Origin of the sequence: Methylobacillus gramineus (assembly GCF_020532675.1) — a bacterium.
In the GTDB taxonomy this organism is placed as follows: Bacteria; Pseudomonadota; Gammaproteobacteria; order Burkholderiales; family Methylophilaceae; genus Methylobacillus; species Methylobacillus gramineus.
Genome location: NZ_JAJAVE010000003.1, coordinates 403,700 through 634,385, shown reverse-complemented (window position 1 = coordinate 634,385; position 230,686 = coordinate 403,700). Strand labels below are relative to the sequence as shown.

Below are 230,686 nucleotides of genomic sequence, written 5' to 3'. Positions count from 1 at the left end.
CCCATTGATGGCTCACGCAAACAGATCATAGCGCGCCTGCCAATCTTGTTTAGTGCATCTCCCAAGCCCACGGTAGTAGTAGTCTTGCCTTCCCCTGGCGGGCTGGGACTGATCGCGGTCACTAAAATCAACTTGCCGTCCGGCCTGGCCTGTAATTCGGGATTAGCAGCGAGATCTATCTTGGCCTTATATAGCCCATAATTCTCGACCGAGTCTTCCTTCAACCCTAGTTGAAGCGCAATCTCCGTAATCCTCCTCATCTGAGCCTGCTGGGCAATCTCTATATCACTGGGCATGCCGCATCCTTTAAGCAATCAAGTGGGGTGACGCTGCTAGAATTCATCTAAAGATCAATGCAGTCTACCTGCCAGACCCAGGCTTTAACAGCGAGTTTGTCACGCTGACACACGATTTTCATATCAATCAGGTTAAAATAGCCACTTACTCATTCACGCTCACCAGAGAGAGTCAATGCTCACCCAGACAACCGCCGCCCAGAAAGCCCAAACCCTTGCGGAAGCGCTCCCTTATATCAAGCGCTTTTTCGACAAGACCATTGTGATTAAATACGGCGGCAACGCCATGACAGACCCGCATCTCAAGGAATGTTTTGCCAGTGATGTGGTATTGCTCAAACTGGTAGGCATGAACCCGGTGGTGGTTCATGGCGGTGGGCCACAAATCAATGAATTGCTGGACAAGCTCGGTAAAAAGGGCGAATTCATTCAAGGCATGCGCGTCACTGACGAAGAAACCATGGATATCGTCGAAATGGTGCTGGGTGGTCAGGTAAACAAGGAAATTGTGAACCTCATCAACCGCAATGGCGGCAAGGCCGTCGGCCTCACCGGTCAGGACGGCAACTTTATCCATGCACGCAAACTACTGGTGCAAGACCTGCAAAACCCTGCCAACCTGATCGACATCGGCCAGGTGGGTGAAATCAGTGGCATCGACCCCAGCCTGATCCAGTTCCTCGACACTGGCGACTTTATTCCGGTGATTGCACCTATCGGTGTCGGCACAGAAGGCGAAACCTACAACATCAATGCCGATGTGGTCGCAGGCAAACTGGCTGAAATCCTCGGGGCTGAAAAACTTATCCTGCTCACCAACACCCCTGGTGTATTGGACAAATCCGGCAACCTGCTCACCGGTCTTACTCCCAAGCAGATTGATGACTTGGTCACAGACGGCACACTATCTGGCGGCATGCTGCCGAAGATCAGTTCCGCCCTCGACGCAGCGCGTAGTGGCGTCAAGTCAGTGCATATCATTGATGGTCGCGTGGAGCACGCCCTGCTGTTGGAAGTATTGACCGATGCAGGCGTAGGTACGCTGATTACAGCCAAGTAAGCACGCATTAACACAATGTGATGAGCGCTAACGTTTGGATTTTTGATCTGGACAATACCTTGCACAATGCAGATGCGGCCATATTCCCGCATCTGCATGTGGAGATGACCCGATACATCATGACCGAGCTCGCCCTAGAGGAACATGCTGCCTGCGCGTTGCGCGAGCATTACTGGCACACCTACGGAGCCACGCTCAAAGGCCTTATGCGCCACCACCGTATTTCACCCCGCCATTTCCTGCAGCAGACCCACCAGCTGGAACAGTTGCCTGCCATGGTTATAACCACAAAAAGACTGCGACACACGCTCCAGCAACTCTCTGGCCGTAAGGTAGTATTCACTAACGGGCCGATGAGTTATGCAAAAAGAGTGCTAAAATTACTCGCTATCGACGACTTGTTTGAGCAGGTATTCAGTGTGGAATCCTCAGGCTTTCATCCAAAACCTGCAATGCGCGGCTTCCAGCATTTATTGGGAGCGCTCAAGGTGAACACAGGCAACTGCATACTATTGGAAGACAGCCTGCCCGCCTTGATGACCGCCAAGCGACTGGGCATGAAAACCATCCATGTCTCCAAGCGTCTGCACAAGCCAAGTTATGTCGATGCACGCATTTCCACCATTCTGGATTTGCCAACAACACAGATTTACAAAACATATAACAACGCAAAATGCCCTAGCAGCATTTCGCCCAGAGAGTGAGGTAAACCCATGGCGCTTAAACCCGGAGAACGCAAGCAGCAAATACTGGAGACACTAGCAAAAATGCTGGAGTCGCCCAAGCGTGAGAAAATTACCACGGCATCCTTGGCCGCCAGACTTGAAGTCAGCGAAGCGGCGCTTTACCGCCACTTTCCCAGCAAAGCCAGAATGTTTGATGGCCTGATCGAATTCATCGAGCAAACGCTGTTTGGCCTGATCAACAAGATCACCACCGAAGAAACCGAAGGCCTGCGCCAAGCACGCCGTATTGTCACCATCCTGTTGCTCTTTGCGGAAAAAAACCATGGTATGACCCGCGTATTGATCGGCGATGCCTTAGTCAATGAAGATGAGAGCCTGCAAACCCGGATCAACCAACTATTCGACCGTATTGAGTCGACACTCAAGCAAAGCCTGCGCATTGCCGAGACTCAAACTGGCCGCAAGCTTGATCCTGAATCTCAAGCCAACCTGCTATTGTGCTTCGTGATTGGTCGCTGGCACCAGTTTGCCAAGAGCGGATATAAACGCAAGCCCATGGAGTTTGTGCAGCAGCAACTGACGTTGCTATATGGTCTAGAGGAATAGCACCCTGCCCCAGCCAAGCTGGCTAAAGCAATAAAAAGCCCCGCATTGCGGGGCTTTTCTTCGTCTACTTAAGGCGCGGTGTATAACGTAGCGTCAACATCAGGCTACTCGGCTCACCATAGTGGCCACCTTCAAACTGAAACTACCTATATCTGTGGTCCCCAGCGGCAAGCGAACTTGCTGGCAAATCATAGTGACGCATGTCATTTTTTCTATGGCGTCAGCCGCCATCGCGGAATGCACAGTAGCGCCAACCATTGAGCTTGCGAGCATGACGGCCAACAGGATGGGGAGCATCGGTGCTAATTGAGCACAATAGTGAGCATTAGAGTCTGGACGAACAGCAAACAAAGTGAATCCCCTTATCAATAATGGAAAAGCAAACGCTTTCCCCTGTTTGCCGAACGAGATAAGGAAAGTGATAGAGGGGAATGAAAAAAAATTCTTGTTTAGATTATTTGGCGCGAGTCTGGACAAAGCCTATTTCTTTGGGTGGGTCAAAACTCACCCAGAAACCGCCTAGTTTGGTCAGGCGGACTGGCAAAGCCGCCGCCAAGGCAGCAATCGCAAAATCAGTATCATCCACCGAGAATGTACCAGTAATCCGTAATTGAGCCACTTCAGGATCTACCTTGATACGTCCAAAACGATAGCGTGACAACTCGGCAGCCACATCTTCCAGGGCCGCATTTTCCACCACCAGCATGCCATCTTTCCAGGCATCCAGATAAGCAGGACTGTTCAGGATCGGGGATAACGCATCCCCATGCAGGATAATGGATTGCCCTTCTTCCACCAGTTGCTGAGGATCACACTCAGCAACCGTCTGTGGCTGGCAGCTGGCTGGCCTCGCAATCACGGCTGATTCGCTGACGCTCAGCAAGGCGCTGCCATCGTCCAGCGTACGTACACTAAACCGAGTGCCTAGCGCGCGCATACTACCCGCTGCGTTCAATATCACAAAAGGCCTGGACTCGGTCTCGTTATGGCCGGTTTCCACTTCAATTTCGCCTTCACGCAAGATAACAGCACGCTGAGTCTCATCATAAGCAATATCAATCGCGCTACGGGTATTGAGACGTATCACCGTATTATCAGGTAACACAATCAACTGGCGTTCACCAGTCGTCGTATGATAATCCGCCAGCAAGCCACCCAGCGGCTGATACTGGTTGAACAATGTCAGGCTGCACATCATTGCCAGCACAGTAGCCAATGTCGTGGCAACCCGCTTGATACGACGTGCTTTCAGCGGCTTGGTCAAGATAGAGCGCAAGGTGGAGGATCTTGCCGGAGCAAGCTCAGCATCCAGCGCGCCCAGTTGGCGCCAGGCACGCGCATGATCTGAATGTGCAGAAAGCCAGAACTCAAGCGCTATTGTGTCTCGCTCTGTACTTTCGCCGGAGCTCATGCGTAACTGCCAATCTATGGCCTGATCCAGCACGCGCTGGGACACAGGCAAATGTTCATTACTCATGGGATATAACAGGACTCACGGCTAGCACATCGTCCGTCATATGGTCGATTGAGCCAAAACGCAACAGATAAGCCTGACGTGCAGCCTTGGCAAGGTATTGCCTGACTCTTGGCACAGATACCCCCAGCGACTCGGCAATATCAGCATGCTTGAGGCCATCAAGACGACTATATAGCCAGGCAGCCCTGGCTTTTGGACTCAGCCCAGCTAACAGGCTATCCATTTGCTGCAACATTTGCAGCGTTTCCAGCCGTGCTTCAGGCGAGGGTTGTAAGGCTTCAGTGGTTTGTGCCAGCTCGTCGAGGTAAGCACGCTCAAGATCGGCACGACGGAAGAAATCCACCATCAAGCGTTTGGCGATAGTGGTCAGGTAAGCACGGGACTCCTGAATTTCATGGATGGGACGCGTATCTTGTTGGCCAAGAATCCGGGTAAAGGTATCCTGGGCAATATCCGCCGCATTGTCAGGGCAGCCAAGTTTTTTGCGCAACCACCCCTGCAGCCATTGATGCTGGCTGCTGTATATGGTGTGCAATACATTGTGCTGGGTTTTGCGCATGAATATCTGAAGTGCTGAGAGACATTTATTGAGAACAATTCTCATTTTATCAGTCCTCCATTCGCTTGAATAGTGTTAACCCCTTTGGTACCGCTACTTTGTGATCACTTCTTTATAGTTTTAGTGGTTCAAGCTGTTGTTTGATGGCTGCAACCCGTGCATCAAACACGGCATCCTTGATATTGGCCGGATTTTCCTGGGCAGCAGCAATTACCCCGGCATCGACCTGCATGACTATTTTCAGCACCTCCAGCAAATACTGAAAATGCGGCAACTCCTGTTGTTCAAAGCTGGTACGTCCTCTTGCATCGGCCTCACATGCAGAGAGAAAGTCACGAAAACGCTGCGGCTGACGTATCGCATCAGTTTCCAGCAGAAAGCGTAACACAGTATCAGGACGCATTTCATTCACCTGATGCACTTTGCCATGAAATTTGGCCACGACCTGCGCCAGCTCCTTGCAATCATTAGGCACACGCAAGCGCTGGACTACCTCCTTGAGCAAACTCACGCTGCGCTCTTCATGCCCGATATGCCGTGGCAGCATATCTGCGGGGGTAGTGCCCTTGCCCAGATCATGGGTCAAGGCGGCAAACCTGACAGGAAGAGAGAAACCCTGGCTAGCGGCGTAATCAATCACCAGCATGATATGAATGCCCGTATCCACTTCAGGATGATATTTTGCCGTTTGCGGCACACCAAACAGGCGATCAAGCTCAGGCAATATACGCTGCAGTGCGCCACAGGAACGCAAGACATCAAACATGCGGCTGGGACGCGACTCCATCAGTCCTTTGGCCAGCTCTTGCCAGACGCGCTCCGGGACCAGGGCATCAACCTCGCCGTCTGCCACCATCTGTCGCATCAGCTGCATGGTCTCATCTGCGACACTGAATTCAGTAAACCGGGCTGCGAAGCGGGCTGCCCGCAGGATGCGTACTGGATCTTCGCTAAAGGCAGCACTGACATGGCGCAACTGTTTTGCCTGGATGTCAGCCATGCCGTGATATGGGTCGATCAGCTTGCCAGCGGAATCCTTGGCAATGGCATTGATGGTGAGATCACGACGGGCAAGATCTTGCTCCAACGTGACGTCAGGTGAAGCATGTACCTGAAACCCTTTATACCCTTTGCCAGTCTTGCGCTCGGTACGAGCAAGCGCATATTCCTCATGAGTTTGCGGATGCAGGAACACGGGAAAGTCCTTGCCTACCGGACGATAGCCTAGCGCAACCATTGCTTCTGGCGTACTGCCCACCACGACATAATCACGATCCTTGACCGGCAGGCCCAACAGCTCATCCCGTACCGCACCGCCTACCGAGAATATGTCCATGGTGCTTACCGTTTGCTGAAACTACGCCCAGCCAGACTACGAAAGCGATCATAAGCGCTTCTGGGCGTATCGCCAGCAAGGTACTCCGCCGCGACTGCTTCCAGTGCGGTGGGTTGTATACCAAACAGATTGGACACATCGCCATCGCAGACGCTGTCCACTTCCATGGAGAACAAGTTATCCCGCGTCATCAATTTGACAGGCATCAACTCCAGCGCATAAGCCTGATAGTAGGAAAGCGTATCGTTAAGGGAAATGATGCGGCGTTTTTTACCCAGAATAAACGCCACAAACTCGATCAATTCCTTCAGGGTATAAATGTGCGGGCCACCTAGATCAAATGCACGGCCATAGGTACTGATGTTTTCAAGCGTGCTGACAAAAGCATGAGCAACATCCTCCACCCAGATAGGCTGGAACTTTGCTTGTGGCTTGGCCACTGCAATCACGGGCAATATCTTGACCAGACTGGCAAACAGGCTGAGAAAACTGTCTCCCCGACCAAAAATGACGGAAGGGCGGAACACCGTCACCTGGATTTCACCAGCACGAGCAAGCACCGCAGCCTCACCGGCAGCCTTGGATTTTAGATATTCACTCTTGGCAGAGCTACTGGCTTTCAAGGCCCCCATGTGCACTAGGCGGCTGACCCCCTGTTTGCAACAGATATCTGCAACGCGACGCGGCAAATCGACATGCAAGGCCTGGAATGTGGCATTGCCGGACTCGTGCAATATGCCCACTAGGTTTATGACGGCATCCTGGCCATGTAAATGACCAGACAAGGCAGTATTGTTAAAAAGATCACACTCCACCACCTGCACATTGGGCAACAAGATCAGATGCTTGCTGCTCTCCCGGCGGCGTGTCAGTACCTTCACGTCGTACCCTGCAGTGCTGAGGCGTTGCACGATGGCACTGCCAACAAAACCAGAGCCACCCAATACACATATTTGTCTGATACGTTGCATCAAATACAGTCCTTACTTGATTAGTCTGCTACCGAATTGCTCGGTCAATTCCTGTACCATTATATGGTAGCAGGGCCGCCGTAACCTCAGTCTTCTTCTGCGCTGACTGCAGCACCCACGCCAGGCACCACGCCCAGACGCTCTTTCAGGGTCAGTTTTTTGGTTCCGAGCTGTTGTGAGTAGTAGTAGGCGTTACCCAGTACCTTTTTCACATAGTCGCGTGTTTCGCTAAAAGGGATTGTTTCAGCATAGACTGCCCCTTCCAGTGGCCGGTTGGATGCCCAGCGCTTGGGCCGGCCTGGCCCCGCATTATAAGCAGCCGTTGCCATCAGTGACTGATCACTCATCTGATCCATGGTGTAGCGCAGATAATGTGTCCCAAACTTCAGGTTGGTATCCAGTTGATTAATCATGGAAGGCTCGAAACTGCCCATGCCCAGCCGCTTGGCTATCCACTTGGCGGTGGCTGGCATCACCTGCATCAGGCCTGAGGCGCCTACCGAAGATTTGGCCCAGCTGACAAAACGGCTTTCCTGCCGGATCAGGCCGTATACCCATGCTTCATCCAGTGCATTATCGGCGGCATATCCTTGCATCATGTCTCGATATGGTGTCGGGTAACGCAAGGCAAAATCATGCAGTAGCTTGGTACGGTCCGCCGTACTGATGGCAATGTCATACCAGCCTTCACGGAAAGCCACTTCGGCCGCGGCAATCAATTGCTTGTCGTCAAAATTGCTGGTTGCGTACACCCATTCCGCCCTCGACTCCCAGCGCATATCCAGGCGCCGGAGTGCCAGCGAGCGCTGCACACCGGGAGAAGCCAGCGCAATCCGTACTTCCTCTGGTGTTGTCTTGTAAAAAGCGGGAGGGGCAGCCACTACGTCTCCCATTTCCTCTTCGGCCAGCAAGCCATAATAATTGTTTTCCCTGGACAAGCCGACCAGTATGAGATTAGCCGCTACCAGCTGCTTTTGCTCTTTCAGCGCGCGCGCTTTCCAATAACGCCATACACCCTCTTCCTGCTGCGCCTCAGGCATCTCGGCAATCGCAGCTTGCAAGGCTTTCCATTCAGCATTGCGCAACGCAGAGCGCGCTTTCCACTCACGCTGATCCTTGTCCAGCGCAGTATTTCCGGCGCGGTTGTAATAGGTTAATGCCATTGGGTCATGCTTGCGGGCTGCATGCAGCGCAAACCGTCCCCAGAAATAATCACGATCGACTGGCTCAAAACTGGTATGGACTTTTTCCCATATATCCAGCGCCAGAGCTGGCTGACTTTTGCTCAAGCGCTCCAGTGCATACAGATTGAGCTCTTTACCCAAGCGACTTTTAAAGGAAATCTGCCCTTTTTCCAGGACTTGCTGTGGATTCTGGTAAACACGATCCAACAGCTTGAGGTTGGTCTTATCAACACCGGGAATACGCTGCAGCACAACCTTGACCACGGTCATTTTTGACCCCTGCAATAGCAACCGTGTACGCGCCCAGATATCGTCATCGCGCAATACACCGCCTTTCTGCAGGCGATCAAATACCGCCTCGCAATTGGCAGGCAGTTCACTACCCGTCATCCACAAGGTCTTGCCTTCCAATACAGAAGACTCAAGGCCCTGCTGGATACCGGCATCGATTGCATAGCAATTGACGCTGGCATCATCGCGCTTGAATTTGGGATATTCTTCAAAGAAGGTCTGCCAGTCCTGGCGCCGCGCCAATGCCTTGAGCCACTCGCCTCGCACACGGTCGGCAAATGGCAGGTCAGCATACCGCTCGAGGAAATGACGTACGGTTTGATTATCCGCCTGACTTAGATTGAGCAACATTAACCAGTAGTCGGCATAAGGGGCCAGCACATGGTTCTGCGCTTGCAGTTTCTGCGCAGCATCTGCCAGCACGGTGGTATTGCGGGAGTTATAGGCAGTGCGCGCACTGATGAAGAGGTCATCCGGACTGGCTGCCCATAGCATGGTGCTACAGAACAGCGACATTACCAGCGCCATCCGGCCCCATATACTCAAGAGTTGGCCGCCAGATTTGAGGCAGCTAGCGACTGCCTTCCTTGCAAACGGAGTGTTGCTATGCCCTGCTATATTGCTTGTATTAGCCTCTCTCAACTGCATTTTGTATTACCCAACTCCATGAAGCTCAATCAAGCATAGCATAGCCATTCAGATAAATGGCTAGCCCACGCCCAGACTAATAGAGAATGATGCGGCCCATGGCAATGACAAGCGCCACCACCAATAGCATGACCAGTGTGAACTTGGTCAGCTGCCAGGTGAATTTCAGGTAACGCTTGTCACCTGAAATAATGTAAATACCCAGTGATACTGCGACTGAAATCAGCCCCAATACTAGAAGAATGCGCAAGACCAGCATGCTAGCGACTTATGTGTAATGCAAGGCTGGCGGTACACCTATTGGCGTCTGGAATGCACCGGGGGCTTCTTCGAACTTGTCGAAAGTAGCGTATTCCCAGGCATCAGCATCGGCGAGCAAGGTTCGCAGCAATTGATTATTCATGTAATGCCCGGCCTTGAAAGCACTGAATGCCCCAATTAAGGGATGGCCCAATACATACAGGTCGCCAATCGCATCCAGCATTTTGTGTTTGACGAACTCATCGTCGTAACGCAAGCCATCACTGTTCAGCACACGGTACTCATCCAGCACAATCGCATTGTCCAGGCTACCACCACGGGCCAAGCCCATGGAGCGCAAGGCTTCAACCTCATGCATAAAGCCAAAGGTACGGGCCCGACTGATCTCCTTGATATAGGAGTTGTCAGCAAAATCAATAGACACCTTCTGCCCGGTATGTTCCACGGCAGGGTGGTCAAAATCAATCGTGAAATCCAGCTTGAAGCCAAAATAAGGGTCGAAACGCACCCATTTATCGCCTTCGCGATATTCAACCGTTTTCTTGATGCGGATGAATCTCTTCATCGCGGGTTGTTCGACAATGCCGGCCTGTTGCAGAAGAAAAACAAAAGGCCCGGCACTGCCGTCCATAATAGGCACTTCGCCCGCATTGAGATCGATATGGATATTGTCTATGCCAAGTCCGGCAAGTGCAGACATCAGATGTTCAATCGTGGCAACCCTGGCCCCTCCGCAATCTAGTGCGGAGCAGAGCTTGGTGTCAGTGACGAGATGAGGTTGCACCCTGAATTCCGCGGTATCGGGCAGATCGACCCGACGGAAGACAATCCCGGTATCAGGTGCAGCCGGTCGCAAGGTCAGGGTAACCTTGTCGCCCGAATGCAATCCTACACCGGTAGCACTAATAGTCGTTTTCAGTGTTCTTTGTTTAAGCACTGTCGCCCCCTCTCTCGAGAGCCCTCATTCGTTTAATTGCCTGATTATAACATGCTGGCCGCACCCGCCGTGGCAGGCGTCAGTATCCTCGAGCCCCATACGGGTAGCCTATCCAGCTTGCCACTTGTTACTTAGTCAGCCTGTTTACGCAGGAATGCAGGAATGTCATATTCCTCCACGCCTGACATCTTCATGGCTTCAACCTGTGCACGACGGCCATTGGAACTGAATACGGCAGGGCCTTCTTCATCCACACCGCCTACATATATAGGCTGATTGGTCGTACCATCACGCACCTGTGTCATCACACGCAACTCTGGTTTTTGCTGGCGACGGCTGACAACACCGTTAAGACCAGTAGCCACCATGGTCACACGCAGACCATCCCCAATCGACTCATCGAATACATTGCCGACAATCACAGTCGCATCATCAGCGGTGAATTCCTTGATGGTATTCATCACGTCATAGTACTCCTTCATCTTGAAGGAGCTGCTGGCAGTGATATTCACCAACACGCCACGTGCATTGGCCAGATTGACATCTTCCAGCAATGGGCTGGCAACGGCTTGCTCAGCGGCAATACGGGCACGTTCACTACCAGTGGCCGTCGCAGATCCCATCATTGCCATACCCATTTCAGACATCACGGTGCGTACGTCAGCAAAGTCGACGTTCACCATGCCTGGGCAATTGATGATTTCAGCAATTCCAGACACCGCATTGTGCAACACATCATTGGCCGCCTTGAATGCATCCAGGAAAGGTACATCCTCACCCAGCACCTGCATCAACTTTTCATTAGGGATAATGATAAGAGAGTCAACATGCTTGGAAAGTTCGTCCAGGCCTTCCTGTGCTACCTTGGTGCGCTTGCCTTCAAAAGAGAAAGGCTTGGTCACCACGGCCACTGTCAGAATACCCATTTCCTTGGCAACTTCAGCGATGATAGGCGCAGCGCCGGTACCTGTGCCACCACCCATACCCGCGGTGATGAACAGCATGTCTGCACCATCAATGATTTCGGCAATACGGTCGCGGTCTTCCAGTGCAGCCTCACGGCCAATCTCGGGACGCGCGCCAGCGCCAAGGCCCTTGGTGATGTCAGTACCAATCTGCAATACAGTCTTGGCCTGGCTCTTCTTCAGTGCCTGCATGTCAGTGTTAGCGCAAATGAACTCCACGCCACCGACATTCTTTTCGATCATGTGTGCTACGGCGTTACCACCGCAACCTCCCACACCTATAACCTTGATCACGGCCTCTTGTGAGTCCCTGTCCATAATCTCAAACATGTTAAAACCTCCTTAAGTTACGTCTGCCTAAACGCGAAAAATTCTGAAAACACACTACAACTCATGTGCACTACTAAAAATTCCCCTGGAACCAACTCTTCATCCGGCTAAACACCTGACTGAAGGAATTGGACTCCATCTGGCCCTGGAACTGCCGTTCCACCTGCTGCTTGCCCATCAGGACCAAACCCACTCCGGTGGCGTAACGCGGATTTCCCACCACCTCGGACAACCCTCCCACATAGCGCGGCATGCCTAGGCGTACCGGCATGTGGAATATTTCTTCACCCAATTCGACCATGCCCTTCATCATCGAGGAACCTCCCGTAATCACGATGCCGGAAGCAATCATCTCTTCCATACCGCTACGTCTAAGCTCTCCCAAGACAAACTCATACAGCTCGACAACCCGAGGCTCTATCACCTCAGCCAGGGTCTGCACGGACAACTGACGCGGGTCACGCCCATCAACACCTGGCACTTCCACCACTTCCCGCGGGTCTGCCAGTTGGCGCAATGCGCAACCATGCTTGATCTTGATTTCCTCTGCGGATTGCGTAGGCGTGCGGAAAGCCACAGCCACATCATTCGTAATCTGGTCACCGGCAATCGGCACCACCGCGGTATGGCGAATCGCACCTTGTTTGAACACCGCAATATCCGTCGTACCACCACCGATATCCACCAGGCATACACCCAGTTCCTTTTCATCTTCAGTCAAGACCGCCATGCTGGATGCCAGTGGCTGTAGAATGAGATCACTCACTTCCAGGCCACAACGCTTGATGCACTTGACGATATTCTGCGCAGCTGACACGGCCCCGGTGACGATATGCACCTTGACCTCCAGCTTCATTCCGCTCATGCCCAGCGGCTCGCGCACATCTTCCTGCCCATCGATGATGAATTCCTGGGTCAGGATATGCAGGATCTGCTGATCAGACGGTAGTGCAATCGCGCGCGCGGTTTCAATCACGCGATCTACATCCATCTGCGTTACTTCGGCATCCTTGATCTTGACCATGCCATGCGAGTTAAGGCTCTTGATATGGCTGCCCGCAATGCCGGTAAACACCGTGCTGATCTTGCAATCCGCCATCAGCTCAGCCTCCTCCAGCGCTCGCTGAATCGCCTGCACCGTGGAATCGATATTTACCACCACGCCCTTTTTCAGGCCGCGTGATGTTCCTTGCCCCAGGCCTATGACCTTGAGACTACCCTCGGGCTGTAACTCAGCAACGATAGCAACGATCTTTGATGTCCCAATATCCAGCCCGACAATGAGATTTTTATCTTCCCTGACCCTGCTCATTTATCTCTCCATTTTTCCATAGTACTCAGGCCGCGCCTGTCTTTCGTTTGGGTACTGCCACTTCAGGCTTACGCACCGCAAAACCATTCGGGTAGCGCAAATCGGCATAACTGATGCCTACTTTCACTCCACCCAATGTCTGGTTGTAGGCACCTGCAAATTTCTGCAAGCGTGCTTCCATCTGTTCCCGGCCCAGCTCTATCACCATGCCCTTGTCTGTCTTGATCTGCCAGGCCCGGCGCGGGGTCAGTGCCAACTGTGCAATACGCATCCCGCTCACCCCTGCCAGCGCCTGGCTATATTTCCCGTAGTGCTGCGCCACTTCCTGCACACCATCCCCAGGCCCATAGAACACCGGCAAGTCACTATCAGAAGCCGCATGAAACAACTCACCGTAGGTATTCACCAGGGCAATATTGCCCCAGCGCGCCAGCTCTCTATGCTCTTCCACCACCACTTCCAGCTTGTCAGGCCAGCGTTTGCGTACACTGACCTTGCGTGCCCATGGCAACTTCTGGAAGGCATCACGCGCCTTGACCACATCCACGGTAAAAAAATTACCTTGCAAATGCCGGTCCACAATCCACTTGATCTGCTCACGTGTCACATGATCAAGATGCCCTTCCACCCGCACTTCCTTCAGTGGAAATATGGGCAAGTGCACCACGACATACACCAGGCCATATACAAACATCACCGCCGCCAGTGCGTTGAGGAAATTCGCGATCCAGTTCAGGACGCGCGGCTTATCCCACATGCGCAGACTCCAGCACTTTCAATACCAATGTATCAAAACCAAGCCCTGCTGCCCGGGCACCCATAGGCACCAGGCTATGATCCGTCATGCCTGGCGAGGTATTCACCTCCAGGAAATAATGCTTGCCTGCTTCATCCATAAGGAAATCCACCCGGCCCCAACCGCGACCACCCACGGTGCGAAACGCCTGCAATGCCTGCTCACGAATCTGCAACTCCTGCTCGGTAGGCAATCCACACGGGCAGAGATATTGCGTATCGTCACGCAGATACTTGGCGTCATAATCGTAAAACTCATTGGCTGGCACGATACGGATAATGGGCAATGCCGTATCGCCAAGTATGCCCACCGTATACTCCCCCCCACCGACAAACTGCTCGGCAATCACCAAGGGATCAGACTTGGCGGCCAGCTTATAAGCAGCTTTCAATTCACCCGCCTGCTTCACCTTGCTGATCCCTATGCTCGAACCTTCATTGGCGGGTTTGACAAACAAGGGCAAACCCAACCGGTTTTCTATCGCAGCAAAATCACTGTCTGCCGTCACCAATTCAAAATCCGGTGTTGCCACACCGGCAGAACGCCATAACAACTTGGTGCGCCATTTGTCCATGCCCACGCTGGATGCCATGACACCGCTGCCGGTGTAAGGAATGCCCATCAGCTCCAGTGCACCCTGGATAGTCCCGTCTTCACCATAGCGGCCATGCAGGGCGATAAATACACGATCAAACGCCGCCAGTTCATGTAACGGTTTTTCCGCAGGATCAAATGCGTGTGCATCCACGCCGCTACGTTGCAAAGAAGCCAATACTGCGCCACCGCTCTTGAGCGATACCGCACGCTCACCGGACTTACCGCCCAGCAGCACAGCCACTTTGCCAAACTGACTACTCATGCCCACTCTCCAATAATTCTGACTTCTTGTTGCAAATCCACATGCTGCTGCTGCTTTACCGTTGTACGCACATGCGCAATCAGGTGTTCTATATCCGCCGCAGTAGCCTCGCCTGTGTTGACGATAAAGTTGGCATGCTTCTCTGACACCTGTGCACCCCCTATGCTGTGCCCCTTCAGTCCGCTGGCTTCAATCAGCCGGGCAGCATGATCACCTGGCGGGTTACGGAATACTGAGCCTGCATTGGGCAAATTCAATGGCTGGGTGGCCAGGCGCTTCGCCAACAACTGCTTGATCTTCAATTCGGCCTCAGTAGCTTCACCGCTTTCCAGCGCAAACCAGGCCGCGACAAACCACTCATTGTCCACCGGCATGTCCACATGCCGATACGCAGTAGCAAACTCCGCCTTGCTGCGTGTATGCAGCTGACCTTTACGGTCTATGGTCAGTACCTGCTGCACCACGTCCCAGGTTTCCGCACCATGACAGCCTGCGTTCATCGCCAATGCGCCGCCCACGGTACCGGGGATACCCGCCATGAACTCAGCACCATGCTTGTGCTGGCGCGCAGTAAATTTGGCAAGCTTGGCGCACGTCACGCCAGCCTCGGCAAACACCACATCATTTTCGAGCGCCAGCGCAGTCAATACGCCATGCATCAACACCACAGTGCCGCGCACTCCACCATCGCGCACCAGCAGGTTGGACCCAAGGCCGATAAACTGCACAGGCTCTTGCGCATCCAGCCCAGCCAGAAAACTGCCTAGGTCATCCAGCCCCGCTGGAATGTAAAAACTGTCTGCGGCACCGCCCGCACGCCAGCTGGTGTAACGTGCCAAAGACTCGTTACGCAGCAAGGTGCCTGAGCTAATGTCACGTTGCGCCATCACTGGGCAAGCTCCCTGGTTTTTGCAGCCACTTGTCCGATGGAACCAGCGCCCATGACAATGACCACATCATCAGCCTGCGCCATATCCAGAATCGCCTGCGGCAGCTCATTGGTGGTTTCCACAAAGATCGGCTCCACCTTGCCCGCCACACGTACAGCTCTCACCAACGCACGGCCATCGGCGGCCACGATCGGTGCCTCACCAGCGGAATACACTTCGGTCAACAGTGCCACATCGGCACTGGAAAGGACCTTGACGAAATCCTCGAAACAATCTCGCGTCCGTGTATAACGATGCGGCTGGAAAGCCAGCACCAGACGGCGATCAGGAAAAGCCCCACGCGCCGCCGCAATCACGGCTTGTATTTCGACCGGATGATGGCCGTAGTCGTCGACCAGAGTAAAGGTTCCACCGTCCCTGGCCTGTACTTCGCCATAGCGCTCAAAACGACGTCCCACACCCTTGAACTCGGCCAGAGCCTTGATGATGGCCGCATCCGGCACATTCAACTCACTGGCAACGGCAATCGCCGCCAGCGCATTCAACACATAGTGATTGCCAGGCAGGTTAAGCGTGACATCAAAGGTAGTGGTAATCCCATTGATACGGCTCACCGTGAAATGCATCTTGCCGTTTTCCGCCCGCACATTGCTGGCACGGATACGCGCCTCTTCAGAAAAACCATAAGGCATCACCGGCTTGGAAATCTGCGGCAGGATGGCACGCACATTAGGGTCATCAATGCAGACCACTGCCATGCCATAAAACGGCAAACGCTGCAGGAACTCGACAAACGCCCCCTTAAGCCGCTCGAAATCATGGCCGTAAGTGTCCATGTGATCGGCGTCTATATTCGTTACCACAGAGATAATCGGCGTCAGGTGCAGGAAGGAGGCATCAGATTCATCTGCCTCTGCCACGATAAACTCACCCGTACCCAGACGGGCATTGCTACCGGAGGCTTCCAGGCGACCACCAATCACAAAGGTCGGATCCATCCCCGCCTCAGCCAATATGCTGGCAATCAGGCTGGTGGTCGTGGTCTTGCCATGGGTACCCGCAACCGCAATCCCCTGGCGGAAGCGCATCAGCTCAGCCAGCATCAGTGCACGCGGCACGATAGGCACATTACTGTCACGTGCGGCAATCACCTCTGGATTATCATCCTTGACCGCGCTGGAAATCACCACCACATCGGCATTACCCAGGTATTCTGCTGCGTGCCCCTGCTGCACCTTGGCACCAAAGCTTGCGAGTCGGCGTGTCGTCGCGTTATCGGCGAGGTCAGATCCACTGACGTTAAAACCCAGATTGAGCAGCACTTCTGCAATTCCGCTCATGCCGGAACCGCCAATGCCGACAAAATGCACGTTTTTTACTTTATGTTTCATCGGTGATTTCCTCCCTGCTCTGGCAGGGCAATACTTTCCAATTCGTTTGCAATCGCCTCAGTGGCATTCGGCCTGCCCAGCTCGCGCGCTGCATGGGCAATTGCCAGCAAGCCGGAACGCGTCAATCCTTGCAGCAATCCAGCCAGCTTTTGTGCGGTCATTTCCTGTTGTGGCAAATGGATAGCCGCATTGTGCTCAGCCATCCAGCGTGCGTTATCACGCTGATGTGAGGTGGTAGACACCACCAGAGGGACCAGGATGCTGGCAACTCCAGCCACCGCCAGTTCGCTCACTGTGATAGCGCCAGCGCGACACACCAGTACATCAGCCTCGGCATAGGCACTCGCCATGTCATCAATAAACGGCACCACATTCGCCTCCACCCCAGCAGCCATATAAGCTTCTCGCAAGGATGCAATATGTTGCGCCCCTGACTGATGCGTCACTACCGGGCGCTGCTCGGCAGGCAGCAAAGCCAAGGCTTTAGGCAGGGTGTGATTCAATACCTGCGCGCCCAGGCTCCCGCCAACCACCAGCAAATGCAGCCTGCCGCTGCGATTGGCAAACCGTTGCTCTGGAGGTGCAATATCCACGATCTCGGCGCGCACCGGATTACCTGTCACACGTGCCTTGAAGGCCCCAGCACCCAAGGAGGTTTCTCCACCCTCAAAGCCAAACAGCACACGCTCGGCATGCTTGACCAGTGCCCGATTCGACATCAGCAATCCAGCATCCGCATTGACCAAGGCCAAGGGCACGCCAGTGGTCCGCGCCGCCCAGCCTCCAGGGACAGTGACATAGCCACCCATCCCCAGTACGGCTTGTGGCTTCAATTGTTTCATGAGCCGCCATGCAGCCAATGTCGAGCTCACCAGGCGACATATGCCAGTCACTGTATGCATCCAGCCCTTGCCACGCAGGCCAGAAAACTTGAGCTGCGTCATCGGCAAGCCATGTGGTGGCACCAGGCGGTTTTCCATGCCATGCACCGTGCCAAGCCAATGCACATTCCAGCCGCGTGCCTGCATGGCCTTGGCAATCGCCAGCCCTGGCATCACATGCCCACCAGTGCCCGCCGCCATGATCAGCAAGGTTTTACTCATGCAAGCCACCTCTGACGCATGGGAACATGTTGGCTATGGTCGCTACGTTTGAACCATTCAGGATAACCATCATGCTGGCAACCCTTTCTGTATCCGTCTGTTTTCCCAATCAATCCTCAGGAGAATGGCCAACGCAATGCAATTAGCCAGAATGCCGCTACCGCCAAATGAGAGCAGAGGCAGGGTCAAGCCCTTGGTAGGCAATACACCCATGTTCACACCGATATTGATGATGCTTTGCACGCCGATCCATACCCCTATCCCTTGTGCCAGCAAGGCAGAAAAATAACGCTCGTTATTTACCGCCTCCTTGCCAATGCGGAAAGCTCGGATGATGAGCCAGGCAAACAGACCAATCACCACCAGCACACCAATAAAACCCAACTCTTCTGCAATTACTGCCATCAGGAAATCGGTATGCGCTTCCGGCAGGTATAGCAGCTTTTCCACGCTGGCACCCAGCCCAACACCCAGCCACTCACCTCGCCCAAAAGCAATCAGCGCGTGAGAAAGTTGATAACCTTTGCCATACGGATCTGCCCACGGATCCATAAACCCGATCACGCGTTGCATGCGATACGGTGAACTCCAGATCAGACCAATCACTGCCACCGGCAGCAGGGCAATCAGCCCGCCAAAGATGCGGCCATTGATACCGCCAAGCCAGAGAATCGCCATGGAAATCGACACGATCACACTGAAAGCGCCAAAATCAGGCTCGCGCAGCAACAGCCAGCCCACTACCACCATCACGCCCACCATAGGCAAGAAGCCGCGCTTGATGCTGTCCATCACCTCGGCCTTGCGTATGGTGTAATCCGCGACATAAATCGCGGCAAACAGCTTCATGAACTCCGAAGGCTGCAGATTGATCACAAATAACGACAACCAGCGTTGACTGCCATTCACGTTACGGCCTACGCCAGGAATCAGCACCAGCACCAGCATGGCAAGCCCCATCAGAAAGAGGTAGGGCGCCATTTTCTGCCACATACGGGTAGGTATCTGGAAAGTCACAAAAGCGCCAGCCAGGCTGATCACGAGGAAAATACTGTGGCGTATGAGGAAATACGTTGGCTGATGCCCGGTCATCTTGTCGGCTTCTGCCAGCGCAATAGAAGCGGAATAGACCATCACCAGGCCGATGCCCAGCAAGATAAGCGTGACCCAGACCAAGGCCTGGTCATAGGGCGAGGAAGAGGTAATACGCTCGCGTCCGCTCAGCATATACATCATGGCCGCGACTCCCTGGCCACCAAGGCGTGTACTGCATCGACAAACACCTGTGCGCGATGAATGTAATGACGGAACATATCCAGACTAGCGCATGCCGGAGAAAGCAGCACGGCGTCGCCCGCCTGTGCCAGGGCATATGCCTGCTCTACTGCCTGCTCAAGACTGGCAGCATATTCAACTAAAACCCCGGTGCCAGCCAGCGCAGCAGCGATTGCCTCAGCATCACGCCCGATTAGAACAACGCCACGCGCATTGCTGCTGACAGGGCCAATCAGTGGTGAAAAGTCCTGTCCTTTACCATCGCCGCCCGCAATCAGGACTACCTTGCGTTGCAACCCTGCAATGGCAGCGCAAGTAGCCCCGACATTGGTACCCTTAGAGTCATCATAGAACGCAATGTCATGCACTTCGGCTATCCATTCCACGCGGTGTGGCAAGCCCTTGAATTCCCTTAACGCAGCCAGCAACGGCGCGTCAGGCAAATCAATAGCACGGCACAATGCCAATGCCGCCAGGGCGTTTGCTGCGTTGTGCAAACCGGTGATCTTTAATTCATTCATCTTCAGCAGCCGTGTTGCGCCTTGTGCCAGCCAGTACTCACTCTCATGCAAGACCAGACCAAAAGCCTCATCGCTCACTGGTGCATCGGTGCCAAAGCTGACCACACGCCTGCCAGGCAAGGCCATGGACTTGCTCCAGCTATCCTCACGGTTAAGCACCTGCACACCCAGGCTGCTGAATATTCTGGCCTTAGCTGCCGCGTAATCACGTAAGCCACGATACCGGTCCATGTGGTCTTCACTGATATTCAGAACCGTGGCAGCATCTGCAACTAAAGAGTGGGTAGTTTCCAGCTGGAAGCTGGAAAGCTCCAAGACATACACATCAGCGGCATCATCCAGCGCATCCAGTACCGGCAAGCCAATATTGCCTGCCACCACTGTGTTCAAGCCTGCTGCCCGGCACATATCGCCTACCAGGCTAGTCACCGTGCTTTTGCCATTTGCGCCAGTAATCGCAATCAGCTTGGCCGCAGGCGAGCGGAACTGTGCAAACAGCTCAACGTCACCCACGACTGGAATCCCTTGCTGCAAGGCAAGCTGGATTTGTGGTTCAGCCAGGGCAACCCCAGGGCTAGCGACAATCACGTCAGCCCCGGCAAAACTCTCCTGACTGAAGCCACCAAGATATATCGGTATTTCTGGCAGTTCGCGCTGCAGAATATCCAGCCCAGGAGGCACCAGCCGCGTATCTGCAACGGACAGCAACGCACCCTGGCGTTTTAGCCAGCGCAATGCCGACAGACCGGTGTCACCCAGCCCCAGCACTAATACGTTTTTGTCCTTGAGTTGCAGCATGTTTTTTTGTCTTATCTCAGCTTCAATGTAGAAAGGCCTACCAGCACCAGCATCATGCTGATAATCCAGAATCGCACCACCACCTGCGTTTCTTTCCAGCCTTTGAGTTCGTAGTGATGATGTAGGGGCGCCATACGGAATATACGTTTACCGGTGAGCTTGAATGAGCCGACCTGTAACATGACGGAGATAGTCTCCATCACAAACACGCCGCCCATGATGAACAAGACGATTTCCTGGCGAACAATGACGGCTACCGTTCCAAGTGCAGCACCCAGCGCCAGCGCACCCACATCCCCCATAAATACTTCGGCCGGATAGGCGTTGAACCAGAGAAAGCCCAGGCCAGCTCCGCCAATCGCAGCACAGAACACGGTCAACTCACCAGCCCCAGGCACATAGGGAACCCCCAGATACTTGGAAAAATAAAGGTGACCGGCAACATAGGCAAATACAGCCAGTGCACTGGCTACCATCACGGTAGGCATGATCGCCAGGCCATCTAGGCCATCGGTCAGGTTGACGGCGTTGCTGGTACCCACAATCACAAAATAGGTCAGGACGATAAAACTGACAGCACCCAGAGGCAACGCCAGGTTCTTGACAAATGGCAGGATCAGCTCGGTTTCTGCAGGCACACTGGCGGTGTAGAACAGATATATCGCCACGCTGATACCGATCAGCGACTGCCAGAAATACTTGGCCTTGGCTGACAAGCCCTTGGGATTGCGATATACCACTTTGCGCCAGTCATCAATCAAGCCAATCACGCCAAACCCGATGGTGGTGAACAGCACGACCCAGACAAAGCGGTTGGACAAATCGGCCCATAACAGCGTGGAAATCGCTATCGCCACTAGGATCAAAGCTCCACCCATAGTCGGTGTCCCTGCCTTGACCAAGTGGGTTTGAGGACCATCATCGCGCACAGATTGGCCGACCTTGTACTGGGTCAACTTGCGGATCAGCGAAGGACCCACTAGAAATGAAATGGCCAGTGCGGTCAAGGTAGCCAACACCGCGCGCAGTGTCAGGTAATTGAAGACATTAAAGCCGCGCACATCATGCGCAAGCCAGCGGGCAAGTTCGAGTAGCATTATGGTTTCTCCATTTCATCTTGCAGCAAGGCGACGACCCGCTCCATGCGCATAAAGCGCGATCCTTTAATCAACACCGTGGTCTGTGCATTCATGAGTGGCTTGATCGCAGCCACCAGCTCCTCCACCGTCACGTAATGACAGGCGTCATCACCAAACGCAAGCGCCGTATGGCGGCTGAGCTCACCCAGTGCAAACAGCTGGTGGATGCCAGCCTGGCTTGCATAGGCACCCAACTCCTGATGCAGCTTCTGTTCATCAGCCCCCAGCTCCCCCATGTCTCCGACTACCAACACGCGTTGCCCAGCCTGCTGGCTGAGCACATCGACTGCGGCATGCATGGAAGCAGGATTGGCGTTATAAGTGTCATCGATCAACAAGACCCCATTGAGTCCAGGCTTGCGTTGCAAGCGACCCTTCACCCCGGAAAAACTCTCTAACCCTGCACGGACAGACTGCAATGAAGCACCCATGTAAAGCGCTACTGCGGTAGCTGCCAGGGCGTTACGCACATTGTGCAGACCCGCTACTGGCAAAGTGAGATGGATAGTGCCTTGAGGTGTATGCATCTCAAGCACAGCCCTATCTGCATGCAGTTGATACTGCGCATGGACATCTGCAGTATCAGCCAGGCCAAATGTCACTATTTGATGCTTGGCCGCCAGGGTTTTCCAGAGAGGGGCGTAAGCATCATCAACGTTGATCACGGCAATGCCTTGATCAGACAAACCCTCGAAGATCTCTCCCTTGGCACGGGCAACACCCTCCACGGAGCCAAGACCGCCGAGATGCGCGGCAGTCGCGTTGTTGATCAATGCGACATCCGGCTTGCCTATATTGGTCAGATAACTGATCTCACCAGCATGGTTCATACCCATTTCAGCCACAGCGAAACGGTGATTTTCACGCAAGCGCAGCAGCGTCAGTGGCAAGCCAAAATCATTATTCAAATTACCCTGGGTAGCGAGCACCGTATCTTCACCGCCAGCCTCTACCTGCAATATGGCGGACAGCATTTCCTTCACTGAAGTCTTGCCATTGCTGCCGGTAATCGCAGCCACAGGGATATTGAATTTGTGACGCCAGTAAGCCGCAAGTTCACCCAATGCCAGTCGCGTATCATTCACCAACAGCGCAGGACGCGCAGCACCCGCATCATCGGACACCATCACCGCCGCTGCGCCATCTTCAAGCACTTGGCTCACATAGTCATGGCCGTCAAACCGCTCCCCACGCAAGGCAATAAAAAGCTGTTGCGGCTCAAGCTTACGGCTGTCTGTACCGACTGCGCCAAACAGCACATCTTCGCCCAACACGGTTCCCTTGGTTGCAAGCGCAGCTTCTGACAGACGCATCATGTCGCACCCCCTGGCTGCCATGTCTGGAGCGCTTGCTGGGCAGTGCTTACATCATTGAACGGATGCCGGATGCCGGCCACCTCCTGATATGTTTCATGTCCCTTACCTGCTACCAGCACCACATCGCCTAGACGGGCAACGTTGATTGCGGTAGCAATAGCCTCTGCACGGTCCGGCTCTATCTGATACTGCCCACTCAAGCCAGCCACCACCTCTGCAATAATCTGTGCAGGTGCTTCATTCCGGGGATTATCAGAAGTCACAATGACATGATCAGCCAGCCTGGAAGCTATTGCTGCCATCAGTGGGCGCTTACCCTTATCACGATCGCCACCGCAACCAAAGACACAAATCAAGCGTCCAGATGCTTGTTCGCGCAGCGAGAGCAAGACTTTTTCCAGGGCGTCTGGAGTGTGTGCGTAATCGATCACCACTAAAGGTTGTTGCTGACCACCGAGTTGTTGCATACGTCCAGGCGCAGCCACAATTTGCCCCAGCACCTCAACTGCCTGCTTTAGCTCTACCCCTGACACCAGCAGCGTAGCCAGCACCGCCAAGAGGTTATAGGCATTGAAACGGCCCACCACTGCAGCCTGCAGGCGAGCATTCCCATAAGGGGTATGTACCAGCATTTGCAGGCCAGATTCGTTGAAGGTTAGGTCGGTACCACGTACATCCCCGCCCTCCAGACCGTAGGTCAACACTTGCTTGTCGGTTTCAGCCAGTTCAAGAGCTAACTGGCGGCCAAAAGCATCGTCATGATTGAGAATGGCATGGCCCAACCCATCAAATGCAAATAATTTTTTCTTGGCATCGGCATAGGCCTGCATGCCTCCGTGATAATCAAGATGATCACGGGTCAAGTTGGTCAGCACGGCCACATCAAAATGCACACCGGCGACACGCCCTTGATCCAGGCCATGGGAAGACACTTCCATGGCGGCTGCCACAGCACCCTGCTCCACATAGTCAGCCAGCATACCCTGCAATAAAATGGGGCCAGGAGTTGTATTGACGGCATGAGACAAAGTCTCAGGAAAACCATTTCCCAAGGTGCCAATCACGGCAGTCTTGCGCCGCAATAGATTGAATGCCTGGGCCAGCCAGTGCGTGCAAGAGGTTTTGCCATTGGTTCCCGTCACCCCCACCATCCACAATTGCTGGGAAGGATGCCCATAAAACGCATCAGCAACATTGCCGGCATATTGGCGCAAGCCGCTAACTGCCTCATTCTGCACTGACCATTGTGGATTCCAGCGGAAGTCTTCTTGCTCCCACAGCACAGCCGCTGCCCCTTGCGAGATGGCTTGAGCGATAAACTGGCGTCCATCCGCTTTCTCACCCGGAAAGGCCAGAAACAGGCTACCGGACTTGACCTGGCGGCTATCGGCCGTGATTGCAGTGAACTTGCTGCGATCCAGTGTGATGTGGTGAAGAGCCAGCGGACTCATACCACCTCCTTGATTTCAGGAATATCATCTACCGGGATCACCACATTGTTGTTGGGCGCATCTTGCGGAATGGCCAGCATGCGTAGTGCACCTGCCATCACCTTGCTGAATACTGGTGCGGCGACCGTGCCACCGTAATACTTGCCAGCACTCGGATCATCAATCATGACCGCGATAATCAAGCGTGGATTGGAAGCTGGCGCCAGACCGACAAATGACGATACATAATGATTGGCCTGATAGCCGCCTACGCCTGGCTTGTGCGCCGTACCGGTTTTACCCGCCACGCGATAACCCAGCACTTGCGCACGTGGCGCCGTACCCCCAACCTGGATCACGGTTTCCATCATGTCTTTAAGATGATTAGCCGTAGCAGCGGTATAGACTTGATGGCCGACAGGCGGTTCTTTGAGCTTCAACAGCGAGACTGGCAGCAAGGCACCATCGTTGGTAAACACGGTATAAGCACGTGCAAGCTGCAACAAGGTCATATTGATCCCATGACCATAGGACATGGTCGCCTGCTCGATCGGACGCCAGGTTTTGTAGTTACGCAACTTGCCGGAGGCCTCACCGGGAAAACCAATACGGGTTGGACTGCCAAACCCCACCTGGTTAAAAATACTCCACAGATAATGTGGCTCAAGGCTCAAAGCCATTTTGGCCGAGCCCACATTGGAAGACTTCTGTATCACTTGCGCTACCGTCAGCAACCCTTGCGGATGGGCATCACGGATAGTCGCCGGGCCAATACGCATGGCTCCCGGTGAAGTTTCAATCAGGGTTTCAGGTTTATACCGACCACTATCTAGGGCAGCGGCCGCCGTAAATGGCTTCAATGTAGAGCCAGGCTCAAATACATCTACCACTGCACGGTTGCGAGAGCGCCCAGCCATATTGACCGGGTTATTCGGGTTGTAGCTAGGCAGGTTGGCCATTGCCAACACCTCGCCCGTTTTGGCATCCAGCACCACAACCGAACCGGCTTTGGCCTTGTGTTCATCCACAGCAGCAGCGAGCTCACGATAAGCCAGATACTGCAACTTGCGATCAATCGACAGCGTCAGATCACGCCCGTCTTGTGGCACCTTGACCGCCTCAAGGTCCTCCACAATACGCCCCTGCCTATCCTTGATCACGCGGCGACCACCAGCCTTGCCTGACAGCCAGGCCTGAGAATGCAGCTCAAACCCTTCCTGGCCATTGTCATCAATCCCGGTAAACCCTACCAAGTGGGCAGTCACTTCCCCTGCCGGGTAATACCGACGATATTCACGCTGAGTGAATACGCCGGGAATATGCAAACGCATGACCTGCGCTGCCAGCTCAGGCGGCAGGCGGCGCTTGATATAAACAAACTCACGTGGATTATTGACCAGCTTCTTCCTGATCACTTCAGGTTTCACTTTAAGCAGGGTGCCCAGCTTTGCCAACTGTTCAGGCGTAGACTTCACGTCAGGCGGACTGGCCCAGATAGATTCCACCGGCGTACTGATCGCCAGTGGCTCGCCAAACCGATCGGTGATCTTACCTCTATGGGCAGGCAAGGTAATCAAACGACTGTAGCGTGCATCTCCCTTTTGCTGCAAAAAGGCCTTATGCATGCTTTGCAGATAGACACTGCGCCCTAGCAACACGCCAAAACCTGCCAATACTGCAATCAACAGTACGCGGCGCCGCCAAGTCGGGATCTTGACCACAACACGGGACTTGGAAGTAGCACCTACGCTCGCAGACCGCATCACGGGGCCACCACCTGGATACGATTGGCCTCGGGCACCTGCATGTTCAAGCGCTTCTCTGCAATCTGCTCAATGCGCGAGTGCATCGCCCATGTGCTTTGCTCAAGCTGCAATTGCCCCCACTCAATCTCATGCTGCTTGGATGCATCCTGCTGTTGCTGCAACTCTATATAGAGCTTGCGCGCCTTGTGTTGAGCCGTGATCACGCCTAGCGCAGTCACTATCAACACGACGAACAGGATGAGATTGAGCTTGGTCATGGCTATAGCACGCTCGTTCTTTCCGCAACGCGCAGCACCGCGCTACGCGAACGGGGATTGCGCTTCACTTCGCCTGCACTTGGCTTGACAGCCTTGCCGACCGCCACCATCCGCGGCTGCGGCAAATCCTTGGCGCGTACAGGAAAATTGGCAGGCAGGTCATCCCTGTCCTGCTCACCACGGATGAAACGCTTGACGATGCGATCTTCCAGCGAATGAAAGCTGATGACAGCAAGGCGCCCTTGAGGTGCCAATGCTGCCAGGCATTGAGGCAGAATTAACGCCAACTCCTCAAGCTCCTGATTGATGAAAATCCGTAGAGCTTGAAAGGTGCGCGTCGCCGGATCTTGGCCAGGCTCGATTTTGGGGACCGCCCCTGCCACGATCTTGGCAAGTTGTCCGGTAGTGGTGATGCCCACCCCTCCTGCGCGCTGCGCAACAATCGTCCTTGCAATCTGTTTAGCAAACCGTTCTTCACCATATTCTTTTATCACCCCCGTAAGTTGCTGCTCTGTCGCATTTGCAATGAAGTCTGCGGCAGTCTGGCCGCGCGTTTGATCCATGCGCATATCCAGCGGACCGTCAAACCTGAAGCTGAATCCGCGCCCGCCTTCATCGATCTGCGGCGATGAAATGCCCAGATCCAGCAGAACACCATCCACCTGATTAATATTGAGGTTCGCCAGCACTTCACCTATCGCGGCAAAATGACTATGAACAATTGTGAAGCGTGCATCATCAATGTCCGATGCAGCGCCAATGGCAGCAAGATCCCGATCCATTGCAATCAGGCGCCCACCCTTGCCGAGTTGCTGGAGGATTTTGCGACTGTGCCCACCGCGACCAAAAGTACCATCTACATAAGTACCTTCAGGCTTGATTGCCAATGCCTCCACTGCCTCATCCAACAAAACCGTTACATGCTGAAAAATCTGGGGAACGGGCACAGAGGTCAACCCCGCACTCACAGCGAGAAACCTTCTAGCTCGGCGGGCAGGATCATGTCCTCAGCTGCCATCACCTGCTGCAACTGAGCACGCCAGGCATCCATATTCCATAACTCGAAATGGCTGCCCTGCCCTACCAACATCACCTGCTTTTCAAGCCCTGCAAACTCACGCAACACAGGAGACACCAACAGACGGCCTGCGCTATCCAGCTCGATATCCTCGGCAAAACCCACCAACAGGCGCTGCAAAGCACTGGACTGACGATCAAAACTGGAAAGGGCCATCATTTTCGACTGGATAGGCTCCCACGCAGGCTGCGGATAAAGCAGCAAGCAACGATGGGGGTGAGCGGTAAGGACGAGATTGCCTTCGCTTTGCGCGTGCAGGGCGTCACGGTGCTTGGCTGGCACAGCCAGCCTACCTTTGGCATCCATATTCAAAGATGTCGCACCGCGAAACATGAGGCCCCTTTACCTGGACTCTGGGACTGCTTCGCACGCAGCCCAGTAACAACGAAAAAGGGAGATAAGGGATCGCCAACCTTCGGAGATGAGCAATCAACTAAAGCTGGCGATTACCCACAAAACTCCACTTTTCTCCACTACCGCCCACTATAGATAAAAAAAATTGGCAGTGCAAGCGCTTTTTGGTGATTTTTCCTTTACAGGACAATGACTTAGATGGTTTTTGCTAGAAAATTTTTATCCTTAATAAATAAGGAGATAGCCAACTATATGAAAGTGGTTTATGAGAAAGAATTAAGAGGTGGTTGAATCTTGGTAGGGAAATGGAAATCAGGAGGTCAAAGTGGGAGAACACCCACTTGAGGAAGTCAAAAATAATATAAAAGAAGCTGGCCGATAAGCCGGGTTTTGTTCCTGCATTGCTGCAAGTGGCAGCCATTCATCTAGGCCCATAATTGCTCATGGGCTCAAGCAACCTACCCGGTAGCAGCGCGAGCCACGCTATCGCTACCCTATTTGGCCTTGCTCCGGATGGAGGTTACCGCGTTTCACATCCACCTTGCGGTTTACTCGTCTCTGTGGCCCTATTCCTCGCCTCACGGCGTACGGCCGTTAGCCGTCATCCTGCTCTCTGGAGCCCGGACTTTCCTCCCCTCAACAAGTGAGCGGCGGCTGCCTGGCCAGCTTCACGTCCATTTTAGCATAAGGCCACTCAAGCACAGACTGACAAATCATCCACCCAGCAAGACATTGACTCAACGCCCACAACTTCGGCAAACTTAATCCGCCAACTTCCAGGCTATCGATTGCCCAGCACGCAATGGCACCAGCACATCATCGACAAATGGCAAGCTATCGGGCACTTCCCAGGCTTGCTTTACCAAGGTGATTTTTTCAGCATTACGCGGTAAATGGTAAAAGTCCGGACCGTGAAAGCTGGCAAATCCTTCCAGCTTGTCCAGCGCATTGGCCTGATCAAAGGCTTCAGCATACAATTCTATGCCAGCATGCGCGGTATACATCCCCGCACAGCCACAACTGGCTTCCTTGGCTGATCGCGCATGCGGCGCACTATCAGTGCCTAGGAAAAACTTGCTACTACCGGAAATAGCCGCTTCAATCAGGGCCAGCCTGTGCTCCTCACGCTTGAGTACGGGCAAACAGTAATGATGGGGCCGGATACCACCATTAAACATGGCATTACGGTTCATCAACAGATGATGGGCAGTAATCGTCGCCGCTACACGATCGGTCGCGTCTGCCACAAACTGCGCTGCATCGCGTGTGGTAATGTGCTCAAACACCACGCGTAACCCCTGAAAGCGCGCAAGCAAAGGCGCCATATTGCGCTCTATAAACACCTTCTCCCGATCAAACACATCAACATGGGCATCCGTCACTTCTGCATGCACCAACAGTGGTAAGCCATGCTTTTCCATTGCTTCAAGCGCCTTCACGCAATGCCCGAGATTGGTCACACCAGAGTCTGAATTAGTGGTCGCCCCTGCCGGATAGAGCTTGACACCATGCACGAGACCACTCGCTTTGGCTTCAACAATATCTTCGGCCGTCGTATTGTCGGTCAGGTAAAGCGTCATCAGCGGGGTAAAGTTAGCCCCCGCAGGCAATGCCTGCACAATGCGCTCCCGATAAGATTGGGCCAGGCCCACACTGGTAATCGGTGGACGCAGGTTGGGCATGACGATGGCACGACCAAACCGCAGTGCTGTATCCGGCAACACCGCACGCAGCGCTTCACCATCGCGTAAATGTAAATGCCAATCATCGGGGCGGGTAATGGTAATTTTGTCAGTCATTTAATTCTCGGTTTTACTTGTTACATATATATGGCAAGGCAAGAGTTCAGAAAATGCTCACTCTTGCTTGAGTTGCAAGGCAAACTCATAGAGTGCATTTTTCTTGGTGCCGGTAATATCGGTCGCCAACTTCACCGCCTGCTTCAACGGAAGCTCAGCCAGCAGTAATTTTAAAATACGCTCCGCCTCATCGCTGACCGGTTTCTCGTCTTGTGGCGGAGCAGCCTCCACCAACAAGACAAACTCCCCTCGCTGCTGATTGCTGTCACTCTCCAGCCAGGCGCTGGCTGCACCTAGCTCGCAAGAATGGAACGTTTCGAAGGTCTTGGTCAGCTCCCGGGCAATCGTCAAGCGCCGCTCCGCACCCAGTACTTGGGCCATATCCGCGACACTGTCCAGCACCCGGTGTGGTGCCTCATAGAAGACCAAGGTTGACTGTAAACCACTCAATCCCTGCAGGGAATTGCGTCGCTGCGCGCCACTGGCGGGCAAAAAACCATAAAAAGTAAAGCCAGCTGCAATAATACCGGACGCAGATAGCGCAGCGATTACAGCACTCGGTCCTGGAATAGGCACCACCTTTAACCCAGCCTCCCGCACAACCTGAACCACGACCGCACCCGGATCACTAATCCCTGGCGTGCCTGCATCCGTCACCAAAGCGATGGACTCTCCGGCCTGCAGACGCTGCACCAGCAACTCTGCCGCCTTGCGCTCATTATGATCGTGTACCGCCACCAGTTTTTTCTGGATGGCAAAATGCGCCAACAAGCCGGAAGTATGCCGCGTGTCCTCTGCCGCAATCACATCAACAGCCTTCAACACCTCCAGCGCCCGCAAGGTAATATCCTGCAGGTTTCCAATTGGCGTGGCTACCACATATAATGTCCCACTATGATTCAACGCCTATTTGCCCTTCTTTGTCTGCAATGGATTCTGTGCTCAGGGACGGCCTTAGCCGCGCCTGCCGCCCAGAATGAACCCTCTGTCGAATCCCGTTTTCATGATGGCATCACCTGCCTGCAGAAAACCAATATTGAATGTGCCAAGATGGCACTCAATGCGATTCCCCGCCAATCCCTCTATGCCAAATTACTCGCTGGCAATATCGCGGCAGCGGAAAAAGATTTTGACACCACATTCCAGCTGCTTTTACCGCTCAAAGCCAACGCAACACTGAGTGATGACGCAGCCGCAAGTTTACACGCAAGCCTCGCCCTCGCCTATGACAACCAACCCGACACGCTGCGCGCGCTGGAACACAGAACCGCCGCAGAACGCTTCTTGAGCACGCCCCCCGCCATACAGCAAAACCACGAGCATATCTGGCACAGCCTGAGCCAGATCGCCAGCAGCGACCTGGTGGAAATGCGCGGCGAAAGCATGAATACGGATATACAGGGCTGGATAGACCTGGCCCTGGCAGCAAAAGAACAGGACCCTGCGGCGATCAATAACTGGAAGCAATTCTACCCTGGGCACCCAGCCTCATTCGGCTTTAGCGAACAATTACTGGCAGACCGCCCTGCGCCACAAGCCGCCACCGCCGCAGCACCATTAGTACCTAACAGCGCAGACAAGATTGGTCTGATACTACCGTTTGCCATTGAGATGTACTACCCGGCTGCAGATGCCATCGAACAAGGCTTTGCCGCCGCCCAACAGCAAGCGGGTGATCACAGAGAACTCAAACTATATGCCACTACAGGTGATAAAGACGCCATTGTCAGCATTTACCAGCAAGCTGTTAGCGATGGCGTCAAGATCGCATTGGGCCCATTGACACGCGATGAGGTCACGACCTTAAGCCAGCAAGCCGCATTACCCCTACCCACCCTGGCCCTGAACCTGCCTGCGGATAACAGCCCACACCCAGCCTCACTGCATATCTACGGCCTCCCACTTGAAGCCGAAGTCGCACAGATTGTCCGCATAGCGCAGCGCCTGGGCATGCAAACCGCCACTGTTGTCGCCGGCGGTAATGGCATCGCCACTCGAATGGCGCAGGCATTTACGGAAGAGTGGACGGCTGCGGGTGGGCAGATTACGTTACAACTTGCCGCAGCAGAGAGCAGCAGCCCAACGGAACTGCAAACACAGATCAATGCCAACCCGGCTGACATGATTTTTATCGCAGCCAATGCAGAAGAAGCTCGCATATTGCGGCCTTACCTGGACAATGCCACCCCCACTTTCGGCGTCTCGCACTTGTACGCGGGCATTCCTCAGGATAGCAGCGACGATGTGCTATCTGCTGTGCGCTTTATCGACATGCCCTGGTTACTCAAACCAGATGCAGCGGAATTTTCTGCCTACAAGGCCGCCGCGGCTGACTTGCCTCCTGGAGAAATGCAGCGCTGGTTTGCCCTGGGCGTGGATGCATACAAAATCCTGGACCGGCTGGCACAACACCCTGGGCAGCCATTTGGCTTCCAGGGCCTGACGGGCAAGATCAACATCAGCAACACCGGTGAAATCAGCCGCGAGCTGACCAGCGCGCGCTTCAGCAACCAGGGCGTAGTGGTGGAAAACACGCCTTGAAAGAACGCGGTGACAGTGCCGAGAAAATCGCGGCGGATTACCTGCAGGCAAAAGGCCTGCGCCTGATTACCAGCAACTATCATTGCCGTTTCGGTGAAATTGACCTGATCATGCGTGACCAGAAAACGCTGGTTTTTGTAGAAGTACGTTTGCGCAGCCACGCTCAATTTGGTGGTGCCGCTGCCAGCATTACGCACAGCAAGCAATCCAGGCTACTACGCACCGCCGAGCATTATCTACAGCAACATGGTGAAGCAGCTTGCAGGTTTGATGCGATCTTGATGGATACTTTGCACACCAGCAGCATCCAGTGGATACAAGATGCTTTTAGTGCGTGAGCAATACATGCACATCACCGAACTTCCCGCCCCTCGCTAACCCTATCTTCCATTAAGAAACATTCATCATGACAGACCTTAGCGCCCGTATTGCCAATCACTTTGAGGAGAGTGGCCGCCTCAAACTTGAATTGGCAGAACTGCTGGCAACTCCCATCGCCAATGCGGCAGAAATCATCGTGCAAGCCTTGCTGAATGAAAAAAAAGTCCTGGCTTGCGGCAATGGCGGCTCGGCTTCCAGCGCCCAGTACTTTGCCTCTCGCATGCTCAACCGCTATGAAATGGAAAGGCCTGGACTCGCCGCGATTGCATTGCCCGCGGACATTGCCACCCTGACATCCATCGCCAATGACAACCACTTTGAGCAGGTCTTCTCCCGCCAGATATCAGCCCTGGGCCATCACGGTGATGTATTGCTGGCACTGAGCACCAGCGGCAATTCAAAAAACATTTTGCATGCCATTACTGCCGCCAAGGAATCGGGGCTCTCGGTCATCGCCTTCAGTGGCGGGGATGGTGGCGGCCTGGTGGAACTTCTGGGCGAAGACGATATCCATATCGGTGTACCTCACGAAAACCCCGCCAGGATTCAAGAAGTGTATATTCTTACCCTGCATTGCATTTGCGATGCTATCGATTGTCTTTTGTTAGGAGTGAATTAAAAATGCGTTCAATTACCCCATTGGTTCTGGCCTTGATCATTTCAAGCCAGCTTGCTGCCTGTGTACCAGTTGTGATCGGTGGCGCTGCTGCAGGCGGTGCCATGGCTGCAGATCGCAGGACTTCTGGCATTTATATTGAGGACCAAAATATCGAGCTGAAAGCGTCCAAAGCCGTGGCCGATGAGTTAGGAACCAAAAACCATGTCACAGTGACCAGCTATAACCGCAATCTGTTACTCACTGGTGAAGTGGTAGATGCTGCCAGCAAGGCAGCAGCGGAAGCCGTGACAAAGAAGGTGGATAGTGTACGCAATGTGACCAACGAACTGGTCATAGATACCAAAAGCACACTCACAGAACGCAACAATGACACCTATATCACATCCAAGGTGAAAGCGCGCCTGATCAAAGAAAACCGGTTCCCGTCCAACTATGTAAAAGTGGTGACTGAAGCCACCACGGTATTCCTGCTTGGGCTCGTGACACATCAGGAAGCTGAAGACGCGGTCGATATTGCACGCAGCACCAGCGGTGTTGGCAAGGTAGTCAAAGTGTTTGAATATGTGGACTAGGCAAGCCCGATAGCAAGGCTGGGCCTGCCTTTAACAAGGCAGGCCCTCAGTACTCCATTGCAGTGCTACAATTTGCAGTTAAATCAAAGATGATGGTTCTTGGCATGAGCACGACAGACAAATCAGGTATCAACGAAATCATTATTCAGGGGTTGACCCGGGCCGGCAAACCATTCCGCCCCAGCGACTGGGTCGATAGAATGTGCAGCACCTACGCCACGTTTGGTGCAGATCGCAAACTACGCTATTCACCCTACCTCAAACCTAGAGTCGTGCAAGGCGTGCGCTGCCTGGCTGTGGATCTGCAGCTCAAGGTAAGCAATCCAGAGGGCTTTAATCAGTTGATGTATTTTGCGGAAGAAAATCAGCTCTCTATCCTGGATGCAGCTGGCAATCCGATTCCCACCCCCAGCTAATCCACGCAGCCAACACCTGAATTCAGTCAAAGCGGCATGCCTATTAGGTCTTGCCGCTTTGCACATCCAAGCGCGGACTCCGTGACAAATCTGCCAAGACTATTTACCATCGCTGTATATTAAAGGGGTAATAGTGAATGGTCTTAAATCTTAACGTACCGGCATTGGTCGAAAAACCGTTGATTATTGCAGAAACACGGCCACACAAAATCACCAAGCTCCTTAACTCCCTGCCTGTCACCAACACCTCGGAGACCGCACTCGCGTTGCAGGAAGAGCTGGAAATCCTCAACCGCCAGAAGATTGCTCCGGATGCGCGGAGCAAAGCACTGGAGACTTACCGTCCAGCCATTATTGAGCTTGTCGACAGCCTGACCACACATTTCTGCAATGCCACCTTGCCCCTGGCAGATCAGGAAAAATATGATGCTACGCTGGCCTGCGCGCTTTGGACCGAACTGGCTTATGGCTACAAGCTGGTGCTACTGGATCAGGAAGCCAAGCTATTCAAGTTTGGCCACAGCAAGCTACTAACCCTGAGCATTCAACGCACCATTGATGCTATTCGACGTTTGCATATTCTGCATTACCAAATCTATCACTCGCCGCCAGCAGGGCTATGGAGTGAACTGCACCAGCTCTACGCCTTTGCAGCCCAGCGCACATTGCAAGACCTGGATCTGGAAAGTAGCGATCTTCTGCCACTGCAGGCCCACAACAGCATCAGCAATGCATACAAACAAACATTACTGATGCACCTGGTAAACCCGCAGCATTTATCTTCAAAAGAGATCAAGCAGACCAGTGACTACATTTCACGCTTCGCTGACTTGGCCAAAATACAAGCACCGGGCAAGATTGAAAGCTCTGTCGGTATTTTCCTCATCACATTGAATCAAGATAAACCACCTGCAGCTCACGGGAAAAATTCAAGCAAGTCCGACCAGGAGAACGATCTCTTACTGGTCACCATGGACCTGGCGCGGCAAGTGCACAATCACATCAAGCTGTTACAAGCAGGGCAGAGCCTGCTGCATACAGGCTTGCCAGACAATGCCAACCATCCCCGATATCAGGATTTACTGGCATACCTGTTGCGCCACTGGGGCGCCTCGCCCAAACGCATATTCAATCGAACCAAGAAAAATGACGGCATAGAACTGGTCAGCGGGCTATCGGCACTCCATTCCATGCTGAACGGAAAAACCTATTCCGCAGCACAAAGTGACGCGACAACAGACAGATCTCAAGTCCCCCAAAACACTGCGTCCACCAAACCAGCCCGATGGCAAGTGCTTAACATCAGTGCGGGCGGCATGGCATTACGCAAGCTACCTATTACAGATGGCAACATCCGCATAGGAGATCTGGTTGGCATCAAAATCACGCCTACATCCCACTGGTCAGTAGGCACCTTACGCTGGGCGAGCAATCACGATCACTCGCAACTTGATATCGGCATTCAGCTGATTGCTCCCGAGGCAAAACCCGCTCTCGCCAGAATCGTGAACCAAGGCGAGCTCTCACCCGTATTGATCCTGCCTGAAATACCATCGCTAAAACAAGCAACATCGCTAGTGGCAGTGCCTGGCACCTACAGCCCGGCCCGCCTTCTGGAGCTAGAGGAAAATGGACACATCTCACGCATCATGATTACGCGCTTGATCGAACGTACCAATAGCTTCGACAGATTTCATTTCAGCCTGCTCTAGCACCAAAATGAAACACGCCCCAACATTACGCACTATTTTGGTACAAACATCTCTTCGTGCCAGTGGATATCAAAACACAGCACAGCGATTTGCCCGTTGAGGACAATCGCCATCGACAGGGTAACGCATAGCTGCCCCGTGGCAATCGACAGGTAGGGGCGTGTCATTTGTAATGACCCCGGATTCTGTAAAGCCCTGCGTAAATAGGGCCTGCGTAGCCAGATGGCACCATCGCCTTCCGCCAGCGGCTGGTAGCGCCGGGTAGACTTCGCTGCTGCAGCATGATTCTTCAACAGACTGGAACCAAGCTGGACCCCCTGCTGATCCAGAATATAACAACGATCCGCCCTATCCAGCTCCAACAGGGCCTGGCATGCCCCTTCAGGCGTAATCCCGGATTGCATTTTCCTCACGGCCTGCATAAATGCCTGACCATAAAAATCAAGACACTTTTGACTGACATCCCACGATGATGACTGTTGATATCGATGAAACAAGTCGGCAATCCGCTTAGCCTGCTCATCCAGGCAGAGCTGAAAGTCAGGCATGCCGAAATAATTACCCTGCACCAGATCCACGTCAGTTTCAATCGCAATCATAGCCTCTTCCGCGGTCTCTATGCCTTCAATCAACACCAGACTGCCCGCTTCATGAATCAGGGAAACAATGCCGGGCAATAACCGCCTGACCATGGGCTTCTGCATCGCCTGCACAATCATGGACCTATCCAGCTTGACGATATCAGGCGCTAAACGCCAGATTCTTTCAAAGTTAGACTGACCAGCACCAAAATCATCAATCGCCACCAGACAACCCAGGTCTTTATAAAACCCAACAGATTCAGAAAGCTGGATCTCATCATCAATCGCACCCTCGATAATCTCCACCACCACTTGCTCTGGCGGCACTTGATATTGCTCCAGCAATTCCTGGAAGAAAGATCCATAATATTTACCCTGAACAATCACACGAGGATCCACATTCAGGAACAACCAGTTAGCTTCACCGTGCTGCATCTTGCAGTAATTATGCATGTGCAAAGCACGAGAAAGCCGATCCAGATGCACAATGCTCGCCTCTTCACGGGCCTGTGAAAATATCTGATAGGGTGAAAGATTCGTCAGCCCTTTAGATGCACGCAACAACCCTTCGTAGCCGACTATCCGACAATGCGACAGACTATAAATCGGCTGGAAAGCACTCCGGAGCTCCATCCCCTGATAAAGAGAAAATACCTTGCCACTGGCATCCGGCTCCTCTGTAAAGAAAAATGTTTCAGATATCGTTGAGGTCATTGTGTCGGCCTACCCCTTTATAAATGTCCACACTGGCTTGCATACTCATGATTTGGCAAAATGGAAGCACCTCAGCAATATCCATGCCCAAATTGAATACTTCACTTGCGGGATTTTTTTCGCTAGGATAACGGGATTGCTTGAATTAATCGTTGCGGCCTCACGACGACGACACATAATCCCAGCGAAACCATTCACAACTAGAGGTTCAAATGAGCGAACATATTACCCATATCAGCGACGACACTTTCGATCAGGAAGTTTTGCAATCCCAAGTACCCGTTCTGGTCGATTACTGGGCTGAGTGGTGCGGTCCATGCAAAATGATCGCCCCTATCCTGGACGAAATCTCCAAGGAATACGCAGATCGCCTCAAAATCGCCAAGCTCAACATTGATGAGAATCAGAATACGCCTCCTAAATATGGCATTCGTGGCATTCCCACTCTGATGCTTTTCAAGAACGGTAACGTAGAAGCCACTAAGGTGGGCGCGTTGTCAAAATCTCAGTTAACTGCCTTTATTGACAGCAATATTTAATAGCGCTACTCTAGCGTCAAGTTCCACGTTTTAATCGCTTAATGCAACGCCTTTAGGAACTTGGCGCTTATCTCCACACAATCCCCTTTACGCTTTTCACAGCTGTTCCGATTCTCAACGAGCCCTCCCATATGCATTTATCCGATCTGAAACACCTCCCTGTCACCGAACTAGTCGAAATGGCTATTGCCAATGAAATCGACGGTGCCAGCCGCATACGCAAGCAAGATTTAATTTTTGCCATTCTCAAGAACAAGGCCAAAAAAGGCGACAGCATATTCGGTGACGGCACATTGGAAGTGCTGCAGGATGGATTTGGCTTTTTGCGCTCACCGGATACATCCTATCTGGCAGGGCCGGATGACATTTATGTGTCTCCATCGCAAATTCGCCGCTTCAATCTGCATACTGGCGATACCATACAGGGCGAAATTCGCACCCCTAAAGATGGTGAGCGTTATTTTGCGCTGGTAAAAGTAGACAGCGTCAATGGCGAAGCGCCGGAAAACAGCAAGCACAAAATCCTGTTTGAGAACTTAACACCGCTATTCCCAACCAAGCCATTGATTCTGGAGCGGGACATTCGTAGCGAAGAGAACATTACCGGGCGCGTGATTGACATGATCGCCCCGATAGGCAAGGGCCAACGTGGCCTGCTGGTCGCACCACCAAAATCTGGCAAGACCGTGATGATGCAGCATATTGCTCACGCGATCACTGCCAATCATCCTGACGTGATATTGATTGTCCTGATGATTGATGAGCGTCCTGAAGAAGTGACGGAAATGACACGCTCCGTCAAGGGCGAGGTGGTTGCCTCCACTTTTGACGAACCTGCCACTCGCCATGTACAAGTGGCAGAAATGGTACTGGAAAAAGCCAAGCGCCTGGTTGAACACAAAAAAGATGTCGTCATTCTGCTGGACTCCATTACCCGTTTGGCACGTGCTTATAACACCGTGGTTCCAGCATCTGGCAAAGTATTAACCGGCGGTGTGGATGCCAATGCCCTGCAACGCCCAAAACGCTTTTTCGGTGCAGCGCGTAATATCGAAGAAGGTGGCTCACTGACCATCATTGGTACTGCACTGGTTGATACCGGCTCTCGTATGGATGATGTTATCTATGAAGAATTCAAGGGCACCGGCAATTCGGAACTGCATCTGGATCGTCGGATGGCAGAAAAACGTATCTACCCTGCCATCAACGTCAACAAGTCCGGCACGCGTCGCGAAGAACTATTGATTGAAAAAGACGTATTGCAGAAAATCTGGGTGTTGCGCAAACTGCTCTACCCCATGGACGATCTGGAAGCGATGGAATTCTTGCTGGACAAGCTCAAGGGCACCAAAAACAATGGTGACTTCTTCGACTCCATGCGCAGAGGCTAGAAAAACCACAAGCTTTTCTTGCAAAATTCTGGCGGGATTACTATAATTCCGCTTTTTCCGCTTTGGTGGAAACCCTATTTATCCGCCGCACAAACCGGCAACACAGAGGTAAACATTATGAAGCCTGGCATTCACCCAGAATATCGCGAAGTTGTATTTCAGGACATCGGTGCTGATTTCACATTTCTGACTCGCTCGACCATTAGTGCCAGAGACACCATCAAGTGGACTGACGGTAAAGAATACCCATTGATCAAGATTGAAGTTTCATCACAATCTCACCCGTTCTACACAGGTAAGCAGAAGATTCTTGACACTGCTGGCCGTGTTGAGAAATTCCGCCAAAAATACGGCATGTAATTCAAGCATTACATGTTTTGGTAAAAAGGGGCAGCTTTGGCTGCCTTTTTTGTTTTCCTCAACCGGAACGGCGATTAAAATACGCAAAACTGGGCAATACCCACCTGATAAGAAAAAGGATTTTCATGGCATTCGAGCTTGAGCACGACTGGCAGGCACACTTGGCAACACCGCGCGTGCGCGTCGGTGAGCGTGCTAAGACACACCTGCTTATCCTGCTCTGTCTCGCTTGGATATTTCTTGGCTTGATTGGGCACGAGCCCTGGAAGCCAGACGAAGCGCAAGCCATCAGCATCGTCAAAGCGATGAGTCAGGGAGAACACCTGCTGCTGCCAAAGGCAGCAGGGCAAGCCTCCATTGAATACCCTCCTTTGTATTACTGGAGTGCAGCCGCGTCTGCCAAGCTCCTTTCCGGTTGGCTACCCATGCATGATGCGGCACGCCTCATCAATAGCCTGTGGATGTCTATTACCTTACTGATGATAGGCATGCTGGGCAGGGAAATATGGGGCACTGGCATAGGCCGACAGATCACCTTTATTTTTATTGCCTCTCTTGGCCTGGTCTCCGCCGCCCATTTACTCATGCCACAAGTTGCCGCCCTCACCGGACTATCCATGGGACTATATGCGCTGGCACTGGCAAAACGGCGACCTTTCCGTGCCGCTGCCCTGCTAGGCTCAGGCATAGGCATCAGCTTTTTGGCTACCGGTCCAGCCAGTGCTTTGATTCTCATCGGGTCGATGTTGTTATTACCCACCTTCTTCAGCCAATGGCGCAGTAGAAGCTTTGCTATAGTCAGCGCATTGAGCCTGCTGATTGCCAGTCCTTGGCTAGCCGTGTGGCCATTGCTGCTTCAGGCATCTGCTCCCGAGCAACTGGGACAATGGTGGCATGAAGCAGTGACAGGCTCCGCCACGATCAATCATTTATATTTTAGCCGCACGTTTGCCTGGTTCTCTTGGCCAGCCTTACCAATCGCAGCCTGGGGAGCATGGCGCTATCGTGCCACATTCCTGAACAAACCCAAGTTACAGTTGCTGTTGGTATTCTTTGCCACCACCCTGCTGGTGATCGGCTTTGCTTTCGATCGTCGCGAAATTCACGCCCTACCTTTACTCCTACCTTTAGCAGCCTTGGCTGGCGGCAGTGTAGAAACATTGAAACGCGGCGCATCCGGCGCACTGGACTGGTTTGGCATGCTGCTGTTCGGCATTTTGGGATCACTGACATGGCTGGGCTGGTTTGCCATGACCACTGGCCATCCTGCCAGAATCGCCGAACGCATGCATTATCTTGCAGCGACGCAGGAAGCCTACCTCAATCTGCCTGCGCTGACTGCCGCAGTCACCGTGACGATCATCTGGCTGTTCGTCATCGCCAATAGCAAACGCTCAAGTCGTGGCGCGGTCACCCACTGGGCTGTAGGCATGACCATGGCCTGGGGCTTGCTCATGACCTTATGGCTGCCATGGATTGATAATGCGCGCGGCTATAAACACGTGATGCAACAACTGAACGCCGCGATGCCTGCACAGCATGCATGTATCAACAGCTATGGGGTAGGCGCAGCACAAACGGCTTTACTTGATTATTACACCGGCCTGCAACTGAAACCCAAGAGCACGCTGCATCAGAGTAACCCAGAATGTGATGTTTACCTGGTACAGGATGAGGGCAGCCGCTCAACATTAGCGCCCGTCGGCAATTGGGAGTTGCTCTGGGAGGGCAACCGGGTCATGGACAGGCGAGAGAAATTCAGGCTGTTCCAGCGATTGTCAGAGAGTATGGAAAACTAGACAGGTAGCAGCAAGGCTGCCAACTCGCCGGCATCTTCAGCAATACTTTTGTTGGCCTTGGCTTCCATTTCACGATAACGCGACAAAACTTCTTTACCAAAATCGGTTACTTGAGCACCACCACCATGGCTCCCCCCGGTTGCGGTTGCCACCAAGGGCTGACGAAAACTTTTATTCATGGCGTCGACCAGATCCCAGGCACGCTTATATGACATACTCATATCGCGAGCCCCTGCGGAGATTGAACCAGTGCGATCTATAGCCTCCAACAAATCAGCCTTGCCAGGACCGATGGCCACCAGATTCTGGTGAGGAATACGAATTTTGATACTAATCGCGCTCATGAGGAATTTCCGTTCACTATCGATGTCTTATTTTCAGCATTGTTTATACACGCTGAAGCACTTACAATCCAGCATCTTACTGCATACCGCATAAGGCTAGAACATCTACCCCATGTCTGCTACTCATCATCCTCAACTCATAGACCAGTTCGGCAGAGTGGTGGATTACATCCGCCTCTCTATCACTGACCGCTGCGACTTCCGCTGCGTCTACTGTATGAGCGAGGATATGACCTTCCTGCCTCGAGACGAAGTCTTGTCGCTGGAAGAATGTGCACGCCTGGTCAAAGCCTTTGTTTCCCTAGGCGTCAGCAAAGTCAGAATTACGGGTGGTGAGCCTTTAGTGCGTAAAAATGCATTGTCACTGCTGGAAGATATCGGGCAACTCCCCGGCCTGAAAGAGCTGGTGATGACAACCAATGGATCACAGCTCGAACATTTCGCTGCGCCATTAAAACAAGCAGGGGTGCGTCGCCTCAATATCAGTCTTGACAGCCTGGATGCTGAGCGCTTCCGGAGCATTACCCGTGTCGGTGACTTGAGCAAAGTGCTGCGTGGCATTACCGCTGCCAAACAGGCTGGTTTCGAGCGTATAAAACTCAACACCGTATTGATGCGCGGCATCAATGATGATGAAGCATTACCTATGCTGCAATTTGCCCTTGAGCAGGGCATTGATATTGCCTACATTGAAGAAATGCCACTAGGCGAAGTGGATCACAGCAGAGAGTCAACCTATGTCAGCAATGATGCGACACTGAAGTTGCTGAAAGCGCATTACCAGCTCATCAGCAGCACAGAATCTACTGGTGGCCCGGCGCGTTATTGGCGCGTCCCACACACCCAAACGCGAGTTGGGTTTATATCACCTCATAGTCATAATTTTTGTGAATCATGCAACCGTGTACGTATCACCTGCAAAGGCGAGCTGTTCTTATGCCTGGGCCAGGAAGACAAAGTCGATCTAATGCCTTTGTTACGCGACCATCCCAATGATGACCAGCCCTTGATCAATGCCATTCTGGGCGCTATGCAGATCAAACCCAAAGGCCATGATTTCGATTTACGCCGCAATGCCCCCGCGGTGATCAGATTTATGTCACAAACCGGTGGATAAGACTGTGGCAACTATTCCAACCAACTTAACACTGATGATGCTGACCAGAAGAGTAACGGTTATTCATCCCGGCAGTGTCACTGTTAAAGTAAATCACGCATGAACATGACCGGTGTGATATTAGCTGGAGGCAAGGGACGCCGCATGGGGGGGGCCGACAAAGGCCTGGTCGACTTCCTGGGCAAACCGATGATAGAACATGTGATTCAGCGTATACGCCCCCAGGTGGATGAAATCCTGATCAATGCCAATCGTGAGGTCGAGCGCTATGCCACATTTGGCCATCGCGTGATTCAGGATGAAATTGCCGACTTTGCAGGCCCGCTGGCTGGACTGCATAAAGGCCTGGTGGAAGCCAAACACCCCTATATCTTAACTGTTCCGTGTGACTCCCCATTGTTACCCGCCAATCTTGCAAAACGCCTGATGAACGGATTGATTGAAAGAGATGCCGATATTGCAGTCGCCAAAACTGGCATGCAGGCCCATCCCGTATTCTGTTTATGCCGTCGCTCCTTACTGCCCAGCCTCAAGGCCTATCTGGATAGCGGCGAGCGCAAAATGGCAAATTGGATCAACACCCTGGATAGCATAGAAATTTCCTTCACGGACAACTTCCAAGCCTTTACCAATATCAATACACTTGAAGAGCTACGGTGGCTGGAACAAGCAGCTTAATTACCCTGCCCTTCCCCAAGCCGCTACTGGGCTTTTGTGCCTATGGAAGCGGCGCCGGAAAAACGACCTTACTCACGAGGCTTATGCCAGTGTTGGTTGAACGAGGCATTCGACTTTCAGTCATCAAGCATGCGCATCATCAATTTGATGTCGATAAACCCGGCAAAGATAGTTACCGCTTACGCGAGGCTGGCGCAGTACAAACCCTGGTGGCCTCCAACCTGCGCTGGGCCTTGATGACAGAGCGCAATCGTATTGCTGATAGAGCCAATAGCGAAATAAAACTCGAAGAGCTACTACCTGAAATTGATACCGACATGGTTGATCTTGTGCTGATTGAGGGATTTAAGGAGGCAAGGATTGCCAAGATTGAGATCTATCGCCCCAGCCTGGACTACCCATTACTGGCGGAGCATGACGAGAGCATCATCGCGATTGCCACCGATGTGCCATTGATACACTCTCTTCCTACCCTGGATTTGAATAACCCGGAAACGATTGCCGATTTCATCGCGCAATGGATCAACATATCAAAATCATGACTACAAAAAACTTGTCTGACATCAGCTGTCAGGATGACTACGACCCAAATTCCATGCCGGTCACACAAGCCCGGCATTTTATCCGTGACTATCTGACCCGGCTGACAGCAACAGAGACCCTGCCGCTCAAGCAAGCATTGGGACGCATCCTCGAAGGCGACATTTTATCTCCCTCCAATGTGCCGAATCACAACAACTCCGCCATGGATGGTTATGCGTTTCATAGCCATGATACAGCCGCCACCGCATTGAGAATCGTCGGTACCGCTTTTGCTGGCAAGCCGTTTGACGGGGTTGTTCAAGCGGGAGAATGTATACGCATCATGACCGGGGCAGTCATCCCTGCAGGCACAGACACTGTGGTGATGCAGGAACATACACAGACTCTAAACGATCAAATGGTCATGACGGAGGTACCCAAAGCGGGTGCCAACGTTCGCCATGCCGGGGAAGACCTGCAACAGGGACAAATCGTCTTGCCCCAAGGCCGCTCACTCAGGCCGTCTGACATTGGCCTGATTGCCTCGTTGGGCATAGGGGAAGTCACGGTGTATCGCAAACTACGCGTGGCGTTCTTTTCTACCGGGGATGAACTGGTCAGCATTGGCCAACCTTTGGAAGAAGGAGAGATATACGACAGCAATCGCTACACCCTGCACAGTATGCTGAGCAGACTGAATATCGAGATTCTGGATATGGGAGTAGTAGCAGATGATCCACAGCTTTTGGAGCAGACACTACTTGATGCTTCACAGCAGGCTGACGTGGTCATCACCAGTGGCGGTGTTTCGGTGGGCGAAGCCGACTTCATGAAGCTATTGCTGGAAAAGCTAGGCCAGGTAGTGTTCTGGAAAATTGCCATGAAACCCGGCCGACCACTGGCGTATGGCAAAGTGGGCAATGCCCATTACTTCGGCCTGCCTGGCAATCCTGTATCTGTCATGGTGACGTTTTATCAGTTCGTAAGAGATGCCCTGCTATACATGATGGGACAGACCCATCTACAAGTACAGCCCCTGCTTCAGATGGTGTGCACAGAAGATATCCGCAAACTTCCCGGGCGTACAGAGTTTCAACGTGGCATCCTGTATCCCGATAGGAATGGCATTTGGCGAGTCCGGCCTACCAGCAACCAGGGTTCTGGGATATTGCGCTCGATGTCTGAGGCCAATTGTTTTATCGTACTCGATGAGGCGGTGGGTAATGTGCAGGCAGGCAGCACTGTCAACGTCCAAGTGCTTGAAGGCATTATTTAAGACACCCCATGGCTAATCATTCATCAGTGGAACTCATGTAGATTAACCCAGGTTTCTAGCCAACCCTGCTATTGCCGGATTAGTGATACTTAATGCCGCCGCATCTTTCAGCCGATTTTTTACCTGGCCAACTTTCGATAACTCAATCCATGCGCCCCGCACTTGAGTCCAGTGGATATCTCCATGCTGAAACCTGCTGAAACGGCCACCTTCCGGGCGCTGTTGCTCATCAGCAATGGGATATCCCAGTACGCTACGCTCCCATCCTAAAGACGCCCATTTATCGCGAATGGGGCCATGCACTGCCCAGGCTCCCGTTTTTGTTGTCCAGTAAATCGATCCACTTTCAAAATGATGGCATCTACCAACCTGACCAGATGTTCCGGTTTCATCGGTCAAGGGACGCCCAAGAAACCCGTGCTCCCCACCCAATGCTGCATATTTGCTAGCAATCTCCCCATACACCAAGAATTCACGCCGCATGCATCCAATAATATGATTGAAATTCATTTGGATCACTGAGGGAAAAACTGCACGACCACCATGTGTGGCCAGTCCAGCGACAACCCCAGACACCGTGTTCAGGACTTTTATAGCGACGGCAGCAGTCGCGGCGTACTCGCGCCCAAACATGCCAGTACCAGCAGCCTCTAGAACCCATCCAGAATCGAACTTGGAAGCTCCCTGAATACTAAGCTCGACTTTCCAACTCACCAAGATGCCACTCGCATCAAAATGCATATGGAGCTGGCAATGATCTGTTTTCTCGATGCTAATGATGTGATCAATGCTTGCCATCAACTGCAAACCGCCTCCAATCGGGCTTGATATCATCGGTGCATAAGTAAGGTAATGGCTCCCTGCACTTTTATATTCGGCTGCGGTGCCATCTTTAACACGCCAGCCACCAAGCCTGCTGCCCAACTCATTAACATCAAGCTCAATCTTTGCCATGATCCACCTTCTGAATAATTGATATCAACACACCAATAATCATATACCTTTATTTTATAAATATACCTAAAATACATCCAACATAATATCTACCCCGTTCTGGTTTGGGCCTATTTTTCATCATGGGTTGTCGCTCCTAGCCCAGAACGTTAAGATGCCGATGGATTTCAATGCATTACCACCGAATGACAAAGGTCTGATTTTTTGAAAAAACTAGAAGAAAACACGGCGTGTATCACCAGTCTGGTTACATTGCACAAAGATGCGCCGGAACCTCTCTACGCCCAGCTATTCCAGCAACTGGAAACGCTCATTCTCAATAACGAGTTAAAGCCAGGGACGCTTTTACCGACCGAAACAGCATTTTCGGAGGCATTGAACGTCAGCAAAATCACGATCAAACGCAGCTATATGGAGCTGCGTAACCGCAAGCTGATCACCAGTAACCGCAAGGGTGGCACCACAGTATTAACACCAGGCCGGCTGGATACACACATGTTCAAGCTCCGAGGTTTCACTCAGGAAATGCACGAGCTGGGTATGACGCCTTCGTCAAAAATCCTGGAACAATCCGTGATTCAGGATAGAGGCATGGCCTCCATGTTTGGGCTGAACTCGAACGCTTCATTGCTCAAAATTGAACGCATCCGCTATGGCAATGAGAAACCGCTATCGCACGAAATCGCCTGGTACAACCTGCATCATTTGCCCGAGCTACAAACCATCGATTTAAGCGAGTCGATTTACCAAGCCATCCAACAGCACTGCAAACACTCCCTGGATTGGTGCGAGCAAACCGTAGAAGCGGTCTTATCTAACCCAATCGAAAATCAGGCATTTGGTTTTACCGCCTCGCAACCTTGCTTGCTAATCAAGCGACGCAGTTATTCGCAGGAAGGTATTTTATTGGAGTACGTTGAAGGCACATTCCGTGGCGATGCGTATGCCTATCGGGTCAAAATGAAAGGCTAAGGCCTGCACTGAAAGCAGATACGCATGCTGGCACACTTTACTCAACAGCGCTCTCAATATTCGCACCAGATACCCTCAGTGTTTGTACTGGGCAGCCTGATGATTGCCCACATTTTCTTCGTCAGGCGCTTTCCATTCCCAGGTGAGTCTCTGGCCGCAGACAGCTTCCATTGCGAGACTGGTGGCAAAGGCCTCAATGTATTAATCGGGCTGCACAAACTAGGTATTAGTGTAGATGGCATCATTCCTGTAGGTAACACGTCAGCCGCTCGTTCGCAGTATCAGCAGACACTGGATGACTGGGCGCTGACATCACCGGAATTGCTTGAATTGGGAGAATATAACGGCAACGGTGTAGCCCTGATAGACAACAGCGGGCAGAACAACATTACCCTCTACGCTGGCGCCAACGCGCTACTGGATACCAGCCATATCAGAGCCCGGGCATCCCGTATAGCACAGGCAGGCATTACCTATGCCTCATTTGAAATCCCTGAATCTACAATTGCCACCGCATTCAGCATCGCCAAACACGCAGGCCGCCTGACCATTCTTAACCCTTCACCATTCCATGCGATTACACCCGAATTACTGGCATCGACTGACGTGCTCATCATGAATCAAACGGAGGCCGCGGCATTCTTTCAGACAGAGCCCAGCATCTTTAATACTGCAGATAGCGCAAAAGCATTTCTTGCAAAGGTATCTAACAAGGATGCATATCCCGGCAAAAGCATGGTGATCACCCTGGGATGCCAGGGAGTCATCGCCTGGCTGGAAAACGGCCAGACTATAATCCACCCAGCATTTCAAACGCAGGTGATCGATAGCATAGGCGCCGGGGATGCATTTGCCAGTGCGTTTATATATAAGCTTTTATCCGGACAATCAATTGCACAAGCACTACAGGCAGGCTGTGCCAGTGCCAGCATCGTGATAAGCAGCAAGGGATTATTGCCTCACCTACCGACCAAGGATTTTTTGGACGCAATGATACAAAACCCGCGGTATATTTCCCCTGATACGCAATAAAATCGGGCTTCCCGCCCCAAATTAATGATTATCTTGATGGTCAAGCGCAAGACTTTCCCATAAGCTCGCCGCATTAAAATTTAATAGCAGCATTCAGGGGAAAACACCATGCAAAGAAAATCGTATTCACTCAAACTCATTCCGCTCGCTGTATTAAGTGTCTGGGGGACTTCAAACCCTGTCTTGGCGGAAGAGGCCGATAGCAAAGAATCCTTGCAGGTGGTATCCCCAGTGGTCGTGACAGCGACACGGGCAGCGCAAAGAAGCTTTGACCTGCCAGTCGCGATTGATGTTGTTACCAAAGATCAAATCCAGGATGGACAGGCCCAGATGACACTGTCAGAAAGCCTCATCCGCGTGCCAGGCATCACCGCACAAAACCGCACACAAATGTCTCAGGATCCCCAAATTTCCACACGTGGGTTTGGTGCGCGCTCTGCATTTGGCGTTCGCGGCGTTCGCGTTTATGTGGATGGCATTCCACTAACCTATCCAGATGGCAGTGGTCAACCTGGCAGCGTTGACCTTGGTGTTATGCAAGGTATAGAAGTCATGCGTGGCCCATTCTCCACCCTGTACGGCAACTCATCTGGTGGCGTGGTTCAGTTACTGACAGAGAATGCACCGCAAGGTCATGAGTTATCGGGTGGTGTTTTATTCGGCAGCTATAACACTCGTCGTGAAAATGTACGGGCAGCAGGTACTGCAGACGGTCTTGAATACCTAATAAACTATTCAAATTATTCCTCAGATGGCTACCGCGATCACAGTAGTAATAAAAAAGAACAAGGCACAGCCAAATTCCGCTTCAATCTAAATGAGGACACCAAACTCACCACATTGATTAACTGGTTTGATCAAGAAGCGGATGATCCCCTAGGTCTTAACAGGAGTGAGGTACGAGCTGACCGCAAACAAGCAGCCCCTAGCGCATTACGCGCTGACACACGCGTATCTCGTAGTCAAACACAAGTGGGCTTCAATCTTGAACATAAGATTAATGACAATAACTCGATCAATCTGATTTCATATGTAGGTACTCGTAAAAACGAACAATATCTCTCGATTAACCAATTTAATGCTCTTGGACGCGCGAGCTCTATTGATCGTGAATTCTGGGGTACAGATCTTCGCTGGAACAATAAAGGCGAGCTTTTCAGCAAACCATACAATATCAGCATAGGACTCACATACGGCAAGATGAGGGATGATCGTTTAGATATCAACGCTACCGGCGGTATCAAAACTGGCATATTAAATCGAGATGAAGAAAACATCGCGACCAACTCCGACAAATACATTCAGGCTCAATGGTCTGTACTAGATAACCTCGACCTCCACTTGGGTGCCCGCCGCACCAAAGTTAAACTAGAGGTTGATGACAATCTATTATCTGGGGGTATCGATAAAAGTGGTAACGTCACTTACGAAAAAACCACACCCGTTATTGGTGCTGTTTGGAAAATTACACCAAGCTGGAACGTATACACCAACTACGGGAAAGGCTTCGAAACACCAACTTTTGCAGAAGCTGCATATGCAACAGTGAATCCAGTTTCAGGCCCCAACCTTGGTCTGAAACCTAGTGAGAGCCGCAATTTTGAAATTGGCACAAAAGCATTCATAGGTAACAACACCGTTGCAAATCTAACCTGGTTTAATATACATACTGACGATGAAATCGTAGTACAAGGAAACAATGCTGGAAATGTCAGCTACACAAATGCAAACAAGACTAAACGCAATGGTGCTGAGCTTTCCATTGAATCCAAATTTGCTAATAATCTTTCCCTATTCGGCTCATACACCTTATTAAATGCAAAATTCGACTCTACTTATACAAATGCATTAAATAACACCATTGAATCCGGCAATCGTTTACCTGGCACCTATAAAAGCCAGATATATGGTGAGATTGCATGGAAACATCAAACAACTGGATTCAGCACGGCTTTTGAAGCTCGCCATAACAGCAAGGTATACGTCAATGACGTGAATACTGATACTGCAGACTCTTACACCATCTTTAACATTCGTGCCGGCTTCCAGCAAAAGCTGCAAAACTGGCGTCTCAGCGAATATGTTCGGGTAGAAAATATATTCGACAAGGAATATATAGGCTCAATCCGAGTGAATGATGGGAATAATCGCTTCTATGAACCAAGTGCAGGTCGGAACTGGCTGATGGGCCTGAACGCAACCTATATATTCTAATCTTCATATTCTCTCTTCCAGGGGTTTATTACCAGCGATCATCGCTGTGTAGTAAACCCCTGGTTTGTTGTATGCTTAATCAAAATAATAAAAAATCGAGTCATATATGGAGAAGAGCATATGAACACAGGCTTACATAGCAACATCATTATTTCCCTCGCAGCCATTATCTTTACCATTACAGGCGGTAGCGCCTGGGCTGAGGCTTCACCTGACATCTGGCCTGTGATCAAAGAGGGCTTCTTCCCCAAACGCAATATAGAAGAAGCTGATTTCATTACCCTGTCAGGGCCTAAGCGGGCAGAAAGTGGCGCACAAGTGCCTATCACGCTGACGATAGACAGACCGCAGAGTGCTGCTGACGCAATCAAGTCTGTTTATATCATCGTGGACGCCAATCCAATCCAGCTTGCAGCCACTTACCACCTGTCAGAACTGCTGGGGAAATTGACCCTGTCCACACGCATCCGGCTTGAAACGGACTCGTTCATTCACGCAGTTGGTGAAACAGCAGATGGAAAACTCTTTACGACAGCAATCCCAATCCGGGCTTCCGGAGGCTGTGGCGGCGCAGTCGATGGCGACGATCAGGCGGTATTGGCAGCTGCAGGTAAAATCAAGCTGAATGTCGAAACACCCGTGACCTTCAACCAAGCCACCACGACCACATTCATCATCAAACACCCGATGTTTACCGGCCTACAGCGAGACCTGGTGTCACAAGGTTTCCGCCCCGCCTTTTATATACAAAAAGCGACTTTCACCTATGATGGTAAACCCGTACTGGATGTCGACTTCGGGGTAGGCACCAGCGAAGACCCTTATTTGCGCTTTGACTTTGTACCACCAGCCCCAGGCAAGCTTGAAGTGAAAGCACACGATAATGAAGAAGGAAAGTTTGCGCATACACTCGCCGTCGAATAACTGGCGGGAATAAAAAAAGGACGCATCAGCGTCCTTTTTTTATTCAACCTCGGGCATGAGTCATTTAAAAAACGACATGCGCTTCATGGTGTCGTCCCTGTCAAGAAACTGATGCTTGAGGGCAGCGGCAATATGCAGGCTAATGAGCAGGAACAGCACCGTAGCAGTGAGTTCATGCGCTGCCACAAAGAAGTCACGCAAGCCCGGTTCATCCAGCCCGGGTAAGACAGGAATGGAAAACCAGGTCAAACCGTACTTGCTATAAAGCGTGGTCAACATACCGGTCACTGGCATCAATACCATCAGCAGATAAAGCAAGTGATGCGTCCCGTGGGCCACTATCCTCTCCCAGCGCTGCAAAGAGGCTTGCAATGCTGGAGGTTGATGCGTCAATCTCCAGTAAACGCGTAATCCAATCAGGAAGAAAACCGTCAGACCAATAGATTTATGCAGGTTGAAATAGAAGGTACGTGGCGATACCGCTTCTGTGAGGTGCCAGGTAAACAGACCAAGATCAAACATATCAAAACTCATGACCTTGGGGCCGCCTTTGGGCAACTCATTCATGTACCAGCCCAGACCAAACAAGATAATAATGCCCAAACCAACCAGCCAGTGCAGGGTAATGGCAACCTTGCCATATCTTGAAACAGCGTTATTCATCTCTTATCCAGCCAATCGAACATGCCGACAGACAGCGCAGCTATCCTGCACATCATATCCACGCAATGCCGGCATGTAGGTCTACTCTAGTGTACGAACACACCCCATGGTGTATCACCGACAGTCACTTCCTTAATCGCCTTGTCAGTCTCGGTATCAATCACGGATACTGAGTTAGACTTGCCGTTGGCAACATAGAGTTTCTTGCCATCAGGAGTGACATCCATATTCCAGGGACGCTTACCCACCGGAATAGTGGCAGTGACCTTATTGGTGGCAGTATCAATCACGGACAATGTGCCGTCGCCACCATTAGAAATATAGACCTTCTTGCCATTAGGCAGCACTTTAACTCCATTGGAGCGTGTGCCAACGCTAATGGTCGCAATCACTTCATGCTTGCTGGTATCAAACACGGAAACGGTACCAGCAGCTTCATTGGCCACATAGGCTCTGGAACTATCAGGCAGGAAACCAATGCCGCGTGGACGCTCCCCCACCTCAACCAGCTTGATAGAAGCGCGTTTGGACAGATCCACCACATCCACATATTTGGCTTCTTCAGCACTCACGTACATCCACTTACCATCAGGACTGAATTCGGCATGCTCTGGGTTTTTGCCCTGCATTTTGACCTTGTAGCTGACTTTGTGCGTTGTAGTATCAATCACTGAAACTGTGTTGTCTTCCTCATTGGCAGCAGAAATCCACTTGCCATCATGAGAAATGCCCACGCCTTCAGGAGACTCATCCAGCTTGATTGTATCGGAGATGGACTTCTTGGCCAGATCAATCACCAGCAGGGCATTCTGCTTCTGGTCACTGACAAACAGGTATTTTCCATCATTGGTAATTGCCGCGCCACGTGGTTTCTGGCCTGCCTTGAAACTGCCAACCACCTGGTCTGTTTGGGTATCGATAATGGATACCGTCCCCGATTTCTCATTGGTCGAATAGGCAAAAGGGGCTGCCAGCAGTGAACCTGAAAACAATAAAGCAGCAGAAGCCGCCAAGAGCTTTAACTCAAATTTGCATTGCATAACGTTCTCCATGTTCTTACAAACTCATTCTAATCGTTTTTATAACGCATTGTTTCAGACGCTCGATGACTGCTCAAGTTCCATCTGATATTTACAGATTGGTATACAGGCATTTAACATGTGTCTTTACCATAGATCAAGCCAACGCTCCCATGATACCTGCTTCAGCTGTTGATTGTTCCCGCAGTGTACTGACCACAGCTTGCAGAAGCACAGCAGGCTGGGTCATCATCAGCTTGAGCTTGATGTTAGCGCCCCTGGCATTTGCAGAAAACCTGTCCATAAAAGAAGTGGCTTCAGGGGTGTATGTGCACCAAGGTGTGCATGAGGACCTTGATGATGGCTACCACGGTGATATCAGCAATATCGGCTTTATCATCGGCAGCAAGGGGGTGGCTGTCATTGATACGGGTGGCAGCTACCAGCTTGGCAGTGAGTTGCGCCAAGCCATCGCTGCCGTGACAAAATTGCCAGTCCTCTATGTGATCAATACACACATTCATCCCGATCATATTTTTGGCAATGCCGCATTCCTCAATGACAAAGCCGCATTTATTGGCCATAGCAAGCTGGGCAATGCCATGACGCTCAGGCAGGAAGCCTATATGCGCCAGGGGAACAATTTGCTGAAACAAGCCTTTGCAGGCAGTGAGATAGTGAAACCAAGCATCACGGTAGACACTTCCCAGGTGATTGATCTCGGCAACAGAACATTGGTACTCACCGCCTATCCTAGCGCTCACACCAATACCGATCTTACCGTTTTCGATGAACAAACCGGCACCCTCTGGACTGGCGACCTGCTATTTATTGACCGGACACCCTCTATTGATGGTGATATCAAGGGCTGGCTGGCGACCATCAACAAGCTGAAGCAATTACCTGGTGTGAATATCGCCATTCCTGGTCACGGCCCCGCCACTACAAGCTTTATTACTGCACTAGACAATGAATATCGTTACCTTGACCTGCTCCTGAATGACGTCAGGGCATCCATCAAAAAAGGCGGCACCATGGAGCAGGCAATGCAATCTGCTGCCGGGCAGGAGCGAGATAAATGGCTGCTGTTCAATTCAGTTAACCGTCGCAATGTGAACCTGATCTATCCTGTACTGGAATGGGAATAGGCAACGATGCAGAAAATGTTTACCGCTACATAGCCCAATAATTCAGCGATCCCGCATAATAAGCAGCATAAAAACTTAATGAACCCCCATGTTGGCTTCTACTTCACTCCCATTGCCTAGTAAAGATCAAACGCTGGTTTGGGCTATTATTGGCTCCTTGGCATTGCATGCGATTCTTGTCTTGCAACTACCCGCTTTCGATTTTACGGACGATGAACCACCACCCGTGTTAACGGTAGAGCTGGCTCCTGCGCCACCATCCACTGCCGCCCCGACACCAGTGGCAGAACCAGAACCAACAAAGACAGCCGAACCTGAGCCCATCAAACCACCTGAGCCAGTAAAACCACCACCGAAACCTACCGCCGTCCCTCAGGTCACAAAACCCATCCAAAAAATGGTGGAAGAAGTAACACCAAGCAAGCCAACGGAATCCACAGACAGCGCACCACCGGCTACCCCTGCCCCTGAGGTCATGTCGGTAGCCCCCAAAGAACATGTCGCACCAGTGCAAACTACGCCAACGCCAACACCACCTCCGCCAGCTCCCCCTGTGCAAGTGCAAGGACCTAGCCAGCAGGACATGGATGCGGCGCGTAATCTTTATGGCAGCATGCTGGCGAAGGCCATTTCCAAGTACAAGCAATATCCCAAAATCGCGCAGATGCGTGGCTGGCAGGGAGAAGTCATCGTTGAGGTACAAAGTGACGGCAATGGCAATGTGATTTCCAGCAGAATCCAGAAGTCCAGTGGGCATAAAGTGCTGGATGAGCAAGCGCTCACCATGGTCAAGAAGGCCTCCCCACTGCCAGCCCCTCCAGAGGCATTGCGAGGAAAGATACTCAACATCTTGGTGCCCATCCCCTTCAGCCTGGAAGAGTCATGAGCCAACCACCACGTTCCAAATCCTTAAAAGACGTATTGCTGATCCATGAACTGACATTTATTTTGCTCGTCGTGCTGGCCGGGACTGCAGGTGTGATTGGCATGCGATTATGGGATCAATCCTCGCAGGAGTCGCAACGCATCAATTTGATGGTGCAGGAAATTCAGCAAACGCGCGGCGATCTGTATCGCCAGATGAAAGAGCTTTTTGATATGTACTTCCTCAAGGACCCACATGCGCAGGAGGAATACAACGTCTATACCCAGTCCATCGGTGTGCATTTCAAAAAACTACTTGAGTTGACGGTAGATCAGGAGGAAAAGTCTGCCATTCTGGATCTACAGAACAGCTATCAGGCATTTGTCATAGAAACACAGCGCTTCTTTAACCGGCCACAAGAATATAGCGATGAGGCGCTTGAAAAAACACTGAACACCCATCTTGAATCAGGCATTTTCCATCGTTACGAAATTATTTCAGCGCGAGCAGAACGCTTGTTATTACTTAAACAGCGCGAGCTATCCTCCCGGCTGGAGGAAGCTAAAAGCACATCAATTACCTTGCTGATGGTGCCCATTGGACTGGCATTACTGTTGTTGGTGTTCTCCCGCATTTTCCTCAACCGCGCCATCGTACGTCCAATCCGTGGCGTGCTGCACGCAACCAGTGAAATCAGCGCAGGCAACCTGAACTACAAAGCGCCAGAAGAAGGCGTGGCCGAACTGGCAACGCTGTCACAATCCATCAATCGTATGGCTGAAGAGCTGACGCACAGCCAGGAAGCGCTGGTTCGTTCAGAGAAACAAGCTGCATTGGGCCTGTTAGTGCCTATGCTTGCGCATAATATCCGCAACCCACTTGCCAGCATTCGTGCTACAGCCCAGGTAGCAGACAGCAACGAGCTGGATCAGGAAACACGGGATTCGCTCAAAGCCATTATCAGCACGGTAGACCGACTTGATCGCTGGACGCGTGCCCTATTAGCGTATCTACACCCCCTCAAACCACAACCCAGCCACACAAGCTTAAGGCAAATACTACAAGGGGCGCTCGTTCCATTACAGGAAAAAATTCAAGAACGATCATTGCACTTCATTCTGCCTGATTGGGAGGATGAAGATGACCGCATGTTTACTGATGAAAACCTCCTGGAGCAAGCCTTATACAACTTATTGCTCAACGCGGTAGAGGCATCACCTTTCCATACCACCATCGAACTGCACATCCACTTATCAGAAGAGACAATCCAGCTTGTGATATATGATCAGGGCCCTGGGATGCCATTCACCCCAGACCCGCATGCCATCAGCCCAGGCCCCACTACCAAAAGATTTGGTACCGGACTTGGCATTCCCTTCGCCTTCAAAGTCTTTGAAGCATTATCAGGCAGTATTCATTTCAACTCCCGCATCCCAACCGGCACCTCAACCGAGCTGTTACTACCGCGCAATCACCAGAAAAGCTGAGTTTTAATGCATATACCCCACATAACCCGCTTGCTTTAACGGTTTTTTTTATCAACAATGTGGGTGTCTACTGTTTAATGTCCATTATGCTTAATCAAGTTATTCCAGATTTTGAACTCCCTTCCACCAGCGGGAAAATTTTTAGGCTTTCCGAGTATATTGGCAAAAAACTGGTGATTTATTTCTATCCAAAAGATAACACGCCAGGCTGCACCAATCAGGGTAAAGACTTACGTGATCTTTATCCTGCCCTCCAGACCAACAACGCAGAAGTCGTCGGCATTTCACGCGACAGCCTCAAATCCCATGAAAACTTCAAGGCCAAATTCACATTCCCTTTCGAGTTGCTAGCAGATACAGAGGAAAAAGCCTGTACGCTGTTTGACGTAATCAAAATGAAGAAAATGTATGGTAAAGAAGTACGTGGCATAGAACGCAGCACCTTTGTCATTAACGAGAAAGGCGTTCTGGTTCATGAGTGGCGTAAAGTAAAAGTGGACGGCCACGCCCAGGAAGTGCTCGAGTTTATTCAATCTATTTGACCAGGGACCTGCCAGATGATCAAAAAGCTTACTACTGCAAGCACCAAACTGTTTGTACTCGACACGAATGTTCTGATGCATGACCCCTCAAGCTTGTTCAGATTTGAGGAGCATGACATTTATCTCCCGATGGTGACATTGGAAGAACTGGACAACAACAAGAAAGGCATGACCGAAGTAGCGCGTAATGCACGTCAGGCAAGCCGTAACCTGGAAGAAATTGTCGGCACCAATCTTTCCAGTCTTGAAGAAGGCTGTCCGCTTTCGATTAACAGCAATAAACATGTGAGTGGCAAACTGTTCCTGCAAACCGCTGCGGTTACCGCAGAGTTACCCATGCTGGCAGGCAGCAAGGCCGACAATCAGATACTCAGCGTCGTGCTGGAACTGCATACCTCGCAACCTCACCGGGAAGTGGTACTGGTCAGCAAGGACATCAATATCCGCATCAAGGCCAGGGCTATCGGCGTTGCGGCTGAAGACTACTTCAACGACCAGGTGCTGGAAGATACTGACCTGCTCTATAGCGGCATGAAGGAACTGCCTGCAGATTTCTGGGACAAACACAGCAAGGCCCTGGAGTCCTGGCAGGATGCAGGCCGTATGTTTTACCGTATTAACGGGCCGCTCTGTAAAAGCTTCCTGATCAACGAGTTTGTCTATTATGAGTTCGAGAAACCCTTTCATGCGATTGTGAGATCGACTGAGGGTAACAGTGCCGTGCTCGAAGTAGTCAAGGATTACACCCAGGCCAAGCATAATATATGGGGGATTACGGCGCGCAACCGTGAGCAGAACTTTGCGCTCAACCTCTTGATGGACCCGGAAGTCGATTTCGTCACCCTGCTTGGCCAGGCTGGTACTGGCAAGACACTACTGACGCTGGCATCCGCGTTGACTCAAACGCTGGATAAGAAAATCTATAGTGAAATCATCATGACCCGGGTGACTGTGCCAGTTGGAGAGGACATTGGCTTCCTGCCAGGCACTGAGGAAGAAAAAATGGCCCCATGGATGGGCGCATTGGAGGATAATCTCGACGTTCTGAATAAGTCTGATGAAGAAGCGGGTGAGTGGGGAAGAGCCGCCACTCAGGATCTGATTCGGACACGGATCAAGATAAAATCATTGAACTTCATGCGTGGCCGGACTTTCCTACATAAATTCCTCATCATTGATGAAGCTCAGAATTTGACGCCAAAACAAATGAAGACATTGATTACGCGTGCAGGCCCTGGGACTAAAGTAGTTTGTTTAGGTAATATTGCGCAAATTGATACGCCTTACCTGACAGAAGGCAGTTCAGGTCTGACCTATGTGGTGGATCGATTTAAAGGCTGGACGCATAACGGCCATGTCACACTGGTACGCGGTGAGCGCTCCAGACTGGCTGATTTTGCAGCAGATATTCTGTAACAATTGAAGATTAGAATGACAAGCACTGGCGTTGCCAGCTACAAAAACAGGATGAAAAAACACCATGTACTTCCTGGTGTGACAAGGCAGCGATGAATCCGGGTTTCTATATCATACTGCTAGCGCAGTTTTTGTCAGCGCTAGCCGACAATGCATTGCTGTTCACTGCAATCGCCTTGCTCAGGGACATGGAGGCACCAAGCTGGCATGATCCCCTGCTGCAATGGTTCTTTGTCATCTCCTATATCATCCTAGCCCCTTTTGTCGGGTCCTTTGCCGATGCCTTCCCCAAAGGCAGAGTGATGTTCGTATCCAATGCCATCAAATTTGTCGGTAGCACTGCCATGGTGTTTGGCATGCCGCCACTATTTGCCTACGGTATTGTCGGCATAGGCGCGGCAGCTTACTCACCCGCCAAGTACGGCATTCTGACAGAGTACCTGCCTCAGGAAATGCTGGTGAAAGCCAATGGCTGGATGGAAGGATCAACCGTCATGGCGATTGTGCTTGGCACTGTCATTGGCGCCATACTGCCTGGCATCAACATACAAGTGGCGATGATCGTCATTACTGCGTTCTATATGTTGGCAGCTATCTTCAACATCTATATTCCCAAGGTACCGATTGATCACAAACTGACCAAGAAGAATCCTATTTACCTGATTTCAGACTTCTGGCACTCATTCAAGGCCTTATGGAAAGATGCTCAAGGGCGGGTTTCACTAGCGGTCACGACCTTATTCTGGGGCGTCGCTGCCACCCTGCGCTTTGTCGTACTGGCATGGGCGGGCTTTGCGCTAAATTTTAATCAAGAACAATCCACCTATATGATGGTGGTCGTCGCCATCGGCATTGCCTTCGGCTCGATTGCCGCTGCAAGGATGATCAAGCTGGAAGAGTCAGTCAAGGTATTACCTGTCGGCATTGTCGTGGGTGTACTCGTGATCAGCATGATCTTTATCACTAACTGGATTCTGGCATGCGTACTGCTGCTGTTGATTGGGGCCTTGAGCGGTTACTTAGTGGTACCTCTAAATGCATTACTGCAACATCGTGGACACCAACTCATCGGGGCGGGCCACTCAATTGCCGTACAGAACTTCAACGAGAATCTGGGCATTGCTGCACTGATCAGCATTTACACCGTGATGGTCAAGGCAGATATCGAGATAAACTACATCATTGTCGCATTTGGCTTATTTGTCAGCATCAGCATGAGCGGTATATACAAGCTCTACCAAGCACAGAAATCCAGCGCCAAGATAATATAGAAACTCTGCTCATGTAGCGTTTTCCCAATAAAAAGCCCGGAAATCCGGGCTTTTTATTGGGCTGAAAGTAAGAAACAATTAATGCAATTTAACTCTCGCCTCTGTCCTGCGGGTAATGATGCGTGCCAATATCTGCAGCACCACGGCAAAGAAGCCATGCAAGGCCATCAAATGCATCTGGTATAAAGACTGGTACATCAGGCGTGCAAATATACCTTCAATATACATGGTGCCACCTGCTACTGACCCCATAAGATTACCGACTGTGGAATAGCGTCCCAGATTCACCAGTGAGCCATAATCACGATACGTGTATTCAGGCAGACTATCTTTGCCCGCGACACGGTTCTTGACTGTCTTCACCAGCATGGAAGCTTGCTGGTGTGCAGATTGCGCTCTTGGTGGCACGTTTTCATCATGACCAGGCCATGGGCATGCGGCGCAATCACCAAATGCAAACACGTTCTGATCCAATGTTGTTTGCAGGGTACGCTTCACAATCAGTTGATTGATTCGATTCACTTCCAGACCATCCAGCTCGCGCAGGAAATCTGGGGCCTTGATACCCGCTGCCCATACCACCAGTGCAGAGGGAATAAAACGGCCACTATGGGTATAGACGCCCTTGCTGGTTACCTCGGTTACCCGCTCACCAGCATAGACATGAACACGTAATTTCCTGAGCTCAACATCTACCGCCATGGAGAGCTTAGGCGGCAGGGCAGGTAACACACGGTCACTGGCTTCGATCAAGGAAATTTTGATGTCTTTATCTGGATCAATCTTGTCCAGGCCATAAGCGGCCACCTCACGTGTGGTGTTGTGCAACTCTGCTGCCAGCTCCACGCCTGTTGCTCCAGCGCCCACAATCACTACCTCAAGCTGTCCTGCCTGGATAGGTTCAGCCTGTGTCTGGGCCCGTATCAGTGCGTTATGCAGGCGCTTGTGAAAGCGCTCTGCCTGACCTTGAGTATCCAAAGCAATGGAGTGCTCGCGTGCGCCTGAAATACCGAAATCGTTAGTGGTGCTGCCAATGGCAATAATCAGGGTGTCATATTTAAAGGTACGACGTGGAATGACCTCGACTCCATCCTCGTCATGGAACGGAGCAACATAAACTTCTTGCTTGGTACGATCCAGGCCATCCATATTGCCGAGACGGAAATGGAAGTGATGCCAGTGTGCCTGGGCAATATACTCGAGCTCATGCTTATCAGGATTCATGCTGCCTGCCGCAATTTCATGCAGTAATGGCTTCCACACATGCGTGCGGGTACGATCAATCAGGGTGATATGCGCCTTCTTCTTACGTCCCAGGCTATCGCCAAGGCGAGTGGCTAATTCCAGGCCACCAGCACCACCACCAACGATCACGACATGATGCAAATCTGAACTTGCTTGCGTTTCCAATTGCATAACTTCACTTTCCAGGTCTAAACAATGTTAACCAGATTGGGCAAGTACAACACTTATACCCAAACCTCACATAATGATGAGTATTGGCTTTAGTGGCTGATCTTGCGCCTACATTCCATTCTGCTGATTTTACCCCTAAAGCTTGGAACACGCATAAAAAAACGGCCACTGTTGTTCACAATGGCCGCTCTTTTTATCAGGCAGTAAAAGCAGAATAACTTTTCAATTAATCTTGGCTCACTTGCACCTTCACTTGATCCTTACTGAGGCTTTTCAGTCAGCCATGGCTTGTCACCACCGCCCTTGTACTGGCTACGCAAGAAGCCAATAATCTTCAGGATTTCATCAGTGGAAACCAGATCTGGATTACCAGCAACTTGTCTATGCCAAGTTGCCATACCACCATTGGAGCCACCAGCGATAGTTTCAAACATACCCTTGTCGGTAATATGCTTGTTGTACTGCCAACGGTCGTCAGTGATTGACACAGCTACCTGACCATCGCCGTTAGGGCCATGGCATGTAGTGCATGAATACAATCCAAACTTGCTCTTGCCTTGCTTTGCCTTAGTAGGATCATCAGCAAAAATCTTGGTATAAGGATTCACACAAGTTTCCAGAAACTGTTTCGCTTCAGGGGTATCGTCAGCCTCAACCTTGATATTCAAAGGACTGTTGTCTTTCGTTGAGACCAAATTACATGCAGCACTTGCCTGCATCGGAATTGCCAGTCCTACAAGCGCCAGAATAGACGCTGCTAATGTTGCTTTTACCACTCCATGATTCAACATACTTTCTCCTTGCTTTTATAAACTCTTAAACTTCGACTGATTGGTTTGCATATGCACCAGCCTGCACTTCAATTAACGAGTCAGACAGTGAAACAGTTGACTCAGTTCATGAAAAATTCTTACTCAAATTTGGGAATAACATCACCCTTTTCTCTGCCTTTTTTCTCTACGCTATCACCTTCAACCACTGGGACATGAGGAATTCCATATTCATCCAGGATTTTGATAATGTCGGCATGGCGTCGATCCAGCACTTCCTGCAAGATCGCCAAGCGCTCTTTGTCGCGTTTACGCACCGCCAGGGAAATATTCCAGTATTCCTTGCCGTGTATATTTTCTTTTTCATACTCTGGTGCCGGAACGACCACCAAAGGCACACTGGATTTCTTGGCATAGTAGCCAGCAATTGGCCCCCACAGCACAGCCACATCGATATCACCCTTCACCAGATCATCAATGATGAAACTAGGGGGCAGATTGAGGTCACGCATGATGCGGTAAGGACGGGAATTACCCAGCAAGCCCTTGTCGTTTAAAGGGCGGGAAGGAGGGGTTTGACCCACTACGCCAATAATACCTTTACGTAGATCTGGAGAATCCCAGTCCTGAATGTTGTATCCGCTATCCTGGCGGTAAACAAACACATAGCCTGAGCGATAATAGGGCTTGGAGGTCAACAACATGTCATTGCCATCTACGGTGCCTATGATCACATCACAGCGATGCGCATTAATCGTGTTTCTAATGAAACCCATACGGTCATACCAGAACTGGTATGACAAAGTCTTGCCAAGATCTTTAGCGATCAATTGAGCAATCTTGTTTTCAAAACCTTCTTGCTTGCCATTGGAGTAAGGCAAGTTATCAAAATCCGCACATACTTTTAACTCATTCGGGTTATCTTCCCGAACCGGCAAACCACCACGGCCTACTTCACTATCCACATCCAAGGTATTCGTAGCTGGCCCATCTGCCAAAGCTACCTGAGTAAAACCAGTTAATAGCAATAAAAGGGAAACTTTTTTCAGCGTATTTAGCATTACTGACTTCCTTCTTCAGTGATAAACAATCGTATTTGCATTTGCCTATCAAAGATAAAAAGCACCCCGCCATAGGCGGGGTGCTTGCGAGCAACTAACTGATGTTAGCGTTGCAATTTCTGCATTAACAGAGATTACAGGCTGAACACGTTCAGTGCACCGCCGCCAGGAGCAGCGTTGTACTTGGTCAGTTCTTTGTAACCACCGGCTGCGCCAAGCGCATCGGTAGAGTTTTCCAAACCAAGGTTCATCGCTACACCAGCCCAACCGCCGATACCGGACAGTACGCCAACGTATTGCTTACCCTTGTGGCTGTATGTGAATGCATTACCAATCACACCAGAACCTACTTGGAACTTCCACAATTCTTTACCAGATTGTGCGTCAACAGCCTTGAACCAACGATCCAGAGTACCGTAGAACACCAGGTCAGAAGCTGTAGTCAGAACACCACCCCAAGCAGAGAACTTCTCCTTGTTGTACCACTTGCTCTTGTTGGTCAATGGATCATAAGCAGCAAAGCCACCCATTACGCCATCAGGACCAGCAAACATGGTCAAAGTAGCACCAACCCATGGTTGACCGGCGATGTACTTGGACTCAACTGGCTCGTATGTCATACAAACGTGGTTAAGTGGTGAGTAAACCAGGCCAGTACGTGGGGAGTAAGCTGCAGGCTGTTGGTCTTTTGTACCCAGCGCTGCAGGGCAAATACCCTTAGCGTTGTAATCTTGGTGAGTGGAGTACTTACCATCTTTCTGAGGAGTACCAGTCTTCAGATCAACACCGGTTGCCCAGTTAACGAATGGATGCACTTTTTCAGCAGCGATGATGGAACCGTTCGATGCATCAAATGTGTAAGCAAAACCGTTACGGTCATGGTGCCAAGCGTATGTCTTGCCGCCCTTGTCGAACAGGATGACTTCGTTAATACCGTCATAATCCCACTCATCGTGAGGCGTCATTTGATAACCCCACTTAGCGATACCAGTGTCCAGATCGCGAGCGAAGATTGTCATGGACCACTTGTTGTCACCTGGACGTACGTCTGGGTTCCAAACAGATGGGTTACCAGTGCCGTAGTAAACCAGGTTTGTCTTCTGGTCATATGGCCACCAACCCCATGTAGAGCCACCGCCGTGTTGCCAGCCGTCTTTAACAGCTTGTGGCTTCAGCCATGTCTTAACACCAAGGTCTTTTTCTGGGAACTTCAGCTTTTCTTTAGGCAGAGCCTTGAAAGAACCGCCTTCTTTGTTACCACCGTTTACGTCTTCATAAACAGACAGTGAACTGTAGTGTGGGTTTTCTTTGTTGAAGTCAGCACCAATCAGCACTTCAGAATCAGGACCTGTGCTGTATGCCTTCCATGCCAAAGAGCCATCCTTCAGGTTAAACGCAGCCAAGAAGCAGCGAACACCGAATTCAGCACCTGAACAACCAGTCAGAACCTTGTCCTTGATCACGTGAGGAGCGTTAGTGTTAGTAGCGCCCAACTTAGGATCATTAACCTTTACATCCCAAACCTTCTTACCGGTCTTGGCATCAAGTGCAACCAATACGCCGTCATTCTGTTGCAAGAAGATCTTGCCATCGCCAAAGCCCAGACCACGACTTACGTTATCGCAGCAGAGAACAGCTTGTACAGATGGATCTTGTTTAGGGAAATATGACCAAACGATCTTTTGATTATCGTTCAGGTCAAGTGCGTATACGTTGTTAGGGAATGCTGTATGTACATACAACATGTTACCAACAACAACAGGTGAACCTTCATGACCACGGTTTACACCAGTAGCAAACTGCCAAGCAGCCTTAACGTTTTTAACGTTGCTTTTGGTGATTTGATTCAGGGCGCTATAGCCCTGATTATTGTGCTGACCACGTGGATGCACCCAGTTATTGGAATCCTTCAGAGCGGCTTCTTGATCTGCAGCTGCGGATGCAACCATTGGCAATGCCATGGTCATACCGAAAGCTACTCCCAGAGCCAGCTTGACTTTGCTCATCTCCATTTTTATAAATCTCCATAGTGATACTACTAAGGGTTTAACAAGACCGAAGTCCACATTGCGCGCGACCCATTTATAATTACAGGTTTACGACACAGTGCAGACATTGCCTTTTACTCACTCTGAAGCGAGTAGATTGCATATTAGTTCACTACAAAACGTTTTGCAATACTCTATTTACAATTTACTTACAATTAAATAATTCCTTAATTGAATGAGATAAATTCCCATATAAAAATATATATACTCCTGAAACCATAGGACATACCTCACAACCATGACCAGCACACTTTTCCCGGAAATTCAGCCCTATCAGCACGACTGGCTTCATGTATCGCCTACCCATCAAATGTATTTTGAACAGTCCGGCAATCCAGCAGGGCAGCCTGTTGTGTTTCTGCATGGCGGTCCTGGCAGTGGCTGTAATCCCGCACAAAGGCGTTACTTTGATCCCCAGCACTATCGCATCATCCTGCTTGATCAGCGCGGCTGTGGGCGAAGCAAGCCCCAAGGCTGCATAGAGGAAAACACCACGCAGCACTTGGTAGACGATATTGATGCGCTACGCCAACATTTAAATATCGATCAATGGCTGGTGTTTGGTGGATCGTGGGGCAGTACGCTGGCACTGAACTATGCACTGGCACACCCTCATCGCGTCAGCGGGCTTGTATTACGTGGCATATTCCTTAGCCGGACCAGCGAGCTTGAATGGTTCTTGCAAGATATTGAGCATTTCTTCCCGGCAAACTGGACACAGTTACTTTCATATCTGCCAGCCGCAGAAAGAGACAACCCGCTGTCTGCATTTGCCAGCCGTGTATTTTCTGCAGATCCCACGATTAGTGAGCCCGCAGCCATTCACTGGAATGCCTATGAATCCAGCATCATGACGCTGCTGCCTCCAGCCAATACATCCAATAGCAGCCCAGCGAATGGGCCTCTGGAACTATCCCGCGCCAGAGTGCAGATTCATTACATACAGAACCAATGCTTTGTCGGCGATCGCAACCTATTGAAAGAAGTCAGCAGTTTGACCCACATCCCGACCGTGATAGTGCAAGGCCGTTACGACATGGTGTGTCCCCCACTGACGGCACATCTGCTGCATCAAGCCATGCCGCACGCAGAGTTTCATATGATTCCCGATGCAGGACATTCAGGAATGGAGCCAGGCACTTGCGCCGCTTTGATTGCCGCTACGGAGAAATTTAAGAGACAATCAACGGTCGTCGGCTAATTTTCAAGGATTGCTGCTTGTGGCTTTCAAATTCAACCGAGTGAAAAATCTCGGCACTCATCCAGCCCTGGCGATGCCGCGCCGCGCTTACGCACGCCACCGATACAGCACACCGTTTTTTGTACTGCGTGAAACACTGAACAGTTTTCAGGTGCACAATGGCTTCAGCATATCAGCGTCGCTATCCTTCTATGCGATGTTTGCGCTGATCCCGTTGATCCTGCTCATGTTCTTCATGTTGAGCCATCTGGTGATTTCATCTAATTACGCCATCGTCAAGCTGGCTATATTGGTGAGTAATTTGGTACCCAAGCTCAGCAACCGCATCATGGTAGAGGTTTACAACGCCTCCCAGCATAAAGCCGCATGGGGCGTCTTTGGGATGGTCGCCATGTTCTGGATTGTCACGCCACTCGCAGGGGCATTACGTTCTGCCTTTTACACCATTGCCAGCGTTATAGAAGCACCCTCCTTCATTCGGCGTCAGATGAAGGATATCCTCGCCGTTCTGGGCATATTGCTCATGTTTTTCCTGTTTACCATCCTGGGGCTGGGGATAGAAAAAGTCATCAGCATTCTAGAGCCGCACGCCTCGCACTCCAAATACATCAACTCAGCTACCTCCTTATTATTGACCACCTTATTAATCGGGATCTTTTATCGCGTATTTTTCCCGGTGCGAGTCAATCTCAAACATATCTTAATCGGCTCGTTGATCACGGCACTACTCTGGCTGGCCATGCGCCCGGCGTTTGGATTGTTTTTATCCATCAACCCATCATATGGCGCTGTTTTTGGCGGCATGAAAAACCTGTTTATTTCGATAGGCTGGCTTTACTACACGTTTGTCGTATTCATGTTTGGCACAGAGCTCATCTCCACCCTGCGTAAAAAAGATGTGCTTCTGCTGCGTGGACTATTTGACCGCATGCCGGAGGACAAAGAGACCTACCTGCTGGAGCTGATGGAACGATATGGCAAGCAATATCAAAAGAATGACTATATTTTCAGCAAAGGCGATGCCAGCCACGATCTCTACTATCTGGTCTCAGGCAAAATCACACTGACCCTTAACGGCCATGTATTGCGAGACCTCAATCCTGGTGACTATTTCGGGGAAATGGCGTTTCTCACAGAAACGCCACGTGTCGCGGATGCCAAGGTAATTTCGGATCAAGCCGAAGTCGTGGTGGTCACCTCTGCCAATATCGAAACCTTACTGCTAGGTGAGCCCCGTATTGCCATGAATTTTCTTAAGCAGATGGCTAGCCGCCTGCAAGACAATCATGTGCAAGGCTCCGTGTAAAACCACTTTAGCTATCTGCCCACATGCGCAGGAGATTGTGATAAACCCCGGTCAGGCTGATCACTTCCGCATCTTTTCCACCTTTATCTGCCGTGAGTTTCTGAATCGCGTTATCCAGCTGGAACAGCAAGGTACGTTGCGCATCATCGCGCACCATACTCTGCATCCAGAAAAATGAAGATACCCTGACACCACGTGTTACAGGCGTCACATGATGCAGGCTGCTGGAGGGATAAAGCACCATATGTCCTGCTGGCAACTTGACCTCCTGCGAGCCAAATGTGTCCTCTATGGTCAGCACCCCCCCATCATAATCTTCAGGCTCAGACAAAAATAATGTCGCGGATAAATCACTTCGAATACGAAAATTGGTTCCGCGCAACTGGCGGATGGCGTTGTCCACATGTGTACCAAAAGCTTGTCCGCCCTCATAGCGATTGAACAACGGAGGAAAAACCTTGAGCGGCAAAGCCGCCGAAATAAACAGGGGACTCATGCCCAAAGCATCCTGAATAAGATCACCCACTTGGCGCGCAACAGGCGCCCCTTCAGGCAACTGCATATTATGCTTGGCAAGTGCAGACTGGCTCCCCGATGTCACATTACCATCCACCCACTCCGCCGCATCCATCACGGCGCGACATTGACGTACTTGCTCCTTGGTCAATACTGCTGGAATTTCAATCAACATTTCTTTTACTCCTGCTACAAGCAAAAAACCCTACAGAGGTTACACCTCCATAGGGTTGTTAACGCGAGATATATTGAATTTATATTAAAGCACTAAAACTTGAAATTCAATGAAACAAATGCCAGTCGTCCTGGGGCAACAGTTGCAAAATGACGTGTATATGTCTGATTGAAATACCGCTTATCCGTCAGGTTCTGCAGATTCAGCTGCAGACTGATACGATCATCAAACTTGTATGAAGCCATTGCATCCCAGCGGACATAAGAAGGAACATATAAGGAATTACCTGGATCAGCATAAACCTTGTCAACATAGAACGCGCCACCGCCAACAGTTAATGCCGGCAACACACTGTATGTAGTCCATAGGCTTGCGCTATTTTTAGCGATACCTGGTAAATTATTTCCTTTATTCGCAGCACTTCCAAGATCAGTCATACCGCCAGCAATTAGACCTGTTTTAGATTGCTCCGTATCCAGATAAGTATAGCCAGCGAAGACATTCCATTTGTCTGAAATTTTCCCTGCCGCTCCAAGTTCAATGCCCTTAACTTTCACCTCACCAGCATTTGCATACACATCGTTCGCAACAAGAACACGAGCATCGTATTTCTCTGTATAGAAAGCAGCTGCAGTTAAGGACAATCCATCTAGAACATCCCATTTAGTACCTACCTCAAAACTCTTAGTACGTTCTGGTCTTAAATTAGCAGTGCTTCCCGACAGAAGATAACCATTCTCTTGATTACCATCCCCATTATTCAGACCTACTGGCGTACTTGAGGTGCCATATGACGCATATACATTGCCTCTATCATTAATTTTATAGACAGCACCAAGTTGATAATTCCAGAAGGTGTGATCCGCCGTAGCATTATCTGCAGCCGTTGTTGAGTCTCTGTTAATTTTGAATTTATCGTAACGTAGGCCAGCATTAACTATCCACTTTTCACTCAGCTCGATGCTATCAAATGCATACAACGAATGGTTTCTACTAGTAGTTGTATTGGAGGGAGTTCCACTAAAGCTCACATCAAGATTTGAAGGTCTGCTTGGATCTGGGTCATACATATTTACGGGTGATGATAAAGTCCCAGTCGTAAGTGCAGCAAATTGGTCAGTTTCCACCTTGGACCATTCAAAGCCTACATTCATAGTATGTTTGATTGTGCCAGTCGCAAAAATGAAAGAAACATCTGTCAAATTACTCAGCGTTTCCGTTTTAGTATAGCGTGCTTGATTATTAAGATTAAGCAAACCAGAGGCACCACCAGCTGCTTGAACCAAAGCACGGGTGGTTACATACTTGTTTTTGCTAATACCGTAGCGAGAGGTATTCCGCAGTACAACATCATCAGTAAATGCATGCTTGAGCTCCAGCGTACCAATATCACTATCGGTTTTCTGATAATCTTTATCTTTGAAGCCATAGAAGTTATCCTTGCTAACGCTCAAAGGTCGATGATGAAGCACTCCACTATTATCCGCATAAGGCAAACCTCGATCTGACATATCATCCGTTTCGAAGTGGTACCAGTTAGCCGTTGCCGAGGTTGGGCCATTTAAGCCTAGTGTGATAGATGGCATAAATCCCCAACGCTTCACATCCACCGAATCGCGTCCCGGAGTGTCCGCATCGTGCACCATACCAACTAGGCGAATGGCAGCATCATCGCCAATCATATAATTACCGTCAAAAGTGGCTCGACGATAACTGTCGGTACCTAGGCCGATAGAACCAGAAGTGAAATTATCAGCCTTAGCGCGCTTGGTCACGATATTGATGCTACCACCCGCAGAACCACGGCCATCAAAAGCACCACTAGGCCCTTTCAATACCTCCATTTGCTCAATAGCAAATACTTCACGAGTTTGTGCGCCAAGATCACGAAGACCATCTACAAAAATTGAACTTTGTGAATCAAAACCTCGAATGAATGGCCTATCAGTCATGGCCGAGCCACCACCTTCTCCAGACCCAAAGGTAATTCCTGGCACTGTGCGCAGGGCATCCTGAAAAGTATTTGACCCTGTGTCTCTAATCACGTCCTGGGTCACTACTGTCACAGACTTCGGCGTATCTTTCAGCGTAGCAGTAAACTTTTGGTTAGCTGACTTCTCGACTTTATATGGATTTTCTTTCTTACCTTGTACTTCTAGCTCTGGTAGCGCCCCTCCTTCTTCAGCCGCAAATGCAGATCCTACAAAAATAAGTGCAACCGCTGCACTTACAGGCTTGAAATTAAACCCTGCTTTTTGACCTAATACCTTCAGCACAATTTTCCCTTTACATCAGTTTACATATTTTAAGAAACGTGAATATAAATAAGAAAGATTATCGATACAAGATATATTTCCTACTTGTTGCTAAATAACAACAATTAACCACATGAAAAATATGGAAATTTAAATTAGAATATTGCGCTTGGTCGTTTCTAGCATGTTGCAATCCAGGGCATGCAACCCTTTAATGATGTGTTCATCTGGTAAAAGCGATGCCTATTTCCTTTTATCCCAATCGCGAGAGTTAACCGTGTCAAATATTGTCGTTGCCGCTTTATATAAATTTGCCAGCCTGCCGGATTACCAGGAAGTTCAACCTGGGCTACTTGCATTTTGTAATGCACAAAACATCAAAGGCACACTGTTACTGGCAGAAGAAGGTATTAACGGCACCGTTGCAGGAAATCGAGCCGGGATTGATGCTTTGCTGACCTATCTGCGCCAAGATGCAAGGCTTGCTGATATTGAGCATAAAGAATCATTCACTGACGAATTACCCTTCTACCGCATGAAGGTCAGGCTCAAGAAAGAAATTGTGACGCTTGGCGTTCCGGGCATCGATCCCAATAAAAAAGTGGGCAACTATGTCAAACCTGAGGACTGGAATGCATTGATTTCTGATCCTGACGTCATCGTGATTGATACACGTAATGACTACGAATATGGCATAGGCACATTCAAAGGTGCTTTAGATCCTCAAACCACGACCTTCCGGGAATTTCCTGAATACGTGAGCAAAAACCTGGACCCATCAAAACATAAGAAAGTCGCCATGTTTTGCACAGGGGGCATTCGCTGTGAAAAAGCCAGCTCATATATGATGGAACAAGGGTTTGAAGAGGTATATCACCTGCAAGGTGGAATTCTGAAGTATCTGGAAAATGTCCCACCTGAAGAAAGTATGTGGGAAGGTGAGTGTTTTGTTTTTGACCAGCGCGTTGCCGTCAAGCATGGGCTGGAGGTTGGGGATTATGACCAATGCTTTGCCTGCCGCCACCCGATCTCTGCTACAGATATGGCGTCAGAGCAGTATGTGAAGGGCATTTCATGCCCGTGCTGCTATGACGCACTGTCGCCTGAAAAACGCGCCAGCATCGAAGAACGTCAGAAACAGATAGAGCTTGCTCGCAAGCGTGGTGAGGTGCACATCGGTGACAATGCCAGAAAGTATAAAAAATAACCCCTGACAGTTGATGTTCAGGGGTTGAGGTCAAACTGACAACTGCAATTGTCAGTTTGAAATTTAGTTAACGCCTACATACCTTTTCACCTTGAAGTGGTGCTTAGGATGTGTCACGTAAACAAACTTCTTGCCTGCATTGCGGTCTGCGCTAACACCACTTGTGTCAATTTTATTGAGATTGAAGTGATGCTTGAAATGTGGCCTGAGGTTTCTGGACTTCACAACATCTTCATGAGAGGCAACAGCCTGAACTTCAGAAACATGTGGGTCTACAGAGATTGTATTAGGGTTAATGCTGGCAGCGGCCACCATTTGGTTGTTGAACAAAGCCTCTGTGTTATCAGCCTGAGCCAATGGAGCCCAAGCGGCGACTAAAGCAATTACTGCAACTGACATTGTCTTTTTCATGATTATCTCCAAGTTATGGTCTTTGTAAATTTCCCTTACAATGGTTGCAATAGTACTAGACTCAAACCCCAAGAAAAACATACTATCCATTGAGTAACACTTCGAAAAAACCGAAGTATCTTCCATTGAGCGATGGAGAGCGGCCATGAATTACAAGCAATTGAGCTATTTCTGGGCGGTGGCAAAAGCCGGGAGCTTGGTAAAAGCCAGTGAACAATTAGGCGTCACGCCTCAAACGTTAAGCGGGCAGATTTCATTATTGGAAGCAGACCTCAATGTCACTCTGTTCAAGCGAGTAGGTCGTGGACTGGAAATGACAGATGCGGGCAGAATGGCATTGCCTTACGCCGAAAGCATTTTTGAAACTGGCAGCATGCTAGAGGAAACCCTGCGCCACCAACCCAAGAAACGGCCGCGCCTATTCAATGTAGGGATCGCAGAATTCGTTCCCAAATCAATCGCCTACCACCTCCTATCCGCAGCAATGTCGCTAGAAGATCCTATCCGCATCGTCTGCCGTGAAGATAACTTTGAAACCCTGCTGGCCCAGCTGGCCATTCACAAACTTGACCTGGTGCTAGCAGATCGTCCCATGCCCAATGAAGTCAATATCAATGGCATCAGCCATAAACTGGGGGAAAGCGGCACCAGCTTCTTTGCCAAAGCAGAGCTTGCACTCAAATACCCTGGAGTATTTCCTGAGCGCCTGCATAGAGCGCCCATGCTGGTAATGGGGGAAGACAGTCTGATTCAGGGACAGCTCATGCGCTGGCTCAATGACCAGCACATCACGCCAAATATAGTGGGGGAGTTTGACGACAGCGCATTGATGAAGGCTTTCGGAATGGCGGGCATAGGCTTTTTCACTGCCTCATCCGTCATTGCCCATGAGATTGAGCAAGAGTACGGCGTAATGAAGATTGCAGAAACCAATGAATTCACCCAACACTTCTACGCCATCTCCGTGCCCAAACGTGCCCACCACCCTGCCGTTGCAGCAGTCAATGAATCCGCTGACCAACTATTTTTATTCAACAAATCAGTGCCATCAACAAGCTAAGTCAATTCAACGAAACAAATATATCACTAACAACTGGCACCAAAGCTTGGAAACGATACGTCACCGCACCCATACAAATATGGATTGACTCCCTCACCACTTCAAAGAAGTGCATAGAGAGCTTGACCGCATATACCACTCTACATTTAGTAATTAATTCCTACATACAATCTTAATATATCTTTGATATATTGGTATCGTAGTAACCCCCTTTAAAAGATTTGAATTAAGAACAACAAGCTTTAATGAAATATGCAAGGGGTCTTAACATGCATCACATTGCAAAAAAATTAGCTCTCGTTTTATCCTCACCCCTCGTTATCAAAAGCTATTTGATAACTTTCACTGTGTCCCCACTGTCTTCAGCTCTAAAATTTTTCCTGTCAATTCACACCGTCCCACCTGCGCGCCCCTTTTCCATTTAATCAAAGTAACTCGGCTAGTCGGACTTAATTAATAAAGTCTGGCTCTAGTAGCATCTTTTATACATTTGGATGACTACCCACCTTTTCGCCTTACAAATCATTAGATTTGGAGAGCTTATTATGGACAAACAACACAATCAGATGGCCATTAGTCCTGCCGCTAACTTTCAGGCATCCATGACAGACTACCTGAGATTGCTTGCTATGCGGACAATCTCAATTACACGATTCACCAACCCGGCTACCACTCCCCGACGATGCTACGCGTAGCGCATCTCATTAAAACCTAGTGCTATTTGAAGAGTTTCCTAAATGCGTTGCGCGTTTCCTTCACCCAATAAAGCTGTGTCTTACTAAAAAGAATAAATAATTGCGGAGGCTCAAATGTATACCTTGGACAATGAAGATCGCGAAGAAAGCCCTAATGAAATTTATGGAAAGAATATCGCCTTAACCACTATGTTGGACTTGCTTTTATTAGACGAAATTAATACTAAAAATTATGAATTCATCCGCCTGCAAACCTTAATCAAATCCAAGCACGCCAAGTTACCCTCGGACGTTATAGTGGCAATTGACCAAACGTTCTCAGCTTATAAGCTCGCTATCCAAAAATGGCGTCCTTAGCGACTTAAACGCCATGGCGATGAAAGAGGATCAATCTATTAACTTAAACTTTACTTTTTCTGGACAATGAAACGAAAAAAGGAGTTACGTTTTCACGTAACTCCTTGATTCTTTGGTGGGCCTCCCCGGAGTCGAACCGGGCACCAACGGATTATGAGTTTTGCCTCACAAATGCCATTAGGCATAAATACTCATCATTTCAATCCGTTAGATATTCAGTGTCCTCTTAAGCCATCATTCCTTTGCTTTACGGTCGACACTTTTTTGACTGTCCGAAAAAGCAACACTTCAACAACATCACTGTTTCTCCCCTTGCACCAAATCAGAGCATAAAAATCATGCAGACACACTAACCTCATTTATTACAACAACTTAATTTCTTATATTGGCTCAATAAAACTAGGTACGGTATTTGCCATAAATAGTGTTCATTCGTGTAAGGAGTATAGGTATGCCGAAGATTGCAAAATCTGCTTTATTAGTTTCTTTACTGGCTTTGAGCACTACATTTGCACAAGCTGCACCTATTCTATACGGCGCACCAATTTCAAATGAAGATGCCAAGAAAGTCGGTAGTGCAGCAGCGGCGGCGGCTAAGAAGAGAAACATCCCTGTTGTAGTTGCTGTCGTTGATAGCACAGGCACGCTAGCCTATTTTGAAAAGCTTGATGGTACGCAGATATCAAGTGCTGATACCGGCATTGGAAAGGCGCGTACAGCCAATAACTGGAAGCGTCCTAGCAAGGATTTGGAGGATGTGGTCGTCAAGAATCACAGAACAGCCCTCCTAAACCTTCCAAACATTGTGCCAGTTCAGGGTGGCTTACCAATTGTCCGCGATGGAAAAATCATTGGGGCAATCGGTGCAAGTGGTGGCACCGGGCAGGAAGATGAAGAAATCTCACAAGCTGGAATAGATGCATTGAATAAATAAAATAGAAGTGGAGAGGGTTGATCTGTCTGCATCAAACAAATCACCCTCTAAGCAATCCACTCACCAACAGCACCTCATAGCTTTTTACTTCGCTTATACCCAACCCAATGCATTGGGTCTCGTTTACTACGACTGCACTTCTGTTCTGTTAATAAGCATTACTTCTAACAGAAATTTAATTTTCAATAACATGAAAATCTTCTTTCGATAGCTGACCCACTAAGCCAAACCAATGCGGCAGGGAATAGCCATATAACAACTGCAATAGCATAAATTGAAATCGTTACCCCCTCCATTTTCCCCACTTGAAAAAGTAAGGCTCCTAAAAAGAATTCACATATTACGATTGCAAATGCATTTCCATGCTCACGTAAATGTCTGTATGACTCGATCATATTAGACTTACTGTCACGTGCTTTTGATAAAGCCTTATAAAAATTGTATACCTCTGAATTTCTGGAAATTGTTTTATAAACCAATAGTATCTGGTATTCGATCAATATAGATACTACAAAAAAGCATGTAATAAATTCCAAATAAGATGATTGATATTTACACTTTAAAATTAACTCCCCAGCAGCTATAGAAACCATTATTGGAAATATAAGAAACTTAATAATATTTAACCATTTATCACAATTTTTGTATTCGTTTAAAACATCGTTTAATCGAAAATCATTCATATTAAAAAACATTCTAGCTGAATGCATAACAAGTATTGGAGTGCTAGCTATATAGCAAAATACCAAACCATACATTGCAAGAAATATTAGTTTTATCGTATCAAGATTGGCTAACTCTTTTAGATTACCATCCGGAGAGTCCGTTATTGAGTCCAACAAAAGAAGCCGACCAACTACCTCCGGATATTCCAAACATAAAAAATAAAATAAAAAAGCACCAATAATCGTTCCCATTGAGTACCGTAAAATATATAACTCCCACCATCTGTTGTCGCCCATTCTTTCCTCCCCATGCTTCCTATAAAGCAAAAAATAATTAATTTATTTACATACTTCACTTTTTATTTCTTTCAAATTTACTTTTACTGACTCTTTTACTGACTTTTTACCTTCCTCATTATTATTATTATTATATAAAAGATAGTCGACATTCATTGCTCCCACAAGGCTTGATATAGATGCATATAGAAGTAAAAGTGAAAATATAAAAACCACTAACCAGTTCTTAAGAAAACAATGACCTGTAGTATTCGCAATACCCGTCGGATAAAACTCTTTCGTTTTCAGAAGAATTTGACTAAAGATATAACGCATCCTCAGCATTACAAATATCAATCCAAAATTTGTAGCGGCAGCTAAAATCAATACTCCCATTACTACCGTTTTATTCGGATTTAATTGGGCGATCCCAAACCACAACCCTCCCGTGAGGGTCATTGCGATCAAAGGCACCTGCCACATCAAACCATTAAGAGAGCGTAGATGCTCAGAGTTTTGCTCAAAACACACCCTCTTTTTCTCGAATTTACGCAGTTTTTTAGCTTCCGCCTTTGCAAACTCCTGCTCCTCAGTAAGAATCATAACGCCCCTCTAATAACACCTTGTTTTATCTATAAAAAAATAAAAATATCTTGTCTTTATTTATTTTTCGCTTCCAGTTATAATAATTTTAGCTTCCAACTCGACTCTATATCATGGCTGAAAGTGGCTACTCTCATACGTTTCCTGCCATCCGCGGAGTACAAGCGGGACAGGTTTTCTACGTCGCAATGTGTCCTCTTAAAATTGTTCCGAAGATTTTTATCTTTAATGAACATGAAGTTCCTCCCGAGCTTAGGGCGCAAAGGTCGTTAAACAAGGCAAGAATTCCAGAGATTGCCTCATATCTGCTGGAAAATCCAGACAACTACATACTTTCAGCATTGACCTCGTCTATTGATGCTACCGATGTAGACTTTCAGCCTTACGAAAAAACAGGGCACCAGGGAAACATGGGGGTTTTAAGCATCCCCATGGATGCAAGAATCCTCATTAACGATGGGCAACATCGTAGAGCAGCAATAGAACAAGCATTAAAAGAAAACCCAGTGATTGGTCACGATAATGTTCCTGTCTTGTTTTTTATTGATGCAGGCTTAATTCGTAGCCAGCAAATGTTTGCGGACTTAAACAAATATGCGGTGCGGCCTGGCCAATCATTAGGGACTCTATACGATCATCGAGACCCAACCTCAGAGCTAGCCAGACATATCGCTATGCATTGCACAGCCTTTCAAGGCCTAGTTGAAATGGAGAAATCCAACATTTCAAATAGATCGGTAAAGCTGTTTACCCTCAGTGGCATTAAACATGCGTCACGAGCATTATTAAAAAAAACCAATAGTGCAAAAGTATCTGAAGAGGAAAGAGAACTAGCTCTCGAGTTTTGGGAAACTGTTGCCGCACAGCTCCCAGATTGGAAGCGAGCAAAAGAGAGAACCGTTGCCGCTAGTGAATTACGAGAAAATTACATCCATGCTTATGGCATTGCATTGCATGCTTTGGCTATTGCTGGCGCGGAACTGATAAAGGCTCACCCTGAGGACTGGAAATCTAGAATCCAAAAGATATCGCAAATTGACTGGTCTCGTTCAAACTCTCAATTATGGGAAGGTCGAGCTATGAACCACGGAAGAATAAGTAAAGCCAGGGTGAATGTGCTTCTCACCTCAAATTTAATCAAGCAACACCTTGAACTACCTCTCAAACCTGAAGAATGGGAACTTGAGAGCGAAAGAAAAAATGAACGTAGTAACTGATATTTCATTAGTTGATTTTCCCTTACACGCAGAAATTGCAGGGAGATCAATCCAAAGCTATATAGAGGAAATCCATACACTCTACAAAGCAGACAACCGTCCTTGGGTGATTGGATATAGCGGTGGTAAAGACTCGACCGCGATTCTGCAATTGGTCTATTTATCCCTGATCGCCTTACCTCCAGCCGAAAGGCAAAAGCCGGTATTTGTTGTCTCTTCAGATACATTGGTTGAAACGCCAGTAGTTGTAGGCCTAATTACAGGCACTCTCGAACGCATCCAACAAGGTGCAGATCGGCATGGCCTAAACCTTCACACCCAACAAGTTGTGCCAAAAACTCAAGAAACTTTCTGGGTAAACCTTATCGGTAAAGGGTATCCAGCACCTACTCGTAATTTTCGATGGTGCACTGAGCGGATGAAAATTAATCCTGTAAGTGAATTTATTCTCAGTAGAGTGGCGGAATATGGCGAAGTCATTGTAGTTTTGGGTTCACGCCTTGCAGAGAGTAGCTCTCGTGCCCAAGTCATGAAAAAACACAAAATTGAAGGCAAGCGCTTATCAAAACATGTGTCTTTGCCTAGTGCCTATGTATACACCCCCATTGAAGACTGGACCGCAGATGACGTCTGGGAATTTCTATTCACCGGGTCCGCACCGTGGGGTGGAAACCACCAGACGCTATTCGATCTATACAAAGATTCAAATGCTGGCGAATGCCCTTTAGTTATTGATACAAGCACTCCTTCTTGTGGAAACTCGCGCTTCGGCTGCTGGGTATGCACCGTAGTAACAAAAGATAAAGCAATGGATGGGCTGATTGAAAGTGGTCATACCTGGATGGTTCCACTTCAAGAGTTTCGTAATCAACTACACCATACAACCCTTCCTGAAAACAAAAGTGAATATCGCAACGTCAAACGCCGTACAGGAAAAGTAACAAGCACCGGGATGGATGATGATTTTAAAGTGATTCCAGGTCCCTACTGGATGAGCTATAGAAAAGAACTTCTGACCAACCTCCTTAAAGCTCAAAAGGAAGTAGTAAAACAAGACCCGACATTACAGCTCATTACACACGAAGAGCTTGAGGCTATCCGTATAGCATGGCTACATGACCCCAATGAGCCAGACTGGGAGGATAGTTTGCCAAGGATCTATCAAGAAGTAATGGGAACAGATAAAAACTGGGTTGAAAGTGATGCGGGCGCGTTTACAAAACTAGACGCCGACCTACTAATGGAATTAGAAGCAACACACAATGTGCCTGCCGCATTAGTGATGAAGTTAATTGAACTGGAACTGTCTCTAGATGGATTAAGTAAAAGATCAGCAATATTTGATCGTATAGGTCAAATACTTAACCAGGACTGGGGTAACTTAGAAAACATTTTGGCTGATCAACGAATTACCAACAAGAAGCATGACTCTCTTGATAATGAAGAGCAAGTGTTAAAAAGGCAGCATGAAGAATATGAAAGACTAAAAACAGATGTTGCTTAAGTCACTTACTCTCACCAACTTTGGTTTGTTCCGTGGGGAGCAAACCATCTCGCTTCATTCAGAAGGTGATACTCATCGTCATGCTCCCATCATCTTGTTTGGTGGTTTGAATGGCGCGGGTAAGACAACTTTACTCACAGCCATTCGATTGGCGATTTATGGAAAGCAAGCAGCCGGCAATAATATAGGTGTAAAAGCCTATGAAGATTTTCTCACCTCAAAAATTTATAGAGATGTGAAATCAGCGATAAATCCTACTCATGCCGCTATATCGCTCGAGTTCGCCTATTTCAAATTAGGTAAACAAATTAACTATAAAATCACCAGATCCTGGCAAACCATTAAGAATAAATGCCAAGAATCACTGGTTCTGCTTCAAGATAGCCAACCAATACCAGAGTTCACCCAAGAGCAATGTCAGGCATTCTTAAATGAACTGATTCCACTAGGGGTTTCAGAGCTTTTCTTTTTTGATGGCGAAAAAATTGCGAGCCTCGCAGATGAAGGTGGTGATGTTGCATTGCGAGAAGCGATTCAGAAACTACTGGGATTAGACATTGTTGAAAGACTTCAAAATGACCTTTCGATATATAACAAACGCCAAAAATATACAACGCTCCCCAGTGAAACTATAAAACTGCTTGGAACTTATCAAAATGAGTATCAAAAGTTAAAAGCCCTGATTGCAGAGGAAGACTCTTCCGCTCAGCAAATTGCACCTGAGATCGCCACACAAAGAGCCCTATTAGCCCGGCGTGAAAATAACCTTGCCTCAAAAGGAGGCGCTTGGGCTGTATCCAGGCAATCACTTAATAAACTAATGGAAAAATTGAACCAGGAGCGGAATCAAGTTGAAGCGGAGATACGTGAGCACTTAAGCACTGTATATCCGTTAAGCTTAGCTCCAAAATTACTGTGTGAAATAAAAGCACAACTTTCACAAGAGCGTGAATTAAAAGAATGGGAAAGTGTTTCATCTGTTTTGAATCAGCGCATAGAGAAACTATACTCTGCCCTTGCGCCTCATATCCCAGAGGAAAAGAAGAAAGTAGCACTTCATGATATTAGTAACATCTTCACAGATATCGTGTCACGCCCCTCTTCCCTTTCTAATACAAGAATCGTTCATGACCTTTCCAATAAAGATTATGCTCAACTTGAGCAGTGGATCGGAGAAGCACTATCAAGTAGCAAGACGTATGGAGAAAAACTCTACTCACAGATTGATAAGATTGAGACCGAAATTCACAACATTGGCCTACAACTTCACAGAGCTCCCGATCAGGACTCAGTAAAGGAAGAATTTCAGGCAATTAAACAAACCATGCATTTTCTTGCGCAATTGATTGCACGCCGTAACGTACATTTAGAAAAAGCGCGTAACTACACTTGGCAAGCAATTGAACAGGTTCGCAAGATCAAAAAAGCTGAAGAATCTCTTTTGGCAACTACCGATCAGGACAAACGACTAAACCTTGCAGAAAAAACAAGAAATCTACTTGCTGATTTTTCAATAGAAATGACAAAACGGAAGATTGCCAAGCTGGAGCAAGTGTTCTCACAGACCTTTTCACGCCTAATGAGAAAACAACACACCCTAATCAAAACAACCATTGACCCACATACTTTTGAGGTCACTTTACTGGGTGAGGCTGGCAAGAACATCCCGAAGAAAGATCTTTCCGCTGGCGAAAAACAAATCTACGCAATCGCCATGCTAGAAGCCCTTGCTATTACCTCTGGTCGGAAGCTGCCAATTATTATTGATACACCCTTAGGCCGATTGGATAGCCAACATCGTGAAAAGATAGTGCATCACTATTTCCCATCAGCTAGCCACCAAGTAATTATCTTGTCTACAGACACCGAGATTGATAATGGCTTCTATGATGATCTGTCGGAACATATTGGAAGATCTTATCGCATTCATTATGATGAGGATAAGGCAGCATCAACGATCCAGCCAGATTACTTCTGGGAGAAAATCAACAAGGAAGCGATCCGTCATGCTTCCTAACCGTATACACATCTCCGCCAGAGCTACCGACTTACTCAAGCAAGTAAAAACTAGAACTGGCGTCACTCCCAATATCCTATGCAGAATTGCATTGATGCTTTCGTTAGAAGAAAAGCACCAAGCTGATACCAACATCACAGATCTGAATGGTCAAGAATTCAACCTGACCACCTTATTTGGCGAAACTGCTGAGCTGTATCAAAGTGCCCTACGTCAAGCACACGGCAATGCTTCGGCTAAAGAGGCTCAACTTCTATTTGCAGCTCACATTGACCATGGTGTCGATAAACTAAGACACGTTAGAAGCCTATCCGACTTACTGAAATTGCAGCCTAAATAAATGAATTGCCCATTTTGTACTCCCGAGAAAATCTTATTTTCTAACCAGCATGCATATGCCCGATACGATGGTTTTCCAGTCTCTGAAGGACACATACTGATCATTCCCTTTCGTCATGTGGAGAATTACTTTGACCTTACTCAAGAGGAACAGCAGGACATCCTCAGCCTATTAAACCAAGCCAAAGCGCACTTGGACAGAACGTTCGAACCTGATGGATATAACGTAGGTATCAATGTAGGCCAACCTGCTGGTCAAACCATCATGCATGTACATTGCCATCTGATCCCTCGCTATATTGGAGACATTCCAGATCCAAGAGGTGGTATACGTGCAGTGATTCCAGATAAGAAATCATACTAACGAGCATGTTTACTGTTATTACAGAAAATGACATCTCCCAATGGGAAGACGAAACTGGAAAAATCTATCATTTTCCCAAAAGATACCTAAAGCTTCTGCAACCAGGTACAAAAGTCATTTACTACAAAGGGCGCATACAAAGCAAAGCCTTCTCAGCCAGTCGCCTATCAGCAGAACCCCATTACTTTGGCATTGCTACTATTGGCGACCATTACCCTGATGAACAAAGCACAAAAGGCGACTTATTTGCCTTTATCAACGATTATCAGCTTTTTGAAACACCGGTTTTAATCAAAGACAACAGCAATCAATATTTTGAAGAGATACCAAAAGAAAAGCAGAGTAATTATTGGAGAAATGGCACTAGAAGCATTTCTGAAGAGACTTACAAACGCATACTAAGTAAGGCAACTGTACTACCGACCACCAATCTATCAGAAACAATAGACCAACAATTCTTCCAAACCTATATTGAAGGTGAAAAGAAAAAAATCTTCACCACCATATACGAAAGAGATCCCAATCTACGCAAACAAGCCATCCTCATCCATGGCAGCTCATGTCTTGCGTGCGGCTTCAACTTTGAAAAAACTTATGGTGAATATGGAAAAGGCTTCATCCATATCCACCATATCAACCCGATCTCAACAACCGGCGGCCCTACAAAGGTCAATCCAGCAACAGACCTAATCCCTCTCTGCGCCAACTGCCATGCGATCGCTCACAGAAAAAAACACTACTGCCTGAGTCTTGATGATTTAAAACAACTAATCAAGAATTAACTTGGCACATTTTCCTGAATACTTTGCAACAATTCATTAAGCGTCACTCGATGTTTATTATCCCTAGCATCCTCACCTACTAACCTTAATAGATATGTTTCTGTTATAGACTCTTTAGCGGTTAGCATTTTACTTTCAATAGGATTCCAAACTATATAATGCCAATCCTCGCTAGCTAGATTCATATTCACTGTTGCTAAAAGAGTAACCGCTTCATCAAGAGTTCTACCCCTGCTGATTAAAACCTCAACTGCCTTAGCAAAACCACGCTGCCCCATTGGGCGAAATAATAGATGATTTTTATTACCCTCTCTATAATCTGATGCCGTTTCACTTTCATCGACAAATACAGATTTAAATGGAGGAACATTTTCTAATAAAAGATCAAAAAATCTACTACAAAAATTCAAATGATTTTGAATTTCCTCATCAGAGGGGCGTTCATTATCAAATTTTGATTGCTCTTTCTTCGGGTATAAATCCTGCACAATTTTATATAGACCTACAACACTGCTAATGGACTTCTTATCTCGAGCTGGTATTGCGCCACCGCTAGAATAAGAAATATATTTTTTTCTATCATCAAATAACCAGTGGTTATCAATCAAATTGCGAACAACAATAGCAAATCCACTATCTTCATCCAATGCGATTCTGGCAGCAAGGTCTACTCTTTTAGCTTTTTTATTCACAGTTGTAAATAGCCGTCGCGTTCTTTGCTTTCCCTCCTCTGATAATGGATCATGAGAAACAAAAATGGCACTTACATGATCGTAATCAAAATTATCTAAAAGATCAGTTTCTTCAATCGCTTTTTTAATACCAGCTACTCGATGTTGCCCATCTATGGGAAAAAGACTCTCACTTCCCGTTAAATTAAGGAGTCCCAACTTTCCCTCAATGCTTACTTTCTGTTCCTCGGGAACATTATCATGAGCTTCCGTGAATTTAACATTTAACGGAGCCCAATCAGGGCTTCCCCCATAGACTCCAATGATTAGTGAACCTAAAAATCGTTGATTACTTTCTTTAATATACTCAGAGATTTCTGCCGAATGTTTCTCAATAGCCACTCGCTGAATCCAAGTAGAAAGCCCTTTTCTTTCATGAATTTCATCTGGATCTTTGATTAACTTCGCAACTTCCGAGAAGCTTAATGTAGTGACATAAAAAATCCAATCACCTACCGCTGATCGAATAGCTGGTAATAAAGTCGACGTACTCATTAAAATGCCCTCATAAATGGACTAACTTCTGCGTCATATTGTGTATTAAAGTAAGGACGAAATGCGTTAATCATTTCATTCTCTAATATCTCGGCTTCAGTTACACTATCTGTAATTGTGTAATAGTATTTCAAGTGACCATTCCACTGATTTATCATTCTCCAGACTAACGGTCTAGCTGTAGTTATTAATGTTTTGGACAACTCATCTATATATGCTTTTATTCTATCGAATAAACTTGTTGCTTTACCGACATAAAACAAACCAGAAGCTTTCTCAAATCCAAATAAACCAGGCTCCACCACAAATACATAAACTCCTGGAGCCTTAGGAATTACCTGCCGATCCACTGGAGGAAAAATCTCCTCTAACCATGCTCTATTAGTATTATTAGCACTTCCCCATGCAGATGGAAAAAACATCATTTCCACACAATGGGCTTTCATTGCAGCTAAATCCACTAAGAAATTGTTGCTTATTGGAGGTTGCTGATTATTTGTATTAGGCATTCATCGTCGCTCATGTAGTTATATTTTTAATTTATAAACTATCAAATAATTCATCTATCCCTGCCACTTTTTCCCGAACTACTGAGTATAAGTTATGCAATATTGCCGAATACTCTAATGGTGATTCCCACACCACATTGTCATCATCATCTACAACACATAGTCCTATTTTTTCAGTCCACGTGTAGTCTTGATCATCAATATAATGTTTCCTTCTAGCCTCATATATCCCTATTTTCTTTTTCTTAAATACTGTTTGTAGAAACAAGGGAACAACTTGATCCGTTGCTTGAACAAGTCCATTTGGAGGTTTTCTCAAATTCCAATTTAAATTATTTTCTAATGTTTCACGAAGTAAGGTTGTTACTAATTGTGTGGTTTTAGCCTCAATACTCATTTATCAATCCCAGTGAGAGTCTTTCATTAACAAATTTAAGCTAACAATCAATTCACTCATTTCCTCGTATATTTTCCAATAATATTCTTTATCAAAACCTGATAAGTCTAGTTTTGAAATAAAGTATTTTTTTGGATTTAATAATTTCAAAATATTTTGAGCAGTCTTTTTTTCGCCAGAAGGTAGTTTTTTCTCTAAGTTCCGCAATATTGCTTTCACCTCCAGAAGATTTAACTTAATTTTGCTATTATCTATATTTTCTTCTCTAAGAAGGGATAACAACTTTTGATACCTCACATTGAGATCATTATTAATTTCAGGAAGTCTTGCCTTCCTAATAAATGACTTTTTAACATATGAAATTTCACGCGTAAGATAGAGTGTTATTAAAACCCCAAGAGTACTTACAAAATTTCCGTAATTTAACCAGTCCATATATTTTTAATAATTTCTAGGTAAAAACATTAAATCAAGTCACATTAAACCAAGATTTAGACTCAAATTTAAAAAGCCAATAAATAATAAAAACATCTACACCTGCAATTAAATATCCAACAATCGTTGACCATTTTGGCTGCTCCATGTCCTCTGGACCGCCGATCCAGGCCAAAATGCTAAATACAAACAATATTAAGAATACGAACCTAGCCGCGTTACTGCCATTTGAGACTTTGTAGGGAATGATGCATGTAAGTGCATATATGATGAGATAGAACAGAAACATACCGTCAGTCAATTGACCTGTAAGCCTGTCTATTAAAGCTGCAACTGCTGATAGTGCAATAGTGACCCAAAGCGCTATAACTGCTTTTCTAACTGAATCTGGCATATCCCCTCCCTTAAGTAGATGCCGATTGCTTCTTATTCTTAAACCATCTTATCTTTACTTCTCGAGCGATTAACTCGCCTTTTTCTGATCTTCCAATTCCCGGGCCAAAGCTTCTAGCTCCGGGTTTCTCTGCTTAGCACTCGTATCATCTGTTAAGAGGTATGCAGCATATTCTGGCCATTGCTGTGCGATGGACATCAGTATCCCTGCCTTAGGCTCTCTCCTATTCAATTCAGCGCCAATGAGTGTGTCCTTTGGTATGCCTGTCACCTGACTGAATTCAGCCCTGCCCATTCCAAGGGACTCTCGTACTTTTCTTATTTTCTCGCCTACCGGTGTTGACATATTTGTACAGTTGAACTATTGTTCAATTGACTGTTGTTCAAAAGTACAACAGTGATTCCTAATGAAATGTAAAGGGGCCTAACGCGATTATGGACAGTCCAGTAGACACAAGTCAAATGCCATCAGTACCTGTGATGTCTCGCAGAAAATTTGCCGAGCTGGTTGGAGTGACAGAAGACACTGTTACGGGGTGGATTAATCGCGGGTATTTACCTGTAGTAGAGATTGGTAAATACCGTTTGGTGAACCTGGCCCTCTTAAGCAAGCACGCTTTAGATCAAGAGTTTTCACTCTAATGGCTTCCATCAAAAAACGTCCGATCTTGCATGCTGATGCTCATGTATTGGCACGTGCTCGTTTAACACCTGACGACCTGAACAAGATCAATGCTGGTCTTAAAGACAGCATCAACGCTATGGATGCGGCAGTGGCGGCGGCGTTCCCGGCGCCAGCCGGTGGCGCTGCCGCCCTTGGCACCCCCATAGGTAATACGGGGGGAAAGTCCATAAATCTGGTACTTGAGGGCGGAAAGATTAAGGAAGTACTACCCCGTAAGCATTATTCATCCAAGGTCTGTTTTATTGATTGGCTGAATTTCACGGTACATGAAGACACATTCCAGGTACTTGAAGGTGCTGTTACCGATCAGGAAGTGATTATGTCTGTATCCATGGCCTGTGAATCCCTGTTCGGGTTCGGTATCACTTCCAAGCGGGATAAGGGGGCGAACTTCTATACCACCTCTTACATCCTGGGTGAGAACTACGGTTTGGTCTGCTATGGCGGTCAACGTAACACCGTGATGATCTCCCTCTCCGGTGAAGGCTGTGCTGCTGCCAGGGGTGGGTGGGAAAGGCGGTGCTTTGATTTTCTGGACTCAGCGCAATCCCCAAAGATTACCCGGATTGACCTCACCCATGACGATATTGAAGGCAGGCTCTTTACGCCTGAATCCTTAGAGGAAGCTTACGAAAATGGAGGGTTTAACTGTGGGGGGCGTAATCCTGATATCGAGCTGCGCGGTAACTGGAAAAGTCCTAATGGTAAGGGGCGAACAATCAACATTGGCAATCGCTCAAATGGGAAGTTTTTCCGAGGCTATGAAAAAGGCAAACAGCTTGGTGACAAGAATTCGCCTTGGATGCGGCTTGAAGTCGAATTCAAGTCAGTTGACCGAGTTATACCGTTTGAAATACTTAAATTCCCACACGAGTATTTTGCAGCGGCTTATCCCCTACTCGGCAGTTTCTCTCAAACTGTCGAACGAATAGCGACGATAAAAAAAACCGTCGAAGTCTCTTATGACCGTACCAAAAAATGGCTCAAACGCCAGTGTGGTGCGGCTATCAACCTCATGCTTAACGTCGAGGGTAGTGCAGAAAAAGTCCTCGAGTTAATCAAACGTGAGGGCAAGCTGCCTAAAGGCGTGCTCCCTCCATCGTTCCGTCATGTCGATTCCAGCATGCACCACTCCCCGCTAGATCACATGCCAGTCGTTTTATCTTTTATCCATGAAGGGGTTTAACCATGCAATTCAAAACTAAAGCTACAGTCCTGGGCGCTCGTCATTTCAACGATGTGGTGGATGGTACTAAACACGACTTCACCAAGATTCATATCGTGATGCCGGTATCAACCAATTCTGGTGCTGAGGTGGGTTTCAATGCCCAGACCGTCAATTTTGGCACTGCTGCCGAGTTTGAAAAAATCAAAGCACTGCCATTCCCGGTTGAAGCTGAGCTAGATCTTGAAATGACCACCAAGGGCATTGTCTGCCATGGCTTCAAGAACATTGGCAAAGCTGAACTCAAAGTAGCGGCATAAACATCATGTCTGAATTCCGCCGCTTCTACATTATTCAGTGCCGTAGCACTGGCAGCTTTTTAACCGAGGAACTGGGTTATACAAACCTTGCGGAAAAGGCTGGGCGACTTTATTGCCCTCATGAAGCGGTGGATACGGCTCAGCTCAATCTTGATGACGACTATGCAGTGTTCTCTGCCTGGGAGGAAATTCTAGAGCCGGTTGAAATGGAGTCGCACTAACCATGGCTGCGGGCTGGTCTGTACTCGGTAATTGCTACACCACCTCACAGCAGGTGATTAATGCATTTACTGGTTCAAATTATCTTTTTTTTACTGGGGCGAATTCTTATTTTGTTCAGCCTTACCAAGTCAGCTTTACACCCAGTACAGCAATGCTTACCTATCGTATTAGGTTTGATAACAACACCTTAGATACAGGTGTTAGGTCCCTAATACTACAAACCTGCGACACCGACTACACCCCAACCCCTGCCAATGTAGTCATTGGTGAAGGCGGTATTCCTGTCGTCACACAGCCCCCACTGACTAGTGTCACCCGCGACACCAAATTGTCAGCCCTATCCCCAGAGGATGTGCTCATTCTCTGCACCGTATTTCTCGCTGCCCTCCTGGGCCTCGCCTTTGGTATTAGCAGCGGTAAAGGAGTTGCGAATTGACGATCGCAATATTAATGAAGTGGTTCTTCGTCAGCTTTGGCGCGAGCTACATCCTGGGCTACATGCTAGGGAGCGCTATTCAATCTTTTCACAACTTAACGAGGTAAACATCATGAAAGCAAAAATCGCCTTTATCACCGCATCCATCCTCGCGATGGCTGTTCCTGAAATCGCATCAGCAGCGAGCCAATTGCCTGCCGATGCCTTAGATGGCGTTGGTACTGACGCTATCGATACAGTGAAAGACATCGCGGTGCAATTCATTGCCGTTCTAGTCGGCATGCGTGTGGGCTGGTTCATCCTGTCCGCTACAGGCAAGGGCCTTAGCAAGGCTGGCGTGAAGTAATCACGGAGAGCCGGGGAAACCCGGCTTTTTAACGATGACCAAACTCAAAAAAATCCTAATCGCATCAACAGTCATACTTACTTTGACTGTCCCTATTGCCGCAAAAGCATTTCTGCCACTGGCTGGCATAGCCCTACTGGTTGAAGCTGCGGGCGGTACAGTACCTTTCGCTATATCCGCTGCCACCCATGCCGCCATTATTGGCCTGATCACATTTGCAGCATCTGATAGCACGTCACCTAATCAAGACCTAGCAGCCAAGCCAATCACTGTACAGATTGATCCTAATACCCCACTTGTCACGCCTCCAGGCTGGACAAACCCAACAACGCCACCTCAATCAATTGATGCGCAATTAAGATGCCCTGATTCACAAACAAGCCAGCAAGCTTGTTCAAATGCTGCTGCTGGTTGTACCTTTACAGAAACTAGGACTTTTACCGATGCTGGCAATGGAAAATGTGCGCGTTATGTCACTATTTCCAATGTAACTTTTGTTCCTAACCCATACGGCATTCAACCAAGTGGCCCTACTTTAGCTGGTGATGACTTTGACAAAATTTCAACTTGTCCAACAGGTTATTCATCATCATCTTCCAACTGCAATCTAACTACACCTCAGCTTGTAAAAAAACCAACAAAGGGCAAAGACGAAGTAAAACGTGTTGGCAACGAGTTCCAGCGTGACCCTCAGCAAGACGCTACAGACAACAACCCTAAACTTGTCCAGGAAGCCCCTAACCGCATCAGCTATACCGACAATGCCACAGGTGAGAAAGTCACCATTGAGCTTAACTCGAGTACAGGCGCTGCTACTGTCACGCATACCGTTCCCAATTACGGCAACAGCACCACGGGGCAACAAACAACTAATATCAGCAGCCCATCAGCCGGAACAACTATTACAGGTCAGTCCACAGCCACTTATCCAGGTATAGGCGATCAGACTGGTTCTACCCCTATCTCAGGCGGCACAGGTTCAGGTACTGGCGATTGCGCCCACTGCGCTACTGAAGTCACCCTATCCAATCTCCGTGATATTGCGAAGGACATCAAAAAATCTCTTGATGGAGAAGATGCTGACCCTGAGTTGGCGGGGCAGGGATTAGCCGAGAACCTGGACGCATTACAGAGTAATGCCTTTACAGCCATGGGCCAGAACATGCGCGACATGGTCACCAACTCAGGACTAGCTCAGCTTTACACCGACAGAGTTCTGCCCATGTCACCCTGGCATCTAGCCACTGCTGGCCAGGTAGAAAGCTGCAATTTTGCATTTCCATTCCGTGACAAGGTCTACAACTTATCTATTTGCGATGCCCAGCCCTTCATCCATACCGCCCTGGCATTTGTGTTCTTTATCCTGACGGCCATAGGAGTAATGCATATCGTCGCAGAACGTCCAGAAGGGGGTAACTGATGCATTGGTTATTTATCGGGCTGGCGACCATTGTTGAACGCTTGGTAACCTGGTTAATTACTAAGGGCATTAAACAAGGCGCTTATTTCCTCGGCTATGTTTCATTTGTGGTGGGATTGTTTACCGCATTCCTAGCTGCAACTTATATTGGCCTCATGGCATTGAAGCCGATCACGCCTAACGGGGTCGGCTTTGCCTTGGCATTCCTTCCCCCTTCCACAGCATGGTATATGTCGTTCTACCTGACAGTGCTCATTTCCAAACGTGTCTACGATTGGCACAAGCACTTAAGCCGCGACTTTACACAAGCAACCATGCGATTTTAATCATGGCGAATTGGACGCTAACAGGGGATCTGGGGGCGGGTAAATCCGTGATTGCCACAGGCAAGATCATGGATCATATGCTCGCCGGTCTTCCTGTCGCTACCAATATGGATATCTATCCAGAGAATTTTTTACCACCGACCAGTAAGGCAACCCATGTCAGGCTTCCGGATTTTCCTAGTAGTGATGATCTTTGGAATTTGGGGATGGCTTCAACTAGCCGAAATGAAGCAACGTTCGGACTCGTTGCGCTCGACGAACTCGCCGTTTTTCTTAATGCCAGAGAGTGGCAAGGAAAGAGTCGTGACCAGGTAATTAAATACCTGCGTCATGTGCGCAAGAATCATTGGCACACGCTGTTTATTACCCAGGATATTGAATCGATTGATGCCCAGGCTAGACGGGCTTTGATTGAGCATAAGGTCACCTGTAAACGTACTGATCGCCTATCTGTCCCTTTCCTTGGTCCAGTCCTTCGGCTATTCGGCTTTGCTGGCAAACTACCCCAGGTGCATATGGGGATCGTGCGCTATGGAAAGCAAGACTGGTCGCCCAAGGTCACCACCTGGTGGTACCGGGGCGACAAACTGCATAGTGTCTACAACACTGACCAGGTGTTCACGGAAGAACCTGAACGTGACCTTGTACTCACTGGTTATGTGCTGGATGAACAAGGTAAACGCCATCCCAAGGAATACCAAGCCCAGGCCGTTGGGGTGTTTACGGTCTTATCACCCTGGCATATCAAAGGCCGTTACTTCTCGTTCTACCAGCGATACAAACAAGCGATTAACTCATTTGCTGTCGTCGCTCTAGCTGCTTCTTTGATTGCTTCTTACCTCATGCACGAGAGCGAGCTACAAGGGCCAAAACTGCAGGAAATCACCACGCCAGCACCACAGCAAACAGAAGAACTCAAAGGCCTCCTGGACGCAGGCGACCATTTCATTATCACGACCAAAGCCGGATTAGTGCTGGAATCCTGGGAATCTAGGATGGACAACACCGGCACTTATTACAAGGTAGGCTCCACATGGTACAAAAAACCCTCATCGCCCTATTGATCCTGTTGCCATCCTTGGCAAGAGCCGAGGTCAACCTGGAGTTTGCCGCCGTCACTATTCCAGAGTTTGCGCAAACTGTGCTCAAGGGCATCATCAAGAAAAACTACATCCTCTCTCCTGATGTGCTGTCTGATGGCCGTACTATTACCGTATCCATCAAGGCTGCAAAAGAGGACAAACTGCAATCCATCGTGGCTGATGTCCTGGAACAAAACGGCATCACTTTGCAGGAAAGATCGGAATATCTATACCTGACTCGAAATCAGGCACACCTTGCAGCGCCTCCAAATATTCCAAGTGATATACAGTCCCAGTCTCAAGAGATAGCACCATCTATCCATGAGGCATTACCACCTAAACTGCCTAGTGAATTCCCGGTGTACTCCTATCGCCCTCAGTACCGGGATCAAAAAGAGATCGGCGAACTGCTCAAATTTGCCGGGGCTGAGGTCCAGGCCATCACAGATGATGTCGTCTTCTACCGTGCCGATGAAAACAAACGAGACATGCTTCTGGATCTGCTGATCGAACTGGACAAGCCAGCTAACGAGGTCATCGTTAAAGCTTATATCTATGAAGTCACTAATACCGTCCGCGATGTAAATGCAATTTCGGCCGCTGTCAGCCTGCTAAATTCCAGGCTAGGCATTACCGTCCAGAACGGCACTGCACAATCCAACCAACTGAAACTATCCTTACCCAATATCGAAGTGCTCGTTTCTGCCTTTGATTCTGACAATCGCTTTAAACAGGTCAGTGCTCCATCCTTACGTGTTAAGAATGGCAAGAACTCCCGCTTTAGCGTTGGTACTGAAACACCTACCGTTTCCTCCACGACACAAACCAATACAGGTAATCCCGTCCAATCCATCATTTATAGGCCATCTGGGGTGATTCTCGACATCACACCCAAGATTTTTGCTGAAACAATCGAACTAGACATCACGCAACAAATCTCCAGCTTCCAACCCACAACTACAGGCGTGAATCAGTCGCCCACATTGCTCAAGCGCGAGATTAAAACAGTAGTGAACACCAAAGACGGGGAATTGATTCTTCTCGGTGGCCTAAATGAATCCAGGCTCAGTAAACAGCGTCAAGGATTAAGCTTCCTCCCTCGCATATTCAACACCAATACCGACTCGGATGAGAAAAGCGACATCCTACTTGTCATGCAAGTCCAGCGCCTATGAAGACTGCAACACGTCAATATCAACGCCGGGGCGATGTGAGGCCCGAGAGGGCTGTAGCAAAGCGTAACCCCGGCTTTACTTCGGTTGCATGCCGTCCCCTGCCCGTTAGGGTCGTGCCGTCATCCGGCACGAGGACATGCAATCCGCGGGCTGACCTATGAGCATCAAGAAAACGCCTTCCGGCTGGCTAGCCGATATCCAACCTGGTGGGCGTGGCGCTAAACGCTTTCGCAAGACCTTTACCACCAAAGCTGAAGCTTTGGCCTGGGAAGCCTGGTTAAAGACACAGATAAATCAAACACCAGAATGGTTGCCGCAAAAGAAAGATACTCGCCGCCTTAAAGAACTTATCGACCTCTGGTACAAACACCATGGTAGCCAACTAAGATCAGGCAAAGATACCTATCAGCGTTTATTGGCAATGGCCACGGCCATGAGCAATCCTACCGCTGATACATTCACTGCTGCCATGTTTGCCAGTTACCGTACCAAGCGTATAGAAACCGGTGTGACAGCAAATAACATGAACCGTGAACACGCTTACCTACGCGCGGTATTCAACGAATTACGGCGCGTGGGTGAATGGGCAAAAGAGAACCCGTTGCGGGATCTCCGACAATTTAGGCTCGAGGAGCGTGAATTGTCATACCTTAACCATGAACAAATCAAAATCCTCCTGGGCGCTCTCCAGCCCAGACAGACCAATACCTACTTAGTTGCTAAGATCTGCCTCAGCACTGGCGCACGTTGGAGCGAAGCCGAACAACTGCGCGCTAGCCAGATCAAAAACAACCAGATCCACTTCACAAAAACAAAATCCGGTAAAAACCGGACTATTCCCATTACGCAAGATCTTGTCGATGAAATCGCAAACAGACCTTTAAAGGGCTTCGGCATGCGCTTATTCAAAGACTGTTATGAAGACTTCAGGCGCTGCATAGCAATCCTGGATATCGACCTACCGCAAGGCCAGCTAACCCACGTCCTACGCCACACATTCGCCAGTCACTTCATGATGAACGGTGGCAACATCCTCACCTTGCAACGCATCCTCGGCCATAGCTCAATCACCATGACTATGAAATATGCTCACCTGGCGCCTGAGCACCTTCAAGACGCAAAGCGCTACAACCCACTACTTAACTTATAATTTTGCTACATATGGCACTTTATTACGCTTTATATATGAATTTAGCCCATCTCCGCCTTTGGCCAACTTCTTCATATTTTCAATATGCTCTCTACCTGCACTGGCAAATGTATAAACATAAATAGCACCGCTAATTAACCGTATTGATACTCTATCTTCACCTATTTCATAGGCAGAAATTCCGGAATCGCCGTCCACGTCCTTATAAATTTCCATTTCATTCCTTCCTGTTGCACAAATATATAAAAACAGATATTCGGTTTTGATACAGTCAAACAACTTTATATGAAATGGAAAAGCTTGAATATTCTCTGTTGACAGAATGTTGACTCAGAAATAAAAAAAGGAGTTACGTTTTCACGTAACTCCTTGATTCTTTGGTGGGCCTCCCCGGAGTCGAACCGGGCACCAACGGATTATGAGTCCGCTGCTCTAACCATGCATGAGCTAGAGGCCCTAAACTTTTACCACTTAGTCGTTGCCAGTTTCCAGGAAACTACGCAGACGTTCTGAGCGGGTTGGGTGGCGTAGCTTGCGCAGCGCTTTGGCCTCAATTTGACGAATACGCTCACGCGTTACATCGAATTGCTTACCAACTTCCTCAAGTGTATGGTCGGTGTTCATTTCAATACCGAAGCGCATACGCAGGACTTTGGCTTCCCTTGCGGTTAGCGATTCTAACACTTCTTTGGTCGCCTCGCGCAAACTGGCATACACCGCAGCATCAACTGGAGCCAATGTTGTCATGTCTTCAATGAAGTCACCAAGATGTGAGTCATCGTCGTCACCAATCGGCGTTTCCATTGAGATAGGCTCTTTGGAAATCTTGAGGATTTTACGGATTTTGTCCTCAGGCATCTCCATTTTTTCTGCCAATGTCGCAGGATCAGGCTCAAGACCAGTTTCCTGCAGTATCTGGCGACTGATACGATTCATCTTGTTGATGGTTTCGATCATGTGCACCGGGATACGGATGGTACGTGCCTGGTCCGCGATTGAGCGGGTAATGGCCTGACGAATCCACCAGGTGGCGTAAGTAGAAAACTTATAGCCACGACGGTATTCAAACTTGTCCACAGCCTTCATCAAACCAATATTGCCTTCCTGAATCAGATCCAGGAATTGCAAGCCACGGTTGGTGTATTTCTTCGCAATCGAGATCACCAACCGTAGGTTAGCTTCAATCATTTCACGTTTGGCGCGGCGTGCACGGGCCTCGCCTGTCGACATCTGCTTGTTGATTTCCTTCAGCTCCTTGATAGGAATCCCTACCCGGTCCTGAATCCCCAGCAGTTGCTGTTGCTGATCATCAATAGAGTGCTTGAAACGCTCCATGCGCTCTACATATGGCTTGTTCACAGCAAGCTCGGCAGCCAACCATTCTGGCTTGCCCTCATTGCCAGGGAAAGTTTTGATGAAGTGCGGCCTAGGCATGCCAGACTTCTCAACACAGAAGTCCATGATCTTGCGTTCATGCCCACGGATTTCTTCTACCATGCCACGCACTTGGTCACACAGCGCTTCTACTTGTTTGGCAGAAAATCGGAAAGCCATTAACTCATCAATGATGACGAGTTGCAGTTTTTGATAATCTTTATCTTGCGAACCCTTGCTGGCAAGGATGACTGACATTTTCTCATGGGAGTCACGAATCACGGCAAAGCGTGTCAGCACTTCTTCCTTGAGCTTGGCCAGTGCTTCAGCAGAGATGGCAGCAGCTTTAGCGCCGTCGTCATCCTCTTCCTCTTCATCACTCTCGCCATCGGCATCCTCATCGTTCTCGCCAGCCTCTTCTGCGGCCATTTCCGCACCAAGACCATCGTCAGAATCGATCAGGCCATCTACTAGATCATCAACGCTTAATTCACTTTTCTCAACTTTATCCACCATCGCCAATAGCTCAGCAATAGTGCTTGGACAGGCAGCAATAGCCTGCACCATGTGTTTGAGGCCATCTTCAATTCGCTTGGCGATTTCAATTTCGCCTTCACGCGTCAACAGGTCTACTGTGCCCATTTCGCGCATATACATACGCACGGGGTCAGTGGTCCGGCCAAATTCGGAATCTACTGTAGAAAGGGCCTGCTCTGCTTCTTCCACCGCATCTTCATCGGTGACCGGGGCGGGGGCATCTGACATAAGCAGTGCTTCTGCATCAGGTGCTTCTTCATACACCTGAATACCCATGTCATTAATCATGCCGATAATGCCATCGATCTGCTCGGAATCCTGGACATCATCCGGCAGGTGGTCGTTGATTTCGGCGTAGGTAAGGTAGCCACGCTCCTTACCAAGAACAATGAGCGATTTCAACCGGGTACGACGTATATCTGCGTCGTTTACCTGGGCTTCAGCCTTCTCGTTTATATTGTCGTTCTGTTGCTCTTTAGCCATGCTTGACCTCAATCTGTCGAACCGCAAGGTTGATTTACGGAAAACCCTAGATTATACCTTAAAAGGCCCATAATTTTTATGCAGAATTATGGGCCACTCTGTCCCACTTAGCGGGTGCTGATAGACCTCAACAGCTCCCGCTCTTCTGCAGTCAGCTGGCTCAGGCTTTTTTCCTTCAGCCTGTCCAGCATCGAAGTTTGCTGACGCTGCATATACATATCCTTAATTTGCTTGCGCACCCCGTCAAATTCAAGGGCAAGATTCAGATTTTCATCCAGAATATGTAACTCGCGCTGTATTTCGCGCAACACACGACCATCAATCACCTGCTCCAGCCCATGCAATATCACCACAGGTTTAGAGTTAGGGCTGGCAATCGCGAGACGCATTACCTGCCGAACCATCTCATCTTCGTCGGCAACGCCACTCACCCATTGCAGATCGGCCTCTTGCACCAATTGCGGCTGCATGATCGCCATCAAGGCAAATCGGCGCTGCAAGGACATGGTGGTGCGCTCCTGCCTGGGAGCAGACCGCGGTCGACTGCGATTAGTTTCAGGCAACTTGATCATGGCGCGCATTTCATCACTGGAGATATTTGCCAGCTCGGCAATACGCTTGCGTAACAAGAGTGCCAACCTTGGTGCCTGGATTTGCTTGAGAATAGGCTCTGCTTCATTAAGAAACTGCACCCTATCCTCCTGCGACTGCAGACTGTTATTGACACTCAATTCCTGCACTAGATACTGCGAGAGTGGCAAAGCCTGCAACATAAACGCTTCAAAGCCATCTTTGCCAAATTCGCGCACATAGCTGTCAGGGTCATGCTCTGCTGGTAAAAACAGGAAATTAATACGCAGGCTATCAGTCAACGCTGGCAAGGCATTCATGGCGGCACGCCAGGCAGCATTTCGCCCGGCACTATCGCCATCAAAGCAAAATACAATCTCGTCAGTCTGACGCATCAGCTTGGTGATATGCACTGGCGTCGTGGCAGTGCCCAATGCGGCCACCGCATACTCAATGCCATACTGCGCCAATGCCACCACATCCATATAGCCTTCAACCACCAAAACCCGTCCAGCATCCCGAATTGCACGCCGGGCAAGGAAAAGACCATACAGCTCATTCCCTTTCTGAAATAAGGGCGTTTCGGGAGAATTCAAGTACTTGGCACCCGCATCATCTTTTTCCAGCACACGACCACCAAAGCCTATCACCTGCCCCTTCTGGTCATGAATGGGAAACATGATGCGATCGCGAAAGCGGTCGTATCGCCGCCCTTGTTCATTCTCAATCACCAAGCCTGCGGTCTGAATAACCTCATGCTTATAATCATCAAACACCGCTTCCAGATTTTGCCAGCCAGCCGGGGCATAGCCCATCTGAAAACGCGCAGCTACCTGCCCACTAAGCCCGCGCCCTTTTAGATAGTCTATCGCCTTTGCCGACTTCTTAAGTTCAGCCTTATAGTAATGCGCGGCTTGCTGCATCACGTCCTGCAGGCCAGGAATAATCTTGGCCCTGGCAACATCCACATCCCGCGTCTCCTGCGGCACGATCATCCCTACCGACTTTGCCAGCTCATGAATGGCTTCAACAAAGCTGATGCCCTGATATTCCATGACAAATCCCAGCGCCGAACCATGAGCACCACAACCAAAACAGTGGTAAAACTGCTTGACCGGACTCACAGTAAAAGAAGGGGATTTCTCGTTATGAAATGGGCAACAGGCAGAATAGTTAGCACCCGCTTTCTTCAGCGGGACACTTCGATCGATCACATCGACGATATCGACTCGATTGAGCAACTCTTGTATGAAGGAATCGGGAATCATTATTTGAAAATAATAGCCGAAAAAAACAAAAAAGGAGCTTCAAGCTCCTTTTTCAATTCATGCTTTCGGCAATTAAGTATCAGGCGCTTAATCTCGCCTTGATCAGACCTGATATCTTGCCCATGTCTGCACGACCAACAACTTTCGGTTTGATTGCAGCCATGACCTTGCTCATCTCCTTGATACTCGCAGCGCCAGTTTCAGTGACTACTTCCTCAAGAATGGCAGCAATTTCATCTTCGGTCAGCGCCACAGGCAAATATTCCTGCAACACAGTAACTTCAAACTTTTCCACATCAGCCAGATCCTGACGCTTGGCAGCTTCATACTGGGAAATAGAATCCCTGCGCTGCTTCAGCATCTTCTCGATGGCCTCAATGACTTGAGTATCATCGAGATCAATCCGCTCATCCACCTCTCGCTGCTTGATTGCCGCTTGTAACAGCCGTATAGCACCGAGCCGCGCACTATCTTTAGCGCGCATCGCGGTTTTCATATCTTCAGTAAGACGAGCCTTGATAGTCACAACTAGACTATACCCAGCTTAGTAAAGCTTGGCAGGCAGAGTCTGGCTACGAATGCGACGATAGTGACGCTTCACAGCTGCAGCGGCTTTACGCTTGCGTTCCCAAGTTGGCTTCTCGTAGAACTCGCGCGCGCGCAAGTCTGTCAGAAGACCGGTCTTTTCAATCATGCGCTTAAAACGGCGCAGAGCCACGTCAAATGGCTCGTTTTCTTTAACACGTACGCTAGACATTTAAATCACTTTCCTTTGAGAAAGGGCGAAAAAGTTTGCTATTCTATCGGCTCATTCCTGTTTTATCAATCATTATCCTCATTTTCTTATGTTAATCCTTGGTATTGAATCCTCCTGCGATGAAACTGGCCTCGCACTTTATGACACTGAGCAAGGCCTGCTCTCACATGCGCTACATTCACAGATAGACATGCACGCTGAATATGGCGGGGTTGTACCAGAGCTGGCCTCACGAGATCATATCCGCAGGGCACTGCCACTGACGCGCCATGTGCTGGCTCAAGCCGGCAAAACCCTGCAAGACCTTGACGGCATTGCCTACACACAAGGACCCGGGCTTTCTGGCGCATTGCTCGTGGGTACCAGCATCGCTGAAGCCCTAGCTTTCAGTTTAAATCTGCCTACGATAGGCGTGCATCACCTTGAAGGTCATTTACTCGCGCCTTTGCTGGAAGCTAATCCACCCGATTTTCCCTTTGTCGCGCTACTGGTATCAGGCGGACATACCCAACTGATGCGGGTATCCGCAATCGGGGATTATGAACTCCTGGGAGACACTCTGGACGACGCTGCAGGGGAAGCATTCGACAAAACTGCCAAACTACTCGGGCTAAGCTACCCAGGAGGCCCGGCAATTTCCAGAATCGCCAGCACAGGCACTGCCGGTGCATACCAATTACCTCGCCCCATGCTTAATAGTGGCGATCTTAATTTCAGCTTCAGCGGATTAAAAACCGCAGTGCTCACCCTGGTCAATCAGCAGGGCGATCAACTGAATGAACAGATCAAAGCAGATATCGCCTATGAGTTTCAGGAAGCAGTGACCGAAGTGCTCACCAAAAAGTGCATGGCCGCCTTGCGCAACACCGGACTTGATCAACTGATTGTGTCCGGCGGCGTAGGTGCCAATGCCAGGCTACGCGAACGGCTGAATTCCGCCACAAAACGCAGGCATTGCCATGTGCATTATCCAAGACTGGAGTTCTGCACAGACAATGGCGCCATGATTGCTTTTGCTGGCGCGATGCGCATGCAACATGCCAGCACATCAGATCACAGCTTTACCGTACGCCCACGCTGGGACCTGGCTGAACTGCAAGCGCCTTAAGGCTTCTTACCGAAACCTGATTCAGTGCCATCGAGTAATTTACGGATATTGCTCCGATGGCGCCAGATCAGCAGTACTGAAAGAATGAACACCACAATGATATAACCCACATGGGCCAGCAATATCCAGGCAAAACCGGGTGCCAGCGCTGCAGCAGTGAGTGCGGCCAATGAAGAAAAGCGTGTCAACGCAAAAATGGTAATCCAGCTCAGCATGGCCAAGCCTGCCAGCAAGGGAGCAAAGGCAAACAGAACACCTAATGCCGTTGCAACCCCCTTGCCACCTTTGAAGCGATAAAATACCGGGTACAAATGCCCCAGAAAGACCGCTACCGCAATCCAGCAAACCACCTCTACCTGCAAGCCGTAATATTGCGCCAGCCACACGGGCAACCAACCCTTAGCCGCATCGCCTAGCAATGTCAGCAACGCGGCCAGCTTCTTTCCACTACGCAACACATTGGTAGCACCAGGATTGCCTGAGCCAACAGTACGTGGATCTGGCAGGCCAAATGCCTTGCTGACCAGAATGCCAAATGAAATTGAACCTAGAAGATAAGCGAGGATGACGAAAACTGCGTTATTCATGTGGATTAGATTAAAATGGAATTGCCGTATTCTATCAGCCCTCAAGCTCTAACGCAGGATCCCAGCCCTTATGGATATTATTTTTCTCAGCGAAGTCAAAGTTGAAACCCACCTTGGCGTACCGGAATGGGAGCGCCTGACGGCCCAAACCATTATCCTGGATATTGAGATTGCCATGCCCCACAGCAGCTCGTGCCAGACCGATGAGATTGATGACACCATCGACTATGGTGTCGTGGTGTCGCGCATTCGGCAAACATTGTCAGAACGATCCTTCAAGTTAGTGGAAGCCTTGGCAGAACACGTATGCCAGCTCATCATGCAGGAATTTGGCGCACCATGGGTAAAAATCAAAGTGGCCAAGCCCGGCATACTGCCAGGACTAAAGGCACTGGGTGTGGTGATAGAGCGAAGAAAAAGTACTAATCCCACCTAGGTGCGATTAGTAGCATCAACCAATGTTGCCAGATTCGTTACGTCTTTAAAAATCACGCCCCCGAGCCAATTCAAAATACTTGCGTCCACACTCAATCTTTACATTCTAACCTTGTTGCCTATCCGCCTCTATCGTGCTCGATTTGGTTTCAGCCACAAAAACACAGGACATCATGCTCGAACACCACGAATCATCAACTTAAGAATTATTCAGATCTGGTGGAGTGTATTGCACTGAATTGATTATCCCCTCGGGTGATGTTTCACATGTAATTGCTTCAATCGCTCACGCGCCACATGAGTGTAAATTTGCGTGGTAGAAATATCAGCATGCCCCAATAACATCTGCACCACGCGTAAGTCAGCGCCATGATTCAGCAGGTGTGTAGCAAAAGCATGGCGCAGCACATGGGGGGAAAGCGGAGTATGAATACCTGCCAGCAAGGCATAGCGCTTGATTAAATACCAGAAAGCCTGCCGCGTCATGCCTGAGCCACGCTGCGTGACAAACAGGTGATCACTCAGGCGTTGTTGCAATATCTGTGGCCGCCCTTCTTTCAGATAGCGCCCAATCCAGTCCAGCGACTCCTCACCCAAAGGTACAAGGCGCGTCTTGCTGCCTTTACCCGTCACCCGTACCACGCCATCCGTCAGACTGGCTTCCGTGACCTCAAGGCCAACCAGTTCAGACACACGCAAGCCGGTCGCATACAGCATCTCCAGCATGGCACGATCTCGCAAGCCTATTACATCTGCGACATCTGGCGCCTGTATCAGTCGCTCCACATCCGCTTCACTCAGGCTTTTGGGCAGTGATCGTGGTAATTTGGGTGATTCGATGCGCAGGCTGGGATCGGCACTGATATAATTTTCACGTAGCGCAAAACGATATATGCGGCGCACACTAGCAACCAACCTGCTGATGCTACGTGGCTTGCTTTGCGGGAAGCGCATTGCAATATAGGCTTGGATATCTTCCTGCCCGGCTTCAAGCAATGGTTTGCTTTTCACCCGGCTCAACCATTCAGCAAAAGCAGCAAGGTCAAGACGGTAACTCTCTAGGGTATTTTTCGCCAGCCCATCTTCGAGCCACAGATGGTCAATAAAACTGTCCAGCAGTGCCTGATTATCCAGCGTCATACCTGCTTTTCGTGTTGCAACAGCCAGCGCTTGATATCCAGCCCGTTGGCCGTCCCCTGCATAAATCCCCCAATGCCATTCTTGGCAACGATACGGTGGCAGGGAATCAGCAACGGTAGATGATTGGCACCACAAACGTTTGCTACTGCGCGCGGGCCGGAGGCAACTTGCTCCGCCAGCTCACTATAGCTCCAGACCTGCCCCAGCGGTATTTCATTCATTTTGCGCCAGACACGTTTCTGGAAAGGTGTACCCTGCAAAACATGGGGAATATCCAGCGAAGTCGAGGCATCTTGCAGATAGCGCTTTAACTGCAGTGCAACATACTGCACAAAAGGCTGGGAAGCACAGCAGGCTGACAGGTGTTCGGGAATCAACTTGATTCCGCTGACATACTCATCATCTACATATACACCGATGGCCCCAAAAGGGGCCTCAATGACTGCAGAAAAATTCTGGGGAATATTATTTGCCATCAGGTCATTTTAGCCCAAACATCCAGCGACCAAGAATGTGACTGCAGAAAATAAAAAAGCCCCGGACACCGGGGCTTTTTTCTGAAACAAACTGCGCTTTATTCTGCGCTGGTCGCTGTTTCCTTGGTGCGCAATTGCAGCTTTTCCTTGATACGTGCGGACTTGCCTGAACGCTCACGGAGGTAGTACAGCTTGCTGCGACGTACATCACCGCGACGCTTCACTTCAACGCTGGCAATTAGTGGTGAGTAAGTCTGGAATGTACGCTCAACGCCTTCACCGGAAGAAATCTTACGCACGATGAAAGATGAATTCAGACCACGGTTACGGATAGCGATTACAACGCCTTCGTAAGCCTGCACACGCTTACGTGTACCTTCAACCACGTTAACACCCACTACTACGGTGTCACCTGGGGCAAAACTAGGAATATTCTTGCCAAGACGGGCAATTTCTTCCTCTTCCAGCAACTTGATAATATCAGCCATTTTGAGCTTCCTTTTAGTTATGGGAATCTTGTTCCTGCTCTATTTCCTTGAGCAGCCGAGATTCCTCTTTCGTCAACGACCTTGCGGCCAATAAATCCGGGCGCCTGGCCCGGGTTCGCGCCAGCGATTGTTTTAATCGCCATTGCTTAATCTTTGCATGATTGCCAGAAAGCAATACTTCCGGCACCTTCCGCCCTGCATATTCCTCAGGGCGTGTGTAATGCGGACAATCCAGCAAACCATCAACAAAGGAATCCTCCTCTGCCGATCCGGCATCACCGAGACTACCCGGCAATTGCCTGACGATTGCGTCTATCAGCACCATGGCGGGAATCTCACCACCAGACAGCACATAGTCGCCTATCGAATATTCTTCATCAACCACACTATTGAGCAATCGCTCATCCACACCTTCATAGCGACTGGCCAGCAATATCAGACCAGGCTCTCCGCTCAGTTGCATGACATGCTCATGTTTGAGCGGTATGCCCTGCGGCGAAAGGTGAATCACCTTAGTCTTTGTCACCCCGGCCTGCTGTTGCCTCGCCTTGGCAGCCTGAATTGCACTTGCCAACGGCTCTGCCAACATCAACATGCCAGGACCACCACCATATGGCCTATCATCTATCGTACGATAGTTGTCGCTAGTGAAATCCCGTGGGTTCCACAATTGCAGATCATAGATCTGGCGCTCCAGGGCACGCGAGCTAATACCAAAATTACTCAAGGCTTCAAACATTTGTGGAAACAAAGTCACCACATCAAACTGCATGGTACGCTTGATCGCTGACTGATCAGCCTCGCTCAAAACTCCGCATCCCAATCCACCAGCATGGTTTTAGCCGCCACATCCACCTCAAGTATGACCTGGTCGATAAATGGAATCAGCCGTTCACGCTCACTTTTGACGACTATCACGTCATTGGCACCGGTGGCAAAGACATCCGTAATCTTGCCCAACTCGACCGCCTGCTGGTTTTTCACCTCAAGCCCGATCAGGTCAGACCAGTAATACTCATTTGCATCTGCAGGGGGTAACAAATCACGAGGCACTGCCACTTGCATGCCTTTACAGGCAAAAGCAGCATCCCTATCATCGACACCCACTAGCTTGACTACAAGCAGCGCGTTATGCACCTTGACTGTTTCGACCTCAAGCTCGCGCCAGAGGCTGGAGTCTTGCGGATTAGCGCGCCCCAACCACCAGCTGTCGTAATCAAACAGGCTATCCAGATCTTCGGTGTCTGGCTGGATTTTCAGCCAGCCATAAACGCCATAAGGGGCGACAACGCGCCCCATGATGACTAATTCACTCACAATATATTAAGCTACCAGCCGTTTTACAACGGCTATGGTATTAGGCAGCTTTAGCTGCTTGCTTAACCAGACGAGCAACGCTGTCTGACAATTGCGCACCATTGCTACGCCAGTGAGCGATACGCTCGCTGTTCAGACGCAGGCCTTCTTGACCTTCTTTAGCCAAAGGATTGTAGAAACCTACACGCTCAATAAAACGGCCATCACGGCGATTGCGGGAATCGGCCACAACTACGCTGTAAAAAGGAGCTTTCTTCGCGCCACCACGGGCGAGACGAATAATCACCATAATCTTGTTCTCTTTAGACTAGACGGAAAGGCGCGGATTTTACGTTATTTTCTATGGCCTTGGCAAGACAATTATGCATTTACCACAGAATCAACATAGCGCGTTGGATCTGCCAGACCAGCAGCCATAAAGCCCTGCTTGCGCAAGCGACATGAATCACACATCCCACAGGCTAGGCCATGGCTATCAGCCTGATAGCAAGACACCGTCATCGCATAATCAACGCCCAGGGCCGTCCCCTGCGTGACAATTTCAGCCTTGGTCATATCAATCAATGGCGCATGAATGGTAATGGTCTTGCCTTCAACCGCGCTCTTGGTTGCCAAATTCGCCATATTCTGGAAAGCCTCGACATACTCACCCCTACAATCGGGATACCCTGAGTAATCCAGCGCATTGACCCCAATGAAGATATCGCGCGATTCCAGCACCTCTGCCCAGGCAAGCGCCAGAGACAGCATAATGGTATTGCGTGCAGGCACATAGGTGACCGGGATGCCCTCTGTAGGCTCCTGTGGCACGTCTATCGCATGATCAGTAAGGGCTGAACCACCAAACATGGAAAGATCGAGCTGCGCGGTACGATGTGCAGCAGCACCCAGCACCTTGGCCACATTGTCGGCAGCATGCAACTCGGCATGATGCCGCTGGTGATAATCCAGGCTCAGACAATAGGATTCATAACCCTGACTGCGCGCAATGGCCAGCACGGTCGCTGAATCCAGCCCTCCGGATAGAAGTACTACTGCTTTCTTACTCATGACCTTACTTCCATGCAATGACTCAAATGCCAGAACGGCGCGAGCCCTATCAAAACCATGTTTACTAGATATTAAAGAATTTCAGACCAGGCTGACCAAGGCCAACCATCAACTGGCTTATAGCCACTTATTTGCCCGGGGTCTCGCCCCATAGAATTTTGTGCAACTGCACCTGCATGCGTACTGGCAGCCTGTCCTTCAGCACCCAATCAGCTAAATCTGCGGGAGCCACCTGACTGAATACAGGAGAAAAGATCACCTGGCATTTTTCATTGAGCGCATGCTCCACCATTAACTGCTTGGCCCAGTCGTAATCTTCCCGGCTACAAAGCACGAATTTGATTTCATCATTGGCCTTGAGTCGCTGCAGGTTTTCCCAGTGATTCTTTTCCAGCTCACCTGAGCCAGGGGTCTTGATATCCAGGATCACCGCCACCCGTTCATCAATCCCATCCGTGGCGATAGCTCCACCAGTTTCCAGGGACACTTCGTAGCCATGATCACAAAGACGTGCCAGCAGGTTCAGGCACTCTTTTTTCTGTGCCAGGGGCTCACCTCCTGTCACACAGACGTACTTGGCACCATAACTCTCGACTTGCAGCAATATGTCATCCAGCGACATATTGCTGCCTCCCTTGAAAGCATATGCCGTATCGCAATAGACACAGCGCATGGGGCAACCAGTCAGTCGTACAAATACCGTAGGCATGCCTACACGTGACGACTCCCCTTGCAGGGAGTGAAATATTTCGTGGATACGTAACACGGGGAACGCTATTTGGACTTAATCGAGTCCAGCACGTTCAGGCGCCTTTTGGCACTAGAGGCCAGCTCATGCTGAGGGAACTTTTCAAGCAGACTGCGCAAGGTTTTCTTGGCATTATCCACCTCGGAAAGTTGAATCTGGCTATTCGCAATGCTGAACAAAGCATCTGGCACCTTATCGCTATTGCCATGCTGGGCAATCAGCTTTTGCTGGGTGCTGATGGAGGCTTTGTAGTTCTTCAGTGAAAACTGGGCACTGCCCAACCCTAGCAAAGCTTCTGGCGCCTTGCTGCTACCAGGATGCACCTGCAGGAACTTGCTATACGCATCAAATGCTTCTTTAAACTTACCTGCAGCAGAAAATGCCTTGGCCGCTTCCAGATCTTTAACTTCCGCACTCTCTACATTCTCTGCCTGTGGTTGTGTCTGTCCTTCTTGACCAACGACAGCATTCGCAGGGGGCACACCACCCTGCTCAAGCTTACGCAGGCGGCCATCAGTATCAGCATAAAGATCCCGCTGGCGTTGCTGTATATTTTCAATATTGTGATTGGCGACCTCAAGATCGCCTTTCAGGCGACTGATTTCCTGATTGAGCCTGTCTATCTGACCCAATAAATCCAGCATGCCCTGGCTTTTTGTTTCCAGGGCCTGCTGGTTTTTCTTCAACTCAGTCAATGCTGATTGCGTTTCCTGATTCTGACTTTGTACCTGCTGTTGCAAATCGGCGATTTTCTTTCTTGCTTCATCGTCACCAAAAAGCGCAGCCTGTACCAAGTGTGGCAGCGAGAGAAAACCTGCTATAAACAGAACCAGAGAACGCCGCATCATGAATTACTCGCCTTGATAGAGAATATCAACGCGACGATCTTGCTTGAAGCAAGAATCATCAGCACACGTGGAGTTAGCCTTTTCCTTACCGAAACTAACGGTCTCGATTTGGGCATCTTGCACGCCAAGTACGTTCAATACCTTCTTCACAGATACGGCACGACGCTGGCCCAGTGACAGATTGTACTCACGAGTACCACGATCATCGGTATTGCCTTGCAGGAACACCTTTGCATCGCTGTGTGATGCCAGATATTTGGCATGTGCTTCGATCAGCGGACGATACTCAGACTTCACAGCATCGCTATCGTAGTCAAAGTACACATTACGCTTGGACAGAATGTTGTTAGGATCCTTCAATGGGTTGCTCGCCAAAGATGAATCACTGACACCACTGGTAGAAGAATCATTGCTGCTAGTAGTTTGACTAGTAGCAGGACTCTTATCTTCCACTGAGGCCTGAGGAGTTTCCTTCACAGCCTTGCTTGAACACGCTGCCAACATGGCTGCCAACAATACGCTCATCAATAAACGTTTATTCACTTTATTCTCTCCTTTAAATAAGACACACACTAAATCAATTGGTTACTACACTAAAAACTGACCGACGCTTACTGGCTCACTACAGGGCCCCAAGCAGGCTCACGCACATCACCACCGGTTTCACTCAAGCGCTGCTTCACCTTGCCATCCGCTGATACGGCTGCCAGCGCGCCTTTACCATTGATACGGGTGGCATAGATGATCATGCGACCATTCGGCGCAAAACTAGGCGACTCATCTCGGGCGCTATCACTGAGAATTTGCACTTGTCCACTGGCAACATCCTGCAAGGCAACGCGGAACTTCCCATCGTCACGGCGAATATAAGCAAGAGACTTGCCATCGGGCGAAATACGAGGACTAACGACATAACTGCCTTCAAATGTCACGCGCGATGCATCATTACCGCTGGTAGACATGCGATAAATCTGCGGGTTACCACCACGATCTGAGGTGAAGTAAATATAGCGACCATCCGGCGACCAGACTGGTTCAGTGTCAATCGCACTGGTATGTGTCAGTTGCTGCAAACCGGTGCCATCAGCGTTGATGCTGTAAATCTGCGAGTTGGCGGCATACGTCAGCACAATCGCTAGGCGCTTGCCATCAGGCGACCATGATGGTGCACTGTTATTGCCCTTGAAATTAGCCAGCACAGTACGTTGACCGGACACCAGTGACTGGACATAGACAATCGGCTTTTTCTTTTCAAAAGACACATACGCGAGGCGGGTACCATCCGGTGACCAGACCGGGGAAATGATCGGCTCTACCGAGGACACAACCGTTTGCGGGTTGTACCCATCAGCATCTGCCACTTGCAGTGAATAACGCCCGTTTACCTTGGTGACGTAGGAAATGCGGGTAGCAAATACGCCCTGCTCGCCTGTCAGCTTCTGGTAGATCACATCCGCGATACGATGTGCAGTCATGCGCAACTGGGCGGGGGTAATATTGTATTCCATGCCAGCCAGCTGATTTTGCTTGTACACATCCAGCAAGCGGAAAGAAACCTTGAGACGATTGCCCGGCAGGGTTTCGATATTGCCGATGGTCAGAGCCTGAGTCTGGATAGCAGACCAATCCGCATAATTTACCTCACTCAGCTCATGCGGCTGATTAGCCACGCCGCGGGTTTCAAGCACACGAAACAGACCGCTGCGTCGCAAGTCTGCACCGATGATGTTAGCTATCGTGTCCTGCTGTCCGGCAATCTGCCCTTGTTGGGCAAACGGCACAATCGCGATGGGAATCTGCTGGGCAGCACCGCCGACAATTTCAATCGTCAGGGCGGCTTTACCAGTAAGTGGCAGGAAGAAAACTAAGAGACTGAGAAATAAGCGTATTTTATTCATGTGTGTTTAGGGCAATAAAGTGATGCAAAGTTCCCCGACAGGTAATCGTACATTCTATCAAACTAGTTATCGTTATTAGGACGGAATTTAAGTTTTAAATCGCGAAACTGCGAAAAAAGCTCCGGTTGTGGTGGCAAAGGCAAAGGTTGCGACTGCAAAATTGCCCGCTCAACGGCCTCGTCACACGCAGGCAAACCACTGCTCTTGAGCAAACGCGGCGCTCCAATCACTTCGCCAGTAGGCATGAGGCTGATGCCGACCTCAAGCTCAGGCTTGCCGTTACCGCACAACTGGCGGTTCACGTTGCGCTTGATCTTGGCATTGATCAAGCCGATGTATTTATCAATTTCACTCTGGTTGGCAACATTGGCACCTTCCTGAGCAGGCCCCTGTTTTTTGGCAGGCGCTGGCTGCGAATCTTCATCCAGTAGTTGCTGCTGCAACTTCTTCAGCTCATCGAGTTTCTTTTTGTCGTCTTTCTTTGGCTCTGGCTTGGGCTTCTCCGGCTCAGGTTTTGGTTTCTCTGGCCTGGGCTTTTCCACCTTGGGCTTAGGCTTTTCTGGCTCTTTCTTCTTTACCTGAATCTCAGCCTCGGGCTGAGGCTCTGGAGCAGGGTCAGGCTTGGGGTCTGGTTTTGGCTCCGGCTTGGGTGGCGGTGTGGGCTCCGGAGCTGGTTCAGGCTTGGGCTGAGGAGGCTTTGCCACCGGCTTTTCTGATGGCAGGTTTTCCCACAGTTCCACCTGTGCAACCACCATGGGGTGCTCGGTGTTCCAGCTAACGGAGAACAGCAGCACGCCCAGCAGCAGGATATGCACGAATAGAGAAAGCGCACCGGCCCGAACAAGATAAGGATTGGCTTGACGTTTTTTCATCAGCGTCTAGTTCGATGCAGGCTTGAGCAGAAGACCAACCTTGTATTGTTTCAGGCTATCCATCAACGTCACCACCTTGTCATACTGCACGTTCTTATCGGCCGCGATCACAATGGCACGCTCAGGGGTTTTCTCCAGCAGGTTTTTAACCTCGAACAATAGCTGATCACGCTCCATCACCTTGCTCTCGATTTCAGCCTTGCCGTCAGCCTTAACCGTAATCACAATCGGGGCTGCAGTCTGCTTGAGCGCCTGCCCCACTTGCGGCAGTTCAACCACACCAGGATTGGTCATGGGCGCAGTCACCATGAAGATCACCAGCAACACCAGCGTCACGTCGATATAAGGCACGACATTGATCTGGTTCATCAGGCGGCGGGATTTACGACGACTCATCAGTCCTCCTTATGCCTTACGTTGCAGGATATTGGTGAATTCTTCCATGAAGCTTTCATAACGCACTGCCAATCTATCGACAGAGGCTGCGAAGCGGTTATAGGCAATCACCGCAGGGATGGCCGCAAACAGACCAATCGCCGTTGCCACCAACGCTTCAGCAATGCCAGGCGCCACATGAGCCAGCGTCGCCTGCGCCATATTGGCCAGGCCCCGGAATGCATTCATGATGCCCCACACCGTACCAAACAAACCAATGTAAGGACTGACAGAACCGACAGATGCCAGGAATGGCAAATGAGAATCCAGTTCATCCATTTCCCGGTTATAGGCAGCACGCATGGCACGGCGAGAACCTTCCGTAATATCGCTGACTTCGAGGCCGCTCTGGCGTTTCAGACGCGCATACTCCTTGAACCCCGCTTCAAATATACTGGCCAAGCCCTGCACATTGCGCCTGCCGGAAGTCACGCTTTCATAGAGCTGGTTAAGATCGCCGCCTTTCCAGAACACCCGCTCAAAATCCTCGGCTTCCCGGTCGGCACTCCTGATGGTGAACACCTTGATAAAGATGTACCACCAGGACACAAGCGATGTCAGCAATAGCAAGGCCATGACAATCTGCACCGGCACACTGGCACCGGTAATCAGCGTTAAAAACGACATGTCTTCAGTAGGATTCATTCAAACTCCGTAGGATTGATCATATTGCGCATGACGGCCGGTATGATGACCGGCCTGAATTGTTCAGCGTCTATACAGACGATTTCTATAGTGGCGTTGACCAGCAGCTCATCATCACGATAAATGGCCTGCTCAAACTTGATCAGGCTGCGTCCCGCCTCAATCAGCCGGGTAATCACTTGCAGCGCATCATCGAAGCGCGCTGGCCGACGATATTTTAAGGTCAGGCCACGCACCACAAACAAGACCCCGAGATCTTGCCTTAGTTCCGCCTGACCAAAGCCATGGCTACGCAGGAACTCGGTGCGAGCACGCTCCATGAAGTTGAGATAATTGGAATGGTAGACCACGCCACCGCTGTCCGTATCTTCGTAATACACGCGTATTGGCCAGTGAAATTCCATGCCTATACTCATTGCTGCCAGAGCTCCCCATGCTGGCGGTTTCCTGGCAGCGCCAGGCCAAAATGCTGATAAGCCTGCTGGGTAGCGATACGCCCTCTCGGGGTACGCATCAGATAGCCTTGCTGGATGAGATAAGGCTCCAGCACATCCTCAATGGTGTCCCGCTCTTCGCCGATGGCCGCCGCCAAGTTATCCAGGCCAACGGGGCCCCCATCAAACTTCTCCAGCACGGCCAGCAATAGCTTGCGGTCCATCACATCAAAACCCAGCTTGTCCACATCCAGCATTTTCAACGCTGCATCCGCAATGTCCGGAGTCACCACGCCATCCGCTTTCACCTGCGCATAATCCCGGACTCGACGCAGCAAACGGTTGGCAATACGTGGCGTACCACGTGAGCGGCGTGCAATTTCCAGCGCCCCTTCCTGCTGTATGCTCACTTCCAGCAGACCCGCCGAGCGAGACACAATCCGGGATAACTCTTCAGAGGTATAAAACTCCAGACGCGACACGATGCCAAACCGATCCCGCAGTGGATTGGTCAACATACCAGCACGGGTAGTGGCCCCCACCAGCGTAAATGGTGGCAGATCCAGGCGCACCGAGCGTGCCGCAGGCCCCTCGCCTATCATGATATCAAGGCGATAGTCCTCCATTGCAGGGTAGAGAATTTCTTCCACCACCGGTGACAGCCGATGAATCTCGTCAATAAACAGCACATCATTGGGCTCAAGATTAGTCAGCAATGCTGCCAAATCCCCTGCGCGCTCGAGCACAGGCCCGGAAGTTTGGCGCATGTTGACGCCCATCTCCTTGGCAATAATGTGGGCTAGCGTGGTTTTCCCAAGCCCAGGAGGGCCAAACAACAGCACGTGATCCAGCGCTTCTGCACGGCCTCGCGCAGCATTGATGAAAATCTCCAGCTGGGAGCGTGCCTTTTCCTGGCCTACATACTCATCCAGCCCCTTCGGGCGCAAGGCGCGTTCCAGCGCTTCTTCTTGCGGGCTTTGGGGAGCGGGGGCGATTAAACGATCGGTTTCTATCATCAAGTGGAATTCTGGCTATGCATAAACCTGCAGAACAAATGCGCTACAGGGCATGCCTGCATGATACAGAAAAGCGCAGGATAGTTCTGCACCTCAAATAGCAAATAGCGTAAAAACTCGCTAGCGCAATGCTATTTCCAGTCACTGGATGAACCAGCCCACAAATCGATCCCACCTTCTTGAGCCAGCACATCAATCGCATCCAGCTCCTGCTGCTCAAACGCCAGGTTCTGCAATGCAGCCACATTCTCCCGAATCTGCCCGCTACTGCTAGCACCTATCAGCGTTGAGGTCACTCGCGTATCACGCAGCACCCACGCCAGCGCCATCTGTGCCAGAGTCTGTCCGCGCTGCAATGCAATCTGGTTGAGCCCGCGTATCCGGGTAAGATTTTCCTCGCTCAAATGACTGGCCTGGATCGAACTCCCCCCCGGGCGATTGATGCGCGCATCCTGAGGTATGCCATTCAGGTATTTATCAGAGAGCAGTCCTTGCGCCAACGCGGTGAAGGTAATGCAGCCCATACCTTCCTGCTGCAAGGTATCCAGCAGGCTTTTTTCTATCCACCGATTCAGCAGGTTATAAGAGGGCTGGTGAATGAGGCAGGGGATTTTCCACTCCCGCAGTAATCGCGAAGCTTCCAGAGTTTTGGCCGGAGAGTATGAGGAGACCCCCACATACAGGGCCTTGCCCTGTTGCACCGCACTGGCCAGTGCACCCATGGTTTCTTCGAGCGGCGTTTCCGCATCAAAGCGATGGGAATAGAAAATATCCACATAGTCCAGACCCAGCCGTTGCAAACTCTGATCTAGACTGGCCAGCAGATACTTACGCGAACCGCCCCCCTGCCCGTAAGGCCCGAGCCACATATCCCAGCCCGCCTTGGTGGAGATAATCAGCTCATCCCGATACGCACGAAAATCCTGTTGGAATATCTGCCCAAAATGGCTTTCTGCACTGCCGTATGGCGGGCCGTAATTATTAGCCAGATCGAAGTGTGTGATGCCAAGGTCGAACGCGGTATGCAACATCTCGCGTTGCACCGCGATACTGGTGTTGTCGCCAAAGTTATGCCACAAGCCGAGTGACAGTAAGGGCAATTTGAGTCCGCTATTACCGCAACGACGATACTGCATCTGCTCATAACGGCTGACGTTTGCCTGATAAGTCATGACTACTCCTTCAAATCATCAAAATTCAAGCGCTTTCGCGCACAATCAATTCACACTCAAGCAAATTGAGATGTTGCACCGGCTCATCAGTGGGAATCTCGCCCAGGGCCTGTAAAATCCTCATCGCTGCCACCTCGCCAATCTCCTTGGCGGGAGGGCGTATGGTGGTCAGGCTGGGTAACAGCATCTCCGAGAAGGCATAGTTACCAAAACCAAATATTGCACAATCCCTGGGAAACTGCATGCCAGCACGCTGCCCAGCCAGCATGCCGCCTGCCGCCAGGTTATCATTGGCAAAGATAATGGCTTCTGCTGGCTCCTTACGTAATAACAAAGAATTGACTGCCTGCTTGCCCGCCTCAAATGGGTCTGCCTGGGTAGGGACAAATACCCATGGATTGAGGCCGTAGCTTGCCATGGCGGCGATATACCCATCCCGCCTGTCCAGTGCACTCAAGTCGCCAACCATGCTGTTCTGCACAAAAGCGATGCGTTGATAACCTTTACCATGCAAATACTCTACCGCCTGCCGTCCGACCTCTCCATGCGAGAAACCCACCTGCAAGGGCTTGCGCGCGGGCTCATAATCCCAGGTTTCCACTATCGGCATGGTCGCTTTTGCCACCAGCCGCTCAGTTTCCTCAGAGTGATACTGACTAGTCAGCACTAGCGCAGCAGGCGACCAGCCCAGAAATGCGCGTACCGCCCTTTCCTCCTGCTCTATGGAGAAATAACTGGAAGCAAGCAATAACTGATAGCCATATCGACTTAATTCATCACTAAAACTTTGAATGGTATTGGCAAAGATAGGGCCAGAGATATTGGGAATCACCATGGCCACAATCCGGCCACGCGTCGAAGCCAGGCCACCAGCCGCATGATTGGGCAAATAGTCCAGCACTCGCACAGCCTCTGAAATACGCTCCCGCAGTACTGGAGACACAATATCAGGCTGCTTGAAATAGCGTGACACTGTAATTGATGACACACCAGCCAGCTTGGCAACATCGTGAACTGTTGCCCGCCCAAGACCTTTACGTTTGCCTGACATCTCTGCTTATCTCATTTTCCATATACTAAATTTGCATATATATCTTAAATCTAATTCTTTGACAGCATACAAAAGCATGCCCAAACTTGCCAAATGTTACCGGTAACATTTTCGAGATTATCAGTGTTTTTACAAAAATCAAAACATTTATTTTTCACTCATGACAGCCCTGCCCTGAGCGGAAAAATCATGCATCCTCTCCATTCAGTCAGCCATGGCCAAGCTTAGTTTACAAGGCCTGGGCAAGCAGTTTGCCCAGTCATCCATCCTCAACGATATCAATCTGGAGATTGCCTCCGGTGAATTCATCGTCCTCGTAGGGCCATCAGGATGCGGCAAATCGACTTTGCTGCGTATCCTGGCCGGACTGGAAGAGGCTGATCAGGGCCAGGTGATCCTGGATGGTCGCAGCATTAACCGCTTGCCGCCACGTGAGCGCAATATGGCCCTGGTGTTTCAGGACTATGCACTGTATCCGCACAAAACCGTTTATGACAATCTGGCCTTTGGCCTCAGCATACGCGGCACGCCAGAGCCTGAAATCAAGCTCAAGGTGCATGCTGCAGCCGACATGCTGCAAATAAAAGAGCTTTTACAGCGCAAACCTGCGGCACTTTCCGGAGGCCAGCGCCAGCGTGTGGCAATAGGCCGGGCGCTCGTCCGCGAAGCGCAACTGTTCCTGTTTGATGAGCCACTCTCCAACCTGGATGCCAAGCTCCGCACTGAAATGCGCATGGAGATCAAGCGCCTGCACCAGCGACTGGCCAAAACCATGATCTATGTGACGCATGATCAAGTGGAGGCGATGACCCTGGCTGACCGCATCGCCGTCATCAATCACGGCAGGATAGAACAGCTCGGTACCCCGGCAGACATTTACCAGTCCCCGGCGACTACCTTTGTCGCAGGCTTCATGGGTGCGCCTCCCATGAACCTGCTCCAATTGCCGTTGCAATGGTCATCCAACCGGGCCACGGCTTTTATTGCAGGACAATCAGTCCCGGCTCATCACCTGAAAAGTGATGTCGATCAGGAAATCACCCTGGGTATCAGACCGGAACATTTGAACCTCAACAACCCAGACCCAGCAAGCCGATTAAGCCTGAAGGCGAGTGTAGAGCTGGTAGAACCTTTGGGCGCCGAAACAATTGTCACGTTGAGTCTAGGTGAACATGCAGCCAACCTGAAACCGCATACCGTGCAAGCACGCCTGCCCGGCAACCCGCCTTTGCTGCCGGGGCAAAAACTGGAAATAAGTGTTGCCTATGACCACCTTCACTGGTTTGACAGTGCTAGTGGCATACGCATCCCCACAGTGCCTGGAAATTCAGCAGCATGATTGTCTCTCGCACTCTGCGCATACTCGCCTGGCTGCTGCTGTTGCTTGCGTTACCGGTACAAGCCGACACCGTACTGCGCGTATTCATCGGCGGCGCCGCGCAACGTCCGGACCTGTTTCGTACACTGGCTGACCGCTACGAAGCCAGCCATCCCGGCATCCGCATCGAAATCGGTAGCGGTGCTGCCACATCCGAATTGCAGCGCAAATATCTCTCCGTCCTGCTCAATGCACACGACCCCAGCTTTGATGCACTGATGCTGGATATCGTTCATCCATACCAGTTTGCCACTGCAGGCTGGATTGCCCCGCTGGATCCGTATTTTGGTAAGGAAAAAGACACACTGCTTGCCGACGGCCTGCCCATTTACCGTCAGACCAACTTGATCAAGGGAAAACTCTATACCCTGCCTGCAGTGACGGATGCCATGTTCCTCTACTACCGCAAGGATCTGCTGGAACAGTACGGCATTGCACCGCCACAAACCTGGCAGCAACTGGAATTAGCAGCCAAGACAATCCTTCAACACAAGCAAAAACCAGCCTTACAAGGGCTTTCCATGCAAGGCGCACCGATTGAAGGCACAGTATGCAGCTTCTTGCTGCCTTACTGGAGTCAGGGTAAAGACATTCTGGATGCCAACGGCAAGCTCACACTGGACAAGCCCGCTGCGCTTAGCAGCCTGAAACTATGGAAAGACCTGATTAGCAAAAACGTGATCCGCCGCCACGTCGCCGAAGTAAAGACCGGCGACACCGTCAACACCTTCAAGGCAGGCCATGCCATCTTTGCCATTAACTGGGGTTTTGCTTGGGGCGTGTTCCAGAATGATGCGGATTCTCTTGTTAAAGGCAAGGTAGGCATCATTCGCATGCCAGCCATGACTGGTGGAACGCATGCAACATGCCTAGGCGGCTGGCAGTGGGCGCTCTCCAACTATTCGCGCCACAAGGCACAGACTGCGGATTTCCTGCGTTTCCTGGCATCACCTGAAAGTGTGCGTTTTATCACCCTGCAAGGTGCATTGCTGCCGCCTTATCTATCGCTTTACGACGATGCCGATATCCAGGCTGCCATTCCCTGGCTCAATAATGCCAAGCCTGCCCTGCTGGGGGCCAAGTCACGCCCCCTGACTGCACGTTATGCCCAGGTATCAGATGTACTGCGCATCTCGACCTCTGCCGTGCTGGCGGGCTCACTGACAGCGGAAGAAGGCGTGGAAGACATCAGTCGTCGGCTGGAAAGGATATTGCGTTGAGCCTGCGCACTCTCCTGAACCGGTATCAGCCTGACGGCCAGCGTAGCAAGCTGGGTGATGTCAGTGACACATCACTGGCATTCTGGCTGCTACTACCCGCCACGCTTCTCCTGGGCCTAATCGTCGTATATCCAGTAGCCAAGGTCATACATGACAGTTTCTACTCCATGAGTATATTCAGCGAGCACGGGCCCGCCTTTATCGGTTTTGCCAATTATGCTGACGCCCTGCGTGACCCCGACGTCTGGCGTGCTGTGCGTTTTACCTTGGCCCTGTGCATTGTCACTGTTCCAGGTGCCTTGCTGGTTGGCCTGGGGCTGGCATTACTCGCCAACCGCCCATGGACATGGCGCTGGCCGGTGCGCCTGGCATTGCTGCTGCCCTGGGCATTGCCGCTCGCCTTCTCCGGCATGATCTTTGCATGGTTTTTCAACACGGAATACGGTGTAGTCAATGACCTGTTGCGCCGCGCTGGCGTTGCACCAATTTCCTTCCTGTTGATACCACAATGGGGATTCCTTGCCATCTGCATTGCCACCATCTGGAAAACATCCTCCTTTGTCGCGCTGATTCTGCTTGCAGGTTTGCAAACCATTCCGCGCAGCCTGTATGAAGCCGCAGAACTGGAAGGTGCCAGCCACTGGCAGTCTTTCCGCCACGTCACCCTGCCATTGCTGATGCCAGCCATGATGGTTGCGCTGATCTTCCGCACCATCAGTGCATTGCAATCGTTCGACATTCCTTACGCCATGACACAAGGTGGCCCGGCACGCTACACAGAAACCCTGTCCATCCTGATTAATACAACGGCGATTGAATACATGGATGTTGGCTATGGTTCCGCCCTTGCAGTACTGCTGTTCCTGCTTTCAATGGCAGTCAGCTCGCTCTACCTACGCAAACTGTATAAAGGGACTGTGTGATGCTGACACTCCCCTTGCGCTGGATTGCCGCGGCAGTGTTATTGGTCAATGGCTTCTTTCCGGCATTGTGGATACTGCTGACCTCATTCAAAAGCGATGCAGAGCTTGCGCACACCCCGATCACCTGGCTGCCACAACATCCCAGCCTGAGTAACTATCTCCATGCATTCAGTGACCAGCCCTTGTTGTTATTCCTTGGTAACAGCTTTGCTGTAGCAATGCTTTCCACCTTACTCACACTATTCGCAGCCACTGGTGCCGCTTATGCACTCACGCGGTTACAGCTACGCCATCGCGGCCTGATTCTCACCGCGCTGGTGGCTGTTGCAATGTTCCCACCGGCAACATTGTTGGTACCACTGTTCGAAATCATGCGAGGGCTGGGCCTGATCAACACTTACGGGGCACTGATCCTGCCTTATGCCGTACAAAGCCTGCCAGTCTGCACCTTGGTGCTGGCGAGCTTTTTCCAGCAAGTCCCCAGGGACCTTGAAAATGCCGCCATGCTGGATGGTTGCACACGGTTGCAAGCGCTATATCGCATCGTGCTGCCATTGTCCGCACCCGGTGTGTTTACCGCTGGCATCCTGGCGTTCGTCAATGCCTGGGATGAGTTCCTGCTGGCACTAACACTCAATGCCGCACCCGGCACCCGAACCTTGCCCGTCGGCATCCTGCTGTATCAGGGAGAGTTCAGCTTTCCCTGGCCAGTGATCTCTGCAGCACTGGTGGTCGCGATTGTGCCAGTCGCCATTCTCATCATCCTGTTCCAGGAACGCGTCATCAGTGGACTAACCACAGGAGGCATTAAGGGATGAGCTGTTTTTACATTTATCTGGTTTCCCGACAGCGGGCATCAGACGTACTACATCAATATTTATGATTAAATTAGGGGAATCTACATGAAACACCATACACATCTGCAACAGTTCAGGCGGCGAGGTATCAGCATTGCACTGGCTTCCGTACTTCTTTCAGGCGGCATCTCAGCAGCAATGGCTGCCGATGAATCTACCGAGGTCAATCAGAACGAAAAGCAGGCAACCACTACTGATCAGGAAGCACAACCCTCACTGGGCACTGTCACCGTCACTGCAACCCGCCGCGAGGCCAGCCTGCAATCCATTCCCGTCGCGGTTTCCGTGCTCAATGGCCAGAAACTGGAGCAATCCAACCTCAACAGCATCCAGACCATTGCCAATGAAGTGCCCAGCCTGACCTTCCGCCAGCAAGGTGGCAACAAGGACTCTGCCATCCTGATTCGTGGCGTTGGAACGATTACCACTTCCCCAGGTATCGAACCTACCGTGTCCACCGTGATTGATGGCGTGGTATATGCTCGTCCAGGGCAAGCGACATTGGACCTCATGGATGTGGAACGTATTGAAGTCCTTCGTGGCCCACAAGGCACATTGTTTGGCAAGAACGCTTCTGCTGGTGTGATTAACGTTGTGACTAAGCAACCCAGTGCCGATCCACACGCCTATGTAGACACCTCCTACTATGAAGGTGGAGAAAAACGCATACGCTTCGGTCTTTCAGGCACCTTGGTCCCTGACCTGCTGTACGCCTCTATCAACGGTCTGTGGGCCGACTATGACGGCAATGTGAAAAATGTGCTTGGTGGCAGACTCAACGGCTATGAGCGTGAAGGTGCACGTGCCAAATTCCTGCTGACACCAACCGAAGACCTCGACATAACCCTGATTGCCGACTACACCCACGGCACTAACGGGGTCTCTAGCGTGCCTTATACATCAAAAGCCGCCAGCTTCAGTCAAGCCATTAGTCCTGTGGCAGCAAGCAAAGGCAATCGCAAGGTATCCAGCGATGGCAAGAACGAAGTCACGGATACCAACCAGGGAGTCTCCGCACAGATTGATTGGCGTATCAATGACTACACCCTGACGTCGATCACTGCATTCCGCACTTGGGATAACACGCAAAACACGTCTACATCGCAGATAGGGAACAACTATGACCCATTGAGAATCACGGCTACTTTTCCAGCAAGTTGGGATAGAGGCACTCTTGAATCCAAGCAATTTTCTCAGGAAGTCCGCATTGCATCTCCTAAAGACAAATTTCTGGAATATGTCGCTGGTATTTACTACTTAAAGAGCAAAACGGATGAGACGTATCAACGTACCACTAACCTATCAAATGGCAGCACTTTGCATGGCAAAGCGGATTACGGAGTAGAGAGTGATAGCGTCGCATTATTTGGTGAAAGCACACTGAACTTTACTTCAGATTTTCGTGGTATCGCAGGCCTGCGCTGGACCCATGATGAGCTGTCTTTCGATCATATTCGGAATACCGACTCAGCTGGGGATGCTGTTCGTGCCAGCCAATCCTTGCGAAAAGGTAGTACCAGTGCCAATGAATGGTCTGGCCGATTAGGTGCGCAATATGACTTGAGCAAGGATGTCATGACCTATGCCACCTATTCTCACGGATACAAAGGCCCTGCCTACAATGTCTTTTTCAACATGTCCGATGCCAACAACGATACGGAAGCATTAGCGCCAGAAACCTCCAACTCTTTCGAGATCGGCCTAAAATCGGCATTGTTGAACAATCGCATTATTTTCAACGTAGCCACTTTTTATACTCAATATAAGAATTACCAGGCCAATGTGCGTGATACCGTAGGTACCAGCACCGTCACTCGATTGATCAACGCAGGGGATGTTTCCACGCGTGGTGTGGAATTCGACGTTAATGCAAAAGCCACGTCCCGCCTGACATTGTCTGGATCGCTGGCTTATGTGGATGCTCGTGTAGATCAGATCACTTGCCCAATCAACGCGGCCGCAATTTGCAACATCAATGGCAAGCCGCTACCGTTTGCGCCTAAGTGGAAATCTGTTGCCCGTGCTAATTACGCCATTCCTCTCAGCAATGGTTATGTGATTGACCTAGGCACAGACTACACCTGGCAAAGCAAGCAGCAGTTTAGTCTGATGCCACAAACTGACGAGACGGTACAGGAAGCGTACGGTATCTGGAACGCCAGCGTAGCGCTTTCAACGCAAAATGGATGGCGCCTCGCCCTAGTTGGTCGCAATCTGTTAGATCGGTCATATGCCACCACACTCATCAGCAACGGTACCAATATCCAGCGTTTTGTACCCCGTGACGATGCACGCTATTTCGGTATCAACGTGAGGAAGGACTTCTAACCATGAGCCAACCACGTCAACTCAGCCTGGGCGCGTTCCTCATCCGCAATGGCCATCATGTGGCTGGATGGCGCTACCCAGACAATGTGCTGGATGACGACCCGTTTTCCACTTATAAGGAGGCCGTGCAATTGGCAGAAGCCGCTCATTTTGATGCGGTGTTCTTTGCTGATGCACTGACTGCTGCTGCCGGCCCTGCTGGGCTGGAGCCACTGACACTACTCAGCGCACTGGCAGCAGTTACAAAGCACATTGGACTGATTGGCACGGCGACCACGACTTATAACGAGCCTTACCATATCGCCCGAAAATTTGCGTCTTTGGATCAGATTTCGCGCGGGCGTAGTGGCTGGAACCTGGTGACGTCGGACAATGCCTCTGAGTCTGCCAACTTTGGCTTGCCACAGCATGTCTCTCATACCGAGCGCTATGCCAGGGCACGCGAGTTTTATGATGTGGTGACAGGTTTGTGGGATAGCTGGGAACCAGACGCCTTTCTCAATGATAAGGAAAGAGGCATCTGGTTTGACCGCAGTAAACTGCATGCACTGAATCATCACGGCGAACATTTCAATGTCGCCGGGCCACTGAATGTGGCACGCAGTCCGCAAGGACGGCCGGTGATCGTGCAGGCAGGCGGTTCCGAGGCAGGACGTGAGCTGGCGGCAGAGACTGCGGAGGTAGTGTTTACCGCACACCCGACGCTATCATCAGCCCAAAACTTCTATCAGGATTTGAAGGGCAGGCTGGCAAAGTATGGCCGGCAGCCTGAGAGCCTGAAGATCATGCCGGGAATATTCAGCATTGTGGGGCGTACCCAGGAAGAAGCCGAGGCCAAGTTCAACAAGCTGCAGAATCTGGTGGATCCTGAATCTGGCCTGGCTTTGCTAGGGCGCATGATAGGCAATTTCGACCTTTCTGCTTATCCAGTGGATGGCCCTTTGCCTGAACTGCCATTGACCGACAACGGTCAACAAAGCCGGCAGAAACTGCTCACAGAACTGGCGCAAGGTGAGAACCTGACCATACGCCAGCTGTATCTGCGTATTGCTGGTGGGCGTGGCCACCTGACTGTCGTCGGCACACCAGAAACCGTGGCTGACAAGATTCAGGAATGGTTCGAACAAGGCGGTGCAGATGGTTTTAACGTCATGGCGCCCTGGCTACCGGGAGGTCTACGCGATTTCACCGAGCTGGTGGTGCCAGAGCTGCAGCGCCGCGGCATTTTCCGCACGCAATATCAAGGCAGCACCTTGCGCGAACATCTGGGATTGCAGAAACCGGTCAACCGATATAGCAAGATTGCGTAAACATCAGTAAATAGCTAGCCATTCAATGCCTGGTGAATCCTCACCAGGCATTTTTATATGACATAGGCTATTTAACATGTCGGGATAGTAACGAAAGTAGGTTAAGTCAATGAAACAATCAGTCCTCAAGATTTCTGTGCTTGCACTCATCATATTATTGAATGAGCAGGTAATGGCAGAAAATGCCAGCACCTGGTATCAGCATGGTCAGGAAGCACTGTTAGCGGCAAAGCAACTTGCCCCCAACACCCACAAGGCCAAGAACGTGATTCTGTTTGTGGGAGATGGCATGGGTGTTTCAACTGTGACAGCGGCACGTATCCTGCAAGGGCAGTTAGAAGGCCGTGATGGAGAAGGCAACCAGCTTGCCTTCGAAAAGCTGCCTTACCTCGCCTTGTCCAAAACATATTCCGCCAACCAACAAACCGCAGATTCCGCTGCCACAATCACAGCGATTATCACCGGCGTAAAAACTAACGGCGGCGTGATTTCCGTGGATCAGCGCGTGTCATATGAAGAAAAATCTGCCAGCAAGATTCATTCTGCCAGACTCAAAACCATACTGGAGCATGCCGAGCAGGATGGCCGCGCCACGGGTGTAATTTCCACCGCCCGTATCACCCATGCCACCCCAGCAGCCACCTATGCTCATACCTCGGGACGTGACTGGGAGTCCGACAACAACATCCCTGCTGGTTCCGACGTCAAGGACATTGCCTCGCAACTCATCGACAACTTCGGGCCTGATGGCATAGGCGATGGGATAGAAGTAGTACTGGGTGGGGGACGCAGCCGCTTCCTGCCGAATACAGTGAATGACCTTGAAAATGCAGGGCAAAAGGGTGAACGCCGTGATGGCCGTCATTTGGTACGGGAATACGTGGACAAATTTGATGCCACTTTCGTCTGGAACAAAGCCCAGTTTGATGCCATCGATCCGACCAAGACCAACCGCTTACTGGGACTGTTCGAACGCTCACATATGCAATATGAACATGATCGCCCCAATGATACGGGTAAGGAGCCGTCACTGGCGGATATGGCGGCAAAAGCCATCGATATCTTGCAGAAAAATCCCAAAGGGTATTTTCTATTAGTAGAGGCGGGCCGTATTGACCATGGACACCATGCGAATAACGCCTACCGTGCATTAACCGAAACCATCGCGCTATCAGACGCGGTGAAGAAAACACTGGAAAAGATTAACCTCAATGACACGCTGGTGATCGTGACAGCTGACCACAGCCACACCATGACGATTGGTGGTTACCCGCAGCGCGGCAACCCCATTCTTGGCAAGGTCACGGTAGATGGCAAGCTGAGTAAGGCAGCCGATGGCAACCCATATACCACTCTGTCCTATGCAAATGGTAAGGGTTACTCGACATCAGTAGAAAATACTGCTGGCAGCTCTTCTCGTGGAGGAAGAGTGGAGGATATGAGTAATGTCGACACCACGAATCCTGATTTTCACCAGGAAGTCACTGTGCCCCTGGGCGGCGAAACCCACGGTGCAGAAGAAGTGGAAATTTTTGCAGGTGGTCCTAACGCCCATCTTTTTCATGGCATTCAGGAACAGAACTACATCTTCCATGTCATGAAAGATGCATTTGGCTACTAGGTTTTTGCTAAAGACTTGAGGGAAAGTTTGATACCTTCGGTAACCGCAATATCCGCTGGCAGCTGCTTGACTGCTGACAGGGCTTCACGCTCATTGTAACCAAGTGCAAGCAAGGCATTCAGCACGTCGCCGCTGGCGGATTTAGCCTGGTTACCGCTTCCAGACAAAGTATTGCCGTCTATCGAGAATTTGTCCTTGAGTTCAAGCAAAAGACGTTCAGCCGTTTTCTTGCCTATGCCTGGCACTCTGGTCAATAGCCCAGCCTCTTGCAGGGCAACGGCCTGCACCAGCTCATCAATAGACAAGCCACTCAGAATGGACAGCGCGGATTTTGCGCCTATACCATTCACCTTGAGCAGCTGCCGGAATGTGGCACGCTCCTGGTCGCTGCCAAAACCATAGAGCAGCTGGGCATCTTCCCGCACGATAAACTGGGTGAGCAAGACCACTTTTTCACCGGTAGCGGGCAAGTTATAAAAGGTGCTCATCGGCACCTCGCATTCGTAGCCGACGCCATTGCAATCAATCACCACCTGCGGCGGCGTTTTTTCTACCAAGATACCGCTCAATCTTGCAATCATATCAACCTGCCGCCCTTTACCCTGAATCCTGCTGTTGCCAATTTACCTAACCCCTGTCCACCATGCGCATGACAAATGGCACACGCCAAGGCATCCGCTGAATCTGGCCGGGGCGCTGCAGGCAGATTCAGTAAGCGCTTCACCATCTCCTGCACCTGATCCTTGGCGGCATGCCCATTGCCAACCACGGCCTGCTTGACCTGCAGGGCGGTATACTCAGCCACTGACAGGTTACTCAGCACCAAAGCACTGATCGCGGCTCCACGCGCCTGGCCCAACAACAGGGTAGATTGAGGATTGACGTTAACGAATACTTTCTCAATGGCCGACTGATGTGGCTGATAAGTCATGATGACCTCGGCCAATCCGTCCAGGATAATCTTGAGCCGTGTGGGTAAATCCTCGATCTCACTACCCTTGCCCGTCGTGGTTTTGATGGTGCCGCTCGCAACATACGCGATTTTCTCACCGGTTTTCTCGATCACGCCAAACCCAGTGAGTCTGAGGCCAGGATCTATACCGAGTATGCGTAGCGTCATTACTCCTCGATCACAGCGGTAGTGTAAACATCCTGTACATCATCAAGATCTTCCAGCGCATCAAGCAACTTTTGCATCTTGGCAGCATCATCACCCGTAAACACGGTTTCGTTATCCGCCTTCATGGTCACTTCGGCCAATACAGCCTTCAGCCCTGCGGCTTCCAGCGCTTCCTTGACCACAGTGAAATCAGCAGGGGCAGTGATCACTTCAATGCTGCCGTCTTCATCCGTCACCACATCTTCGGCACCTGCCTCGAGTGCAGCTTCCATCACCTGATCTTCACTGGTACCTGGCTCGAACAGCAATACACCGCAGTGCTTGAACATGAAGGAGACCGAACCATCAGTCCCAAGATTGCCACCATTTTTGCTCAATGCATGGCGCACATCAGCCACAGCTCGCTGCTTGTTGTCGGTCAGACAGTCGATAATAATCGCGGCGCCGCCGATACCATAGCCTTCATAACGAATCTCTTCGTAATTGACGCCTTCAAGCTCGCCGGTACCACGCTTGATCGCGCGCGTGATATTGTCCGCTGGCATGTTCTGCTCTTTGGCTTCAGCCACAGCAGCACGCAGACGCGGATTAAAATTGATATCCCCACCACTAATCCGTGCGGAGACGGTGATTTCCTTGATCAGTTTGGTAAAAATCTTGCCACGTTTAGCATCCTGACGACCTTTACGATGCTGAATATTGGCCCATTTTGAGTGCCCTGCCATTTGTAAAATCCTTTAATTGCGAATTGTGCAAAAAACCTCGCAGATTTTACCATAGAGCCTGCCTGGTCTGCCTCACCCTCCTTGTTGACAAGGTAAAGTCCGGCAGCTAGCTCCTACATTATTTCAATAAGTCCTCAAGAATCTTTTTCCCCTTCCGCCGCGCCTCATCCGCGGCTTTCACCTTAGATTCCTTGCCGACCTGGTCCGGGAAGAAACCAGTGAGAATATCTTCATGGTCATAACCCTTCAACCATTCACGCGGAAATGTAGCCAGTTGCTCACCCGTGCCTTCGTAGCGATACACCATGCCTGGAGACACACGCTGGTTATAGGGAATCACATTCTTGCCCTGATTGGTGCGTAGCCCGTCATAAAGCTGTTTACGCAAAGCCACTTTGGTCTGAATGATAGCATCCTCCTTGGAGTCGATCAGATTGTGCTTTTCCTGTGGGTCGCGCTGCATGTCGTATAGCTCTTCCTTATCCCAGATGCCGTAATACTGAATGTATTTATATTGCGCAGTACGAATGGCAAACGTGGTGGGGGTTTGCGGAAAGCTGTACTCCCAGAAATACTCGTAGACAAAGCTATCTGGCCGCTTGGCAGCTCTGTCACTATCCAGTTTCAAGAAACTTTGGCCGTCATAATGCTGTGGTATCTCGATGCCTGCAGCCTCCAGGATGGTAGGTGCGACATCAATATTCCTGACGATGCCCTCGTCCACCTTGTTTTTGGCGAACCCTGGCCCGGCGGCAATCAAGGGCACGCGTATCGATTCCTCATAAGCATTGCGCTTGTCAATCAGGCCATGCTCGCCGAACATGAAACCATTGTCGCCCATCACCATAATGATGGTATTTTTATCCAGGCCATTCTGCTTCAGCCATTCCCGCACGCGCCCAACGCTGTCATCCACAGCCCGCAGGGTTTCATAATAATCCCGTTGATACTGCTCGATCTCCAGATTGGAATTGTAGGGATAATCCACACCATGCCAGCTATTGCGCTGATTTTTTACCCACATCGGCTTGCCTGCGTAATTTTCCTCGGTATCGGCATACGTATCGGGGCGTGGGAACTGGATATCCTTCATGCTGCCGCGGTGGCGCTTGGCGGGATGGAATTCAGAATGCACGCCTTTATGTGACAGATACATCATGAAGGGTTTGCTCTTATCGAGATGATTCAGCCAGTCCACAGCATAATCTGTCAGCTCATCCGTGATATAGCCCTTCTGCGGCACCAGTTTGCCATCAACATTCAGCTTCTCCGGCTCACCAAAATTGCCAACAGGGTAATAGTTGCCCTGTCCTAACAAACCAACCCAGCGGTCAAACCCGGCAAAGCCCTTGGTCGCCGTTTGATCGGCGCCTCCAAAATGCCATTTGCCAAAGAAACCGGTCTGATAGCCTTGGTCGCGTAATAGCTCAGGGAAGTAGCTCAGGTGAGAAAGATCCATTGGGTTGTTATCCGATACACCATGGTGATGCGCATACATCCCGGTCAGGATACTGGCTCGACTGGGCGAGCACAGAGAAGTGGTCACGAACGCATTCTTGAAGTAGGTGCCTTCCCTGGCAATGCTATCCATATGCGGTGTACGCAAAGATGGATTCAGGAAGCCAAAGGCGTCATAGCGTTGATCATCAACGAGAATGTATACCACATTAGGTTTTGTGCTCTCGCCTGGCAGCGCTGGTAACGCTGCCATCAAGACCTGGGGCATCGCCGTCTGCATTGCCAGAGCCAGCGCAACTAAGACTTTTTTTCTTTTCATGCTGCTTTATCTTTCTTCAATACAACCACCCAGCTTCGGGGAATTCAAGGTAAGAATTTAGGTGACCCCGCAGGTCAAGCTCAATAGAAGGCTTCCTTGATCCGTTTCTTTACCTTTTTCAAAGGTTCCCTGCGTATCATCTGGCTCAACAATAATTGCATGCGCGGCATGGCATGAGTGAGGTGCGTTTTGTATCCATCACAAAAATAATTTCTGTTGCGTCTACCATCGCTGGAAAACTCAAAACGATGTTTGGGACAGCCGCCATTGCACACTGGCCTGACTTCACAGCCCAGGCAATCCTTGCTGATATTGTCGAGCTTATCTTGACCAAACTTAATGTTCTGGGGCGAGTTCACCATGGAAACCAATGCGTCCTGGTTGATATTGCCCAGCTTGTGCTCTGGATACACGAAATGATCACAGGAATAGATATCGCCATTCGACTCGACGATGAGGTTGCCACCACAAGTTTCATTGATCACGCAGGCGCTCGGCTGCCCTGTCATCTTGGTCAGTGTCTGTTCAAAATTCATCACAAACACATTGCCGATATCATGCTGTATCCAAGAATCGAAAATGGCATTGAGAAAACGTCCATAAGCCTTGGCGGGAACAGACCATTCCGTGACACTACAATCACGGGAGAAAGTAGGCTGGATGAATACCAGTCCATTTTCATCCGGCTGCGTAGCACGACGTTCCACCAGAGGGATGAACTGCATGTGACGGCTGCCGATCCCTTTGAGGAATCGGTAAACATCCAGCGGGCGCTTCACGTTTTCGGCATTGACGACGGTCAGGGTATTGAACTCGACCTTGTGGCGCCTGAGTGCCGCAACGCCCTGCATCACTGCATCAAAGGTACTTTTTCCTGTACGGGTAAGGCGGTGTGCATCGTTACTCACCCGGTCACCATCGATCGATAGTCCGACTAGAAACTGATTTTCCTTGAGAAAACGCGCCCAATCATTGTCGATGTTGAAACCATTGGTCTGGAATAGGTTGTTGATCTGCTTATGACCGCGATACTGCTGTTGCAGACGAATTGCTTCACGAAAGAAATCAATGCCCAGCAGGGTCGGCTCTCCACCCTGCCAGAGAAAATCCACTACATGTGCCTGCTGCCCCTGAATATTCTTGCGCACATAGTTTTCCAACGTATCGCCATTCATTTTCCAGCGACTTTTGCGCTCTGGATATAAGTGTTCTTTTTCCAGGTAAAAACAATACGAACAATTTATATTGCAGACTGATCCCGAAGGCTTAGCCATCAATTGAAAATTTTGGATTGGCTGCACTATGGATATTTCTATCAAGATTACAATTAATTATTATATAAAATATCCACAAGAACCATAGATCGTTATATTGTAAACTTAAAACTGTACGTTATTTAATCCAAACCAATTTTCATTATATTTCCACCAAATTATTTGGCGCTTGAACCCTTATCAGTCCTGCCCCATTGCAGGGTCGACTGGCACCTTCCTGCGCATACTGTGCAAGGAAATGATCAGCAGCGAGACTCCGATCAAGATCATACCGATCACCTCACCGGTACTCGGGTTTTCACCCAGTTGCAGCCAGGCTGCCAGCACACCGATCACCGGAGCCAGCAAGGAAGTCATGCTGGCAATGCCAGCAGGCAGATGCTGCAAGGCATACAGCCAAAGCAGCCAGGCTAGCGCATTACACAGCACGGCATTGAACAGCACCGCACCAATAAAATTGCCGGTCCATTGAATCGGCGGCGCAGGCACCAGAAAGGCCACGACCACCAGCGGCAAGGAGCCAAACAACATCTGCCAGGCCGTCAGTGACATCAAGTCCATATCGGGTACGCGCTGGTGCAGCCTCTTGGCCACAATTACCGAAATGGCCCAGAACACACCCGCCAGGATTGCCAGCATCATGCTGAACTGGTCAGCGCCAAGGTGCAGGGGATCCAGGATAAACAACAGCCCGGTGACGGAAAACACCACCGCCAGCCACTGAATGCCGCGAATCTTTTCGCCCAACAATGGCCAGGCCAGCAACATCACCCAGAACGGCATGGTATAGGTCAGCACAGCCGTTTTGCCGGCGCCACCTTCGACCAGGGCCCAGATGATCAAACCAGTGAAACCACAGGTCTGTAGTATGCCCAGGGTGACCAAAGTGGGAATCTCGCGGGGTCGCAGCGGCTTGCGCAATAACAATAACAGGGCAAACAGGCAGATGGCGCCATAAAAGGTACGCATGGCACCGAACTGGAATGCCCCGGCATAATCCAGCGCGTGTTTCATGACCACCCAGTTATACCCCCACAAGACTGCCAGCAGCACTAAGGCCGCAAATGCACGGATTGTGGTTGAGGTTCCAGCTTGCATCCCTATCATCCCGGTGTAACGGTAATTTAGTTCCAGATATGCGTCAGCAGTTTCCAGCTGCCATCAGCCTGCTGGCGGTAGAGCAAGTGCACATTGCCATTGAAACTTTGACGCTGTCCTTCGGCATCCACCACCGCTGCGCTCCACAAGCCACGCTGGAATGCAAGATTGCCATCCACTCCGGCTTCAATCAGCTCCAGCTTGTGATCGATAATGCCCTGGGCAATAGAGGTTTTCCAGAAGTTCACCAACGCTGACTTGCCGGTAATCTGTGCGGCACCGGCAGGCAAGACGGTAGCGGCATCATCATAGTAAGACGCGACCAGCTCATGATCCTTGGCATTGAAAGCAGCATCCCAGGCTTGATTCAGGCTTAGGGCGGTGGTGTTGAAATCAGCGATTGTCATCAATTTTCCTTGATTTAAAAGTAGATCGAAAAATATAGGATGTTAATTCCAGGTATGAGTCAGTATCTTCCAGCTGCCATCCGGCTGTTTCTTGTACAGCAGGTGCAAGTTGCCACTGAACTCCTTGCGCTCAGCGTCAGCTTCCGTGCTCTTCAACACAGCACTCCACTTCGCACGTTGGTAAATCGTGTTACCAACCAGGCCAGCCTCGACAATGTCAATCTTGTGTTCGGTAAAGCCCTTGGCAAACAGACCGGACCAGAAATCGGCAATAGCCTTGGTGCCTGTTACCTGTTCAGCACCCGCTGGCAGCAGGCTGCCTTGCTCGTCGTAATACGAGCTGATAGTGCCAGCAGAGGCTTGGGCAAAGGCTTCATCCCAAGCTGCATTGAGCTGTGAAACGGTGGCATTGACCTCTTCTGCAGTAGGCTTGGCAGTGCATTTGTAAACTGCAGCCCCGACCAGGCCCAGCAATACCAGCACAATGACAACGATGAGTGTTTTATTAATTCTCATGATGAATCCCTTCTCTTGGTTAACAGCTAAAACTGCTAGGCTTCAGCTTGATGTACGGCAGGAATGCCGGTGGTTTTATTGTTGGGAATGCTGAAAGCCGATACTCCGGCGTTCAGTTTGACCAATATAGTATTCAGAATATCCCGCTCTGCTTCAGTGACACTGTCCATGCACAATCTCAAGCGAGTGTAGTAATCCGGCATCACTTCATCCAGCTTGGCCTGGCCTGCAGCTGTAAGCTGAATCGATACACGGCGACGGTCTTCCTTATCAAACAGGCGAGCAATCAAGCCATCCCGCTCCAGGCCATCAATCAGCCCGGTCATGGTGGCACGACTCACACCGGCCTTCTCTGCAAGTACGGAGGGAGTGGAAATCGACTGATCTTCACGCATCAGTAGAATCAGCACCCACCAGCGACCTTGCAACAAGCCATGCCGACTCAGACAACTATCCAATGCTGCGGACAAGTCTGTTGCCACCCGCAGCAAGTGCAGAAATGCAGTGACAGCACTTACATCGGCCTCAGGATATCGACCAGAAAATTTATCAAGCACTGCTTTATTGGGAAGATCACGTAGTTGCAGCATAATTAGCCCGATTATAATTAGCCAGCTAATTATGTCAACATAAAATTAACCCGGCTTACCCTTAAACTCCAGGTTCATCCTTAACACCACAGTTTCCCCATCATCACAAGGTATTGCACATCAGGGCAGGGCCCATAGCCCTAATAGCCCGACCTGGAAAGACCACATTCCCATCCCCAGTCAACCATTTAACCCTCCACCATTAAGGTGTAATATTGACCTTAAGCCAATAAAAACGACGGAGGAGAGAGCCATGAAAACCGTACAACAGGTGCTGGAAACCAAGGGCAGCACGATCTATTCAGTCGCCCCTGAAAGCCTGGTTTACGATGCGCTGCTAGTCATGGCGGAACATCATATCGGTGCACTGGTGGTCTTGAAGCGTGATGAGATCGTCGGCATTTTCTCGGAGCGTGATTACGCGCGTGAAGTGGTCATCAAGGGTAAAACCTCAAAAACCACCACAGTACAAGACATCATGTCCACCCAGCTAACGACTGTCACGCCAGAGGATACCGTCGATTACTGTATGAACCTCATGTCTGGCAAGCGCATCCGGCACTTGCCGGTGCTGGACAATAAAAAGCTGGTTGGACTGCTTTCAATTGGTGATCTGGTCAAAGAAACTATTGCCTATCAAGAGTTCCTGATCAAGCAACTGGAAAGCTATATCCAGAGTTAAAACGCCAACAGCATCAGGACGGCTTGGTATCACCCTCCCAGGCCGTATTGTGATGGCCTGACACTGGGCTATTCATCTCCTGCTCAAGCGTGTGCGCCAGATCCTGACGGGTGCGTACACTATGAGACACCACTTTCTGCATATCTGCATGAATAGGATGGATGTCACGCATCATCTTTTCATCATGCTGCCGGAATTTCCATGCCGTCCTATAAGCCTGAAATGGACTATATCCCATTTCCTGCAAGGCTTTCTCGCCCAGGTGAACCGCTCCCAGGAAAGTCTCGCGCACAGCGTCAATTTCCAAATCCATATAGTCAAAGGCATAGGTGCGGTTACGTGCTCGTGCCAGGATTTTGACCTCAGGATAATGCTTGCGCACATAACGCGCCGTCTCCAATGCCTCCTGCGCATCATCAATTGCCAGTATCAACAGCTTGGCACGTGCAATGCCCGCCGCGCGCAATACATCAGGACGAGTGATATCCCCATAGTAGGGGTGATAACCAAAACTCCGCATAAACTCAATCTGGTTCGGGTCATGTTCAATCACTGTGGGTACAACTCCTACTCCGGTCAGCAAGCGGGTAATAATCTGCCCCACCCGACCAAAGCCAGCGACGATCACCGGGCGCTCCTCGTCAAACTCATCATGTGTGGCATGCTTGCGCCTGCTGTTAAGGCGCTTGCGATATGCCACATTGAATGCCAGCAACAATAAAGGTGTGGTCACCATGGACAACGCCACCACTGAGTTAAGCAACGCGCTATGTTCGTAACTGATCACTTCGGCATCCACCGCAGCGCTGAAGATGACAAAAGCAAATTCGCCTACCTGGGAAAGCGTGAGGGCAAACATCATGCTGTCGCCATTCTGTAACTTGAATCCCTTGGCCAACCCGAACAGCAATAGCAACTTGAACGCCACAAAAGCGCCAGCCAGGCCAAGAATCAGCCACGGCTGCTGCATCACCATATCCAGGTTGACGGACATCCCCACCGAGATAAAGAACAGCCCTAATAGCAAGCCCTTGAATGGCTCTATATCCAGCTCCAGCTCCTGGCGGTATTCAGAATCTGCGAGCATCACCCCGGCAATGAAGGCGCCAAGGGCCATGGACAAGCCCACAAGGGTCATGAGGATGGAAACACCGATGATGAGGAACAGGGCAAATGCGATAAAAATCTCGCGCAGCCCTGTGTTGGCGACATAGCGCAGCACTGGCCTGAGCAAGTACTTACCTCCCAGCACCAGCAGAACGATGAGTGATACTGCCTTGAGTATGGCAAGCCAGTCCATATGGACGCCGTTCGAGGTATGCGCCCCAGGCGCAATCACCAACAGCAAGACCATTAGTGGAATCACCGCCAGATCCTGGAACAGGAGCACTGAAAATGCCGAGCGACCGGCAGGACGGTTCAAGGCTCCCTGCTCGGACAATATCTGCATGGCAATCGCGGTGGAAGACATTGCCACGCCCATGCCAGCCACTAATGCGAGGCGCCAATCCAGATTGAAAGCCACACCCAGACCAAACACGATGCCACCAGTCGCAATCACCTGCAGGCCGCCCATGCCAAAAATAGGCAGGCGTAACTCCAGGAGCTTATCGGGTTCAATTTCCAGGCCAATCAGGAACAGCATCATGACCACGCCGAACTCGGAAAAATGCATCACCGTTTCCGTGTCTGCCACCAAGCCCAGCACCCAGGGGCCAATGATCACTCCAGCAAACAGGTAGCCCAACACCGAGCCCAGGCCTATCCGCCTGAATATAGGCACGGCAAGCACAGCCGCACCCAGATAAATAGCGCTTTCGAGTAACAGTGACGGAGTATGCAGCTCGGCCATCAGGCAATTCCCTTTTCAATCTGGGGTGCCAGATATTCGGCCTGCTCGGATTGCAGGCTATCCACTTCTGGCGGCAATTCGTCATTCACCAGCTTCTGCAACCAGGCCGCATATTCCTGCGCCTGCTCTTGCAGGCGCTCATCACTCAGGGTATCAACAGACTGCGTCAGGAAGGGTTGCAGATATTGCATGGCGCATAGCCTGGCGGACTGCTCGAAGGGGCGCAGGAGTTCAGCCAGGGAAAACTGGTTATATCCTCGCCGCTGATAGACGCTGTCCGAGCCGCCAGTAGAGATTGCATGTACCCAGGACTTGCCTTGCAGCTTGCCCACGTTGTCGCCATAGGCCCAGCCATAACTCAACACACTGTCCAGCCAGTTTTTCAACAAGGCCGGGCAGGAGTACCAGAACATGGGATGCTGAAATACCACGATATCGTGCTGATCCACCAAGGCCTGCTCATGCTTGATCTCTATCATCTGCTCTGGGTAATGTGCATAGAGGTCATGCACGTGCACCCCTTCGCAAGCAGTCGCGGCTTTCAACAGTGCCCGATTGATCCGGGAACTCTCGAAAGCCGGATGTGCAAACACCAGCAAGACCTTGTTCGCCATGGTTAGTCGCCTATCACTTTGACCAATACCCGCTTATTGCGACGACCATCAAATTCACCATAAAAAATTTGTTCCCATGGGCCAAAGTCCAGTTGCCCATCCGTAATCGCCACCACGACTTCCCGCCCCATCACCTGGCGCTTCATGTGCGCATCCGCATTGTCTTCACCCGTGTCGTTATGACGATAGCTACGAATTGGCTCATGGGGCGCCAGGCGCTCCAGCCATTCCTTGTAATCGTGATGCAGCCCGGATTCGTCATCATTGATAAACACGCTGGCCGTAATATGCATCGCATTGATGAGCACCAAGCCCTCCCGCACTCCGCTTTCCCGCAGACATGCTTCCACTTCATGCGTGATATTGATAAAAGCCATGCGTGCAGGTGCGTTAAACCAGAGTTCCTTGCGGTAACTTTTCATGAGATGGGCCTTATGACATTGGAAAGTGCGGAAATTATATCTCGCACCGCTTGTCAGTAACGTGGCACAGGCGGTAATTTTGCATTTACACCCAATTTAAGTTAAAAGATAGGTTGCTTGGCATGCAGTCTGGCCTCCCATTTCCATTTCCCAATCTTTCTCAAGGAGACATCCACTAATGAGTGACAAAATTTTCATGCGCGTAGGCGAAGCCCTGGTAGCAGGCGGCCCACCGGGCACAGCAGCAGAGCCTGAAGTCATTATCGGAGAGATGGACGGGCCTATGGGCACGGCATTCGGCACCCTGCTTGGTGACCAGGTCAAGGGCCACTCGCGCGTACTGGCCATCCTCAATACCGATATCATGGTCAGACCAGCGACCATTATGGTGAGCAAGGTGACGGTCAAGAATGAACGCTACACCAACATCCTCATGGGCACCGTACAGGCCGCGATTGCCAATGGCGTGCTCGATGCAGTGCGGAATGGCGACATCCCCAAGGAAAAGGCCAACGACCTCGGCATTATCGTCTCGGTTTGGCTCAATCCCATCGTGGTCGAGCAAGACAACCTGGACCATAAAATCCTGTTTGATATCCACAGAGAAGCCACGGCCAAAGCCATCCATAAGGCCATGAGCAATGAACCAGACATAGACTGGCTGCTGGAAAACCAGGAAAAGATCGTGCACAAATATTTCCAGATGGGTCTGGACGGCAAGATTTAAGCTCTGCTATAAAGCTTGAAGGCAGCAGAATAATTCCAACGGCCCGGTTTGAATTATTCTGCCAGGCACAACTCCAACCAGCCCGTGCAACACCCCAGACTATTCAGGTAGTAGCACTGATCCCATATAAGGATACCAATGGCCGCAGCAAGTTTTCAGGTTGACCAGGATGCCCAAGGCAGGCGGCACATAGTGCTGCAGGGACAATGGTCGCTGCGCGCACTGGAAAACGACTTTGCCAAGCTGAAGAAATCACTGCAGCCTATTTTTTCCGACCCATTGGCACAATGGGACCTGACCCAGGTTGAACAGCTTGATACTGCTGGTGCAGCCGTGCTCTGGGCTGGCTGGCAAGGCAAGATAGACGGCAGGATTGCGCTGACGGAAACGCAGACCGCCATCTTTGATACCCTGGCACAGATAGATAGTCAGACACCGAAAAAAGCACGCCAATCCTACCTGCTCAACCTGATTGCAAAATGGGGCACCTTGTCCATGTTCGTCAGCAGTCACGTCTGGGATTTTGTCCGCCTGCTTGGACTGTTGGTCATGGAACTGGGTTACCTGTTAAGGCGCCCCCAGGATTTCCCCTGGCGTGAATTCAGCGCCAATATCTACAAAAGTGGCATCACGGCACTGCCGGTCACTGCCCTGCTCGGCTTCATGATAGGCGTGGCCATGAGTTACCTGATGGCCACGCAGCTACGCGCCTTTGGTGCGGACATTTTTATCGTGAACATACTCGGCCTTGCCATCATCCGTGAACTTGGCCCCATTCTGATGGCAGTGTTGGTCGCAGGCAGGTCAGGCTCGGCCATGACTGCGCAAATCGGCGTCATGCGGGTCACGGAAGAAATTGATGCCCTGGCCACCATGGGCATTTCCCGTATTTTGCGTGTTGTCCTGCCCAAAGTGTTAGGGCTCACTTTCATTGCGCCAATGCTGGTGATATGGACTTCGCTCTGGGCCTTGTTCGGTGGCGCTTTATCCGCCAACACGGAACTGGGGCTTGGCTTCCGCTTCTTTTTCGACTACCTCGCGGCCGTGGTGCAACCAGTCAATCTCACACTGAGCCTGATCAAGGGTCTCATGTTTGGCTTTATTGTCGCGCTGGTGGCCTGCCATTTTGGCTTGCGCATCAAACCCAACACCGAAAGCCTGAGCCTGAGCACTACCAGCTCGGTCGTGACCGCCATCACCTGTGTCATCCTGATTGATGCAGGCTTCGCCATTCTTACCAGCGGCATAGGGGTATAGCATGGCGACGCAACCGATTTGTGAAATCCGCAAGGTATGGACAGTATTCGGCAGCAATGTCGTGCACGAGGATCTGGACCTTACCATCAACGCAGGCGAAATCGTCTCGCTGGTAGGGGGATCTGGTAGTGGGAAAACTACATTGCTCCGGCATATTGTCGGCCTGACGCGGCCGAGCAAGGGCGAGGTACTGCTATTTGGCAAGAACCTGCATGAAATGGACCGCATACCCCAGCAACGCCTGATGAACCGCTTGGGCATGCTCTTTCAGCAAGGCGCTTTGTTTTCTGCACTCAGCGTGTTTGATAACATTGCCTTTCCTTTACGCGAGCTCAAGCAGTTCGACGAAGCCACGATACGGCAGTTGGTGCTGCATAAGCTGTCGCTGGTGGAAATGGAGGCAGACACCAGCACCCGCCTGCCTTCCCAGCTATCAGGCGGCATGATCAAGCGGGTGGCTTTGGCCCGTGCGCTGGCACTTGAGCCTGAACTTCTATTGCTGGATGAACCCACAGCAGGTCTGGATCCAGACCGCAGCGAGAAGTTTGTTGAACTGATCAAGCACATCAAGCATGCTTTGGGGCTGACCGTGATTTTTGTCACGCATGACCTCGACACACTGGTCTCGCTGACTGACAAAGTGGCCGTGCTCGCCGATAAACGCATTGTGGCCAACTGCAGCCTGCGAGAACTTGGCAATATAGACCATCCCTTTGTGCAAAACTTTTTTCAGGGCGTTCGTGTCCGATTGGAAAGAACGGAATAATTTATGGAAAATCGCGCTCACGCAATTATTGTCGGCATCGTCACCCTGGTGCTGCTTGCCATCCTTGCTTTTGCTTTCTGGTGGCTGAGTGGTACACGACAATCATTGATTGAATACAAAATCATCTCACGACAACCGGTCACCGGACTAAGCGAAGAAGCATCGGTCAAATTCCGTGGCGTCAATGTGGGTAAGGTCACCAGGATTGCCCTGGACCCCGACTCGCAATCCTCGATCGAGATCACTATCCGCGTCGATGGCAAACTGCACCTGACCAAGGAGACCTATGCTGAGCTACGCTCGCAAGGCGTCACAGGTCTGGCCTATATCGACCTCAATGACAATGACGGCAGCGGCGAACAATTACCCCCAGGCTCACTGATCACCATGCGCCCATCCCTGATAGATCGCATTTCGGAGCGCATCCCGCAACTGGCAGACAAGGTCGAAGCCTTTATCAACAATGGTGCTTCCACCATCGCGCATGCCAACGAAGTCATGCACAAGATTGATGTAGATAAACTCAACAACACATTGGTCAATCTGGAGCAGGCTTCTGCCAAACTTTCCCCCACACTCAACGCGGCCAATGATGCGTTCAGCAAGGCGAGCAAATTCATGTCCGAGCACAACCAGCAGCAACTGACCAAGACGCTGGAAAACTTGCAAACCGCAACCAATGCTGCCGCTCCCCTGCTGTCTGAGCTTACCGCCACAGTTCAGGATGTGCGCAGCATGGCTGGTGATATCCGCAACAGCACCGGCCTGATTGGCGATACCCTGAATAATGAAACCCTGCCGCGTATCAACGAATTAACAATCACCGCCAACGATGATGCTCGCCGCTTCAGCCGCCTGCTGGATATGCTGGAAGAAAACCCGCAAAGCCTGATTTTCGGCAAACCGGAAACACGCCCCGGCCCTGGCGAATCTGGCTTTAAATCTGCTCCTTGAGGTATCCCATGCAAAGACTGTCTTTTGTACTGACGACGATTCTCGCAACCAGCCTGTTGGGTGGCTGCGTCAGCTCCATCAAACCGGAAACCAAACAGCTGGAGTTTTATGATTTCGGCCTGGCATCGGCACAAACCCGGATTGAGCCCAAGCTGCCTGTAGACAGCATCAGCTCAAGCGATGCGATCCAGAATAACAAGATACGCTATCGCCTGAACTACAAGAACCCTGCGCAGATTTTTGCCTATGCAGAAAGCCGCTGGTCAACTCTGCCACTGGACCTGGTGCGGCAGAAACTGGGCAATAGTGCCTTACCCCAGCAGCAATGCAGCGTTAAATTAAACGTGGTGGCCTTTGACCAGGTATTCGATAGCCCTGGCAGCAACAAAGGTGTGGTACAGATACAGAGCACATTGATAGATCGCAAGAGCCGCCATCTGCTGGCATCCAGCCTGATCGAGGCCAGCAGTAATGCACCTACCGCAGATGTGAAAGGTGGCGTGACAGCCCTTGATACAGCCAGCACTAGCGCCCTGCAGCAAGCGCTGGCCTGGGCGGAGCAGACTGCAGCCAATACGGCCAATTGTCAGCCTGCTTCGATCAATTAACGATCCTCTCATGCGCATGCCATGTCTACGCTAGAACACCATCCCGTATTTTCCGACCTGCATGGTCGCAGTCCGGACCCTGACCTGTCAGATCAACCGGTGGTAGGCCGCGTAGGCTTTTATTCAAAAGGCTGGGTGGTGGAAACCCACTCCCACCATCGCGGCCAGCTGATGTTTGTCACAAAAGGCAGCATGCGTGTTGAAACCGTGGATGGTTCATGGATCACCCCACCAGGACGTGCCTGCTGGATCCCTGGCGCTGCCAAGCATAGTGTCACTTATATTCAGGCAGCGGAAATGAAAACGGTATTGATCAGCCCCGCGCTATTGCAGCCCTTGCCAAAGCAATGCTGTGTCATCAAGCTCAGTCCCTTATTACGCGAGCTGGTGATTCAAGCCGTGGAAATCGGTTGGGAATATCCGCTGGATGGTTATGAACATCGATTGATGCAAGTGCTGATAGACCAGATCGGCATGGCCAAGGAAGCCCCGCTATTCTTGCCTGAAGGCAGGGATCAGCGCTTGCGCAAAGTCACTTCGACCTTGCACTCTAATCCCGGGGATGACAAAAACATAGAGGATTGGGCGCATATTGCCGGCGCCAGTCCTCGCACCCTGGCCAGGCTGTTCCAGAAGGAGACCGGCATGACGTTCTCTGCCTGGCGACAGCAATTATGTCTGATCCGGGCAGTGGAACTGCTGATTGAAGGGCATAGTATTACCAATATCTCGATTGCCCTGGGTTATGGCAGCACAGCAGGATTTACCAGTATGTTCTCCCGCGTGATGGGGGAGTCTCCGAGCAATTACCTTACCCGCTGGGGACTTGATCAGCCTATGCGAGACAAGCAACATCTCAGCTGACCAACTTTTCCCCTTAGCCTTACGACTCCCTACCTAGCTCTTTGCCTTGACTCAAGGCACCCTGCTCTTGTTGCCAGCCACCGCCCAAAGCACGCACCAGATCAATGCTGGCACGTAACTGGCTGACATTGAGATCAAGCAATGACCGTTGTGTTTGCAAAGCCTGTGCTTGTGCAGTGGTCACTTCCAGATAATTGGCCGCGCCTTCGCGGTAACGGTTCATGGCAAATTCCAACGACTTCTGCGCAGCATCTGCGGCAGATTTCTCGGCTTCAGCGGCTGCCTGATAATGATTCAGGCGTGCCAGGTTGTCTTCTACCTGCTGGAAAGCCCCCAGCACTACGCCGCGGTAACGTGCGCCAGCCTCATCCAGCACAGCCTGGGCCTGGGCAACCTGGGCTTTACGACGTCCGGCATCAAATAACTGGAACACCATGGATGGCCCGATAGACCAGAAGTTGCTGGGCGCATTCAGCCAATTACTAGTAGACACGCTTTGATAACCAAAAGCAGCACTCAAGCTAAGTGCCGGAAAGAAGGCTGTTTTAGCCACGCCAACACTGGCATTGGCAGCCACGACCCGACGTTGCGCCGACGCAATATCCGGCCTGCGCTGCAGCAAGGTAGACGGTAATCCCACCGGAATCTGCGGCAAGGCAATGACATTGTGCTCAGCAGCAATGCTAAATTGGGAAGGCGACTCGCCCACCAATGCCGCAATCGCGTGTTCAACCACGGCACGCTGCGCCTTGACCTGCTCAAGCTGTGAGCGGGTGGTATCAAGCTGGGTTTGTGCTCGGCTCACATCCAGCCCCGGTACGATGCCTGCATCATGCCGGGTGCTGGTCAGGGACAAGGCCTTGGCATTCGCATCAACCGTCTCCTGCAGAATCTGCAACTGCTGATCCAATCCGCGCAAGACAATGAAACTGTCCGCAAGCTGTGCCTGCAGACTCAAGCGCGCAGATTCAAGATCTGTTTCGGCTGCGGCAGCTTCTGCCTCACCAGCCTTCACCGTATTGCGCACGCGCCCCCATAGATCTAGCTCATAGCTCGCTTGCAAGCCCAGGCTGTAAGCAGAATAAGTGGGCGCGATGTTAGCATTAGGCGGCACTAATGGCCGATTTTCCGACACGCGGTTGCGCCCGGCAGAGCCGTTGGCAGAAAGAGAGGGAAACAGCGCAGAGCGTGTTTGATCACTGTACGCCTGTGCCTGTTGGTAGTGTGCCAGCGCCGCTGCCAGGTTGGGGTTATTGGCAATCAGCTTGTCCTGTAATGCGTTAAGCTGGCTATCGCCATACAGCACCCACCACGGACCGCGCGGCAACTGGTCTGCTGGTTGAGCATGAACCCAGGGCTGAACCTCCTTGTAAGCCTCCGCCACTGGCACTTCAGGTATTTTCAGCTCTGGTGCAAACGAGCATGCACTGAGCATAGCCAGTAGGCCCAGGCTGGCTATCTGCTTGCCTGCAATCATGGCTTCTTGGCCTCTGGCTTGGTTTCGGCTATCCGCACAACCAGGCCATCGCTAATATCATCAGCCGGGCTATCGACCAGCTTGTCATCTGCACTGATCCCGGAGCTTAACTCTATGGTCTTGCCCAGGTCTCGCGCGATTGTGACCTCCTTGAGGGCCACCTGATTGTTGGCATCAAGGGTGGCCACATGCAGGCCATCCTGACGCACAATCAGCGCGCTCGCCGGAATGCTCAGGCTGGCAGTATTTGCTGGCAGTTCCAGGCTGACACGGGCAAAACCACCAGGTAACAGCTCACCATCAGGATTAGGCACCAGGAACTGGAACAGGGTAGTCCCAGAAGAGGCATCCACAGATTGAGAAGATGCCACTAGCGTAGCGCTGTAAGTCTTACCGGGCTGGCCCGGAATGGAGACCTTGGCTACAGCGCCTTTGCCTATGCTGGATGCATAGTTCTGCGGCACACTGACATACAGGCGTAATTTGCGAGTATCGGAAACGACAAACAAGGGTAAGCCGGCAGCACTGCCGACATTGATCAGGGCACCGATATCCGTGGAACGCGCAGTCACAACTCCCTCAAACGGGGCTACCAGTTTGGTAAAGACCTTGTTGGCCTGGACACGGTCAAGATTGGCCTGTGCCGCCTGCAATATCGCCTGCTTGGCCGCATAATCTCCAACGCGCTCATCCACTTCCTGGCGCGACACGGAGTCGCTATTGAGCATGGACTGCCACCGCTTGGCCGTGGTACCCGCCAATTCAGCATTCACTTTGGCACTCGCCACATCGGCCTTGGCCTGCAGCAATTGTTGATCAAGATCAGGGGTTTCAATTTCCCCCAACTCCTGTCCGGCTTTTACCTGGGTGCCAATATCAGCTTTCCAGCTTTTAAGGTAACCGCTGGCCCGGGCATAAATCGGGGCCCGGGCAAACGCTTCCAGGCGAGCAGGCAGTTCGAGGCTTGCACTACTGCTATCGGTGGTAGGTGATATCAGCGTTACCGTAGGTACTGCTTGCTCATCCGTCCACTGCTTGAGTTCCCGGCTTTCCTTGGCACGCGTGGTCAGGCCATAGGCCACAATCACCGCGGCGATAATCACTAATACCAGACCGCCTCTACGCGTGGTACGGCGCGGCGCTGAACGATCAGATGACATTGACTTCTCCAGTTGTATTATTCGTTACATTACTTTTACGTTGCTTGTTGTGCACCATGCTGAACACTACTGGCACAAAGACCAAGGTGGTAATGGTTGCAAACAACAATCCTCCTATCACGGCACGTCCAAGTGGCGCATTCTGCTCACCGCCCTCACCCAGGCCAAGTGCCATCGGGGCCATCCCTATCATCATGGCCAATGCAGTCATCAAGACGGGGCGGAACCGTACAAACCCGGCTTCGATCGCGGCCTGGGTAGCATCGCCTAACTCCTGCAATCTTTCACGGGCAAAACTGATCACCAGCACGCTATTGGCTGTCGCCACCCCCATACACATGATGGCCCCGGTCAGGGCTGGCACAGACAATGGCGTGAAGCTGGCAAACAGCATCCATACAATCCCGGCAATGGCAGCAGGCAAGGCGCTGACAATCACGAAAGCATCGCTCCAGGACTGGAAGTTGACCACAATCAGCAGGTAGATCAGGGCAATGGCGCCCACCAGGCCAAACAAAAGCCCCGAGAATGCACTCTCCATGGTCTGCACCTGGCCCAGCAATGCAACGGTTGACCCTTTGGGCACATCCGCTGCAGCTTCATCAATAATGCGACGAATATCCTTGGCGACGGCTCCCAGGTCACGTCCCTGTGTGGTGGCATTGATCTGCACCATGGGCTGGATATCATACTGACTGACCAGGGCATTGGCGTTGCTGCGAGAGAAGGTTGCCAGTCCACCCAGTATCTGCGGTGATAGCCCTGCACCATTAATTGGTAAATTCTCCAGTGCTGCCATGCTATCCATACGATATTGCGGTGTTTGCATCACAATAGGATATGAAACCCCATTCGCCGGATTCAGCCAGAAAGTCGGTGCCACCTGGCTGCTACCCGCAAGCGTCACCACCATGTTATTGGTCACATCGCGTGTATTCAAGCCGACTTCCTGCGCGCGCGAACGATCAACTTCCACATTAATCACCGGATTACGACGTGACTGTTGTATGCGAACATCAGCAATCCCAGGCACCTTGCGAATCTGGGCAACCAAGCGGTTAGCATAATCAAAATTGGCTTGCAGGTTAGTGCCGCGAATCTGCAAATCAATCGGCGCTGGCGAACCAAAATTCAATATCTGACTCACGATATCCGCCGGCGGAAACGAAAAAGTGGCATCAGGGAACAGGCGCGGCAATTGTTCCCTCAACTGCTTGACGTAATCTGCCGTCGGCTCATGCCCTTCAACCAGGGCAATCTGGATATCTCCATCCTGCACCCCCATGATGCCGGTGTTGTTGTAGGTCAGATTGATGGAGCTGATAGGCAGGCCAATATTATCCACCAGCGTTTCAACTTCATGTTCAGGAATGATGTTACGGATGGCCGACTGGATATTGGCAAACTTCGCTGCGGTATCTTCCAGACGAGTACCAACTGGCACCCGTACGTGCATCAATATCTGCCCTCCATCCACGGCCGGGAAGAAATTGCGCCCAAGAAACGGGACCAAGGCAAAACTCAGCATCACAAACAGCATGAACCCGATAACGAATTTCTTGCGATTTTCCAGGGCCAACTCAAGTACACCACGATACCCTTCACGGAAATGTTCAAACCTTGCCTCAAACCCTCGCTGGAAACGCACCAGGGGATTGCGTGATGGTGGCAAGCTAGTAGCATTGCCATGCAGATCGGTATGAGGTGCATGTGCCTTGAGCAAATATTTGGCCATCGTCGGCACTAGCGTACGGGACAATATAAATGAGCTCACCATCGCAAACATGACGGATTCTGCCATCGGCACAAACAGGAAGCGTGATACCCCCTCCAGGAAGAACATCGGCACGAATACGATACAGATACACAACAAAGACACAAATGCCGGCGTCACAATCTGCCTGGCACCATCAAGAATTGCGGGCTCTACCTCCTTGCCCTGCTCCAGATGCCAATTGATATTTTCTATGGTCACCGTGGCATCATCAACCAAGATACCCACGGCCAAGGCCAGACCACCCAGCGTCATGATATTGAGCGTCTCCCCTATCATGGCCAGTCCGGCGATCGCACCCAGAATAGATAATGGAATGGAAATGGCGATGATCACGGTAGAACGCCAGCTCCCGAGGAACAACAGGATCATCACACTGGTAAGTGCCGCAGCGATACACCCTTCCAGCACCACTCCTTCAATCGCGGCACTGACAAATACTGATTGATCGTTAATCGGCCGTACTTCCAGCGCATCAGGCAAGGTAGGCTTGATCTCTTCGAGCTTGTCCTTGATGCCTGCCACAATCGCCAATGTCGATGTCGCCCCGTTCTTGAGGACAGACATCAACACAGAACGCGCGCCATCCACGTGCACAAGATTGGTCTGCGGCGGGTTGCCATCCCGCACCTGCGCCACATCCCGAATATATACCGTTGCCCCATTGACCACCTTGATCGGCAAATTACCCAAGTCTTCTAATGCTGACGGCGCATTATTCAATTGAACCGTATATTCAAAATTACCTATCTTCTGTGTCCCTACCGGCAGAATCAGATTCTGAACCGCCAGCGCATTAGCGACATCCTGGCCGGACAGGCCGCGAGCCTGCATGGCATCGGGATCCAGATCAATCTGCACCTGGCGAGTTTTGCCGCCGAAAGGGTAAGGGATAGCCGCTCCAGGTACAGAAACTAGCCGCGTACGCACTTGGTACATCCCCAGATCTGCCAGATTCTGTTCAGTCAACCCCTGGCCAGCCAGGGCTAATTGCAGAATCGGTACCGTAGAAGCGCTGTAATTAAGTATCAGCGGTGGAGAAGTACCGGTGGGCAATTGGCGCAACATCGTCTGTGAAATGGCAGTGACCTGAGCGTTAGCCGTTGCAATGTTGACCCCGGGGTGAAAAAAGACTTTGACGATACCGAAACCAGCATAGGAGTTAGACTCAATATGCTCAATATCATTAACTGTAGTAGTGAGCGAACGCTGAAATGTTGTCAGAATACGCCCTGTCATTTGATCAGGCGACATACCCGCGTATTGCCAGGCTACGGCAATCACAGGGATACGTATTTCAGGGAAAATATCCGTAGGCATACGTAAAGCGGACAATATGCCGGCGATCATGATCAGAATCGCCATTACAATAAATGTATAAGGACGTTTCAGCGCTACTTGTACTATTCCAAACATTATGACTTTCTGTACTGAGGAATTTGCTCAACGATTATTTCAGACATGGCTTGAAAGGTGAGTCATCAAAACTGCCATATTATTGTTTATTGATGCCATCATAACCGCATCTTTAAAGTGGGATTTGCGCCCAAACTGCACTAAAGTTGGTCCAACAACAGTGAATTTTCTCAAAATCAACATGTGTGTTTATATAACAACATCAGTGCATTAATTATGTCTATATTCCATGCACTATACATTAATAAGAAATTAATGGCCTGCATGCACAAAAGATGAAATCTTTATTAAGACAATGAAAAGTCTATCAAACGAAAAAAGCCGCTTGATCAGCGGCTTTTTTCACCCTCAAACATAATTACTTCTTGATCACGACTGGCGGTAGTTTGCAATTGGCAAATTCGTGTTTATAGCCATCATCCAGTTTGGCTGTGTCGCCCTCTATCGCCAGCGTGGTAATGCCATTGCTAAAGTGCCCGGCACCTTCGGTCTTGTTCAGCCCCACCTCACGGTCAGGTAAAATCAGCCAGGCAACGTTGCCGCCATCCTGCATCCGCACATAGAACTTGCGCCCCTTGTCACATTGGTATTCGGTAGAACCGGCAGGTCCTTTGGAGGTGGTCACTTCATCATCCCCGCCAAATGGCCAGAGGCTAAAACCACCACAACCTGACAACATCAACATGCTGAACAGCATGACGCCCAGCGTACGTAAAAAAGCAATATTTCCAATCGGCATTGTTAAACCTTACATTCATTGTTCTAAAAGCGCATTAACTTGCACCAGCAACTGGCAGTATAAACAATATGTCCCGAGTACTGCTAGTTTGCTCGTCTCGCGAATTTCTCTGTTAAATGCTCTGCCGACATGGGTTTCCCCAAACCATAGCCTTGAAGTTCATCACATCCCAAGTCCTGCAAGAATGTCTTTTGGGCTTCTGTCTCCACACCCTCTGCCACAATCTTGAAATTCAAGGTATGTCCCAGCGCAATAATCGCTGACACAATCGCACCATCGTCAAAACCACCTGAGCCCAGTCCACTAATAAATCCCCGATCTATCTTGAGCTCATGCGCTGGCAAACGCTTGAGATACAACAAGCTGGAATAACCAGTACCAAAATCATCAATCGAAATCCTGACCCCCAGCTTGGAGATTTGATCCAGAATCTCCAGTGTTGCCTTGACGTTATGCATTGCGGTCGACTCCGTGATTTCAAGCGTCAAGCAGTGGGCCGGCAAATGCCATTTGATCAGGGTAGATTTCACCAATTCCAGTAAACGTTCATGACCAAACTGTAAGGCCGACAAGTTGACCGAGATACTCCAATTAGTATGCCCTGAGTCATACCAGATGCGCATCTGGTGGCAGGCTTGATCCAGCACCCAATCCCCAATGGGAATAATCAAGCCTGATTTCTCAGCCAGAGAAATAAACTGATCGGGTGCCACCATGCCTAGCTTGGGATGATGCCAGCGTAATAAGGCTTCTGCGCCAACAATATGTTCTTTATCTGCATCGAACTTGGGTTGGTAATACAGTACAAATTGCTGCTGCTCCAATGCCACGCGCAAATCCAGCATCATATCCAATCGATTCTGGGTATTGATATGCATGGAGGCTTCAAAGAAATGGTAGCCATTTCTACCAGAACGCTTGGTGTGATACATGGCGCTATCTGCATTGATGGCCAGTTCCCGATAGGTCTGGCCATTATCAGGATACATCGCAATCCCTATACTGGCAGATACTCTCAACTCACGCCCGCTACTGGTAAAAGGCTGGGTAAAAGCAAATACTACTTTCTCTGCGACCGTGGCAGCATCTTCAGGCCTCACCGAGTCCAGCAACACCACAAACTCGTCCCCGCCAACGCGAGCCACTGTGTCCTGGGCACGCAGGATTTTACGCAAGCGGGCGGCAGCCTCCACCAACAAGGTATCGCCGACATGATGCCCTAGCGAGTCATTGATGGTCTTGAAACCATCAATATCAATAAACATCAGCGAAAAGCTGCCTTTATCACGTCTGGCTTTATGCAGGGACTGACTGACGCGATCTTCAAGCAATGTTCGATTTGGCAATCTTGTCAGTGTGTCATGCAAAGTCTGTTGCAAAAGCTCTGCGTTAACCTTTTCCAGGGACAATGCCAAAGCCGCAGTCCTGCTTTCCAGCCTGGAATCAAAAACCGAGATGAGTAAGGCAATTACCAAAATGCCGCTGCCTCCCATCACGACCATGATGGCCAATTCATCCAGGTTTCCACCATTACTCGCAGCCCGACAAATACTGCCAATAGGAAATTCAGCTGCGGCCATCCCAGTGTAATGCATGCCGCAAATAGCAACCCCCATGACCACGGCTGCAGCCATTCGTGCCAATATAATATGCGGTACATGATGACGTAATTGGAAAGCGATCCATAAAGCCGCCCCAGAAGCGCCAATGGCAATGGTTATTGATAAGGCAAATAATACCGGATCATAGGTAGGTGCTGGGCTCATGCGCATCGCAGCCATACCGATATAGTGCATGGCCGCCACGCCAAGTCCCATCAGCACAGCACTTGCTAGCAAACGTGTCATTGGCAATGTAGCTTGAGACACCTGCCAAAGTGCAAACCCAGAGACCGCCACGACCACCACTAAAGAAACTATCGTGATTCCCAGGTCATACCCCAAAGGAGTCATCGGCAACTGAAAAGCCAGCATGCCAATAAAGTGCATGGACCATATCCCCACCCCCATGGCGAATGCCCCGCCAATCAGCCACCATTGGGCAGACCGACCTTGCGCTGTACTGATACGCTCTGCCATATTGAGCGCGGTGTAAGACGCAAAAATGGCGACTAACAAAGAGATAATGACCAAATTAATATCGTAAAACTCTTTTAACATCGTGCAATTCACTTACAGGGATTAAGTTGTTACGGTCTATTCGCTGGTATCTTGAGCTTGGAGTCGGGAATAAATCCTATTCAGCCACTCAAGATAACTTTATTTTGCAAGATTACAAATAGATCAACGGCGTTCAAATAACGCAGCATTTACCAGCCGATTTATTGACCATCAGCAAGACAATAGCTTGAACATTACTCAAGCATACTTGGGAAATCTATTACACACTCAGTTCTTCTATGGTGCCTGTCGAGAGCGCAATTTCACGAAGGAAGCATAGCAAACCCAACACCAGAGAGGCCATGGCACAGATAAATAGCAAGGAGACAATACGAGAGGGATTCCAGCCAATTTCAACTGCCGCAAACAGCACAGCAATTACCACACAAACCAGCAAGGCAGAAATCGTCGAAAGCGTAATGGCCCAATGGATCCAGCGTGAACGGCGCAACAGCATGTTCATTTCCAGGGATTTCTTTTCGTGATCCCATCCGCCTGACTGATGCAGGTCACGAAACCGATCCACTACCCGAGCCAAACGTCCTGCCATCACACCCAGCATCGCGCCACTTCCGGTCAGGATAAAGGCAGGAGCGACTGCGAGCTGAATGACATTGGCAACATTGGTAATATTCAGCAACTCATGCATGTTCGCCTCCTCAATGTTTTTCTCGGTGGCCTATCAGCCCCATCATCAACCTCACCGCCATGTATACACCCAGGGAAAACAGGCGCTTGAATACATGTCGCCGCGACCAGTCCTCAGGACGAACCCGTACCGACTTTTCTGCAATGGCCAGCTCCAGATCGGCTTTGAGCTCCTGATTGAATGCTTTGTCTTGCACCATGATATTGGCCTCACGGGCAAGTAATAGGCTGAATGGATCAATATTGGATGAACCAACGGTCGCCCACCGGCCATCAATCACCGCCACTTTGCTATGCATAAAGCTGGCGCGATACTCATAAATCTCAATACCATGGCGCAAGAACACACTGTAGACCTCGTGGGTAGCAAACATCAGCCAATACTCCATGCGCCCCTGCAGCAATAGTCGTACACGCACACCTCGCTTTGCAGCCTCGATCAAGCCCTGCCTGAACTTCTTCCCCGGCACGAAATAGGCGCTCGCAATAATAATTTCCGTCCGCGCCTTGCCTATGGCCTTGAGATAGGCACGCTCAATATCGCGCCGGTGAAGCACATTGTCGCGCACCACAAAAGCGGCACGTATACCGTTGCTGATCACAATGGGTGCAGGTAATGAAATATGGGCGGGCACCTGCTTGAGATGCAGCCAAGCCAATCGCCGCCACAGGTTGCGCACACTGGCATGCAGGGCAAACACCAGCGGCCCTTCCACCCGGACTGCATAATCAACCCGAGGCGCATCGAGCTTGCCTGGCACATTCATGTCGTCAATGATATTAATGCCACCCACATAGCCATGCTGACCATCAAATACCGACACTTTTCGGTGCAACCTACGCAACCGACTACGCTTGAATGACCAGGCAGAAATCTTGGGGCGATAGAACATCAGGTTGATCCCGCACGCTTCCAGCTCCAGCACATAGTCCGGGGACAATTTACGACTGCCAAACCCATCCAGCAGCAGATTGACCACAACCCCACGCGCGGCCGCGCGTTTTAATGCCTGCCCGATGCGAATACCCGTGGCATCCATTTCATAGATATAGGTCTGGATGTAAATCTCATGTTCAGCCGCCTCAATCGAGGCTTCCAGCGCAGGAAAGAATTCCGTCCCGTTCCGTAGCAGCGTAATGCGATTGCCAGCTTCCCAGCGCATCATGTCCTCAACAGCACTGCCGTCAGTGCAGCATGATCAGATACTTTGACGAATTGTGGGCCGGAATGCACTTCCACATGTCGCACGCTGAACCCACGCACATAGATACGATCCAGCCTGAATACAGGCAAGAACGAAGGGAAGCTGCGGGCGGGCTTGCCACCCCCATGGTGCTCGAACACCTCATGCAGGTGTAAACCATGCACCAGCTCCCGCCCCGATGACATGCTCCAGTCATTGAAATCCCCTGCAATGATCAGCGGGGCCTTATCTGGCACAACTTCCAGAATACGGTCTCTCAAGGTCATGATCTGCTTGCGGCGCCAGCCGGCAAACAAACCCAGGTGTACACAGATGCAATGTAGTGGCTGCTCCCAGCCTGGCACCGCAATTTCACAATGCAGCATGCCGCGTTGCTCACTGCTATGGGCTGAGATATCGGTATTCTCGTATTTGAGGATGGGATATTTGGACAACAGGGCATTGCCGTGATGGCCTGCCGGATAAACCGAGTTTTTGCCGTAGGCAAAATCTTTCCACACCGCGTCGGCAAGAAATTCAACCTGGCCAGCCAATGGCCAGGCGCTGAAGCGGCGACTATGCTTGATGTGCTGATCTCGCACTTCTTGCAGGAACACAATGTCCGCCTGCAACTTGCGAATCAGCTCCCGCTGTTCATGCAGCGCAAAGCGAGCGTTGAAACTGGTCACCCCTTTATGGATATTAAAGGTGGCAATGCGCAGGACATTCTGCAAGCTATCCCCTCATCAGGAAGCGTCCAGCATGCGTTGCAAAGTCAAGCGTGCCAGGTCAGCTTCATGTTGCGGCACCTTGATCCGGTTCACCACATTTCCTTCCACCAGATTCTCCAGCGTCCAGGCCAAATGCTGCGGGTCTATACGCGCCATGGTCGAACACTCACACACCACGTGCGACATAAACTGGACAACTTTCCCTTGCGGCTTCATTTGTTCAGCAAGACGATTCACCAGATTAAGCTCAGTCCCCACCAGCCAGTGTGTGCCGGCTGGCGCGTCGCTGACAGTCTTCAGAATATACTCGGTAGAACCCACATAATCGGAATTCAAGCAGACCTCAAACGGAGCCTCAGGATGAGAAATTACAATCCCGTCAGGATGCTCGGCACGGAAGCGCGTAATGTTCTGCTCGCGGAACATCTGGTGCACGGCACAATGGCCTTTCCACAAGAGAATCCTGGCATTCTTGATCTGTTCTTCGGTCAACCCGCCCATCGGCAAGTCAGGATCCCATACCGGCATTTGTTCCAGCGGAATACCCATCTTGTAACCAGACCAACGGCCCAGATTCTGGTCTGGGAAGAACAATACTTTTTCGCGCTGTTTGAAACCCCACTCAATGATTTTAGTTGCATTGGTCGACGTGCAGACAATCCCGCCATGTTCCCCGCAGAAGGCCTTGAGATCCGCAGCCGAATTAATGTAAGTGATAGGCGTAATCGTTGCATCGAAATCCAGCACCTTGGATAACTCACGCCTTGAACGCTCCACCTTTGCCAGGTTGGCCATATCGGCCATTGAGCAACCTGCAGAGAGATCGGGAAGTATGGAAATCTGCTCAGGCCGGGACAGGATATCTGCCACTTCAGCCATGAAATGTACGCCGAGAAAGATGATGTACTGGGCATCGGTCTCGCCTGCAAATCGTGACAGTTTCAGAGAGTCACCCGTATAGTCAGCATGGCGATAGACGCTCTCCTGCTGATAATGGTGGCCCAGAATCACCAACTTGTTACCGAGCTTCTGCTTGGCGGCAATGATGCGCGCCTGTAGCTCGGCCTCCTGAGTGGCCTGAAAACGCTCAAACCGGATCGGCTCAGCGGTAACTGTGGTGGATTTTTCTAGAGTTGCTTGCATGACTGATATTTCACAATGTTAAGTTATTCCGTTCACCCAATTGACGCAGGGCCTCGACATTTGTCCATGAGAATACACGCTTTGCTGCCTCGCGCCAGTCTACCCATTCATAAGCCACATGTTCATTGGCAGCGAGTTGGACAACGGTTGGCGCTGGTAATTCCAGTCCAAATATATGCTCGGTATTTTCTGTCACGCCAGGCGCATAACGAAAGCGCCAGTGAGGGTATATTTCGTACACATGTGACAGTTGCCAATCCGTCAGGGTGTAATCCGCGGCATTGAGGCCGGTTTCTTCCTTGACCTCACGAATGGCCGCTTCCATAGGATGCTCAAGCTCACTGTTTTCCAGCACCTCCAGGCTGCCGGTAACAGACTGCCAGTAACCTGGCTTGTCAGCACGCTCCATGATGAGCACCTGCAAATCTGTGGTGTAAATCAGTACCAGTGCGGAAACCGGCGTCTTGTAAACCGGCGGATGACGTTCCACTAATCGCCCTCAAACTCGCACAGCGTGAAGGTCTTGTATCCCAACTCACGTAAGCGCTGCTCGCCGCCAAGATCCGGCAAACCGATAATGAAAGCGCACTCCAGCACATGGCCTCCGAGCTTTTCTATCAGCACCGTCGCGGCTTCAGCAGTCCCACCAGTAGCAATCAAGTCATCCAGCAACAGAATATGTTCATTGGGGTTGATCGCATCACTATGAATCTCCACCCGGTCAGTGCCGTACTCCAAGGCATAGTCATGTCCCAGCACCTCTCCAGGCAATTTACCCTTCTTGCGTACTGGCACAAACCCAACATTCAATTTGTAGGCGACAGCCGCACCGACAATAAACCCCCGCGACTCGATGCCAACAACTTTATCGACTTTCAGGCCGACATAGCGGTCATACAAAGCATCAACCACCTGGCGCAAACCCTCTGCATCCTTGAGCAAAGTGGTGATGTCACGGAACTGGACACCTGGCTTGGGATAGTCAGGGATCGTGCGAATCAGAGACTTAATCACATCCATATCCCATTCAACATCCAACTCGCCTCGCGCTGGCAAGGCGCGCGTTTCCAGACAGTACAGTAAGTACATCCAGAAGGCGCAACAACACCAGCACGTGCGCGTTCATTTTATCCTGCCGGATTTTGCTGGCGAACGCGAATATGCAATTCACGCAGCTGCTTTTCATCCACTTCATTAGGCGCATTGGTCATCAAGCACTGCGCGCGCTGTGTCTTGGGGAAGGCAATTACGTCACGGATGGATTCGGCACCTGCCATCAGGGTTACCAGCCTGTCCAAACCAAAGGCCAGGCCGCCGTGTGGTGGTGCGCCGTATTGCAGGGCGTCAAGCAGGAAGCCGAATTTCTCCTGCGCTTCCTCCCGGCTGATCTTGAGTGCGTCGAATACCTTGGACTGCACTTCCTGCTTATGGATACGGACTGAACCACCGCCAACTTCCCAGCCATTCAGCACCATATCGTAAGCCTTGGACAAGGCTGCACCAGGGTTGCTGCTCAACAGGTCTTCATGACCATCCTTGGGCGATGTGAAGGGGTGATGCAATGCCACCCAGCGATCATTTTCCTCATCATGCTCGAACATGGGGAAATCAACCACCCATAGCGGCGCCCAGGCGCGACCGTCAACATGGCCCTTATCATGACCAACCTTGAGGCGCAATGCGCCCAGAGCTTCGTTCACGACTTTCAGTTTATCGGCACCGAAGAACACGATGTCGCCGTTTTGCGCGCCAGTGCGTTCAATAATGGCTTTCAGTGCGGTTTCATGAATATTCTTGACGATAGGGCTTTGCAGGCCCTCTTCATTCAACTTGGTAATGTCATTGATCTTGATATAAGCCAGACCCTTGGCACCGTAAATCTTGACGAATTCGGTGTAAGCGTCAATCTCGGAACGGCTGATAGCCGCACCATTAGGCACGCGCAGCGCTGCTACACGACCACCGGCTGAATTGGCAGCGCCGGAGAACACCTTGAAATCGACATCTTTCATTACATCGGAAAGCTCAGTGATTTCAAGTGTCACGCGCATATCCGGCTTGTCTGAGCCGTAACGGGTCATGGCCTCAGAGAAAGGCATACGCGGAAACGGATTGGGCAGGTCAATATCCTGCACGCTCTTGAACATCTTGCGGATCATGTCTTCGACGATGTTCATGATCTCTTCTTCTCCGAGGAAAGAAGTCTCGATATCCACCTGGGTGAATTCAGGCTGGCGATCAGCACGCAAGTCTTCATCCCGGAAGCACTTGGTAATCTGGAAATAGCGGTCAAAACCCGACACCATCAGCAATTGCTTGAACAGCTGTGGTGACTGTGGCAAAGCAAAGAACTGACCGTGGTGCACACGCGATGGCACCAGGTAATCACGCGCACCTTCAGGGGTGGAACGTGTAAGCATCGGCGTTTCAACTTCGATAAAGCCGTTGCTGTCGAGATGGTCACGCAGGGTTTTGGCTACACGATAGCGCAGCATCATGTTCTTTTGCATCGCAGGGCGGCGCAAATCAATATAGCGATGTTCCAGGCGCACCATTTCCGACAAGTTGTCATCATCCAGCATGAAAGGAGGCGTGAGCGATGGATTGAGAATCTCGATCTCAGTCGCCAGCATTTCCACTTCACCGGTTGGGATATTGGTATTGACGGTACCTTCAGGACGCGCCCGCACCTTGCAGACTACCTTGAGCACAAACTCACTACGTACCGTTTCAGCAAGTGCAAATGCGGCAGGAGTATCAGGATCAATCACGATCTGCGCCATGCCTTCACGATCACGCAGGTCAATAAAAATCACGCCACCATGGTCGCGACGGCGATGTGCCCAGCCGCAAAGGGTAACTGTCTGGCCGATATGTTCACGGTTCAGGTGACCGCAGTAATGAGTACGCATAGGAATCAATATCTTATATTGTAGAGTTAGTAATAATGGGAGTTTTGACAGGAGGTGCCACTACTCCCATAGAAATAATGTATTTCAGGGCTTCATCCACGCTCATATCGAGCTCGATCACATCTGCCGTTGGCATCATCAGGAAGAATCCCGAGGTCGGGTTGGGAGTTGTAGGTACATACACACTGACATATTCGCCTTGCAGGTGATTGGCCACATCGCCACCAGGCTGACCTGTCAGGAATGCAATGGTCCAGCTGCCTTGTCGTGGGTATTGCACCAACAATGCCTTGCGAAACGCATTTCCTGAGTCGGAAAACAGGGTATCTGAGACCTGTTTCACACTGTTATAAATGCTTTTGACCACCGGCACACGGCCCAGCAGGTTTTCCCAGAGCAAGATCACCTGTTTGCCAAAGAAATTGGTGGCAATCAGGCCAGTACCAAAAATAATCAGCAAAGTCAGGATCGCACCCAGGCCAGGCACTTCACGGCCAAACTGCTCAATTGGACGCCACTGGTGAGGCAATAACAACAAGCTTTGGTCCATCAAGCCAATCAGGGTACTCAAGACCCAGACCGTAATCGTCAACGGCACCAACACCAGTAAACCGGTAATAAAGTAACTTTTCATGTTCACCCTAATAATGAAGCGGTAAGCAGCACGCGCTTAATGGCAGGCACAGCCAGTAGCGCAGGCGGCAGCAGGCGCTGATTCTTCCGTTTTTTTCGCCGCAGCAGAACCGCCGCCTTTGAAGTCTGTGGCATACCAGCCTGTTCCATTCAGCTGGAAATTGGGCGCGGACACCTGCTTCTGGAAAGTGTCTTTATGGCACTCGGGGCAGACGGTAGTACTCGCCTCGCTGACCTTGCGCATCACCTCTGTCTTGTAACCACAGCTTGAACACTGATAATCGTAGATAGGCATAGCAACAACTCACATAAAAACGAAATTATACCCGAATGCGAGTTGGCTAAGATATGGGGACGGCGATATCGGCGTGAATGCCTGATCGACGCTAAAGGGATGAATATGCAGTGATATGCACAAGCAGCACCAAGTCCATGAATGAGAGCGGCTATTGCAGCCGCCCTATCAGAAAGAAACTAAGCCTGATTACGGTTGCGACGACGCACGACTGCACCCACCAATGCAATGCCCAGACCCAACATGGCATAGCTAGTCGGCTCAGGCACTGGCGCCGTCACAAACTTCACTTCACTCAGGCCCACCCATGGCCATTGCTGGTCGTGGTTGGTACGGATATCAAACTGCACATAACGGGCAGCTGCACTGAAATCTACCACTTGAGCAGGAATGTTCCCACCTTTGGATGCTGTCAATGAATGCAGATCACCGATGGTCTCAAAATTCACCCCATCATTTGACACCTTGATGTAGAAATCTTTGACGCCACGGTTGTAATCGATATCGGAATTATATTGCCAGATCAGGGCGCTGCTCAGCTTGTAGGACTGTCCCAGATCAAAGGTCAGCAAAGCCGTTGTGTCAACAGGAAAGGTCCCGTCCTTGAGCCACATATCAGACCAGTTGCCGCTATGCAGTTCTCCATTCAGGCCTGAATTATCGATTAAATTGTCCACGCTGACCGTAAACAATGTACTGGATGCCACAGCACTCACTGGCGTCAGTACATTGTCTGGCAAGGCGGCATTCGCCTCCAGCGCAGTGAAAGCCATAGTGGCAAGTACAGCTTGATGGATGATGTTCATGTATTACTCCCCGTTCAGATTTAATTTAGCACCCGGTCATCTTCCATGCCGGACAAGACACTGAGCACTCGCTGTACTCAGCTGCGACTAAATTACCCTCATGATGTGTAAGCTTGACTCAGGGCTATAGTCTATTTTGATTAGACTCCTTCCGTGAAAAGGCTATTCTTCATAGCGCCTTGATAGTCACCAACGCCCCACCAGCAAGAGTCTCAAGGTATTTCCAACACTTATACTGATTTATATTTTCGCAACACTGTTGCGCAATTGTGTTGCAATTAATTATACTCAGCGTCTTTAATTTTTATCTTTCCCTACTGCTCGCTCAGCAAAAAGACCTTAACCCTCATCAGACAGCCCTCATGACAATCCATACATACGCGAGAACCCTGCTACCGGCCCTGCTCATGCTATCAAGCACCAGCAATGCCCAGGAGCCAGAAAAAAGTACCCAACTGGAAGAAATCACCGTCAACACAAAGAGTGAGCAAAGCAAGTCAAATGCGTATTACCAGCGTGATTCTGGCGCATCAACGCGTACGGATACGCCAGCGCAGGAGACCTCACAGGCAGTCAAAATCATTTCCCGGCAAGTGCTGGATGATGTGCGCGCCACCCGCGTCGCCGACACCTATGACCTGGTGAGCGGTGTCAGCCGTCAGAACAACTTTGGTGGCCTGTGGGATAACTTTGCCATTCGTGGTTTTGCCGGGCATGAAAATACCGGGCCTGCAATTTTACGTAATGGCTTCTCTGGCAATCGTGGCTACAATCCGCCACGAGACACTGCCAATACTGAACGGGTAGAATTTCTCAAAGGACCAGCTGCCGCGCTTTACGGCAATAGTGAGCCAGGTGGCACGCTCAATGTGGTGACCAAGAAACCCCAATTCAAATCCAGCAATGTGGCTGAAATCTATGTCGGCAGTTATGACAGCTACCGCAGTTCGATAGACTCCACAGGCGCACTCACTAACAATCTTGCTTATCGTATGATTGTCGCCGCCGAAGACAATGGCGGTTTCAGGGACTATGTGGACAGCGAACGCCTGCTGATCGCGCCTTCTTTTACTTTATTGCTCGGTCCATCCACCACCTTGAACTACGAGCTGGAGTATTTAAAACACCGCCTGCCGATGGATAGGGGTATCGCTATCCGTGACAGCAATGGCAATCGCTTACATAACATCAAGCGCAGTCGCTTTCTCGGCGAACCCAATGCAGGCGACTTCACCATGGAGGCCTATACTCACCAGCTGACGCTAGACCATGAGTTTTCCAACCAGTGGCGAGGTAAGGTCGGATTGGTGTACAAGGACAACTCTACCAAAGGAGGGGCACTGGAAACCAGGCCCGCGCTCAGTTTCATTAGCCCAAGCGGTAATGTAGGCCGCCAGTGGCGTCTGCGTGACTATCAATCTGATGATTTGTCGATCCAGGCAGATCTCAACGGCAAGTTCAAGACCGGCAACATCGGACATGATTTCATGATCGGCATGGAAGCCTATCGTTTCAATAATGATCAGTTCATGCTGTCACGCCGGGAAGGTGCAATTTGGAACACCAACGTCTACGCACCTGTGTATGGCTTGAACCAGCCCGCCTCCAGTCTATTTGGCGTAGGTACCAACTTCTATGAAAAACAGACTGATGTTGCGCTGTTTGTGCAAGACCAGCTGAGCTTGACTGATAAATGGAAACTGATGGGTGGCCTGCGTTTTGAATCCTACAGGCAAGACCTGGACAATAAAATCAACAACAGCACTTCCAAGCAGGATCACTTCGTCACCTCACCTCGCGCTGGCCTCACCTATATCGTCAATCCGGAAATCTCACTATATACATCCTGGAGCCGCTCATTCCGCCCTAACTCCGGTGTGGCAGGTGGCTCCAGCTTTGGTGTAGATAGTGCAGGCAATGGTTTTGACCCAGAACGTGGCCGTGCCTTTGAGATCGGCATGAAGTATCAATCTATTGACCAGCGTCTGGGTGGCGGCATCTCGGTTTACGACATCACAAAACAAAATGTTCTCACCACCAATCCCTTGAGCCCTGACTTCAGTATCGCAGCGGGAGAAGTACGTAGTCGTGGCCTTGAACTGGACTTGAGTGGCCAAATCACTGATCACCTGCGCGCCATTGCCAGCTATGCCTATATTGACGCTTACCTGGGTAAAGATGTCCCTACCAGCGCCAACAGCTTTATCGCTTCCGGCTCACGCCTTTCCAATATCCCTAAGCATTCTGCCAACGCCCTGCTCATGCATGAGCAAACCCTGGCCAACGGCGGCAAGCTAGGCCTGGGTGGCGGCTTCACCTACGTTGGCAAGCGTGCGGATAGTACAGAAGATGTGTTTGAATTGCCTTCTTACGTCACGGCAAGGCTAACAACATATTGGCAAATTGACCCCAAACTCAGATTATCCTTTGACGTGACCAATGTGTTTGACCGTGAATACTACGACAGCTCCTACAACAGCACCTGGGTATTACCCGGCGCACCACGCATGCTGACTCTTGGGCTGCAAGCCAAATTCTAGACTTGGTTTAGACATAACTGTTTTACGCAGTCTGTGCTGCCCATGATGGAGTACACAGAACAGACCGTGGATTTGCTACTGGACACTGCCAGCGAGAACCAATGCGCCATATCAATTTGGCTACATAGCAACCCGCATAAGCTCCTTATCCTGATTCAGGAACCATAGTAGGGCTGCAGGATAGCGGGTAAACAATTTGTGATCGTAGCCCCTATGGGCGGCGAGAATTTCATAGAGCTTGACCCCCGTAGCCTTGGGCGAATGCTCCATGAAGATCATGGCCACCCGGTAGTCATCGCCGACTCCCAGCTCCTGATTGATGTCAGGTAAGGTGGCCGTGTCAGTCAAACTCAAGCTCAGGGTGACATGGCGCAAATCGACAATCAGTTTCCGGGTATGTCTGGCTTCCATCTCGGCCATGATAGACAGGATCATGCCCCGGTATTCACGCAACACCATGATGCCAGACATCGTCAAGCGGCTGACATGGTGTTCCTTCAAGTAGTCAATCTCGAATCGCATTTTAGATTCCCGCAGACTTACATCGTCCCGATCACGTTAACGAAGAAGCCACGACTGCGATACGACAGGTTGGTCAGGTCATCCGAGTAATTGGTGAAGTTATAACCCACACCTGCTTTGACGCCTTCTGCCATGTGCCTGTACACCGCCAGCAATGCACCTGCACGGGAATCTTTGGCCTCGGTCGCACGCAGGTTACGCAGTTCGACCACGGCATCCCATTCCTTCACGAAGTGCCAATCAGCCCGCAGGATCATCAGGTCAGCCCGACTGGAAAACCACTGCCCATCGACCTTGCTGTCTTTCAACTCACCAATGCGGAAAGCATATTTGGCACCCAGGGACAACCATGGCTTGACGTCATAGATGGTGTCAATCGACAACACCTGGCTGCGCTGCGCGTAATCTGCAGTGAAGCCCGAAGGTGACACTTGTCCAGGGGACGGCAAGTTATAGAAGTTGGTGTACTTGAACAAGGTATTCCAGCGGTCATTGTCAATCGGTCGGTAAGCAGCACCTGTCACGATTTCATGGTAATCACCATCGTAAAACGCGCCACGGCTGTTGTTGGAAACTGACCAGTTCAACTTGCCCAGCAAACGCCATTCTGGCGTGGCCTGGTGGCCGAAGGTATTGCGGATGAGCCAGGTATCGCGGTCACCCGTGATATTGCTGGTTTCATCCCGGAATTCCAGGTTGCCGCTGTACTTGGTGTTGTCGCGCTTGTAGGCCAGCGAGAAGCTCACGGCCTTGCGCTTGATGTCGCCCGACAATGGATGCGATACCTTGCCTGCCTCACCCTTGACACCAAAGTTCCAAAAATCATTGGCGGCATAATCCAGACCAAAGGCATTGACCAGGCTTTGCACGCCAGAACCATCCATGGTACGGGTTTCGCCAAACACACGCATTTCATCGGTCACGCGGTACGACGTCCCCGTCACCCAACTGCCCTGGCGACCACGCCAGGCATTGTCTGGCCGCTCATTCTCCACCAGATAGTTACTGTAAGCGTTGCTGCGGTCAGACAGGCGGTAATCCGCGCCTAGCTTCACGCCTGGGCCAAGATTGCCCTGTGAACCTTCAGCTACCAGCTTGAGGCGATCATTGATTCTCCAGCTCATGCCCAGCCCGGCGCGATTGTTATCCTCGCGCTCACCATCGCGGGCCACCGTGCCCTGCAGATAGCCATAGGTACTCCAGTCTTTCTTCGGCAAAGGCTCGCCGTCCTGCACTTCGGCATCGCGATCCACCGGGGTGTAATCCATCCGTACCTGCACATCGGTACGGTTGCCGTTGCGCGAGAGCAGGCTGCTGGCATTGGTTACATGCACATTGCGATCGTCCTGGCGCACCGCCACACCGGCCTGCCATTCTGGGTTTAGCTGCTGGCGGACACCAAGCTCAATGGCCTGGCTGTCTATCGTATCCGCTTTTCGCACATCGCCCTTGGCATCAACAAAGGTGTTGTCTGCCACCTGCACGTTAGCCTTGATGCCATGCTGGTCAACCGCTTCACCCGTAGTGGTGATCTGGCCAGGTCCGGAGAAGCCTCGTTCGCGGTTCTGTACGTATGCTGTCACTTTCCCCTTAGCCTTGTCGGTCACATCGGCCAGATCGACCGATCCCTCTACACGGTAAGCTTTGGCTGGCTCGCCACTGGTGGTAAGGCCATTGAAGGCGAAACCACCATCTAGCGAGGTCTGTGCACCAGCCCCCGCGCCTTCTGAATGGGCGGCTTCCAGCTTGATGAAGGTACCCGGTGTATAGCGTACCGTTGCATCCAGGCCATTAAGCTTCTGTTCAAGCATGCCCTGACCCTGCTTGAAGCCGGTAATACCGATTTGCAGATAATCATTCACCCAGTGCGAGACACGCCCACCGGTGGAGAAATTGTCCACGCGGGTAAGGCCTGGCACATATTCATAGTTCGCCACCAGGTAAAGCTCATTGCCGTTGATGGAGGCAGTGCTGATCATGCTGGGCGCAGCGCCGGTGGAGTTCAACGCCTCGCGCAGGGTGAGTCGGCCTTGCAGGTAATTGATTTCATAATCCTGCGCCGGAGTCAGCAGCTTGCGCTCGACCACCAGGCCAGAATCGCGGTCGCGTATTTCCACCCAGATACGCTCGGAACCCATGGTCAAGGCCTGGTTGCGCAAGTAATAGAGCGAACCGCCGGTGCCACGGAACTCGTCACGCGCGCCCAGCGTACCAGGGTCGGCGGCAAAGGCATCGGCCACCGTGGCTTTCTCGCCGTACTTGGTGGTATTGTCGGAACGATACTTGGCATTGGCACCATAGAGGCCGCGCGAGTATTGCAATAGCTCGGTACCGCTCCATGAGGTCTTGAAATTACCCCACATCACGTGCGAATCACCGCGTGCCAGCTTCACGTAGAACTTGCCCTGGGTTGGCGCATCGTCCACAGTAGTACTGTCATCACCATAGACCGGGTAATACAGGTCGGGATTGATGTTGCGCAACAGGTAGCGCGGGTCCTTGGACGAGAAGTTGGAGAACAGGTGTTCCAGTGGCTGCTCGCGCGTATCCGCTGCTGCGGTCAGCAAGTACTCACCCTTGACCTTACCCTTGACGTAAAAGGCACCACGTCCATCAATATGGCTGGAGCCATCGTAATGCTGGGTATCGCCTGTAACCAATTGTGCCGGGCCACGTACGTTGTTCTTGCCCGCAGTGATGTCGCCAACGGCGATATAGAACCAGTCGTCATCGGCGATATTGAGGTTGCGGCGGAAGCTGGTAAATTCGCCATCAGCTTCCACCAGCTTGACCTCAACACTATTCGGCCCTGGCGGCATGATCTGCTTGATGGCAAAGCGGCCATTGGCATCCACAGGCACATTGAGGCCAAGCGTTTCGATACGCTGGCCCGGCTGGATGAAGCGGCCATTGACCGTCACCGTGCCGCCCTTGACCGGAATATTGCGCAGGCTCAGGCTGTTTTCCCCATAGCCAATCAGCTCCTCTTTGCCAGGTTGCAGATCGTTCTCGATGCGCGGTGTGGCATGGGAGAGAATTTCCAGCGGCTTGAGCACGGTTTCATCATATCGATCCTGCGCATCATAGACGCGCAGCAGGTACATCACCTGCTCAGTCGCCTCCACCTTGGCCTGCCACTTGGTCACGCCATTCCAGTCCACCGGCAATACTGCCAGCGGATTTTCCTGTGTTTGCTGACCCGGCATGAACACGCGGATCTCTGCGTGCTTGATCCAGGGCAGGTAGTTGGCCCAGGTACGGAATTGCGCTTCCTCGCCTCGCACCACGCCACGCGTGGTATTCCAGACATTCATCTGTGGCAGGGTAGACAGGTTGTCATACCTTACCTGGATATCGGCTTTTTCCAGCGCCACGTCGGTACAGCGTTGGCGGTCCGCTTCCAGCGCACCTTCTTCCAGGCTCACCGGTTCGCCATCAATGCTGATACGGAAAGGTGCATCAGACTTGGCAATCGTCGTCGCCTCGCAGGCACTGCGTACAGGTGGCACGACAGCCACTGGCGCTGCCGGGATGACCTCCTGCTCGTCAAACCAGATACGAATGATCACGCGGCGGTTTTGCGCCATGCCTGTTGGGTTGTCATTGCTCGCCAGCGGCTGGCCCTCGCCATAACCGCTGATGCTGAACTGCTTGTCCTCCAGTCCCAGTTTCTGCTTGAGGAATGCCGCCACCGAAAGTGAGCGTGCCTCGGACAAGCCCTGGTTATCGACAAAAATCTTCTTGGCATTCGGCGACAAGCGCTGGCTATCCGTATGCCCGGCGATATCAATGCGCACATTGCGCTTGCCCTGCAATTGCGCAGCCAGTTGCTCCAGCTCGGCAATGGAGCTGCTGGTGAGATCGGCCTTGCCGGACTCAAACTGCGCAGCGCCATTGTTCTCCACCAGCCGCGTGAACACTTGTGGCTCAACCTGCGGCACATGCATCGCCGCGGCCCGCATGCGCTCCAGTGCACTGCTGCTAATGCCGGAAGGCAATGGATAACTGGTCGGCCCCTGCCGTTCGGCAGGGGCTGGCATACCATGCAAATCCACGCGGCCATGGTCGATGCGTTTGCCGGTTTCCTGCACGAAATCAGACGCTGACCTGTCACGTGTCGGCAGCATGTCTGCTGCATAACTGCGATCACTGATCAGCAAGGATTCCGCATACGCCCCACCGCTCATCATCACGCTGATAGCGATAGCAATTGCTCGCTTCTTCATCATGGCTTGTCCTCCACTGCTGTCTCGATGATCAGCGGGAAGGCTGCTTCATCCTTATTATTGTGATGCGTATCTTTCCAGAGTTTGCGCGCAGCCTTGGCTACACTATCCAGCCGCTTCTTGGCAAGGTGCTCTCCGCCACCGCCCGGATCGTAGGCAATGCGTAATACCGATGGACGGCCATCCAGTTGCTTCACCATGTCGGCGAATGCCTGCTGCCACTGCGGCTTCAACTCATTGGCTTCCGGCTCAAATGCGCTATCGTTGACATCCAAGCGGACAACGCGATGCACGGTGGCGCCAAAGTTGAGCTTGACCATTTTTCCTCGGGTGACACGGACGTCACGCGGATTCTCCGTAGTGACGCGATACCCTGATGGCAACGTGCGCTCATCCAGCTTCATGACAAAGTTGGCCCCCCTATCCATATTGGGGATGTCGGCACACGTCACATGGAAGCGCCCTTCGGCATCGGTGGTGACCAGCAAGCCGCGTGCAGTGACTACCCGCACATTGGCAATGCCGGGCTCACCTTGGTCCTGATAGCCATTGGCATTCTTGTCATCGAAGACCTTGCCGATGATGTCGGAACAATCGAAGGTCGGATCTGGCGTGACCTTTACCGTTGCGGAGCCGATGTTGGAGAGAATCCCGCCACTGTTTTGAGCCCAGGCCTGATTGATGTATTGGCCCTCGCCCACACCAGTACCCACTACCAGGATCAGCTTGTATGTCTTGGTTTCACCAGACGTAAAGCTTTGATTCTTCCAGGTGATATCGCGTCCATTCACTTCTGGCTCGATGCGCACGCCATTGGCGGATGCGGAGCCACTGCGATACTTGAAGCCAGGAGGCAAGCGATCCATGACATCAGTGCTGGCAATATCAATCGTACTGGTGGCAGTAATGGTGTAAGGCACCAGGTCACCACGCACGACATTCACCAATGGCGTGATTTTCACAATGCGGATCAGGCCACTGCTGCCAGGATCCAGCGGAATATGGTTATTGATCAGGTTGGCAGAGCCACCATTCAGGTTGAAGCTGAAGTAATGCCTGGTCGCGGCAGCCGCCAAGCTACCACTGCCATTGGCAAACGAGCCATCCGCCGTCGTGACAGCACAAGCTGTCGGGTCATGGGGCTGGATCGTCACGCCTGGTGCGACATCATTTTGCTGCACCAGCGCAGGGTCTGGCGTACCAGCGACCTGCAAGGTTGCGTTACATGCCGGGATAATCGTGGATGGCTGGTTCAGGTATCCATTTGGATAGCTGGTGATGGACAAGGTATACACACCCGCTGGCGAGCCAGGGTTCAGCAGGAACTGGTAAGCGCCATCATCCCCTGTCGTCTGCGATGCATTGCCGCTCACCACATGGGTAGCCGGGTTGAAACCCGCAGGGCCACTGATGGTGACGACTGCACCACGCACCGGCAGGCGCGTCACTGCATCATAAACGACACCGGCAGGGTCAAGCGGCAAGCTATGCTCGGTGACATTGTCACCTGCCAGCAGGGTGATCCCACCCAGACCACCTTCGGTCCTGATCGCGCCCTTGGGGTTGGCTGTTGCATTAATGGTTTCATCGCTAAATGGCAAGCCACGCTCGTTGGGGCGCGCCTGCCCCCACAACAAGTTACCTACCGGGTCGCGGAAGAGAATCTGGTAACCAGACCCAGGCTGCAAGCCGGTAAAGCTATAGGCACCAGCACTATTGGTGGTGGTTTCTGCAACCTTGTCACCATTCCGTAACAACTCGACCGTCCAGCCAGCTTTAGGCTGATCAGCCGCATTGGGACTACCACTATTAAACTTGCGGTCATGATCACCATCGAGCCAGACATGGCCGCTGATGCTGGCCGTACCGCTTGCCGTGGCAATTTCACCGAAGTTGTAGCCAGTACCACTGGCAATCAACACTACATTGAAACTATCGGTACCGGCATTCAGGATAGTGCCTGCTACATGTCCAACCGCACCCTGGCTACCCACCTGATCCTTGCCATCGTTATAGCCAGCTGGCTGGGTTTGGGTAATGGTATAGCCAACTCCATTGGAATGCGGCAAGCTGGTAAAGATGTAACGACCATCTGCATCTGTCGTCACCACGCAGCTTGGCAATGCGCTGCCGCCATTCTGCGTGCGGATATTCTGCAACACGGTACAAATATCTTCTCCAGCAGCTGTCGTGCCTGACAGCGTGATGGTCACACCACCAATGCCAGCCTCGATATTGCCCGCGCTGCGGTTGAATATCCCATTATCATTGCTATCCACGAATACATTGCCTGACAAGGACAGGTTATTCGGCGCAGAGGTATTCAGCGTCGTGGCTTCGCTCTCGCTGTTATTGCTATTGTTGTTGTCGTTCTCGTTCGCCATCACCGTTGCGATGCTGTTGTACACATCTCCGGAAGATGGAGGAGCACTTAACATCCGCACAGTCAGATACCGGTTACGACTTGCCGCATTGGCAAATTCAGCCTCTGCACCAGTGTAGGTACATGTCACAGTCAGCGTGCTGGGGCCGGTGACCGTACTGCCAATATTGTTACAAATGCTATTGCCCAGATTTCCGCCCATGATGGCACTATCGCCAAGGAAACGAATGGTCTTGCCCGCTGGCGGCGTAATGGCATAGGTGAACTTGACGCCTGTTGCCACAGACGGCCCATTGTTTACCGCATTGATGGTGTAAATCACATCATTTTGTGGATTGTCGCCATTGTTGGCAGAGTCATAGCCCAGGGGATCCACGTTGTCGATATTGTTCACCAACAAATCCACTGCCGCAGCCTGAATGGTCAGGGTTGCACTTTGGCTATTGTTGCCGCCATCAGTACCATTGACGTTTTCAGGAGTAGTAGTCGTGATGCGGGCAGTGTTGTTGACGACCCAGTTTTGTCCTTCTTGTTGCCCGGTCTTCCAGTTCGGGCGCACCAGCACCTCTATCGTGCGCTGCTCGCCGTTGTTCAGGTTGCCGCCCTGGCAAGACAAGACTGGATTGGAACCAGGGCCATAATTCTGGCCGACCACCAGCCCGCTACACACCGGCGCACCTGAAGTCCAGCCAATCGGCGTAATACGCAATACGGTAAAACCAGGATCGCTGGATCCAATGGAGAAGGTATCGCTTACCAGTACATTGGCTGCTGTGGAAGGTCCGTTATTACGGAAGGTCAATACATAACTGACATCAGTGCCTGCACGCGCATTATTCGGCGTCACAATCTTGGAGGACATTTGCACATCAGCAATAGGGTCGATGATGACATCGACACCAGCCGTATTGTTGCTGGTATTGGTATCCCCTTGCGTCGTAGAAGACGCTGTGGCTGTATTACGATGGTTACCCGCATTGAATGGGCGGCTGACCGGAATGACAAACCTCGCCACATCGCCCTGCTTCAGCACGCCTGCACTCTGGGTACACTGCAGCACGGAAGTATCCACAATGACGCAGGTAAAAGTGGCATCCGAGCCATTCGTGTTGCTGACTGTGGCAATGGTATTGAGGTTAGCCACAGAAGTGTCTGCACGCCATCCAGGAATGGGATCCCTGACCACAATATCTACCGCATCCACAGCACTGTTGTTACGCACTTCGAGGGTATATGTCAGAGTGGATTCATTGAACTCCAGCCTGGTGGCCTCACCACCGACTGTTGTGGCTGTTTTTGTGATGGCGAGGTCAACGGAATTAGCGGGAGCTGTCACATTCACGGAAGCCACCAATGGAGCTACAGGAAAGCAGGTGCTGACACCTGAAGCACAAGACACCGCCGCCTGATTGCTCGTCGTGCCGCTGGCCTTTGCACGCGTCACGATCACCAGATCACGGCTCACGCCCCCAACAGCAAGTGCTGGAGCATAGGTACAAGATACGCTAGAGACTGTACTGTCCAGGGCTGGGCTGGCTCCTGGCACAGTATTGCCGCACTCCCATGCGCCACTGTTGGTCTCATAGCGGACGAACTCTTCATTGGCAGGCGTCTGGAGCGTATCTGTCGCGATGATCGTATTGGCCGCGGTTGCCACTGGGCCATCATTCGTCACGCGGATGACGTTCCTGATCAATGCTCCTTGTGCGACGACAGAACCTGGATCCCGCTGCTTGCTGATACGCAGTACAGATCCGTTGGGGCCAACCTTCACATTGACAGTCGATTGATTATTCGAGGTATCGGGATCTGGTATCGTGGCACCAGTTGCAGCAATCGTTGCTGTTGCTGGAATATCCGCTGTGATCGCTGTATTTTCTATCGGTGCCTTGGCAATGATGCTCAAGGTACTGGATGCACCCACCGCATAACTGCCTGAGTAAAGGCATGTCACCAGTCCTGACGCCTCACTGCAACTCCAATTTGCAGGCTGTGTGGATGATACAAAAGTAAATCCTGCTGGCAGCGCATGCGTGACCGTTACACCACCGCTAGCTGGGCTCGGACCTCCATTGCGGGTCTGCAAGGTAAATGTGACATTCTGCTCAGATATCGCAAGCACGGTATTGGCGGTCTGGGTAATCTGTAAATCCGCGCCAGCACTGATGGTGATAGGCGGATTGGCGGCCAACTGATTGTTGTTGAGATCAGGATCGGCGGTGGAAGAAGATATGCGTGGCGTGATCATGACGTTACCTGAAGAGACGTCAACCACCTTGGTCACCAGGTTCAACCCACTGAACGTCGCACCCGATGTCATGCCAGCAGTGTTACGACAAGTCACTACCTGGCCGCTGGCCGTACAATTATTGAAGCCACCACCACTCCCGGAGACAAATTGCAGCGAAGACGGCAAGGTCACCGTCACCATGGGATTCACAGCATCATTCGGGCCGACATTGCCGCCGTCTATACTCCAGGTCAGGTTGCCACCGCCCACCACAGGGTTAGGTGATCCCGTGACAGAAGTGATCTGGACATCCGCACCGTTATTGATGGTCGTATTCTGGGTAGACGTGTTATTGCTGGTACTACTGCCTGAGCTCTCATTGGTCGCCGAGATATTGGCAGTCAATACAATAGTGTTGGGTGTGGATACACCTGTTGCCACCTGCAGGACGATATCCGCAGAGCCAGAGGCAGGGAAATTGCCTGTGTAGCTACACTCCATGTCACTACCGTTGAGTACACAGTTACCACCTGCCATGATGGCGCTCGGCATCGTCACCCCATGCGCAGGGGGAAAACTCATCTTGACGACCACCCCAGTGGCAGGGTCACTGCCATTGTTATTGACCTGGATGTTGTACCGGACAACCGCACCGCGTGGCGATGGGTCATAAGCTGAATCATCAATGCTGGACACCAGCACATCCACGTCAGCCAATGCTGGCAATGCCATCATTGCCAAGACAACGAATAGGCCTTTCTGTAGAAGTATCCCTGTTCGCGTCACGCCAGGCTGTGCCATCAAAGAACCAGGCTTCTTCAGCCAATGCTGTAGGTCATGCCATATGGTCGCGACAAAAGACATGCGCGCAACACGTCCCCATTTTTTATTGATATGCACAAACATCTCCCAAACTTCACTGGCTGAAATTGTTGCCTCGGCATCCTGGCTGGACGCTCTATAGGCTGGGGAGGAATTTATCGATAAGCACCACGGGATTCATTAACAGTTACTCACACATACTCACAAAAAATGCGTGTCAAACTGTGAGAGCTCTGCAAGAACAAGAGACAAGATGAGCGTAAACCCTGACTGGAACAGGGATTGGAGAGGCAGCACTGATACTCAGGGCGGATAGGGTGACTCACACTCTATCAATAGGATTAGTACTATATGACTAATGCAGGCTCGCGAGACCCAAGCCTGAAAGGAGAAAATCAGGAAAAAATACAGTGATCAGTGAAAGAAAAACCAAATCCTGGCAAAGCCTTGATTGGCAGCAACTCACCGGTAATTGCCTTGCCTTTACGCCGTAAACGGGAAATGATCACTTCCACACGGTGAAAATCAAAATCATCAATATCTCCGCCAAATGCATGAATAATATGAGATTTTGGTACTGGCTCTCCGCACTTCTCCACCAACCGACTGAGAAAGGTATATTCCTTGGGAGTGAGCGGAATGGAAAGGCCATCGGGAGAAATCAAGGTCCAATGCACCTTGCTGAGTTTCCAGCTCAGCTTTGTTGATTGCGGTGCGGGCAAGGACAGCACTTCATTGGTTTCACGCGTTGCCAATCGACGCGACAATGACAGCAAGACTGAAGCCAGCTCCTTCAGGTCCACAGGCTTGACCATATAGGCATCGGCACCATCATTCAGGCCCTGCAGGCGATCATCCAGATTGCCGCGCGCCGTTAGCATGACAATCCCCATATTGCCTGATGCCCTCAAGTGCCTGAGGATGGAAAGCCCATCTTCACCAGGCAATCCGATATCCAGGACTGCGATATCGTATTTCTTGTTGACCAGCTCGCGGTACAAGCCCGCAGCATCAGGCACACCGGTGGTATCAATACCCAAGGCACGTAATCCCAGCTCGGTTTCTTCCCTGAGGTCGAAATCATCCTCGACCAGAATGATGCGTAAATCCGTAGAAATATTCAATTTAAGTATAGAATCCACCAAAACCTATATGCCCAATTATTAACACGACACGCACGCCTTTGCTAATCTCATTTTTCCGCATTGTTTTATTTATCTGCCTATTGTGCACCCAGCATGCCTATGCGCTGCAGGTGCCAAACAAAATGCAGGACGGTATTGCGCTTGATAAAATGCATGCAGTCTCCTACCTGCGAGATCCCAGCGCAACATTATCACTGCAAGACATCATAGCGCAGGATAAAGCGGGGCAATTTACTGCCATGCCCTACAACTGGAATGCAGGATATACCAAAGATGCCATCTGGATGAAATTTACCTTGGCGTTCTCACGCCCGGCAAGCACTGAGTATTGGCTGGAAATCTCTCCGGCAATTCTTGATGATATCCAGCTATTTATACCGCAAGCCGATGGCAGTTTTGCCAACATGCACTTAGGTGATCATCAACCAGTAGCAGTTCGACCAATTTTACATCGCAATTTTATTTTCCCCTTATACCCCACTACTGACATAGCACAAACCTATTATGTGCGGCTGAAATCCACCAATGTCATTAACTTTCACGCCACTGTGTGGGAGCCACGAAATTTCATTAGTAGCCATGACCGCTCAGATACATTGATTGGTGCTTATTATGGAGTGCGTTTATTCTTGGCATTCTTTGCCCTCATCCTCTGGGTATGGTTGCGCCACAAGATTTTCATTCTGTATTCACTCTATCAATCCATCACCAGCATGATGCAGGCATACCTGGCAGGTACCGCCCAGATATCTTTTGAGTTGGCACCTTTGCTGGCAGATGCCGTCCAGAAGTCTTTGAATTTCTTGTTCATGGCCATAGTCCTGCTTTTTTACAGCGGATTATTTCAGTTGGAGCAACACCATCCCAGGCTGATGAAAATTATTTATCTCCTGATTGGCTTTGAGCTGGTGATGTTTGTCGGCGTCATCACAGGTCTATGCCCATTTTCTGGATTGGCCATCAATGGTTCGGCGTTACTAGGGCTAGCCCTATTATTTTTTGCCAGCATCAAATTGTTACTGGCCAAGCACTATGACAAGCTTTTATTCATACTCGCCATCTGGTTCGGCTTCCTGCCATTAATGCCCGCCATGTTTCACAACATTGGTGTGCCACTCGGCCCACAAAACACCGTGATGGACAATATGATCTTATGGCCATTGTTGTCGTTGATATTAACTACACTAGGACTAGTTTATGTGGCCAAGCATGAGGCAGAAAAAAAGCTTCATGCAAAAGATATGGCCTTGGAATTGTCCAAAGAAAATCAAAGGCTATTAGACCTGCGCGTTGAAGAACGTACCAAAGAATTGGCGCATGCAAATGAGGAACTCAACAAAGAAATCAGTGAAAGGCAAGCATTACAAAGTGTGCTTGAAGTGACGCTCGCAAGAAAAAAAGAATTGATGGCCGCACAAAGGGAGTTCTTTGCCATGGCATCCCATGAATTCCGCACGCCGCTGGCAATTATCGACACCACCTCTCAGCGCTTGTCATTACTAAAGCCCGATACCCCTACTACAGAAACCATGGCCATCCTTGATGCGGCCATGAAAAAGATCCGCCGCGCGACCCAACGCATGAGTCGCATGATTGACAATTTCCTCACCATCGACAAACTGGATTCGCTGGGATCAGACCAGGTTAATCAGCAGGAAATATGTGATCTCGGGCAACTGGTACAAATCACTGTGGATCACTATCAGGAACTCAGTTACCGTCGTATAGAAACCGAACTATCAGACACCACAGCCCATGTACGCTGCGATCAATACCTGATCAATCTGGTGATCTCCAACCTCATCGATAATGCACTTAAATACTCCCCAGCCGACAGCCCCGTGATTGCGCGAGTATTCCATGGTCACCACTTCTGTCATCTGGAGATTGAGGATTTTGGCGCAGGTATTGCAGCCGATCAGCAAGAAAGAATTTTCGATAAATATACCCGCCTCGACTCAACTGCGACTGTGAGCGGCACCGGACTTGGCCTGCATGTGGCTCGCATGATCGCGGAAAAACATGGCGGTTTACTAAGTGTGCGCAGTGAAGCTGGATTTGGCACTTGCTTCAGGCTGACTCTGCCACGCATTACGCCTGCAAGCTGAACATCTCAAGATGCCATAGCGGCATGATGTTCCATAACATCCATCACGCGTGCATCACACCATATCCATTCCAGACCCACTTCGTTACTGCGGATAGTCTTGCCGTGCTTGGAAACACAATAATCACCGACCACTATCTGCTCATCAAACTCCACAGCCTCCCTGACGCGTGTATGTTCAAACAGGATGCTACGCGTTAACTTCACATCTTCATGTATATAACACCCATGCCCGATCCATGTAGGCCCGACAATCTGGCATCCCGCCTCTATACAAGTCCCCGAACCAATATAAACGGGGCCTTCGATCTGCGTTCCGCGCCAATCAATATGCGTGTTCAGGCCCACCCATACTCCAGGGCGGATTTCACGTCCTGGCATATGAATTCCCTCCACTTCACCAAGCATGACGCGCTGCATCGCATGCCAATAATCCGCGACCTTGCCGATATCTATCCAGTTAAATGCCTGCGTTATTGCATGAAACGTGACGCCACTTTCTACCAGCAATGGAAACAAATCTGCGCCAATATCAAAAATCTGCCCCTCCGGTATGAGATTTAACGCTTCCGGTTCAAATATATAAATACCCGTATTGATTAAATTGGAACGCGCTTCCGCCAGTGATGGTTTTTCTTGAAACGAGATAATCCGGCCATCTTCATCCGCAACGATGACACCATAACTGGAAACCTCTTCCCACGGCATTTCCTTTGCCACCAAGCTGACCATTGCGCCACGGCGTTTGTGCTCCTGTACCGCTGCTGTGATATCAAGATCAATCATAGCGTCACCACACAACACCACCGTGGTTTCATCAAAAAATCCGCCAAAATCCTGGATTTTTCGCATGCCTCCAGCCGAACCCAGGGCAAACGGCACCATTTCATCCTTCTGGATATACCCCTCAAATGAATAGCCAATTTCAACGCCAAAGCGCCGACCATCACCAAAATAATGTTCTATGCGTTGAGGTAAATGACTGAGATTGACCATGATTTGCTTAACACCATGTTTTGCCAGCAACTCAACTAGATATTCCATCACCGGTTTTCCCATAATAGGGATCATGGGTTTGGGGAGCTCATACGTCAGTGGGCGTATACGAGTGCCTTTACCTGCAGCGAGAATCATTGCCTTCATCAATACACCTGATTTTTCTGATTGGATAGATGGCAGACTAATGGAAGCAGATGACACGCACGTGACGATGCAGACCACCTTTGAGCAAGGCGGTACACAATTTCCAGACATAAAAAAACGGCGCCAGAGGCGCCGTTCATATTACGTACTACTTAATCAATTGCTTGATTACAGCTTGTTTCTGCGACGACGAGCAACAGCGCCCAGTGCAGCAAAACCAATCATCAGCATTGCAACGCTGCTTGGCTCAGGTACAGCAGCCACATTGATAGAGCCGCTGTAGATACCACCAGCTACACCACTAGACTTGCCTGCAACGTCAATGTAGTAGTTACCTGCTGCAAGTGCAGCAAAGGAAAACTCACCATTAGATGTTGCGAATGCCAATTGGCTGTTATCACTGCTGCTGAACAAAGAGTAAGTCAGGCTAGTGAAGTTGTACACACTGGTAGAACCGTTGTTCAGAACCAGCTTGTCCAGCGAGAAATTCACGCTGCTTACATCAGCAAGACTGAAATTGAAAGTGTGATTGAATTCTGTATTAGCAGCTACGGTAGTACCGTATGTGTTAATACCAGCATTCAGCTCACCCAGATCTACTACATCAGCTGCATTTGCACCGGAAGCCGCGACTAAGAGCGCCACAGAAACCAGCAGATTTTTGAGAATATTCATACGAACTCCTTTTTATGATTACTATGATGAAAATTCCCCCCGACTGAATTATACCTGCATTACCCAATATCCAAAGAATTAATAATTATTCTTATATAAGTAATCAATCATGATGATTTATAAAACAAAAACGGCACCCTGAGGTGCCGTTTTTGTCATCACATCGAAACAAATCGATGCTAGGGTATTTATTACAATTACAGAGTCTTGCGACGGCGAGCAACAGCGCCCAGAGCAGCAAAACCAACCAGCAGCATTGCTACGCTGCTTGGCTCTGGTACTGGAGTTACATTGATAGCAAAACCGTAAGTACCACCAGCAATACCGGTCGTTGTACCTACAACATTGAATGTATATTGACCAGCAGCCAAACCACTTACATTGAAGGAAGTACCAGCAGCAGCACTTCCAAGCACATCATTTGAAGAGTTAAGAATGCTATAGGTAGCGCCAGCAATATTGAACACATCAAACCCTGGGAACTGTACAACAATGTTGTTCAAAGTTGCACTAACATCAGCTAGTTCAGGCAATGTAAAAATGAAAGAATGGTTAAACTCACCTACAGGCTTAACAGTCGCTGTGTAAGCGTTCAACCCGAGATCAATCTCAGCGATGTCCAGTACAGCAATTTTACCTAAATCTGTATATGTACCAGTTGCAGCATTTGCACTGGAAGCTGCAACTAAGAGCGCCACAGAAACCAGAATAGACTTCAAGAAGTTCATGGTAAATCCCCTAAAATTAATGGTTTAAAAAACATTAAAAGTTATATCAAACACGAGATTCCATTATATTCATTCAGCAAGATTTGTCTTGGGGCCGAATGGACTAATGGTATGGTCTGATTGGACTAACAATGCTCCAAAATAAACACCCCCCATGCAAAAACGGCACCCGAAGGTGCCGTTTTTTTCATTACATCGAAAAATCGATGCTAGGTATTTATTACAATTACAGAGTCTTGCGACGGCGAGCAACAGCACCCAGAGCAGCAAAACCAACCAGCAACATTGCTACGCTGCTTGGCTCTGGAACAGCGGCAATAGTCACGCCTACGCCATACTTACCAGCTTCAGCAAGTGTACCTTTTGCGAAACCAGTAATTTTCAGAGTGTAAGTACCAGCAGTCAGTGTATCAACTGTGAAATTCAGGCCAGAACCAAGTTGATTATCTTCAACATCAAACAAAGATACAGCCAGGTTTTCAATAAACTGGAATTGCTTTTTACCAACCACTACATTCAGAACACCAGCACCGAAGTCCGCAACAGACTCTTGGCCAATAGTGAAGGTAATAGTGTCAAGAAAATCACCTGCAGAAACAGTATATTCCTCATAGGAATCACCATCACTCAGTACACCCCAATTGTAATTTGCAGCATTTGCGCTAGAAGCTGCCGCTATGAACGCAACAGAAACCAACAGGCTTTTCAGAAACTTCATGGTAAATCCCCTAAAAATGGAAGAAAACTTTTGTTATTAAATCTGAGTCCATTATAACGGCAGATCCAAGCTCACGCACCGCCTAACTGGTGTTTTCCCTTAGTCCATTAGGACTAATCGGGTTACATTACAGCTTGAATTTATCCTGGCGGCGGCGATAACCGACAAATCCCATCAAGACCAGGCCAGCAGCCAATAATGCATAGCTAGATGGCTCAGGCACCGCTGTAATAAAAGCACTACGCCCTGGACTGCCTATATCCCCGGCATTCGAGACGTAAGTCCCATGCTGGTCCCCAGGCACAGAAAATACCCATGCCGAAGCATGATTAGCTCCCACGTCACTGAACACTGATGGAACCCCGCTGATGCCAGTAGTTCTTGGGCCGTTACTGGAGCGATCATCATAGGTCAGGCGATCAACCAGGTTAGTACCATTAAACAAGTTGATTTCATCCGCACGGCCAAGGTTGGTGGTGAGCTTGCCTATCACTTTCACATCCGCTGCCAGGTTCCACAAACTACGAAAAACGCTAGCATCCAATTCAGTCAGGATCACAGACTCTCCGGCATTCACGATGCCAAATGCGGCCAGGCTGACTGTGCCTGGGTTGCGGCTGTCATCATCGTAGCTCCAGCTTGAGAAATCCACGGCACCACCACCAAAATTGGTGAATTCAATAAACTCACCACTGCCAGTATTGTCCGTGTTGTACATCCACTCACTGATACGTACGTCAGCCTGGGCTAAAGTACTGATGGAAAATAAGGACAACATCAATAGACCTGTTACTTTTTTCATATTTTTGATTCCTTTTACGTGGGCTTCAATCAGAAATAATTAGAACTGTTACAGTTTGTCCAATCAGGATTAACGGGGGTTGCGGCGGCGATACCCCATCCAACCCATCATGCCTAAACCTCCGAGCAACATGCCCCAGGTGGAAGGTTCTGGCACAGCAGCGGCTAATCTGTACAAACTTGTCGTGCTGGTGCCTTCATTGGCAATGGAAAGGTAGTAATGACCATCATGGAAATATCCCTTTATTCCTTCGGGAGCCAGATCGCCGTCTGTCACTATCATGTCGAGGTAACTGACATTGGTCGGATCGGTAATGTCGTACACCGCGATGGCAGACTTCAATGTGCGCTCAAGCCCAATAAACGCTATCGTGCGGCCATTGATCTCTAACAACTCAACGCCTTCAGGCTCCACGCCTTTATCATCACTTCGTCCGTCATCATAGATACCAAGTGCTATCGCCTTGGCATCCAGCTGGTTACCACTATCGAATACCAAATTGCCATCCTGGTCACGAATAGAGAACGAACGGGCACCGAATGTCACGACATCACCAGGCTTGGTATCAGGACTAGCAATATTGAGGCGACTGGCGTCCCCCGCACCACCGAGGCGCTTCTTGTCTGCTTCATCTTCACGCGTATCACCTTCATTGGCTAATACCAGATAGGTCAAGCCTTTGGACTCATAGGCAGCAATCCCATCAGGTTGATACAGGCCACGAGCAGCGACAGGGCGCAGCTCTATCTTGCCGTCACGGTCAGAAGGGTCAATATAGTTTCCTGGCTGGCTGAAATCCTTGCTACCAAGACCAATGACTTGCTCAGCCTGATGCGTATTGAGGTTGATCACTCCCAGTCCATTGGCTTCCTGCAAGGAGACAAAAGCCTTGCTACCATCTTTGCTCACCGCAATGTACTCAGGCTCATAGTCCATACCAGCCACAGATTTTGGGCGCAGATCAGTGCCGGACACGGCTGCATGATTGAAATTCACGGTTGCCGCCACAGCGCGGTTGCTCATATCAATAATGCTGACACTGCCCACTGGGTCATAACCGGAATAATTAGTGGGTGTTCCTTCATTCGCCACCAGCAATTTGCTGCCATCATGGGTAAATGTCAGCATATCGGGCAGAGCGCCAACATTGATGGAGTTCACACCAGCGCTCAGGCTGCGGGTGCTGGTATCAAACAGTTTAACCACACCGGGCTGGGTACGGTCAGTAGTGTTTTCTATCGCAAAAGCAGCCACGCCATTGTGGATTGCCACACTATTAATGCTGCCGTAAATGCTGGTATTGATATGCTGAATCAGGCTGCCATTACTGGCATGCAAAACATCGACCCCGGCAACACCAGCAACCCATAAAGAATTGGTCAAGCTGTCGAAAGCGACAATCTCAGAGGTCTGGCCAGCCACACCGGTACTGGCATGATTATATGTCCACAGCTTTTCAAGCCCACTTAAAGCGCTGGCGGCGGAAGCCATAGCTGGCAGAAAGGCAAGGGTAATTGCAGCAGAAATAATGCGTTTTTTCATTGTTGGTTTCCCTAATTCTTTATCGTCTGATGGATGATCCACTGCCTATGAGCGGCAATAGTGGCGTTATCGGGAAGGATTCTAGGCCGTCAATATGACAAGATCATGTGAAGGTATAGTCCCATCGGACGGGCAAAAAAATACCCCGAAAATTCGGGGTTAATGAGGAGACGGTGAATAATGTTCCAGGCAGAAACCTGCTGGATCAATCATCAAGTTTGATCAGGACTACTGTGTGTTTACGGTGACTTTCTGCTCGTCGATTTTGTCCCTGTAATCCTGCAATATGTTTTCCAGCTCCACGCGTTTCAGCTGAGTAAATGGTTCATCGCGCATGGCCTGCTGATACACACTGGGGCGTTCGTAAATACGGATCAACTGCAGACCAAAATCATACAGCCGGGCATTTTTCTCATTGCTGGCATTGAGTTGTTGCTGTTTTTTCACGAGCAATGCTTGCATCTCCTTACGCTCCACAGCACTCTTGGCATTGAGCTCCCGCTCATCTTCTAGCTTGTGTTGTGTCGCTTCCAGCGTAGCCACGGTGTTGTTCTGCAGACCCTCAAGCTCTGATTTCTGCTTGCGTAATGTTTCCAGCTCATTTTCAAGCTCAGTCCGCTTGCGATTGGCGGATGAAATATTAATCTGCAAACTGACATTTTTCTGCTCCTGCGCCTTGGCTTCTTCCTGCAGCTTGACCTTCTCCTGTTCAAATTGGCTTTGTAATTGATCCTTCTCCGCTTGTACCTGCTGCATCATCTGCCGCATACGGCGTTCTTGCTGCTTGGAAGCTTTATCCTTATCAGCAGCCATTATCGGCAGTGACATAGCGCCAAGCACAAGAATGACACACGCCATGACACCATGCTTTAACCCTGCAATTTTCAACATACACATCATCAGAACCTGGTTGTTATATCAAACTGGAACACATCTATGGCCAGCGGCATGCCAGTGATTTCGCGAGTGCTGAGCCAGCGAGCTGTGAGCCAGGTGTTTTTATCAATGCCGTAATTACCGCCTAGGATAAAGCCCTTGGCATTGGTGCCTCCTAGGTGAAAGTCTGAGTCGGTAAATGAATCCATAACCGCATCAGCTTCCAGCTTTTTATAAGCGCCAAATACCTGCCAATCATTCCTTTCGCGCATTTCCGGCATACCCACAATCAACTTGAGCTGATAAGCCTGGTTTTCTTTTTCATACAGGACATTGGTACGGCGAAATATCTCTTGCTGATCAAAACCAATATTCACTGCATAATCCCCCTGCAAAATCACATGCACCGGGTCAAATGCTGCAAGGTCTAGCTGACCCGTCAGGTTAAGGACCTGAAACTTGGAGGCCAGGCCACAGCCAGTATTGGTGTAAGCATCTAGCGTTGTCCTAATTCCACAAGTACCTACAGTGCTGCCAGAGCGGTTTATATCAAAGGTGTTATTCCCTTTCTGCCGATAAGGCATCACCGTGCCGTTGTAACGCGAGTCGAAGCCATCCATCTGATTTGCAATGCCCTCAACATGCTTGAAGTCATAAAAAGCCAGGCCAAGCTTGGCAGATGACTTGTTGGGGCTGGTCCATTCGATCCCAGCCTGAGCACCGAGAATCCATTTATCCTCGGCTTTATTCAACGCGCCCTTTTGCACCTGATCAATCGGGAAGGCACCTATAGTGCCAAAACCGCTCAGACTATCGTTGAACTTGGGCAAGAATGTCGCAGCGGCACCATCAAAAGCCAGTGATCTGTCCCACACCATATCGGAAGAAAAGAAGGGGTTAGCAAAACGCCCTGCGCTGACTGTCATCCAACTATACGGCTTGGCAGTAATAAACACCCGATCCAACCCCCAATCCAGCTTCGCAGCCCGGATGTCTATGGATTGATTGGGCGACAAAGGGTTATCCATATGCCCACTAGTCATACGGATGCCCGCGCTGAGCCAATCACTGATTTTGGCATTCACACCAAAACGTGCACGTACCCGATATCTATCCTGATCCTGTGTGCTGTTGGGTATCATGACCTGGCGTGATGGATCTGAGCCTAAGGATGCCTCAGAGGCATTACGTTCGGAAAAACGCACTGGCTCATAACGCAAGCGTATATCACCCTCAAACGAAATCCGGTCCAGCCAGCTTGGCAGCTTGAGCCGCTCTTCTTCCACATGGTAATTAAGCTTGGCCATCACGTCTTTTTCAATGTCGGCCCGCAGTTGCTGCTTAACAAATTCAGGCACATATTGCACCCGTACCACACTTCCATCATTAGCCGCACCAGCCAAAGCGGCCCCTGTTGCCAGAGCATGCTCATTGCCCGTTTCCGTTTGCCGGGCATTCTCGGCCTTGCGAATCAGGCCCTCGGCCTTTTCCTTGGAGAGGATACCTTCCTGCACCAAGGCCTCGATCAAGCCCACGGTCGTGCTGCGTAATTGCTCCAGTGACTCACGCTCCCCTGCCACCGCGTGCAACGGAGTGATGATTGCCACCCAGAGTGCCAGCCATGTGATTATCCCTTGTGTCTTATTCATCTATCGTTCTGCCTTTGTTCTCGTCACTGCTTCTTATCGTTGCAACTGAGGGTGTTAATCTGTGAGCGCCTTAACCTGCGCTCTTTGCGGTAATTCTTAATTTCACCGGTTGAGGCATATCGTCAGGTGGTGCCTCAGCAATCCGGGTGATAGCCTGCAAGGCCTTGCGCAGCAAGTCGTCCTTTTTCTGGTCACCGGTGGAAGACTGCAGCTCCAACCTTTCAACGCGCCCGTCCTTGTCCAGCCAGAGTGATACCACCAGCTTGTATTGCTCACGTGCCAGCTCGGGCTGAGTGGCGATGGCCTCTTCAATCTGCCGCTTGATCTTGCCTGTGTACCAGGCATAGGCCGCCAGGCTCTTGTTACCGCCGATTTTCACGCCCACATCGCCACCGCTGTAATCGCTGTTAACCTTGCCAGCACCAAAAGCACTGGGGGCATCGCCAGCATCGCCTTCCATCTTCAGGTTCTGCGGCTCAGGTGGCGCATCCACTGGCTTGGGTTGCTCTACCTTGATTTCCTTCGGCTCTTCCTTGGGTTGCTCTTTTGGCGGCTCCTTGGGCGGGGGAGGAGGTGGCGGCGGTGTATCCGGCAAAATCTTGATGGTAGTGACCGCTGGTTTTTTCGGGCCTGGCTTGCTGGAGATCAGGCTGACAACTCCCCATACCATCGCCCCTAATAGCACTACTCCGAGCAACCATAAAATCGCCCGTTTCCATAGCGCTGTCTTGCCAGGTTCATTGCCATGCTCGGCCTGCCAATCTTTCATATCTGTTGCCATCAAGTGCCTATCCTTGAAGTCACCAGCCCCACATTCTCGATCTGCATCCGTGTCACCAGGTCCACCACGGACACAATGCCGGCATACGGCGCTCGCGCCTCACCCTTGATCATCACGGAGAACTTGGGGTCTCTGGCACGTGCCGCATTGAGCTGGCTTTCCAGCTCAGCCAAGCTCACCCCCATGCCGTTGAGCATGATGGTCCCGGTTTCCTGCACCTGCACGATCTTGACCTCATGCTGCTCGGTGCTGGGTTTATTGGATGGCTTGGGTAGATTCATGGTGAGGCCCTGCACCGAGGCAGTGGTCATCAAAATGAAGATCACCAGCAGCACATAAGCCAGGTCCAGCATCGGCGTGATGTTGATGGAATCGTAGGGTTTGCTGTCGTCTTGTATCTGCATGGTTTATCCCTCTGCCTTCTTGGTGACTAGGCCTACTTCGGTGATGCCCAGCTTCTTGCAGACTTCCAGCACGGCGGAGACTTTTTCGTAATGCGCGGCGGCATCGCCCTTCAGCACAACCGGCAGGTCAGGATTATTGGATTTATATTCCCCCAGGCGCTGCTCCAGCATGGCCATATCCACCGGATACGCATCCAGGTAGACATCCCCTTCACTGGTGATGGTGATGCCACGGATATCCGGCTTGGCCAGGTTACCCGTAGCCTTGGTCTGGGGGATCTCTACCTTGACGCCTTGTACCGATGCCGTGGTCATGATGATGAAGATCACCAGCAGCACATAGGCGAGATCAAGCATCGGCGTGATATTGATCTCGTCATAGGGCTGGTTGTCTTCCTTGATATCTGCCATGGTCGCTCCGCTTACTTGCCGTAAAGCTCGGCCACGCGGGTCACGTATTCATCGACGAATATCTGCATGTCGGTATTGATATTCTTGATACGGCTGGAGAGGTAGTTGTAGCCAAACAGCGCAGGAATCGCCACCGCCAGGCCTGCCACCGTTGCCATCAATGCTGCGGCAATCCCAGGCGCAATCGCGTTGACATTCACATCGCCTGCCGCTGCAATTTCTGCAAAAGTGATCATGACCCCGATCACGGTACCCAATAGGCCAAGGAACGGGCCGCCTGAGATGGCAATGGTCAGCAGGACGATATTGGCATTAAGGCTTTTGTTCTCGCGGATCAGGTCTGCATCAATCGCCGCCTTGATCGCATCCATGGAAGCACCACTGAGTGATAACTGCCCATCTGCGGTATAACGTTTGCGGATTTCACGCAGACCTGCCATATATAGCCGTGCCAGTGTAGAAGCACCTGTATTGGCTGCTTTATCCAGTTCCAGCAACTGCGCATTGCCGGCTTCGTTGAACAGCTTAAGAAAAATACGATTGGCTTTGTCGATCAGCACCACCTGCCTGGCCTTGGCCACCATCACCACCACACTGATGACAAACATGATGGTCAGGATGACAATCACCACCCAGGCATCCACGGTCAGGCTATGGAACAGCACCATGAAGTGGGATGAACCACCCTCTTCTTCAGCCTCAGCATCGGCAGCCTGAACCTTGAGCAACTGGCTGTCCATACTTTGTCCGGTTGCAGCCAGCTTGATCCAGTCTGCACTACGCGCAGTATTGGCCAGCTCCAGTTCATCCAACTCACCCTGGTAGCCCGCGCCCACCTGCACGGCATCCTGCACATCAGTCAGGGACGCATCACCATTGGCAACAACTGCACCATTGAGGTAAAGCACTGCCTTGCCTGCACCAATGGTCACTGCCACATGCTGCCAAGTAGCGGGCTTGACCTCACCACCAGAGATACTTACATTACCCACCTTCATCTCCAGCTTGCCATCTGCGACTTGAAACGCCACAGGGCCTTGCTGATAGAGGGTAGCCTTACCAGCAGTATTAGCAGGCTTGATCCAGGCAGAATAAGTCAATCCCTGCGCAGCACTCAGTGCTAATGAGGGATTGGCTGCAATACTGATAGCCTGCCCGGCAAAAATGGCGGCTTCACCAATCAATGCAGCTTTTTGTAAAGCAGGTGTGCCGCTAGCCACCAGGCCACCACGGCTATCCTGCAAGAATGTTTTTTCAGCAAAATGGAACACCGCCACCGTAGCGTTATCCCAGTTATCCTGGCTATCAGCCGTTGAGATGGCTGACTCATTCCCTGAGTAGAGCCAGAAATGCGCCCCCTTGTCCGCGGCATCCACCTTGGGCAGCAATACCCAGATCACCGCCAACTCATTAATTGAATCAAATTTTTCGATATGAAACTTGAGTTCAGTCTTGTCATCTGCGGCGATAACGCGCAAGTCTGAACCATCGAGATTGAGCGATGAAAAATCGAAATTGCCAGAGTGCAGGCGCAGCACCACTGGCACCTGCTCCTGTGCAGTTGCTACACCTGCCGCATTCACCGTCACCTTGGCACGGCTGCTCCATGCTTCATCCCAGGCAGCATGCACCAAACCCGGCACCAGAATAAACATCAGCAGTAAACAACACTTTCTTAACATCGGACCGCGCTCCAGGACAAAGCGCGTAATATAGATTTCCTATGTGACGGATGAGTGACCAGTCTGTGAAATTGCTGAGTCACAACCCAACAAAAAGGACTAGTCGCAACTAGTCCTTTTTGTTGGCCATAGGCTCAATTAGCGCATGATGTCGCCCAACCCCAGCACCTCAACCGATACAAAAGAAGGCAGCAAGTTACGCGGGCTGAAATCCTGCGGCGGTGCCAATCGGCTCATATCTGCCACCGCACTGGTGGCAGAGGATGCAGTGCCAGTTGTGCCAACATTGGCAGCTGCCAGGCTGCCCGTATCGGCCGCGGGAACCCCTGTTGAAGTACCTGCCACGTTGATATTGCTGGTACCCAACACCTGGGTTGCCACTGCAAGAAAGTCACCAGCCACAATCCCGGCTTCACTGGCATTCAGCACTCCACGTGGTGCCATCAAGGCCACCGAACCCAGCCTGGGCGCTCGCGAAGGACCATCTGGCCCATCAGCATCATAGGTCTGTGCCTGGATACCGCTACCAGCGGCAGCCCCCTTCACCTTGCGCGTGGTATTGCCATATACATCAGTACTGATTTCCACCTCGGGGATAGAAAGTGCCGTCTTTGATCCTCGGCCAGCATCAATATCGCCATTGTTTACCCACACCGTGATATCGCTACCATATTGCGTAATAACGCGAGACTGGTTGACCTGGAAGCCGCTATCGGCAAAGGCACGAATATCACCCCCGCCTTCGGTGACAATACCGATATTGCCAGAACTGGTACCACCTGCGACCCCCACATTGATCATACCGCCAGGCGCCAGCAAATCTATGCTGCCATCCCGCACAGTACGAATACGACTCTGGAACAGACTCATGTCACCTTTGTAGTCGCCTTGCCAAAGTGAAGCGACCGCTGCATCTCCACGGGCATGGCTTTGCGTGGTGGCATAGGCTTTACCGGATGCCAGCAATTCCGATGAAAAATGTCGATAGGCAAAAATCGCCTGCTGGTCTTTCTCCAGTGCCAGATATCGCGTCAAGGCATCCGCCTCAGAAAGGCTGTCCTCGCCAGTGATTTCGCGCATGTATTTCGCCAGTGCCTGCGCGGTGGCAGCACGATATTCCGCCATGCCACCCTCATTGCCACTTAACACCGAGGGGCCACTACCATCAGGCTTGATATAAAGGTTGATGTAATCATCCAGACTGGCACCTTTGCCCACGCCTGCCAGCACCGTGATGGAAGCGCCCTGCGCCGGCAAGCCTGCATTCACGGTATTGGCCAGACTGTTGATGCCATTGCTGCGGCCAAGATCCAGGTTGCGACCGGCTTCCACCAGAAGATTGCCCGGTCCGCTGACATTGATACCACCCGCCTGCACATTGACGTAACTGATATCCCGGCCAGCACGCACCACACTCAGGTCAGCGCTATCCATGTTTTGCAAGTTGGCATCCAGGTTAAGGATATCCAGCCCGGCCATCACCACGGCAGTCTTGGGCAACGTCAGGCTAACGGTCTGGGTGCGCCATGGCCTCAGCGATCCATCCCGCGCCACGATAGACACCGGGTTGCTGCTGTTACGATGCAAAGGAATGGCCGAGTGACTGTTCATGATAATGTTTTCGAGGATTACCTGCGGGCTCTGGATAGGAGATGACACACTGGGAATCAATGAACGCTCCGCATCAGACATCACAATCTGGTCAGCAATGATGCTACCAGCAGCCAGCAAGCCCAACTCACCTGTTGCTGATGGCATCAGTTTCATGTTGCCGGTATAAATATCCCCACCAAATGCAGTGGCCTGCACACTGCCTGGATAAAACGCCAAGCTGTTCTGGGTACTGTTCACCGTTGCTAGCCCAGTCAACTTACCAGTGATGTTACTCAACTGATCCAGCCCAAAGGTAATAGCCCCTGTCAACGAGGCTACATCTATCGCTGCATTATCGGCATAGCTATTGAAAAACGCGCTACGGCCAGTGCTATTGGCCACACCGGTCGGTCCCGCATTGGTGGTCGACTGGGCAAATAGTGTGGGGTTAAATACGGTTTCCAGATAGACACCAGCAGAAGCTGTGACGCTGGCGGTTGCATCCTGTAATGCTAGTGTAGTGCCAAACGTAATGGGGTTGCCCTGAGCATTGAATGTACGGCCAATCTCGCCTCCAGCCTGCAAATCCACATGCCCCTTGCCAGCGAAATACATGCCATTGCGAATGTCGCCCTCTGCAACCACATTCAGATTGCCACCACCTGAAACGTCTGAATTGCCCGAGCCATCTCTCGTAAAGCGCGCCGTGGTGGGTACGGACACGGAAAAATTGGTGATATTGCCACCGGCCTTGACCGCGACATCGCCACCGCCGAATGAAGCCACCCCTTGCTGGAACAGATCAGTGCGTAACCACCAGGTAGTATCCTTATTGCCAGAACCACCCCCCTGGCGGAACAGCCAGTTGTTCACAATCTGCTGGGTGCCACTGGCAGCAGCCAGCGCCCCAGTGATGTCACCCTGCGTGGCAATGTTCAAATCGCCGCCCTGAGTCAGGTATTGGGCGCCATTAGTGCCAAATCCATCGGTGCTGGTCGGTGCCACAAACCCAGCCAGGTCAGCAGCTGCATTACCTGCGGTGTAAATGACAGAGCCAGCGTTGGACAGGGTCAGGTTGCCGCCCGTGGCAATATTGATATCGCCGGTACCTGTTCGCACCAGCTTGTTATTGGCCAGCACCATGTTGCCAGCAGTGTCACTCTTGAGGGTAGATAGATGATTGACTGCGCTCATATCCGCACCTGACACCAGGTTGATGCTCCATGAGTCTCCGCTGGCCAATGCCGCTGAGACTGTTGCATTGGCAAACCCATCACTGATGCTGCCATTCAATTGCAGGTTACCGGTGCTGCGTATCGTCAGCACACCATCACGCCCCAATGAAAGATCGCGCAGGTTCCAGTCATTGGCCAGCGTGGTATTGTCAGTGGTGCGCAGCTCGGTATGCGGCGCGACAATTGCGCTCACGCCATCACTGCTGGCTTTGTAGGTGCCAGCCGTATTTCCCGCATCAGCGTAGAAGGCATTGGTATCGGTCCTGATCGTGTTGAGGGTGGTGGCATTGAGTGTAGTAGCCACATTCATGACCTTGACCGACTCCAGCAATATCTTGTCAGCACCGGCCACTGCGGCGGGTGCATCCACATCCACCTTGAGGCCAGACGCACCTACACGCTCTGCGCGCAAAGTCACATCACCTAGCTGACTGCCAGACACATCAATCAATGCCGCATCCTGCCTGCGTGTCACGCCATCTGTTTCAAACACCTGGGCTTTGACAGTACCACTTTCACTCGCCAGCAATACACTGCCGCCCTTGCCGTCAGTGGCTTCAGCATTGGCTAATAGTTTTCCTCCGGCCTGCAAGGTCAGGTCGTTCTTTGCATAAACCTGGACATCACCGCCATGTTTGCCGCTCGCATCCACGGTACCAGCAATATCGATAGCACCACCGTCAGCACTCAGGACAAAACGGCTGGCTTCGACGGTATCCCCTGCCGCTATCGCCACATCACCGTTACGGATGCGCAGCTCCTGCGAGGCATTGAAGCCACCGCTGTTGAGTGCATTGTTCAAGCCGGAAAAGTCTGTGAGGCTGGCACTATCCATCACAAAGCTGCCAGCGGTCTGCCCTTGGCCTGCTTGTCCATGCAAAGTGCCAGCGGCAATATTGACCTCTCCCGCCTTGGCCGTCATTTTCAGGGTACCCGCATTGCCACCTTCACCACCGCTGACATCAATCGATGCGCCACTGGCCACATTGATATCGGCCTGGTCAGATTGCAATGACACCACGCCACCTGGGGTATGCCGCGTAAATCGATCAAAACGAATCGCCCGTGATGCCGTGTTGATCCTGGCATCGCCAGTGACATTGAGGTCACCCTGGGTCGAGCGTGCGGTCAGCTGACCGGAGGCCAGGTATATATTGCCTCCCAGCGTCATTTGCTGTGCCACCAGATTGAGCTTGGCGCCCAGGCCAGCAGTGGCAGCCTGCGCAGCACTGCTGTTCGCCAGCGTAGTCAGCGCGCCCTGGGTGTTGAGGGTGTAATTGGTGCCAGTGGCGGCAGTAATACGACCACTGCTGATACGCGTATCCGTGGCATGGATATCCAGTGTGCCGCTGCCACTGAACGTGATATCACGGCTGCTGTTCAGTTGTACCTGCTCAAACCCACTGAGGGCAAAGTTTCCAGCGTTGGTAGCGTTGTTGCTGGCTGCTGTGTTTTTACCCTCAACGCTGATGCTGCTGGCATCAATTGCCAGAGTGCTGCGAGTGCTTGATACCGTAGGTATCAAGGCTGCACCTGCCGAGTTTTTCATCACCAAATGATTGGCGGTCAGGTTGGAAGTGTCACCCGCTGCCATATCATGGCCGACGATACCGGCAGCATTGATCGTGACATCCAAGTTGCGACTACCAAAATCCACCTCACCATAAAGATTGAGGTTGCCATGGCTGTTCAGCGTCACCTGCTTGAGGTTACCGAGGCTGGCCACCAGCGTGTTATCCACGCGCATGCCGGGTACCACAGCGCCCGGGCTACCAAGAAGTATGCTGCTGGCACCGAGTGTGACTGAACCACCATCACTCACGCTGACATTGCCATTCAGGCTAGAGGCATGCGTTGCATCCAGCACCAGTGAGCGAGCGGCCCTGATCTGGCTGCCAGCCTGGATGTCCAGCGTGCCCAGGTTGGGGTTGCTGGATGCACCCGCGCGATCAAACACAATATCACTGCTGCCTGATACCGCCAGCAATGCACCATCTCCATTCACACGTAGATTGGTGCTGCCCTGATTAGCCGCAGACTCTGCTTGTATCACAGCGCCGTTCTCCACTGTCACCCGGTCAGATGCAGTGGCAATCAACTGGTTAACCTTGAGCGCATGATCCGCATCGTTGGCAAACCTGACTTCAGTTGAAGTGGTGCTGATCTCGACTGACTGGTCCCCCTGGGTACGTGAACCACCCAGCAGGATGCTCTCGGCATTCATATTGTTCAGTGAATCCGCACTGAGCTGCAGGCTGCCATTATCCGCGCCCACGTCAGACACCACGCTGATCTTGTCCGAGACGATATCCACCATCGCTCCACGGCCACCAGCAGCTTTATCGGTCTTGAGGGTCGCATTCAACTGCAGTGTATCAATCGCTGACAACACCAGTTGCCCAGCATCCCCTGCCAGTCTGGGCACAGCCAATCCTGCACTGGCAGCTTGTTGTGCAAAGAAGGCATTACCGCTACTGATCATGTATTCAGATGGCGCCCGCGTGACGCTGCCACTTGGCGTACGGAACACGCTGCCATTGGTGATGCGGAATGTATCCCAGGTGGCATTGCGGCTGCTGTTGTTAACATTGGTGAGATAGCCTGACACCAGGCTGCTGCCATCCATTAACTGGGTGTTGGTACCCTGGCGTACCTGCTGGCCAGAACCCAGCTGCAGCATGTAAGCCCCTTGCAACAGGGCATAACGTGCTGGCAGCAGGGTGTAATACCCAGCAGGCAGTCCTGCGATGCCAGACAGATAAACCGCCTGGCCTATTGCAGGCGCATTATCCTTGGTGTAGTCGTAATCAAATGGCGCATATTCGCCCTTGATACTTGGCAGGAGCGCATACACACCTGATTGCGCCAAGATATCCCTGGAGCCGCCTATGCCTTGTATCCATTCATAGGCAAAGGTATCGCCGCTACCAGAGATATCAATCACGGCCCCGCTCTTGAGGTCAATATCCTGACCATTCAGCGTAATGCGTTTTTCAAGCGGCTTGGTGCCGATATTGTTGGGCAAGTTCCAGGCCGTACCCCCTTGTTGAGTGGTGCCATAGGGAATGCTCAAGCCTGCAGCTGATACTGATGTCAGGCTCTTTTCACCCAATACCAGGTTGCTTTGACTAGCCGCATCAAGGGCAATTTGCCCCAGCGGCGCCAACAATACGCCTTCCTGCCGGATGCTATGTGCCTTCAGCCCAAGCTTGCCACCGGCACTGAATACCGGCTTATAGGCTTCACCACTGGAGCGGACGGTAATGTTGCTATTGCTACCCAATGCCTCGATATTGAAACTGCTGTTACTCACCGGATAGATTTGACGTGCTGTCATCAGCAGGTTGCCGTTAGTTTTCAATGAACCGGCATTATCAAAAGTGAGTCCTCGCCCACGGATATCCAGGCGACTGTTGAGTTCGGCCTGCTTGATGCCTGAAAGATTGATGGTGCCATTGAGGTCTATCCAGTCGGCATTGACCTTGAGGATGGCATCGCCCGTTTGCACCGTGTTGTTCACTTCTGGTGTTGCCAGTGTGACGTGCGAGGCATTGATTTGTGCTACTCCACTGCCACTCACCTCAAAGGCTGAGGAGGTAAGAGCCAGGGTTTCCGGTGCGCTCAGTGTCACGCCGCTTTGCAGCACGATACGGTCACGTTCTGTGGCATTGGGCTCCCGCCCCTGGGTAGTACTTTCGAGACTCACATGATCAAACTGACCAGCATTGATCTGCTCGGTAGACATCTGTGCCTTGCCTTCAAAGGCAGCCAGGTTATCTCGCGCTTGTAAGCCAGTAGCCAACAGCTGCTTGTCTGTGGTTACAGTGAGCACACGCTCACCTGAAGGATGGCCTGGTGTTTGTGTCGTGCCTTTGAGGTCGCCAGTGAGAGCGATCTTGAGCGTGCCGGCTTCACCAGCGCCGTTGGCACCAGCAAGGAAATTACCGTCTAGGATCATGCCATCCCGTGCAGTGATGGAAACAGTGCCTGCGCCACCATCCAGTAGCTGGCGTTGCAGGCCACGCCCCGTGTTGACATCCACAGCACCCGATGTACCCGAGACATCCATGAGGCTGCCTTCTTCCGCCACCACGAATCCTTTATGGGCATCAACGGTGATGTTGCCGCCATCCAGCACCTTGGCACTCGCCAACGTGGGAGCGGTGGCAACAGGGCGCACATAACTACCTTTGACGCTAATGACAGACTGATCGCCAATCCAGATGCTCTGCTGGTTGTCGTAAGGTACTTGATCCACATCACCACTGAGTTTGAGGCTGATGTTGCCCGCAGGCGCCAACAAGCTACCCATCATGGTGAGCTGGCGGCTGGCCTCCAGCGCGATAGCACCAACACGGCCCGTGATATCAGGCGCATCGGTACGGATGATGGTATTACGCAATACGGTCAGGTTGGCGAGCGAAGTAGCATCCCCCAGCGCCGAGAAACTGACTGAAGCAGGACCACGCTGGCCTTCTGGCAGCAATACCACTTTGGACACTTCCGCCATGCTGGTGCCACTGACCTTGCTACTGTAGCCAGAACTCATCATCAAGGCCTGCATCTTGGGATGGATTACGGTGGCTTTACCCGAGGCATCACCCACCACAAACTCCCCGCCGTTGCGTGAGTTGTTGATCGTATAGGCAACAAAGCCGCCTTGCTCAAAGAAGGACTCCCGCACCCAGAAATCGCCAGCACTGGCAGGCTGGCCGCCCACCTGTACATTCTGCGCAGTACTCACTGACAGCTTGCCCCCCTGGGTGAAACCATAGGATTGCAACTGAGCGCCCATTTTCACATCCTGCGCAGACAGCGTGATATCGCCGCCATTGCCGGTATGCAGCACACCGCTACTATCTACCCATGCCCCGGCGCTGGCATCCAGTAGTGATCCCTTGCCCAGCATCAGGTTTTCACTGGCACTCAGGTTGATGCTGCCGCCATCCAGCGCAATGGGCGTTTGCATGGCACCAGGCAATGCCGGATTGTCATTATTCCAGTTACCTGCGCTACTCAGCTTGACCCCGTCATCCACCACCACAGACTGATTCGCCAGCTGCGTAGCCACGGTAATGTCACCGCCAGGCGTGACAATGTCTTTATTAATATTGACGCCACCGCCCTTGAGATTGACCGACCCATTGGGCGCGGTCACCACGGCGGTATCCACCTCAATGCTGCCCTGGCTGTTGATGCCCAGATGATTGAAGCCTGATTGCAACAGGCCAGTACCCAATATGGTTTCCGTGCCTGGATTGGCATCATTGATGGTGAAACCTGCAGGCACTTGTGTCGCAGTTGCCTGTATCCGTACAACACCAGTACCCGTGGTCAGGTTGAAATTGCCACCATCTGGCAGATTGGTACGCTGGGTTACATCACTGCGGGTATTGGCCTGCATATTGCCATTGAGCAGGACGGGATTAGTGCTGTTGATATTGATAGTGCCAGCATCACGCCCTTCACGGTATGCCTGTTGCCACGTACCACGGCCATTCGGGTTGAGGTCTACGCGCTTGGTCCAGCCCCATTTGGGATCAGTGAATTTATATACATCCGCGAGTCCCTCATAAGGCGTGTTACGGTCAGCCTGTGAAATAGCCACCGCACGCCCCTGGTAGATCAGCTTACTTTCACGGATATAGCCAGCCGCATAATCAATCACGCCACCAGACACGTCCATGACCGAGCCAGACTTAGTCACCACATCGCCCGCAGAGCTAATATTGATGGTACCGGCCTTGCTCATCTTCTCCGCAATAGTCTGCGTTCTTAACGCCAATAATGGCGACACATCAAACAGGTCTGTGCCCTTGCGTGCATCCAGGTAGACCGTCTCGCCAAACAAGGCACCACCGCGCAGGATAGGGGTGTCCTTCAACTGGTCTGAATACAACTGTACCTGGAGCTGGTTCTTTTCCATCGCCGCCGTCGCATCGACGCCGGACACATCAATACGGGCATTGTCATCCAGCAACACGCGTACTGGTGTCGTCACCCCTTGATTGCTTTCCTCACCGGACTTGGCAGCAATATTGACCTGCCCGCCCTTGGCGCGCAGCAAACCATTGACCTCTACTGTGCGCCCTTCAATATTGATCCGTGAAGGCGCTAAGGTCTGGCTCGCCAGCACTTCTTCCTTGTCAGCCGTCTCCACACGTACTTCAGTGACACTGCCTTTACCTATGGTAACCTTGCCATAGCGAGATGGTTGATAGGTATAGCCACCCTTGCCATCTGCAATAGCATTGACGCTATCTCTGGCCAGCAGGTGAATGGAACCATTAGCGCGCACGGAAGTGCTGGCCGAAATTCGGCCCTGTTGATTCACCGCCAGGCCTACCAGCGTCACATTGCCACGATCTGCAACAATCTCGCCCAGATTGGTGGCAGTGCCGCCAGCATCCACCTCCACCAGTAGCCCTGCCGGGTCGGTGCTGGACTTGAGATACACCTTCTCGCCTGCTGCCAGTATGGTCTGCCCATCAGGCGTCTTGATCACCCCATGGTTTTCCACATCCTTGGCCAGCAGCATGATACGGCCACCACTGGCAGCAGTCAGTGCAGCACCTGCTTCCACCTTGATGAAACCACCGGTGTTACGAAACACCGGATCCTGGCTCAAACTGGACAACAATCCATTGGTAAACAGCGCATCCGTCATATCGGCAGAAGTGACCGCCAGCAGCGAACCCACATTGATCTGCGCACCGTTGGCGAAAATGATGCCATTGGTATTGACGAAGTAATTGGTCCCTGGTGCGTTGATGGTGCCCGCGATAATGCTGGGGTTGAGGTCATGGATGCGGTGCAGCATCTGCCAGTTGGACTGCTGGTTGATATTCAGCGTATGGTTACGTGCCAGATTGAACTGGCTCCAGTTGGCAATCGCCTGCGGTGCACTTTGCTGGATGGTGGTGATGGTAGGCGTGGCGACTGATACATAGGCATTGCTCCAGGCACCGCCGCCTGGCACCAGGCCAGAACTGGCCAAAGGCACGACATCTGCCAGGGCATGCCCTGCCGCCAAGGAAGCAATTAAAGCCGCCATCACGCGTCGACGTGCACGCGCATTCCTACCAGCACTAGCGGTGGCGTGCGCCATTTCATGCGCAGGCACATAGATGCCCAGACGCTTGTTGAACACCAGCCTGAATAGTCCCTGATTCATATCACTCTCCTCACCTGCTGCTACCAGTCATACGCCACCCTGAAGTGCAGCAAGGTATCGCCCTTTTCCACAAAACCCGCCGTGCGCATGGCACGTGCATAATCAAATACCGCAGTAACGCCATGCCATTTCCTCAACTGCAATCCCACGCCGATCGAAGCCAGGTTGAACACACTGTTCTGTTGCGCCAGAGGCTTGAGGATGCGTGCCTGTCCAGCGCTATAAAACACTGACCCGACCAGCTCTCCCTCCATATCCAGATATCTGGTCAGGGATGGCGTGCGTAGTTCGGCTGTGCCAAACAGACCCTTGTCCCCCAATGCACTGGCTTCGTAATATCCGCGTACCGTATCTGCCCCACCGACCACAAATTGCTCGTTGGCAATAATGGGCGCCCCGGTTGCCTGGCCGGATAAGCGGCCAAACAGCTCCCAGTCCCTGGGCAGCTTGTAGGTATGCTTGATGTCGCCACGCAGGTAGGCAAAGCTGCCTTGTGCCTCAGACCGTTTTTCAAAAAACTCCTGCTCGTCCGAGCCCAGGTTGCGCACAGCAAAGGTCAATCCCAGGTTGAATTGAGTGGTACTTTTCTCTGTCTGCAGGGTGCTGTCATACCCGGCAAAGAAAGGCATGTAGCTGATGGGCGTATTGAAGCCAGTACCCACCAGGCGCGTGGACTCCTTGAAATCCTTGTAATCCACGCCCAGGGTCAGATTGTGGAAATAGCCGGAGAGTGCTGGCGCCGGCAAGGGATGGATATACCGCAGGCCGAGAATGGTACCGTTACCGATCACGTTCACATCTCCCACGGCCGCTACATCGCTGCGTGATGACACACCATAAAACGCCCAGTAGTCACCACTTGGCGTGGGGATTAAGTAAGTAGCAGACAACACCTTGGTTTCATCGGTGTTTTCCGGCGTCACCTGAAAACTCAGGCTCAGGCTGTGATCCTTCTGCCAGAGATTGTCATAGCGGACTGAACCATTGAGACGGGTGTGCGTGGTATTGGCGATATAGCGGTTGTTGAGTTCCAGGTTGGCATGCAGTGGTAGCTTGTCCTCCACCTTGAGGTCCACTTCCACCTTGCCGGGTGTCTTGCCGGGACGCAGCACTGGTGCCACCTGCCGGTCAGCCTGGGTATTAAGCCCAGCCAGCTGGCGCTGCACATTGGGGAAATATGGCACCTTACCCTCGGCCAGGTCAGGTGTGCGTGCCTTGATGGCGCCCAATGAATAATACCTGGCTCCCACCACACGCAGCTTTTCCACCTTGCCCTCCTGCACTTCCAGACGCACCATTTTGTGGTCAACATCCTGCTCTGGTGTATTGACAAATACCGTCAGGTATCCAGCCTCATGAAAGGTTTTTTCAAGTGCAGCTCGAGCCGCCTCCACGTCATCAATCGTCTTGGATTCTCCCAGGAATGGATACACCGCCTGTTCGATTTTCCCTTGTGGCAATACGCTATTTCCCGACACCTGGAACTCCATGATGTCAAAGCGCGCCTGGCCTTCAGCAGATGCAGCACTGTCATCCCCGGTATTGTCTATGGGATCCACTTTTTCATCAGAAGACTGTGGCTCTCCAGCAGCCTGAGGCAGATTGTTCATGGGAGCATTCGCATCATCTACTTCAGCAAATGAGGGATGATTGACGCCACACACACCCAACCAAGTGATCAGGCAGAAATAGAATAAACGCACGCTTGATAGTTTCCTGAAATCGAAAATGCACATAAAAATGGCAAATAAAACAAACGGCATGCCAGATAAAAATTAGCGCCCGCCACATGCTTTATTAGCCACTCTCGGCCAGTAGTCATTCATCTATAAAAGCTGACTCCGAGTGCACAGCATCATAGAAATTGCGTGTGACAACACCATGACGAATCAGAGTAAAAAGCACTTTCCCGCTTGCGCAGGAAAGTGCGAGGACATTACCGGGTATTAAAGATCAACCCTTTGTTGTGATAGCTGTTTAGAAGAACAGCTGTTGTGGCGCGCAGTTGTTGCCGAAACGCGTACCCTTGGCGACAACTGCCAGTTCGCTGGCGCTACCGCTGCTGCAGCTTGAACCACCCAATGGGTTCAGTGTCAGGCCGCGTGGCACGTCTGCGCAGTTAACTGGGTTACCCAGGGCAGAAGTGATCGCAGGGATCAGCTCGGCACCAAAAGCATCCGCAGTATTGGCAACGAAGGAACGCATTTCCATGTGGAAAGCATACTCACCATTGATGGCGGTTTCACGAGCGAACTCAAGACCGTCAGCAGTACCGTTACCATTCACATCTACGGTACCGGATTCTGGGTGTACGCCATCCAGCTTGATATAGCGGTAGCCAGCATTGGCAGCGCTTTCAGTGCGCCAGTTGTTTTCCATAGACAACACGCCAATCGCGAACAAATTGCCAGCCGCACTGCCACCACGTGTAGTCAAGGCAGTCTTGACGTTACCGGAACCACTGTGCTCGGTCACTATCAGGTTAGCTGTGGAATCGGATACACCAGCTGGAGGAAGACTTGCACCAGCAGCGCTCGAGCAAGGACTCTTCAGGAAGTGTGCATTGGAACTGGCTTGTGTACCGGAGCTAGCTACGCGACGCTCTAAATAAACCTTCTTGCCTACACCAGCAGAACCTACAATCGGGCTCCAGTCAGTTTGGTAACCAGAGTCACGCGCTACAATAGAACTATATTGAGCTGATGACAGGTTAGGTGCCTTGGCTGGACTATAAGCAGCATCGCCAGCTTCAGCAGCAGCCACAGTTGCGTAGATACCTTGCGCTACTTGCAGGGCACGATACAGCGGCAATGTCACTGCAACGCCAAAGGTTTGACCAACATTGGCCTCAGCTTCTGTACCAGCGGAAGATACATCAAAACCGAACAAGGAGGCCTCAACATCAGAGAAACCACCAGCTGGCTTGGCGATCGCACCATCAGGAGTTGCAGCTGGGTTAACCAGTGTGCAGCTCTTGTAGTTCACGTGGCCAGGGAAAGCACTCGTGGCAACTGCGCAGGAAGCATTTTCCAGGCGACGCAGACGTTGCAACTGGGTGCCGCTGACATGAGGGGCATACGCATTCAGTGAACCATCAAATACGGTGTGATACACCACGGAAACGATACCACCACGTGTACAGGCGTAAGCAGCGTAGTTACCCAGGGAACCAGGGCGAACACTGGTATCGGAGCTGGCATTTGAGAACAGGGATACTGAATTGGCATCACAGCCCAGTTCAAAACCACGGAAAATGTTGAATGTTGGTGCTGAAGCGCCAGAGATCCAGGTCTCTTGCAATGTGCCAGCACTACGCGCAGCACCGATTTGGGCTGGCGTCACTGGAGCGGCCAGCACGGAACCAGCTGCCAGGGTAGCCACAACGGCTAGAATCAGTTGTTTTACTTGCATTTAAATCTCCCAGTATCAATCTTGTTGGATAAATCTGTGGAAGCGACCCCACGCTTTTGGCGTGGAGTCACACATAACATATAAGGAATTAAGCAGACTTGCGACGACGTGCGGCAACACCTACCAGACCGAGACCAGCCAGCAGCAGGGCATAGGTTTCTGGCTCAGGAACAGCGGCGACAGCATAGGTCAATACGCCATTGGCACTCAGGTTGAAAGTGGCATCGTAGACAACAGGCGTCTCGAAACCGAGTGCACCCAGGCCAGTAACGTACTGCACTACACCTTGGGAGTTATCCAGGCGGGCAGTTGCCAGCGGACCAACATTATTGATCTTGTCACCAAGCAGGGCGGTAGAAGCGTAAGCAGAGCCTGAAGTGGCAACACTTGCACCATTCTCAACACTGCCGTGGTTGCCAGTCTTGGCCGCAGCATCAACGTACTTGTCGAAGGCTGTAGCCAATGTGGAAATCTGATTGGTACGCACTGTAGGAAGAGTAGCGCCATCACGGTAAGTCGTGATGAAACCCTTAGTCCCTACTGTAGTGTTCAGACCTAAATTGTCGGTGGAAGCCACATTCCAAACCACATTGTTGGCATTTGCCAGACTGAAGAATTCATTCCATGCAGAAGCATAGTCACCACCAGTCAGGCTCCAGCTAGCGCTAGAAGCAGAATCAACACCACCTGCAGCAAATGTGGAATAAGAGAAGCCCAGATCGAAAGTAGCCGAAGCGCCACTGCTGCGATCAAGCAGAGTCAGCACCAAACCGCCGTCACCAGCAATACCGCTTGTCAGTGCCGCATTAGCCGCACCAGAAACGCTCATCACTGCAACAGCAGCAGCTACCAAAGCCTTCATCTTGATATTCATTGTCATTACTCCCGAAATTAAAGTTAAAGCAGAAAAAACTACGAAACATCTTTGAGCCGCTACATTCGTCACGCCGCACCCTACCGAACGTACCCAACTGCGCCTTCTCAAAACTCGCGACTGGGAGCATCTTAAAAAGGGAATGTGAAGTGGGGATGGTGAAGGTCTAGTTCTTTAGGACTAGGTTGCGCTTGAGCAGGCAAAAGGGAGTGACGCATACGGCATGAAGCAGCCAGAACGGCTTGCTTCAGGATGGCCGGGATAGCCTGATTCAGTGCCGGATCAGGCCAAGACGCGAGGCTTTTGCCGCGGCATGACTACGATTCTGTACATCCAGCTTGCGCAAAATGTTTTGCATGTGATTCTTGACGGTGAGTGGGCTGATCTCAAGAATGGTGGCAATTTCCCAGTTGCTTTTACCGGTGTGCACCCATTGCAGGATCTCTTTCTCGCGCGTCGTAATCAATCCGGCTATCGCACTGTCACCCAGCAGCTCGCCTGCATTGCTCACACCATCGCTGATGCGCATCAATACTGAATGCAAGTAAGGCACCAGCAACTCAAGCAGGTAGGCGTGATTTGCCCCTAGCTCGCCCGCAATACGCGAAAAACAGAAAAAGGAAGAAATCGTGCCATCCGCCGAGGACAGGCCATATGCCGCAATATTGCGTAACTCACTGGCTTGCAGGTTGTCGCTGTCGGTCTTGGGCACCATAAACCCACCAAAACTGCCAGACTTCAAGTAAGGATCAATCAAGACTGGTTGCCCCGATTCCTGCCAGGCAGAAATTGCATTGAACACCACACCATCTGTAGGCTGCATGGAGATATCGACATGTGCCTGTGCCACATAGCGGGTACTGGAATAACTTTCCAGAGAGAATCCCCTGTCTACGCCGATGGCAAGCCCACACAGCAACACTTCATGTGGCAACAGATATTGAAAATACCCTTGCAACCAGGAAAAAAACTGTGCTTTTTTCTTGATACGCAAGGATGCATCCACCACCTCCAGAAAGGCACTCGCCTGATCTGGTGTCAGATCCTTGTTGTAGTTATCCATAACCCCGATTGAATATTCTTGCAGCAAAATACTATCCTCCCAGACAGACAGGTATTGTCTGCATCGCAAGTTGCATGCAGATGAAAGCTGTATGGCATTAGTATTTCATTATTGAAAATCTATTTTTTTATTCACAGATGTGATCTTGCAGGAGTTTTATAACAACTCCATGTGACACAAAAAGATGTGATGGATAGTCCCAAAGAACTAGCTAAAGCCGGAAACACTTCATCTGCCTGTTACAACGATGGCACAGACTTTCCACATGTTCCTGAAGCTTCCAGCCACTTTCATCATTGCGCTCTGGGTCTGGCTTTCACTCATGCCTGAATCCCGAGCGGATATCTGTCTGCATGCAGAATCAGTAGATGAGCTGCATATCAGCAATACAGGAGAGCAGGCATCCTGCGCCTTACTGCTGTCTGAACAAGGCTCAACCAACCGCAATCAGAGCAACAAGATCAAACCCAGCACCTTGCCTTACATGAAGGTAGTGGCTCGCGTTGCTGAGAAAACCGCACTGGATCCCGCACTGTTACATGCTGTGATACAGGTTGAATCTGGCCACAACACACAAGCACTTTCCCGCCGAGGTGCCCAGGGATTGATGCAACTGATGCCAGCCACCGCCAAGGAGATGGGCGTGGTGGATGCCCACGATCCGGAGCAGAATATCTTGGCAGGTGCGCGTTACTTCCATCGTTTGCAGCAGCAGTTCAAAGGCGACATCGCTCTTGCGCTCGCGGCCTACAATGCAGGCCCAGGTGCAGTCAGTCGTTATCACAACCGCATTCCGCCCTACGCAGAAACGCAGGCGTATGTGCCCAAGGTATTGCAGGCATACCAAAGCATCAGCAGCACCTATTAGAAACACCACACAAAACCAAGGGCGAGCGCAGCAATGCCAAGTTGCTATGGCATTTTGTCTCCATCTGTACGCGCCGAGCAGCGGAGCTTTCAGCGGAAAAAGCCTTGCAGCATGTTGAGCGTTAGCGAGTTCTGCAAGGCCCGCTGAAAGCGAGCAGCACAGGGGATGTCGCGGGCAGTTGGATCGCCTTTTCTTTGGTCCTGTTTCTTTTGGCGAGACAAAAGAAATGGACTCGCCCGGCGGGGCGAAACCTATCCTCTCGCCATAGCGATATGGCTTGAGTAATATTTAAACAAAATTAGATAAATCCCAAAGTATTGGATACCGCCATATGGCTGACCGTAATGGCGATAACTACGTTAGGCCGCTTTTCGCTTGCCAGCGAGTATCTTTATTTTGCCTCGCCAAAATAAAGATACCAAACAAAAGGCGACCCCGAAGTCTGTGCCGTGAGCAAGCTCCCGGTTCCTTGCGTTGCTCACGCTAGATGGGGTCTTGCAGAACTCGCTATCGCTCAAACATGCTGCAAGCCCTGATCCATCCAGCCCTGCGCTACTCGGCACAGCCAAACGGGGAATACAAGTCAACAGCAACTTGGCATCGCTGCGCTCGCCCTTACTATTTATCTGTTCTCCCCTTCATCGCAAGCATTGCCGATAGCTACTGAATGCAGCCTGCAAACAGCTCTGGCAGGCAGGTGACGTCAAAGCGCCACAGCCAGCATGGCAGGCGACCTGTGCAGCATCTAATGTGGATCCGCACGCTGCATACTTATCCGCATTAGCGCTACCTCCCGCACCCACATTCACAGGTGGAGGACTTTCCGCAGGGTTAGGCGAGGAAGTATTCTGATCGTTTTGAGGCAAGCCTCGTTGATTGTCTTGGCCGCCTCCGTCTGCTTTTTGCGTAGCGACAAAGCGCCAGTCCTGATAGCTCTTGGCACCTGAGAATCCTTCCAGTGACTGATTGAAGTTGTCCTGCTTGAAAGGCACCATTTTGGATCGGCTATACACACCCACAATGCGCTCTTGTTCTTTGACTAATCCCCAATCCTGGCTGGCAGTCATCGGATCTATATAAATCCTGCGCAGGTAATGTACGGGTTTGGGTCCACGCTTGTCGGTCAACAATGACGCCAGTGTTGGTGGATACTCCTTGATCGGGCTCGGCGTTTCCTGGTGATAGCGTGCAATGGCTTGTCTGAATTGCTCGCCAATGAATAACAGTTCCTGCTCCTTTTCACGTTGGGCAGCTGTATGCCAAGCCTCGCCAATAGAGGCTAATCCTACGCCACTGATGGCAATCATCATGAGCAAGCCTATATAGGTAAAGCCCTGAGCACGAAAGGGATAGCTCAATCTACAGCTTGTAGCGGCCCTACCAATCGCCATATTGAGAACCATCAGCAGCGCTACCTTCAGCCCCACTGTGCAAGTCATACAGGTTGCCGGGAAAGTCCTCATCTGGCGGCACAATGATCCAGCTCTCTGTGCTTTCTGTCAGTGGGTCCACCGGGATAGCGCGTATGTATTTTCGCTCGACCAACTCCTCCAGAGAGTCAGGGTAACGGGCATTGTCGGAATGGAATTTGTCTATGGCGTCACGTGCGACATGGAGCGTCTGCTTGAGGGCGGCTTCCTTGGCCCGATCAATCCCGTTGAAATATCTCGGTGCGGCCACTGTAAGCAACAGCATGAGGATAGCCAGCACCACCAGCAACTCCACCAGGGTGAATCCATTTTCAGGCATTCTGAAGAAGGGCTTACGCATCACCATTCCCGATAGGCAATGCCATTGAGGCCGCTAGCGCTGCTCAACGAGTAGACGTCAAATACATCTGCACCGGCCTGGGTAGCATCGGGAGCGCTGTCATAACTGCGCTTGCCCCAGGTTTCCTGCGCCGGGGCATGCTGATCGGGAAACATGGGATCACGTGGCAAACGACGTAAAAATCGAAGCAGCCGCTTTTTTTCGCTACTGGCATCCGGCACCCCTTTTGCCAATATTTCCAGGTTGGGCGGATAACCGCTGGATTCGGCACTCACAATAATTTTGCCTTCTTCCACCGCTTTTTTATACGCATCTATCGCAGTGCGTATTTCACGCAAGGCAATACGCAAGTCGGCCTCCTGCTGCCGCTTCACACTCCATTGCCCCAAGGGGATCAAGGCGGTGGCAAGTATGCTGACAATAGTCAGCGTCACCACCAGCTCTATCAGCGTAAATCCCCGGAAGCCTGTATGTAGCATCTTGATACTCAATTATCGCGCGGGCGGAGCTGGCACTACGACAGTCGGCGCGACTGGCGGCACAACCGGTTTGGGCTGGGACGACATAAAATTGTCCTGGCTAAGATCATTACTTTCCGGCTTGGCCGACTCTGGCTCTGCCGTTGTTTCTGGGGGTGGCTCCGATGGCTGCAAACGCTGCATCATGATATCTCGCGTGGTCATGCTGCCATTGCCGGTGCCAGGGGCAACAATTTGCGGATGATCACTGATGCCGGTTTCAGTCCCGGACCAGTATTCCATCACCTCGGATTCTGGGCGGCTGATATTGTTGACAATACGCGGCGTGATGGCGAGCACGATCTCGGTTTTCTTGCGATTATCAATCTGATTGGAGAACAATCGACCCAACAGGGGAATGTCGCCCAATCCCGGCAAGCGGCTGGTATTTTTGCGCTCTTCGTCATTGATCAACCCAGCAAGAATCTGCGTTTCCCCATTCTTCAGGCGCAACAATGTGCTCGCATTTCTGGTGCCAATTTGATACACCACCCCTCCACCTGTCAGCGTAGTGGAACTACCCAGCGAAGACACTTCCAGCGCAATCTTGATGTTCACAAAATCATCCAGCGTAATGCGCGGTTCAGCTTCCAGCTTAAGGCCGACATCAATGTATTGCACCGTTTGCGAAGAACCGACACCCGCCGTTGCAACGGTAGTAATCACAGGGACCTTGTCTCCAACCAGCACCTGGGCCTTGTCGTTGTTGCGCACCCTGATGCGGGGATTGGCGAGGATATTCACATCCCCCGTGGTTTTCTTGAAATTGGCAGAAGGATTCACATCGAAATTGAAGGTGCTGGAATTATTGCTCTTGAGCGCCTCTATGGAGAGGCCAGCTGCCGCAGTCAACGATGTGGGGTATTCAATCCCCAACTCCTGCATGCGCTCACGTGTCACCTCCATCACCTCGATTTCCAGCATGACTTCCGGGTCTGCCAGGTCATTGGCCGCCACCAGTTTCTCAGCAATCCGCACCACATCCGGTGTATCGCGGATGACGATCATATTGAGGCGTTCGTCCGTGTGGATATCCTTGGTTTTGAGCATGGTCTTGACCATGGCAGCCACATCCTTGGCCTTGGCATTCGTCAGGTAAAAACTGCGTATCACCAGGTCCTGGTAATCCTTGAGCTTGGCAGCCGTGTTGGGGAACACCAGTGCCGTGTTGTCCGACAATACTTTTTTCTGCAGCCCGTTGGTTGCCAGCACCATTTCGATGGCATCTTCAATCGGGGCCTTCTTGATAAATACTGTGGCCTTGGTGTCGGGCTTGATATCTTTATCCAGGATAAAATTAATGCCGGTAGCACGTGACAATGCCTCAAACACCATCTTGATATTGGCATCACGCAATTCCAAGGTAACCGGCTTATTGAAAGCAGGTTTCAGGTGAGGCGGCTCCATGCGTACGCTGGCACGCTTCTGCTTGATTTCACGTTGCAACCTGAGCGCACCTTCGTGATTCGGCGCCTCCAGCAAGACCTGGCGCAATTGATCACGCGCCTGATCCACTTCGTTTTTTTCCAGCAATAGGGCTGCAGCGTCCACCATCTCTGCGTGTTTGCGTTGGCTATCAATCAATATCTTGCCGGACTGTGCACGTGGATTGTTGAGATCAATCGCCAGCACACGCTGGTAAAGCTCACCTGCATCGGCCATGCGGTTATCGCGCAACGCCGCTTCTGCCTCAGTCAGTAACTGCGTAACCCCTTGCTCTCGGGCCACCAGCATATTCTTTTTTTCCGGCAGACTTTCTGGTTTTTCCTCATGCAACTGACGCGTGTTGGCAATCTTCTCCTCGGGCGTTTTGCCAGGAAACCCCGGTTTGGGCCAAGGCGTCAGCGCACACGCAGAGAGCACACATAATGATAGATATACTGCCAGACTACGCCACGTAACACTCAACCACATTTAAAGATTCCCCTGTAAATCATCCGGATCACCCGGCAGGTGGCTGGCAGGACCAGCCGTCACAGCCAGCTTGTTTTTCTTGAGTAAGGTTTTGCCCAGATTGAGCGGCAGATAAGTCAATTGCAGACTGTTGGCATCTTCTTTATCCAGGCGCCACTGGCGTTCTATCGTGTCGCCTATCGCAATGGAGTACAACCGGGTAGTGGAGGCCAGCAATATCACTGTGCCTTCAGGCCCATCCTCCAGTTTCCCCATATAGGCAAAAGCAGGCTCAGGTGCCACAGGCGCAGGAGGTGCCAGCTCGGAGGCGGTTTTCACCGGCGGCACATACCAGCTGTGCGACTTGAACAAATCAGCGCTTTGAACAGAAGATAGCTGGAACTTGCGGCCATTGAGTGCTTTCCAGTTCAGGTATTGATCCTGCCCCGCTTGGTCTTGGTGCATCTTCGCATGCCGGCGATCAGGCTTTACATGCCGATCAACCACCGTGACTGACTTACGCTCAACAGGCAATACATCAGCGTCGTCACCATCCTCCATGGAAAACACCAGCGCGATTGTGGCCAGCAAGGCAAGGGCCATGCCCCAGTGACGCTTGGTAATGGACTTCATACTGCGCGCTTCCTGATAAAGAACACCAGACGCAAGCGTGTTTTCACCTGGTTTTCCGCCACTTCGCCGCGCTCAAAACTCAGTTCGGCCAGTGCCACATTCGGCAGGCTTTCCAGCACATCCAGCACCAAGGCTTTTACCTGCTGATAACTGCCCGTGACCGGCACATTGGCCTCAAAACTACGCAATACTCCCTGTTTTTTCTCGACCAGCGTGTACTCACCCTTATGTACTTCCAGCCCATGTCCTTGCGCCAGGCGAAACAACACGCCCAGCTCATCCGTGAGATGTTCTATCCCTGAAAATTCAGCTTCAAATGTCGCCAGCTCTTTTGCCAGACCCTGTTCAGGAGTGACCACCGCCACCTGCATGTTGGGTTGCTGGCGATACGAATGCATGAGTTGCTCCTGCATATCTTCAAGCTCACCATGCACCGGGAGGATGACACCAACCGTCAGCACACAGACAAGCAATGCCAGTGCAATCGCTGATATGCCTTGCCACCCTAATTTAAAGTACAGCCGACGCACAGCCCAGGTGAGCTTGCTAAAATCCATTGATTGATTCAGCACAGTGGTCATGACACCTGGCTCCATCGTGCACTGATACCAAATTGTACGGAGCGGCTGATGCCCGCACTTTGCGGCTGCTCGACCAGCTCATGCTCTTCCAGCACCACATCGGTCATTTCCGGGATCAATTCCAGGCGTTTGATATAGGCCAGCAATGCGGGAATATCCTTGGCTTCACCACTGATTCGTAAACGCCCCTTGCCTGCATCCGGGCGTATAGAAAGAATCGCCACATCAATACTCATGGCTTGCTCCAGCCGCCCAAGCATGGCAGGCCAGGGGCGGCCTAACTGCTCCAAGACCATATTGGCCTGCTTGATCTGCATTTTCTGCTCGGCCGACAAGGCTTCCGGCTTGATTTTCTGCACCTCTACTGGCTGGGCCGCTGCTTGCTGGGCAGTCAATTCCTGCAGTAAAGCCTCCCGCTGCTCACGCATCTCCAAAGACTTCCAGCCCAGCACTAGCGCCAGCAACAGGGACACACCAAACAGCCAGCTGGAGATGCGCCATAGAGGATGCGTATCCGCATAATCAAGCTGGATTTTCATGGCCGCTTTCATCCTTATAGCACCAGCGCCGCACCGAAATAATCGTGGCCCAAACTTGCTTGCAATCCAGCAGGCCATGCTGGCTGCACCAATGTGCGATGTGGTCCAACTAGCAGGCCGGCGGTGGAAGCAGACTCCAGCGCACAGACTTGCAATGATGTATCGGCAGTCAATTCAAACTGCATGCGCAACCGGGCCACCTGGCTTTGCAACAACGCTGACCAATCTGCTCCAAGGTGCTGTTGTTGCACCGCAACCCAGCTTCCTGCTCGCCAGGCTAGCAGACATAGGCGCTGCGGCTCTACGAGTGCCAGGATGCCATCATCCTCAAGTCCGGTTGAGTGGTTATACGCTGCCATCAAATACGGTTGCACTGAGAGCAATCGTGCGTTGATTGCTTGCAGATGTAAGCGCAATATTTGCAGCAATTCGCGATCCATTGCACTGGCCAGCGCACTCCCGCCGATTGCAGCCAGGCTCAGGCGCAACTCCCAGCCTGACACTACAGCGCCATGTACGCGCTCAAAGGCATGGCGGCACAGGCTATCTCTTTCTTCACGGCTAATGGCGGCATCAGGGTTTGGAACAATCGCATAGCGCATGAAGTGATTGGACATCAACACCCGGACTGGTAATCCGCTGGCGCCAGCCTGCTTGAGCACATCAGGCAGTTGTTCCAGCACTGGCTGCCATGTGCCATCCACCGCCCCAATCTCCAGCAGGCCTTTATCTTGCACTTGCACCTTAAAACCGCGCCTGGTGCGCAACCAGACAATACGGTCAGGATAGATCGCCAATGTGATGGATAAGCCCATGCGGCCTGGCCGCCATGGTTCAAGCCACGAAGGTGACACGATTGATCTCCTCCAGCGTCGTCTCGCCACGTGCGACTGATTCCAGCGCCGCCTCACGCAAACTCTTCATGCCACGTGCCCTGCCAGCGTCTTTCAGCTTTCTCAAAGGCTCACGCGCAATAATCATCTCGCGCAGCTCGTCATCCAGCGCCAGCAACTCCGCAATCGCCTTGCGACCACGATAACCACTGCCGCGACAATGCCCACAGCCCTTGCCCTGGCGGAAACGATAATGCGCAGTTTCATCACGCTTCAAACGTGATTGCGCCAACAGGTCATCACTCGGGATCACCTCTTCTGCGCAATGCGGACAGACCAGGCGCACCAGGCGTTGTGCCATCACGCCATTCAGCGCTGCCACCAGGCTATAGGCTTCTACATTCATGTGCAGAAAACGGCTGATGACATCAAACACGTTATTGGCATGCAATGTAGTAAATACCAAATGCCCCGTGAGGGCTGACTGCACGGCAATCTGTGCGGTTTCTGGATCGCGGATTTCCCCCACCATAATCTTGTCCGGATCGTGGCGCAGGATGGAGCGCAAACCACGCGCAAACGTCAGTCCCTTCTTTTCATTGACCGGAATTTGCAGCACGCCGGGGAGTTGATATTCCACCGGGTCCTCGATGGTGATGATCTTGTCATGCCCGTGATTCACCTCACTGATCGCAGCATAAAGTGAGGTCGTCTTGCCAGAACCAGTCGGCCCGGTGACCAGCACCATGCCATACGGCTCAGTGACCAGTTGGCGGAAGCCTTCAATGATGTAATCGTCAAACCCCAGCTGTTTGAGTGACAACCCCTGAGCCTGGTCTGACAGTGACTTGCGATCAAGCACGCGCAACACCGCATCTTCACCGTAGATGCTAGGCATGATGGACACACGAAAATCCACATCCCGCCCTTGCATCATGACTTTGAAGCGGCCGTCCTGAGGCACCCGGCGCTCGGCAATATCCAGCTCGGCCAGAATCTTGACGCGCGAGATGGCTTGTTCCGCCATGTCAGCGCCCTGCATGCTGCCCACATGCGCCAATACACCATCAATGCGATACTTGACCACCAGGCCAGCGGCAACACTTTCCATGTGAATATCACTGGCGCCCGCCTTCAAAGCGTCATACAGAGTGGAATTGACCATGCGGATCACCGGGCTGCTATCGGCATTGATGCTTTGCAGGCTCAGATGCTCCACATCCGTTGCCATCGCCGCGCTGATTTCATTGCCCGCCAGCATGTTGCCATCCATGGCACGCATGCTTTCTTCATGACGATTCAGATAGGCCTGGATGTCAGTCACATGCGCCAGATAGGTGGCAAACCCTGACGGTAGCCACTCGGCAGCCCAATCGAACACCGTGTTATTCAAAGGGTCTGACACAACCAGCAGCAAGTGATCACCTTCGCGTAATGGCAGACAGTGATAACGAGCAGCAAGGCTGAAACTCATGACATCAAATGCGGGCTGCCTTTGATGCAGCTCATCCATTGTCAGCAGGCGCAAACCGGTAGCTTGTGCCAATGCCTGGCAAAAGTCCCCATCCTGAAGGTCAGCCAGGTTCTGTAGCATCTCGATCATGGAATGACCACTGCTGGCTGCCAATGCCCGTGCTTGCTGCATATGCTCAGGGGAGAATAGGTCCAACATTGTCTGGCTCATTGCAGACTCCCGGCCAGCTCAAAAATTGGCATGTAAAGCATCACCACAACCGCGCCAATAATGAGCCCGATAAAAATCATCAGCAAAGGCTCGAACAGTCGGGTAAACCATTCCAGCCAACGTGCGATTTCCTCATCATGCAGGGTGGCAATGTGTTCCATCATACGACCCATCTCGCCACTTTTTTCGCCTACCCGCAGCATGCGCAGGGAAACCGGAGTCACCAGTCCTGCCGCCTCCATTGCCTCGGAAATAGAACGCCCTTCGCGTATCAATGTAGAGGCTTTGCTCAGGCTATCATGGAAGGAAGCCGTCAATAATCCGCGCGCCATTTCCAGTGCCTGTGAGACGGTAATGCCGCCTTCCAGCAACATGCCCAGGGTGCGATAAAACCTGGCCAGCTGGAATACCCGCATCTGCTCGCCCACACCAGGCATACGCCATAACAATGCCATCATCCGCCCCCGTATCGTCGGTTGCATCAAGGCATAGATCGCAACGGCGACTCCGGCTACCGCAGCAATCAACAATGTCTGTCCATGTGTTTCGATGATGCCAGCCCAAGCCAGCACCACTTTCAGCATCCATGGCTGGTTATCGCCTACATCGGCATAAATCTGTGAAAACCTCGGCACCACATAGCCCAATAAAAAAAGGACAACCAGGCCACCCACGGTGATCAATAGAAACGGATAAATCGAAGAAGCCACCAGCTTCTTGCGCAGCACTTCCACCTGCTGCTCATAACCAATGTATCGCATGAGCGACTCAGGTAAATCACCCGTGCGCTCGCTGGCCTTGATCATGGCTGCGTACAATCCTGGAAATGCATGCGGATACGCCGTCAGTGCATTGGATAAGGTTTGGCCGCGATACAAGGCATCCAGAATGCCCCGCAGGATATTGGCGACTTCAGGCCTCTGCTCTTTTTCTGCAATGCCTTCCAGCGACTCCACCAAGCCTAATCCGGCTTTTAACAATGAAAGTAATTCCTGGCTGAATAACAAAAGGGGAAATTTGGTAAGCTTGCTCTGGCCTAGACCTGTGGATTCTCGCTTGGTGGAAAGCACTTCATATCCCTGGCTGCGTGCCTGCGCAGCTGCTTCTTCGGCGTGCTGCGCCTCCAGTTCAAGTGAGACCAGCTGCCCACCCGCAATCGCCCGCACCTGATAACGCATATCACCAGTTCACGATATCAACATTGTCATCACTGCCGCCAGGCTGGCCATCCTTACCCAGTGAAAACAGGTCAAAATCACCATGCTCGCCTGGTGCCTTGAATATATAAGGCCTCCCCCATGGATCATGCGGAACGGTTTTCTGTAGATAAGGTCCAGCCCACCTGCTTTCACCAGCGGGTGCCGCATTCAATGCCGGCAAACCTTGTTCGCTGGTAGGATAATGGCCAACATCCAGCCGGTATTGATCCAGCGCTTTTTCCAAAGCACCAATTTGAGCACGTGCGGTTTTCACTTCTGACTTGCCCAGCTGGGCAAAATACTTTGGAGCGACATACCCCACCAGCAAACCCAGGATGACCAGTACAACCAGCAGCTCAAGCAATGTAAAGCCTGTATGGCGACGAAAAGATAATAGCGAGTTGTTCATTACAGATGGCAGGTCTGCCCAGCCTTTTAAGGTAGATTCGCCGCAAAGCATAACCATGGTTTATGACGGTTTCATTAAAATCTATCTAGCGCCTTCCAGCCATTTCATCAGGCCTCACCCCTTCGCCTCATTCACAATTCTGCAACATAAATATGCATAATCTGTCAGGCATCTGCATCATCGGCAGATGCGCCCTCGACAACCAGAAGGTGCACTGCATCTGCGTTTACCAGCCATGAATACCGCAACAGCATCATTCCGCTTTAGCCGAAGCGACGACAACCCCACGGTCAAACGCCTGCTTCGCTCAGTAGAGCCAGTACTAGACAGCATGCCCTGCCTCAGCGTCCTGGCAATTTTCCAGGAACACCAGCAGATATTCGCATTGCCAGTAGTCACGGCCATGAATGTGCCAGTGGGTATTGTGGAGCGTCATGCGTTTGTTGAGACATTTATCAAACCCTACACCCACGAGATTTACGGCAAGAAACCAATCAGTGAGTTTATGAATAAAAAACCACTGATTGTGCACAGTCACACATCCATTGATGACATTTCACGCATCATTATTGATGCTGGCATGCAGCATATGGTCAGCGGGTTTATTGTCACCGAGCATGATCAATACGTGGGCATTGCCAACGGCCACGATTTACTGGATGAGATTACGCAGCGCAAACAGGAAAACCTGTTTTACCTCGCCCATTTTGACCAACTGACCAAATTACCTAACCGCGTCCTGTTCATGGACAGGCTGTCGATGGCAATTGCAGAAGCCAACCGAAAGCAATCTAAACTAGGTTTACTGTTTATAGACCTGGACAAATTCAAGCACTTTAACGACTCCATGGGCCATGCGTTTGGCGACCAACTCCTGATGACAGTGGCGACCATATTGACGCGTTGCTCACGTGAAACAGATACAGTTGCGCGCCTTTCCGGTGACGAGTTCACCATCATTGTGGACGACATAAACGGTCAGGCCGACCTGGACAAGCTGTGCTGGCGCATTCTTGACACCCTCAAATTGCCGCAGCACATCATGGGAAGAGAGGTATTTGTTTCTGCCAGTATTGGCACTACTACTTACCCACGAGACGACGAGGATGCCAACAATTTATTGGTGAAAGCCGATGCTGCCATGTATGAAGCCAAGCGGGGTGGTCGCAACACTTATCGTCATTATGCCGCTGGCATGCGTTTGTATTCGCTGGATCGCATGTCGTTGGAAACCGATCTTCGCCTGGCGATAGAACGTAATGAATTTGAACTGTTCTACCAACCACAAGTGGCCCTGGATAGTGGCAAAGTAGTGGGCAAGGAAGCCTTGATCCGCTGGCACCATCCTGAACGCGGATTGCTCACCCCGATTCACTTCATTGAGATCGCGGAGGAAACCGGCCTGATCGTTTCCATAGGCAAATGGGTGATCCGTGAAGCCTGTCGTCAACATCAAGCCTGGATAGCATCAGGCATCAAGCCCATGCGTATTTCGGTCAATATCTCGGCCATGCAGTTTTACCAGAGTGATTTCTGTCCCATGGTCGAGGCCATCATTCAAGAAACAGGCATTAACCCGTCTTACCTCGAACTGGAATTAACAGAGAGCATGTTCATGCAGGACGCCGATGCGGTAGTCCGCACCTTGAGAAAACTGCACGGATTGGGCATTAAACTGGCCATCGACGATTTTGGCACTGGCTACTCCAATCTCAGTTATCTGAGAAAATTCCCGATTGACAGGCTCAAGGTTGATCAATCCTTTATCAAGGGCATTGAACATGAGCCGGTCAATGTCGAGATCATCAAGACCATCGCCGCCCTCGCACGAAGCATGTCTCTGGAACTGGTTGCGGAAGGGGTGGAGACTGATATTGAACTACATTGGGCAGAATCCAGCGGTTGTAAATTTGTGCAGGGATATCACTTCTCCCAACCACTGCCTGCGGAGAAGTTTGCCTTATGGGTTGCCAACTATGAACACCACAGCCAGCAGCGGTTGCTGCTAAGCGTCTAGATCTAATGGGCGCGTTTTCCTGCGCCAGCGGCCAAACACTCCCACCAAGCCCAGGAGCAACATCCAGATGGTGGAAGGCTCTGGCACAGCACTGACCTGCCAGCCTATATCGCGCAAGGCCGCATAATCAAGATCACTCAGATACTCACGATTACCTGCAGCAGTGCTTGGATCCATCAAGTTGGGTACAGGCTGGCCATCAATACTGCCCACTACACCATAAGCCCAATGCCCAGCGGAACCATCCACGGGAATGCCTGCACCATATTCAGCTACCGCATTGGCACCAGTAAATATATATCCCTGATCATTACGTTGGAGCAAGGCATTCCAGGAATCAGCTAAGCCAAATCCCAACAAATGCGCCAACTCATGGGTGACCGTCGTCAATAGATCAGCCTGGGTTGAACCTGCAATCGGGTCATCCAAGCCAGAATACCAATTGATATGACTGTTAAACCAAATAGAACCGCCCCAGGGACCAAAGTCGGTCAGCGCATTATCGACAGCTCCTTGCTGGCCTCGGGTAGCAATGGTGTCAATAAACCCCTGATCTCCACTGGCGCGTACATTCCCAGATCCCGCTGCACCCAACACAGACCCATTGAATGAGGATGCTCCGACAAACACCACCATGCTATCTTGTGCCACGTCGAGGTTATTCACCGTGACACGCTCCAGCCAGTTCGCCCAGCTTGGATGCTGAAAACTCACATTCCAACTATTATCATCACGCGGGGTAATTGCAGATAATGAATCCGAGAAGTGTGTAAATGCAGAAGCTGCCTGTTGCAATACCCCACGCCTGGCCAAGCCATCAGTAGTACTATCACTAAACCAGCCATGACGATCAAAGCGATAATCAAACACAATTTCTATCGCCTGCGCAGCATTTGCCGACAACGTCAGACCAGATAGCAATGCCAACTGTATTATCTTGTGATGCAAGCGCATGATGGGCTTTCCGTATTGATTTTGAGAATCATTATATTATTAACTAATAATCATTCTCAACAAATTTCTGTATCGTGCGTCCATGAAAAAGCCCGATTACTTATTCTAAATAATCGGGCTTTTCTAAGTTTATATTGCAGACCTACATTTCAGCACTGACATGCATCTGTAAGGCATATCTCTAGAATGGAATATCATCCTCGAAATCATCAAAGTTGCTGCCACCTGCAGGCTTCGCTGCTGGTGCCGGGCGCTGTGATGGTGCTGCTTGCGGCTTTGGTGCAGACTGGCTGGACTGGTTGCTGTAATCCTGGTTGAAATCATCACCGCCGCCATCGTAACTGGCATTGCTGGCACCGCCACCTTCACGACCACCCAGCATTTGCATCTGATCGGCAATAATCTCGGTGGTATAGCGATCCTGACCTTCTTTGGTTTGCCATTTGCGCGTCTGCAAGCGGCCTTCTACATAAACGGGACGCCCTTTTTTCAGGTACTCGCCCGCAATTTCAGCCAGTTTGCGATACATGACAATATTGTGCCATTCAGTGCGCTCCTGACGCTGGCCATTTTTATCTTTCCAGTTGTCAGTTGTCGCAATACTGAAATTACAGACCGCTTCACCATTCGGCATATAACGGACTTCCGGGTCACGCCCCAGGTTGCCGACTAAAATTACTTTATTGACCGATGCCATCTTTAACCCCTTATTAATTGCAGTGCCGCGGACTCATCCCAGCTTACCTGCATGTCTACTTTCAATATCACCATGCCTTCGGCAGGCAATACTACAGATTCACGAACCCCTGGCAACGCTGCCAGCTGCCTGGACAACTGCGCAGCATCCCGTGCATAGCCTTCAGGCAGATGATACATCTTGCTTTTGACTGCCGCAGGCGGCTGCATGGTCAGGACGCTGATTAACCATAAAAGCATCAATATGCCACAGAATACAAACACTGAAGAGTACCCAAAATGTCCCGACAGGAAACCACCAGAGACTGCCCCAACAAAAATACCCAGGGATTGCGCGGTGTTGAAGACCCCGATCGCCGTTCCCTTGGCGGCCGCGGGTGCCTGTTTGGAGATAGTGGAAGGCATGATGGCCTCCAACACATTGAACGCAATAAAAAATATGGTCAGCGAGGCGACAATACCCCAGAAGCTATCAATCAGCAGGCCAAAGGCTATCTCGGCCACCAGCATGGTCAATACTGTTGCGATGAACACCTGCTTGAGCTTGGCTTTCTTCTCGCCATAGATGATGGCGGGTACCATCAATGCCAGTGAGATCACCATGATAGGCAGATAAATCATCCAGTGGTCATTTTCACTCATACCACTGGTTTGCTTGATGGCAAATGGCACCACGACAAACATCGCCATATGAGATGCATGCAAGGCAAAAATGCCAAAGTTAAGGCGCAGCAATTGCGTGTTTTTCAGCACGGAGCTAAGTTTGGCTGGCGCAGCCTGGGTGTCAGAGTGAAAGCGGCTTACCTGCGGATTGGGCACCAGATACTTGATATCCAGAATAGCCAGTAATGCCAGGAATCCAGTCAGGGCAAAAATACCTGGCACGCCTATCCACTGGTTAAGCGTAGGTCCCAGGATTAAAGACAGTGCAAACGTGATCCCTATGGTGCCACCGATCATGGCCATGGCCTTGGTCCTGTGTTCTTCCCGCGTGAGATCAGCCACCATGGCTGTCACCGCTGCAGACACGGCACCTGCGCCCTGGATGGCGCGGCCAATAATCACCATATGGATATCAGTAGCAGAAGCTGCCACAAAACTGCCTGCGGCAAAAATCAGCAGGCCGATATAAATCATGTTCTTGCGACCAAATCGGTCAGATGCCATGCCGAAAGGTAATTGAAAAATAGCCTGAGTCAGGCCATAGGCACCAAGTGCCAAGCCAATATAGAAATGGTCATGCCCTTCCGGCAGCGTTTCTGCATAAATCGCAAAAATCGGCAGGATAAGGAACATGCCCAGCATGCGCAGCCCATAAATGGAGGCCAAGCCCAGGGTGGCCCGCAGCTCAATGGCGGACATGCGTTCAGACGGTGACATTAAAAATCATTGAATTAAACAGGCGAAGTTGCGTATATTAACAGGTTGCCCCACCCTCGTTAAATAAACCGACAGGTCTACGACTTACATACATGGAATACATACGCATACGCGGTGCACGCACGCACAACCTGAAAAATGTTTCACTGGATTTGCCTCGTAACAAGCTGGTCGTCATTACCGGTCTTTCCGGTTCCGGCAAATCATCGCTGGCATTTGATACTTTGTACGCGGAAGGCCAGCGACGCTATGTGGAATCGCTTTCTGCTTACGCCCGTCAATTCCTTGCCCGCATGGACAAGCCGGATGTGGACCTGATTGAAGGTCTTTCCCCGGCCATCTCCATCGAGCAAAAGTCTACCTCACACAACCCGCGTTCCACTGTCGGCACGGTGACTGAAATTCACGATTATCTGCGCTTGCTCTATGCTCGCGCCGGTGATCCGGAATGCCCGGAACATGGCATCAAGCTGGAGGCCCAGACCGTATCCCAAATGGTGGATAGCGTCCTGGCCTTGCCAGAAGACACCAAGCTCATGATTTTGGCCCCGGTGGTGAGCAACCGCAAAGGTGAGCAACTGGAACTGTTTGAAGAGCTCAAGGCTCAAGGTTTTGTGCGCGTACGGGTGGATGGTGAAACCTACGAGCTGGATGCAGTGCCCAAGCTGGCCAAGACGGTGAAGCACAATGTAGACGTAGTGGTAGACCGCCTCAAAATCCGTGCTGATATGAAACAGCGGATTGCCGAGTCATTCGAAACCGCCCTGCGCCTGGCTGAAGGCAAGGCCGTGGCGCTGGAAATGGACACAGGCAAGGAGCACTTATTCTCCGCCAAATTCTCCTGCCCAGTATGTGACTACTCACTGGCAGAGCTGGAACCGCGCCTATTCTCCTTTAACAATCCTATGGGTGCCTGTCCAAAGTGCGACGGCCTGGGGCAGATCAGCTTTTTCGATCCCAAACGCGTGGTGGCATTTCCGCACCTGTCGCTTTCCAGTGGGGCGATCAAAGGCTGGGACAAGCGCAACCAGTTTTATTTCCAGATGCTGCAAAGTCTTGCCAGCCATTATGAATTTGAGCTTGAAACCGCATTTGAAGAATTACCAGAACAGATTCAGCAGGTGTTACTGCAAGGTAGCGGCAAAGAGGCCATCTCGTTCCAGTATCTCAATGAACGTGGCAAGCTCTATGAAAAAAGCCATACCTTCGAAGGCATACTCAACAACTTGCAGCGCCGTTATCACGAGACAGACTCCGTCACCGTGCGCGAGGAACTGGCAAAATACCTGAACTCCCAATCCTGCCCGGAATGCAGTGGCACACGTTTGCGCCGTGAGGCAAGACACGTCAAGGTGGGTGGGAAAAACATTCATGAAGTATGTGAAGCTCCACTCAGGCAAGCACTCACTTTCTTTGAAACCATTGAACTCACTGGCCAGAAACTGGCGATTGCAGACAAAATCGTCAAGGAAATCGGCAATAGGCTGAAATTCCTCACCAATGTCGGCCTGGAATATCTGTCTCTTTCCCGCTCTGCTGAAACCCTGTCTGGTGGCGAGGCACAACGTATCCGCCTTGCCTCCCAGATTGGCTCGGGCCTCACTGGCGTGATGTACGTCTTGGACGAGCCGTCTATCGGCCTCCATCAACGTGACAATGACCGCTTGCTTGAAACACTGATGCGCCTGCGGGACATCGGCAACAGCGTCATTGTGGTCGAGCACGACCAAGATGCCATCATGGCGGCAGATTATGTGGTGGATATCGGCCCCGGCGCTGGCGAACATGGCGGCAATATCGTGGCTGTTGGTACCCCCGCAGAAATCCAGGCCAACAAGGACTCTCTCACCGGTCAATACCTGAGCGGCACCAGGGAAATTGCCATCCCCAAAAAGCGTCATGCACCCGATCCTGAACGCTGGCTGAAGCTGATCAATGCCACAGGCAACAACCTGCGAGAAGTCAGCATGGAGCTACCCGTCGGGTTGCTCACCTGCGTGACTGGCGTATCCGGCTCAGGCAAATCCACGCTGATCAATGACACGCTTTATCGCGTAGTGGCAAAACACTTATACGGCAGCTCTACTGAGCCTGCGCCGTATCAACAGATCGAGGGTCTGGAGTTTTTTGACAAAGTCGTAGATGTAGACCAGAGCCCTATCGGGCGCACTCCACGCTCCAACCCAGCGACCTATACAGGCCTGTTCACCCCGATTCGCGACCTGTTTGCAGGTGTCCCTGAAAGTCGGGCACGTGGCTATGGTCCAGGGCGTTACTCATTCAACGTCAAGGGTGGACGCTGCGAAGCCTGCCAGGGCGATGGCGTCATTCGTGTTGAAATGCACTTTCTGCCAGATGTATACGTGCCCTGCGACGTGTGCAAAGGCCACCGTTACAACCGCGAAACCCTGGAAATTCAGTACAAGGGCAAGAACATCCGCGAAGTGCTAGGAATGACCGTAGAACAGGCCAGAGGATTTTTTGATGCCGTTCCTGTGGTCGCCCGCAAACTACAAACACTGCTGGATGTGGGCCTGGGCTATATCACCCTGGGACAATCCGCCACCACCCTGTCAGGGGGGGAAGCACAACGCGTCAAACTTGCACTTGAGCTTTCAAAGCGCGATACAGGCCGCACCTTGTACATTCTGGATGAACCCACCACCGGTCTGCACTTTGCTGATATCCAGCTGTTACTGGATGTACTGCATCGCCTGCGTGACCACGGCAACACAATCGTCATCATTGAGCACAACCTGGACGTGATCAAAACCGCAGACTGGCTCATCGACATGGGTCCGGAAGGCGGCGATGGAGGAGGCAGCGTGATTGCATGCGGCACCCCAGAAAAAGTGGCAGAAACCAAGGGCAGCTATACCGGGAAATACTTGAAGCCCATGCTCAAATAAGCTGAGCCATAATGGCGGGGCAAACTCAAAACGCTCCGCCACACGCCCCATCATGGATAGAGCCAAGCCATCATCTGGCTAATCTTCGCATCTGCTTATGCCAAGCAGTACAGGCGAAAGCCGGGCAGCCTGAGAGAGGAACCCGTTAGAGGGGGCTTCAGCTTCGCCCAACCCAATCCCCAGCCTATTACTTAGGCACCACCGCATAGCGCATACGCGCTTGTATGATCCCGGTCTTGCGGTTCAAGCCGCGCGCTTCCCTGTGTTTGTCGTAATACCGAGGATTCGGGATCATCGCGGCCAGTTTGGCCGCTTGATAACTGCTGAGGCCACCAGCACTGGTTTTGTAATAATGACGGGCAGCAGCCTCGGCGCCAAACACGCCGTTACCCCACTCGATGACATTGAGGTATATCTCGAAAATCCGCCGCTTGGTCATCATGCGTTCCAGCATCCAGGTAATGACAGCCTCTTCAAGCTTGCGCCAAGGGGTGCGCTTGGTGGAAAGAAACAGGTTCTTTGCCAGTTGCTGGCTGATAGTAGAACCGCCCGCGACGATACGCCCTTTTTGCCAGTTTTTCTCGTAGGCCTTTTGAATACCATCCCAGTCGAAACCTTCATGGTCTGTAAACTTGGCATCTTCAGACGCCACCACAGCCCGTTTAAGATTGCTGGAGATCTTGCGGTACTCTATCCACTGATGCTGCAATTTGGCATCCGGGTTGTCATCTCGCAAGGTTTGCAAGCTGGTACGCATAAAGGCGCTGGTGGAAGGGTTATGCTCCACCCACCAGCAAATATGCAGGAATATCCATAATTGATACAACACAACCAAGACTATCAACGCCAGTAACAGGCGCCACACTATGCGCTTGAGGTTCATGTGCGTAACTGCTTGATGACGGGTAATGTCAACGGGCGCACTTTACGCCAGCTGTAAAATGCTTCAGCTGCCTGCTCCACCAACATGCCTAATCCATCGGCAATGTTTGCCACCTTGTCTTGTCTGGCATAGGCCATAAAAGGGGTTTCTCGTCCATACATCATGTCGTACGCCAGGGCACTCTCTGCGAACAAGCCAGCAGGTAAAGTCATTTTTTCATTGCTGAGGCCGCTGGAGGTGGCATTGATCACCAGATCAAATGTTTGGCCAGCCAGCTCAGCAAAACTGCGCGCCTCGATCCGCAGCTCCCCATGTTGTTTTTGCGCGCGTGTCGCCATGGCGATGGCCTTGTCATGAGTGCGGTTGGCAATACATAACACAGCAGGCCCTTGCTCGAGCAAGGGATATAGCACTCCCTCTGCAGCGCCGCCTGCCCCAAGCAGGAGCACTCGCTTACCCGGCAAGACAAACTGCAGATTGTGCAGAATATCCTGCACCAAACCGATGCCATCCGTATTGTCACCCACCACACCATCAGGCAAGAACGAAAGCGTATTCACCGCGCCCGCATTTAGTGCACGCGCGCTCAGACGATCGGCCAGCGCATACGCCTCAAACTTGAAAGGCACAGTGACATTGGCACCTTGATAACCTTGGGCACGCAATTGGGCAACGGTTGCCGCAAAGCCATCCAACGGTGCCAGCACACGACTGTATTCAAGCGCCTGCCCGGTTTGTTTGGCAAAGGCCTGGTGTATCAGGGGTGATTGACTGTGTTCTACCGGATGCCCGATAACCGCATAATGATCCATCAGGCAGTCTCAGGCATTCGTCCAGGGCAAGCCTGCCGCTTTCCATCCATTGATGCGCCCACGCTGCTTGCTATCCGTCGTGGACTCACCCTCAAATCCTTCCAGAATATTGAAAGCCTCGGTATACCCTGCCTGCGTCGCCACCACAGCAGCGTTGTGCGAGCGTCCGCCAGTACGACACAGAAACATCACGAGCACTTCATGATCGACCTGCATATTGAGCTGTGAGAGAAAATCCGGGTTAGCCACCATGCCCGGATAGAACGCCCACTCAATATGGCTGGCTCCCGGCACACGCCCGACCAATTCCAGTTCGGCTCGGCTACGCACATCCACCAGCTTCGCCGCCGGTGCCAGCTCCAGCACTTTCTGCGCTTCCGCAGGTGTTAAGGCTCCCGCATACGGTAACCCGTTTTGCTCGGCACGTTGTCTGGCATTTTGTAAAATATGGTTCAAGGTTTCCATGGCGATCATCCTGACTACTGAAAGTGTTGAAAGTATAGCCTTAATTCACAGCCAAACGCTCACGCACCAAAGTTGTGCACAAAAACAGCAGAGAGCATCATTATGGTGCACAACAACCCTGTTCTCTTTTGTAAGCGTATGTGTGAAAATGATAATCTACATTTTTCCAATGGCACAGTTCCTGCTAGTGGAATGTGTCAAGCGTAGTGCTTAAACAACCTTCTTCATTCAGAAAAGAGCTAGGAGAATCAAATGGCGGTGGCCGACGTATTAAAATTGGTTAAGGAAAATGACATCAAGTTTGTCGATTTTCGCTTCACCGACACCAGGGGCAAGGAACAACACGTAACGGTGCCTGTTTCCCACTTCGACGAAGACAAATTTACTGAAGGCCACGCTTTCGATGGCTCCTCCATTGCTGGCTGGAAGGGTATTCAGGCTTCCGACATGCAATTGATGCCCGACCCTGACACTGCCAACATCGATCCTTTCATGGACGAGCCGACCCTGATTCTGACCTGTGACGTCATCGACCCTACCGATGGCAAGGGCTATGATCGTTGCCCACGCAGTCTGGCAAAGCGTGCTGAGGCCTATCTGAAGTCTACTGGTATTGGCGATACAGCGTTCTTTGGTCCAGAACCAGAATTCTTCATTTTTGACTCCATCAATTGGTCAGTAGACATGAGCGGCAGCTCGGTCAAGATCAACTCCGAAGAGGCTGCATGGGCTTCTGGTGAGAAGTTTGAAGGCGGTAACACTGGTCACCGTCCAGGCGTTAAGGGTGGTTATTTCCCAGTGCCTCCTATCGACTCCCTGCACGATATCCGCTCCGCAATGGTGATTGCTCTGGAAGAACTGGGCGTACCAGTTGAAGTACACCACCACGAAGTAGCCACTGCTGGTCAATGTGAAATCGGTACCAAGTTCAGCACTCTGGTTCAACGTGCTGACTGGACCCAGATCCTCAAGTATGTCGTACTGAATACAGCTCACGCATACGGCAAGACTGCGACATTCATGCCCAAGCCTATCTTCGGTGATAACGGCTCCGGTATGCATGTACACCAATCCGTATGGAAAGATGGCAAGAACCTGTTCGCAGGTAACGGCTACGCTGGCCTGAGCGATTTCGCCCTTTACTACATCGGCGGCATTATCAAGCACGCCCGCGCACTGAACGCCATCACCAACCCAGGCACCAATTCCTACAAGCGTTTGGTACCAGGCTTTGAGGCTCCAGTGAAGCTGGCATATTCTGCCAAGAACCGTTCCGCTTCTATCCGCGTTCCTTTCGTGCATTCCGACAAGGCACGTCGTATTGAAGCCCGCTTCCCTGATCCTACTGCTAACCCATACCTGGCGTTCAGCGCTCTGCTGATGGCTGGCTTGGATGGCGTGCAAAACAAGATTCACCCAGGTGAGCCTGCAACCAAGGATCTTTACCACCTGCCACCAGAAGAAGATGCAGCCATCCCAACCGTGGCCTCTTCCCTGGAACAAGCATTGGAAGCGCTGGACAAGGATCGCGAGTTCCTGACCCGCGGTGGCGTGTTCTCAGAAGACTGGATCAACAGCTACATTGACTTGAAGATGGATGAAGTCACCAAGCTGCGCCAGACTCCGCACCCAATCGAGTTCAGCATGTACTACAGCATTTAACTTGCTAAAGTAAGCATGATGCACTCTTAAAAAAGGCGGGATTTCCCGCCTTTTTTATTGCCTAATGGTTAGCAAAAATCGATCAAGTGCAGATTGCCTGCATGCTGGTTCTGCACTACACTGACTCGCATGAAAAAAACACCAATCCATTTGCTCATATGGCTCTCCTGCTTATCTCTAGCCCATATTGCATACGCCGATATTTATAAAAGCGTTGATGAGAATGGTCATATCACCTATTCCAATGTTCCCAGCAAGGGAGCAGCCAAGCTGGAAATAGATCCTGCGCCTCCGGCTAATACGCAGGCAAACAAACCCAAAGCTCAAGCCACTCCTAGCAATTTTCCGCGCGTGGATAGCCAGACCCAGAAGAAACGCGATGATCAGCGCAAAAAAATACTGATTGATGAACTCGAAGCCGAAAAGGAAGCGCTGGAAGAAGCCAGAAAAGCCTATGCCGAGGGTGAATCCAAACCAGAGGTGTACCGTGGTGCCAATGGAAAAACTTACCGCAACGTGGTCAAATTCGAGGAAAAAATGCAGCAGTTGCAGGCCAATGTAGATGCGCATGAGAAAAATGTGCAGCTTTTACAGAAAGAGCTAGACGCTTTTAAATAGCAAATCTGGCTGGCCTGGCTTTTGCTTATCATGAGCCATGGTACATACAATTCCCCCCTCCTTTGCCGGGCTTGAGCATTTAGCCACGGCTGTTATCCTGCTGGACCATGAACGTCATGTGGTTTACGCAAATCCTGGCGCAGAAGTCCTGTTTGCGATCAGCGCCAAACAGATTGCCGGCTTGCCCATTTCCCAGGTATTTCCAGGATCCGAGATCCTGGATTCGGCGGTTGAACATGCCATTGATCATCACAGCCCGTTCCGAGAACATGAGTTCCCCATTACAACCCTTCGTCAGCAATCATTTGCCGTCACTTGTACGGTGACCCCTGTCGACCTGAGGCCAGCCTGTCTTGTTCTTGAGTTTCAGCATATGGATCAGCAATTACGTATTGCGCGTGAAGAGCGCATGCTGATTCAACAACAAGCCAATGCAGAGTTGTTGCGAAACCTGGCACATGAGATACGTAACCCTCTTGGCGGTCTGCGTGGAGCGGCACAGCTACTGGAACATGAACTGCCACAAGTCAGCCTGCGCGAGTACACCCAGGTGATTATCAAGGAGGCGGATCGCCTGCAGTTGTTGATGGACAGGCTATTGGTGCCGCATCGCGTCCCTAAATACGAGCCCACCAATATTCATGAAGTACTGGAACGAGTGCGCAGCCTGCTACTGGCTGAATCACCCCGCGGCATCAATATCCGCCGCGATTACGACACCAGCCTGCCTGAACTGATAGGCGACAGAGAGAAGCTGATTCAAGCAGTGCTCAATATTGCCCGCAATGCGGTACAGGCGATGCAGAACACGCCTGGGATCGCAGCCCCTGAGATTATATTGAGAACACGGGCCGCACGTCAGGTCACGCTGGCGAAACAGCGTTATCGCGTCGCCATCAAACTGCAGATTGTAGATAACGGCCCTGGAATCACGCCAGAAATCCGTGAACGCATTTTTTACCCTCTGGTCTCTGGTCGCGAAGGTGGCACAGGGCTGGGACTGACGCTGGCACAAACATTCATCACGCAACACCACGGCATGATTGAATGTGAAAGCGAAGTAGGCAACACCTGCTTCACCATTTTGCTGCCTATTGAGAGTACTGCAATGAAGGCGTTTATTCCACGGCAATAAAGTATTGTGACATTCATCACTTTTCAATAAAAACAGACTTCAACGAACAGGCATACATCATGAAACCGATCTGGATCATAGACGACGACAAATCCATACGCTGGGTATTTGAAAAGGCCTTGGCGCGTACCGACATGGACTTCAAGACGTTCGCATCGGTACCAGAAGCACTGAACGCACTGTCCCGTGAAGAACCGCAGGTCGTCGTCAGCGACATTCGCATGCCCAATGGCTCTGGCCTGGATTTCCTGCAAGAGATCAAACAACGCCATCCTGAAATACCAGTCATCATCATGACCGCCTATTCCGACCTGGAAAGCGCCGTCGCTGCATTCCAGGGTGGTGCCTTCGAGTATCTGGCCAAACCATTTGATGTGGACCAGGCCATTGAAGTGATTCGTCGTGCCGTAGAAGAAAGCATGCGCCAAGCCATTGAAGTGGTAGCGCAAGAAGAAACGCCAGAAATCATCGGCCAGGCCCCTGCGATGCAGGAAGTATTCCGAGGCATAGGGCGCTTGAGCCGCTCGCACTCGACCGTGTTGATCAACGGAGAATCCGGTACCGGCAAAGAGCTGGTAGCCAGTGCACTGCACCGGCACAGCCCGCGCGCGGACAAGCCTTTTATTGCCATCAATACCGCAGCCATCCCCAAAGACTTATTGGAGTCAGAACTTTTTGGCCACGAGCGCGGCGCATTTACCGGTGCACAAGCTGCAAGGCGCGGCCGTTTTGAACAGGCCGATGGTGGGACATTGTTCCTGGATGAAATCGGCGATATGCCCTCAGACCTGCAAACCCGCTTGTTGCGCGTGTTATGTGATGGCCAGTTCTACCGGGTAGGTGGACATCAACCAGTCAAGGTCAATGTGCGTATTATCGCAGCAACGCATCAGGACCTTGAGGAGCGCGTCAAACTCGGCTTGTTCCGTGAAGACTTGTTCCATCGTTTAAACGTGATCCGCCTGCGCCTGCCTCCTCTGCGTGAACGCCGTGAAGACATTCCATTACTGGTGAAACACTTCTTGCAGCACAGCGCAAGTGAGCTCGGCGTGGAAACTAAACAACCCTCAGCCGCAGCCTTACGCTACCTAGCCACGCTAAGCTGGAGTGGCAATGTACGCCAACTGGAAAACGTCTGCCACTGGCTCACCGTGATGGCGCCTGGCCAAAATATTGATGTAGCCGACTTGCCTCCAGAACTCAAAGAAGATGCCACCAAACCAAGTGGCGCCACTTCATGGCAGGAGGCCCTGGGTTCCGAAGTGACTGATGCACTGAATCGTGGTGAACAGGAAATTCTTGAAAGTCGCACCCATGAGTTTGAACGCATCCTCATCACCAAGGCACTGCAACATACCGGCGGACGACGGATTGAAGCTGCTACGCAATTAGGTATGGGTCGAAACACACTTACCCGGAAAATTCAGGAACTGGGAATAGACGAATAGATTCACACCACACGTCACTCAGATAGGGGAAACTTAGTCCAATCTAACTTCATGTAACTCCGGGCCTATGCCCGGCGTCTCTCTATAATTAGCATAATTGCTGACAACAGATTGCGGCTCCATGCCGAAATGAAAGTGGGCGATGAGTCGCCGCTAGTCGGTAAATATCATAGTAAGGTAATTAACAGTGTCTAAATCAGGCAAGCTGATACGTCTGGTACTTAGGAGAAATGCTGAGAGCCATCAACAGCTATTTTTAAAGAAAAACCATCTTTTCAGGCAATAAAAAACGGCACCCTAGGGTGCCGTTTTTACGCTTACTGCATTCTAAGCTAAATCTTGCGATTTAAGTCCTAGAAGAACAGGATTGCGCCCAAGCTGATAGTCTTAGCCTTGCCGTCAATGTTACCAGCCAGGGAATCAGCTTCTACCTTTTGTTGCGCATATTCTGCAACCAGATTCAGACTCTTGGTCAGAGGGTGGTAAGCACCAACAATCCAAGATTTGTTCTCAAAATCTACACCTGGATTAACAGCTGCACCGTTGCTGTTGTCTGACTTGGAAATACCATATGACAGACCAAGTTTAGTACCAACGCCTGGCAACTTATATGTACCTTGTACATAACCACCCTTGTCATCGGACTTATTGCCGCCCAAGAATTGCAGACCGCCTAATTGTTGGCCAGTTTGCAGATCCAAGCCTTTACCATCGTAGTAGTAACCAACCAAACCGAAATCAGCAATATTGATCTTGCCACCAACGTCATAACCACGAGAAGTATAATCACCGGTTAATGTATTGTTATGCTTTTGTGAGATGAAACCAGCCCAAACCTTACCAGAAACATCACCAGTCCACTCATAACTAACCTTACCATCAACACCTAGCTTAGTTTTTTCTTCATCGCCAATTTGAGCAAGCTGATTACGCAAACCTTCACGAGCGGCTACAGCAAAACTGAAACCATTCCAGTTAGGAGATGCATATTGAATTTGACCGATCCAGTCAGCGTAAACATAACCGGAACCGATACGACCCAGTGTTGAGTTACCAGGACCACCGGCACCAACACCAACACCCAGCAACGTCATATCGGAAAGAATAGCATCAGAACCGAACAAACCAAGGTCACGACCAGCCTTGATAGTACCCCAGCTAGCGTCACCGAAAGTCAAGTAAGCTTGACGAATGTTGATAGAGTTACCATCACCAGCACGACTTTCACCACCATTTAATGGGGTTGCACCAGTTGTGCCGAAGCCGCTTTCACTGTTTGCACCAACGAAGAATGTAAACTGGAATGCAATGTCTAAATCATTTTGACGGGTCTTAGCACCAATACCCAGAGCTGATGGCAATAGACCAGTAGAAACTGAGTTCTTGCGGCCAATACCATCAAATGCATCACCAGAGAATTTTGTGTTTGTGTAGTAAGTATTAACGTTACCACCGATATCTACAGTCCAGTCACCTGCTGGAATGATGATACCTGCGTTTGCTGCAGAAGCACTGAATGCCAATACAGCGCCGGCAACTGCCAAGCCTAGTTTCTTGTTCATGTATATCTCCTAATGCGTTTTAGTTAGCTCTTGTGCAGTTTGTATCAACTACTTCAAGAGTATTTCGCTGACTTCTATTCAAAGAAGTTATGGGCAGTATGCCAAAGCCGCTTGAAAGACCGCAAGCAAAGATGTGGTTTTTTGATGATATGCCAGAATATGTGTTGTAATTTTGCAACAAACCAACAACTACGAAAGAGAAAAGTAATATGGCTGAATTAGTTATAACAACAAGCTAAAGCTCTCGCTCAGATTATTGAGAAGACACGCTGATACTCGCGGATGGCATAACGGTCTGTCATACCGGCGATATAGTCAGCAATGGCTCGTGCTTTATCTGGCCTGGTTATCGGTTGATATTCCGGAGGCAAAAGCCCGGCATCATTGATAAAAGCCCCAAACAATTCCCGAATAATGCGCTTGGCCTTGGAGGTCATGCGATTCACGCGATAATGCTGATAGAGGTTAGTCCGCAGGAAGCGCTTGAGTTCCAGTTGCTGTGCCTGCATGGATGCACTAAAGGCGATTAATGGCGGGAGGTGACGGATATCGTCAATAGTGTCAGGCTGATGCTGAGCAATATTCAGATTAGTCTGTTCGCATAAATCCACCACCAGGGTATGAATCATGCGGCGTACCGTTTCATGAATCAGCCTGCGTCCAGCCAGCGTGGGATATTTTTCGCGCACGACTGCCAGATGCTCAGCAAACACCCTGACTTCCGCTAATTGATCCAGCGTAATCAAGCCTGAACGCAAGCCATCATCGACATCATGATTATTGTAGGCAATTTCATCTGCCAGGTTGGCAACCTGTGCTTCCAGTGAAGGCTGCGTTTTTTGAATGAAGCGTTCACCGACGTTTCCCAGCATTTTTGCATTACTCAAAGAGCAATGCTTGAGTATGCCTTCACGTACCTCAAAGGTGAGGTTTAAGCCATCGAACTCGGCATAACGCTGTTCCAGATGATCAACAACACGCAAGGATTGCAAGTTGTGCTCAAAGCCACCATGTTCTCGCATGCAATCATTCAAGGCATCCTGCCCGGCATGGCCAAATGGGGTGTGACCCAGGTCATGCGCCAGCGCGATGGCTTCTATCAGATCTTCATGCAAACCCAGGTTACGTGCAATCGCACGTCCAATCTGGGCGACTTCCAGACTGTGGGTCAGACGGGTACGAAACAGATCGCCTTCATGGTTGACGAAAACCTGCGTCTTATACTCCAGGCGACGGAAAGCGCTGGAATGGATAATGCGATCTCGATCTCGCTGAAAATGGTTGCGTGTTGATGGGGCTGGCTCGTCATGCAGTCTGCCCAGACTCGCTGCGGGGTCAGCGGCGTATGACTTCAATTCAGTCATGCTGCCAGTGCCAGGGTCTGCCTTAGCATCTCTGCATCATAGTCACTGCTTACCACGGATTTCCCTATCCCCTGCTGCAACACCAGACGGATTTTTCCATCGACCACTTTTTTATCCAAGCCCATCAAATCAATATAACGCTCTACACCAAGATCTGGCGCCTGCACTGGCAGTTTTGCTTGTGCAAAAATGGTGGCGATACGCGTGATATCCGACTGATTCAACCAACCAAGACGGCGTGACAGATCCGCTGCCATCATGGTGCCGGCAGCAACTGCCTCGCCGTGCAACCAAACACCATAACCCATGGCATTTTCTATGGCATGACCAAACGTATGCCCCAGATTGAGCAACGCCCGCTCACCAGACTCACGCTCATCTGCCGCCACGACTTCCGCCTTGTTCTCACAGGATCGGTAAATGGCATAACTCATGGCCTCAGTATCCAGCGCCAGCAGCTTCTGCATGTTGGCCTCCTGCCAGGAGAAAAAGTCGACATCCCGGATCAGGCCATACTTGATCACTTCAGCCAGCCCTGCCGACAACTCGCGCTCAGGTAAGGTAGTCAGTGTGTCAAGATCGGCAAGTACTAACTGTGGCTGATAAAACGCACCGATCATGTTTTTGCCCAGCGGATGATTGATGCCGGTCTTGCCGCCGACTGAAGAATCGACCTGAGACAACAAGGTTGTGGGCACCTGAATGAAGGGCACACCGCGCAGATAAGTGGCAGCAGCATAACCAGTAAGATCACCAATCACACCGCCACCGAGTGCAATGACCGTGGTACTGCGCTCACATCGATTTTTCAACAACGCATCGTAAATCAGGTTCAGCGTGTCTGAATTCTTATACGCTTCGCCATCGGGCAGAATAATGGGAATGACCGAGACGCCAGCATCGCGTAACGGCTGGGAGAATTTTTCCAGATATAAAGGAGCAACCGTTGTATTGGTGACCACAGCCACCTGCTTGCGCTTGAGATAGGGCAATATCAGTTCAGCCTGGCTTAACAGATTATTGCCTATATGGATGAGGTAGGAGCGATCTCCCAGATTTACGTTTAATGTCTGCATATCACTTTTAGAGATGAGTAAGTTTCTGTTCAATCTGATGCACGATAGCACTGACGGGCTGTCCGCCGGTATCTACAATAATGGAAGCGACTTCCCGGTACAACGGATCCCGCTCTGCAAACAGCTGCTCCAACTTTTTC

General features: G+C 50.9%; 212 protein-coding genes, 1 tRNA gene and 1 other RNA gene (2 of these 214 cut by a window edge). 74 read left to right on the top strand and 140 right to left on the bottom strand.

Annotation, left to right across the window (positions count from 1 at the left end; genetic code table 11):
• Positions 1 to 296, bottom strand: partial view of a formate--tetrahydrofolate ligase gene (locus LG201_RS13485; RefSeq protein ID WP_226772722.1) — the beginning only. It extends 1,378 nt beyond the left edge of the window; the window shows 296 of its 1,674 coding nt (coding positions 1-296); it begins with the start codon at positions 294 to 296; the stop codon falls past the left edge of the window.
• Positions 297 to 471: 175 nt separating this feature from the next.
• Here LG201_RS13485 and argB point away from each other — a divergent pair, with 175 nt between their 5' ends.
• Genes argB through slmA form a run of 3 tightly spaced genes read left to right on the top strand, consistent with a single transcriptional unit; the run spans position 472 to position 2,648 of the window.
• Positions 472 to 1,356, top strand: coding sequence for an acetylglutamate kinase (argB, locus tag LG201_RS13480; protein ID WP_226772721.1), 885 nt, complete (start codon positions 472 to 474; stop codon positions 1,354 to 1,356).
• A gap of 20 nt (positions 1,357 to 1,376) precedes the next feature.
• Positions 1,377 to 2,060, top strand: a complete 684-nt coding sequence (locus LG201_RS13475; RefSeq protein ID WP_226772720.1) for a pyrimidine 5'-nucleotidase — start codon at positions 1,377 to 1,379, stop codon at positions 2,058 to 2,060.
• Positions 2,061 to 2,069: 9 nt separating this feature from the next.
• Positions 2,070 to 2,648: a nucleoid occlusion factor SlmA gene (gene slmA / locus LG201_RS13470; protein ID WP_226772719.1), complete on the top strand. Its 579-nt coding sequence runs from the start codon at positions 2,070 to 2,072 to the stop codon at positions 2,646 to 2,648.
• A gap of 454 nt (positions 2,649 to 3,102) precedes the next feature.
• Here slmA and LG201_RS13465 read toward each other — a convergent pair whose 3' ends face one another.
• The 26 genes from LG201_RS13465 to rsmI form a co-directional block, all read right to left on the bottom strand.
• Positions 3,103 to 4,125, bottom strand: a complete 1,023-nt coding sequence (locus tag LG201_RS13465) for a FecR domain-containing protein (protein ID WP_226772718.1) — start codon at positions 4,123 to 4,125, stop codon at positions 3,103 to 3,105.
• On the bottom strand, positions 4,118 to 4,684 hold the full coding sequence (locus LG201_RS13460) for a sigma-70 family RNA polymerase sigma factor (protein ID WP_226772717.1): 567 nt from the start codon (positions 4,682 to 4,684) through the stop codon (positions 4,118 to 4,120). The genes LG201_RS13465 and LG201_RS13460 overlap by 8 nt, the downstream gene beginning before the upstream one ends.
• A 112-nt stretch (positions 4,685 to 4,796) precedes the next feature.
• Positions 4,797 to 6,020 (bottom strand): multifunctional CCA addition/repair protein, encoded by a 1,224-nt coding sequence (locus LG201_RS13455; RefSeq protein WP_226772716.1) that lies wholly within the window; start codon positions 6,018 to 6,020, stop codon positions 4,797 to 4,799.
• A 5-nt stretch (positions 6,021 to 6,025) separates the two neighbouring features.
• A complete protein-coding gene (locus tag LG201_RS13450) occupies positions 6,026 to 6,991 on the bottom strand; it encodes a complex I NDUFA9 subunit family protein (protein ID WP_226772715.1) in 966 nt (321 codons plus the stop codon).
• 86 nt (positions 6,992 to 7,077) lie between these two features.
• Complete coding sequence (locus LG201_RS13445) at positions 7,078 to 8,982, bottom strand: lytic transglycosylase domain-containing protein (protein ID WP_226772714.1); 1,905 nt, start codon at positions 8,980 to 8,982, stop codon at positions 7,078 to 7,080.
• A gap of 208 nt (positions 8,983 to 9,190) precedes the next feature.
• Complete coding sequence (locus LG201_RS13440) at positions 9,191 to 9,373, bottom strand: hypothetical protein (RefSeq protein WP_226772713.1); 183 nt, start codon at positions 9,371 to 9,373, stop codon at positions 9,191 to 9,193.
• Positions 9,374 to 9,382: 9 nt separating this feature from the next.
• Positions 9,383 to 10,312 carry a UDP-3-O-acyl-N-acetylglucosamine deacetylase gene (gene lpxC / locus LG201_RS13435; protein WP_226772712.1) on the bottom strand — a complete coding sequence of 310 codons (930 nt, stop codon included), beginning with the start codon at positions 10,310 to 10,312 and terminating at the stop codon, positions 9,383 to 9,385.
• Between the two features lie 131 nt (positions 10,313 to 10,443).
• Positions 10,444 to 11,607, bottom strand: coding sequence for a cell division protein FtsZ (gene ftsZ, locus LG201_RS13430; protein ID WP_226772711.1), 1,164 nt, complete (start codon positions 11,605 to 11,607; stop codon positions 10,444 to 10,446).
• 73 nt (positions 11,608 to 11,680) lie between these two features.
• Entirely contained in the window at positions 11,681 to 12,919 is a 1,239-nt protein-coding gene (gene ftsA, locus LG201_RS13425; RefSeq protein WP_226772710.1) for a cell division protein FtsA, read from the bottom strand.
• 25 nt (positions 12,920 to 12,944) lie between these two features.
• A complete protein-coding gene (locus tag LG201_RS13420) occupies positions 12,945 to 13,676 on the bottom strand; it encodes a cell division protein FtsQ/DivIB (RefSeq protein ID WP_226772709.1) in 732 nt (243 codons plus the stop codon).
• Positions 13,666 to 14,574, bottom strand: a complete 909-nt coding sequence (locus LG201_RS13415) for a D-alanine--D-alanine ligase (protein WP_226772708.1) — start codon at positions 14,572 to 14,574, stop codon at positions 13,666 to 13,668. The genes LG201_RS13420 and LG201_RS13415 overlap by 11 nt, the downstream gene beginning before the upstream one ends.
• Positions 14,571 to 15,461 (bottom strand): UDP-N-acetylmuramate dehydrogenase, encoded by an 891-nt coding sequence (murB, locus tag LG201_RS13410; RefSeq protein WP_226772898.1) that lies wholly within the window; start codon positions 15,459 to 15,461, stop codon positions 14,571 to 14,573. The genes LG201_RS13415 and murB overlap by 4 nt, the downstream gene beginning before the upstream one ends.
• The gene (gene murC, locus LG201_RS13405; RefSeq protein WP_226772707.1) at positions 15,461 to 16,855 is read right to left on the bottom strand and encodes a UDP-N-acetylmuramate--L-alanine ligase; all 1,395 of its coding nucleotides are present in this window, start codon (positions 16,853 to 16,855) and stop codon (positions 15,461 to 15,463) included. The genes murB and murC overlap by 1 nt, the downstream gene beginning before the upstream one ends.
• Positions 16,852 to 17,958: an undecaprenyldiphospho-muramoylpentapeptide beta-N-acetylglucosaminyltransferase gene (murG, locus tag LG201_RS13400; RefSeq protein WP_226772706.1), complete on the bottom strand. Its 1,107-nt coding sequence runs from the start codon at positions 17,956 to 17,958 to the stop codon at positions 16,852 to 16,854. The genes murC and murG overlap by 4 nt, the downstream gene beginning before the upstream one ends.
• A gap of 69 nt (positions 17,959 to 18,027) precedes the next feature.
• The gene (gene ftsW / locus LG201_RS13395; RefSeq protein ID WP_226772705.1) at positions 18,028 to 19,194 is read right to left on the bottom strand and encodes a putative lipid II flippase FtsW; all 1,167 of its coding nucleotides are present in this window, start codon (positions 19,192 to 19,194) and stop codon (positions 18,028 to 18,030) included.
• The gene (murD, locus tag LG201_RS13390) at positions 19,191 to 20,552 is read right to left on the bottom strand and encodes a UDP-N-acetylmuramoyl-L-alanine--D-glutamate ligase (protein WP_226772704.1); all 1,362 of its coding nucleotides are present in this window, start codon (positions 20,550 to 20,552) and stop codon (positions 19,191 to 19,193) included. The genes ftsW and murD overlap by 4 nt, the downstream gene beginning before the upstream one ends.
• Positions 20,553 to 20,563: 11 nt before the next feature.
• Complete coding sequence (mraY, locus tag LG201_RS13385) at positions 20,564 to 21,649, bottom strand: phospho-N-acetylmuramoyl-pentapeptide-transferase (RefSeq protein WP_226772703.1); 1,086 nt, start codon at positions 21,647 to 21,649, stop codon at positions 20,564 to 20,566.
• Positions 21,649 to 23,007 carry a UDP-N-acetylmuramoyl-tripeptide--D-alanyl-D-alanine ligase gene (locus LG201_RS13380; protein ID WP_226772702.1) on the bottom strand — a complete coding sequence of 453 codons (1,359 nt, stop codon included), beginning with the start codon at positions 23,005 to 23,007 and terminating at the stop codon, positions 21,649 to 21,651. The genes mraY and LG201_RS13380 overlap by 1 nt, the downstream gene beginning before the upstream one ends.
• Positions 23,004 to 24,458 carry a UDP-N-acetylmuramoyl-L-alanyl-D-glutamate--2,6-diaminopimelate ligase gene (locus tag LG201_RS13375; protein WP_226772701.1) on the bottom strand — a complete coding sequence of 485 codons (1,455 nt, stop codon included), beginning with the start codon at positions 24,456 to 24,458 and terminating at the stop codon, positions 23,004 to 23,006. The genes LG201_RS13380 and LG201_RS13375 overlap by 4 nt, the downstream gene beginning before the upstream one ends.
• Positions 24,455 to 26,200 carry a peptidoglycan D,D-transpeptidase FtsI family protein gene (locus LG201_RS13370; protein WP_226772897.1) on the bottom strand — a complete coding sequence of 582 codons (1,746 nt, stop codon included), beginning with the start codon at positions 26,198 to 26,200 and terminating at the stop codon, positions 24,455 to 24,457. Before LG201_RS13370 ends, LG201_RS13375 begins: the two co-directional genes overlap by 4 nt.
• The gene (gene ftsL, locus LG201_RS13365; RefSeq protein ID WP_226772700.1) at positions 26,200 to 26,460 is read right to left on the bottom strand and encodes a cell division protein FtsL; all 261 of its coding nucleotides are present in this window, start codon (positions 26,458 to 26,460) and stop codon (positions 26,200 to 26,202) included. The genes LG201_RS13370 and ftsL overlap by 1 nt, the downstream gene beginning before the upstream one ends.
• A 2-nt stretch (positions 26,461 to 26,462) precedes the next feature.
• Complete coding sequence (gene rsmH / locus LG201_RS13360; RefSeq protein WP_226772699.1) at positions 26,463 to 27,428, bottom strand: 16S rRNA (cytosine(1402)-N(4))-methyltransferase RsmH; 966 nt, start codon at positions 27,426 to 27,428, stop codon at positions 26,463 to 26,465.
• Positions 27,425 to 27,871 (bottom strand): division/cell wall cluster transcriptional repressor MraZ, encoded by a 447-nt coding sequence (gene mraZ / locus LG201_RS13355; protein WP_226772698.1) that lies wholly within the window; start codon positions 27,869 to 27,871, stop codon positions 27,425 to 27,427. The genes rsmH and mraZ overlap by 4 nt, the downstream gene beginning before the upstream one ends.
• A gap of 384 nt (positions 27,872 to 28,255) precedes the next feature.
• Positions 28,256 to 28,562, bottom strand: an RNA gene (gene rnpB, locus LG201_RS13350) — RNase P RNA component class A.
• Positions 28,563 to 28,653: 91 nt separating this feature from the next.
• On the bottom strand, positions 28,654 to 29,691 hold the full coding sequence (gene pyrC / locus LG201_RS13345) for a dihydroorotase (protein WP_226772697.1): 1,038 nt from the start codon (positions 29,689 to 29,691) through the stop codon (positions 28,654 to 28,656).
• A 57-nt stretch (positions 29,692 to 29,748) separates the two neighbouring features.
• Positions 29,749 to 30,594: a 16S rRNA (cytidine(1402)-2'-O)-methyltransferase gene (gene rsmI / locus LG201_RS13340; RefSeq protein WP_226772696.1), complete on the bottom strand. Its 846-nt coding sequence runs from the start codon at positions 30,592 to 30,594 to the stop codon at positions 29,749 to 29,751.
• Between rsmI and LG201_RS13335 the strand changes: the two genes are divergently transcribed.
• The 6 genes from LG201_RS13335 (at position 30,586) to LG201_RS13310 (ending at position 35,932) form a co-directional block, all read left to right on the top strand.
• Positions 30,586 to 32,232 carry a penicillin-binding protein activator gene (locus LG201_RS13335; protein ID WP_226772695.1) on the top strand — a complete coding sequence of 549 codons (1,647 nt, stop codon included), beginning with the start codon at positions 30,586 to 30,588 and terminating at the stop codon, positions 32,230 to 32,232. The genes rsmI and LG201_RS13335 overlap by 9 nt on opposite strands.
• Entirely contained in the window at positions 32,229 to 32,570 is a 342-nt protein-coding gene (locus LG201_RS13330) for a YraN family protein (protein WP_226772694.1), read from the top strand. The genes LG201_RS13335 and LG201_RS13330 overlap by 4 nt, the downstream gene beginning before the upstream one ends.
• A gap of 68 nt (positions 32,571 to 32,638) precedes the next feature.
• Complete coding sequence (locus tag LG201_RS13325) at positions 32,639 to 33,232, top strand: SIS domain-containing protein (protein ID WP_226772693.1); 594 nt, start codon at positions 32,639 to 32,641, stop codon at positions 33,230 to 33,232.
• A 2-nt stretch (positions 33,233 to 33,234) separates the two neighbouring features.
• Positions 33,235 to 33,804, top strand: coding sequence for a BON domain-containing protein (locus LG201_RS13320; protein WP_226772692.1), 570 nt, complete (start codon positions 33,235 to 33,237; stop codon positions 33,802 to 33,804).
• A 104-nt stretch (positions 33,805 to 33,908) separates the two neighbouring features.
• Positions 33,909 to 34,220, top strand: coding sequence for a DUF3579 domain-containing protein (locus tag LG201_RS13315; RefSeq protein ID WP_226772691.1), 312 nt, complete (start codon positions 33,909 to 33,911; stop codon positions 34,218 to 34,220).
• Positions 34,221 to 34,357: 137 nt separating this feature from the next.
• Positions 34,358 to 35,932: a hypothetical protein gene (locus LG201_RS13310; RefSeq protein ID WP_226772690.1), complete on the top strand. Its 1,575-nt coding sequence runs from the start codon at positions 34,358 to 34,360 to the stop codon at positions 35,930 to 35,932.
• A gap of 32 nt (positions 35,933 to 35,964) precedes the next feature.
• On the opposite strand, the gene LG201_RS13305 is transcribed toward LG201_RS13310, so the two are convergent.
• Entirely contained in the window at positions 35,965 to 37,227 is a 1,263-nt protein-coding gene (locus LG201_RS13305; protein ID WP_226772689.1) for a sensor domain-containing phosphodiesterase, read from the bottom strand.
• Positions 37,228 to 37,439: 212 nt separating this feature from the next.
• On the opposite strand from LG201_RS13305, the gene trxA reads away from it, so the two are divergent.
• The 4 genes from trxA (at position 37,440) to LG201_RS13285 (ending at position 41,316) form a co-directional block, all read left to right on the top strand.
• Positions 37,440 to 37,766: a thioredoxin TrxA gene (gene trxA, locus LG201_RS13300; RefSeq protein WP_226757751.1), complete on the top strand. Its 327-nt coding sequence runs from the start codon at positions 37,440 to 37,442 to the stop codon at positions 37,764 to 37,766.
• A gap of 131 nt (positions 37,767 to 37,897) precedes the next feature.
• A complete protein-coding gene (rho, locus tag LG201_RS13295) occupies positions 37,898 to 39,157 on the top strand; it encodes a transcription termination factor Rho (RefSeq protein ID WP_226772688.1) in 1,260 nt (419 codons plus the stop codon).
• 117 nt (positions 39,158 to 39,274) lie between these two features.
• The gene (locus tag LG201_RS13290; RefSeq protein ID WP_226772687.1) at positions 39,275 to 39,517 is read left to right on the top strand and encodes a type B 50S ribosomal protein L31; all 243 of its coding nucleotides are present in this window, start codon (positions 39,275 to 39,277) and stop codon (positions 39,515 to 39,517) included.
• A 125-nt stretch (positions 39,518 to 39,642) separates the two neighbouring features.
• A complete protein-coding gene (locus LG201_RS13285; RefSeq protein ID WP_226772686.1) occupies positions 39,643 to 41,316 on the top strand; it encodes an ArnT family glycosyltransferase in 1,674 nt (557 codons plus the stop codon).
• Here LG201_RS13285 and LG201_RS13280 read toward each other — a convergent pair.
• Positions 41,313 to 41,660, bottom strand: coding sequence for a winged helix-turn-helix domain-containing protein (locus tag LG201_RS13280; RefSeq protein ID WP_226772685.1), 348 nt, complete (start codon positions 41,658 to 41,660; stop codon positions 41,313 to 41,315). The genes LG201_RS13285 and LG201_RS13280 overlap by 4 nt on opposite strands.
• Before the next feature lie 112 nt (positions 41,661 to 41,772).
• Here LG201_RS13280 and moaA point away from each other — a divergent pair, with 112 nt between their 5' ends.
• The 4 genes from moaA to moeA all read left to right on the top strand — a co-directional run bounded on the left by moaA (position 41,773) and on the right by moeA (position 45,253).
• Positions 41,773 to 42,777 carry a GTP 3',8-cyclase MoaA gene (gene moaA / locus LG201_RS13275; RefSeq protein WP_226772684.1) on the top strand — a complete coding sequence of 335 codons (1,005 nt, stop codon included), beginning with the start codon at positions 41,773 to 41,775 and terminating at the stop codon, positions 42,775 to 42,777.
• Positions 42,778 to 42,876: 99 nt separating this feature from the next.
• Positions 42,877 to 43,455 carry a molybdenum cofactor guanylyltransferase MobA gene (gene mobA / locus LG201_RS13270; RefSeq protein ID WP_226772683.1) on the top strand — a complete coding sequence of 193 codons (579 nt, stop codon included), beginning with the start codon at positions 42,877 to 42,879 and terminating at the stop codon, positions 43,453 to 43,455.
• Positions 43,434 to 43,997 (top strand): molybdopterin-guanine dinucleotide biosynthesis protein B, encoded by a 564-nt coding sequence (mobB, locus tag LG201_RS13265; RefSeq protein ID WP_226772682.1) that lies wholly within the window; start codon positions 43,434 to 43,436, stop codon positions 43,995 to 43,997. Before mobA ends, mobB begins: the two co-directional genes overlap by 22 nt.
• A complete protein-coding gene (moeA, locus tag LG201_RS13260) occupies positions 43,994 to 45,253 on the top strand; it encodes a molybdopterin molybdotransferase MoeA (RefSeq protein WP_226772681.1) in 1,260 nt (419 codons plus the stop codon). Before mobB ends, moeA begins: the two co-directional genes overlap by 4 nt.
• A 42-nt stretch (positions 45,254 to 45,295) precedes the next feature.
• On the opposite strand, the gene LG201_RS13255 is transcribed toward moeA, so the two are convergent.
• Complete coding sequence (locus LG201_RS13255) at positions 45,296 to 46,207, bottom strand: LGFP repeat-containing protein (RefSeq protein WP_226772680.1); 912 nt, start codon at positions 46,205 to 46,207, stop codon at positions 45,296 to 45,298.
• 204 nt (positions 46,208 to 46,411) lie between these two features.
• On the opposite strand from LG201_RS13255, the gene LG201_RS13250 reads away from it, so the two are divergent.
• From LG201_RS13250 to LG201_RS13235, 4 genes are all read left to right on the top strand, one after another.
• Complete coding sequence (locus LG201_RS13250) at positions 46,412 to 47,179, top strand: GntR family transcriptional regulator (protein WP_226772679.1); 768 nt, start codon at positions 46,412 to 46,414, stop codon at positions 47,177 to 47,179.
• A 24-nt stretch (positions 47,180 to 47,203) separates the two neighbouring features.
• Complete coding sequence (locus LG201_RS13245; RefSeq protein ID WP_226772678.1) at positions 47,204 to 48,211, top strand: PfkB family carbohydrate kinase; 1,008 nt, start codon at positions 47,204 to 47,206, stop codon at positions 48,209 to 48,211.
• A 108-nt stretch (positions 48,212 to 48,319) separates the two neighbouring features.
• The gene (locus LG201_RS13240; protein ID WP_226772677.1) at positions 48,320 to 50,425 is read left to right on the top strand and encodes a TonB-dependent receptor family protein; all 2,106 of its coding nucleotides are present in this window, start codon (positions 48,320 to 48,322) and stop codon (positions 50,423 to 50,425) included.
• Between the two features lie 120 nt (positions 50,426 to 50,545).
• Positions 50,546 to 51,349, top strand: a complete 804-nt coding sequence (locus LG201_RS13235) for a quinoprotein dehydrogenase-associated SoxYZ-like carrier (protein WP_226772676.1) — start codon at positions 50,546 to 50,548, stop codon at positions 51,347 to 51,349.
• 60 nt (positions 51,350 to 51,409) lie between these two features.
• Here the strand turns inward: LG201_RS13235 and LG201_RS13230 are convergent, their stop codons facing one another.
• Both LG201_RS13230 and LG201_RS13225 read right to left on the bottom strand, forming a co-directional pair.
• Complete coding sequence (locus LG201_RS13230) at positions 51,410 to 52,012, bottom strand: cytochrome b (protein WP_226772675.1); 603 nt, start codon at positions 52,010 to 52,012, stop codon at positions 51,410 to 51,412.
• A gap of 86 nt (positions 52,013 to 52,098) precedes the next feature.
• Entirely contained in the window at positions 52,099 to 53,052 is a 954-nt protein-coding gene (locus LG201_RS13225) for a beta-propeller fold lactonase family protein (protein WP_226772674.1), read from the bottom strand.
• A 245-nt stretch (positions 53,053 to 53,297) separates the two neighbouring features.
• Here LG201_RS13225 and LG201_RS13220 point away from each other — a divergent pair, with 245 nt between their 5' ends.
• The 6 genes from LG201_RS13220 to lplT all read left to right on the top strand — a co-directional run bounded on the left by LG201_RS13220 (position 53,298) and on the right by lplT (position 59,760).
• Positions 53,298 to 54,179, top strand: coding sequence for a quinoprotein relay system zinc metallohydrolase 2 (locus LG201_RS13220; RefSeq protein WP_226772673.1), 882 nt, complete (start codon positions 53,298 to 53,300; stop codon positions 54,177 to 54,179).
• An 88-nt stretch (positions 54,180 to 54,267) separates the two neighbouring features.
• Positions 54,268 to 55,065 carry an energy transducer TonB family protein gene (locus LG201_RS13215; protein ID WP_226772672.1) on the top strand — a complete coding sequence of 266 codons (798 nt, stop codon included), beginning with the start codon at positions 54,268 to 54,270 and terminating at the stop codon, positions 55,063 to 55,065.
• Entirely contained in the window at positions 55,062 to 56,531 is a 1,470-nt protein-coding gene (locus tag LG201_RS13210; RefSeq protein WP_226772671.1) for a sensor histidine kinase, read from the top strand. Before LG201_RS13215 ends, LG201_RS13210 begins: the two co-directional genes overlap by 4 nt.
• A gap of 86 nt (positions 56,532 to 56,617) precedes the next feature.
• Positions 56,618 to 57,073 (top strand): peroxiredoxin, encoded by a 456-nt coding sequence (locus tag LG201_RS13205; RefSeq protein ID WP_226772670.1) that lies wholly within the window; start codon positions 56,618 to 56,620, stop codon positions 57,071 to 57,073.
• Between the two features lie 15 nt (positions 57,074 to 57,088).
• Positions 57,089 to 58,489: a PhoH family protein gene (locus LG201_RS13200; protein WP_226772669.1), complete on the top strand. Its 1,401-nt coding sequence runs from the start codon at positions 57,089 to 57,091 to the stop codon at positions 58,487 to 58,489.
• A 92-nt stretch (positions 58,490 to 58,581) separates the two neighbouring features.
• Positions 58,582 to 59,760: a lysophospholipid transporter LplT gene (lplT, locus tag LG201_RS13195; RefSeq protein ID WP_226772668.1), complete on the top strand. Its 1,179-nt coding sequence runs from the start codon at positions 58,582 to 58,584 to the stop codon at positions 59,758 to 59,760.
• A 78-nt stretch (positions 59,761 to 59,838) separates the two neighbouring features.
• Here the strand turns inward: lplT and LG201_RS13190 are convergent, their stop codons facing one another.
• The 4 genes from LG201_RS13190 to LG201_RS13175 form a co-directional block, all read right to left on the bottom strand.
• Positions 59,839 to 61,176 (bottom strand): NAD(P)/FAD-dependent oxidoreductase, encoded by a 1,338-nt coding sequence (locus LG201_RS13190; protein ID WP_226772667.1) that lies wholly within the window; start codon positions 61,174 to 61,176, stop codon positions 59,839 to 59,841.
• Between the two features lie 260 nt (positions 61,177 to 61,436).
• On the bottom strand, positions 61,437 to 61,967 hold the full coding sequence (locus tag LG201_RS13185) for a c-type cytochrome (RefSeq protein WP_226772666.1): 531 nt from the start codon (positions 61,965 to 61,967) through the stop codon (positions 61,437 to 61,439).
• A 119-nt stretch (positions 61,968 to 62,086) separates the two neighbouring features.
• Positions 62,087 to 63,007, bottom strand: a complete 921-nt coding sequence (locus LG201_RS13180) for a substrate-binding domain-containing protein (protein ID WP_226772665.1) — start codon at positions 63,005 to 63,007, stop codon at positions 62,087 to 62,089.
• 134 nt (positions 63,008 to 63,141) lie between these two features.
• Positions 63,142 to 65,019, bottom strand: a complete 1,878-nt coding sequence (locus LG201_RS13175; protein WP_226772664.1) for a methanol/ethanol family PQQ-dependent dehydrogenase — start codon at positions 65,017 to 65,019, stop codon at positions 63,142 to 63,144.
• Between the two features lie 274 nt (positions 65,020 to 65,293).
• Here LG201_RS13175 and pip point away from each other — a divergent pair, with 274 nt between their 5' ends.
• Together pip and LG201_RS13165 are read left to right on the top strand one after the other, a co-directional pair.
• A complete protein-coding gene (pip, locus tag LG201_RS13170; protein WP_226772663.1) occupies positions 65,294 to 66,256 on the top strand; it encodes a prolyl aminopeptidase in 963 nt (320 codons plus the stop codon).
• A gap of 19 nt (positions 66,257 to 66,275) precedes the next feature.
• Positions 66,276 to 67,562 carry a YhjD/YihY/BrkB family envelope integrity protein gene (locus LG201_RS13165; RefSeq protein ID WP_226772662.1) on the top strand — a complete coding sequence of 429 codons (1,287 nt, stop codon included), beginning with the start codon at positions 66,276 to 66,278 and terminating at the stop codon, positions 67,560 to 67,562.
• A gap of 7 nt (positions 67,563 to 67,569) precedes the next feature.
• Here the strand turns inward: LG201_RS13165 and LG201_RS13160 are convergent, their stop codons facing one another.
• Together LG201_RS13160 and LG201_RS13155 are read right to left on the bottom strand one after the other, a co-directional pair.
• Positions 67,570 to 68,253 carry a Fe2+-dependent dioxygenase gene (locus LG201_RS13160; RefSeq protein WP_226772661.1) on the bottom strand — a complete coding sequence of 228 codons (684 nt, stop codon included), beginning with the start codon at positions 68,251 to 68,253 and terminating at the stop codon, positions 67,570 to 67,572.
• Between the two features lie 92 nt (positions 68,254 to 68,345).
• Positions 68,346 to 70,529 (bottom strand): TonB-dependent receptor, encoded by a 2,184-nt coding sequence (locus tag LG201_RS13155; RefSeq protein ID WP_226772660.1) that lies wholly within the window; start codon positions 70,527 to 70,529, stop codon positions 68,346 to 68,348.
• Between the two features lie 256 nt (positions 70,530 to 70,785).
• Between LG201_RS13155 and trhO the strand changes: the two genes are divergently transcribed.
• On the top strand, positions 70,786 to 71,715 hold the full coding sequence (trhO, locus tag LG201_RS13150) for an oxygen-dependent tRNA uridine(34) hydroxylase TrhO (RefSeq protein ID WP_226772896.1): 930 nt from the start codon (positions 70,786 to 70,788) through the stop codon (positions 71,713 to 71,715).
• 63 nt (positions 71,716 to 71,778) lie between these two features.
• On the opposite strand, the gene LG201_RS13145 is transcribed toward trhO, so the two are convergent.
• Positions 71,779 to 72,126, bottom strand: coding sequence for a hypothetical protein (locus LG201_RS13145; protein ID WP_226772659.1), 348 nt, complete (start codon positions 72,124 to 72,126; stop codon positions 71,779 to 71,781).
• Between the two features lie 145 nt (positions 72,127 to 72,271).
• Between LG201_RS13145 and nhaR the strand changes: the two genes are divergently transcribed.
• The 3 genes from nhaR to LG201_RS13130 all read left to right on the top strand — a co-directional run bounded on the left by nhaR (position 72,272) and on the right by LG201_RS13130 (position 75,172).
• Entirely contained in the window at positions 72,272 to 73,186 is a 915-nt protein-coding gene (gene nhaR / locus LG201_RS13140; protein ID WP_226772658.1) for a transcriptional activator NhaR, read from the top strand.
• Between the two features lie 809 nt (positions 73,187 to 73,995).
• The gene (locus tag LG201_RS13135) at positions 73,996 to 74,238 is read left to right on the top strand and encodes a hypothetical protein (RefSeq protein ID WP_226772657.1); all 243 of its coding nucleotides are present in this window, start codon (positions 73,996 to 73,998) and stop codon (positions 74,236 to 74,238) included.
• Between the two features lie 451 nt (positions 74,239 to 74,689).
• Positions 74,690 to 75,172, top strand: coding sequence for a GlcG/HbpS family heme-binding protein (locus LG201_RS13130; RefSeq protein WP_226772656.1), 483 nt, complete (start codon positions 74,690 to 74,692; stop codon positions 75,170 to 75,172).
• 182 nt (positions 75,173 to 75,354) lie between these two features.
• Here LG201_RS13130 and LG201_RS13125 read toward each other — a convergent pair whose 3' ends face one another.
• Together LG201_RS13125 and LG201_RS13120 are read right to left on the bottom strand one after the other, a co-directional pair.
• The gene (locus LG201_RS13125) at positions 75,355 to 76,089 is read right to left on the bottom strand and encodes a hypothetical protein (protein ID WP_226772655.1); all 735 of its coding nucleotides are present in this window, start codon (positions 76,087 to 76,089) and stop codon (positions 75,355 to 75,357) included.
• Positions 76,090 to 76,176: 87 nt separating this feature from the next.
• The gene (locus LG201_RS13120) at positions 76,177 to 76,716 is read right to left on the bottom strand and encodes a hypothetical protein (RefSeq protein WP_226772654.1); all 540 of its coding nucleotides are present in this window, start codon (positions 76,714 to 76,716) and stop codon (positions 76,177 to 76,179) included.
• Between the two features lie 113 nt (positions 76,717 to 76,829).
• Between LG201_RS13120 and dndB the strand changes: the two genes are divergently transcribed.
• From dndB to LG201_RS13090, 6 genes are read left to right on the top strand one after another with little or no spacing between them, the layout of a single operon-like run.
• Complete coding sequence (gene dndB / locus LG201_RS13115; RefSeq protein ID WP_226772653.1) at positions 76,830 to 77,933, top strand: DNA sulfur modification protein DndB; 1,104 nt, start codon at positions 76,830 to 76,832, stop codon at positions 77,931 to 77,933.
• Positions 77,899 to 79,437, top strand: a complete 1,539-nt coding sequence (gene dndC, locus LG201_RS13110; protein ID WP_226772652.1) for a DNA phosphorothioation system sulfurtransferase DndC — start codon at positions 77,899 to 77,901, stop codon at positions 79,435 to 79,437. The genes dndB and dndC overlap by 35 nt, the downstream gene beginning before the upstream one ends.
• Positions 79,427 to 81,454, top strand: a complete 2,028-nt coding sequence (gene dndD, locus LG201_RS13105; RefSeq protein ID WP_226772651.1) for a DNA sulfur modification protein DndD — start codon at positions 79,427 to 79,429, stop codon at positions 81,452 to 81,454. Before dndC ends, dndD begins: the two co-directional genes overlap by 11 nt.
• Positions 81,444 to 81,794 (top strand): DNA sulfur modification protein DndE, encoded by a 351-nt coding sequence (gene dndE, locus LG201_RS13100; protein WP_226772650.1) that lies wholly within the window; start codon positions 81,444 to 81,446, stop codon positions 81,792 to 81,794. The genes dndD and dndE overlap by 11 nt, the downstream gene beginning before the upstream one ends.
• A complete protein-coding gene (locus tag LG201_RS13095) occupies positions 81,795 to 82,157 on the top strand; it encodes an HIT family protein (protein ID WP_226772649.1) in 363 nt (120 codons plus the stop codon).
• Between the two features lie 5 nt (positions 82,158 to 82,162).
• Complete coding sequence (locus LG201_RS13090; protein WP_226772648.1) at positions 82,163 to 82,939, top strand: HNH endonuclease; 777 nt, start codon at positions 82,163 to 82,165, stop codon at positions 82,937 to 82,939.
• Here the strand turns inward: LG201_RS13090 and LG201_RS13085 are convergent.
• The 5 genes from LG201_RS13085 to LG201_RS13065 are packed head-to-tail and all read right to left on the bottom strand — an operon-like array spanning position 82,936 to position 85,900.
• On the bottom strand, positions 82,936 to 84,165 hold the full coding sequence (locus LG201_RS13085; RefSeq protein WP_226772647.1) for a DNA sulfur modification protein DndB: 1,230 nt from the start codon (positions 84,163 to 84,165) through the stop codon (positions 82,936 to 82,938). The two genes, LG201_RS13090 and LG201_RS13085, sit on opposite strands and share 4 nt — an antisense overlap.
• On the bottom strand, positions 84,165 to 84,674 hold the full coding sequence (locus tag LG201_RS13080) for a nucleotide excision repair endonuclease (protein WP_226772646.1): 510 nt from the start codon (positions 84,672 to 84,674) through the stop codon (positions 84,165 to 84,167). Before LG201_RS13080 ends, LG201_RS13085 begins: the two co-directional genes overlap by 1 nt.
• Before the next feature lie 31 nt (positions 84,675 to 84,705).
• Positions 84,706 to 85,071: a hypothetical protein gene (locus tag LG201_RS13075; protein WP_226772645.1), complete on the bottom strand. Its 366-nt coding sequence runs from the start codon at positions 85,069 to 85,071 to the stop codon at positions 84,706 to 84,708.
• 3 nt (positions 85,072 to 85,074) lie between these two features.
• Complete coding sequence (locus LG201_RS13070) at positions 85,075 to 85,506, bottom strand: hypothetical protein (protein WP_226772644.1); 432 nt, start codon at positions 85,504 to 85,506, stop codon at positions 85,075 to 85,077.
• Positions 85,507 to 85,540: 34 nt separating this feature from the next.
• Entirely contained in the window at positions 85,541 to 85,900 is a 360-nt protein-coding gene (locus tag LG201_RS13065) for a hypothetical protein (RefSeq protein ID WP_226772643.1), read from the bottom strand.
• A gap of 640 nt (positions 85,901 to 86,540) precedes the next feature.
• Between LG201_RS13065 and LG201_RS13060 the strand changes: the two genes are divergently transcribed.
• From LG201_RS13060 to LG201_RS13015, 10 genes are all read left to right on the top strand, one after another.
• Positions 86,541 to 87,770 carry a replication initiation factor domain-containing protein gene (locus LG201_RS13060; protein WP_226772642.1) on the top strand — a complete coding sequence of 410 codons (1,230 nt, stop codon included), beginning with the start codon at positions 86,541 to 86,543 and terminating at the stop codon, positions 87,768 to 87,770.
• A 2-nt stretch (positions 87,771 to 87,772) separates the two neighbouring features.
• Positions 87,773 to 88,069, top strand: a complete 297-nt coding sequence (locus LG201_RS13055) for a hypothetical protein (RefSeq protein ID WP_226772641.1) — start codon at positions 87,773 to 87,775, stop codon at positions 88,067 to 88,069.
• A 5-nt stretch (positions 88,070 to 88,074) separates the two neighbouring features.
• Positions 88,075 to 88,290: a hypothetical protein gene (locus LG201_RS13050; RefSeq protein ID WP_226772640.1), complete on the top strand. Its 216-nt coding sequence runs from the start codon at positions 88,075 to 88,077 to the stop codon at positions 88,288 to 88,290.
• Positions 88,291 to 88,292: 2 nt separating this feature from the next.
• The gene (locus LG201_RS13045) at positions 88,293 to 88,727 is read left to right on the top strand and encodes a hypothetical protein (RefSeq protein ID WP_226772639.1); all 435 of its coding nucleotides are present in this window, start codon (positions 88,293 to 88,295) and stop codon (positions 88,725 to 88,727) included.
• A 112-nt stretch (positions 88,728 to 88,839) separates the two neighbouring features.
• On the top strand, positions 88,840 to 89,073 hold the full coding sequence (locus LG201_RS13040; protein ID WP_226772638.1) for a hypothetical protein: 234 nt from the start codon (positions 88,840 to 88,842) through the stop codon (positions 89,071 to 89,073).
• Positions 89,074 to 89,107: 34 nt separating this feature from the next.
• Complete coding sequence (locus LG201_RS13035; protein ID WP_226772637.1) at positions 89,108 to 90,493, top strand: hypothetical protein; 1,386 nt, start codon at positions 89,108 to 89,110, stop codon at positions 90,491 to 90,493.
• The gene (locus LG201_RS13030) at positions 90,493 to 90,819 is read left to right on the top strand and encodes a hypothetical protein (RefSeq protein ID WP_226772636.1); all 327 of its coding nucleotides are present in this window, start codon (positions 90,493 to 90,495) and stop codon (positions 90,817 to 90,819) included. Before LG201_RS13035 ends, LG201_RS13030 begins: the two co-directional genes overlap by 1 nt.
• A gap of 2 nt (positions 90,820 to 90,821) precedes the next feature.
• Entirely contained in the window at positions 90,822 to 91,883 is a 1,062-nt protein-coding gene (locus LG201_RS13025) for a zonular occludens toxin domain-containing protein (RefSeq protein WP_226772635.1), read from the top strand.
• Positions 91,853 to 93,076, top strand: coding sequence for a type II secretion system protein GspD (locus LG201_RS13020; protein ID WP_226772634.1), 1,224 nt, complete (start codon positions 91,853 to 91,855; stop codon positions 93,074 to 93,076). Before LG201_RS13025 ends, LG201_RS13020 begins: the two co-directional genes overlap by 31 nt.
• Before the next feature lie 157 nt (positions 93,077 to 93,233).
• The gene (locus LG201_RS13015; protein ID WP_226772633.1) at positions 93,234 to 94,226 is read left to right on the top strand and encodes a phage integrase; all 993 of its coding nucleotides are present in this window, start codon (positions 93,234 to 93,236) and stop codon (positions 94,224 to 94,226) included.
• Here LG201_RS13015 and LG201_RS13010 read toward each other — a convergent pair.
• From LG201_RS13010 to rpsU, 6 genes are all read right to left on the bottom strand, one after another.
• Entirely contained in the window at positions 94,221 to 94,442 is a 222-nt protein-coding gene (locus LG201_RS13010; protein WP_226772632.1) for a hypothetical protein, read from the bottom strand. The genes LG201_RS13015 and LG201_RS13010 overlap by 6 nt on opposite strands.
• 162 nt (positions 94,443 to 94,604) lie before the next feature.
• Positions 94,605 to 94,683, bottom strand: a tRNA-Ile gene (locus tag LG201_RS13005).
• 14 nt (positions 94,684 to 94,697) lie between these two features.
• Positions 94,698 to 96,620: an RNA polymerase sigma factor RpoD gene (gene rpoD, locus LG201_RS13000; RefSeq protein WP_226772631.1), complete on the bottom strand. Its 1,923-nt coding sequence runs from the start codon at positions 96,618 to 96,620 to the stop codon at positions 94,698 to 94,700.
• Between the two features lie 107 nt (positions 96,621 to 96,727).
• Positions 96,728 to 98,458: a DNA primase gene (gene dnaG / locus LG201_RS12995; protein WP_226772630.1), complete on the bottom strand. Its 1,731-nt coding sequence runs from the start codon at positions 98,456 to 98,458 to the stop codon at positions 96,728 to 96,730.
• Positions 98,459 to 98,537: 79 nt separating this feature from the next.
• Positions 98,538 to 98,984 carry a GatB/YqeY domain-containing protein gene (locus LG201_RS12990; protein ID WP_226772629.1) on the bottom strand — a complete coding sequence of 149 codons (447 nt, stop codon included), beginning with the start codon at positions 98,982 to 98,984 and terminating at the stop codon, positions 98,538 to 98,540.
• An 18-nt stretch (positions 98,985 to 99,002) separates the two neighbouring features.
• Positions 99,003 to 99,215 carry a 30S ribosomal protein S21 gene (rpsU, locus tag LG201_RS12985; RefSeq protein ID WP_226772628.1) on the bottom strand — a complete coding sequence of 71 codons (213 nt, stop codon included), beginning with the start codon at positions 99,213 to 99,215 and terminating at the stop codon, positions 99,003 to 99,005.
• An 88-nt stretch (positions 99,216 to 99,303) separates the two neighbouring features.
• On the opposite strand from rpsU, the gene tsaD reads away from it, so the two are divergent.
• Positions 99,304 to 100,323, top strand: coding sequence for a tRNA (adenosine(37)-N6)-threonylcarbamoyltransferase complex transferase subunit TsaD (gene tsaD / locus LG201_RS12980; RefSeq protein ID WP_226772627.1), 1,020 nt, complete (start codon positions 99,304 to 99,306; stop codon positions 100,321 to 100,323).
• Here the strand turns inward: tsaD and plsY are convergent.
• Positions 100,320 to 100,910, bottom strand: coding sequence for a glycerol-3-phosphate 1-O-acyltransferase PlsY (plsY, locus tag LG201_RS12975; RefSeq protein WP_226772626.1), 591 nt, complete (start codon positions 100,908 to 100,910; stop codon positions 100,320 to 100,322). The genes tsaD and plsY overlap by 4 nt on opposite strands.
• Before the next feature lie 70 nt (positions 100,911 to 100,980).
• On the opposite strand from plsY, the gene LG201_RS12970 reads away from it, so the two are divergent.
• Positions 100,981 to 101,346, top strand: coding sequence for a dihydroneopterin aldolase (locus LG201_RS12970; RefSeq protein WP_226772625.1), 366 nt, complete (start codon positions 100,981 to 100,983; stop codon positions 101,344 to 101,346).
• A 242-nt stretch (positions 101,347 to 101,588) separates the two neighbouring features.
• Here LG201_RS12970 and xerD read toward each other — a convergent pair whose 3' ends face one another.
• From xerD to LG201_RS12880, 18 genes are all read right to left on the bottom strand, one after another.
• The gene (xerD, locus tag LG201_RS12965; RefSeq protein WP_226772624.1) at positions 101,589 to 102,485 is read right to left on the bottom strand and encodes a site-specific tyrosine recombinase XerD; all 897 of its coding nucleotides are present in this window, start codon (positions 102,483 to 102,485) and stop codon (positions 101,589 to 101,591) included.
• Positions 102,482 to 102,961, bottom strand: coding sequence for a methylated-DNA--[protein]-cysteine S-methyltransferase (locus tag LG201_RS12960; protein WP_226772623.1), 480 nt, complete (start codon positions 102,959 to 102,961; stop codon positions 102,482 to 102,484). The genes xerD and LG201_RS12960 overlap by 4 nt, the downstream gene beginning before the upstream one ends.
• Positions 102,962 to 103,059: 98 nt before the next feature.
• Entirely contained in the window at positions 103,060 to 103,449 is a 390-nt protein-coding gene (gene rplS / locus LG201_RS12955) for a 50S ribosomal protein L19 (protein ID WP_226772622.1), read from the bottom strand.
• 13 nt (positions 103,450 to 103,462) lie between these two features.
• Positions 103,463 to 104,221 carry a tRNA (guanosine(37)-N1)-methyltransferase TrmD gene (trmD, locus tag LG201_RS12950; RefSeq protein WP_226772895.1) on the bottom strand — a complete coding sequence of 253 codons (759 nt, stop codon included), beginning with the start codon at positions 104,219 to 104,221 and terminating at the stop codon, positions 103,463 to 103,465.
• A gap of 32 nt (positions 104,222 to 104,253) precedes the next feature.
• Positions 104,254 to 104,748, bottom strand: coding sequence for a ribosome maturation factor RimM (gene rimM, locus LG201_RS12945; protein WP_226772894.1), 495 nt, complete (start codon positions 104,746 to 104,748; stop codon positions 104,254 to 104,256).
• Positions 104,749 to 104,806: 58 nt separating this feature from the next.
• A complete protein-coding gene (gene rpsP / locus LG201_RS12940) occupies positions 104,807 to 105,055 on the bottom strand; it encodes a 30S ribosomal protein S16 (protein ID WP_226772621.1) in 249 nt (82 codons plus the stop codon).
• A gap of 71 nt (positions 105,056 to 105,126) precedes the next feature.
• Positions 105,127 to 105,816 (bottom strand): 7-cyano-7-deazaguanine synthase QueC, encoded by a 690-nt coding sequence (gene queC / locus LG201_RS12935; RefSeq protein ID WP_226772620.1) that lies wholly within the window; start codon positions 105,814 to 105,816, stop codon positions 105,127 to 105,129.
• Positions 105,817 to 105,943: 127 nt separating this feature from the next.
• The gene (queE, locus tag LG201_RS12930) at positions 105,944 to 106,582 is read right to left on the bottom strand and encodes a 7-carboxy-7-deazaguanine synthase QueE (RefSeq protein ID WP_226772619.1); all 639 of its coding nucleotides are present in this window, start codon (positions 106,580 to 106,582) and stop codon (positions 105,944 to 105,946) included.
• An 8-nt stretch (positions 106,583 to 106,590) separates the two neighbouring features.
• Entirely contained in the window at positions 106,591 to 107,412 is an 822-nt protein-coding gene (locus LG201_RS12925) for a YbgF trimerization domain-containing protein (RefSeq protein ID WP_226772618.1), read from the bottom strand.
• Between the two features lie 3 nt (positions 107,413 to 107,415).
• Positions 107,416 to 107,955 carry a peptidoglycan-associated lipoprotein Pal gene (pal, locus tag LG201_RS12920; protein WP_226772617.1) on the bottom strand — a complete coding sequence of 180 codons (540 nt, stop codon included), beginning with the start codon at positions 107,953 to 107,955 and terminating at the stop codon, positions 107,416 to 107,418.
• A gap of 68 nt (positions 107,956 to 108,023) precedes the next feature.
• The gene (tolB, locus tag LG201_RS12915) at positions 108,024 to 109,310 is read right to left on the bottom strand and encodes a Tol-Pal system beta propeller repeat protein TolB (RefSeq protein ID WP_226772616.1); all 1,287 of its coding nucleotides are present in this window, start codon (positions 109,308 to 109,310) and stop codon (positions 108,024 to 108,026) included.
• Between the two features lie 62 nt (positions 109,311 to 109,372).
• The gene (locus LG201_RS12910) at positions 109,373 to 110,182 is read right to left on the bottom strand and encodes a TonB C-terminal domain-containing protein (RefSeq protein ID WP_226772615.1); all 810 of its coding nucleotides are present in this window, start codon (positions 110,180 to 110,182) and stop codon (positions 109,373 to 109,375) included.
• A 6-nt stretch (positions 110,183 to 110,188) separates the two neighbouring features.
• Positions 110,189 to 110,578 (bottom strand): biopolymer transporter ExbD, encoded by a 390-nt coding sequence (locus LG201_RS12905; protein WP_226772614.1) that lies wholly within the window; start codon positions 110,576 to 110,578, stop codon positions 110,189 to 110,191.
• Positions 110,579 to 110,587: 9 nt separating this feature from the next.
• Entirely contained in the window at positions 110,588 to 111,262 is a 675-nt protein-coding gene (gene tolQ, locus LG201_RS12900; protein WP_226772613.1) for a protein TolQ, read from the bottom strand.
• Positions 111,259 to 111,666, bottom strand: coding sequence for a tol-pal system-associated acyl-CoA thioesterase (ybgC, locus tag LG201_RS12895; protein ID WP_226772612.1), 408 nt, complete (start codon positions 111,664 to 111,666; stop codon positions 111,259 to 111,261). Before ybgC ends, tolQ begins: the two co-directional genes overlap by 4 nt.
• Positions 111,667 to 111,674: 8 nt before the next feature.
• Entirely contained in the window at positions 111,675 to 112,712 is a 1,038-nt protein-coding gene (gene ruvB / locus LG201_RS12890; protein ID WP_226772611.1) for a Holliday junction branch migration DNA helicase RuvB, read from the bottom strand.
• Positions 112,713 to 112,843: 131 nt separating this feature from the next.
• Complete coding sequence (gene mgrA / locus LG201_RS12885; RefSeq protein WP_226772610.1) at positions 112,844 to 113,884, bottom strand: L-glyceraldehyde 3-phosphate reductase; 1,041 nt, start codon at positions 113,882 to 113,884, stop codon at positions 112,844 to 112,846.
• Positions 113,885 to 113,909: 25 nt separating this feature from the next.
• Positions 113,910 to 114,935, bottom strand: coding sequence for a LacI family DNA-binding transcriptional regulator (locus tag LG201_RS12880; protein ID WP_226772609.1), 1,026 nt, complete (start codon positions 114,933 to 114,935; stop codon positions 113,910 to 113,912).
• A gap of 214 nt (positions 114,936 to 115,149) precedes the next feature.
• Between LG201_RS12880 and LG201_RS12875 the strand changes: the two genes are divergently transcribed.
• From LG201_RS12875 to LG201_RS12845, 7 genes are all read left to right on the top strand, one after another.
• Entirely contained in the window at positions 115,150 to 116,274 is a 1,125-nt protein-coding gene (locus LG201_RS12875) for an ABC transporter ATP-binding protein (protein ID WP_226772608.1), read from the top strand.
• Complete coding sequence (locus LG201_RS12870) at positions 116,271 to 117,533, top strand: ABC transporter substrate-binding protein (protein ID WP_226772607.1); 1,263 nt, start codon at positions 116,271 to 116,273, stop codon at positions 117,531 to 117,533. Before LG201_RS12875 ends, LG201_RS12870 begins: the two co-directional genes overlap by 4 nt.
• Positions 117,530 to 118,456, top strand: a complete 927-nt coding sequence (locus LG201_RS12865) for a carbohydrate ABC transporter permease (RefSeq protein ID WP_226772606.1) — start codon at positions 117,530 to 117,532, stop codon at positions 118,454 to 118,456. The genes LG201_RS12870 and LG201_RS12865 overlap by 4 nt, the downstream gene beginning before the upstream one ends.
• A complete protein-coding gene (locus tag LG201_RS12860; protein ID WP_226772605.1) occupies positions 118,456 to 119,274 on the top strand; it encodes a carbohydrate ABC transporter permease in 819 nt (272 codons plus the stop codon). Before LG201_RS12865 ends, LG201_RS12860 begins: the two co-directional genes overlap by 1 nt.
• Before the next feature lie 84 nt (positions 119,275 to 119,358).
• Positions 119,359 to 121,641, top strand: a complete 2,283-nt coding sequence (locus tag LG201_RS12855; protein WP_226772604.1) for a TonB-dependent receptor — start codon at positions 119,359 to 119,361, stop codon at positions 121,639 to 121,641.
• Positions 121,642 to 121,643: 2 nt separating this feature from the next.
• The gene (locus tag LG201_RS12850) at positions 121,644 to 122,951 is read left to right on the top strand and encodes an LLM class flavin-dependent oxidoreductase (RefSeq protein WP_226772603.1); all 1,308 of its coding nucleotides are present in this window, start codon (positions 121,644 to 121,646) and stop codon (positions 122,949 to 122,951) included.
• Between the two features lie 109 nt (positions 122,952 to 123,060).
• Positions 123,061 to 124,572, top strand: coding sequence for an alkaline phosphatase (locus LG201_RS12845; protein WP_226772602.1), 1,512 nt, complete (start codon positions 123,061 to 123,063; stop codon positions 124,570 to 124,572).
• Here the strand turns inward: LG201_RS12845 and ruvA are convergent.
• The 9 genes from ruvA to LG201_RS12800 form a co-directional block, all read right to left on the bottom strand.
• Positions 124,569 to 125,153 carry a Holliday junction branch migration protein RuvA gene (gene ruvA, locus LG201_RS12840; protein WP_226772601.1) on the bottom strand — a complete coding sequence of 195 codons (585 nt, stop codon included), beginning with the start codon at positions 125,151 to 125,153 and terminating at the stop codon, positions 124,569 to 124,571. The genes LG201_RS12845 and ruvA overlap by 4 nt on opposite strands.
• Positions 125,150 to 125,692: a crossover junction endodeoxyribonuclease RuvC gene (gene ruvC, locus LG201_RS12835; RefSeq protein ID WP_226772600.1), complete on the bottom strand. Its 543-nt coding sequence runs from the start codon at positions 125,690 to 125,692 to the stop codon at positions 125,150 to 125,152. The genes ruvA and ruvC overlap by 4 nt, the downstream gene beginning before the upstream one ends.
• A complete protein-coding gene (locus LG201_RS12830; protein WP_226772599.1) occupies positions 125,692 to 126,417 on the bottom strand; it encodes a YebC/PmpR family DNA-binding transcriptional regulator in 726 nt (241 codons plus the stop codon). The genes ruvC and LG201_RS12830 overlap by 1 nt, the downstream gene beginning before the upstream one ends.
• A gap of 118 nt (positions 126,418 to 126,535) precedes the next feature.
• Entirely contained in the window at positions 126,536 to 128,194 is a 1,659-nt protein-coding gene (locus LG201_RS12825; protein WP_226772598.1) for a sulfatase family protein, read from the bottom strand.
• Between the two features lie 80 nt (positions 128,195 to 128,274).
• Positions 128,275 to 129,468 (bottom strand): anaerobic sulfatase maturase, encoded by a 1,194-nt coding sequence (locus LG201_RS12820; RefSeq protein WP_226772597.1) that lies wholly within the window; start codon positions 129,466 to 129,468, stop codon positions 128,275 to 128,277.
• A gap of 180 nt (positions 129,469 to 129,648) precedes the next feature.
• Positions 129,649 to 130,566, bottom strand: coding sequence for a DMT family transporter (locus tag LG201_RS12815; RefSeq protein ID WP_226772596.1), 918 nt, complete (start codon positions 130,564 to 130,566; stop codon positions 129,649 to 129,651).
• 26 nt (positions 130,567 to 130,592) lie between these two features.
• A complete protein-coding gene (locus LG201_RS12810; protein ID WP_226772595.1) occupies positions 130,593 to 130,973 on the bottom strand; it encodes a YybH family protein in 381 nt (126 codons plus the stop codon).
• A 42-nt stretch (positions 130,974 to 131,015) separates the two neighbouring features.
• Positions 131,016 to 131,489, bottom strand: coding sequence for a YybH family protein (locus tag LG201_RS12805; RefSeq protein ID WP_226772594.1), 474 nt, complete (start codon positions 131,487 to 131,489; stop codon positions 131,016 to 131,018).
• A 35-nt stretch (positions 131,490 to 131,524) separates the two neighbouring features.
• Positions 131,525 to 132,079, bottom strand: coding sequence for a MarR family winged helix-turn-helix transcriptional regulator (locus tag LG201_RS12800; protein WP_226772593.1), 555 nt, complete (start codon positions 132,077 to 132,079; stop codon positions 131,525 to 131,527).
• A gap of 253 nt (positions 132,080 to 132,332) precedes the next feature.
• Here LG201_RS12800 and LG201_RS12795 point away from each other — a divergent pair, with 253 nt between their 5' ends.
• Positions 132,333 to 132,761: a CBS domain-containing protein gene (locus tag LG201_RS12795; protein WP_226772592.1), complete on the top strand. Its 429-nt coding sequence runs from the start codon at positions 132,333 to 132,335 to the stop codon at positions 132,759 to 132,761.
• A gap of 13 nt (positions 132,762 to 132,774) precedes the next feature.
• Here the strand turns inward: LG201_RS12795 and LG201_RS12790 are convergent, their stop codons facing one another.
• Genes LG201_RS12790 through LG201_RS12780 form a run of 3 tightly spaced genes read right to left on the bottom strand, consistent with a single transcriptional unit; the run spans position 132,775 to position 135,649 of the window.
• Positions 132,775 to 134,613, bottom strand: coding sequence for a monovalent cation:proton antiporter-2 (CPA2) family protein (locus tag LG201_RS12790; protein ID WP_226772591.1), 1,839 nt, complete (start codon positions 134,611 to 134,613; stop codon positions 132,775 to 132,777).
• Positions 134,613 to 135,227 (bottom strand): NAD(P)H-dependent oxidoreductase, encoded by a 615-nt coding sequence (locus tag LG201_RS12785; protein WP_226772590.1) that lies wholly within the window; start codon positions 135,225 to 135,227, stop codon positions 134,613 to 134,615. The genes LG201_RS12790 and LG201_RS12785 overlap by 1 nt, the downstream gene beginning before the upstream one ends.
• 2 nt (positions 135,228 to 135,229) lie before the next feature.
• Entirely contained in the window at positions 135,230 to 135,649 is a 420-nt protein-coding gene (locus LG201_RS12780) for a secondary thiamine-phosphate synthase enzyme YjbQ (RefSeq protein ID WP_226772589.1), read from the bottom strand.
• A 178-nt stretch (positions 135,650 to 135,827) separates the two neighbouring features.
• Between LG201_RS12780 and fae the strand changes: the two genes are divergently transcribed.
• The 6 genes from fae to LG201_RS12750 all read left to right on the top strand — a co-directional run bounded on the left by fae (position 135,828) and on the right by LG201_RS12750 (position 140,825).
• Entirely contained in the window at positions 135,828 to 136,376 is a 549-nt protein-coding gene (gene fae, locus LG201_RS12775) for a formaldehyde-activating enzyme (RefSeq protein WP_226772588.1), read from the top strand.
• 138 nt (positions 136,377 to 136,514) lie between these two features.
• Complete coding sequence (locus LG201_RS12770) at positions 136,515 to 137,633, top strand: MlaE family ABC transporter permease (protein ID WP_226772587.1); 1,119 nt, start codon at positions 136,515 to 136,517, stop codon at positions 137,631 to 137,633.
• Position 137,634: 1 nt separating this feature from the next.
• Positions 137,635 to 138,399, top strand: coding sequence for an ABC transporter ATP-binding protein (locus LG201_RS12765; protein ID WP_226772586.1), 765 nt, complete (start codon positions 137,635 to 137,637; stop codon positions 138,397 to 138,399).
• Between the two features lie 3 nt (positions 138,400 to 138,402).
• Positions 138,403 to 139,353 carry an MlaD family protein gene (locus tag LG201_RS12760; protein WP_226772585.1) on the top strand — a complete coding sequence of 317 codons (951 nt, stop codon included), beginning with the start codon at positions 138,403 to 138,405 and terminating at the stop codon, positions 139,351 to 139,353.
• A gap of 8 nt (positions 139,354 to 139,361) precedes the next feature.
• On the top strand, positions 139,362 to 139,961 hold the full coding sequence (locus LG201_RS12755) for an ABC-type transport auxiliary lipoprotein family protein (RefSeq protein ID WP_226772584.1): 600 nt from the start codon (positions 139,362 to 139,364) through the stop codon (positions 139,959 to 139,961).
• Between the two features lie 21 nt (positions 139,962 to 139,982).
• Positions 139,983 to 140,825, top strand: coding sequence for an AraC family transcriptional regulator (locus LG201_RS12750; RefSeq protein WP_226772583.1), 843 nt, complete (start codon positions 139,983 to 139,985; stop codon positions 140,823 to 140,825).
• 19 nt (positions 140,826 to 140,844) lie between these two features.
• Here LG201_RS12750 and LG201_RS12745 read toward each other — a convergent pair whose 3' ends face one another.
• The 15 genes from LG201_RS12745 to LG201_RS12675 form a co-directional block, all read right to left on the bottom strand.
• The gene (locus LG201_RS12745; RefSeq protein ID WP_226772582.1) at positions 140,845 to 142,302 is read right to left on the bottom strand and encodes an efflux transporter outer membrane subunit; all 1,458 of its coding nucleotides are present in this window, start codon (positions 142,300 to 142,302) and stop codon (positions 140,845 to 140,847) included.
• Entirely contained in the window at positions 142,299 to 143,462 is a 1,164-nt protein-coding gene (locus tag LG201_RS12740; RefSeq protein ID WP_226772581.1) for an efflux RND transporter periplasmic adaptor subunit, read from the bottom strand. Before LG201_RS12740 ends, LG201_RS12745 begins: the two co-directional genes overlap by 4 nt.
• Positions 143,452 to 146,652 carry an efflux RND transporter permease subunit gene (locus LG201_RS12735; protein WP_226772580.1) on the bottom strand — a complete coding sequence of 1,067 codons (3,201 nt, stop codon included), beginning with the start codon at positions 146,650 to 146,652 and terminating at the stop codon, positions 143,452 to 143,454. Before LG201_RS12735 ends, LG201_RS12740 begins: the two co-directional genes overlap by 11 nt.
• 358 nt (positions 146,653 to 147,010) lie before the next feature.
• Complete coding sequence (locus tag LG201_RS12730) at positions 147,011 to 147,391, bottom strand: hypothetical protein (RefSeq protein WP_226772579.1); 381 nt, start codon at positions 147,389 to 147,391, stop codon at positions 147,011 to 147,013.
• 83 nt (positions 147,392 to 147,474) lie between these two features.
• Positions 147,475 to 149,550, bottom strand: a complete 2,076-nt coding sequence (locus LG201_RS12725; RefSeq protein ID WP_226772578.1) for a putative bifunctional diguanylate cyclase/phosphodiesterase — start codon at positions 149,548 to 149,550, stop codon at positions 147,475 to 147,477.
• A 220-nt stretch (positions 149,551 to 149,770) separates the two neighbouring features.
• Positions 149,771 to 150,199 (bottom strand): DUF2721 domain-containing protein, encoded by a 429-nt coding sequence (locus LG201_RS12720; RefSeq protein ID WP_226772577.1) that lies wholly within the window; start codon positions 150,197 to 150,199, stop codon positions 149,771 to 149,773.
• A gap of 10 nt (positions 150,200 to 150,209) precedes the next feature.
• Entirely contained in the window at positions 150,210 to 151,361 is a 1,152-nt protein-coding gene (gene clsB / locus LG201_RS12715; RefSeq protein WP_226772893.1) for a cardiolipin synthase ClsB, read from the bottom strand.
• Positions 151,361 to 152,116, bottom strand: a complete 756-nt coding sequence (locus LG201_RS12710; protein ID WP_226772576.1) for an endonuclease/exonuclease/phosphatase family protein — start codon at positions 152,114 to 152,116, stop codon at positions 151,361 to 151,363. Before LG201_RS12710 ends, clsB begins: the two co-directional genes overlap by 1 nt.
• A 12-nt stretch (positions 152,117 to 152,128) precedes the next feature.
• The gene (nadA, locus tag LG201_RS12705) at positions 152,129 to 153,256 is read right to left on the bottom strand and encodes a quinolinate synthase NadA (RefSeq protein ID WP_226772575.1); all 1,128 of its coding nucleotides are present in this window, start codon (positions 153,254 to 153,256) and stop codon (positions 152,129 to 152,131) included.
• Positions 153,257 to 153,266: 10 nt separating this feature from the next.
• Positions 153,267 to 153,746 carry a dihydroneopterin triphosphate diphosphatase gene (nudB, locus tag LG201_RS12700; RefSeq protein WP_226772574.1) on the bottom strand — a complete coding sequence of 160 codons (480 nt, stop codon included), beginning with the start codon at positions 153,744 to 153,746 and terminating at the stop codon, positions 153,267 to 153,269.
• Positions 153,746 to 154,276, bottom strand: coding sequence for an adenine phosphoribosyltransferase (locus LG201_RS12695; RefSeq protein WP_226772892.1), 531 nt, complete (start codon positions 154,274 to 154,276; stop codon positions 153,746 to 153,748). Before LG201_RS12695 ends, nudB begins: the two co-directional genes overlap by 1 nt.
• A 107-nt stretch (positions 154,277 to 154,383) precedes the next feature.
• The gene (aspS, locus tag LG201_RS12690; RefSeq protein WP_226772573.1) at positions 154,384 to 156,168 is read right to left on the bottom strand and encodes an aspartate--tRNA ligase; all 1,785 of its coding nucleotides are present in this window, start codon (positions 156,166 to 156,168) and stop codon (positions 154,384 to 154,386) included.
• 13 nt (positions 156,169 to 156,181) lie between these two features.
• Complete coding sequence (locus tag LG201_RS12685) at positions 156,182 to 156,802, bottom strand: DUF502 domain-containing protein (protein ID WP_226772572.1); 621 nt, start codon at positions 156,800 to 156,802, stop codon at positions 156,182 to 156,184.
• A gap of 36 nt (positions 156,803 to 156,838) precedes the next feature.
• The gene (locus LG201_RS12680) at positions 156,839 to 157,096 is read right to left on the bottom strand and encodes an FmdB family zinc ribbon protein (RefSeq protein ID WP_226772571.1); all 258 of its coding nucleotides are present in this window, start codon (positions 157,094 to 157,096) and stop codon (positions 156,839 to 156,841) included.
• A gap of 179 nt (positions 157,097 to 157,275) precedes the next feature.
• A complete protein-coding gene (locus LG201_RS12675) occupies positions 157,276 to 157,902 on the bottom strand; it encodes a discoidin domain-containing protein (RefSeq protein ID WP_226772570.1) in 627 nt (208 codons plus the stop codon).
• 362 nt (positions 157,903 to 158,264) lie between these two features.
• Between LG201_RS12675 and LG201_RS12670 the strand changes: the two genes are divergently transcribed.
• Complete coding sequence (locus tag LG201_RS12670) at positions 158,265 to 160,442, top strand: TonB-dependent siderophore receptor (RefSeq protein ID WP_226772569.1); 2,178 nt, start codon at positions 158,265 to 158,267, stop codon at positions 160,440 to 160,442.
• A gap of 120 nt (positions 160,443 to 160,562) precedes the next feature.
• On the opposite strand, the gene LG201_RS12665 is transcribed toward LG201_RS12670, so the two are convergent.
• The 4 genes from LG201_RS12665 to LG201_RS12650 form a co-directional block, all read right to left on the bottom strand.
• Positions 160,563 to 160,964, bottom strand: coding sequence for a hypothetical protein (locus LG201_RS12665; protein ID WP_226772568.1), 402 nt, complete (start codon positions 160,962 to 160,964; stop codon positions 160,563 to 160,565).
• 17 nt (positions 160,965 to 160,981) lie between these two features.
• Positions 160,982 to 165,193, bottom strand: coding sequence for an OmpA family protein (locus tag LG201_RS12660; protein WP_226772567.1), 4,212 nt, complete (start codon positions 165,191 to 165,193; stop codon positions 160,982 to 160,984).
• Positions 165,190 to 170,703 (bottom strand): SdrD B-like domain-containing protein, encoded by a 5,514-nt coding sequence (locus LG201_RS12655; RefSeq protein ID WP_226772566.1) that lies wholly within the window; start codon positions 170,701 to 170,703, stop codon positions 165,190 to 165,192. The genes LG201_RS12660 and LG201_RS12655 overlap by 4 nt, the downstream gene beginning before the upstream one ends.
• A gap of 317 nt (positions 170,704 to 171,020) precedes the next feature.
• Positions 171,021 to 171,749 (bottom strand): response regulator transcription factor, encoded by a 729-nt coding sequence (locus LG201_RS12650; RefSeq protein ID WP_226772565.1) that lies wholly within the window; start codon positions 171,747 to 171,749, stop codon positions 171,021 to 171,023.
• A 143-nt stretch (positions 171,750 to 171,892) separates the two neighbouring features.
• Here LG201_RS12650 and LG201_RS12645 point away from each other — a divergent pair, with 143 nt between their 5' ends.
• Entirely contained in the window at positions 171,893 to 173,878 is a 1,986-nt protein-coding gene (locus tag LG201_RS12645) for a sensor histidine kinase (RefSeq protein ID WP_226772564.1), read from the top strand.
• A 5-nt stretch (positions 173,879 to 173,883) separates the two neighbouring features.
• Here the strand turns inward: LG201_RS12645 and LG201_RS12640 are convergent, their stop codons facing one another.
• The 17 genes from LG201_RS12640 to epsA all read right to left on the bottom strand — a co-directional run bounded on the left by LG201_RS12640 (position 173,884) and on the right by epsA (position 200,665).
• Entirely contained in the window at positions 173,884 to 175,020 is a 1,137-nt protein-coding gene (locus tag LG201_RS12640) for a sugar phosphate nucleotidyltransferase (protein ID WP_226772563.1), read from the bottom strand.
• A 168-nt stretch (positions 175,021 to 175,188) separates the two neighbouring features.
• Positions 175,189 to 175,695: an FxDxF family PEP-CTERM protein gene (locus LG201_RS12635; protein ID WP_226772562.1), complete on the bottom strand. Its 507-nt coding sequence runs from the start codon at positions 175,693 to 175,695 to the stop codon at positions 175,189 to 175,191.
• A 197-nt stretch (positions 175,696 to 175,892) separates the two neighbouring features.
• Complete coding sequence (locus tag LG201_RS12630) at positions 175,893 to 176,423, bottom strand: FxDxF family PEP-CTERM protein (protein WP_226772561.1); 531 nt, start codon at positions 176,421 to 176,423, stop codon at positions 175,893 to 175,895.
• 226 nt (positions 176,424 to 176,649) lie between these two features.
• Positions 176,650 to 177,141 (bottom strand): FxDxF family PEP-CTERM protein, encoded by a 492-nt coding sequence (locus tag LG201_RS12625; RefSeq protein WP_226772560.1) that lies wholly within the window; start codon positions 177,139 to 177,141, stop codon positions 176,650 to 176,652.
• A 127-nt stretch (positions 177,142 to 177,268) separates the two neighbouring features.
• The gene (locus tag LG201_RS12620) at positions 177,269 to 177,943 is read right to left on the bottom strand and encodes a lamin tail domain-containing protein (protein WP_226772559.1); all 675 of its coding nucleotides are present in this window, start codon (positions 177,941 to 177,943) and stop codon (positions 177,269 to 177,271) included.
• Between the two features lie 69 nt (positions 177,944 to 178,012).
• Positions 178,013 to 179,485 carry a choice-of-anchor I family protein gene (locus LG201_RS12615; RefSeq protein WP_226772558.1) on the bottom strand — a complete coding sequence of 491 codons (1,473 nt, stop codon included), beginning with the start codon at positions 179,483 to 179,485 and terminating at the stop codon, positions 178,013 to 178,015.
• Between the two features lie 228 nt (positions 179,486 to 179,713).
• Complete coding sequence (locus LG201_RS12610) at positions 179,714 to 180,376, bottom strand: hypothetical protein (protein ID WP_226772557.1); 663 nt, start codon at positions 180,374 to 180,376, stop codon at positions 179,714 to 179,716.
• An 8-nt stretch (positions 180,377 to 180,384) separates the two neighbouring features.
• On the bottom strand, positions 180,385 to 182,010 hold the full coding sequence (locus tag LG201_RS12605; RefSeq protein WP_226772556.1) for a putative porin: 1,626 nt from the start codon (positions 182,008 to 182,010) through the stop codon (positions 180,385 to 180,387).
• A 70-nt stretch (positions 182,011 to 182,080) separates the two neighbouring features.
• Entirely contained in the window at positions 182,081 to 182,791 is a 711-nt protein-coding gene (locus LG201_RS12600) for a TonB C-terminal domain-containing protein (protein ID WP_226772555.1), read from the bottom strand.
• Entirely contained in the window at positions 182,791 to 183,195 is a 405-nt protein-coding gene (locus tag LG201_RS12595) for an ExbD/TolR family protein (RefSeq protein ID WP_226772554.1), read from the bottom strand. The genes LG201_RS12600 and LG201_RS12595 overlap by 1 nt, the downstream gene beginning before the upstream one ends.
• Before the next feature lie 3 nt (positions 183,196 to 183,198).
• The gene (locus LG201_RS12590; RefSeq protein ID WP_226772553.1) at positions 183,199 to 183,606 is read right to left on the bottom strand and encodes an ExbD/TolR family protein; all 408 of its coding nucleotides are present in this window, start codon (positions 183,604 to 183,606) and stop codon (positions 183,199 to 183,201) included.
• Positions 183,607 to 183,617: 11 nt separating this feature from the next.
• Complete coding sequence (locus tag LG201_RS12585; RefSeq protein ID WP_226772552.1) at positions 183,618 to 185,288, bottom strand: DUF2341 domain-containing protein; 1,671 nt, start codon at positions 185,286 to 185,288, stop codon at positions 183,618 to 183,620.
• A gap of 138 nt (positions 185,289 to 185,426) precedes the next feature.
• On the bottom strand, positions 185,427 to 195,290 hold the full coding sequence (locus LG201_RS12580) for a filamentous haemagglutinin family protein (protein ID WP_226772551.1): 9,864 nt from the start codon (positions 195,288 to 195,290) through the stop codon (positions 185,427 to 185,429).
• Between the two features lie 20 nt (positions 195,291 to 195,310).
• Positions 195,311 to 196,993, bottom strand: coding sequence for a ShlB/FhaC/HecB family hemolysin secretion/activation protein (locus LG201_RS12575; RefSeq protein ID WP_226772550.1), 1,683 nt, complete (start codon positions 196,991 to 196,993; stop codon positions 195,311 to 195,313).
• A 274-nt stretch (positions 196,994 to 197,267) separates the two neighbouring features.
• Positions 197,268 to 198,701, bottom strand: coding sequence for a hypothetical protein (locus LG201_RS12570; RefSeq protein ID WP_226772549.1), 1,434 nt, complete (start codon positions 198,699 to 198,701; stop codon positions 197,268 to 197,270).
• 88 nt (positions 198,702 to 198,789) lie between these two features.
• Positions 198,790 to 199,575, bottom strand: coding sequence for a PEP-CTERM sorting domain-containing protein (locus LG201_RS12565; RefSeq protein WP_226772548.1), 786 nt, complete (start codon positions 199,573 to 199,575; stop codon positions 198,790 to 198,792).
• A gap of 271 nt (positions 199,576 to 199,846) precedes the next feature.
• Positions 199,847 to 200,665 carry an XrtB/PEP-CTERM-associated transcriptional regulator EpsA gene (gene epsA, locus LG201_RS12560; RefSeq protein WP_226772547.1) on the bottom strand — a complete coding sequence of 273 codons (819 nt, stop codon included), beginning with the start codon at positions 200,663 to 200,665 and terminating at the stop codon, positions 199,847 to 199,849.
• Positions 200,666 to 200,960: 295 nt separating this feature from the next.
• Here epsA and LG201_RS12555 point away from each other — a divergent pair, with 295 nt between their 5' ends.
• Positions 200,961 to 201,506 carry a lytic transglycosylase domain-containing protein gene (locus LG201_RS12555; protein ID WP_226772546.1) on the top strand — a complete coding sequence of 182 codons (546 nt, stop codon included), beginning with the start codon at positions 200,961 to 200,963 and terminating at the stop codon, positions 201,504 to 201,506.
• Between the two features lie 638 nt (positions 201,507 to 202,144).
• Here LG201_RS12555 and LG201_RS12550 read toward each other — a convergent pair.
• Genes LG201_RS12550 through gspG form a run of 11 tightly spaced genes read right to left on the bottom strand, consistent with a single transcriptional unit; the run spans position 202,145 to position 211,565 of the window.
• Positions 202,145 to 202,864, bottom strand: a complete 720-nt coding sequence (locus LG201_RS12550; RefSeq protein ID WP_226772545.1) for a type II secretion system protein — start codon at positions 202,862 to 202,864, stop codon at positions 202,145 to 202,147.
• Positions 202,865 to 202,883: 19 nt separating this feature from the next.
• On the bottom strand, positions 202,884 to 203,276 hold the full coding sequence (locus LG201_RS12545) for a type II secretion system protein (protein WP_226772544.1): 393 nt from the start codon (positions 203,274 to 203,276) through the stop codon (positions 202,884 to 202,886).
• Positions 203,276 to 203,755: a type II secretion system protein gene (locus tag LG201_RS12540; RefSeq protein ID WP_226772543.1), complete on the bottom strand. Its 480-nt coding sequence runs from the start codon at positions 203,753 to 203,755 to the stop codon at positions 203,276 to 203,278. The genes LG201_RS12545 and LG201_RS12540 overlap by 1 nt, the downstream gene beginning before the upstream one ends.
• Before the next feature lie 12 nt (positions 203,756 to 203,767).
• Entirely contained in the window at positions 203,768 to 205,708 is a 1,941-nt protein-coding gene (locus LG201_RS12535) for a secretin N-terminal domain-containing protein (RefSeq protein ID WP_226772542.1), read from the bottom strand.
• Positions 205,709 to 206,320, bottom strand: coding sequence for a hypothetical protein (locus tag LG201_RS12530; RefSeq protein WP_226772541.1), 612 nt, complete (start codon positions 206,318 to 206,320; stop codon positions 205,709 to 205,711).
• Complete coding sequence (locus LG201_RS12525; RefSeq protein WP_226772540.1) at positions 206,317 to 206,901, bottom strand: hypothetical protein; 585 nt, start codon at positions 206,899 to 206,901, stop codon at positions 206,317 to 206,319. Before LG201_RS12525 ends, LG201_RS12530 begins: the two co-directional genes overlap by 4 nt.
• Positions 206,898 to 207,440 carry a PilN domain-containing protein gene (locus tag LG201_RS12520; protein ID WP_226772539.1) on the bottom strand — a complete coding sequence of 181 codons (543 nt, stop codon included), beginning with the start codon at positions 207,438 to 207,440 and terminating at the stop codon, positions 206,898 to 206,900. The genes LG201_RS12525 and LG201_RS12520 overlap by 4 nt, the downstream gene beginning before the upstream one ends.
• Positions 207,441 to 207,454: 14 nt before the next feature.
• Entirely contained in the window at positions 207,455 to 208,294 is an 840-nt protein-coding gene (locus LG201_RS12515; RefSeq protein ID WP_226772538.1) for a hypothetical protein, read from the bottom strand.
• Positions 208,275 to 209,957, bottom strand: coding sequence for a GspE/PulE family protein (locus LG201_RS12510; RefSeq protein WP_226772537.1), 1,683 nt, complete (start codon positions 209,955 to 209,957; stop codon positions 208,275 to 208,277). The genes LG201_RS12515 and LG201_RS12510 overlap by 20 nt, the downstream gene beginning before the upstream one ends.
• Positions 209,954 to 211,135: a type II secretion system F family protein gene (locus LG201_RS12505; RefSeq protein WP_226772536.1), complete on the bottom strand. Its 1,182-nt coding sequence runs from the start codon at positions 211,133 to 211,135 to the stop codon at positions 209,954 to 209,956. Before LG201_RS12505 ends, LG201_RS12510 begins: the two co-directional genes overlap by 4 nt.
• Before the next feature lies 1 nt (position 211,136).
• On the bottom strand, positions 211,137 to 211,565 hold the full coding sequence (gene gspG, locus LG201_RS12500; protein ID WP_226772535.1) for a type II secretion system major pseudopilin GspG: 429 nt from the start codon (positions 211,563 to 211,565) through the stop codon (positions 211,137 to 211,139).
• Between the two features lie 187 nt (positions 211,566 to 211,752).
• Between gspG and LG201_RS12495 the strand changes: the two genes are divergently transcribed.
• Positions 211,753 to 213,582: an EAL domain-containing protein gene (locus LG201_RS12495; protein WP_226772534.1), complete on the top strand. Its 1,830-nt coding sequence runs from the start codon at positions 211,753 to 211,755 to the stop codon at positions 213,580 to 213,582.
• On the opposite strand, the gene LG201_RS12490 is transcribed toward LG201_RS12495, so the two are convergent.
• The 3 genes from LG201_RS12490 to LG201_RS12480 all read right to left on the bottom strand — a co-directional run bounded on the left by LG201_RS12490 (position 213,571) and on the right by LG201_RS12480 (position 216,612).
• Positions 213,571 to 214,536, bottom strand: coding sequence for a PEP-CTERM sorting domain-containing protein (locus tag LG201_RS12490; RefSeq protein WP_226772533.1), 966 nt, complete (start codon positions 214,534 to 214,536; stop codon positions 213,571 to 213,573). The two genes, LG201_RS12495 and LG201_RS12490, sit on opposite strands and share 12 nt — an antisense overlap.
• 181 nt (positions 214,537 to 214,717) lie before the next feature.
• Positions 214,718 to 215,233, bottom strand: coding sequence for a single-stranded DNA-binding protein (gene ssb, locus LG201_RS12485; RefSeq protein WP_226772532.1), 516 nt, complete (start codon positions 215,231 to 215,233; stop codon positions 214,718 to 214,720).
• Positions 215,234 to 215,235: 2 nt separating this feature from the next.
• Positions 215,236 to 216,612 carry an MFS transporter gene (locus LG201_RS12480; protein ID WP_226772531.1) on the bottom strand — a complete coding sequence of 459 codons (1,377 nt, stop codon included), beginning with the start codon at positions 216,610 to 216,612 and terminating at the stop codon, positions 215,236 to 215,238.
• Positions 216,613 to 216,704: 92 nt separating this feature from the next.
• Between LG201_RS12480 and uvrA the strand changes: the two genes are divergently transcribed.
• Positions 216,705 to 219,521 carry an excinuclease ABC subunit UvrA gene (gene uvrA, locus LG201_RS12475; RefSeq protein WP_226772530.1) on the top strand — a complete coding sequence of 939 codons (2,817 nt, stop codon included), beginning with the start codon at positions 216,705 to 216,707 and terminating at the stop codon, positions 219,519 to 219,521.
• Between the two features lie 187 nt (positions 219,522 to 219,708).
• Here uvrA and mtgA read toward each other — a convergent pair whose 3' ends face one another.
• From mtgA to LG201_RS12460, 3 genes are read right to left on the bottom strand one after another with little or no spacing between them, the layout of a single operon-like run.
• Complete coding sequence (mtgA, locus tag LG201_RS12470; RefSeq protein WP_226772529.1) at positions 219,709 to 220,404, bottom strand: monofunctional biosynthetic peptidoglycan transglycosylase; 696 nt, start codon at positions 220,402 to 220,404, stop codon at positions 219,709 to 219,711.
• On the bottom strand, positions 220,401 to 221,216 hold the full coding sequence (gene aroE, locus LG201_RS12465; protein WP_226772528.1) for a shikimate dehydrogenase: 816 nt from the start codon (positions 221,214 to 221,216) through the stop codon (positions 220,401 to 220,403). Before aroE ends, mtgA begins: the two co-directional genes overlap by 4 nt.
• Before the next feature lie 9 nt (positions 221,217 to 221,225).
• Positions 221,226 to 221,681 (bottom strand): rhodanese-like domain-containing protein, encoded by a 456-nt coding sequence (locus tag LG201_RS12460; RefSeq protein ID WP_226772527.1) that lies wholly within the window; start codon positions 221,679 to 221,681, stop codon positions 221,226 to 221,228.
• Positions 221,682 to 221,933: 252 nt separating this feature from the next.
• On the opposite strand from LG201_RS12460, the gene glnA reads away from it, so the two are divergent.
• The 4 genes from glnA to ntrC all read left to right on the top strand — a co-directional run bounded on the left by glnA (position 221,934) and on the right by ntrC (position 226,544).
• Positions 221,934 to 223,343: a type I glutamate--ammonia ligase gene (gene glnA / locus LG201_RS12455; protein WP_226772526.1), complete on the top strand. Its 1,410-nt coding sequence runs from the start codon at positions 221,934 to 221,936 to the stop codon at positions 223,341 to 223,343.
• 129 nt (positions 223,344 to 223,472) lie between these two features.
• The gene (locus LG201_RS12450) at positions 223,473 to 223,961 is read left to right on the top strand and encodes a DUF4124 domain-containing protein (RefSeq protein WP_226772525.1); all 489 of its coding nucleotides are present in this window, start codon (positions 223,473 to 223,475) and stop codon (positions 223,959 to 223,961) included.
• Between the two features lie 37 nt (positions 223,962 to 223,998).
• Positions 223,999 to 225,096 (top strand): nitrogen regulation protein NR(II), encoded by a 1,098-nt coding sequence (gene glnL, locus LG201_RS12445; RefSeq protein ID WP_226772524.1) that lies wholly within the window; start codon positions 223,999 to 224,001, stop codon positions 225,094 to 225,096.
• A gap of 59 nt (positions 225,097 to 225,155) precedes the next feature.
• Positions 225,156 to 226,544, top strand: coding sequence for a nitrogen regulation protein NR(I) (ntrC, locus tag LG201_RS12440; RefSeq protein WP_226772523.1), 1,389 nt, complete (start codon positions 225,156 to 225,158; stop codon positions 226,542 to 226,544).
• A gap of 353 nt (positions 226,545 to 226,897) precedes the next feature.
• On the opposite strand, the gene LG201_RS12435 is transcribed toward ntrC, so the two are convergent.
• From LG201_RS12435 to LG201_RS12420, 4 genes are all read right to left on the bottom strand, one after another.
• Positions 226,898 to 228,106, bottom strand: coding sequence for a porin (locus tag LG201_RS12435; RefSeq protein ID WP_226772522.1), 1,209 nt, complete (start codon positions 228,104 to 228,106; stop codon positions 226,898 to 226,900).
• Between the two features lie 248 nt (positions 228,107 to 228,354).
• Positions 228,355 to 229,470, bottom strand: a complete 1,116-nt coding sequence (locus LG201_RS12430; protein WP_226772521.1) for a deoxyguanosinetriphosphate triphosphohydrolase — start codon at positions 229,468 to 229,470, stop codon at positions 228,355 to 228,357.
• On the bottom strand, positions 229,467 to 230,546 hold the full coding sequence (gene aroB / locus LG201_RS12425; RefSeq protein ID WP_226772520.1) for a 3-dehydroquinate synthase: 1,080 nt from the start codon (positions 230,544 to 230,546) through the stop codon (positions 229,467 to 229,469). Before aroB ends, LG201_RS12430 begins: the two co-directional genes overlap by 4 nt.
• 7 nt (positions 230,547 to 230,553) lie before the next feature.
• Positions 230,554 to 230,686 carry the 3' portion of a shikimate kinase gene (locus LG201_RS12420; protein ID WP_226772519.1) on the bottom strand. Its footprint extends 380 nt past the window's final position, so the window shows 133 of its 513 coding nt (coding positions 381-513); the start codon falls outside the window, past its right edge; its stop codon occupies positions 230,554 to 230,556.

Coding starts and splice junctions, on each gene's coding strand:
- LG201_RS12435 (WP_226772522.1), bottom strand. CDS start 228,106: ATGAACAAGAAACTAGGCTTGGCAGTTGCCGGCGCTGTATTGGCATTC.
- LG201_RS13095 (WP_226772649.1), top strand. CDS start 81,795: ATGAATTGCCCATTTTGTACTCCCGAGAAAATCTTATTTTCTAACCAG.
- LG201_RS13440 (WP_226772713.1), bottom strand. CDS start 9,373: ATGCTGGTCTTGCGCATTCTTCTAGTATTGGGGCTGATTTCAGTCGCA.
- LG201_RS13160 (WP_226772661.1), bottom strand. CDS start 68,253: ATGTTGATTGAAATTCCAGCAGTATTGACCAAGGAGCAAGTACGTCAA.
- LG201_RS13070 (WP_226772644.1), bottom strand. CDS start 85,506: ATGGACTGGTTAAATTACGGAAATTTTGTAAGTACTCTTGGGGTTTTA.
- tolQ (WP_226772613.1), bottom strand. CDS start 111,262: ATGAATCCTACTGAAGACATGTCGTTTTTAACGCTGATTACCGGTGCC.
- LG201_RS12695 (WP_226772892.1), bottom strand. CDS start 154,276: ATGGATGTGATTAAGTCTCTGATTCGCACGATCCCTGACTATCCCAAG.
- murG (WP_226772706.1), bottom strand. CDS start 17,958: ATGAGTAAAACCTTGCTGATCATGGCGGCGGGCACTGGTGGGCATGTG.
- LG201_RS12770 (WP_226772587.1), top strand. CDS start 136,515: ATGGCCGCAGCAAGTTTTCAGGTTGACCAGGATGCCCAAGGCAGGCGG.
- LG201_RS13060 (WP_226772642.1), top strand. CDS start 86,541: ATGGCTTCCATCAAAAAACGTCCGATCTTGCATGCTGATGCTCATGTA.
- LG201_RS13320 (WP_226772692.1), top strand. CDS start 33,235: ATGCGTTCAATTACCCCATTGGTTCTGGCCTTGATCATTTCAAGCCAG.
- LG201_RS12490 (WP_226772533.1), bottom strand. CDS start 214,536: ATGCGCTTGCATCACAAGATAATACAGTTGGCATTGCTATCTGGTCTG.
- ruvC (WP_226772600.1), bottom strand. CDS start 125,692: ATGACGCTACGCATACTCGGTATAGATCCTGGCCTCAGACTCACTGGG.
- LG201_RS13185 (WP_226772666.1), bottom strand. CDS start 61,967: ATGTTGAATCATGGAGTGGTAAAAGCAACATTAGCAGCGTCTATTCTG.
- LG201_RS13220 (WP_226772673.1), top strand. CDS start 53,298: ATGTTAGCGCCCCTGGCATTTGCAGAAAACCTGTCCATAAAAGAAGTG.
- LG201_RS13205 (WP_226772670.1), top strand. CDS start 56,618: ATGCTTAATCAAGTTATTCCAGATTTTGAACTCCCTTCCACCAGCGGG.
- glnA (WP_226772526.1), top strand. CDS start 221,934: ATGGCGGTGGCCGACGTATTAAAATTGGTTAAGGAAAATGACATCAAG.
- glnL (WP_226772524.1), top strand. CDS start 223,999: ATGGTACATACAATTCCCCCCTCCTTTGCCGGGCTTGAGCATTTAGCC.
- LG201_RS13415 (WP_226772708.1), bottom strand. CDS start 14,574: ATGAGTAGTCAGTTTGGCAAAGTGGCTGTGCTGCTGGGCGGTAAGTCC.
- LG201_RS12685 (WP_226772572.1), bottom strand. CDS start 156,802: ATGAAAAGTTACTTTATTACCGGTTTACTGGTGTTGGTGCCGTTGACG.
- LG201_RS12525 (WP_226772540.1), bottom strand. CDS start 206,901: ATGACCACTGTGCTGAATCAATCAATGGATTTTAGCAAGCTCACCTGG.
- gspG (WP_226772535.1), bottom strand. CDS start 211,565: ATGAACAACTCGCTATTATCTTTTCGTCGCCATACAGGCTTTACATTG.
- LG201_RS12580 (WP_226772551.1), bottom strand. CDS start 195,290: ATGAATCAGGGACTATTCAGGCTGGTGTTCAACAAGCGTCTGGGCATC.
- moaA (WP_226772684.1), top strand. CDS start 41,773: ATGTCTGCTACTCATCATCCTCAACTCATAGACCAGTTCGGCAGAGTG.
- mobA (WP_226772683.1), top strand. CDS start 42,877: ATGAACATGACCGGTGTGATATTAGCTGGAGGCAAGGGACGCCGCATG.
- LG201_RS12520 (WP_226772539.1), bottom strand. CDS start 207,440: ATGAAAATCCAGCTTGATTATGCGGATACGCATCCTCTATGGCGCATC.
- LG201_RS12825 (WP_226772598.1), bottom strand. CDS start 128,194: ATGAAAAGAAAAAAAGTCTTAGTTGCGCTGGCTCTGGCAATGCAGACG.
- LG201_RS13210 (WP_226772671.1), top strand. CDS start 55,062: ATGAGCCAACCACCACGTTCCAAATCCTTAAAAGACGTATTGCTGATC.
- LG201_RS12780 (WP_226772589.1), bottom strand. CDS start 135,649: ATGAAAAGTTACCGCAAGGAACTCTGGTTTAACGCACCTGCACGCATG.
- ruvA (WP_226772601.1), bottom strand. CDS start 125,153: ATGATTGCAAGATTGAGCGGTATCTTGGTAGAAAAAACGCCGCCGCAG.
- LG201_RS12910 (WP_226772615.1), bottom strand. CDS start 110,182: ATGAAAAAACGTCAAGCCAATCCTTATCTTGTTCGGGCCGGTGCGCTT.
- LG201_RS12785 (WP_226772590.1), bottom strand. CDS start 135,227: ATGGCGAACAAGGTCTTGCTGGTGTTTGCACATCCGGCTTTCGAGAGT.
- dndE (WP_226772650.1), top strand. CDS start 81,444: ATGCTTCCTAACCGTATACACATCTCCGCCAGAGCTACCGACTTACTC.
- LG201_RS12610 (WP_226772557.1), bottom strand. CDS start 180,376: ATGTTGAAAATTGCAGGGTTAAAGCATGGTGTCATGGCGTGTGTCATT.
- rho (WP_226772688.1), top strand. CDS start 37,898: ATGCATTTATCCGATCTGAAACACCTCCCTGTCACCGAACTAGTCGAA.
- ybgC (WP_226772612.1), bottom strand. CDS start 111,666: ATGGAATTTCACTGGCCAATACGCGTGTATTACGAAGATACGGACAGC.
- LG201_RS12820 (WP_226772597.1), bottom strand. CDS start 129,468: ATGGCTAAGCCTTCGGGATCAGTCTGCAATATAAATTGTTCGTATTGT.
- LG201_RS12960 (WP_226772623.1), bottom strand. CDS start 102,961: ATGGCAAATAATATTCCCCAGAATTTTTCTGCAGTCATTGAGGCCCCT.
- lplT (WP_226772668.1), top strand. CDS start 58,582: ATGAATCCGGGTTTCTATATCATACTGCTAGCGCAGTTTTTGTCAGCG.
- LG201_RS13085 (WP_226772647.1), bottom strand. CDS start 84,165: ATGAGTACGTCGACTTTATTACCAGCTATTCGATCAGCGGTAGGTGAT.
- LG201_RS12750 (WP_226772583.1), top strand. CDS start 139,983: ATGTCTACGCTAGAACACCATCCCGTATTTTCCGACCTGCATGGTCGC.
- LG201_RS13020 (WP_226772634.1), top strand. CDS start 91,853: ATGGTACAAAAAACCCTCATCGCCCTATTGATCCTGTTGCCATCCTTG.
- mgrA (WP_226772610.1), bottom strand. CDS start 113,884: ATGACTTATCAGGCAAACGTCAGCCGTTATGAGCAGATGCAGTATCGT.
- LG201_RS12880 (WP_226772609.1), bottom strand. CDS start 114,935: ATGTCAGGCAAACGTAAAGGTCTTGGGCGGGCAACAGTTCACGATGTT.
- LG201_RS13245 (WP_226772678.1), top strand. CDS start 47,204: ATGCTGGCACACTTTACTCAACAGCGCTCTCAATATTCGCACCAGATA.
- LG201_RS12925 (WP_226772618.1), bottom strand. CDS start 107,412: ATGATGCGGCGTTCTCTGGTTCTGTTTATAGCAGGTTTTCTCTCGCTG.
- LG201_RS12800 (WP_226772593.1), bottom strand. CDS start 132,079: ATGCTGCAACTACGTGATCTTCCCAATAAAGCAGTGCTTGATAAATTT.
- LG201_RS13240 (WP_226772677.1), top strand. CDS start 48,320: ATGCAAAGAAAATCGTATTCACTCAAACTCATTCCGCTCGCTGTATTA.
- LG201_RS13075 (WP_226772645.1), bottom strand. CDS start 85,071: ATGAGTATTGAGGCTAAAACCACACAATTAGTAACAACCTTACTTCGT.
- LG201_RS12505 (WP_226772536.1), bottom strand. CDS start 211,135: ATGCGTTATCAGGTGCGGGCGATTGCGGGTGGGCAGCTGGTCTCACTT.
- LG201_RS12765 (WP_226772586.1), top strand. CDS start 137,635: ATGGCGACGCAACCGATTTGTGAAATCCGCAAGGTATGGACAGTATTC.
- slmA (WP_226772719.1), top strand. CDS start 2,070: ATGGCGCTTAAACCCGGAGAACGCAAGCAGCAAATACTGGAGACACTA.
- LG201_RS12870 (WP_226772607.1), top strand. CDS start 116,271: ATGATTGTCTCTCGCACTCTGCGCATACTCGCCTGGCTGCTGCTGTTG.
- LG201_RS12720 (WP_226772577.1), bottom strand. CDS start 150,199: ATGCATGAGTTGCTGAATATTACCAATGTTGCCAATGTCATTCAGCTC.
- queC (WP_226772620.1), bottom strand. CDS start 105,816: ATGAGTAAGAAAGCAGTAGTACTTCTATCCGGAGGGCTGGATTCAGCG.
- LG201_RS12585 (WP_226772552.1), bottom strand. CDS start 185,288: ATGTTAAGAAAGTGTTGTTTACTGCTGATGTTTATTCTGGTGCCGGGT.
- trxA (WP_226757751.1), top strand. CDS start 37,440: ATGAGCGAACATATTACCCATATCAGCGACGACACTTTCGATCAGGAA.
- LG201_RS13120 (WP_226772654.1), bottom strand. CDS start 76,716: ATGATTCTTACTGAGGAGCAGGAGTTTGCAAAGGCGGAAGCTAAAAAA.
- nhaR (WP_226772658.1), top strand. CDS start 72,272: ATGAATTACAAGCAATTGAGCTATTTCTGGGCGGTGGCAAAAGCCGGG.
- LG201_RS12905 (WP_226772614.1), bottom strand. CDS start 110,578: ATGAGTCGTCGTAAATCCCGCCGCCTGATGAACCAGATCAATGTCGTG.
- LG201_RS12645 (WP_226772564.1), top strand. CDS start 171,893: ATGCAGGACGGTATTGCGCTTGATAAAATGCATGCAGTCTCCTACCTG.
- LG201_RS13035 (WP_226772637.1), top strand. CDS start 89,108: ATGACCAAACTCAAAAAAATCCTAATCGCATCAACAGTCATACTTACT.
- ruvB (WP_226772611.1), bottom strand. CDS start 112,712: ATGATAGAAACCGATCGTTTAATCGCCCCCGCTCCCCAAAGCCCGCAA.
- LG201_RS12555 (WP_226772546.1), top strand. CDS start 200,961: ATGCCTGAATCCCGAGCGGATATCTGTCTGCATGCAGAATCAGTAGAT.
- LG201_RS13310 (WP_226772690.1), top strand. CDS start 34,358: ATGGTCTTAAATCTTAACGTACCGGCATTGGTCGAAAAACCGTTGATT.
- LG201_RS12735 (WP_226772580.1), bottom strand. CDS start 146,652: ATGTTTGGAATAGTACAAGTAGCGCTGAAACGTCCTTATACATTTATT.
- LG201_RS13225 (WP_226772674.1), bottom strand. CDS start 53,052: ATGCAATGCAAATTTGAGTTAAAGCTCTTGGCGGCTTCTGCTGCTTTA.
- LG201_RS13190 (WP_226772667.1), bottom strand. CDS start 61,176: ATGCAATTGGAAACGCAAGCAAGTTCAGATTTGCATCATGTCGTGATC.
- LG201_RS12530 (WP_226772541.1), bottom strand. CDS start 206,320: ATGAAGTCCATTACCAAGCGTCACTGGGGCATGGCCCTTGCCTTGCTG.
- LG201_RS13455 (WP_226772716.1), bottom strand. CDS start 6,020: ATGGACATATTCTCGGTAGGCGGTGCGGTACGGGATGAGCTGTTGGGC.
- tolB (WP_226772616.1), bottom strand. CDS start 109,310: ATGAATAAAATACGCTTATTTCTCAGTCTCTTAGTTTTCTTCCTGCCA.
- LG201_RS13050 (WP_226772640.1), top strand. CDS start 88,075: ATGTCTGAATTCCGCCGCTTCTACATTATTCAGTGCCGTAGCACTGGC.
- xerD (WP_226772624.1), bottom strand. CDS start 102,485: ATGACGCTGGATAATCAGGCACTGCTGGACAGTTTTATTGACCATCTG.
- ftsZ (WP_226772711.1), bottom strand. CDS start 11,607: ATGTTTGAGATTATGGACAGGGACTCACAAGAGGCCGTGATCAAGGTT.
- LG201_RS12565 (WP_226772548.1), bottom strand. CDS start 199,575: ATGAATATCAAGATGAAGGCTTTGGTAGCTGCTGCTGTTGCAGTGATG.
- LG201_RS12755 (WP_226772584.1), top strand. CDS start 139,362: ATGCAAAGACTGTCTTTTGTACTGACGACGATTCTCGCAACCAGCCTG.
- nadA (WP_226772575.1), bottom strand. CDS start 153,256: ATGCAAGCAACTCTAGAAAAATCCACCACAGTTACCGCTGAGCCGATC.
- LG201_RS12510 (WP_226772537.1), bottom strand. CDS start 209,957: ATGAGCCAGACAATGTTGGACCTATTCTCCCCTGAGCATATGCAGCAA.
- LG201_RS12460 (WP_226772527.1), bottom strand. CDS start 221,681: ATGGAAACCTTGAACCATATTTTACAAAATGCCAGACAACGTGCCGAG.
- LG201_RS12830 (WP_226772599.1), bottom strand. CDS start 126,417: ATGGCAGGGCACTCAAAATGGGCCAATATTCAGCATCGTAAAGGTCGT.
- ftsA (WP_226772710.1), bottom strand. CDS start 12,919: ATGAGCAGGGTCAGGGAAGATAAAAATCTCATTGTCGGGCTGGATATT.
- rimM (WP_226772894.1), bottom strand. CDS start 104,748: ATGGGGCGCGTTGTCGCCCCTTATGGCGTTTATGGCTGGCTGAAAATC.
- mtgA (WP_226772529.1), bottom strand. CDS start 220,404: ATGAACCTCAAGCGCATAGTGTGGCGCCTGTTACTGGCGTTGATAGTC.
- clsB (WP_226772893.1), bottom strand. CDS start 151,361: ATGCGCTGGGAAGCTGGCAATCGCATTACGCTGCTACGGAACGGGACG.
- ftsL (WP_226772700.1), bottom strand. CDS start 26,460: ATGACCAAGCTCAATCTCATCCTGTTCGTCGTGTTGATAGTGACTGCG.
- LG201_RS13080 (WP_226772646.1), bottom strand. CDS start 84,674: ATGCCTAATACAAATAATCAGCAACCTCCAATAAGCAACAATTTCTTA.
- LG201_RS13025 (WP_226772635.1), top strand. CDS start 90,822: ATGGCGAATTGGACGCTAACAGGGGATCTGGGGGCGGGTAAATCCGTG.
- LG201_RS12430 (WP_226772521.1), bottom strand. CDS start 229,470: ATGACTGAATTGAAGTCATACGCCGCTGACCCCGCAGCGAGTCTGGGC.
- LG201_RS13065 (WP_226772643.1), bottom strand. CDS start 85,900: ATGCCAGATTCAGTTAGAAAAGCAGTTATAGCGCTTTGGGTCACTATT.
- LG201_RS13450 (WP_226772715.1), bottom strand. CDS start 6,991: ATGCAACGTATCAGACAAATATGTGTATTGGGTGGCTCTGGTTTTGTT.
- ssb (WP_226772532.1), bottom strand. CDS start 215,233: ATGGCATCGGTCAATAAAGTAATTTTAGTCGGCAACCTGGGGCGTGAC.
- LG201_RS13010 (WP_226772632.1), bottom strand. CDS start 94,442: ATGGAAATTTATAAGGACGTGGACGGCGATTCCGGAATTTCTGCCTAT.
- murD (WP_226772704.1), bottom strand. CDS start 20,552: ATGCTGCAACTCAAGGACAAAAACGTATTAGTGCTGGGGCTGGGTGAC.
- LG201_RS13175 (WP_226772664.1), bottom strand. CDS start 65,019: ATGGAGATGAGCAAAGTCAAGCTGGCTCTGGGAGTAGCTTTCGGTATG.
- LG201_RS12545 (WP_226772544.1), bottom strand. CDS start 203,276: ATGCGTAAGCCCTTCTTCAGAATGCCTGAAAATGGATTCACCCTGGTG.
- pyrC (WP_226772697.1), bottom strand. CDS start 29,691: ATGACTGACAAAATTACCATTACCCGCCCCGATGATTGGCATTTACAT.
- LG201_RS12790 (WP_226772591.1), bottom strand. CDS start 134,613: ATGGCCGAGCTGCATACTCCGTCACTGTTACTCGAAAGCGCTATTTAT.
- LG201_RS12590 (WP_226772553.1), bottom strand. CDS start 183,606: ATGGCAGATATCAAGGAAGACAACCAGCCCTATGACGAGATCAATATC.
- LG201_RS12760 (WP_226772585.1), top strand. CDS start 138,403: ATGGAAAATCGCGCTCACGCAATTATTGTCGGCATCGTCACCCTGGTG.
- tsaD (WP_226772627.1), top strand. CDS start 99,304: ATGTTAATCCTTGGTATTGAATCCTCCTGCGATGAAACTGGCCTCGCA.
- LG201_RS13375 (WP_226772701.1), bottom strand. CDS start 24,458: ATGAGTCCGCTGGCTCTTCACCACATCACACTGGATCGCAGCAAGTTC.
- LG201_RS12615 (WP_226772558.1), bottom strand. CDS start 179,485: ATGAAAAAACGCATTATTTCTGCTGCAATTACCCTTGCCTTTCTGCCA.
- LG201_RS12675 (WP_226772570.1), bottom strand. CDS start 157,902: ATGAACATCATCCATCAAGCTGTACTTGCCACTATGGCTTTCACTGCG.
- LG201_RS13325 (WP_226772693.1), top strand. CDS start 32,639: ATGACAGACCTTAGCGCCCGTATTGCCAATCACTTTGAGGAGAGTGGC.
- LG201_RS12495 (WP_226772534.1), top strand. CDS start 211,753: ATGCGCCCTCGACAACCAGAAGGTGCACTGCATCTGCGTTTACCAGCC.
- LG201_RS12665 (WP_226772568.1), bottom strand. CDS start 160,964: ATGCGATTCGAGATTGACTACTTGAAGGAACACCATGTCAGCCGCTTG.
- LG201_RS12970 (WP_226772625.1), top strand. CDS start 100,981: ATGGATATTATTTTTCTCAGCGAAGTCAAAGTTGAAACCCACCTTGGC.
- LG201_RS12810 (WP_226772595.1), bottom strand. CDS start 130,973: ATGACAATCGCTGATTTCAACACCACCGCCCTAAGCCTGAATCAAGCC.
- LG201_RS12660 (WP_226772567.1), bottom strand. CDS start 165,193: ATGATGAAGAAGCGAGCAATTGCTATCGCTATCAGCGTGATGATGAGC.
- LG201_RS13255 (WP_226772680.1), bottom strand. CDS start 46,207: ATGGCAAAGATTGAGCTTGATGTTAATGAGTTGGGCAGCAGGCTTGGT.
- LG201_RS13215 (WP_226772672.1), top strand. CDS start 54,268: ATGTTGGCTTCTACTTCACTCCCATTGCCTAGTAAAGATCAAACGCTG.
- LG201_RS12740 (WP_226772581.1), bottom strand. CDS start 143,462: ATGTCATCTGATCGTTCAGCGCCGCGCCGTACCACGCGTAGAGGCGGT.
- LG201_RS13460 (WP_226772717.1), bottom strand. CDS start 4,684: ATGCGCAAAACCCAGCACAATGTATTGCACACCATATACAGCAGCCAG.
- LG201_RS13420 (WP_226772709.1), bottom strand. CDS start 13,676: ATGTGGGATAAGCCGCGCGTCCTGAACTGGATCGCGAATTTCCTCAAC.
- LG201_RS12875 (WP_226772608.1), top strand. CDS start 115,150: ATGGCCAAGCTTAGTTTACAAGGCCTGGGCAAGCAGTTTGCCCAGTCA.
- ntrC (WP_226772523.1), top strand. CDS start 225,156: ATGAAACCGATCTGGATCATAGACGACGACAAATCCATACGCTGGGTA.
- LG201_RS13130 (WP_226772656.1), top strand. CDS start 74,690: ATGCCGAAGATTGCAAAATCTGCTTTATTAGTTTCTTTACTGGCTTTG.
- dndD (WP_226772651.1), top strand. CDS start 79,427: ATGTTGCTTAAGTCACTTACTCTCACCAACTTTGGTTTGTTCCGTGGG.
- trmD (WP_226772895.1), bottom strand. CDS start 104,221: ATGCAGTTTGATGTGGTGACTTTGTTTCCACAAATGTTTGAAGCCTTG.
- fae (WP_226772588.1), top strand. CDS start 135,828: ATGAGTGACAAAATTTTCATGCGCGTAGGCGAAGCCCTGGTAGCAGGC.
- LG201_RS13030 (WP_226772636.1), top strand. CDS start 90,493: ATGCATTGGTTATTTATCGGGCTGGCGACCATTGTTGAACGCTTGGTA.
- LG201_RS13235 (WP_226772676.1), top strand. CDS start 50,546: ATGAACACAGGCTTACATAGCAACATCATTATTTCCCTCGCAGCCATT.
- LG201_RS13015 (WP_226772633.1), top strand. CDS start 93,234: ATGAGCATCAAGAAAACGCCTTCCGGCTGGCTAGCCGATATCCAACCT.
- moeA (WP_226772681.1), top strand. CDS start 43,994: ATGACTACAAAAAACTTGTCTGACATCAGCTGTCAGGATGACTACGAC.
- LG201_RS12795 (WP_226772592.1), top strand. CDS start 132,333: ATGAAAACCGTACAACAGGTGCTGGAAACCAAGGGCAGCACGATCTAT.
- LG201_RS12450 (WP_226772525.1), top strand. CDS start 223,473: ATGAAAAAAACACCAATCCATTTGCTCATATGGCTCTCCTGCTTATCT.
- LG201_RS13135 (WP_226772657.1), top strand. CDS start 73,996: ATGTATACCTTGGACAATGAAGATCGCGAAGAAAGCCCTAATGAAATT.
- LG201_RS13045 (WP_226772639.1), top strand. CDS start 88,293: ATGGCTGCGGGCTGGTCTGTACTCGGTAATTGCTACACCACCTCACAG.
- rpsP (WP_226772621.1), bottom strand. CDS start 105,055: ATGGTGATTATTCGTCTCGCCCGTGGTGGCGCGAAGAAAGCTCCTTTT.
- argB (WP_226772721.1), top strand. CDS start 472: ATGCTCACCCAGACAACCGCCGCCCAGAAAGCCCAAACCCTTGCGGAA.
- LG201_RS13125 (WP_226772655.1), bottom strand. CDS start 76,089: ATGGGAACGATTATTGGTGCTTTTTTATTTTATTTTTTATGTTTGGAA.
- LG201_RS12535 (WP_226772542.1), bottom strand. CDS start 205,708: ATGTGGTTGAGTGTTACGTGGCGTAGTCTGGCAGTATATCTATCATTA.
- murC (WP_226772707.1), bottom strand. CDS start 16,855: ATGAAACATAAAGTAAAAAACGTGCATTTTGTCGGCATTGGCGGTTCC.
- LG201_RS12860 (WP_226772605.1), top strand. CDS start 118,456: ATGCTGACACTCCCCTTGCGCTGGATTGCCGCGGCAGTGTTATTGGTC.
- LG201_RS13465 (WP_226772718.1), bottom strand. CDS start 4,125: ATGAGTAATGAACATTTGCCTGTGTCCCAGCGCGTGCTGGATCAGGCC.
- LG201_RS13285 (WP_226772686.1), top strand. CDS start 39,643: ATGGCATTCGAGCTTGAGCACGACTGGCAGGCACACTTGGCAACACCG.
- pip (WP_226772663.1), top strand. CDS start 65,294: ATGACCAGCACACTTTTCCCGGAAATTCAGCCCTATCAGCACGACTGG.
- ftsW (WP_226772705.1), bottom strand. CDS start 19,194: ATGATGTATATGCTGAGCGGACGCGAGCGTATTACCTCTTCCTCGCCC.
- LG201_RS13180 (WP_226772665.1), bottom strand. CDS start 63,007: ATGCTAAATACGCTGAAAAAAGTTTCCCTTTTATTGCTATTAACTGGT.
- LG201_RS13090 (WP_226772648.1), top strand. CDS start 82,163: ATGTTTACTGTTATTACAGAAAATGACATCTCCCAATGGGAAGACGAA.
- LG201_RS12850 (WP_226772603.1), top strand. CDS start 121,644: ATGAGCCAACCACGTCAACTCAGCCTGGGCGCGTTCCTCATCCGCAAT.
- LG201_RS12605 (WP_226772556.1), bottom strand. CDS start 182,010: ATGAATAAGACACAAGGGATAATCACATGGCTGGCACTCTGGGTGGCA.
- dnaG (WP_226772630.1), bottom strand. CDS start 98,458: ATGATTCCCGATTCCTTCATACAAGAGTTGCTCAATCGAGTCGATATC.
- LG201_RS13200 (WP_226772669.1), top strand. CDS start 57,089: ATGATCAAAAAGCTTACTACTGCAAGCACCAAACTGTTTGTACTCGAC.
- rplS (WP_226772622.1), bottom strand. CDS start 103,449: ATGGCTGATATTATCAAGTTGCTGGAAGAGGAAGAAATTGCCCGTCTT.
- aroE (WP_226772528.1), bottom strand. CDS start 221,216: ATGGATCATTATGCGGTTATCGGGCATCCGGTAGAACACAGTCAATCA.
- LG201_RS13145 (WP_226772659.1), bottom strand. CDS start 72,126: ATGAAAAAGACAATGTCAGTTGCAGTAATTGCTTTAGTCGCCGCTTGG.
- LG201_RS12805 (WP_226772594.1), bottom strand. CDS start 131,489: ATGAGAATTAATAAAACACTCATCGTTGTCATTGTGCTGGTATTGCTG.
- LG201_RS12570 (WP_226772549.1), bottom strand. CDS start 198,701: ATGCAAGTAAAACAACTGATTCTAGCCGTTGTGGCTACCCTGGCAGCT.
- LG201_RS12815 (WP_226772596.1), bottom strand. CDS start 130,566: ATGCAAGCTGGAACCTCAACCACAATCCGTGCATTTGCGGCCTTAGTG.
- LG201_RS12855 (WP_226772604.1), top strand. CDS start 119,359: ATGAAACACCATACACATCTGCAACAGTTCAGGCGGCGAGGTATCAGC.
- LG201_RS12670 (WP_226772569.1), top strand. CDS start 158,265: ATGACAATCCATACATACGCGAGAACCCTGCTACCGGCCCTGCTCATG.
- LG201_RS13370 (WP_226772897.1), bottom strand. CDS start 26,200: ATGCGGTCTGCGAGCGTAGGTGCTACTTCCAAGTCCCGTGTTGTGGTC.
- LG201_RS12730 (WP_226772579.1), bottom strand. CDS start 147,391: ATGCCGATTGGAAATATTGCTTTTTTACGTACGCTGGGCGTCATGCTG.
- LG201_RS12620 (WP_226772559.1), bottom strand. CDS start 177,943: ATGAAAAAAGTAACAGGTCTATTGATGTTGTCCTTATTTTCCATCAGT.
- aspS (WP_226772573.1), bottom strand. CDS start 156,168: ATGCGTACTCATTACTGCGGTCACCTGAACCGTGAACATATCGGCCAG.
- rpoD (WP_226772631.1), bottom strand. CDS start 96,620: ATGGCTAAAGAGCAACAGAACGACAATATAAACGAGAAGGCTGAAGCC.
- uvrA (WP_226772530.1), top strand. CDS start 216,705: ATGGAATACATACGCATACGCGGTGCACGCACGCACAACCTGAAAAAT.
- LG201_RS13315 (WP_226772691.1), top strand. CDS start 33,909: ATGAGCACGACAGACAAATCAGGTATCAACGAAATCATTATTCAGGGG.
- LG201_RS12540 (WP_226772543.1), bottom strand. CDS start 203,755: ATGCTACATACAGGCTTCCGGGGATTTACGCTGATAGAGCTGGTGGTG.
- LG201_RS12745 (WP_226772582.1), bottom strand. CDS start 142,302: ATGATTGCAGGCAAGCAGATAGCCAGCCTGGGCCTACTGGCTATGCTC.
- LG201_RS13290 (WP_226772687.1), top strand. CDS start 39,275: ATGAAGCCTGGCATTCACCCAGAATATCGCGAAGTTGTATTTCAGGAC.
- LG201_RS13335 (WP_226772695.1), top strand. CDS start 30,586: ATGATTCAACGCCTATTTGCCCTTCTTTGTCTGCAATGGATTCTGTGC.
- LG201_RS12680 (WP_226772571.1), bottom strand. CDS start 157,096: ATGCCTATCTACGATTATCAGTGTTCAAGCTGTGGTTACAAGACAGAG.
- LG201_RS13230 (WP_226772675.1), bottom strand. CDS start 52,012: ATGAATAACGCTGTTTCAAGATATGGCAAGGTTGCCATTACCCTGCAC.
- LG201_RS12725 (WP_226772578.1), bottom strand. CDS start 149,550: ATGTTAAAAGAGTTTTACGATATTAATTTGGTCATTATCTCTTTGTTA.
- mraZ (WP_226772698.1), bottom strand. CDS start 27,871: ATGTTTCGCGGTGCGACATCTTTGAATATGGATGCCAAAGGTAGGCTG.
- LG201_RS12635 (WP_226772562.1), bottom strand. CDS start 175,695: ATGAATATTCTCAAAAATCTGCTGGTTTCTGTGGCGCTCTTAGTCGCG.
- LG201_RS13380 (WP_226772702.1), bottom strand. CDS start 23,007: ATGATGCGTCTGTCAGAAGCTGCGCTTGCAACCAAGGGAACCGTGTTG.
- LG201_RS12625 (WP_226772560.1), bottom strand. CDS start 177,141: ATGAAGTTTCTGAAAAGCCTGTTGGTTTCTGTTGCGTTCATAGCGGCA.
- LG201_RS12595 (WP_226772554.1), bottom strand. CDS start 183,195: ATGCAGATACAAGACGACAGCAAACCCTACGATTCCATCAACATCACG.
- rpsU (WP_226772628.1), bottom strand. CDS start 99,215: ATGTCTAGCGTACGTGTTAAAGAAAACGAGCCATTTGACGTGGCTCTG.
- LG201_RS12640 (WP_226772563.1), bottom strand. CDS start 175,020: ATGAAGGCAATGATTCTCGCTGCAGGTAAAGGCACTCGTATACGCCCA.
- dndB (WP_226772653.1), top strand. CDS start 76,830: ATGGCTGAAAGTGGCTACTCTCATACGTTTCCTGCCATCCGCGGAGTA.
- plsY (WP_226772626.1), bottom strand. CDS start 100,910: ATGAATAACGCAGTTTTCGTCATCCTCGCTTATCTTCTAGGTTCAATT.
- LG201_RS12600 (WP_226772555.1), bottom strand. CDS start 182,791: ATGGCAACAGATATGAAAGATTGGCAGGCCGAGCATGGCAATGAACCT.
- LG201_RS13280 (WP_226772685.1), bottom strand. CDS start 41,660: ATGAGCGCGATTAGTATCAAAATTCGTATTCCTCACCAGAATCTGGTG.
- LG201_RS13305 (WP_226772689.1), bottom strand. CDS start 37,227: ATGACCTCAACGATATCTGAAACATTTTTCTTTACAGAGGAGCCGGAT.
- LG201_RS12630 (WP_226772561.1), bottom strand. CDS start 176,423: ATGAACTTCTTGAAGTCTATTCTGGTTTCTGTGGCGCTCTTAGTTGCA.
- LG201_RS13055 (WP_226772641.1), top strand. CDS start 87,773: ATGCAATTCAAAACTAAAGCTACAGTCCTGGGCGCTCGTCATTTCAAC.
- mraY (WP_226772703.1), bottom strand. CDS start 21,649: ATGCTACTCGAACTTGCCCGCTGGCTTGCGCATGATGTGCGCGGCTTT.
- LG201_RS12480 (WP_226772531.1), bottom strand. CDS start 216,612: ATGTCACCGTCTGAACGCATGTCCGCCATTGAGCTGCGGGCCACCCTG.
- LG201_RS13475 (WP_226772720.1), top strand. CDS start 1,377: ATGAGCGCTAACGTTTGGATTTTTGATCTGGACAATACCTTGCACAAT.
- aroB (WP_226772520.1), bottom strand. CDS start 230,546: ATGCAGACATTAAACGTAAATCTGGGAGATCGCTCCTACCTCATCCAT.
- LG201_RS13040 (WP_226772638.1), top strand. CDS start 88,840: ATGAAAGCAAAAATCGCCTTTATCACCGCATCCATCCTCGCGATGGCT.
- LG201_RS12845 (WP_226772602.1), top strand. CDS start 123,061: ATGAAACAATCAGTCCTCAAGATTTCTGTGCTTGCACTCATCATATTA.
- LG201_RS13445 (WP_226772714.1), bottom strand. CDS start 8,982: ATGTCGCTGTTCTGTAGCACCATGCTATGGGCAGCCAGTCCGGATGAC.
- murB (WP_226772898.1), bottom strand. CDS start 15,461: ATGGCGCAACGTGACATTAGCTCAGGCACCTTGCTGCGTAACGAGTCT.